Source organism: Stappia taiwanensis (assembly GCF_014635285.1).
In the GTDB taxonomy this organism is placed as follows: domain Bacteria; phylum Pseudomonadota; class Alphaproteobacteria; order Rhizobiales; family Stappiaceae; genus Stappia; species Stappia taiwanensis.
The window spans coordinates 230,687-447,960 of the sequence record NZ_BMCR01000004.1; the positions used below are offsets into that span (position 1 = coordinate 230,687).

Below are 217,274 nucleotides of genomic sequence, written 5' to 3' on the forward strand. Positions count from 1 at the left end.
GTTTTCCAGGGTCTGGCGGATCTGCTCGACGAAATCGGCGGAGAACTCACCTTCGGTGTTCCAGCCGATCTGGCCGCCGGTGAGGACGAACCGCCCCTCCCCGGCCATGCCATTGGCATAGCCCTTCGGGGTCGGCCAGCCCTCGGGCTGCACCGGAGACACTCCGGCGCCGGCGGGGCTGGTATCGGGAACTGCGGTGGCGGCTTTGGCGCCGGCATTCAGGGTCGTGGTCAAGACGCGATCTCCGCTGTCGATCAGGAACAAGGGTTACGGGTCAGGACGCGGCACGGGCCGTGTCCTCATGGGAGGCAATCTCGCGCAGGGCAAAGCGTTGCAGCTTGCCGGTCTCGGTGCGCGGCAGCTTGTCGACGAACTCCACGGCGCGCGGATATTTGTAAGGGGCCAGCTCGGCCTTGATGTAGTCCTGCAGCTCCTTGATGAGCGCGGCATCGCCGGTGACCCCGGGCTTCAGAACCACATAGGCCTTGACGATGCGGCCGCGCTCCGGATCGGGAGCCCCGACCACGCCGCATTCGGCCACCGCCGGATGGGCCAGCATGGTGCCTTCCACCTCCGGGCCGGCGATGTTGTAGCCGGCGGAAATGATCATGTCGTCGGAGCGGGCCTGATACCAGAAATAGCCGTCGGCATCGCGAATGTAGGTGTCGCCGGTGACGTTCCAGCCATCCACTACGTAGTTCGCCTGCCGGTCATCTGCCAGATAGCGGCAGCCGGTGGGACCGCGCACGGCCAGTCGGCCCGGGGTTCCGTCCGGAACCTCCGCGCCATCGGGGCCGATCACCTTGGCCTCGTAGCCCGGAACCGGCTTGCCGGTGGCACCGGGGCGCAGCTCGTCCTCGCGGGCGGCGATGAAGATGTGCAACAGCTCGGTGGCACCGATGCCATCCATGATCCTGATGCCGGTCGCCGCGAACCAGTCGTCCCAGATCGCCTTGGGCAGCGCCTCGCCGGCGGACACGCATTTGCGCAAGGACGACAGATCCGCATCCCCTTTCCGGGCAAGGATCGCCCGATAGGCGGTCGGCGCGGTGAACAGAACCGTCGGGCGCATCTGCGGGATCGCCGCAAGCAACTCGTCCGGCCCGGCCCGCTCCAAGAGGATCGCCGTGGCGCCGACGCGGAACGGGAAAAGCACCAGCCCGCCCAGGCCGAAGGTGAAGGCAAGCGGCGGCGAGCCGATGAACACATCGTCCTCGCGCGGGCAGAGCACCTTTGCCGAATAGCAGTCGCAGATGGTCAGCATGTCCCGGTGGAAATGCATGGTCGCCTTCGGCTCGCCGGTGGTGCCGGAGGTAAAGCCGAGCAGGCAGACATCCTCCGCCGCCGTGTCGCAGGGCGCGAATTCCGCCGAGGCCGACGCCATGCGGGTTTCCAGCGCCTCCTCGGTGCCGCCGCCGGCATAGACGATGGTCTTCAGCCGGTCGGTGCGCCCACGGGTCAGCTCCATTTCCTCCGCCAGCCGATGATCGCAGATCGCCAGCGACAGCTCGGCCTTGTCGGTGATGGCCGCCAGTTCCTTGGCGCGCAGCAGCGGCATGGTGGCAACCACCACCCCGCCCGCCTTCAGCACAGCGAAATAGACCGCCGTCATCATCGGCGTGTTGGGGAACCGCAACAGCACCCGGTTGCCCGGCACCAGACCGAAATCGGCGACCAGCACATTGGCGATGCGGTTGACCTTCTCCGCCAGCTCCGCATAGGTCCAGCGCTCGTCCGGGGAGACCAGCGCCAGCTTGTCACCGCGCCCCTCGGCCACGTTGCGGTCGATGAGCTCACTGGCGCAGTTGAGCCGCTCCGGATAGCCGAGGCGGTCGAGATTGATCAGATCCGGCCACTGCGCGCGCGGCGGCAGGTTGTCGGCGGTGAATGTATCGAGATGGGCTGACTTGGCCATGAGCCTCTCCTCTGGACGCGTTTCCCGCCGGTTTTCCGGCGGTGGTGTTTGTCGTTATTCGGCTGCCGCCGCCTGGGTGCGGGCGGCATGGTCGGCAATCGCCTGGCGGGCGATCACGATCTTCTGGATTTCCGTGGCGCCCTCGTAGATCCGCAGCGCCCGGACATCGCGGTAAAGTTCCTCCATCTTGCAACCGACGCGCACGCCGTTGCCGCCATGCAGCTGTACCGCGCGGTCGACCACCTTCTGGGCGTTTTCCGTGGCCACCATCTTGGCCAGCGCCGCCTCGCGGGTGATGCGCGCCGCGCCCTGGTCCTTGGTCCAGGCGGCCCGGTAGACCAGCAGCGCCGCCGCATCCACATCGGCGATCATGTCGGCGAGGGTGCCTTGGGTCATTTGCAGATCGGAGAGCGGTGCGCCGAAAAGCTGGCGCGTGGTGGTATGCGCCAGCGTGTCGTCGAGCGCTCGGCGGGCAAAGCCCAGCGCGGCAGCTCCGACGGTGGAGCGGAAGATGTCGAGCGTTGCCATCGCCACCTTGAAGCCCTCGCCCGGCTTGCCGAGACGCTGGCTGACCGGCACCCGCACGGCGTCGAAATCAAGGGTCGCCAGCGGATGCGGTGCCACCGTGTCGATCCGCTCGCGCACGGAAAACCCCGGCGTGTCGGCATCGACGACGAAAGCGGACAGGCCGCGCGCGCCCGGCGCCTCGCCGGTGCGGGCGAAGACCACATAGTGATCGGCGATGCCACCGTTGGAGATCCAGGTCTTGTCGCCGCTGATGCGCACATGATCGGGCCCATCCGGCTCGGCGATGGTGGCAAGCGCCGCCACATCGGATCCGGCGGCCGGCTCCGACAGGGCAAAGGCGGCAATCTTCTCGCCGCGCCCCACCGGCGGCAGATAGCGGGCGCGCAGCTCCTCGGACCCGTAAAGGGAAATGGAGCCGGTGCCGAGCCCCTGCATGGCGAAGGCGAAATCGGCAAGGCCGTTGTGGCGGGCCAGCGTCTCACGGGCGATGCACAGGGTGCGCACGTCGAGCCGCTCATGCATCCCGCCCTCGGCCGCCGGGATGGCGGCACGCAGGAAGCCGGCCTCGCCGAGCGCGGCCACCAGCCGGCGGCAACTGCCGTCGACATCGTGGTGATCGACCAGCCCGGGCACCGTCTTGGCGGCCCAGGCATCGAGCCGGGCGGCAAAGGCGCGGTGGCCCACATCGAAGAACGGCCAGTCGAGGAAGCTCATGTCGGTCATCGCAAAGCTCCTCAATTGCCTTCGAACACGGGCTTCTGCTTGGCGGCGAAAGCGTTGAAGGCCCGGGTGTAATCCTCGGTCTTCATGCACACCGCCTGGGCCATGGCCTCCGCCTCGATCGCCTGATCGACGGACATGTCCCACTCCATGTGCAGCATCCGCTTGGTCATGGCGTTGGCGAAGGTCGGTCCGGCGGACAGGCTGTCGGCCAGCTTGCGCGCCTCGGAAAGAACGCTGCCGGCGTCGGCGAGCCGGTTGAAGAAGCCCCAGCGCTCGGCTTCCTCGCCGCTCATCACCCGGCCGGTGTAGAGCAGTTCGCTGGCCCGGCCCTGACCGATGATACGCGGAAGAATGGCGCAGGCGCCCATGTCGCAGCCGGCGAGGCCAACCCGGTTGAACAGGAAGGCCACCTTGGCGCCGGTGGTGCCGACGCGCAGATCCGAGGCCATGGCGATGATCGCCCCGGCGCCGACGCAGATGCCGTCAATGGCGGCAACGATCGGCTGCGGGCAGGCACGCATCGCCTTGACCAGTTCCCCGGTCATGGTGGTGAACTGCAACAGGCCGGGCATGTCACGCGACAGCAGAGGTTCGATGATCTCGAACACATCGCCACCGGAGCAGAAATTGCCGCCGGCACCGGTGATGACGATGGTCTTCACTTCCGTATCGAACTGCAGGGCGCGGAACAGGTCGCGCAGTTCCGCGTAGGACTGGAAGGTCAGCGGGTTCTTGCGGTCCGGGCGGTTGAGCGTGATGGTCGCGGTCTTGCCGTCGACCTCCAGCAGGAAGTGCCGGGGCGTGTAGTCGCGGACCGGCAGCGTGATCGCGTAGGTTTCCAGCGGAGCCATCTGCGGGGCCATGTCAGCCATGGGCATCATCCTTGTCTGTGGAGCTCGGAAAGACCCGGGCCTGGGCAGCGCGGGCGGAGGTTTTTGCCTTGCCAAGAAGGCGCATCAAGGTGTCGATGTCGGTCTCGTCGAGACCGTCGAACATCTCGCCGATCCAGTCGCCGTGATCATGGGCCATCTCTTCGAACGCCGTCCGGCCCTTTTCCGTAAGATTGACCAGTGCCGAGCGCCGGTCGCCAGGGGCGGGACGCCGGTCAACCAGCCCGTCCTGCACCAGACGCTCGACAAGGCCGGTGACATTGCCGGCCGAGACCATCATGCGGCGCGACAGATCGCCGAGGGTCATGCCCTCCGGCGCCTTTTCAAGCTGGGCCATCAGATCGAAGCGCGGCAGGGTCACATCGAACCGCGCCCGCAGGCGCGAACGGATCTCGCTCTCGATCAGCGTAGTGCAGGTCAGAAGGCGCAGCCACAGCCGCAACTCGGCGCGGTGATCCTCCCCGCCCTGCATCCGGGTTTCCGCATCGATCGTCATCGGGCCGGTATCCGGCATTGTCTCATTCATCACGACCTCACATCACTTCGCCGCCGGCAACGGCGATCGACTGGCCGGTGACCGCACCAGCGCCATCACCGGCGAGCCAGGCCACGCAATCGGCCACCTCGGCCGGATCGATCAACCGCTTCTGCGGATTGTCGCGCACCATCTCGGCAATGATCTCGGGCTCCTCGCGACCGGTCTTTTCCCGGATCCTGGCGATGCTCTCGCGCACCAGATCGGTGTCGGCGAAGCCGGGGCAGACCGCATTGACGGTGACGCCGGTCTCCGCCGTCTCCAGTGCCAGCGACCGGGTCAGACCGATGACCGCATGCTTGGCCGCCACATAGGCGGAGACATAGCGATAGCCCTTCAGACCGGCGGTGGAGGCGATGTTGATGATCCGTCCGCCCTTCGCCGCGATCATGCCGGGCAACACCGCGTGACAGGCGGTGATGACGCTTTCCAGATTGATCGACAGCATCCGCGCAAATTGCTCGGGCGGCGTCTTCAGGAACGGCGCGCTTTCCGCCGAGCCGGCGTTGTTGACCAGAACGGCGACACCGCCATGACGTTCCTCGGCCTCGCGAATCGCGGCGATCAATCCCGCCCGGTCGGTGACGTCGGCGGCGGCGAACCCAGCGGCGCCGATCTCCCGCGCCATGGTCTCCGCCCGCACCGCATTGCGGCCGAGGATGGTCACGGCGCCGCCCTCGGCCACCATCTTGCGGGCAATCGCCACGCCAATGCCGCGCGTGCCCCCGGTCACCAGAACATGCCGGCCGTCGAACGGACCCTTCGTCACGTCGCACCTCCTCTTCGAGCCGGCCCTTTTCGCCGGATTTCCGCCAATCCAGGCCTTTGCCAAATCGGCATTGCATCCTCAATTATTTTAAGCTTAAAATATCTCTCGAATGGACGCAAGCCGTCGTTGCCCGAAACCGGGGAGGCGGGGCGGCAACAGGGAGAAGGGACAGGTCAATGCGTATTGAAGTGATCGGAGGCGGACCCGCAGGTCTTTATTTCGCGATCCTGATGAAGAAGGCACGGCCGGAGGCCAGCATCACGGTCCATGAACGCAACCGTCCGGATGATACGTTCGGCTTCGGCGTCGTCTTCTCCGACCAGACGCTTGAGACTTTCGAGCAGTATGATGCGGAAAGCTATCGGGCGATCACCGAGAACTTCGCCTATTGGGACGACATTGCGATCCATTACAAGGATGCCTCGTTCCGGATCGGCGGCAACGGCTTCTGCGGCTGTTCCCGGCGCACCCTGTTGCTGCTGTTGCAGGAGCGGGCGCGGGAGCTGGGCGTGGAGATGCGGTTCGAGACCGACATCACCGACCTCACCCAATTCGAGGGCGCCGACCTGATCGTCGCCGCCGACGGCATCAACTCGGCGGTGCGCGAGGCGCACCGGGATCACTTCCAGCCGAGCGTCGACCTGCGCCCCAACAAGTTCACCTGGATGGGCTCGACCAAGCCGCTCGACGCCTTCACCTTCTACTTCAAGGAAACGCCAGCGGGCATCTTCATCGCTCATACCTACCAGTATGAGCCGGGCCGTTCGACCTGGGTGCTGGAGACCGATCCGGAAACCTTCGAGCGCTCCGGCCTCGGCGACATGAGCGAGCAGGAGGCCGCCACCTATCTGGAGGGCGTCTTCGCCGAGGAGCTGGACGGCCATCCGCTCCTGATCAACCGCTCCATGTGGCGCAACTTCCCGATGATCCGCAACGCCCGCAGCACCATGGGCAATGTGGTACTCCTCGGCGATGCCAAATCGACCGCCCATTTCTCCATCGGCTCGGGCACCAAGCTGGCGATGGAGGACGCCATCGCCCTTTACGAAAGCGTGATGCGCACGGACGGCATCAGCGCCGCGCTGGCCGATTTCGAGGTCAGCCGCCGCGAGGACGTGGAAAAGACCCAGCACGCGGCGGATGTGTCGCTCGTCTGGTTCGAGCACGTCAAGCGCTACTGGCACATGGATCCGGTGACCTTCGCCTTCGGCGTGATGACCCGGTCCAAGGCCATCACCTATGACAATCTGGAGCTGCGCGCGCCGGAGTTCGTCGCCGAGGCCACCCGCACCTTCGCCCGCAAGCTGCGCGACAGCGGCTTCGACATCGACACGGAAAACCCGACCGTGCCGGCCTTCCAGCCCTTCACCCTGCGCGACATGACGCTGGCCAACCGCTTCGTCGTCTCGCCGATGTGCATGTATTCAGCCGTGGAGGGCGTGCCGCAGGACTTCCATTTCGTCCACTACGGCTCGCGCGCCATGGGCGGTGCCGGACTGGTCTTCACCGAGATGACCTGCGTCTCGCCGACCGCGCGCATCACCCCGGGCTGCACCGGCCTTTGGAACGACGACCAGCAGGTCGCCTGGACCCGCCTCACCGACTTCGTGCACGGCCAGACCGAGGCGAAGATCTGCCTGCAGCTCGGCCATGCCGGGCGCAAGGGCGCCTCGAAGCTGATGTGGGAGGGCATGGACCGGCCGCTGCCGGAGGCCGAGGCCTGGCCGATCCTGGCCGCCTCCGCCCTGCCCTACTACCCGGAAAGCCAGGTGCCGAAGGCGATGGACCGGGCCGACATGGACGCGGTCAAGGCGGATTTCGTCGCCAGCGTCGAGCGCGCCATCGCCTGCGGCTTCGACATGATCGAGCTGCATTGCGCCCATGGCTACCTGCTGGCCAGCTTCCTGTCGCCGGTCACCAACATCCGCGAGGATGAATACGGCGGCTCGCTGGAAAACCGGCTGCGCTTCCCGCTGGAGGTGTTCAAGGCGATGCGTGCCGTCTGGCCGGCGGACAAACCCATGTCGGTGCGCCTGTCGGCAACGGACTGGATCGAGGGCGGCCTGACCGGCGAGGACAGCGTGGCCATCGCCAAGGCGTTCTCCGAGGCCGGCGCGGACCTGATCGACGTCTCCACCGGCCAGACCAGCCCGGAGAGCTCGCCGGTCTATGGCCGCATGTTCCAGACCTCCTTCGCCGACCAGATCCGCAATGAGGCGGAAATCGCCACCATGGCGGTCGGGGCAATCACCACGGCGGATCAGGCGAACACGATCCTGACCGCCGGTCGCGCCGACCTGATCGCGCTCGGCCGGCCGCATCTGGCCGACCCGGCCTTCACCCTGCGCGCCGCCGGCGAATACGGGGTGGGTGATGTCTTCGCGCCGAAGCAGTATCAGCCGGGCAAGTTCCAGCTTCTGCGCAATGGCGAAAGGGCCCGCGAGGAGCTGCGCGAGCTGAAGCTCAAGGCCAAGCCGAAGACCCATAACCCGGCCTTCCGCGAAGCGGCCGAGTAAGCCCGCGACACACCGACCGCCCCCGGCTCTTCCAGACCTTGCGAAGAGCCGGGGCGACATTGCCGGTTCAGGGACGATCTGTTCGGGCTTCACGCGTTCGGGGAGCTCTTGCCATCGCGTGGCAAAGCACCTACCTCCGAAATCATGCTGAACAAGACCCCTCCCCCCGCCGCCTCTTCCCCCACCGCTGCTTCCCAAGCCCCGCGCGCCGAGAAGCGTCCCGTCACCCACGAGATCCACGGGATCGCGCGGACGGACGACTATGCCTGGCTGCGCGCCGACAACTGGCAGGAGGTGATGCGCCAGCCGGAAACGCTGGACGCCGGCATCCGCGCCTATCTGGAAGCGGAAAACGCCCATCTGGAAGCGGGCATGGCCGACACCGCCGGCCTGCAGGACACCCTGTTCGCCGAGATGAAGGGCCGGATCAAGGAGGATGACAGCTCCGTTCCCGCCCCCGACGGCCCCTATGCCTATGGCATCCGCTATGTGACCGGCGGCCAGCACCCGAAGCTGGTGCGCTGCCCGCGCGAGGGCGGCGCGGAAACCGTCATGATCGACGGCGACAAGGAGGCCGAGGGCAAGGCCTATTTCCGTCTCGGCGGGGCGATGCATTCGCCCGATCATTCCCGGCTCGCCTGGGCCTATGACGACAAGGGTTCGGAGTACTACACCCTGCTGGTGCGCGACCTTGCCACCGGCGCGGATCTTGCCGACCGCATTCCCGACACCGGCGGCGGCGGTGTCTGGTCCGCCTGCGGCCGCTACCTGTTCTATGTGCGGCTCGATGACAATCACCGGCCCTCGAAGCTGTTCCGGCATGAGGTCGGCACCGATCCGGCCGGCGATGTGCTGGTCTATGAGGAGGCCGACCCGGGCTTCTTCATGGGCGTCGGCCAGACCCAGTCGGCCCGCTTCATCCTGATCGACAGCCACGATCACGAAACCTCCGAGGTGCGGGTGATCGCGGCCGACGATCCGACCGCCGAACCCCGCCTGATCGCCCCGCGCGAAACGGCGGTGGAATATTCGGTGGAGGATGACGGCGAACGCTTCGTCATTCTCACCAACGCCGATGGCGCGGAGGATTTCCGCATCGTCACCGCGCCGGTGGGCGCGCCCGGCCGCGACAATTGGCAGGATCTGGTGCCGCACCGCGAAGGCCGGCTGATCCTCTCCGTCACCGTCTATGCCAAGCACATGGTGCGGCTGGAGCGGGAGGACGGGTTGCCGCGCATCGTCGTGCGCCGGCTGGCGGACGGGCTGGAACATGCCATCGCCTTTGACGAGGAAGCCTATTCGCTCGGCCTGTCGGACGGATACGAGTTCAACACCAACCGTATCCGCTTTTCCTATTCGTCGATGACGACGCCGAGCCAGGTGTTCGACTACGACATGGAAACCCGCGAACGGGTGCTGCGCAAGACGCAGGAAGTGCCCTCCGGCCACGACCCGGCGGACTATGTCACCCGGCGCCTGCAGGTGCCCGCCGAGGACGGCGAGACCGTTCCGGTCACCCTGCTTTACCGCGCCGATACGCCGCTCGACGGCAGCGCCCCCTGCCTGCTCTACGGCTATGGCTCCTACGGCATCTCGATCCCGGCGAGCTTCAACACCAATTGCCTGTCGCTGGTCGACCGGGGCTTCGTCTACGCCATCGCCCATATTCGTGGCGGCAAGGACAAGGGCTTCCGCTGGTACGCGGACGGACGCCGGCAGGCGAAGGCCAACACCTTCACCGATTTCATCGCCGCCGCCCGCTACCTTGCGGCGGAACGCTTCACCTCGGCGGACCGGATCGTCGCGCAAGGGGGCTCCGCCGGCGGCATGCTGATGGGTGCGGTGGTCAACATGGCGCCGGACGCCTTCGGCGGCATCATCGCCGAGGTGCCCTTCGTCGATGTGCTCAACACCATGCTCGACGACACGCTGCCGCTGACGCCGCCGGAATGGCCGGAGTGGGGCAACCCGATCGCCAGCGAGGCCGATTACCGGACAATCGCCGCCTATTCGCCCTATGACAACATTGCGGCAAGGGCCTATCCGCCAATCCTCGCGCTTGGCGGCCTGACCGACCCGCGCGTCACCTATTGGGAACCGGCGAAATGGGTGGCGCGGCTGCGCGAACGACGCACCAACGACGCGCCGCTTTACCTGAAGACCAACATGGATGCCGGCCATGGCGGCGCCTCCGGCCGCTTCGACCGGCTGAAGGAGGTGGCGCTGGTCTATGCCTTCGCCCTGAAGGTAACCGGCAAGGCGTGATACCCGGCGCGCCCTGATACCTGAACCAAATGCGGCGCGAGGGTCCCCCTCGCGCCGCATTTACATTTCTAGGTAAGCCGGGATCTCCGGAAGACCCGTCCTGCTCCCTCACCCGGCCTTTTCCTGGTTCAGTCTGTCGGCCAATCCGCCTTGCCCGTCAATCCGCCTTGCACGTGCGGATGCCGAACAGCGTGTAGGCCGGGCACCATTTCAGGAAGGCCGTCAGGAGCGGCATGACGCCGATCCAGCCAACCCACTTCCAGGTGATGTCCGCCGGACCGAACAGCGCGAAGGCGATCAGCGCCACGCCAACGATAATCCGCGCGATACGGTCAGCCGTGCCCACATTGGTGGTTACCAGTGCCATGTCATGTCTCCCAGCATCAGGCGCGCGGCCTGCCGGCCCCTCCGGCACCGCCCGCTTTGTTTCGATTTCACGAAATTAGCAGGCACGCCGGGCGACTGTCGGTGACTAGGTCACAGTTCCCCGGAGGATATCTCACCCAAGCGGCGTAACTCCTCCGGGCGCAGAACGGCAATGGTGCCGCGCCGGCGCTCGACGATGCCCTCGCGCGCCCAGCGGGCGATCTGGCGCGACACCACTTCCCGCGCGGTTCCCAGTTCCCCGGCCAGTTCGGCCTGAGTAGCGACGATATCCTTCCCGTCCCCGGATTTCTCCAGCAGCAGGCGCGCCAGCCGGGCGTCGATCCGGTGGAACACGGCGTCCTCCATCCGTTTCAGGATCTCGCCAAGGCGCTGGCCGAAGCCATTGAAGACGAGGCGTCGGAATGCGGGCGATTCGTCGAGAAAACGGCTCACCGCGGGGGCCGGCAGCATGAAGGCACGGGTCGGCGCCTCGGTCTCGCCGGTCGCCGAATACAGATCCTCGCCCAAGAGGCAAGCAGTGGTCAGGACGCAGGTTTCGCCGCTCCCGACCCGGTAGAGCAGCATTTCCCGTCCGGTGTCGGCGGTGAACGAGACCCGCACCGAGCCGGAAAGCACCAGAAGCCAGCCCTGGCACGCCTCTCCAGGGGCGAACACCTGCTGCCCCTCCGGAAGCTCAATGACCCGCCCGGTTTGCCAGAGCCGGTTCGCCGTGCCCTCGTCCAGTCCCGTGCCCCCCAGGGCTTGTAGGCTGGCGGCATTGGTCGCATTGTTCATTGAAGATACACTCGTGCCGGTGTGACTGTCGTGCCAACGCCAAAAGCGTCGACAGGCCCTGTCAAAGGGCTTACACCGTCGCGGCTCCCCGTGCCACGGTGGAGCGCCCATCCGCCCAGAGGAGCCTCATGTCCAGACCGCTGACAGCCACCGTTCTCGCCGCCAGCCTCACGCTCGCCGCCTGCAGCCCGACCAGCACCACCACCGGCAGCGTGGTGGGCGATATCCTGTTCGCGCCGACCTATGACGAGGCCTATGTGCCGCAGACCTATGGCACGCGCTATGACTGCCGCGCGATGGCCGCGCAATACGGTGCCGACAACATCTGGCGCGGTCTGGTTGGCGGGCGCAAGAAGGTCGATTTCAAGACCCGCCCCTATTCGCGGGAAGGCTGTTTCCGGACCGAGGCGGAATGCCGTGCATTCGTGACCTACATTTCCGGCTTCCTGCTACAAACCTTCACCCGCGAGTGCCGCAAGGGCTACTGAGCGCCGGGGAACACCTCTCCGGGACACACAAAAAAGGCGGCCACCGGGGCCGCCTTTTTCCGTATCCGGGGCCTTTAAGAGGCTGCCTGGAACAGCTCGTCCACATAGTCCCAGTTGACCATGTTGTCGACGAAGGCTTCCAGGTACTTCGGCCGGGCGTTGCGGTAGTCGATGTAGTAGGAATGCTCCCACACGTCGACACCGAGCAGCGGCGTTGCGCCATGCACCAGCGGGTTCTCGCCGTTCGGCGTCTTCATCACGACCAGCTTGCCATCCTTCATGGCGAGCCAGGCCCAGCCGGAACCGAACTGGGTGGTGCCGGCGGCGATGAAATCGGCGCGGAACTTGTCGAAACCGCCGAGATCGCTGTCGATCTTCGCGGCCAGCGCGCCCGGCAGCGAGGACCCGCCACCATTCGGCTTCATCCACTTCCAGAAATGAATGTGGTTGTAGTGCTGGCCCGCGTTGTTGAAGAGGCCGGCGTTCTTGCCGTAGCTCTCCTTGACGATCTCCTCCAGCGACTTGCCTTCCAGGCCAGAGTCCTTCAGCAGGTTGTTGCCATTGGTGACATAGGCCTGATGGTGCTTGTCGTGGTGATACTCCAGCGTCTCGGCCGACATATAGGGCCCCAGAGCATCATAGGCGTAGGGAAGGTCCGGGAGTTCAAATGCCATAAAGAGGTCCTCCGAATGGGGCGTGTCTCTTGCCGAAGCCACGAACCGTGTGCCGGTCCGGCTTCGCTCACGGAAGGCAACTTAGGCATGTCTCCCGCGCTCGGCAATGTCCGATCAGGAAAATCCCCGATGTGTGCGACATTTACCCAGCGCTAGCTGCGGAGACTTCCCCCGCGTTTGGCGCCAGCATGAAGACCGGCACCGCGCCGGGCACCGGTTCCCATGGTCAGATTGCCGCAGGTACGTGGGGGCCGGCCGGACCTCAGTAGGTCATCATTGGCGGCAGATCCTTGGCCTGCTCGACCCATTTCACCACGTTCTTCTCGCTGGGCACGAGGCGGACGAGTTTCTTCTCCTCGTTCACCTCCTTCATTTTCGCCGCGAGATTTTCCGCGTTGCGGTGCTTCAGTTCCTTGACCGTGTCGACGCCGGCCGCCTCCAGCAGCTCCGAATACTCCTCACCGACGCCGCTGATACGCATCAGATCGGCCATGTTGGCCCATTTCAGAATGCGCTTGTCGTCAATGCCGGTCTCCTCGGCCAACGCCTTGCGTCCCTTTGGGTCCTTGGCCCGCTCCAGATAGTCGTCGGTGGTCTTGATCCCCACCGCCGTCAGTTTTTCCGCATAGACCGGGCCAATGCCCTCGATTTCGATAATCGGATACGACATCAATTCCCTCCACCAATGAAGCCGGCCTCAACGCGGCCGGGGTTGCAATGCCGGTTACAGGATCTGACCAAGGCCCGGGATCGCGTCGACCACCTCGTCGACGAGCTCCGGCCCAGCCTTTTCGCGGGCGAAGGACACGAGTTCGCGGGTCACGCCCTGCACCTGCCCCATATCAAGGCCCGCGTTGGTCAGCTTGTTGAGCGCGGCCATCGCCCCCATGCCGCCGCCCATCATGCCGCCGAGACTGCCGAGCAGACCGCCGCCGCCCGAGCCGGCCTCATCGAGCAGGGTCTCCGCGCCAGGCAGAGCCGCCATCAAACGGGCCACCTGCTCCTTGGGACCGTCGGAATTGAGGAAATTGAGGATAATCTTCACCGCTTGCCCGGCGGCGTCCTCGCTCACGCCAACGGCGCTGGCGATGCGGCTGATCAGTTCGTCCATGCGCCTTCTCCAGAATCACGGGTCAACCCGAGAGGTATCTGACAACAGACTGAGGCGGATCACAACGGCTGTACAGCGTCCCTGCCGCAAGGTACATCACGGGTTGCCCCCTATCCGAGCGGGACTGCTGCTGCGGCCCCGGCAAAAGCGGAGATCATGACGTGAACGCAGACGACAGACTTTTCCTCGGCGGCTCGGTGAAGCCGGAATACCTGTCGTTGCGCCTTGCCAACCGCCACGGGCTGATCACCGGCGCCACGGGCACGGGCAAGACCGTCAGCCTGCAAATCCTTGCCGAGAGCTTTTCCAATGCCGGCGTGCCGGTGTTCTGCGCCGATGTGAAGGGCGATTTGTCCGGCATCGCCGCCGCCGGCGAACCCAGGGATTTCCTGGAAAAGCGCGCGGCCGACATCGGTTTCCTCGAAGACTATGTCTATGAGGACTTCCCGACCGTGTTCTGGGACCTTTTTGGCGAACAGGGCCATCCGATCCGCACCACCGTATCGGAAATGGGGCCGTTGCTGCTTTCCCGGCTGATGGATCTCAACCCCACCCAGGAAGGGGTTCTGAACGTCGCCTTCGAGCTGGCCGACGACGAGGGGTTGTTGCTGCTCGACCTCAAGGATCTTCAGGCCCTGCTCGCCCATGTGGCCGAGCGGTCCTCCGAACTGTCCAAGCTCTATGGCAACGTGTCGAAGGCCTCGGTCGGTGCGATCCAGCGCCAGCTTCTGGTGCTCGACCGCCAGGGCGGAGAGGCCTTTTTCGGCGAGCCGGCACTCGATATCCGCGACATGATGCGGGTTTCGCGCGACGGGCGCGGCGTCGTCAGCGTGCTGGCCGCCGACAAGCTGATGGCCGCCCCCCGGCTTTATGCCACCTTCCTGTTGTGGCTGTTGTCGGAGCTGTTCGAGGAACTGCCCGAGGTGGGAGACCCGGAAAAGCCCCGGCTGGTGTTCTTCTTCGACGAGGCGCATCTGTTGTTCGATGAGGCACCGAAGGCGCTTCTCGACAAGATCGAGCAGGTGGTGCGGCTGATTCGCTCCAAGGGGGTGGGCGTCTATTTCGTCACCCAGAACCCGCTGGATGTGCCCGAATCCGTACTGGCCCAGCTCGGCAACCGGATCCAGCACGCGCTGCGCGCCTATACCCCGCGCGAGCAAAAGGCGGTGCGGGCCGCCGCCGAAACCTTCCGCCCCAACCCGGAGCTCGATACCGAGCAGGTGATCATGGAACTGGGCGTCGGCGAGGCGCTGGTCTCCACGCTTGAGGACAAGGGCATCCCGTCGGTGGTGCAACGCACCCTGATCCGCCCGCCCTCCTCCCGCCTTGGCCCGCTGACCGCCAGCGAGCGCCGCGACCTGATCCGGTTCAGCCCCGTCGCCGGGATCTACGACGAGGCGCGCGACCGGGACTCCGCCTTCGAGGTCCTGCGCCGGCGTGCCGAGGAAGCCGCCCGGCTGGAAGAGCGCCAGCGCGACCGGGAGGCGCAGGAAACCAAGCGCCGGGGGGCACCGCGCCGCACAAGGTCGGGCTTTTCGGTACCGGATTTCGGTCGGGACGACACGCCCGCCCCGTCGCGTAGCCGTCGCCGCAGCCGCAGCCGCAGCCGCCGCTCCGACAGCGTTGCCGACGCGGCAGTCAAATCGGTGGTCCGCTCGCTCGGTTCCGCACTTGGCCGGGCGCTGGCGCGCGGTATTCTCGGCTCGATGAAACGGGGGTTCTAGGCCAGACGCCCCCGAACGCAGGCGCAGGAGACAGGCATGTCCGCAGACTCTCACCCGCCGCGCAGCGACATGGAGATCGAGGCCAGGGCCCTTGCGGTCGGCAAATGGGCCAATCTCTTCATGGCGGTTGCCGGGATCGTCACCGCGCTGCTGTCACGCTCCGATGCGATGCTGGTGGACGGGCTCTACTCCGCCGTCAACTTCCTTTCCGCCATCGTGGCCGCGCGCATTGGCCTGTCCATCGCCCGCCCTGCAAACCGGCGGCGCCCCTGGGGTTATGACTTCGACGAAGCGCTTTATGTCACCTTCCGCAGCATGATCCTGATCGGCATCCTGCTCTTCGCCCTGTTCGTCAGCCTGTCGAAGATCGCCACCTACCTGACCGGTGGCGCCGTGCCGACGCTGGTGTTCGGGCCGATTGCCATCTACGCGGTCACCATCGTCCTGATCTGCGCCGGTCTCGCCTTCAGCTATCACCGCGCCTATGTCGCGACCGGACGGCGCAGCGCCATTCTCCAGACCGAAAGCAAGGCGGCGCTGATCGACGGGGCCATCAGCCTTGGCGCCGGCGGCGCGCTGCTGTCCCTGCCCTTCCTGCCCGGCACCGCACTCGAACCGCTGATCCCGATTGGCGATGCGCTCATCGTCGTCATCCTGGTGGCGCTGATCATCTGGCAGCCGGTCAAGCTGTTCCTGCGCTCGCTGGCCGATCTTGCTGGCATCAGCGCCCCGCCGGCAACGGTCGCCGCTGTCGCCCGCCGCACACGCGCGGCGGCGCTGGAGACCGGCTTCCGCTATCTGCGCTGCGCCGTCCTGCGCGCCGGTCGCAGCCATTATGTGGCGGTCTATCTCGATCCGCAGCGCCCGGTCACGGCCGCCGAGATCGACGCCTTCCAGTCCCGGCTCCGCACCGCCCTTGACGAGGCCATCGGCTCCCTGCGGCTGGAGGTGGTCGTCACCGAACGGCGGGGGCCGGAGACCAAGGCCGCCAGTTTGCTGCCCTGACGCTTCCCTCAAGTTCTGCCCACCGCCTTCCGTCGGGTCTTTGGCCAAAGAAGCGCCAAACTCCCCTTTCGCGAGAAAAGATAAAGCGTTTTCAACTCACTAATAATTCTTGAGTCATTGACTCCTGTTTTATCCCGGTCTATCGAGGCGCCCATGTTCTGACCACCTGGTCAGGCCCTGACCTCTTCGGACCGCCCCCAGCTCCTCCCGCCAGGCCCGCGGCCGTTTCCATCACATCCCAGAATTGGAAAGTCCCGTTCGCCGTCAGGTGGCGCGGAGTGGGCGCGCGCGTTCGCGCCCGACCGCCAGCCCTGCGGGCGCGGGAAAGCAACGCCATGACCCAGACCCTTCGCCGCCGGCCGGCGCCGGCACTGACCACCACCGCCCTGTGCGGCTCCCTTGCCCTTGTGCCGCTCCTCGGAGCCCCTGCCCTTGCCGGGGACGCCGACACCCGAAAATGGGTGCCGCATATCGAGGTCGGCGGCAAGGCCGGCACCAAGCGGAGCATCGGCGAAACCTCCGTGTTCGTGCCGCTGTTCCAGAGCTTCGACCGGCTGATCTACACCGACATTCGCGGCACCTTCGGCAGCGAGGGCTCGCAGGAGGTGAACGCAGGCCTTGGCGTGCGCCAGATCATCGACGGGCGCTGGATCGCCGGCGCCTACGGCTTCTTCGACTACCGCCGCACCGAGCACAACAGCCACTTCACCCAGTTCACGCTCGGCGGCGAACTGATGACCGAGGCGCTCACCTTGCGGGCGAACGCCTATCTTCCCTTCGGCAAGACCACCCAGTCCGTCGCGGCCTTCGACACGGCCAGCGTGGGCGGCAGCGGCATCACGGTGCGCGAGGGGCAGGAACGGGCGATGACCGGCTTCGACGCCGAAGCCGGCGCCCTGCTCAAGGGGCTGAGCCTGCTGCCGGAAGGCAAGGACCAGCTCTGGCTGCACGCGGGCGGCTACGCCTTCTTCGACGACAAGGCGGACACCATCTGGGGACCGCGCCTGCGCGCCGAGTACCGCATCGACGACGTTCTGGTCGAAGGCACACGGCTCAGCCTCCACGCCGAGTACCAGTATGACGAACCGCGCGGCAACCAGGGTTTCTTCGGCGCCCGGCTGCGCCTGCCGCTGCAGCGCGTGCTTGGCGGAGACGAGGGGCCGCAGCTCAGCCCGCTGGAAAAGCGCATGACCGAGACGGTGGTGCGCGACGTCGATATCGTCGCCCAGGGCGGCGCCTATGGCCGGGCGGTGACCGGCGTCGACGCGGCAACCGGCGCTGCGCTGAACGATCTCACGATCCTCGACGCGAGCAGCGCCACGCTGGAAAGCGACATCGCGACCGCCGGCTCCGCCCGCCAGATCTTCGTCCATGGCGCCAACGGTCCGGTAAACATCTCCGGCACCATCAACTTGTCCGACAACCAGCGCGTGGCCGGCGCCTTCGACGTGCGCAACCCGCTGACCGGGCGCAGCGTGCGGGTGGGCGGCACCCATCTCAACGGCACCGATGCGGGCGCCGATATCTTCCAGATGGCCAATGACACCTCCGTCACCGGCTTCACGCTGACGGGCGGGCGGACGGCGATCTCCGCGCAAGGCGCGGACGGGGTCACCGTGGCCGACCTGCGGCTGGCCGGTCAGGCGGTCGGCGGCATCAACGTGGAGAACGGCTCCGACCTGACGGTGAAGAACGTCGCCATGTCAAACATCAGCTTCTCCGGCGCCGATGGCTTCAGCAACTTCGACCCGACAGCATTGGTCAAGGGTGTGGGCCTGCGTCTCGACCGCGTTGACGGCGCCAATATTTCCGGCGTTGCGATCGACCGGGTCGGCACTGGCTTCTTCGCCAATGTCTCGAAGAACCTCACCGTGCGCGACATGGCGATCACCGAGACCGCCAAGGAAGGCGCCGTTTTCCACTATGTGCACAACGCTGATCTGGAGCGGCTGAACATCGACCGGACCGGGGCGGACGGCTTCGCCTTCGTCGCCTCCGGCGACATCGCCTACCGCAACTCGTCCCTGACCAATCTCGGCGCGGTGACCAATCTTGGCAAGCGCAGCGGCATCAACATCAGCGGCTTCAGCGGCGACGGTTCGATCATCGTCGGCGCGGAATCGAACAAGGGTTACCACTTCGAGGGCCTGACGATCGCCAACGCCAGCAACAGCGGGATGATGATCCAGGAGATCCGAGATTCCGAGTTCCGCAACATCGCAATCTCCAACGTGGATGTCATCGGCATCCAGCTGATGCAGATGATGCACGCCTCTGACAATCTGACCTTCGCGGATGTCACCATCGACCGTGCCGCCAAGGCCGGCTTCTGGATGATGGGCACTTTCTCCGGAATGAACGGCAATGTGAGCGTGACCAACTCGGCTGCGGATTGCGGCCGCTCCCTCTACATGGCCAGCGCGCTCAATCAGGCGGCGGGCGACGCCTTCTCGGTGAACGGCACGGAGATCACCAATGCCAACCTCACGAGCACCTGCGCCCAGGTGAGCAACTTCTAGGGACGACGCCACCTCTCCCGGACAGCAAATGCGCGGGGCCGTTTTCCGATCTGCGGAAAACGGCCCCGCGTGCGTCTTGCCACGCCCGGTGATCTGTGGCCATGTACGGCCTCAAATCCTGCCTTCATCACATTGTTTCTGGAGCATCTCATGTCGCAGCTTGACCGGGTCCTCGCGCGGATCGACAGCGATCTCGACACCTCGCTGAACCGTCTGTTCGACCTTCTGCGCATCAAGAGCATCTCGACCGATCCGGCCTACAAGGACGACTGCCGGCAGGCAGCCGAGTGGCTCGCCCGCGAACTCACCGAGATCGGCATTCCCGCCACCGTGCGCGACACCACCGGCCACCCGATGGTCGTCGGTCACCGCAAGGGCAAGGGAAAGCCCGGACCGCACGTGCTGTTCTACGGCCATTACGATGTCCAGCCGATCGATCCGATCGAATTGTGGGAGCAAGACCCCTTCGCCCCGCGCATCGTTACCCGCGAGGACGGCAGCAAGATGATCGTTGCCCGCGGCGCCGCCGACGACAAGGGCCAGTTGATGACCTTCGTGGAAGCGGCACGAGCCTTTATCGCCGAGACCGGCGACCTGCCGCTCTCCGTTTCGGTGCTGCTGGAGGGCGAGGAGGAATCCGGCTCGCCCTCGCTGCACCCCTTCCTCACCGCCAACAAGGACGAACTGTCCTGCGATCTGGCGCTGGTCTGCGACACGGGCATGTGGGACCGGGAGACGCCGGCGATCACCACCATGCTGCGCGGCATGGTGAAGGAGGAGGTGACCGTCACCGCCGCCGACAAGGACCTGCATTCGGGCATGTTCGGCGGGGCGGCGCGCAATCCGATCCATGTGCTGACCAAGGCCCTTTCCGGGCTGCACGACGAGAACGGCCGGGTGACCCTGCCCAATTTCTACGAGGGCGTCGTGGAAATGCCGGAAGACGTCACCGCCCTTTGGGACAGCCTCGGCTTCGACCATGAGGCCTTCCTCGGCGGCGTCGACCTGAAGGAGCCGGCGGGAGAGAAGGACCGCTCGGTTCTGGAGCAGATCTGGACCCGTCCGACCTGCGAGGTCAACGGCATCTGGGGGGGCTATACCGGCGCCGGTTTCAAGACCGTCATTCCCTCCGCCGCTCACGCCAAGATCTCGTTCCGGCTGACCGGCGACCAGGATCCCGATCAGGTCCGTCTGTCATTCCGCAGCTACGTGCGGGCGCAGATGCCGAGCGACTGCACCGTCACGTTCCACGACCAGAGCGGCAGCCCGGCGCTGCGCATGCCCTTCGACAGCCCGGCTCTTGCCAAGGGCCGCAAGGCGCTGGCGGACGAATGGGGGCGGGAAGCGGCGCTGATCGGCTGCGGCGGGTCGATCCCGATCGTCGGCGACTTCAAGACCATGCTCGGAATGGATTCCATGCTGATCGGCTTCGGCCTTGAGGACGATCAGGTGCATTCGCCGAACGAGAAGTATGAAATGACCAGCTTCCACAAGGGCATTCGCTCCTGGGCGCGGGTGCTCGACGCCCTCGCCAAGGATTGACCAGCGCCTTTGGGCAGCCTTGAGCCCGGCGCGCCCAGCGGCGCGCCGGCGCACGCCCTCCCGAGAAAAAAGGACAGGCAGTTGAAATCCATTTGCGTTTTTTGCGGATCAAGCATGGGCGGACGCCCGGATTACCGGGCCGCCGCCGAACAGGCAGGCCAGGCGATCGCCCGCAGCGGCCGCCGTCTCGTCTATGGCGGGGCGAAGGTCGGGCTGATGGGCGTTGTCGCCGATGCCGCCCTTGCCGCCGGCGGAGAGGTGGTTGGCGTGCTGCCCGTCTCCCTGCAGGAAAAGGAACTGGCCCATGAGGGGCTGACCGAGTTGCATGTGGTCAGCTCCATGCATGAACGCAAGGCGATGATGGCGGACCTTTCCGACGGTTTCATCGCCCTGCCCGGCGGCGCCGGCACGCTGGAGGAGATTTTCGAGATCTGGACCTGGGGTCAGCTCGGCTATCACCGCAAGCCCTGCGGCTTTCTCAATGCCGCCGGCTATTACGATGGCCTCTTGAGCTTCCTCGACCTGCAGCGGGACGAGGAGTTCGTGCGCCCGGAAATGCGCGCGATGGTGATGGTCGACACCGATGCCGGCGGCCTGCTCGATGCGTTCGCCGCCTATCAGCCGCCGTCAACGCCGAAGTGGATCGAGCGCTCGCAAACCTGAGCGAGGCGGAAAAGATGCCTGCTGGCGCCGGCGCTTCAGCCGAGCGCCAGCAGCCCGTTCAGATCGGTCAGCACCGCCGCCGGCGGCAGATCGGCATATTCATCGGCCGCGCCCGTGCGGTTGACCCAGACCGTGCGGAAGCCGAAGGCGCTCGCGCCGGCGATGTCCCAGCGGTTCGATGACTGGAACGACACGGTTTCCGGATAGATGCGGAACTGGTTGGTGACCAGTTCATAAACGTCCTGGCGGGTCTTGTAGGTTCGCAGGATATCGGTGGAGAACACCTCGTCCAGCAAGTCCTCGATGCCGGCGGCCCGCGCCGCCGCTTCCAGCATCTGCGGCGAACCGTTCGACAGGATCGCCAACCGGTGCCCCTCATCCTTCAACCGCTTCAGAACCGTCGGCACCTCCGGATAGCAATCCAGCTTCCAGTAGGCGTCGAGCAGCTTGCGCCGCAGCTCCGGGTTTTCCATGCCGACGATGGAAAAGGCGGTGTCGAGCGCCTGTTCGGTCAGCGACCAGAAATCGACATAGCGATCCATCAACGCCCGGGTCCAGGAATACTCAAGCTGCTTTTCCCGCCAGATCACCGACAGGCGTAGCGCCTCCGGGCCCATCCCGCTCGCGTGACGGCGTACCGCCGCATGAACGTCGAACAGCGTTCCATAGGCGTCGAACACATAGGCCGAGATCGGCTTTTGCGGGGAGAGAGACATGATGACCCTTTGCGCAGCATGCTTTTTTCTTGTTCAGACGCCAAGAAAACAGCCATCCCGGACCAAGGTCAATGCTTTTGTGCGCCGCAAAAAGTCGCGTTCTCCGAACCGGCAACGCCCCCTGCGACCTGCCTTGCGCCGTGCAGCGGATCGGCCCGATTCGCGCCGAACTCCCGGAAGATGCCCATTCCTGGCGATCGACCTGCGGCAAAAATGCCGCCGCCGCCTGCGGCGCTCGCCCGCTTCGCGGCTTCGCCGCCAATCGCTGGATTTCTTTCAAATTCAGGCGCTTCACGAAAAAAATCCCGGATCTCGACGCCACCACAGAACATTGTGGTTGTTTTTTCCCTTCGCGGTAGCAAGGCCTTGACCTTGTCGCGCGAAGGGCGTTCGATCCGGCGATGAACCGACCGGCCGCCAAGCGCCGGCGCCAACACGGGAGACGCCCATGACCGAGAGGTCGACCACCTGGAACTGGATTGACGGCGAATGGCATCCGGGAAATCCGCCGATCATCGGACCGCGCAGCCACGCCTCCTGGCTCGGCTCCAGCGTGTTCGACGGTGCCCGCGCGTTCGAAGGGCTCACCCCGGACCTGGATCTGCATTGCCAGCGGGTGAATGACTCCGCCCGGGCGCTTGGGCTGACGCCGACCATGACGGTCGCGCGGATGATGGAACTCACCCGTGAAGGGCTGACGCGCTTCAACGCCGAGGATGCCGTCTACATCAAGCCCTATTACTGGGCGGAAGGCGAAGGCATCGGCACCATCGCACCGGACCCGGAGAGCACCCGTTTCTGCCTGTGCCTGTTCGAAGCGCCGATGGCCCCGGAAGGCACCGCGATCTCCCTCACCCTCTCTCCGTTCCGCCGTCCGACGCTGGAGACCATGCCGGTCAACGCCAAGGCCGGTTGCCTCTACCCCAACAACGCCCGCGCCATCGTCGAGGCCAAGGGGCGCGGATTCGACAATGCCATCGTGCTCGACATGCTCGGCAACGTCGCGGAGCTGACCACGGCCAATGTGTTCATGGTCAAGGACGGGGTGGTGCTGACGCCGGCCTGGAACGGCACCTTCCTCAATGGCATCACCCGGCAGCGGATCATCGGCCTGCTGCGCGCCGATGGCTATCAGGTCGAGGAACGGACCCTTGGCTACGGCGACTTCCTCGATGCGGACGAAATCTTCTCGACCGGCAACTATTTCAAGGTGGTGCCGGTCAAGCGGATCGAGGACCGTGAGCTTACGCCCGGTCCGGTGGCCGCCCGAGCCCGGGAGCTCTACTGGGAATTCGCCAAGAGCGCACAGTGACCAGGCGCTGACGTTGGCGAGGGCGGATCAGCCGACCTCCTCCCCCCCGATCCCGACAAGGCCGGCGGCCAGGACAAGCGCCGCCGCGGCCGCCAGGGAGGGCAGGACGAAACTGCCCGACAGATCGGCGCCGACACCGGCAAGCACCGGGCCAATCGCTTGCCCGGCGCCGAAACAGGCGGTCATCACCCCCAGCGCCTTGCGCGGATTGGCGGCGGACAAGCGCCGCGCCTCCAGCAGGCCAAGGGCGGTGATCCCCATGAAGGTGCTGCCGAACAGGATCGCGGCCAGCACGAAGCCGCCAACACCGCTGACCGTGACACTGGCCACCACCCCCACGGCCTCCAGCACGCAGGCAAGCGCGAAGGCCCGCCCGCCGCCGATCCGGGCCGCAACGCGGTTCCACACCAGGATCGAGATCGCCGCGCACAGGCCCACCAGCGCCCAGATAGGGGCCTCCAGAGCGGCCAGCCCCTCGCTGGTCCTGAGGATCGTCGTCAGGAAGGTTGCCGTCACCACATAGCCGACGCCGAACAACCCATAGGCGAGAGACAGACGCAGCAGCGCCGCCGATGGGGCCGGAGCCGCCATCGCGCCGTTGCCCCCCTGCCCGGTCGCCACGCTCCGCGCCGCGCTTGCCGCGCCTTCGGGCGGCCGCGTGCCGCCAGCTCTGCGATGTGCCCCGAGGCTGATCCCGACAAGCAGGCAGAGAAGTGCCGACACCGCGCCGGCGGACAGCCACAGGCCCGGCCACGAAACACCAAGGCGCGACAGCGTGCCGACCACCGCAGCCGACAGCGCGATGCCGAGACCCACGCCGGCGAAATGCACCGCCGACAGGCCCGGGCGGCCCTCCCGCGCCAGTTGTTCGAGCACAAGCACCGAGGAAAACACCAGCACATAGGCGCTCGCCACACCGCCGGCGAAGCGGACCAGCGACAGAAACAGAAGACTGTCGCCGAGCCCCATCACCGCCGAGGTGACGGCGCTGGCGGCAAGCGCCAGGAAGAAACCGCGCCGCAGGTGATCGGTGCCGCCACGCATCGCGGCCAAGGCGCCCGCCAGATAGCCGAGATAGTTGGCGGAGGCGATCAACCCGCCTTCGGCGGCGCTGAGCGGGATCCCCTCGATCATGAAGGGAAGCAGCGGCGTCAGTGCGAACCGGCCAATACCCATCGCCGCCGCCATGGCGAACAGCCCAGCCAGCGCCGTGCGCAGCGGCGAGCCCCCCGCCTCGCTCACAGGCGGCCCTCGCCTGCCGGGGTGCGGACCTCAGGCAAGACCAACACGGAACACCCGCCTGACTTTTGCCACACCGACAAACGGCAGGATCGTTCCTGCATCGTTCCTTTGCTCACCCGACCGCCCCCCAACAATCATCGTCAACCAACCACCGCCAACCCGACCGCGGCGCGTGTTCCGGGCGACTCGATGACATGGGCGCAAGTTCAGCGCCTTCGGCACCCGAATGCAACGGCTGAGGGAGCGCACGTGTGACGTGAGGGAGAATGGCGGAGAACGCCCTGTTAAAACCGGCACCGCTGCACGGTGCCAGGCTTAGGGCCGTTCTCAGAGGCGGATCTGGCCGTAGCGCAGGGCCTCGACCACCGTATGCGTCTTGTTGGACGCATTGAGCTTGGCGCTGGCGTTTTGCAGATGTGCATGAACCGTGCGCTGGGAGATCTCCAACAGGCTGGCGATGTCATTCGCGGTCTTGCCGAGCGCGGTCAGTTCCAGCACCCGTCGCTCGCGCGCGGACAAATCGCCCGGCCGCTGGGTGGAGATCACCCCCAACTCGATCAGCCGCCGGAATGCGGCGTTGCAGATCAGCTCCAGGTTCGACAATTCGAGCTTGCCACCGTTGATCCGCGCACCGCCACCCAGAACCAGTGCCTGGAAGGGATGGGCCTCCGTGATCGGTACCACCACCACCTGGGAGTCCGCGCCGATCGAGGCGAACAGCTCCGAATGGGTGGTGTCTCCGGCCGTCACATCCCAGATGAACGCCCGCGAGCGCATCAGCCCCAGCATCAGCGCGCTGTCTTCCGCGTCGATGCCCGAACGCTCGATCCCACCGAGCCGCTCATCCGCCCACCTGAGGCGGTGTACCAGCCCTTCGATCGGCCGGTTGGGCATCGGCAGGCCGGTCACCAGGATATGAGAGGCACCCATCCGGCGCAGCTGCGCCTCAATGACATCCAGAACGTGCTTGCCGGTCTGAGCCTCTGCAATCGCCGCAGCCTTTGACTGAATCTCTGTCGGGTCGGCCATGGTTCTGCCTTTCAGTGAGCAACGTCGTCGGAGCCTATCCAGCGCGAGAGAAACTCGCCCTGATGATTCCCCCGCAATTCTCTGGCTTTCTCTGATCCGGACAGCCACCCGGAACCTGCAGACAGAGTCACACCGCCACCTTCTCAGCGGAACAAATGCCAACTCTGCCATCGTCAAAACTAAGAACAGGAAGATACACGTTAACTGGCGGACGATCCAGATTCTTCGCAATTCAGCCCGAATGAGGAACGCAATCTTCCGTAACGATTCCCAATCACATCATCGCACTATATTAGTGTCCAATACCATTTCAATCAACCAAAGATTGCGCCCCTGACGGCGCTTCGCACCAGTTATCCACGCCCCTTGTCCGCCCCCCTGGCGCCATGGCCCTTGCCTTGCCGGCTCACCCCGATGCACAAAAGGCCCCCTCGCATTGCCTTCCCGCGAGAGGATCGGTCGATTCGCACCGTCAATCTAGCGTAACTCTTTGAAAGATATCATGCGCTCCGCACTTCCCCTTATATGTTCCGTCCTTGCGGCATTCGTCGCCGCTTGCTCGCCCACCTTCGAGGACACCGGCCCGGTCATCGTCGCCCGCACCTCAGATGTTACGCTGGTGCAAATTTCCGAGGCCGGGGTGGGCAACCTGAACGGGCAGACCGCCTATTCCTCGAAGGCCATCCAGGCAGCGCTTCCCGGTTTCACCACCGAGGGTCTGCAATCCGCGACGGAGAACAGGACGGAATGGGCCATCGGCGCGTTCAACTCCGACGGTTTCCAGGTGCTGCAGGTGTTCAAGGGCGCAAACGGAAAAATTCGCGAGGTGCATGGGGTGACCCATCACCTGCAGGGGCCGAACGGCGAGCGGATCGGCATGACCTTCTCCGAGGTCGGCAGCCGCCGCAGTGACTGCCGGGTCGGCCGCAACCTTTGGCGCGGCATGGCCATCTGCAAGTCGAGAGGCGCGGACCGGGTCACCCTGGTCTATGCGATTTCGCAATACGCCGGCCCGTTCGACCGACTGCCGCCGAGCGACCAACTGAACAAGGCGATGATCCAGCGCATCATCTGGACCGCTCCCTGATCCATCTGCCGGGTCTGTCCCGGATCGGCACAGCCGGTTCGGCACGCCTCTTGCGCCCCACGGCGGGAACAAGAGGCAGATGGCATGATACGAGACAGACAGGCCCGGGTCCGCGCGCCTGAAGACACGCAAATCAAGCATCCGCGCGGCCTGTCGCGCCGCAGCCTGCTGCTCGGCGGCGGCCTCGCCCTGGCCTCGGTTCCGGCGACGGCACGGGCGGCCACGCGGATCGCCGGGCTGCGCGGTACGATCGAGGCCAGCGAATTCGGCGTGCGCCCCAATGCCGGCGACGACCAGAGCGCCTTGCTGCAAAAGGCGATCAACGCCTCGGTGGAGCGCGGCCGCGCGCTGTTCCTGCCCGGCGGGCACTATCCCGTGGCCAATCTCAGGCTTCCCGGCGGAGCCCGCCTTGTGGGCATTCCCGGCCAGACATGGTTCGACTATCTGGGCGGTGGCCACCTCATCTACAGCGAGAAGGGCGCGGCCATCGGCCTTGAAGGCATTCACTTCGACGGCGGCAACAGACACCTTGGCGACTACACGCCGGCGCTGTTGCATTTCTCAGACGCGACCGATCTGTCCCTCGAAAGCTGCACCATTTCGGGCAGCGCCAAGACCGGGCTGGCGCTCGACCGATGCTCCGGGCGCGTCACCGCCTGCACGATCTCCGGCGCCCGGCAGGCGGGCCTGCGCTCGGTCGAGGCGACCGGCCTTTCCATCACCGACTGCCACGTGCACGACTGCGCCAATGCCGGCATCCTCGTCTACCGCTGGACCGAGGGCGAGGACGGCACGCTGGTCTCCGGCAACCGGGTGGAACGGATCGCCGCGAAGGATGGCGGCACCGGTCAGAATGGCAATGGCATCAACGTCTTTCGCGCCCATGGCGTGATCGTCAGCGGCAACCGGGTGACCGATTGCGCCTTTTCCGCGATCCGCGCCAATGCCGGATCGAACATCGTCATCAACGGGAATTCCTGCCTGCGCTCCGGCGAAACGGCGATCTACTCCGAATTCGCCTTCCAGGGCGCGGTGATCGCCGACAATCTGGTCGACGGCGGGACCATCGGCATTTCCATCGCCAATTTCCTCGATGGCGGCCGACTGGCCACCTGCTCCGGCAATGTGGTGCGCAATTTGACCGTCGACGGCCCCTACCCGGCCGAGGTGCAGGGCTTCGGCATCGGCATCGCCGTGGAGGCCGACACCGCGCTTACCGGCAATGTGATCGAGGGTGCGCCGCGCTTTGGCATCCACATGGGCTGGGGGCCCTACCTGCGCAATGTCAACGCCACGTCAAATGTGATCCGCGCCTGCCCGACCGGGATCGGCGTTACCGTGGTGGAGGGCGCCGGGCCGGCGCTGATCGCCAGCAACATCATCCAGGATGCCAAACAGGGCGCGATCATCGGTCACCGCTGGAAAGAGGCGGTGACCAGGGATCTGACGCAGGCGGGCACCGAGGCCTTCCCGCATCTGACGATCCAGGGCAACGTTGTGAGTTGACCCCGGACCGGCCGTGGCAGGAACCAGCCGCGCGGGCGGTCAGGCCGCGGGGATCAGGCGCGGCAGATCAGGCGAGCGCGCGCAGCGGCGCGAACGCCTCCGCCACTGGCCGCACCGCGCCGACGACACGCCCGTTCCAATTGTCGAGACGCGGGCGCAGCCACGGCTCCAGCCCCTTTCGCTCGTCCTCATCGAGATCCAGAAGCGCCTCCAGCACGGCGGCCATCATCACCTGCGAGGCGCGCGTGCCGCCATCCTCGCATTTCAGCGCCACGCCAAAACCAAGCTCCGGCAGCGCGGCGGCGAAAACGCCCTCCGCGCCGGTCTTGACGAAGACCCGGCCACCGAACAGCTCCATCACATCGGTGCAGAACCGCTCCGTGCCGGCGACCATGAAAGGAGCCTCGACACAGGCGTCATAAAGCCGCTCCGCCGCTTCCGCGCGCAAGGGAGACAGTCCGGCGCCGGTGCCGAAGCGGGCAAAGGCCAGCGCCAGCGCATCGAGCGGCATGGCGTAGGTGGGGATCGAACAGCCATCCGTGCCCCGGGCGGCATGGGTAAGCGACACGCCGCTGATTTCCTCCAGCGCCGCCCGCACCTCCTGCTGCACCGGATGATCCGGCTCCACGTAGCCTTGCGTCGGAACGCCAAGCGTACGGGCTAGGCCGAGGAAGCCCGCATGCTTGCCCGAGCAATTGTTGTGCAGCGGACAGGGGCTTTCGTCGATCTGGTGCAGGTGGGCAACATCCTGCATGCGCTTCGGCCAGTGACTGCCGCATTCCAGCGCGCTCTCGTCGAGCCCGGCCTTCATCAGCATCACCCGGGCGGCATTGACATGCACCTGCTCGCCATTGTGCGAGGCGCAGGCAAGCGCCAGCTCCGCCGGCGACAGGTCGAGCGCGTCCGCCGCGCCCGATTCCACCAGCGGCAGCGCCTGCAGCGCCTTGACGGCGGAGCGGGGAAACACCGGCGCCGCGACACCGCCGATGCCGGCGACCAGCGCGCCATCGGCATCGACCACCGCAAGGGTGCCCCGGTGCCGGCTTTCGACGGTTTCGCCGCGCAGCACCTCCACCAGCACCGGATTGTCCATCAGATGTCTCCCGCCGCCGCGACCTGTCGTTCCCGGTCGGCGCCAGCAGCGGTACGCCGGCTTGCCACCCAGTCGCCAAGCCGCTCCAGCGCCCCGTCAATCACGCTGTCGCGCTTGCAGAAGCAGAACCGGACGAAGTTGGACGGGGCATCGGACACATAGAAGGCCGAGACCGGCACCACCGCCACCCCCGCCTCTTCCACCAGTTGCTGGCAGATGGCGACGTCATCGCCTTCCAGCCCGAGCGGGGAGACATCGCAGGTGACGAAATAGGTGCCGGCACAGGGCAGCACGCCGAAGCCCAGCGCGGCGAGCCCGCGCGAGATCCGGTCACGCTTTTCCTGCAGGTCGTCGCGCAGGTCGAAGAAATAATCGTCCTCCTTCGCCAGCCCGTAGGCCACTGCCTTTTGCAGATTGGGCGGGGTGGTGAAGGTCACGAACTGATGCGCCTTGGCGATCGGGTCGAGAAGGTTCGGCGCGGCGGTGATGTAGCCAACCTTCCAGCCGGTCAGCGAAAAGGTCTTGCCGGCGGAGCCGATCCGCACGCAGCGCTCGCGCATGCCCGGAAAGGCCATCAGCGGCATGTGCGCGCGGCCATCGAACAAGAGATGCTCGTAGACCTCGTCGCAGATCGCATAGACACCATACTCGATGCACAGCCTTGCGATCTCCGACAGCTCGTCCTCGCTGAACACCTTCGCCGCCGGGTTCATCGGATTGTTGATGAGGATCGCCTTGGTGTTCTCGGTAAAGGCCGCAGCGAGCGCCTCAAGGTCGAGCCGCCAGTGCGGCGGGGTCACCCGCAGGCGCACCGGAATGCCGCCCGCCCGCTTCACCAGCGGCAGGTAGCAATCGTACAGCGGCTCAATCAGAATCACCTCATCGCCCGGCTCCAGCAGGGCCATCAGGCTGTCGGCCAGCGCCTCGGTGGCACCGGAGGTGACCAGCACCTCGCTCTGCCAGTCGACATCGAGGTCATAGAACCGCTTGTTGGTCTCCGCCACCGCCTGACGCAACTCCGGCAGACCGAGCATCGGCGGATACTGGTTCGGCCCGTCGATCAGCGCGGAGGCGGCGATGCGGCGCACATCCTCCGGGCCATCCACATCCGGAAACCCCTGACCGAGATTGATCGCGCCCGTGGCATTCGCCATCCGGGACATGGTTTCGAAAATGGTGGTTTGCAGGCCGGTGAACACCGGATTGGTCGGCTTCATGCTGGCATGTATCCCTCACCTGTCGCCGGAGGATCCGCGCGACGGACGCCGCGTATGTAGCCATTCAACATCGCGCCGTCGAGCATGGATGCGCGAAAGGGGGAGCGCTTTTCCGCGCCGCCCCTCCCTCATTGGCGGAATTCCGCCGATGAAAAGCCTGGCTGAATGGCGCGGACGGCATCTTAACCGAAAAACCGAAAGTTGTCCGCCCCCGCCGGGACACGCCGCTTTCACGAAATTTGGCCTTGCCGTGGCTCCGCCGGACGTCAGCGCACCAGAATGTTGCGGAACTGCCAGGGGTCGCTTTCGTCCAGATCCTCGGGAAAGAGGCCCGGCCGGTCGGCAAGCGGGGTCCAGTCGGTGTAGTAGCCCTTCACCGGACCGAGGTAGGGCTTCTGGATTTCCAGGCAGCGGCGGTAGTCCATCTCGTCAGTCTCGACGATGCCCGCCTCAGGGTTTTCCAGCGCCCAGACCATGCCGGCAATCACCGCCGAGGAGACCTGAAGGCCCGTCGCGTTCTGATACGGCGCGAGTTCCCGGGTTTCCTCGATCGAAAGCTGCGAGCCGTACCAGTAGGCATTGCGGGCGTGGCCATAGAGCAGGACGCCGAGTTCATCGACGCCGTCGAGGATCTCGTCCTCTTCCAGAACGTGGAATTCCGGCTGTACCTTTCCGGCCGCGCCGAACAGCTCATGCAGCGACAGCACCGCGTCATTGGCCGGGTGATAGGCGTAATGGCAGGTCGGCCGATAGACGGCCTTCTTGTTCTTCTTCACCGTGAAGTAATCGGCGATGGAGATCGATTCATTGTGGGTGACGAGGAAGCCGTACTGGGCGCCGGGCGTGGGACACCAGCTCCGCACCCGGGTGTTTGCCCCCGGCTGCAGCAGATAGATCGCCGCCTTGCAGCCCTTCTTGTGCTTGCGCGCATTTTTCGGCGCCCATTTCTCATGGGTGCCCCAGCCAAGCTCGGAGGGCTGGAACCCTTCGGAGACGAACCCTTCCACCGACCAGGTATTCCAGAACACGTTCATCGGCTTGGGCGCGCGGGCGCGCTGGGTGTCGCGCTCGGCGATGTGGATGCCCTTGACGCCGACCTTGCGCATCAGCTTGGCCCAGCCCTTGCGCGTGGTCGGCTCCTCAAAGGCGGTGCCGGTGTCGCGGGCGATATCGACCAGCGCCTGCTTGACGAACCAGGACACCATGCCCGGATTGGCCCCGCAGCAGGAAACGGCGGTGGTGCCGCCGGGGGTCTTCTTCTTCTCGCGGCGCACGGTCTCGCGCAGCGCGTAGTTGGTCCGCGCTTCCGGCCCGGCGCTGTCATCGAAATAAAAGCCGAGCCACGGCTCAACGACCGTATCGATGTACAGCACCCCGAGCTCACGGCACAGCTTCATCAGATCGAGCGACGACGTGTCGACCGACAGGTTGACGCAGAACCCCTGCCCCGCGCCCTCGGTCAAGAGCGGCGCCAGCACCTCGCGGTAGTTGTCCGGCGTGATCGCCACCTTGCGGAAGGCATAGCCCCGCTCCTCGACCAGCGCACGCGCGTCATCCACCGGATCGATCACCGTCACCCGGGCCGGATCGAAGCGGAAGTGGCGCTCGATCAACGGCAGGGTGCCCTTGCCGATGGAGCCGAAGCCGATCATCACGATCGGGCCGGAAATGGTGCCATGCACGGGATAGGCCTTGCCGGCCTTGGCCGGGGCCGGAGCCTCGTCCACGCCTTCGGGCGCGGCCGCCGCGTCCACCTGTGTGCGATCGGTCGTCATGCGGGTTTCCCCTTTTTCTGAAGCGTGAGCAGCCCGGACCGCCGGCGCTACCGGCGGCCCGTGTCAGATGACATAGGAGCGGAGCGGCTCGAAGCCATTGAACGCCACCGAGGAATAGGTGGTGGTGTAGGCTCCGCAGGCCCCGATCAGCACCTTGTCGCCAATCGACAGGGAGACCGGCAGCTCGTAGGGGGTCTTTTCATAAAGGACATCGACGCTGTCGCAGGTCGGCCCGGCAAGAATGCAAGGGCTCCGGCGATCGTCATCCTTTTCCGTACGGATTGGATAGCGGATCGCCTCGTCCATGGTTTCGGCCAGCCCGTTGAACTTGCCGATGTCGAGATAGACCCAGCGCAGCTCGTCTTCATGGTCGGACTTGCGCGAAATCAGCACCACTTCCGCCTCGATGATCCCGGCATCGCCGACCATGCCCCGGCCCGGCTCGATGATGGTTTCGGGGATCTGGTTGCCGAAATGGGTGCCGAGCGCCCGGAGAATGGCTTCGCCGTAATGGGGCACGCCGGGCATGTCCTTGAGGTAACGGGCCGGAAAGCCGCCCCCGAGATTGACCATGGCCAGGTTGATACCGCGCTCCGCCATTTCGCGGAAGATCCAGGCGGCGGTGGACAGTGCCCCGTCCCAGGCCTCGACATTGGCCTGCTGCGAGCCGACGTGGAACGACACGCCATGGGCGACAAGGCCGCCGCGATGGGCATGTTCCAGCACGCGCGGCGCCATATCCGGCGCGCAGCCGAACTTGCGCGACAGCGGCCAGTCGGCCCCGACGCCGTCGCACAGGATGCGGCAGAACACCCGGGCACCCGGTGCGGCGCGGATGATCTTGTCGACCTCCGCCTCGCAATCGACCGCAAAGAGGCTGACGCCGAGCGCGTGGGCGCGGGCGATGTCGCGCTCCTTCTTGATGGTGTTGCCGAAGGAGATGCGTTCCGGCCCGGCGCCGGTGGCCAGCACCATTTCGATCTCGGCGAGCGAGGCGCAGTCGAAGCAGGAGCCGAGATCCGCCAGAAGCTGGATGATCTCCGGTGCCGGATTGGCCTTGACCGCATAAAACACGCGGGTGTCCGGCAGCGCATGGCTGAAGGTCAGGTAATTGTCGCGCACGATATCGAGATCGACGACAACGCAGGGGCCGTCGGATCGTCGCTGGCGGAGGAAGTCGAGGATGCGCTCGCTCATGGCATTCACCCGTTCGGTTCAAGTCGCAGGGCGCGAATGCACGAAGGGTCTCGACCGCGATGGAGACGGGCAAGACATTTCCTGCAAACACGATCGGTCGGGCGCCTGACAACCTCGTGTCAGTGGCCGTCCCGCGATTGAGCTGCCTTGGATTGGAACGGGATCCCCGCACCGCACGGCCGGCAATGATGTAATAAGTGCCTCTTCAGTGACCCCGGGACTTGGAACCCCGGCAGAGACCAAAAAAGCCCTCTTACGTCGTTGCTTTAAGCCGTTCGTTTTGTCGCTCTCTCCGGATGGGTCCGGGCCCTTGAGCGACTGCCATCGGTTGACCGATTGAACGACCACGGGCACGTGCGAATTTGGGCAAGCCGGTATATGCGGCAAGGGGGCGTCACATTCAAGCGGAAATCACGGGACGCACCGTATTTTTTTGACCATGGGGCCGTTTTTTTGACCATGGGGAAAGGCGCGAAACCTCATGTTCCGCGCCTTGTCCGTCCTCTCGCCTCACAGCCGCCGGTCAGACGGCCCGCAAGCGCCTCAGTTGTTGCCGCCGCGGTTCATGCCCTGGCCACGTCCGCCGTTGCCGCAATCGCCGCCGCCGCGTTTGCCGCGCATGCCCTCGCCGCGCTTGCCGTGATGACCGCGCATGCCCTTTCCATGCCGGCCGCGATCCTCGATCGACAGCGCGTCGTCGCCGTTGCGGTCCATCCGCTTGACGATGTTTGCCATCGGCTCGGTGGCCTCTTCCCGGGTCACCGAAAGGTTGCCGTCCCGGTCGAGACGCTGGAACATGCGCACCATGCGCCTATCAGACCGCGCCACCCAGACCGCCTCGTACTCCTCAAGGGTCAGCGCACCATCGCCGTCCTTGTCCGCGTCGGCGAACAGCTTGGCGCGGGCCGCCTCGACTTCTTCCCGGGTCACGTTGCCATCGCCATCGGCGTCAAAGCCGGGCATCTGGCCCATGCGACCCATGCCGTCCGGACCCCGGCCGGCGCCCTTGCCGCCGCCGCGTTTTTCCATCCTGTCCATCATCCGGTTCATGCGCCGGTCGAACTCGGCCTTGGTGAGCTTGCCATCGCCGTCGACGTCATGACGCTGGAAGCTGCGCACCTTGCGATTGGCGAATTCGGCCGCATAGGCCTTCTTGAACTCCTCCAGCGACACGCCGCCGCTTGTATCCGCGTCGGCCTTGGCGAACATGTCCACCAGCGCCGCGTCAATTTCCGCCTGGGTAACGCGGCCGTCCTTGTCGGTGTCGAACCGCATCACGAACCACTGTGCCATGCCCTGATGTCCGTGGCCCATGCCCATGCCGTGGTGACCGCGCCCCATGCCCTTGCCCATGCCGTGATGCCAGCCGCCCTCGCCTCCACGGCAGCCGCCACGGTCGGCGAATGCGGGGACAGCGAGGCTACCGACGACAGTGGCGGCAACAGCGGCAACGGCGAATTTCCTGAACTTACTCATCGCGAGGCATCCTTTCGGGTTTCGATGCGATGACCCTGAGATAGGGAGCGTTTGTCGCAGAACTATCCCGGTTGGACCGCGCATGTGTCACAATCTGTCTTGCCCTACCGGCCTGATACAGTTGATTACAATTCCCATTCCCCACGCCTCCCCCGACCGACTACCTATAGAGCAACGAAACAGGCGCAGACCGAGCCGAACCGAGCATGACCGACCACAGTCCCCATATCCTCGTCGTCGACGATCACCGTGACATTCGCGAGACGCTGGCGCGGTATCTGCGCAAGAACGGCTTTCGTGCCTCGGTCGCCGACAGCGCACTGCAGGCCCGCAAGTTCCTCAAGGCGGCGGCCGTCGACCTGATCGTGCTCGATATCATGATGCCGGGCGAGGACGGGTTGTCGCTGTGCCGGCATCTGGTCGAGAGCGGCTCCATCCCGGTGATCCTGCTGACGGCCATGGCCGAGGATACGGACCGGATCGTCGGGCTTGAGATCGGCGCAGACGATTATGTCACCAAACCGTTCAATCCGCGAGAGCTGCTGGCCCGCATCCGGGCGGTGCTGCGCCGGTCGATGCAGGTGCCGAAGGACCGGGACCCGGTGGAAGCGGAAACCCTCGCCTTTGCCGGCTGGCGCCTCGATGTGCCCAAGCGGCTGCTCTCCGGCGATGACGGGGTGGCGATCCCGCTGTCGACCGGCGAGTTCCAGCTCCTCGTCGCCTTCCTCAAGCGGCCGAAGATGGTGCTGTCGCGCGATCAGTTGCTCGACCTCACGTCCGGACGCAGCCCGGGCGTCTTCGACCGTTCGGTCGACAATCAGGTCAGCCGCTTGCGGCGCAAGATCGAAGCCGACCCGAAGGCCCCGGAGCTGATCAAGACCGTCTGGGGCGGCGGCTACACATTTACCGCCGATGTCGAGGACGGGACCGAATGACGAACTGGCGCCTCTCCCTCTGGCCCCGGTCGCTCGCCGGCCAGTTGATCGCCCTGCTGCTGATCGCCCTGGTGGTGGCGCAGTGTTTCACCTTGTGGATCTTCGCCGGCGAACGGCGGGTGGCGCTGGTGGAGATGGCCCGCAGCACCTTTCTGGCACGGGGCGCGTCGCTGGTACGGGTGCTGGAAGAGGCGCCGCAGTCGCAATATCCGGAGATTCTGAAGGCCGTCTCCAGCCACTTCCTCTGGTTCCAGGTGAACAGCAAACCGGCGCTCGCCGCCAGCGGAACCCGCCCGGCAGAGCGCCGTCTGGTGGAAATGTTCCGCGAGGAACTGGGAGACGACCGGGACATCCGCATCGATGTGATGGCCAAGCCGCCCAGCTCCATCCGCCATCCGCGCGCCACGGAGAGGCGGGCGCAGCGTCGCGACACGGAGGCGCGCGAGCGGCGCGACCGGCGCCGGCGCACCGGCATCATCGCGCTGGCGATGAGCGTCCCCCTCAAGGACGGCCAATGGCTGAACGCGGCGACCCGCTTCCGCCTGCCGCGCCATACCTATCTGCCGATGCTGGTCTCCATCGGCCTGATGGCGGGCGCGATCGTGCTGATCATCGCCGTCACCATCCGCCGTCTGACCCGCCCCTTGCGCGAGTTGGCCGCCGCCGCCGATAAGCTCGGGCGCGGCGAGGATGTGGACCCGCTGCCGGAGACCGGTCCCGCCGAGGTGCGCGGCACGATCCAGGCCTTCAACGTGATGCAGGACCGGCTGACCCGCTTCGTCCGCGACCGCACCCGCATGCTCGGCGCCATCAGCCACGACCTGCGCACACCGATCACCTCCTTGCGCATTCGCGCCGAGTTCATCGAAGACGACGAAAACCGGGAGAAGATGATCGAAACCCTCGACGAAATGCAGCACATGGTCGAGGCGACCCTGGCGCTGGCGCGCGACCAGTCCTCGCGCGAAGCGGCGGCGAAGACGGACCTCGGCGAATTCGTCGATGCCATCGCCGACGACTACCGCAGCACCGGCCGGCCGGTCACTTTCGAACGGCCAGCGGCCCGCATCGTCACCACCATTCGCCCGATCAGCCTGAAGCGGGCCCTGCGCAACCTCATCGACAATGCCATCCGGTATGGCGGCTCTGCCGATCTCAGTCTGGAAGAGCGCCCGGACAGCCTCGTGCTTTCGGTCAGGGACAGCGGGCCAGGCATTCCCCCGGAGCGGCTCAAGGACGTGTTCGACCCGTTCGTGCGCATCGAGGAAAGCCGCTCGGAGGAAACCGGGGGCATCGGTCTTGGCCTGTCGATCGCCCGCTCCATCGTCCATGCCCATGGCGGCACGCTGACGCTGGGAAACCGGCAGGAGGGCGGTCTCCTTGCCCGGATCAGCCTGCCGCGCTGCGCCGCGTCATGAATGTCGCGTGTGCATCACCCAACCCTGCGTAGCGGTCACACCCCATTAAATACAACATACAGGTTGTATATTTTCGCCTGATATGTGATGACCAAGCGCGCATCCGGCCCCGTGGTGACCGATGCCCGCCTCGATCGGCCACCATTTCGGGCCAACGATCCATGGTACGATTGCCTGACACACGGGCCGATCAACGATTGGCAAGCACCCGAGAGGACCGGTGGCAGATGAAAGATGGTACCGCGCATAACAGACGTGAGGCCCCGCGCCCGTCCGGTCCGGCAACCACGCCGCAGCCCCACGAGCGGCGTCAGGCGCCGCGCGCCCGCGCCGCCTGTCAGGTGATGGTCATCACCATGAAGGGGCCGGTCCCGGCGCGGATGCTCGATATCAGCGTCACCGGCTGCTGCATCTCCTCGCATCTGTTGCCGGATGTGGCCGTCAGCGCCCGCATCGCCATCATCACGCATGGGCTGGAGCTTCAGGCCGAGCAACGCTGGAAGGATGGCATCCTGTCCGGCTGGCGCTTCGTCTACAGCGATGCGGAGCAGAAGCGCCTGCGCCGCCTCCTCGCTCCGCACAGCCGGACCCGGACGCGCCGGGCGGACCGGCATTTCGGCCGCGCCATCACCTGACCGGATCGAACGCGGCCGCGCCGATCACCGAAGGCCGGCCGCCGCCTTGGCTTCCAACCGGCGCGCGTGCAACACCGGCTCGGTGTAGCCGGAGGGCTGTTCCCGCCCCTTGAACACCAGATCACAGGCCGCCTTGAAGGCAATCGAGCCATCGAAATCCGCCGCCATCGGCTGGTAGAGCGGATCGCTCGCATTCTGGCCATCGACGACGGCGGCCATGCGCTTCATCGTCTCCATCACCTGATCGGCGCTGCAAACCTCATGGCGCAGCCAGTTGGCGATGTGCTGGGAGGAAATGCGCAAGGTTGCCCGGTCCTCCATCAGACCGATGTCGTTGATATCCGGCACCTTGGAGCAGCCGACGCCCTGGTCCACCCAGCGCACCACGTAGCCGAGAATGCCTTGGGCGTTGTTGTCCAGTTCCGCCTGGATCTCGTCCGCCGTCCAGTTGGGGCGCGCGGCCAGCGGGATCGACAGTATATCGTCAAGGCTGGCCCGTCCCCGCGCGCGCAGTTCCTGCTGGCGCGCGGCGACATCGACCACGTGGTAGTGCAGCGCGTGCAGCGTGGCGGCGGTGGGCGACGGCACCCAGGCGGTGTTGGCGCCGGCCATGGGGTGGCCACTCTTCTGCTCCAGCATCGCATGCATCAGATCGGGCATGGCCCACATGCCCTTGCCGATCTGCGCATGGCCCGGCAGTCCGCATTCCAGACCGATATCCACGTTCCAGTTCTCGTAAGCCTGGATCCAGGCGGCACCCTTCATGTCGCCCTTGCGGATCATCGGCCCGGCTTCCATCGAGGTGTGCATCTCGTCGCCGGTGCGGTCGAGGAACCCGGTGTTGATGAAGCAGACCCGAGCGGCAGCGGCGCGGATGCACTCCTTGAGATTGACCGTGGTGCGCCGCTCCTCGTCCATGATGCCCATCTTCAGGGTGTTGGCGGCAAGGCCAAGCACCTCCTCAATGCGAGCAAACAGATGATCGGCGAAGGCCACTTCATCCGGGCCGTGCATCTTCGGCTTGACCACATAGAAGGAACCGGCGCGGGAGTTCATCCGCAGGCCACCGCCATCCGGGCCACCGGTGCCGATGTCATGCATGGCAATCGCCGCGGTCACCAGCCCATCGAGGATGCCTTCGGGGATTTCCTCTCCTGAAGTGTCCAGCACCGCCGGGGTGGTCATCAGGTGCCCGACGTTGCGCACCAGCATCAGCGAACGGCCATGCAGGGAAAATTCTTCGCTCCCGCCCGGCGCGGTGTAGCTGCGGTCGCCGGCCATCTTGCGAACGACGGACCGGCCGCCCTTGTCGAAGGTGGCGACCAGATCGCCCTTGTTGAGGCCGAGCCAGTTGCCATAGGCGATGACCTTGTCGTCCGCATCCACCACCGCGACCGAATCCTCGCAATCCATGATGGTCGAGACGGCGGACTCCAGCACCACATCGGCGATGCCGGCGGGATCCTCGCCGCCGATCGGGTGCGTCGGGTCGATGACAATCTCGATATGCAGGCCATTCTTGCGCAAAAGCACCGCTTCGGGAGAGGCCGCATCGCCGCGATAGCCGACGAACTGGGCCGGATCGGCCAGGGTCATCGCCCCACCCGTGCCGTTCTCGACCCGCAAGGCGCCCGCCTCGACACGCAAGCCCGATGCCGCGGTCCAGTCGCCGGTCAGCGGCACGCGCTCGTTCAAGAGGGTCCGGGCGAAGGCGATCACCTCCGCCCCGCGCGCCGGATCGTAGCCGCCGGCCTGCGGCAGGCTGCCCATGGCATCGGTGCCATAGAGCGCGTCATAGAGCGAGCCCCAGCGGGCATTGGCGGCATTCAGCGCATAGCGGGCATTGGTGATCGGCACCACAAGCTGCGGCCCGGCAAGCTCGGCAATCTCCGGATCCACATTGGCGGTGGTCACCGTGAAATCCGGTCCTTCCGGCAAGAGATAGCCAATTTCAGTCAGGAAGGCCTTGTAGGCCTCAGCATCCACCGGCCCGGGATGGGCCCGGTGCCAGGCGTCGATCCGGCTTTGCATGTCATCGCGAATGGCGAGAAGCTCGCGATTGCGCGGCCCAAACTCCTCGACGAGCCCGGCAAGGCCGCTCCAGAAACGCTCCGCATCGACGCCGGTGCCCGGAAGCGCCTCTTCATTGACGAACCGGTAAAGGTTCTGCGCAACCTTGAGGCCAGCAATCTCGATCCTGTCCATGGTGTCGGGCTCTCCAGCAATGTTCGGGCGCCAGCTCCGTGACGGACGACGGCGGCGATGGTGTTTGAAATCAGGACCGCATCATCGAAAAGCGGGCATACCCCGTCAATCTGTCCTCAATCGAAAAGACTTCCTCCCTGAGGGAAACAATCCAGCACGCGGAGGAGCGAGGAAGGGACAGCCGGCGCTTGCAACCGGGCGGCGCATTCGTCATACGATAGCACTCTCGGCCCACCGTCTTCGCCCGGGCCCTTTCCCGATCCGGCCGTTCGCCGCGACGCCCCTCCCGGTCGTCCGTCGTCCTCACCTTGATGAGATCCCATGCCCGTCACCGGTCCGTCCCTTCTGACCCGCTTTTATGCGCGCCCCATCCTGCTGCTGGTGCTGGTCACCCTGTTCTGGGCCGGCAACACCATCGCCGGCCGCCTTGCCATTGGCGAGGTCTCGCCGCTGGCGGTGGTGTTCCTGCGCTGGGTGATGGTGTCGGGCCTGATGGTGGTGCTTTACGGGCGTCAGGTGAAGGCCGAATGGCCAATGCTGAAACAGCACCTGCCGGTGATGGCGCTGATGGGGACCCTTGGGTTCACCGCCTTCAACGCGCTGTTCTATGTCGCCGCCCACAGCACCACCGCGCTTAATCTCGGCATCCTGCAAGGGTCCATGCCGATGTTCGTTCTGCTCGGCGCTCTGGTCTTGCTGCGCGCGCCGGTGCGCGCGGTGCAGGTGCTCGGCGTCCTCGTGACCATGGCAGGCGTCGCGCTGATCGCCAGCCAGGGCGATCTGTCCCGGCTGGCCACGCTGGAGGTCAATCCCGGCGACGGGCTGATGATTCTCGCCTGCCTGTTCTATTCGGTTTACGCGGTGCTCTTACGCAACCGACCGGCGGTGTCCGGAATGGTGTTCTTCACGGTGCTGTCGGTGATTGCCGCCCTTGTCTCCCTGCCGGTTTTCGCCATCGAACTGGTGCAGGGTACCGAGCAATGGCCGACCGCCAAGGGATGGCTGGTGGTGGGCTATATCGCGCTGTTTCCCTCGTTCCTGTCGCAGATCTTCTTCATGCGCGGGGTGGAGCTGATCGGGCCGGAGCGCGCCGGCGTCTTCATCAACCTGGTGCCGATCTTCTCATCGTTTCTCGCGGTCGCCCTTTTGGGAGAGCCATTCCATCTCTATCATGCGGCGGCACTGGCGCTGGTGCTGTTCGGCATCGCGCTGTCGGAACGCAAGCCGCGACCGGCGATGGGCTAACCGGATCCGCGTCGGGCGCCGACAACAACCAGGATGGCCAAAATCAGGCAAGCGGGCGACAAATTCTCGCAATTTTGCCTCGCAACTGTCGCATGAAGCGGCGATAGGGAGAGTATGAACGCACCGCTCGTCACCATCGGCATCGCCGGACTGCTCGTCGTCATCTCGCTGATCCAGCCGCTGGCGCGGCGCCTGCGGGTTGCCCCTTCCGTTCTGCTGGCCGTGGTCGGCGTTGCCATCGGCCTGCTTGCCACCTGGCTGCTCTATACGCCGAAGACCAACACCTTCAACGAAATCGCCGGGCTATTCGTCAACTTCCCGATGGATTCCCAGGCGATCCTCTATGTCTTCCTGCCATTGCTGCTGTTCCAGACCACCCTGACGCTGGACGTGCGGCGGATGGCCGAGGATGGCGGGGTGATCTTCGTCATGGCGGTGGTCGCGGTGCTGGTTGCCACCGCCTTCATCGGTTTGGCCCTTTCGCCGTTTACCAGCGTTTCGCTCATCGCCTGCCTGCTGCTCGGCGCCATCGTCGCCACCACCGACCCGGTGGCGGTCGTCGCGATTTTCCGCGACATCGGCGCCCCGGCCCGGCTGGGGCGGCTGGTGGAAGGCGAAAGCCTGCTCAACGACGCGGCCGCGATCGCGCTGTTCACGATCCTGCTCGGCGTGCTCACCGGCTCCGCCACGGCGGATCTGGAAACCGGCCTGATCCTGTTTCTCAAGAGTTTCGGCGGCGGTCTGGCCATCGGCTATATCGGCGGCCAATTGCTGATCCACGTGTTGCCGCTGGTGCGCGACTTCCGGCTGGCACAGGTGACCCTCAGCGTCGCCCTGCCCTATCTGGTCTATGTCATCGCCGAACATTTCGCCGGGGTGTCCGGCGTGGTTGCCGTGGTCGGCGCGGGTATCCTGATCAATCTGGTCGGCCCCTCCCGGGTCACCCCCGATGGCTGGACCTATCTCAACGACGTGTGGGAGCAGATCGCCTTCTGGGCCTCCTCCCTGATCTTCGTGCTGGCCTCGATCCTGGTGCCCAAGCTGCTGGTCGATGTGGGCTGGAACGATATCCTGCTGCTGGCGATCGTCGTCGTCTCCGCCCTGGCCGCCAGGGCGGTGATCCTCTATGCGCTCCTGCCCGTGCTTGCCGCGCTGAAACTGACACAGCCGGTCAGCCGCCCCTTCATGGCGGTGATCCTTTGGGGTGGCATGCGCGGCGCCATCACCCTGACCCTGGCGCTTGGCGTGACCGAGAACCCGGCGATCGACCCGGAGGTGCAGCGCTTCGTTGCCGTTCTGGCCACCGGCTTCGTGCTGTTCACGCTGCTGGTCTACGGCACGACGCTGAAGTCGCTGATCAAGCTGCTGAAGCTCGACCGTCTGGCGCCGCTCGACGCGGCAATGCGCAACCAGGTTCTGGCCTTCGCGCTCAACAACGTGCGTGAGGGGGTTGCCCGGGCGGTGACCCAGTATCACATCGCCCCCGGCCCGGCGGATCAGGTGGACGCGCCCTATAGGGCCCGCGCGGCGGAAGCTGCCGATGGCGCCGCCCATTCGGAGGATATTCTCGACCGGGACCGGGTCACCATCGGTCTGGTGGCGATTTCCAACCGGGAGCGGGAAATCGTCCTGCGCCACCTGCGCCAGCGCACCGCCTCGATCCACACCGCCGAGAACCTTCTGGCCAAGATCGGCCGGATCGGCGACCGGGCGCGGGCCGGCGGCCGTGTCGAATACAACCGGGCGGCTCGCGCCTCGCTCGACTTCCCGGTCACCATGCGGCTGGCGCAATGGGTCCAGCGGCGGCTGAAATACGAGCGCTGGCTGGCCCGCCTGCTGGCGGACCGCTACGAGAGCCTTCTGCTCAGCCGCATCGTCCTTGACGAGTTGATCGCCTTCACCGGCGACAAGATCCCCCCGCTGCTCGGCAGCCGGGTCGGGGAAATCCTGACGGAAATCCTCGCCAACCGGCGCGAGGCAACCACCACCGCGCTGGAGGCCTTGCGCCTGCAATACCCCGACTATGCGGACAGCCTCGACCAGCGCTTCCTGCAAAAGGCCGCCCTCAGGCTGGAGGAAGACAACTATCGCTCGCTGTTCTCGCAGAACCTGATCGGCGCCGAGCTTTATTCGCACCTGTCGCAGAGCGTTCAGGAAGCGCGCGCGGAAGCCGACCGCCGCCCGCAGCTCGATCTTGGCATGCGCACGGAGGAGCTGACCGCGAAATTGCCGCTGTTCCATGACCTGCCCGCCGATCGCATCGCCGCGATTTCCCGGCTGATGCGCCCCCGGTTCGCCGTTCCCGGCGATCATCTGGTGCGCAAGGGCGAGCGGGGCGATGCGGCCTATTTCATCTCCTCCGGCGCCGTCGAGGTCGCAACCGGCGACCGGCGCATCCGGCTCGGCCGGGGCGAGTGCTTCGGTGAGATCGCCCTTCTGACCGGCGGGCCGCGCACCGCCGATGTGCATGCGCTCGGCTATTGTCACCTGCTGGTGCTGTCGCGCAGCGATTTCCGCAAGCTGACGGACAAGGACCCCACCTTGCGCGATCACATCGCCGAAATCGCCCGCGAGCGTCAGGCGATGAACGCCTCGCCGCCCGACGACGACCAGGCGCAGAACGAGGCCGATACGGACCGCAAGACGCTCCCCCCAGCTGCGGATTAGGTGGCACGCAGGGCGCGGAAACGCTCACTCGCCGGCGCTTTCCCGTTCCTGTCCCCAGATCTGGATGCGCCGGTAGAGCGTCGAAGGGCTAACCCCGAGCGCATTCGCCGCCCGAGGAATGTTGCCGCCGCAGGCCTCGATGGCGTGTTCGATGGTCCGCCGGATTACCTGATCGAGCGGCTCGATTGCCTCCGGCGCCGGTCGCGATGTGCCGCGTCCCGAGCCCCCCGCCCCTGTCGGCGCCTCTCCGCCGGCTGTCACCGGCACCGCAGGTTCAGCCCCTCCGGCGAAGACGGGCAGCATGGTTTCATCCATCATCTCGCCGTTGTTGAGCACCACCGCACTGCGGATCACGTTCTGCAACTGGCGAATGTTGCCCGGCCAGGGGTAGGCCAGAAGCCGCTGTTCGCAGGCAGGGGTGAACCCCTTGAAGCTCTTGCCGTCCTCGCGGGAGAACCGATCCAGAAAGTGACGGGCGATCAGGATCACGTCATCGTCCCGCTCACGCAGGGCCGGCAGTTCCACCGGCACCACATGCAGCCGGTAATAAAGGTCCTCGCGGAAACGGCCAGCGGCCACTTCCCCGATCGGATCCCGATTGGTCGCGCAGACGATGCGTACATCGACGGGCCGCACCTTGTCCTCGCCCACCCGCTGCACGGTCTTTTCCTGCAGGAAGCGCAGCATCTTCGATTGCAGCCGCGCGTCCATCTCGCACACTTCATCGAGAAACAGCGTGCCACCATCGGCGGAGAGCACCGCCCCCTGCCGGTCCGCGAGGGCACCGGTAAAGGCGCCCTTGACGTGTCCGAAGATCTCGCTTTCCAGAAGATCGCGCGGGATCGCAGCGCAGTTGATCGAGATCATCGGCCCACCGGACCGCTTGCTGAGCTGATGCAGGGCATGGGCACAGAGTTCCTTGCCCGTGCCGCTTTCCCCGGTGATGAACACGGTGGCATTGGTCGGCGCCGCATTGCCGATGATGCGGTAGACCGTCTGCATGGCATAGGATCGGCCGATCATGCCCTCGAACCGGTCCGAGCCCAATTCCTGCAGCCGGTTTGTCAGGTTCAGCCGGTCGAAGGCATTGCGGATGGTCACACGCAGCCGATCGGCGCTGAACGGCTTCATGACGAAGTCGAACGCGCCTTCGCGCATGGCCTCCACCGCCATGCTGACCGAGGCCTTGCCGGTGATGATCACCACCTCGCACGGAATCTCCCGCGCCTTGATCTGCCTGAGCAGATCGAGGCCATTGCCATCCGGCAGATTGACGTCGAGAACAACGACGCCGGGCGCCTCGCGGCCAATGAAGGCCATCGCCTCCGCACCCGTCGAAACCGCATGGACGTCCCACCCCTGAGGCGCGAGATACGCCTTGTAGGTTTCCGCCAATGCGCACGTATCCTCAACGAGCAGAACCTTGGGTTCGCTCCGAATCATGTCTGATCACCCACCCCTGTTCAAGCCATGGAACGCCGCAGCGGTCAGCAGAAACCTCCAACTCCGGGGAGGTTATCCGGCATCCCATACGGCGACCTTAGGGCATCGGGCTCCGGCACGAAACCGGCCAGATACACAATCACGGGTTAAAGGCTGATGCAAACACACCAAAGAGCCCACTCCTCCCCGGCGGGACCTCCATTTGCTTCTCGCCGGCCCTTCTACGCCTGCCATCGGAAGCCGGATCGGCACCTGGCTGCGCTGACCTTCCGCCAAAGCCTTCCGCAGTGCCGAATAACGATCACATCACAGCGCCAGCGTATTTTGACGGCTTCTGTTCAACATCCGTATTTCTGTCGAGTCCCCCAATCGCTCGCCGGCAAGCGCGGCAAGGCGGCAGAAAAAATGATGAGAGCCAGCCATGCATGGAGGACTACGAGGCCCAAGTCTGCGCGACAAGGCCCAGCAACGCATCCGCTCTTCTCCCGCGGATGAAACCCCGGAAGTCGGCGGCGGGTCACTGCAAGCGGGCGAGGAATACATCGGCCTTGAGGATCAGGCCCGGCCCGGATGTCCCGACATCCCCACCAGCGAGCATTTCTTCGCTCTGCTCGCCCGCAAGATGGAACGAACCCGGTACCCCTGGTCCGACGGTGATGGACACACCAATCCGCATATTCCGGCGGGTTATACCTATCTGGCGCAATTCGTTGCCCATGATCTGACCGTCAACAATGGCGTTGAAGAAAGTCGCGCGCCGAATGGAGCCAGCACCCATCAGCGCCCGCGTCCGCTCAACCTGGATACGCTCTATGGGGACGGACCGACGGTGGAACCGGCCTGTTTCGAACTCGTCACCCGGATGCCGCCGGCGCTTCGCTCCGGATGGCCCAAGACCCGGTTCCGCCTCGATGGCATTGCCGAGGACAATGGTCTGCGTCCCGCCGACAGCGCCCGTTGCCCACGCCGCGACATCGGCCGCGCCCTCGATCAGCGCGCGGGCGTAACGCGGGGAACGGCGCTGATCGCGGACACCCGCAACGACGACAATGCTGTGCTGTCGCAACTCACCGCCCTGTTCCAGATCGCCCACAATCTGGCCATGGACCGACTGGAACAAGGTCGCGAACCGGCAACCCCGCAGGCCAGCTTTCTGAACTTCATGGCCGCACGCGGCGCTCTCACCTTCGTCTACCACCAGATCCTGCGCCACGATCTGCTACCGCACCTGCTCGACCCGCACGTGCGCCAGCATTTCGAGACACACGGTCCCATCGGACCGGTGCGGGGAGAGACGACGCACGCCCCCCTGGCGGAGCCCGACTTCACCAATGCCGCGTTCCGGGTGGGGCATGCCATGGTCCGCGAACGCTACGCGTTCACCGGCCCCCCACCCGCCGAACACCGGCTGATCGACGTGCTGCGCCGAACCTCGGAACGCAATCCGCGTCGAACCCCGCACGGAAGCGACTGGATCATTTCCTGGTCGAATTTTTTCGACACAGGCCCCGGATCGCCACAGCCATCGGCGCGCCTGTCGCCGCAATACGAAGCCGCGCTGTGGGACGACACGCTGTTTCCGCCGATGGAGACAGGAACCCCACCCGGCCTTGCCTATCGGGACCTGGTTCGCTGCACCTTGTCCGGCGTGCGAAAGATCTCCGCGCTGAGCCGCCACATCGAAAGCCAGGCGCCCGCGCTGGCCGCCTGCAGCCCCTGGCTGACCGACCCTGCCCCGCGACATGCCGCGATGGCAACCTGGCTGGATGCGGAGCAAAGCATTGACATCACCCCGTACCGGGCCATCGCAATCGCCGATCCGCCACCGCTATTGTATTTCTTGGTCGAGGCAGCCGCGTCCAACAACGGCCACAGGTCAGGACCACTCGCATCGGTTGTTATTGCAAATAATATCTACCTCCACCTTGACGATCATACCCACAAGGCGTCTAATCCCGTGGTTGCCGAAGAAGCGGCCAAGGTGGTTTTCGGCCCGAACGTCCCCAACACCATGCCGGAGTTGATAAAATGGACAGACCGCAATCTGAATATGAGAGAGAAGACTTTCAGGAACAGAGCCCTCCCTCTTTCATGACTCTCACATCAGGTAAGGAAAGCCCTTCCGCACCACAGGAATTCGAGCGTATCAAGATCCACGATCACAAGGCGTTCGGGCGTCTGATCGCCGACTACGCTATTGGTCGCAAGCCTTGGCCGGAGACCCTTGCCGAGTTCAAGGCCGAGGTCGAGGGGCGCAACATCGCCTCGGTGCCCGACCGTCTGAAGGCGATCCAGGTGGTACAGCCCTCGGAGGAGGTCTTCTTCCTGCGCCTGCCGCCACGCAAGATCATCGCCCAGTCACTGGATCGGTTCGCCCGTCACGACGCTGACGGCTCGGCCGAGCGCTATCCGCTGCCCCCCTTCTACGCCGACATGGTCTGCGGCGAGGAACAGTTCACCCATTCGGACTTCTTCCTTAGCCGGGTGGCCGATTACACCATCGCCGTGTGCACCTGATCGGCATCCGCTCTGGTGGCCGGGCGTCCCCTTGCGCGGCGCGCGCCCGGCACCTCGTCAGGTGCCAGAGCGGCCCGGCACGGATGGGGGTGCCAGATCGGACGGCAAGGTCAACCCAGCCTGGGACAGCCCGTCCTGCAAGCTTTGCCAGACCGCCGGGTCGCTGATTGGAAAACAATTGCCAACCCAGCGGGCAATCTCCTCGCGGGAAGGCTTTTCCGGACGCACCCAGCGTTCGGTGATGTGCTGTTCAAGCTCACGGCGCTGCGCCTGGGCCTCGGCGACATCGCCGATCTGCGCCAGCGCGGCAACATACCAGGCCTCGACGCCGAGGTAGCCGCCGCTGAGATAACGAAACGCGCTGATGCAGGCGTGGTAATCGCCGCAAAGGAACATGATGCCGACGAAATAACTCCAATGCAGCGGCGAGGTCAGTAGACCGGTCTCGCGCTGCTGGCGGGCGATCCGCCCCGCCTCCTCCCGATACCCGTAATAGGCCAGCCCGTGCGCTGCCGAAAGCGCCGTCCAGGGGTCATTATCATTGAGTGCGAGCGCCTGGCGGTGATGTGCCTCCGCCTGTTGGAAACGACGCTGCAAGGCAGCGGTCCAGGCCATGCACAGATGCGCACGGGAATCGAACGGATCCAGCCCCAACGCGGTGCGCGCGAGTGCCGCCGCGTGATCGAGGGTCTCCGGCGACTGACGCGCCCCGGGAAAGATGATGTGCCGGGAATTGATGATCTGTGCCAGGCTGCTATAGGCCGGCCCGAAATCCGGATTTTCCTTGATGATCTCGGAAATCATCGCCTCGGCCCGGCGCGATTCCTCGATCTTCCAGGTGAAATGCAGCCGCTGCCCCATCAGCAGCCGGTCATAGTGATCAAGCGAGGCCTCCGGCATGCGCGACATGCTGGCGAGCCGTTCAGCGGAAATGTTGACGTTCATGGCCAGCGCGATCTCCGCGACAAGGCTGGACTGGCGCGTGAACAATTCGCCAATACCGACCTCGGAGTTGCGGCCCCAGACATAGGCATTCGTACGCCAGTTCTTGACCGTTACCGAATAGGAAACGCTGTGCTGCGAGCGCATGGCACTGATCGCCACCCGGTAAAGCGGCGCCGACGAGGCCGACAGTTCTTCCGTCAGCCCATCGGCAACCGACCACTCGCGAAACCGCACGAGGCGGGAGATCAGGTCATGCCGAAACACGCGAGCCAGGCGAGCGTCCTCCCCGGTTTCATCGACCTGCAGGATCTCGTCGACGATGATCACCGGGCGCGGGCCATCAGCCGGATGCACAGCGCCCTCCCCGCCGCCGCTTTTCACGGGCTCCGCAGCAAGAGCCGCGCCTCCCTCAGCCGCAGGGGTCTGACGCAGCCAGGAGGGGAAGCGGCCGAGCTTGATGTCGACGATCAGCGCCTGTGTCTCCCGCGCCGGCTGGGTGTCGAACTCCTCTTCAAGGACGTTCCACAGATCCTCATAGGCCCTCAAGGCCGCCGTATAGTCGCCACGCGCGGCGCGGGCGGTGATGAAGGCGCGGCACGCCGGCTCGTGGGTCGGGTCGAGGTTGAGAAGGGCCACCGCTGCATCCTCGACCAGGTCCCAGTTGCCTTCACGTACCACAATCATCGGCTCCAGCATGCCACGCAGCCGGTCATGCACCTGCTGGCGGCGTACACGCAGCCAGGCGGTGAACGGATCGGCGAGCATCTCGCCGCCCTCAAACAAGCGCTCCGACAGTCGCTTTTCCGACAACAGCCGGGGAGCGATCGTCTTCCGAGCCTCCAGAACCTGATCGAGATCGGTCCGCACACGCGACAGGTCGATGCTGATGCAGAGCTTGTCGGAGCTCAGCGCATCGAAGCCGACCGCCTCCAGATTGCGCCGGAGAATCAACAAGGTCTGGCGCAGCGAGGAGCGGGCGTGATGCTCTGAGCTATCGCCCCAAAACAGATTCGCCGCCAATTCCCGCGACAGCCGCCCGTCCGGACTGAGGCACAGATAGCCCAAGAGCCCCTCCGCCTTGCGCGAGCGAAAGACGATCGGCTTCCCGCCCACCTCGAAGCGCGGTGTCCCCAACAGCCACGCATGCAGGAGCGGCCGGCCACCATCGGGTCCGGGAACCGCATCCCCTTGCGCCTGCTCACCCGCCCTAGCGTCATCCACGATCGCTGCCATCCTGCATCCTGGAGCCCGATTGCCGACAGGTTATTCCGTCTGGCAGCCCCCTCCTTGCACTTCTTTTTCCAAGGCCCCTTCCGATACGGAGGCCCCACGCCACTGGCATCCTCTCACGGCCCGCCGTCCGAAGCGCTAGTACAGCGCCACCCGTTCGGCGGCCGCATCATCTCCGCCAGATCGCCTTTGAGTTGCCAAACGCTCCAATACCACATCCGAGGGGTCAGGTTGCAATCCGGTGATCAACATACGCGATACATAAATTCCGATGTCCTGCCGGGTCAGATCCACCCGATGCACGGCAAATCCCTGACCCGCCAAGCGGTCCACGACGGCCGGCAACAGCGCTTCCGGCTCTTCCGGCAAGGGCGGTGCCTGAGGCAAGGCAAACCCGCCCGGGTGCAGGATCGGCCAATCGCCCGCAACCTGGGTGCTGCGGCGCAGGTGCCGCCGATCCATATCGTTCAGCGCCTCCTCTCCGCCTTCCTGCCGTTTTGCCGCCACCACCCGGTCGGCAAGCTCGATCTGCATCAGTTCCTCCAGCGCGGCAAGACGTGCGGCATCCGGGGTCGCACGCGCGGCAAAACCATAGCAAAATCCCTGGCCCTGACGGTCCACCGACAGAGCGGCGGCAACGGGAACGCCAATCTCGCCCGTGAGATCGAGAAACCACGTCCGCCGACCCTGCACCCCGGCACGATACCGCGTCAGCCTGGCGCCCGTCTCGCCGGAAAGAAGCTCCTCCAGCGGCACCGCGCGCCCGCGCCGTCCGCCGCGCCACCACAGCGCCACCGCATCCCGTTCGATCCACTCCAGGATCGCCCGGCAATCGGCGTCCTGCGCGTTCCGACCGGCGGCAACACCGAGCCCCATGGCAAAACCCAGCCCATTGGCGAACCGTCCCTGCGCGCGACGCCAGCACAAGACAGCGGGAAGGCGCACCCAAACCCCGTCGGCCAGGCGCAACGCCGCGATATCGTCGCCGGTCCGCGGCTCCGCCGTCCCCAGCAGCGGCCACAAGGGCGCGCATTCTTCCTCGATCGACGTCAGGGTCTCGTCTGCGGGCTGGGCACGGGTTTCCCCCGCGATCTCGAACTGGGACACGAACTCCACGGCTTCGGCGACACAGGCCCGGAACGCGGTCAGCCGATCTGAGCCAACGCCGGAAACGGAGGTACGGGCATCATGCAGCGCGCCAAAGGCCGCGCTGGAAACCTGCGCTCCGAAACAGCCGAGTCCCGGCGCATCCGGAACCGGCAGTTCAAACAACCGGTCAAGCCGTGCCGCGGCGCGCAGCAGTGCCGCAAAATCATCATCGGGCTCTCGAACCTGCGCCTCCCCCGCTCCCAGGCCGCGCAAAAGGCGCCAGGCAGCCTCCATAGCCGCCTCGGGCAATGGCAGACCGGCCACCAGATCGGCTGCGGCCCGTAAGGCCTCTCGGGTTTCATCGCGCATTCGGCTCCCTCCTAAAGGTGCGCCCCCCCCACAACCGCTTATCCTACTGGCGTTTTCATCTCGCCACAGACCCAACATATTCGCATATATGAAAATCACGCACAGATAACGCTGGCTGGTGTTGTATGCAGCCGTGGCAGAGACGGAGCGATGTCACGGATTGGAAGATATCGGTTTTTCAGTTTGACGAGTGCCCTTGAGGGATGCGGTCGGCCTTCCGCCGCATGCCGGGATGGTTCGCCCCGTTCCGGTAGAATGCAGACCTCAAGACACATGCGGACCGCCTTGAACTTGTTTCAAGCCTCCGGATCGCACGTGACCCAACTGGGCCGGGTTGCACCTCAACCCGGCCCGTTTTTCATCTCGTCAACACGGACCCGAAAGACCGGGTCGGCCTCTGGACCGGCAAGAACGGAATAGCAGCCGGTACGCACACCGCCCCGGCGCAGGTGAGGACAGAACTGGATCCGATGTCCCGATGGCAGTCGGGACGGTCCGGCGGATGAAGGTGCCTGAGGTGGAGCAGGCCTGACATGAGGCACACAAGCAGGCGGCCTACTGTTTGCTGCGTGTGGTCTCCGGACGGAATGAGCGCCTGACGGCAGATCTTTCGTCCTCCATGTCGTTTCGAGGAGGATTCGGCATGGCATCCGCCGACCATTTTTCATGCCCGGGGCTGCTGCCGCGATAAATCACGGCATTGCATCCGACGGGCACCAACGTGGCCTGCGGCGCGATCTGGAAACAGCCTGCAGGCAACAGGGCGATTGAAGCGGATAGCGGACGAAAAAGACAGACCGGGGGAAGTTGGGGGGAATTTCAGAGCGCTTCGGCGCGCGGTTTATTTGCCTGACGGCACAGGAAGTTTCACAAAGTCATAGTCCGACCTTTGCAATCTGGATCGACCGCTCGCCCTCTCCAAACAAGGGCGGGCGGTCTTTTATTGCGTCACCTGTTTCGCCGCAGGGGGAGCCCTGCTGACCGCCAGCAAGACGCCCCCTTGGACGCCGAGCGCCCGCCACGCGGCAGGCTGCGGCGCCACAGGGCAGACGGTTCCCTCCCTCGCATGCCTGCCCTCTACGGCTCTTCGGCCGTTTTCCCGCGCCCTTTCTCCACCCTTCGCCGGCGGGACCGCAGCGAGCGCCGGTTTCCCGCAAAGGTTCGCGGCGGAGGCCGCTTCGGTTATCCTTGCGCTTGAGGAGGTGCCGGTCACTGCCCGGCACGTGGGAGACAGGAACACCCTTTGAGCAATTTGCCCCCCATCGACCTTGCCGACCTGCGCGTTCTGGTCTCGCTGGCGGCGGAACGGCATTTCGCCAAGGCCGCCCGGGCCTGCAACATGTCCCAGCCGGCGCTTTCGGCACGCATCCGGCGCATGGAGGAAGCCTTCGCCGCCCCGCTGGTCGAGCGTGGCCAGCGCTTCGTCGGTTTCACCGAGGCCGGCGAGCGGGTGCTGATCCGCGCGCGCCGCGTGCTGGCGGATCTCGACGGGCTGCGTCAGGATGTGGCCGGCGGCGCCAGCCTCACAGGCCGGCTCCGGCTCGGCGTGGTTCCGACGGCCACGCCGCTGGCCGGCCGGCTCGCCGCCATGCTGGCGGAGCGCTACCCCGGTATCCAGACCATGTGTGCCAGCCTGACCTCGCGCGCCATCGAGGACGGTCTTGCCGACTTCACCCTCGACGCGGGGCTCACCTATCTCGGCAACGAGCCGCTCTCGCAGGTCGAGACGCTGCCGCTGTTGCGTGAGACCTATTGCCTTGTCGGCCCGGACCATCTGCTTGCCACCGCCGACGACCCGGTGCCCTGGAACGCGCTCGACCAGTGGCCGCTTGCCCTCCTGACCCCGGACATGCAGAACCGCCGGATCCTCGACATTGCCTTTTCCAAGGCGGGGATCACCCCGAAGATCGCCTTTGAATCGAACAGTTTCCTGTCGATCCTCAGCCGTGCTGGCGTTGGCGCAAAGCGGGCGCAGACCGTCGCCATCCTGCCACGCCTGATCGTCGACATGCTGGGCGTTGCCCCGCTTGCCGTCAGGCCCCTCGCGCCGCATCCGTCGCGGCCACGGATCGGCCTGGTGGTGCCACAGCGACAGCCCGTCCCGCCCTTTGCCGAAGCCATCTGGCAGGTCGCCAGGGAGGTACGCGAGCCGCACGATAACCTGGCCTGATCAACCGATAGGCATTCGCGATTTGATTTTGCCGCCGAACCTCCGCCTCCTTCCCGCAAGGGCAGTACCGTCATTTCCCGAAGGTCTGGCGAGTTCCGCCCCAGAACATTGATCGAAATCGACGTTTCGTCCTTGCACCAGTACAGCGGCGAGGATGACGGGAGCAGGACGGGAACAGCGCCATCATGGCAGGAGCACGCCGAGGAACAGCATTTGCGAAACACGGGCGCGTCAAGGGACGCCCACTGGACGATGAGGCACTGGAAGAGATCCGGGACCTCTTGGGCAATGGCCCACGCCGGCGCGACCTTTTGATCGAGTACCTGCACCTGATCCAGGATACCCATGGCCATCTCTCCGCCGCCCACATGAAGGCACTTGCGACCGAGATGCGCCTTTCGGAGGCCGAGGTCTTCGAGGTTGCCAGCTTCTATCACCATTTCGATATCGTCGCCGAGGGAGAGACACCGCCGCCCGCGGTGACGATCCGGGTGTGCGATTCCCTCTCCTGCATGCTTGCCGGCGCGGACACGCTGATTTCGGAGCTGGAACAGGGTACCCGGCCGGAAGAGGTACGGATCCTGCGCGCGCCGTGCCAGGGGCGCTGCGCCGAGGCGCCGGCCGCCCAGATCGGCCGCAACGAGATCGGCCATGCGCAGGCGGACACGCTGCTTGCCGCGCTGGCCGCCGGCGAGACCACCGTCCGGGTGCCGGACGCCCTGCGTCTTGACGCCTACCGGGCCGAAGGGGGTTACCAGTTGCTGCGCGCCTGTCTCGATGGCCGGCGCAGCCGCGACGAGGTGATCGCCGACTTGTCCGGTGCGGGCTTGCGCGGTCTTGGCGGCGCTGGCTTTCCCACCGGGCGCAAATGGGAGCTGGTGCGCGCCCAGCCCGGCCCGCGACTGATGACGATCAATGGCGACGAGGGCGAGCCCGGCACCTTCAAGGACCGGTTTTTCCTGGAACGGGACCCGCACCGGATGCTGGAAGGCGCGCTGGTCGCCGCCTGGGCGGTGGAGGCGGAGCGGATCTACCTCTACATGCGCGACGAATACCCGGGCATCCTTGAGATCCTGCGGCAGGAAATCGACGCGCTGGCGGCAAGCGGACTTTCCGACCACGCCCCGATCGAGCTACGGCGCGGCGCCGGCGCCTATATCTGCGGCGAGGAAAGCGCGATGATCGAGTCGGTGGAGGGCAAGCGCGGCCTGCCCCGCAACCGGCCGCCCTATGTCGCCGAGGTCGGCCTGTTCGGGCGCCCCACCCTCAACCACAATGTGGAGACGCTGCACTGGATTCGCGATATTCTGGAACGCGGGGCGGACTGGTTCACCGAACAGGGCAAGGAGGGGCACAGCGGCTTGCGCTCCTATTCCGTTTCCGGCCGGGTCCGCGATCCGGGCGTCAAGGTGATGGCCTGCGGTAGCACCATCAACGAGATCATCGCCGAATGCGGCGGGATGCAGGAGGGGCACAGCTTCCGCGCCTTCCTGCCGGGCGGCGCCTCCGGTGGCATCTTCCCGGCCTCCATGGCCGATCTGCCGATGGATTTCGGCACCTTCGAGAAACATGGCGGCTTCATTGGCTCCCATGCGGTGGTGATCCTGTCCGACCAGGACGATCTGCGCGGCGCGGCGCTCAACCTTCTGCGCTTTTTCAAGGATGAGAGCTGCGGCCAGTGCACCCCCTGCCGCGCCGGGACGGAAAAGATGGTGGCCATGCTGGAGGCCGGCGACTGGGACGATGCACGCCTTAAGGATCTGGAGCAGGTGATGCGGGATGCCTCGATCTGCGGCCTGGGCCAGGCGGCGAGCAACCCGGTCCGGTCGGTCCTTACATTCTTTGCCGGGGAGGAAACCCGATGAGCGAGACACTTTCCTTCACCCTCGACGGCACCGAAGTCGAGGCACGGGCCGACGAGACGATCTGGCAGGTGGCGCAGCGCTGCGGCACGGCGATCCCGCATCTGTGCCACAAGGATGCGCCGGGCTATCGGTCCGATGGCAACTGCCGCGCCTGCATGGTGGAAATCGACGGCGAGCGGGTATTGGCCGCCTCCTGCATCCGCAAGCCGGCGCCGGGCATGGTCGTCAAGACCGGGTCGGACCGGGCGGTCAAGGCGCGCCAGATGGTGTTCGAACTGCTGGCGGCGGACATGCCGGAGCGGGCGGAGGCTCCGGATGCGGACGCCGACTTCTGGATCTGGTCCGACCGGGTAGGCGTTGCCGGTTCGCGCTATGCCAGCCGCTATGCACAAACGGGCGACGACGCGGCGGCGCAAGGCATCGACCGCGCCACCCGGTACGATGCCTCGCACCCGGCCATCGCCGTCAATCTTGACGCCTGCATCGCCTGCGGTCTGTGCGAGCGCGCCTGCCGCGAGGTGCAGATGAACGACGTCATCGGCATGGGCTATCGCGGCGGCAGCGCGCGGCCGATCTTCGACCTGTCCGACCCGATGGGCGCTTCGACCTGCGTTGCCTGCGGCGAATGCGTGCAAGCCTGCCCGACCGGGGCGCTTCTGGAAAAGTCGGTGATGGACGGTGCTGCCCGGCACAAGACCCTGGCCGCCGATCGCACCGTCGATACGCTCTGCCCGTTTTGCGGCGTCGGCTGCCAGACCACCGTGCATGTGAAGGACGACAAGATCATCAAGGTGGACGGGCGCAACGGTCCGGCCAACGAGAACCGGCTGTGCGTCAAGGGCCGCTTCGGCTTCGACTATGTGCATCACCCGCACCGGCTGACCAAACCGCTGGTGCGCCGCGACGACGCGCCGAAAGACGGCCAGACGATGATGGACCCGGCCAATCCTTATGAGGTGTTTCGCGAAGCCACCTGGGAGGAAGCGTTGGAGCGGGCGGCGGGCGGCCTGCGGCAGATCCTGGACCAGTCGGGCGGTTCGGCTCTGGCCGGCTTCGGCTCGGCCAAGGGCTCGAACGAGGAAGCCTATCTGTTCCAGAAACTGGTGCGGCAGGGCTTTGGCACCAACAATGTCGACCACTGCACCCGGCTGTGCCATGCCTCCTCGGTGGCGGCCCTGATGGAGGGGGTGGGATCCGGCGCGGTCTCCGCCCCGTTCATGGCGGCCAACGACGCCGATTGCATCATCGTCATCGGTGCGCGGCCGACCCAGAACCACCCGGTTGCCGCCACTTACCTGAAGCAGGCGGCCAAACGCGGCGCGGCGCTGATCGTGATGGACCCGCGCGGCCAGAACCTGATGCGCCACGCCACCCACGGCCTGCGCTTCAAACCCGGAACCGACGTGGCGATGCTGAACGCCATGCTGCATGTGATCATCGAGGAGCGGCTTTACGACGAGCAGTATATCCAGGCCAATGTGGACGGCTTCGAGGCCCTGCGCGAGAAAGTGCGCGACTTCTCGCCCGAGGCGATGGCGGAGGTCTGCGGCATCGACGCAGCCACCTTGCGCGAAGTTGCGCGGCTCTACGCCACCAGCCCGCGCTCGATCATCTTCTGGGGGATGGGCGTTTCCCAACATGTGCACGGCACGGACAATTCGCGCTGCCTGATCGCGCTGGCGCTGATCACCGGCCAGATCGGCCGGCCCGGTACGGGCCTTCACCCGCTGCGCGGCCAGAACAACGTGCAAGGCGCCTCCGATGCGGGCCTGATCCCCATGGTGTTTCCCGACTACAAGTCGGTGGAGGATCCGGAGATCCGCGCCGCCTATGAAGACGCCTGGGGCCGGACCCTCGACCCGAAAAGCGGCCTGACCGTGGTGGAGATCATGGATGCGATCCATGCGGGCGAGATCCGGGGCATGTACATCATGGGCGAAAACCCGGCGATGTCGGATCCGGACCAGATCCATGCCCGCGCGGCGCTTGCCAAGCTCGATCACCTGGTGGTGCAGGACATTTTCCTGACCGAGACCGCCTGGCACGCGGATGTGGTGCTGCCGGCCTCCGCTCATGCGGAAAAACTCGGCACCTACACCAATACCAACCGGCAGGTACAGCTCGGCCGGCCGGCGATCCCGCTGCCCGGCGCCGCGCGGCAGGATTGGGAGCTGATTGCCGAGATCGCCAACCGGCTCGGCCTTGACTGGTCCTATAGCCATATCGGCGAGGTCTACGAGGAAATGCGCGAGCGGATGCCCTCGCTCGACAACATCTCCTGGGACCGGGTCGTTACGGAAGGCTGTGTCACCTATCCGGCGGAAAGCCCGGATGCGCCCGGCTCGGAAATCATCTTCGCGCAAGGCTTCCCGACGCCAAGCGGCAAGGCGCGGATCGTGCCGGCGGATCTGTTGCCGCCGGACGAGGTGCCCGACGCCACCTTCCCGCTCGTGCTGACGACCGGGCGCATGCTGGAGCACTGGCATACCGGCGCCATGACCCGGCGCTCCGCCGCGCTCGATGCGCTGGAGCCGGAGCCAATCGCGGCGATGAACCCGTTCGAGATCCGCCGTCAGGGGTTCACGGCGGGAGAAAGCGTGACCGTGACCACACGGCGCGGGGCGATCACGGCAACCCTGCGGGCCGACCGCGACGTTGCCGATGGCATGGTGTTCGTGCCGTTCTGCTTCTTCGAAGCGCCGGCGAACCGGCTGACCAACCCGCAGCTCGACCCCTATGGCAAGATCCCGGAGTTCAAGTTCTGCGCGGCGCGGGTGAGCCAATACCGGCCGGACCAGGCAAACGCGGCCGGGTAGTCTTCGCCGCCTGGCCGAAAACAGCTCTGGCCGGCCCGTGAGAACGGGACCGGCCAGAGCCGAACTGCTGTGTGTAGGGTCCCTGGCACCCGCCCTCAGGCCGAGCGCCCTGCTCCTTGATCAACCGCTGCTTCGCGGATCTCGGAGAAAAATGCCCGAACCTGCTCGGAAATTTCCGAGGACTGAGACCGCAGGGTCGCGGAAACGGTGAGGAAATCGTCCGCCGCCTTGCCGGTCGCGTCGATCGCCGCATTCACGCCGGTCACATTGGCGGACAGCGTCACGGTCCCCTGCGCCGCATTCTGCACATTCTCCGAAATTTCCCGCGTCGCCGCGCCCTGCTGTTCGATGGCGGCGGCAATCGCCGAGGTCAGTTCATCGATCTCGCCAACGGTGGAAGCGATGGACGAAATGGCGTCCACCGCATTGGTCGTCGAGGACTGCACCTCGGAAATCTGCATGGCGATGTCTTCCGTGGCCTTCGATGTCTGCCCGGCAAGCTCCTTCACCTCTTGGGCAACAATGGCAAAGCCGCGGCCCGCCTCACCGGCGCGCGCTGCCTCGATGGTCGCGTTGAGGGCCAGAAGGTTGGTCTGCGCGGCAATATCGGTAATCAGACGCACCACATCGCCGATCTTCTGCGCGGCCTCGGACAGACGGGCCACTTCCCTGGAGGTGGCGTCCGCCATGCCGTTCGCGCGGCGCGCCACGTCGGATGCCCCAGCGACCTGCCGGGCGATTTCCTCGATCGAACTGGACAGTTCTTCCGCTGCCGAGGCCACCGTCTGCACGCTGACCGAGGTTTCTTCCGAAGCGGCCGAGGCGGAGACCGCCTCATCCGTGGCCGAGCCGGCAACCCCGGACAGCGTCCCGGCCTGCTCCTGCATCCGGTCGGCGCTGACCTCCACGTTCTGCAGCGCGCTTTCCACCTTGACCTTGAAGGTCTCGACCGCCGCATTCAGGCGGTTGGTCTGGGCAACGCGCTGCTCGATCAGCATCTGCTGATAGGTGGAAATCGCAAAGTCGAGGTCGAGCAACACGACCTTGTTCAGGGCAACCACAGCCGCCGAGGTCTTGCGCGCGGAGAACCGATGCTTGCGGATGATCAGCTCGGACAGTTCGTTGAGAACGAACTGGTAGCCGGCGATGTACCAGCGCGGCTCCAGACCGATGCGGCTATGAGCGCGACCGATGCGGTCGATGCTGCGGACATACTCGTCATCGAACCGCCCCGAGAACAGGCGCTGCCAATGCGACTTCTGAGCCGACTGCAACCCGACCAGCCGACCGTCCAGCATCGCCTTGAGCGACGGTTCCTTCATGAGATGGGCGTAAAAGCGCTCAAGAATGCCCGGCAACGCCTCCTCAACCATCGGCCAGAGCTCTTGCACCGCTCGCCGTGTATCCGCATCGATCCGAGCAAAGCCGATCCGACCCTCTATATCCGTCGACGCCACGTCCGACATTCCACACACTCCGACAGATTGCAGCAAACACCCTCCGCAATTCAAGTTATAAGCCGACACACCTTATGGATTGATTAAAGATGCAAGGTTATCAACATAGGTAAAATTACCTAATATAAATAAAATCGATCAAAATTCCCTGTAATTGTGCCATTAAAAATTTCAACCGGGCGAATGTGATACGAGATACAAAACCCTCCCTTACGTCACATTTCAGCGAACAACGGTTCCGCGAGACAGAGTTTTTTTACATCTGGAAAGCCTGCGGCTTGGCGAGAAAAACAGCCACTTCGGCAAGGCCGGAAGTTACCAGGCCGGCTTTCCTGCGCGTTACTCGCAGGCATCACGCCAGCCTCAGAGCAAAATTGGCGCGGATGGTGCGAAAGGAGCCGAAAGGAAAGTAATCTTGTGCGGAAAACAAGCGCTTGCCGCCTCCGTGGGCACGGCCCGGAACGCCCCCGCCGGCGCCTTCGCCCTGTCCAGACCAGATCACAGCGAGGAATGAGGGGTCATGACCCCGACAAGGCGACGCGCAGGCCGAGCGCAATCAACAGGCCGCCAAAAACGCGGGCAACCGCGCGCTGACTGCTCTCAAGGGATTTGCGAACAAGGCGGAGATCGAGGGTCTGCACGAAAATCAGCCAGAATCCGGCACTGATGCCCATCATGACGGCAATCAGAAGCCCCATCGCCGACCAACTGGTTTGCGGCGTGATGACCATGGTGAAAACGCCCAGATAAAACAGCGTTCCCTTGGGATTGAGGATGTTGTTGAACAGCCCCTGCAGGACCCACGCACGGCCGCGGCGGATCTCGCCGGCGCCGGGCTCCAGCTCGATTTTCCGCGCGGCCGCACGGAAACTCATGATCCCGAGATAGATGAGATAGGCCGCACCGGCATAGCGCAGCAGCGAGAATGCCAGCAAACTCTGGGAAATCAGCCAGCCGATGCCGATGGCGCAATAGGTGATGTGGACCAGATTGCCAAGGAGCACGCCAAAGGCGGTCTCCAGGCCTGCGCGGCGTCCGCCAAGCAGCGTATTGCGCATGACGATGATCATATCCGGCCCGGGACTGATCATCACCAGAGCGGTCAATCCAGCCACGATCAGTATCTGGTCAAGCATCTGCGCCTTCTCCGCATCGCGGTCCCTGAAGCCTTGCCCCACCATTGTGGCGTTCGACATGACTTCTGCGAAGCGGAAATATCAGGCAGATGCATCCATGACGTCCGCCCCCGACGGGTCGCGACCAAATCAGGCTGCCTGGCAAAAAGACTGGAACGGAGAGGATGGCTGGGGCGGCAGGATTCGAACCTGCGAATGGCGGCACCAAAAGCCGCTGCCTTACCACTTGGCGACGCCCCATCAGACCGGTCGCTTGTATAGCGATCCGCCCGGCATCGTGCAAGCACCGCATTGCCGCCAGGAGCCCGCTCATCCACATCCAACACAAGCAGGCAGGCGCGAGGGCAGGCTCCCTGCCCGGTTTCAACGCCACCCCTCTGGCGCACGAACAGTTATTAACAGGTCAATTTCATACCCGGCCACAAGCAGGCTTGCGAAGCCTGAAAACGGGTGTTATGTACCCGCCACACGACGAGAGAACGCCGCCACCCGAGACGGCATCAAGCAGTTCTCCCCGTGATGTCGGAGTGTAGCGCAGCCTGGTAGCGCACCTCGTTCGGGACGAGGGGGTCGCAGGTTCAAATCCTGCCACTCCGACCATTCTTTCCAAAGACTTACTCAATCAAGAAATTCGGATGACAGAGCGCCCAAACAGGCACCTGACGGCTGCCTTTGTGGCTAGCGCCCCCTCAGGCAGCCTGCTGCAGCCTCACTCCCTCACCGACCGCATGATCAGCGAACCTTTGCGCGGGTATCCAGGCATCGCGAGCGCCACTGCCCCCCCCCCAATAGAAACACGTCTATGAGAACCGCCGCTCCTGGCGCGCTTTCGGCCGACGACAGGTGCATGACCGCTTCTTGGCCAGCCCTGACAGCCGCCGTTCGCCATGGATCGGGCAAATGTGCAAGGAGGGCGGAACTGGACATTCACAGGAGCGGCATACAAGATTCCGAGCGGCCTGTAGCTGCCATTGGGTACTTTCTCAATAACTGACGACTTCGCGCCCTCAGGGCGGTCGTTTATCTGCTCCCAGCCAAATCCCGAAAGCAGCCATTCAATACGATTCGACAGAAAGTTTGAGAAAGTCTGGAACGAGAAAATCTTCAGAACCAACCATGTGGTCTCGGTTAGCCCCCTCGCACCGAGGTTTTTATTCACAGCTAAAGCAGCGCCCACCAACCGCCAGCTAGACCGGCAGTAGTTTTGCTAGCTCTGCGCCTGAGATTTCCATCCTATTGAACTCAATCCGATCAGGTTGACCGTCAAATCCGACTACGTTGATTGGACTTGCTACCTTATCATGCATCCACACGAGAGTCGCGGTACAAACATTATTGGGCACTCGAGCCTCGTGGTAGGCGTGCCGGTCAACGCGGTAAGACTGCCCGGCTATTAGCGTCTCTGTCTTCAGCGTTTGAGTTTCAACTCGGGTAGAGGTCTTCAAAAGGAAATTCGACGTCGATTTTTCGTACCTGTCGCCACCGTATCCCACTTCGTAGAGAGGTAGCCCCCCATTTTGTGTCAGGGCCACGTCATAGGTAATGTTCGTGAGTTGGCCAGAGAGTATACGGCTGTCGACGTGCCGGTCATGAGTATGAATGAAGGCGGGCATGCCTCTAACAGGACGTTCTCCCATCGGCCAGAAATGAAAGCGCCAATCGCCTAAGTCCGTTCGCTTCACAGGAACCACAAAGAAGCCATGCGGATGCGCTAGGCAAAGAGGGGTGTTTCTGGACAGCCAATTTTTAACCGCGAGCAATAAATTCTCCGTGGGTGTCTCTTGCACATACTGCAGCGAAAGAGGAAGGGGGAGTTCAGCGCGCATATGGAGACCTCGATCCACGTGATTTGTCGGCCAGCTCTTTTAGTTCATCGTACCCAACCATACCGCAAAACGCGTCCTCAAGACTTTGAGACATCGAATTTGCCCGAATGTCCATTGGGCTTGCTGAATCCTTAACCCAATTGAATTCCGTTATATATGCTGCGTGGTCACTGTCGGATCGCGGATAGCGCATAGCCATATCTTTGGGGTCTTCACGCGTCACTATGATCTCTTGTGATGACCCTTCAATCCGAAAGGACGAAAGGCGATCACTGAGAAACAGCGAAATATTTAAGAACCCACGATAATCGGAAGAGGCGTCAACGAGATCTAGGAAAGTCGCCATGACCTCCTTCCGAACGTAGTTCGCATCCCAAACTATACGGTCAAAGGAGGCAGTCTTTCGATATGTCGCGTATTTTTCGCATAAACTATCATCGCGAACATCCAGAAGAATTACCTCGAGATCAACCGATCGACGTCTCCTGACTGCGTTTTTAGCCAAGATTGGGAGAATTTCTGCTCGGAAGTGACGCCCCGTCCGAACATAAATTTTGTAATCCGTAGCTTCAGAAGCGATGCTGCGGAGCGCCCCGCCAATATCTTGGGGCATTAGCCTCGCCCTTGCCTCGACGTGCTCCGTATCCACGAAAAAGAAAGACAAATAGAGAGCGGAAGTTACCGCGAAAACCGCGCTAGCGACCACTGAAACCAACAAGCTGTTTAGCGTGTTCCAGCCGCGATTATCAGGTGCAAAATAGTAGATTGCCCAAATAATCACCGCGGCAACCGCGACGATCAGCGCCCATGTAAGAAGGAACACACGACGCTGATAAGGTGATCTGAAGATGCCGGTTATAGACATTTTAGCATTAAAATCTCTGTAAGTATTTTTCCCATTCAGAGCATTGATCAATTTGGATTTCAAGCTCTTTTGCGGAAGGGCATCAGACCGCCTCACATTTGAACGCTCAAATGTCGACGTCGTTGTGAGGACCGGAAAGTCAACGTCCAGCCCGATAGCTGGTAGGTGGGTCCTGGCGCACTGAGCCAGGTAGCAAGGCTCCCCGACTTTGGTCGTTCAGCGTCGAAATCGCACTTCCCAAGAGCAGTCGTTCGTTAAACATCGATCATGTCTCGATTCAATTGTCGGCCTGGCACCCTACCGCCTGCGCCCCTCCCCTTCATACCGCAAATGTCTTCCTCGCCGCGCCGGCTTGCCGTCCGCGTTCAAGGCGATCACTCCTATAACCTGTCCCGAGAGCCCGTCGCCTCACCTCCCGCCGTTGTTCTTGACAACCGCCGGATGGTCGACGGCATCAACGTCTCTGCATCCGGCCGTATCGGTCAGCGCGCTCAGGGGCGTGTGCGGCTCGAGAAGGCGTCACCACCGGCAGCGCCGAGTTCCTGCATATGCAGATCGAGACGATCCAGGCCGTTCCGGGGGTCGTAGTCCGGTGCGCACGAGGCCTTGTGCGCCCATTGACGGAGCACCATTGCGGTCCAGACCTGTTCGACTTCCGGGAACCTCGCCAACCGCTCACGCAAAGCTTCCGGGCGGTCATATCCAAGGCACTGGACGAGCGCGATCATGTCCGTTTCCCCGGCGATAGACCAGGCTCCGACCAGCTCGGGCCAGCCCTTGACCCGTTCATAGACACGTTTGCAAAAAGACCCCTTCAACTTCATGTGGAAGAAGGCCACTTCGCCATCGCGGCGCTCATGGTTCTTGGCTGTGACCTTGATCGTGAACTGTTCGATGATCCCGCGATCCACCAGTCTGTCGATACGGTTTTTGACGGTCATCCGCGAGACCTTCAGCAGCGCCGCCAATTCGGTATTGGAGCGCCGCGCGTTCTCCGTGAGAAGCTGAAGCAATCTGCGGTCGATCTCGCTGAGAGAGGTGCCCGCCCCCGTCTCGTGGATCATGGATATACCCTCACACAAAACACAACCACAAGAGGATGAGGCTTGCACTTCGCCAGGTGGCTGTCAATTTGCGATGTTGGGTTTGGCGTATCGGGCGGCTATCAAAGTCCAGGTTCAGGATCGAGGAGGCCAGACATGGAACACCCCACACGCCAATTCATCCTGTTCTCGACCAGGATCAATCGCGCCCTGTTCGAAGGCGAGATCGACAAGGCACTGCTGCTGATCGGCGACTACATGCAAAAGAACGGTTTCACTGCATCCATCGACGCGCTTGCCTCCATCCCGATCGAGCATGATCGCGCAACCCCAAACCCACTTGCACCGTAGCTGCCGCCCATAGCCGCCTGCCCTTGGGTTTTCCTTCAACCCGAGCGAGGCCGTGTATTCCAGACGACCGCCGTGGGCACACCATGAACCCCTAAGAGCAGCCAGCTAGGGTGCAGCCCGTGTAATGAGGCTGACATGGAATGAGAGCCAGAAAAAGGCTTCGAAGAAGATCGTTTGAAATAAGCTTGGCGTACCGGTCAAGCGCGCTGACGACGCAACTTGGATGCCCTCCGGATCTGACCGGGTTGCTCCTGCTCTCACGTCACGCAAGACCCAAAAATGAAACACATTTCTTCCGTTTCTTAATAAGGAGCAATCCGCCTCAAGCCATTTCGACGTCATCTATGCCCCCCCCCGAAGGGCAGGTCGATAAACGCCCTTTCTGCAGTGCCAGCCCTTCGGTCAGCCGGCGCCGTCCCAGCCGCTGACGGCCTTGACCTCCAAAAACTCCTCGATGCCCCAGAGCCCGCCTTCGCGGCCGCTGCCCGATTGCTTGTAGCCGCCAAACGGCGTGCGCCAGCTGCGCCCCACACCGTTGATCTCGACCATGCCGGAGCGCAGCGCCCGCGCCACCCGCCTTGCCCGGTGAAGATCGGCGGTCTGCACATAGTTGGTCAGGCCAAACACCGTGTCATTGGCAATGGCGATGGCCTCCTCCTCGCTGTCGAAGGGAATGATCACCTGCACGGGACCGAAGATCTCCTCCCGCGCCACCGTCATCTCATTGGTGCAATCGGCAAGGACGGTGGGCCGGACGAAATACCCTGTCTCCAGCCCCTCGGGACGGCCGAGGCCGCCGGCCACCAGCCGCGCGCCCTGTTCCAGCCCCGAAGCGATCAGGCCCTGGATGCGCTCATACTGCGCCTCGGAGACCACCGGGCCGATGTGGTTGCCGGGAAGGCTGGCCGGCGCCACCTGAACCGCCCGCGCGATCTCTGCGGCTTTTGCAACGGTTTCCTCGTAGATCCCGCGCTGCACCAGCATGCGCGAGGGCGCATTGCAGCCCTGCCCGCTGTTCAGGAAGCAACTGGCGAGCCCGCGCGCCACCGCCTTTTCATCCGCATCGTCGAACAGGATATTGGCGCCCTTACCGCCGAGCTCCAGGCTGACCCGCTTGATCGTGTCGGCCGCAGTCTTCGAAATGGCAACGCCCGCGCGGTTGGAGCCGGTGAACGACACCATGTCGACGCGGGGATGGGCGGTCAGCGCCGAACCAACGCCAGCACCATCGCCATGCACCAGGTTGAACACACCGGCGGGGATCCCCGCCTCGGCAACCATCTCGGCGAAAAGATGCCCGGACAGGGGCGCGATTTCCGAGGGTTTCAGCACCACCGTGCAGCCGGTGAGCAGCGCCGGCACCACCTTCAGCGCGATCTGGTTCATCGGCCAGTTCCACGGGGTGATCAGCGCCACCACGCCAATCGGCTCCTTGAGGATCCGATGGCAGTGGCTGTCCGCCTCCAGCCACTCTTCAAATTCGAAACCGTCGATCAGATCGAGGAAAGTCTGGAAATGGCCGCTGCCGGACCCGACCTGAGCGGTTGTCGCCAGATCGATGGGCGCCCCCATCTCCCGGCTGATTGCCGCGCCCATCTCCTCCCCGCGCCGCTGATAGACCTCGGCCAGACGGGCCACCGCCGCCTTGCGTTCCATGAGCGGGGTACCGCTCCAGCGCGGAAAGGCGCTTGCTGCCGCCGTCACGGCCCGCTCCACATCCTCTTCAGCGCCAAGCGCCAGCGAGGCGATGGGCTGTTCGGTCGAGGGATCGACAACCTCGATGGCGTTCAGCCGATGCGGCGGCGTCCAGGCCCCATCGATGTAAAAGTGATGGAGGTGCTGCATCAGTTTGCCTCTTTCGTTGGTGTATCGGGCAGGTCCTGCCAGATCACATCGGCGACCGCGATGGTCTGGCCTTCGAACAGCGCCGGGTCCGGTCCGTAGTTGAAAACAAAGCGATGGGTCTGGCTGTCGCGCACACGCAAGCCCCCCGAGAGCCGCAGCGTGGGGATGCCCTCCCCGGCACAGGCGGTTTCCAGCACCCGCTGCAGCGCCTCGTCATCCGGCCAGCCGGCGAGATAGATCACCTTGTCCTCGGCAACGATGGCCGGCTCGCCGCTGGCAAGGCGGTCGATCACCGCCGCCTGCGTCTCCAGCGCTTCGAACCAATGGCGCATGGCACCGCCGCCGCTAAGCGGCCGGCTGACACCCGGGCGCAGGCTTTCCACATGGGCGACGGTGCAGATGCGGCCCGGCATTTCCGGCGGCAAGCCGGCGGGGATCTGGAAGTCCTCGGTCTTGGAGCCGGTGCGCGGCCCGGCGATCACCGTTCCGCCGAAGGCCCGCAACGCCTGTTGCAGGGCATCGGAGACATGCATCAGCCCCGGCATGGCCACCAGATCATATTGGCTGAGGTCCGGACAATCGGGCGCGATGATATCGATCGACAGGCCAAGGCGGCGCATGGCGCGGTAGAAGTCGAACACCAGGTTGAAGTATTCGAACCCCTTGCCCTGGGGCTGGATCTGCCATGCCCAGACAGACTGGTAATCGAACACCAGCGCAACGCGGGCACGGGCGGTCCCGGCCTCTGGCAACGCGGCCATTTCGGCTGCAACCTTTTGGACCTCGGCCATGGCCGGCGCGTCGGCGCTGTCCGGGCGCAACAGACCCGCGTGCATCTGCTCCTGGGCGAAAGGCGCCTGGCGCCAGCGGAAGAAGCACACCGCCTCCGCCCCATGGGCAAAGGCCTCCCAGGCCCACAGGCGCGGCATTCCGGGCAAGGGCGCAGGGTTGTAGACCGCCCAGTTCACCGGCCCCGGCTGCTGCTCCATGATCCACCAGCGCCCGCGCCCGACGGCGCGATAAAGGTCATGGTGAAAGGCCTGGAAGTCCGGATCGCCCTGCTGTGCATAGCGTTCGATCCACGCCTCGCCGAGCGCCGAATGCTTTTCCAGATAGCCGAGCGGATAGCTGTCCCAACTGGCGATATCGAGATCGGCCGCGACCTTGTAGTGATCGAAATCGGTCGATTTGCTCATGAAGTTATGGATCAGGGGCGCGTCGCTGTGGGCGCGCAGGACCGCGCTCTGCACGCGGTTGAACTCCGCCACCTGATCGGAGCTGTAGCGCAGGAAGTCCAGCCAATGGCTGGGGTTGGCTTCGGCGACCGTCCGGTTGGGCAGGTCGACCTGCTCGAAGCCGTCATACTCCATCGACCAGAACACATTGCCCCAGGCCTCGTTGAGCGCATCGATGGTCCGATACTTGTCCGCAAGCCACTGGCAAAAGCCCTCGCGCGCCGCTGCACTGTAGGACACGGTGGTGGTGTGATTGCCATATTCATTGTCGAGCTGCCAGCCATGCACCCGCCCATCGCGGCCATAGCGTTCGGCCATCTTCAGGGTGATGGTGGCGCACTCATCCCGATAGCCGCGATGCGAATAGCAGTAGTGGCGCCGGGACCCGAACTTGCGCACATGGCCATCGCGGCCGACCGGCAACATGTCCGGCCACTTGTCCAGCATCCAGCGTGGCGGCGTGGTGGTCGGCGTGCCGAGAATGACCTTCAGCCCGGCCCCGGCCAGCGTCTCGATGGCACGGTCCAGCCAGTCCCATTGATAGACGCCGGGCTTCGGCTCCATCCGCGCCCAGGCGAATTCGGCAATGCGGACATAGGTCAGCCCGGCCTCGACCATCCGCCGGGCGTCGTCGGCCCACTGCTGCTCCGGCCAGTGTTCAGGGTAGTAGCAAACTCCAAGCGCGCGCTGCATGTCAGGCTTTCCCAGGTTTGGATAGGAGAGAGGTGTTTTGGGGGCGGCGGCAAACCTGCCGCTACTTGACCGCGCCGAGCGTCAGGCCAGCGATGAAATGTTTCTGCATCAGAAAGAACATCAGCACCGGCGGCAGGGCGGCGACCACGGAACCGGCCGAGACCAGATGCCAGGCGGCGATCCATTCACCGTTCAGCGATTTGATCCCGGCGGTGATCGGTTGCGCATGCGCGCCTTGCGTCAGCACCGTGGCCCAGAAGTAATCGTTCCAGACGAAGGTGAAGACCAGAACGGACAGCGCCGCCAGCGCCGGCCGCATCAGCGGCAGCACCACGTACCAGAAGATGCGCAGGTCCGAGACCCCTTCGATCCGCGCCGCCTCGATCAGATCGAACGGCAGGGTGCGGATGAAATTGCGCATGAACAGGGTGCAGAACCCGGTCTGGAAGGCGATATGAAACAGGATCAGCGCATAGATGGAATTGTAGACGCCAAGCTGGATCGACAGATCGCGCACCGGCACCATCAGGATCTGGAACGGAATGAAGTTGCCGGCAACGAAAAGGAAGAACACGAACAGGTTCGACCGGAACTTGTAGATCCCGAGTGCAAATCCGGTCAGCGAGGACAGGGCAATCGCGCCGAGAACGGCCGGGATCGTCACCTTGAAGCTGTTGAGCAGATAGGCGGCGAGCGGCGAATTGGTGAAGATGGCCGTGTAGTTCTCGATGAGATTGAACGAAGTCGGCCAGCCCCAGTAGTTGCCGGAGGTGATGTCGGCGGCGGAGCGCACCGAGGTCAGCGCCACCGCCAGAAGCGGCAAGAGCCACAGCAAGAGCGCAACAGGCAGCGCAACCTTGTAGGCGCCCCGGATAACGGGCGAGGTCTTTTCGATCGGCGTTGGGAACATCTTACCGGCCCTTCTCGTCGCGATACATCTTGGCCAGGAAGAAGCCGATGTAGATCAACATGATGGCGAACAGCACCACGGCGATGGCGGCGCCATAGCCCATGCGGAAGCCGTATTCGGAGAAGGCCTGCTCATACATGTAATAGGCCAGCACCTGGCTGGAGCCCCAGGGCCCGCCGCCGGTCATGATCGAGATCAGATCGAAGGACCGCAGCGCACCGATCACCGTCACCACCAGGGCAATGAAGGTGGCCGGTCGCAGTTGCGGCAGGATCACGTACCAGAGCATCCGCCAGCCGCGCACATTGTCGAGCCGCGCGGCCTCGATCTGCTCGCCGTCAACGGCGTTCAGCCCGGTCAGGTAGAGGATCATGCAATAGGCGATCTGCGGCCAGAGACCGGCGATGATCACCCCATAGGTGACATAGCGCTCGTCAGCCAGAACCGCGATCGGCGACAGACCGATCTTCATCAGGGCTGTGTTGAACAAGCCGAAGCTGGGATCGTAGAACCAGGAGAAAACCAGCCCGACCACCACCTGACTGATGACGAACGGAAAGAAGAACAGGGACTTGTAGATGCGGATGCCACGGGTCGTCTGATTGAGAAACAACGCCAGCAGCAGCCCGGCAGGCAAGGCAAGAAGATACAGCACGAGCCAGATGACATTGTTCTGCAACGCGGTGAAGAAAATATCGTCCCGCATCAGCTCCCGGTAATTCTCCCAGCCGATGAAGGTCTTTTCCCCCAATCCGTCCCAACGATAGAAGGAAATCGCAATCGACTGAAAGATCGGGATCACGATGTAGATCGCGAACATGAGGATGCCTGGAAGCAGGAACAACCAGGGCGTGATCGCGGCTTTATGGTCTTGCCAGACACGGGTCACATAAGACATTGCAGAATTCCGTCTTGAGCCAGATGCGGGGCTGCGCGCACGCAGCCCCCTGAGTGCTACTGGGTCTGGCGCTTGCGCACCATTTCAAGACGCGCCAGGATCTTGTCGAGCCGCTCCGGCTTGACCATGAACTCCTGGAACCCTTCCATGCCGGCCTTGGCCATCTCCGCAGGGGCATCCCGGTCAAAGAACTGCGCCAGGCCGCCGTCGACATTCGACAGCATCTTGAAACCGGCCTGCAGATAGGGATCGTCGGCAACGCTCGACTGGGCGTTGACCGGCAACTGCCCCATGATTTCATTCATCATGGTCTGCACATCGGCGCGAGCGATATAGGCGAGGAACTTCTTGGCCTCGGCGACGTTGCGGGCGCCCGCCGCCAGATGCAGCGTGTTGGCCGGCGCGTCCTCAGCCATGGCAATCGTCGGATCGATGACCGGGAACTGGAAGAAACCCAGTTGATCGTCGGTCAGCCCCGCTTCCTGCAAGGGGGCGACGATGAAGTTGCCCATCAGGTACATGCCGGCATCGCCATTGACGAGGGCCGGCAAGGCCTCCTGCCAGCTGTAGGCGGCGTGGTTCTCCAGGAAGAACCCGGCTTTCAGCAGCTCTGCCCAATGCCCCATGGTCTTGCGGATGCGGTCATCGGTCCACGGAATCTCGCCGCGCGTCACCGCCATGTGGAAGTCGTACCCGTTGGTGCGCAGGTTGAGATAGTCGAACCAGCCCGCGGCCGTCCAGGGGAACCTGGTGCCGATCGCAACCGGCGTGATGCCGTTTTCCTGCAGCTTGGCGCCAGCGGCCTTGAACTCCTCCCAGGTGGTCGGCACCTCGATGCCGAATTTCGCGAAGAGGTCTTTGCGGTAATAGACACCCCACTGATAGTAAGTGTAGGGCACCGCCCACTTGGTCCCGTTGAAGGTGACCGCGCTTTCCGCCGCCTTCAACGTCTTGTCGAGGCCGTTTTCGGCCCAGACATCGTCAATCGGCGCGAACAGCCCGGCGTTGACGTAAGGCAGCATGCGGTTTCCCGCGAACCATGTGGCCAGATCCGGCGATTCCGCCGACAGGAAATTTCGGATCGCGGATTTGTAGGCCTCATTGTCAAAGACGTTCCAGGTCACCTCGATGTCGGGATTCTCCTGCTCGAACCCGGTGACGGCTGCCTGGAACGCCTTCTTCACCGCGGGAAATGACGAATCCGTGTTGATCACCAACTCGCCAGCCATTGCCGTCCCGGCCAGCGCGGGCAAGGCAATCAGCGCCGACGTGGTCAAGGCCACCATGGACGATCTGATCTTGCGAATTCCGGATTTGATCGACATTTCGTTCCCTCCTTCCAGTTGTCTCAAATAATGAAACTTAGTTTTATTATAAGAAATCTTCTCCAGAGACCTCTAAGTTGTCAAGAGACGATTCCTGTGTTTTTTCAATGAGTTCAGATGGGGCCATACGAGTCAGACCGCTCACTCCGACCCGTGATCGGGAGCGTTGCCTCACACCTTCGCTCGCCATCGCAGCTTGGTAGCTACGGGCGGGATTTCGGTCTCAGCGCAGGCGCAGCTCGGTCCGCGCGTCAAACAGGAGCAGGCGATCCGGCACCATGCGCAGCCCGACGTCCCCTTGCAGCCCGACCGCCTCGGCTTCCGGAACCTCGACCACGATCCGCTCGCCGGTCGGCGCTTCCAGATAGGCGTGGAACATTGCCCCCAAGGCCTCCTTGACGATCAGCGTGTGGCTCGCCCCTTGCGGGTCGATGGCGATGTGATGTGGGCGGACACCGACCAAAAGATCCGTGCCATTCGGCGGCAAGGCGATATCGACGGCGAAGGCCTCGTCCGACAGGCCGGGGGCATGGACCCGGCCATCGCGAACACGCGCCTTGACGAAATTCATCGCCGGGCTGCCGATGAAGCCGGCCACGAACCGGTTGTCGGGATCATGGTAGAGATCGAGCGGGGTTCCGACCTGCTCAATGCGCCCCGACCGCAGCACCACGATCTTGTCGGCCAGCGTCATCGCCTCGACCTGATCATGGGTCACATAGACCATGGTGGCGCCGATCTCCTTGTGCAGGCGGGCGATCTCCACCCGCATCTCGACGCGCAATTCGGCATCGAGATTGGACAGGGGCTCGTCGAACAGGAACACCTCGGGCCCCCGCACGATGGCGCGGCCGATGGCGACCCGCTGGCGCTGGCCGCCGGACAGAGCCTTGGGCTTGCGCTCCAGATAGTCGTTGAGCTTGAGAATATCGGCCGCCGCCTTGACCTTGGCGGCGATCTCCGCCTTCGGGTGGCCGTTCATGCGCAGGCCGAAGCTCATGTTTTCCGCAACCGTCATGTGCGGGTAAAGCGCATAGGTCTGGAACACCATCGATACGCCGCGGGCCGCCGGATCGAGCCGTGTCACATTGCGCTCGCCGATATGGATCTCGCCCCCGGAGGTCTCCTCCAGGCCGGCCACCATGCGCAGCAAGGTGGACTTGCCGCAGCCGGACGGCCCGACCAGCACGCAGAACTCCCCGTCCTCGATCTCCAGATCGATGCCATGGATGACGTCCACGGCCCCGTATCGCTTGATGGCCTTGTTGAGCGTTATGCCTGCCATTACCTGAGTGATCCCCCCGTTTCCCGGCACCCTTTCCGGGCCTTCCGTGCTTGAACCTCCGGCGTCAGATGCCGGGATAATGCCAATCCTGCGCGTCGTGACCGATCCGCTCGACCGTCTCACGCAACAACGGCAGTTTTTCCTTCAATGCGGCCCAGGTGGTGCGCAGCACCGTGTCGGTGATCGACACGCTGCCCAGCACCCGCCCCGAGCCGTTAAGCACCGGCATGGCGATGCAGATGATGCCCGTCTCATGCTCCTCCTCATCCAGCGCATAGCCTTGCGCCCGAATGGTTTCGAGACGGGCGCGCAAGGCCTCCGGCGTCACCAGCGTATGCGGTGTGAAGCGGTGAAAGCTTTGCAGTGCGATCACCCGCTCCTGCTCCTCCGGTGTCAGGAAGGCAAGCATCGCCTTGCCGACACCGGTGCAGTAGGTCGGCCCCACCTTGCCGGCCTGCGAGTACATCTCCACCGGATCGCGGCCATTGCGCTTGTCGACGTACAGCACCTGCCCCTGGTCAAGCTGCGCCAGATGAATGGTCTCGGACACCTGTTGCCCAAGCCGGTCGATATGCGGCCGGGCGATGGAGGCGAGCGAGAACTGCGCCCAGGCGACATGCGCCAGCTTCAGGAGCCGCCGGCCGGGCATGTAAGTGTCCTTGTCCGCGTCATGATCCAGCATGCCGAGGTCTGCAAGCGTCCTCACCAGCCGATAGAGAGTCGGCTTGGGAAAGTGTGAAACTTCCAGGATCTGCGAAAAGCGCACCGGCTGTCCGAACCGGGCGACGCAATCCAGCACCTCCATGGCCTTGCCAACGGTGCCACCTTTCTGCGACGGGCTTTCAGCGGTCATTCGGGCAAGGCTCCTGTCATTGGCGGCATGATCGACGCACTGTTCATGTTGACTTCTTTAACGCCATTCCTCACTAATATCAATATATGGATTTTAGTTTCATTATTTGAGACTAAATGATTTCGGGGGAGAGAGCGCCGCATGAGCAAGCATCGCCACACGAGCACCGGGCAGGACAAACTGGACGCTAAGGCGGATCCCGGCGGTTCCACCGGCATGAAGACCCGCCCCACGATCTGGGAGGGCCGTTGATGTCGGGCACAAGTCTGTTTCGCGATCTGGAGGGCCAGTCGGTGTTCATCACCGGCGGTGGCTCGGGCATCGGCGCCGCGCTGACCGATGGTTTCCTGCAGCAGGGCGCGCGCGTCACCTTCGTTGGACGCTCCGACGCCTCGGCGTTCTGTGCCGAGATGGCCGACAAGCATCCCGGCAACCGCCCGCAGTTCATCCGCTGCGACATCACCGACACGCCAGCCTTCAAGGCCAGCATCGCGGAGGCGGAAGCACGCCATGGCCCGGTGACGGTGCTGGTCAACAACGCTGCCAATGACACGCGCCACACCAGCGAGGAGGTGACGCCCGAGTTCTGGGACTGGATGCAGGCGATCAATCTGAAAGCCTATTTCTTTGCCTGTCAGGCGGTCATCGCCGGCATGCGCGCCAGCGGCGGCGGGGCAATCGTCAACTTCTCCTCCATCAGCTACATGATGGGCAACACCGGCTATCCCGCCTACACGACGGCTAATGCGGGCATCACCGGCCTCACCCGCTCGCTGGCACGGGAATTCGGCCCCGACCGGATCCGGATCAACGCGCTTGCCCCGGGCTGGGTCCTGACCGAGCGCCAGAAGGACCTCTGGGTGACGCCGGAGGGGCTCGCCGCGCATCTTGAGCGGCAATGTCTCAAGGAGCCGCTGGAGCCGCAGGATATCGTCGATGCGACGTTGTTCCTGTCATCGCGGGCGAGCCGCATGATCACCGGCCAGACCCTGGCGGTGGATGGCGGCGTCGTGGTGTCAGGATGAGCGCGGCCAGCTTGTCCGACATCGCCTGGGTTGCGGTCGACTGGGGCACCACGCATCTGCGCGCCCTCGCCATGGACGCTCAGGGGCGCGACCTTGCCGCGCTGGCGTCGCGCCAGGGCATGGGCGCGCTTGGCCGCGACGAGTATGAACCGGTGCTGCGTGCCTTGCTGGCGCCATGGCTGGGTGAGCGGGTGTTGCACGTCATCGCCTGCGGCATGGTCGGCTCGCGCCAGGGCTGGATCGAAGCCCCCTACCAGCCCGTCCCCTGCCCGGCTCGCCCGGTCCGACTGGTGCGAGCGCCCGTCAAACACCCCGGGCTGCGGGTCGATATCGTTCCCGGCCTGCGGCAAGACGAGCCGGCCGATGTGATGCGCGGCGAGGAAACCCAGATCGCCGGCTTTCTGGCAGGCAATCCGGATTTCGACGGCCTGATCTGCCTGCCGGGCAGTCACAGCAAATGGGCCCGGGTGCGCGACAATCAGGTCCTTTCCTTCCAAACCTCCATGACCGGCGAGTTGTTCGCTGCCCTGTCACGACACACGGTGCTGCGCCACTCGATCGCCGAGACGGGCTTTGCGCTTGCTGCCTTCCGGCCGGGTCTGAGAGCCATGCTCCGCCAACCGGAAACCCTCTCCCTCAACCTGTTTTCCCTGCGCGCACAGCATCTGCTTGGGCAGACCGACCCGGCAGCCGCACGCGCGCGCCTGTCCGGCCTGTTGATCGGCGGGGAGCTGGCGGCGATGCGCAGCCTGTTGCAGGCCCATCCGGTGGCGATCATCGGCGCGGCGCATCTGAGCGAGCTCTATCGCATCGGCCTTGCGGAACTTGCCGTCGCCGCCAGCTGCCATGATGCGGCGGAGATGACCAGGGCCGGTCTTCACGCCATCCACCAGACATTGGAGACAAATGGATGACCCGTCCGCTTATCGCCATCTTGCGCGGCATCACCCCGCAGGAGGCCGCCGACGCCGCCAGCGTTCTGATCGAGGCCGGCATCGACCAAATCGAAGTGCCGCTGAACTCCCCCGAGCCCTTGACCAGCATCGACACCATGGCGCGCCGTCATGGCGAACGGGCACTGATCGGCGCCGGCACGGTGCTGGCGCCGCAGGAGGTCCGGCAGGTGCATCAGGCTGGAGGCCGGCTGGTGGTCTCACCCAATTGCAATCCCGACGTTATTGCCGCCACCAAGGCGCACGGGATGCAGAGCTTCCCTGGGGTCCTGACCCCGAGCGAGTGTTTTACCGCCCTTGAGGCCGGCGCCGACGGCGTGAAGATCTTCCCCGCGTCCCTGCTCGGCCTCGCTGGCCTGAAGGCAATCCGTGCGGTCCTGCCCGCGTCGACCAAGGTCTTCATGGTCGGCGGCGCGGGGCCGGACAACTTTGCCGAATGGATCGCCGCCGGCGCCGATGGCTTTGGTATCGGCACCGCGCTCTATAAGCCCGGCATGACCACTGCCGACATCGCCGCGCGGGCGAAGCGCCTGGTTGAAGCCTATGACGAGGCTGTAAAGTGATTTACGACGACCGCATTTGCGAGCTTGGCGAAGGGCCGTTGTGGCATCCGGGCCGCCAGCAATTGTTCTGGTTCGACATCTTGGGCAAGCGATTGCTCGCCCGCAGCGGGGACGGCCTGCAAACGCACCACGAATTTGGCGAATATGCGTCCTCGGCCGGCTGGATCGATGACGTGACCCTGTTGATCGCCACGGAAAGCGGGCTTTATCGTCTCGATGTCGAGAGCGGTGCAAGGGCCCTGATCGTGCCGCTCGAACCGGACAATCCGCTCACCCGCTCCAATGACGGTCAGGCCGATCCCTGGGGCGGGTTCTGGGTCGGCACGATGGGCAAGAACGCGGAACCGGGTGCCGGTGCGCTCTACCGCCTCTACCGCGGCGAGGTCCGCCGGCTGTTCGCCGAGCTGACCATTCCCAACGCGATTTGCTTTTCTCCCGATCGGCGCTTTGCCTATTTCACCGACACGGCCAAAGCAGAGATCATGCGGGTTCCTCTTGCACCCGACACCGGATTTCCCGCAGGCGACGCGGAGATCCTGATCGGCAGGTCACAGATGCCGGGTGCCCCCGATGGCGCTGCGGTCGACAGGGCCGGCAATCTGTTCGTGGCACAATGGGGCGCGGCGAAGATTGCGGTTTTTTCGCCGGATGGCCAGTTGCTGCGAAGCCTTGACGTGCCCGCACAGCATGTCAGTTGCCCCGCCTTCGGCGGGCCGGATTACACCACACTCTATGTCACCTCGGCTCGTGCAGAGCTGAGCGCACAGCAAATTGCAGCGACCCCACAAAACGGCATGACGTTCCAAATCGCCGCCGCCGGTCAGGGGCGCCCAGCCCCCCGCGTCCTGCTCTGAAACGTTCGTCCAGCGGCCCGACACTCAAGGGCCGCCACAACCTGCTGATGCAGCCTACAACGCATGGCCACCGTACTTGCGTTCGCGGTCGAAATTCTGCATCGTCGCCAGCGATGGTTCCGCCAAGCGACGTGCGGCGGATTAAAAGGGAACACGGTGAGAGCTACCCATCAGGGGCCAAGACCGTGGCTGCCCCCGCAACTGTGAGCGGCAAGCGACACCCATTTGCCACTGGCCCAAGGGCTGGGAAGGCGGGTGACGGCGCGATCCGCAAGCCAGGAGACCTGCCATCGACTGCGTGCGGTCTCGCACGGTTTTTCAACCCTCTCGCACGGTGGGTGCGCACAGGAGAGTTTCATGCATATCGAACCCGGCGTCGTCGACGGCGCCAAGATCGTCCTCAGCTACGCAACGGCTGTCACATCGCTTGGGCTGATGGCCAAGATGGCCGCCGACACCATCCGCCACGACGGCGGCTTGTCCGCACTGGCGCTGCGCAGTCTGGCGACAACCGCCTTGGTCTTCTGCTTCTTCGAGTTGATGCCGCATTATCCGGTGGGCGTGTCCGAAGTACACTTCATCCTCGGCTCAACGCTCTATCTCGTCTTCGGCGCGGGACCGGCGGCGATCGGCCTGGCAGCGGGCCTCCTCCTTCAGGGCGTATTCTTCGCCCCCTTCGACCTGCCGCAATACGGCATGAACATCACCACGCTGGTGGTGCCGCTTTGGGCGGTCAGCCTGCTTGCCCGGAAGATCATTCCGGCCCGCACCCCGTACGTCGATGTCACCTATTGGCAGGCTCTGGCGCTCTCCACCGCCTATCAGGGCGGCATCGTCGCCTGGGTGGCCTTCTGGGCGTTCTATGGCAGCGGCTTCGGCGCGGAGAACCTCGGTGCGGTCGGCTCGTTCGGCGCCGCCTACATGACGGTGATCATTCTGGAGCCGCTGGCGGATCTTGCCGTTCTGGCCATCGCCAAGACGCTGGCTCCCTACGCCAGGAGCCCGATGCTGTACCACCGGCTGCACCACGCGGCCAGCTAGGGTCCAGACTCATAAATGAGCTCGAAATGGTTCGAGGCGGATTGCTCCTGGTCAAGGAGCGGAAGCGCAGGAAATGTGGTTCATTTTCAAGCCTTTCGCGACGTGAGAGCAGGAGCAATCCGGTCAAATCCTTCAGGACATGGAATTGGCTTCACCCTGCGTCGTCAGCGCGTTTGACCGGGCAACAAGCCCGCTCCGCACGCCCTTTCTTGCAAGGCTTTGCCGTTCCCATGCCATGTCAGCCTCATTTATGGGGCTGGACCCTAGGCTCCAAGCACCCCGGGGGGCATGTCCATCGGGGTGCTTGCCCTGTCCATCAGGAGGCCTTCCTCCCCCTTTTGGAGATCTTGATCGCAACCGAAACAGTAGGCACGATTCTCCCTTGAACAAGGGAGATGCCAATGACCTCGTTCACCTTCACCCCCCACTCACAAACTCTGGTCCCCGCACTCGCGGCAGGCGCGGCTCTGACGGCTCTCGCGCTCGCCTGCCCAACGGCCCAGGCACGTCCCGATACGCGATCGATGAGCTGCGCCCAGGCGCAAGCCTTCATCCAGCAATACGGCGCCGTCGTCATGTCAACGGGCCCCTACACCTATTCCCGTTTTGTTGCCGACCGGCGCTACTGCCCGCACTACGAGATTCTGAAGCCGAACTATGGGCCGACAAGCGACAATCCGAAATGCGCTGTCGGGTATCGCTGCGAACGCGTCGTTCACCCCGATTCTGGAGCACGTCCCAATTCTGGACCACCTCCCGATTCTGGACCACCTCCCGATTCTGGACCACCGCAAGATCAGACCGCGCCTCAATGACCAGCGCTCTCAAACCACCGCGCGTGCGGGCGGCGGGCTCGTCTGGCAATCCAGGTCGGTCAGCGTGACAATGCGGTTGCCGCGCAGATCGTTGACGCAGACGATATAACCCTGCTCTTCCATATGGGTCAGCAGCCAGCGCGCCCGTCCGGGAGAGCGTGTGCCATAGGCCCGGGCGATCTCCGCATCCGGCGGGCACGGTCCCCCTTCCAGCGCGGCCTTGGCCAAGAGCAGGTAGACCCCGCGCATTTCCTCCGGCAGATTCTGGGCCACCGTCTCCGCCGTCGCCCAGGTCTGCGGGTCGATCTGATGCTGCTCGACACCGGCGCGCACCATCGCCACCCGCTGGCGGAAATCGGCGAGTTCGGGCGGCTTTCCGGCAAGCCGGGCAATCCGGCAGCGCACGAGGAAATCCTGATAAAGCGCCGCGACCGGCTGGAACGCCGCCTCACCGTCGGACAGAAGCTCGGCGATCACCGCATCGATGGCCTTTTCCCGCGCTTCCAGATCGAGCGGTTCGGCTTCCACCACCTCGCGCGCTGCTGCCTGCCGCGTCAACCGGTCGAGCACCTCCGAGGCCGGCATCACCGGCTGCGGCTTGGGCTCTTCCACCGCCGTGCGCTCTTCCCGACTGGCCGGTTGGAACAGAAGGTCGCGCACCTCCTCAGGCCGCGCCTGCGGCAAGGGCGTCAGCTTCGGCCCCCCGCCGCGTCCCGCCGTTTCCACCTGGCCGATACGGATCGTCAGCGGCCGACGCGAAATCGCCGGACCGAGCGCGACAAAGTGGCCGCGATCGAGATTGCGGAAGGCTTCCGCCTGACGCTTTTCCATGCCAAGCAGATCGGCCGCTCGCGCCATGTCGATATCGAGAAAGGTGCGCCCCATCAGGAAATTCGAGGCTTCCGCCGCCACGTTCTTGGCCAGCTTCGCCAGACGCTGGGTGGCGATCACCCCGGCAAGGCCGCGCTTGCGGCCACGACACATCAGATTGGTCATGGCGCCCAGCGACACCCGGCGTGCATCCTCGCCGGTATCGCCGGATGCTGCCGGCGCGAACAGCTGCGCCTCATCCACCACCACCAGCATCGGATACCAGTGGTCACGTTCGGCCTCGAACATGGCATTGAGGAAAGTGGCCGCCGCCTTCATCTGCCGGTCCGGCTCCAACCCTTCCAAATTGAGCACCACCGACACCCGGTGTGCCCGCACCCGCGCGGCGATCACCGCCAGATCGCGCTCGCTCGCCGCCGCGTCGATCACCACATGGCCGAACCTGTCGGCAAGCGTGACGAAGTCGCCCTCCGGATCGATGACGGCCTGCTGAACCCAGGCAGCACTCTGCTCCAGCAGCCGGCGCAGGAGATGGGACTTGCCGGAGCCAGAATTGCCCTGCACCAGAAGCCGGGTCGCCAGCAGTTCCTCAAGATCGAGGCAGGCACCGTCCGCACCTGCCAGACCGCCGCCGGTGGTTACCTCTCCCATATCAATGCTAACGGTCATGCTTGCCGCGTGTCCTGCTGGATCGTCATGTCGATATCGATGTGGGGCCGCGCGCCATCTCCGCCGAGTGCGTCTGGCAGGCTGCGGCCGAGTTGATCCGGCTGCCGATCCGCGCCATCCGTGCGGCAGACCCGGCCCCGTTCGCGGCAGTATCGGCGATTCGCGCCGCCACGACAAAAGCTGCTCGGCCTTCCCAGCGTTTCCGCGCCGTTTCGCCAGTTTCAGCCCCTGCCCCACGCGCTTGATCAGTAGAAGCCCGTAGAGGGAAGCCGGTACCTGGTTAGGGGATTTTTCATGGATATCGCCAAATGTGGCCGTAACACACCGATAAGCCGGTTACAGACCCTGGGGACTCCTTGCATGAGCGATCACACGACCTACGCCGCGCGTGACACGGCGGCACGTTCTCTCACCGAGGCAATCACCGGCTTCATGGCACCCGATAAATTCGACGAAGCCCTGGCCAGAAGCGTCTGGAAGGAACTGATGCCGGTCATGCCGGACATTCTCGACAGCTTCTACCAGGCGATCGACCGGACCCCGGAGCTGACCGACAAGCTGGGCGGATCGCAGGAAAAGGTTACGCGCCTCAAATCCGCGCAGATGGCGCATTGGGAGCATATCTTCAATCACGCACCGGATGCCGAGTTCGAGGCCCGGGCCAAGCGCATCGGCGAGGCGCATGTGCGCATTGGCCTCGACGTGCAATGGTATCTGGCCTCCTATGGCCGTCTTCTGGTGGATGCGATCCCCGCCCTGGCACGACGTCACCGGCTGTCGCCGGGAAAGCTCGCCGCGACCCTTCAGGTGATGATCAGCCGGGCCTTTCTCGACATGATCATGTCCTATGACGCCTACGAAACCGGCGTGCTACGGCTCAGGGCGGAGGAAAACCGGCGCGAGAACGACCTGACCAGCCTGCGCACCCTTGCCGGCACGGCCGCCGACATCAACCGGATGACCGTGGCCATGGCGACCCTGTCGCAGAATACCCAGCGGGCCACCGAAAGCGGCCAGGCGATCTCCGCCGCCGCGTCACAGCTTGTCGCCTCGGTGGAGCAGATCGCCGAAAACAGCGACGGCGCGGCACAGGAAGCCAATGCCACCAACGCCACGGTGAACGCGGGCCTCGGCGCCATGGAGGATGTCTCCGCCCGCATCGGCGACATTGCCGCCGCCTCCGATGAGAGCGCGGCCAACCTGAGCGAATTGCACAAGGCATCGGAGCAAATCGGCGAGTTCCTCGGGGTGATCGAGAACATCGCCAACCAGACCAACCTTCTTGCCCTCAATGCCACGATCGAGGCCGCGCGGGCGGGCGAAGCCGGGCGCGGCTTCGCCGTTGTCGCCAGTGAGGTCAAGAACCTGGCCACCCAGGCGGCGCAGGCCACCGAGGACATTGCCCGGCGGATCGAGGCGCTGCAGGCGGGCATGGTCACCACCCAACAATCGATCGCCGCCTCGCGCGAAGCGGTCGACCGGGGGCAAGCGACCATTGCCGGTGCCAATGAGCGGATGCAGACCGTCGGCGATCAGATCGGCGCCGTTTCGGCACGCATGCAGGACATCTCCTCAATCCTTCAGCAGCAGAAGGAAGCAAGCCATGAGATCGCCGCCGGCATCACCGGCGTTGCCGACCTTGCCGAAGAAAATGAAAACCGTCTGCGGGACATGAGCCTCACCCTGGAAAGCAGCAACGAGCGCTTCTCAAGCCATGCCGCGGCATGGGGCGACGCCTCCTCCCATCGCTCCATGTGCGAGATGGTGAAGATCGACCATATCCTGTTCAAGCAGCAGGTTGTCGATACGGTCCTGGGGAGGCCCTCGACCACTCCTGTCACCATTAGCGACCATCATGGTTGCCGGCTTGGGCATTGGCTCGATGGCATCACCGAACCGGCCATTCGCCGGCATGCGGCCTATCAGGCCGTCGCGGCGCCGCACCAGCGCTGCCACGAGGCGGCGCGGGCTGCCCTCGACACCCATGCGGCGGGAAACGCGGCCCAGGCCGCACAGCAACTGAGCACCCTGGAGGAAGCGAGCGAGGAGCTCATGCACGCGCTCGATGCCTTCGCCGAGGCTTTCGACACGGAGCTACGCACTCTCGACCGGCGCACGGAAGCGGCCTGACATCTGCCTCCCCGTCACACCCCTGAGACGAAACGGATCGGCGCTGCGCAACCCGCGCGGCGTTTTTTCTTGCCTTATGCGTTCACATTCGAAATCATCTATGTGACTTTCGAGCCGACACGCAAAAGCTGCAAGGCTCGCTCAAGGGGAGGAAGAAACATGAAACGATCCGTAATCCTGGCCGGCGCCGCAGTGCTGGCGCTGCTGGCGACCCCCGGCTATGCCACCGACGGTCTTCAGATCAGCCCGAAGGTCACCTCCGTCACCATCGAGACCGACGACGGACCGGTGGAGATCACCCGCCACAAGAACGACATGCAGTTGATCGGCGGCGTCTTGCAGCCGATGGTTCCGGTCGCTGGGGTCCATCCGGTCGGCGAACTAGAGGTCCTGGAAGCGCTTCAGGATGACAGCGCCGCGGTGGTCGACATGCGGACCATGGAATGGCGGGTGAAATCGACCATTCCCGGCTCCATTCACATTCCCTATACCGAGGTCGCCATGCGTCTCGACGAACTGGGATGCAGCGGGGCACAAGGGTCGTGGGATTGCGCCAAGGCGACCAAGGTGTTCGCCTTCTGCAATGGTCCGGCCTGCGCCCAGAGCCCGATGGCGATCGCCGCCATGGTCCGCGAAGGCTTCCCGGCCGACAAGATCTACTACTATCGCGGCGGGATGCAGGACTGGCAGGTGCTCGGCCTGACCACCGCCGAGGACATGTTCTAGAAGCGGTATCTCTGGCCAACTCCGGCAAGATCACCCCCAGCAAGAGTGGGCCGCGGACAAACCGCCGCGACCCGCCGACTTTTCAGGCGTGTGACAGTCAATGCGCGTGTCCGTGTCCGGCCTCAAAGGACAGCGTGGCGAAATGCTGGGTGCGGTCGGCATCCGGATCGTTTTCCAGCGGCACCGCATGCGCCACGGCGATCACATTCAGCCCATTGTTGCGAACCGTCATCTCGACCTCACCTGAAGGGTCGGTCGCTTCCAGTTTCGTCTCCGACATGTTGACGTAGTCGGGGATGAGCTTCGCCCCTGCAAGCGGCTCTCCCTTGTAGAGCACGCGCAACCGCAACGGCTGGCCAGCGCTGAGTTCTGTCGGATTGCCGAGCGGCACGATCTGTAGATCCTGTGCGGGCAAGTCCGGCACGTCACCGTGCAGATGCCGGAACGCCAGGGTGTGCTTGAGATAGCGCCCCGCCTGGCGCGCGCCCTTCACCTCACTCTTCGGTCGGTTCACCCATTTGCCATCGCTGCCCTCGGTGTAAAAGCCGTTGTCGAAGTCGACCAGAACCACCGCCGGCTCGCTTTCCGGGGCGAGCAGAACGTGGGTTTTCTGCCTCGCAACCTGCACCGCCACCGGTTTTCCGGCCTCATCCAAAGCCTTCACCGCCGCGACCTTGGCGGGATCGTAGGAGTCGTCGGATGCGCCATGGCCATAAACGAGGCCAAGCTCGCCCCACCGCTCGGCCAACCAGATTCCGTGGGCACTTGCCGTCTGAACCGCCCCGAAAATCATCAGCGCGGCAACCGCCGCCATCGAAACTCTCATCTCAACCTCACGAATCGTTATGTTATTACATTTCAACTCCTATGATCTGAACCCCACCGTGTCAACGCGGCCGGAGCGCCAGCCCCACGGGTGCGGCGCGCAAACAAAAACGCCCGCCGAAACCGACGGGCGTTCTTCTTTCAGGCAGGGACCGGTCGCGAAGACGCCGGTCAGCCGGCGCCGAACGTGTCCTTGTATTGATCGCGCAGCACGTTCTTCTGAATCTTGCCCATGGTGTTGCGCGGCAGCTCGGGCAGCAGATAGACCTGCTTCGGCTGCTTGAATTTCGCCAGCTTGTCGGCCAGCGGGGCGATGACCTGTTCCGGGGTCAGAGCCGCCCCCTTGTGCGCGGCGACCACGGCAACGACACCTTCGCCGAAATCCGCATGAGGCACGCCGATCACCGCGCTTTCGGCGACGCCGTCGATCTCGTCGATCACCGCCTCGACCTCAGCCGGGTAGACATTGAAGCCACCGCTGATGATCAGATCCTTGGCCCTGCCGACGATCGACACATAGCCGCGCTCGTCGTTCCGCCCCATGTCGCCGGTGATGAAGAACCCGTCGGCGCGGAATTCCGACGCGGTCTTTTCCGGCATGCGCCAGTAGCCCTTGAAGACATTCGGGCCGCGCACCTCGATACCACCGACCTCGCCATCGGCCAGCACCTTGCCGGTCTCCGGATCGGCAATGCGCAGCTCCACGCCCGGCAATGGCAGCCCGACGGTGCCCGGACGCCGGTCGCCGTCATAGGGGTTGGAGGTGTTCATGTTGGTTTCCGTCATGCCGTAGCGTTCCAGGATCGCATGGCCGGTGCGGGCGCTGAACGCCTTGTGCACTTCCGCCGACAGGGGCGCGGAACCGGAGACGAACAGGCGCATGTGCTCGGCCAGCTCGCGAGTGAAGGCGTCCGACCCCAGAAGCCGGGCATAGAAGGTCGGGACGCCCATCATGGTGGTCGCCCGAGGCATCAGCCGCAGGACTTCCGCCAGATCGAACTTCGGCAGGAACAGCATCGACCCGCCGGCCAGAAGGGTCACATTGCTGGCCACGAACAGCCCATGGGTGTGGAAGATCGGCAGGGCATGCAGCAGCACGTCCTTGTCGGTGAAGCGCCAGTACTCGACCAGCATCCGCGCGTTGGAGGCAAGGTTCTCATGGCTGAGCATGGCCCCCTTGGAGCGGCCGGTGGTGCCGGAGGTGTAGAGGATCGCCGCCAGATCATCCGGCCCACGCGGCACATCGGCGAAATCGCCGGAAGCCTCACCGGCCAGGGTCGCCAGCGAGCCCTTGCCATTTCCATCAAGGGTTTCCAGCCGGCAACCGACCTTGCCGGCGATGGGGGTGAGCGCCTCGGTCCGTGCCGGGTCGCAGACCAGCAGTGCCGGCTCGGCATCGCCAACGAAATAGGCGACCTCCGCCGGGGTATAGGCGGTGTTGAGCGGCAGGAACACCGCGCCGGCCCGCACGGTGCCGAGATAGAGCATCAGGGCCTCGGCGGATTTGTCGACCTGCACGGCGACCCGGTCGCCGGGGACGACGCCAAGGGCCGTCAGCGCATTGGCATAGGCGCCAGACCGCGCCAGCATGTCCGCATAGCTGGTGATTTCGCCGGACGGGGCCTGCAGGAACGGCGCAGCAGGATCGCGCACCGCCTCACGGATTTCGGAAAAGAGATGATTTTTCTGCGTCATGCGACCGGATCCGAAGCCTTCTTCTTTTCAGGGACAGCCTTGAGCAAACGGGAGACCGCGCTGGCCGCCGCCACCGATCCGGTCGCGGCAAAGGCTTCGTGGTTCTTCTCGATATGCCCAAGGTCATAGAGATAATTGACCATCATCCCGCAGGACTGGCGCTGGCCATTGCGGGAGGGATCGGCGTTCCAGTTGATCCGCTCCAGCCGGGCGCCATTGCCCAGATGGAAGCGGGCGACCGGGTCGAGCGGACGAATGCCGCTTTTCTTCTCGCGCACCAGGTAATGCGCGCAAAGGGCGCGCAGGGGCTCGCGCAACTCCTCGTCCGGCCCCGCCTTGGCCCCGCCCTCCTTGAGCGCCTCGACCTGCGCCGGGCGCAAGGTTGCACAGGCGGCGCTGTCCGGATCGGCAAGCGCGCCGGTGAGCCAGGCGCGGAAGCCAGGCACCGGCGACAGGGTGACGAAGGTCTTCAGGTTCGGCAGGTCGCGGCGCAACTCCTCCACCACCTGCTTGATCAGGAAGTTGCCGAAGGAAATGCCGCGCAAGCCCTCCTGGCAGTTGGAAATCGAGTAGAACACAGCGGTGGTCGCCTCGCCGGCGGGCACCTCGGCCCGCTCCTCGGCCAGGATTGGCGGGATCGCCTCGGGGATCGCCCGGGTCAGCGCCACTTCCACGAAGATCAGAGGATCATCGACCAGCGCGGGATGGAAGAAGGCATAGATCCGCCGGTCGGGCAGATCGATCCGCCGGCGCAGGTCCTCCCAACCATTGATCTCATGCACCGCCTCATAGCGAATGATCCGCTCCAGGATCGCCGCCGGGGTCGACCAGTCCATGCGCTGCATGACAAGGAAGCCCCGGTTGAACCAGGAGGAGAACAGGTGCTCGAAATCCCGGTCGACCTCCTTCAGGGATGGATCGGTCCGCATGGCCGCAAGCAGATCGGTGCGCATGCGCACCAGCGCCGAGGTGCCGCCGGGGGCAAGGTTCAGCCGGCGGATCAACTCCTGCCGGCGCGGTTCGGACAGGGCATGCAGGCGGCGCAGCAGCGCCTCCTCGCCCGGCGTCTTCAGCACCGCCGCCGCCACATCGGCGACCCCATCGAGGTCCGGCCCGAACCGGGTTTTCAGGTCCTGGAAGAAGGACTGGCGCTCGGCGTCGGGCAGCCCCGCGTAGCTGGTCAGCACATCGCGGGCCAGCGCCACTCCGGAGGCTTCGCCGCGCTGGGACAGCAGCGCTTCGCACAGATCGCCGAGCCCCTTGCCGCTGGGCACCCGTTCCCGGCGAAGATCCAGCAGGTTGCGGCCCTGCTCGGCGATGGAGGACAGGAGGTCGTTGAAGAAGCTGGTACTGCTCATAAGGCGGTTCCCATCACGAGGTTGGGCAGCCACAGGGCGATCCCCGGCATCAGGCACAAGAGCACGATTGCGGCGACCATGCAGCCGACATAGGGCAAGGAGCCCCGCAATATCTCCCCCAAAGTGATGTTCGGTGCAATGCCGTTGATCACGTAAAGGTTCAGCCCGACAGGCGGGGTGATCAGGCCGATTTCCATGTTGATGGTCAGCACCACCGCGAACCAGTAGGGATCGAATCCGGCCTGAATGATGATCGGCAGCAGGATCGGCGCGGTCATCAGGATCACCGCCACCGGCGGCAGGAAGAAGCCGGCAAACAGCAGGAACACGTTGATGATCGCCATCAGCACCCAGGCGTTGACGTCAAGGCCGGCGATCCATTCGGCGATGGTCTGGGTGATGAACAGGGACGACAGGGCGAAGGAGAACAGCTCCGACGCGCCGATGATCATCATGATCATCACGCTTTCCTTCAGCGTGTCGCGGAACAGCGAATTGTAGAGCGACAGGCGCCACAGGCGATAGATCACGGCGACGAAGATCAGGCAGAACAGCGCGCCGACACCGGCCGCCTCGGAGGGGGTGGCGATGCCGCCATAGAGCACGAACAGGATCGCGGCGATGATGCCAAGGAACGGCAACACCCGCGGCAGGGCGGCGAAGCGCTCGCGGAAGGAAAACCGCCGCCCCAGAGCGTTGAGGCCGATGCCGCGCCGGCGGCAATCGAAGATGGTCCAGGCCATGAACAGCGCGGTCAGCAGCGCACCCGGAAGCAGGCCGGCGAGAAACAGCCGTCCGATCGAGGTTTCCGTCGCAATGCCATAGACGATCATGGTGATCGACGGCGGAATCAGAATGCCGAGCGTCCCGCCGGCGGCGATCGAACCGGCGGCGGTCTCGTTGGGATAGCCGCGCTTGGTCATCTCCGGGATGCCCATCTTGCCGATGGCGGCACAGGTGGCCGGCGAGGATCCGGACAGGGCGGCGAAGATCGAGCAGGCGCCGAGATTGGACAGCACCAGCCCGCCGGGGACCCGGTTGAGCCAACGGTCCAGCGCCTCGTAAAGATCCTTGCCGGCCGGCGAGGAGGCCACCGCCGCGCCCATCAGGATGAACATCGGGATGGACACCAGGCCGAAGGAGGCCAGGCCGCCGAAGAAGGTCTCACCGAGGATCGACAGGCTGCCCCAGCCATCGGCCAGAATCAGCGCGGCGATGGAGACAAAGCCCAGCGCGAAGGCGATCGGGGTTCCGATCCCCAGAAGGAACAGGAGCGCGACGAGAACACCGGCACCCCACAGCATCGGCGTCATCGCGCGCCTCCATAAAGCTTCATGATTTCAGCCACATACTGAAGGACCAGCAGCCCGATCCCGAGGGGCAGCGGCAGCACCGGGATCCACAGCGGGATCGCCCAGACCGTGTCCGTCCGCCAGCCGCCGACCAGCGCCTCGTGAAAGAAGGTCCAGCCGGACCAGCCAAGCAGCGCGCAAAAGGCGATGCTGACGAGAGCCGACAACAGTTGCATCAGACGGCGCAGGGGCGGCTTTGCCTGCAGTTGCAACAGATCGACATTCACATGGCCCTTTTCCAGCAGCACATAGGGCGAGCCAAGGAAGGTGGCGGCGACCAGCGCATAGATCACGTATTCGGTCTGCCAGATGGTGGATTCATTCAGAAAGTAGCGCAGCACCACCATCTGCGTGACCACCAGCGCCGCCGAGGCGGTCAAGAGCATGGCCAGAACCCCGAACGCCCGCGACAGCGCCGAGATGGCGGAAATATAAAGTTGCATGACGGAAGTCTTCTGATGCGACCGGACGACGGATGCCGGTTCGGTGTCGATCCGCCGCGCGGGAACCGGTGGTTGTTCAGCCGGCCGACGCGGCGTTCGGACCCGCAAGGGTGGGCTGCCGGGTGCTCCGACGGCCCGCCCCGCTGGGCGCGGCTTATTCGACGGCGAGCGCCTTGGCGATCAGCTCATCGCCGCCCGGGACCTTCTCGGAAAACTCCTTGTAGGAGGTCTTCTTGGCGATCTCGAGCCAGGCGGCATAGTCGTCGGCGGACATTTCCACCACCTCGACACCCGCATCCTTGTAGGCCTTGATCAGCTTGCCATCGAGCCCCTTGGCCTCTTCCAGGAAGTAGGCTTCCGCCACCTTTCCGGCGGCCTTCAGCGCCTTCTGCTGGGCCTCGTCGAGCCGGTCCCAGCTGCGCTTGGACATGAGGATCGGCTCATACATGAACCACAGCGCATTGGCGCCGGGTGCCGTCAGGCACACCACCTGCTCGTAGAGGCGATAGGACACGAAGGAGCCAGAGGAGGTGTTGGCCGCATCGAGAACGCCGGTCTGAAGCCCGGTGTAGATCTCCGAAGACGGCATGGAGGCAATCGACGCCCCCGCCCCGACCAGCATCTGTTCAAAGGCCGGACCGGCGGCGCGGGTCACCTGCCCCTTCATCGTCTCCGGCGAAGTGATGCACTGTTTCTTGGAGGCAAAGCCGCCGGCAAGCCAGGCATCGGCCAGCACCACCACACCCGCATCGTTGACGATCTTCTTGATGTCATCCATGAACGGCGAGGCATTCAGGCGCGCGGCCCGGTCATGGTTGCGCACAAGCCCAGGCATCAGGGTCGCGGAGAACTGCGGGTGGCGGCCCGAGGCGTAGTCGAGCGGGAAGGCAGAGATGTCGAGCTGCCCCTTGGTCATCGCCCCCCACTGCTCGCGCGCCTTGAAGAGAGACTGGCCGGGATAGACCTTGATCTCAAGGCCGACATTCGCCTTGGCGACCTCACGGGCGAGGATCTGCACCATCTCGTCGCGCACATCGCCCTTGCCGCCCGGCCATTGGTGCGACGCCTTCAAAACCTTGTCCGCCGCCTGCGCCGCCGGAATGGCAAGCGCCAGCGCCGTGGTGAGCCCGAGGGCCGCCTTCGCCAATTTCTGCAACATGTTGTTCCTCCCATCACCGACGACGGCCTTGCCGACGCCCGGCGTTCTTTTTTGAAAATACATCTTGTGGCTTGCGCCCAGTGGCGGACCGCCACCGATCCCTGGCCGGTTCCTCCCGCCCGGATTGCAAGGCAATCACGCTCCATGCATTCAAGTCAACGGTTTTTGTATACAAGAAAGGAGAATGTGCATATCCTGATCCCATGAACACAGAGAGTGCCCCCCACGCCCCCACCGCGACCCGCACCGCCAAGGCGCTGCGCGAAGTGCTGGAAGAGGACATTGCCGGCGGCGTCTATCCGCCGGGCACCCGGCTTGACGAAGCCTCTCTGGCGCGCCGTTTTGCCGTGTCGCGCACGCCGATCCGCGAGGCGCTGATCGAGCTCGCGGCATCGGGACTGATCGAGATTCGCCCCCGGCGCGGCGCCTTCGTGCGCGAAATCGGCATCCGCCGGCTGATCGAGATGTTCGAGGTGATGGCGGAGCTGGAGGCCATGTGCGGCCGCCTCGCCGCCCGCCGCATGACGCCGGACGAGCACGCCCGGCTTGTCGCGGCGCATGAGGCCTGCGCCCGGGCCACCGAAAGCGGCGACCCCAGCGCCTATTTCGAGGCGAACGGCCAGTTTCACGAAGCGATCTACAGCGGCAGCGGCAACGAGTTTCTCGCCGAGCAGGCGCGCGCACTGCAAAGCCGTCTGAAACCCTATCGCCGGCTGCAACTGCATGTGCGCAACCGGGTGGGCAACTCATTTCAGGAGCATGAGGCGATCGTCGCGGCCATTCTCGACGGCGACGATACGCGAACGGAAGAGGCGCTGCGCGCCCATATCCTGATTCAGGGGGAGCGGTTCAACGACTTCGTCGCCTCGCTCCGCCCCCGCGACGGCGCGAGCTGAGCCGCGCCGTACCGTTTCAGCCCACTGCCATCAGCTGGTCGAGTGAGCCTTGTCGAGCACCACCACCTTGGTGTGAAGCGGCACCCGGTTGAACAGATCGATGATGTCCTGATGCCACATGCGGATGCAGCCGCTGGACACGCTCCGGCCGATGCTGTCCGGCTTCTTGGTGCCATGGATGCGGTAGAGCGTGTCGACACTGCCCTGCCACAGGTCCATTGCCCGGGCGCCGAGCGGATTCCTTGGGCCGCGCGGGTAGCCGTCCTTCCAGTATTTCTCCAGCGCCGGGTTGCGGGCGATCATTTCCCGTGGAGGGCGCCAGATCGGCCACACGCGCTTCACCCGCACCTTGGCATCGCCATTCCAGGCATAGCCGGCCCGGCCAACGCCAATGCCGTAGCGCAGAGCCTTGCCGCCGCCGAGCGTCCAGTACAGGAACTTGGCATAGGGGTCGATGATGATCGTCCCGGCCCGCTCGCTGGTGTCGTAATCCACCACCTGGCGCCAGTACTTGCGGTCATACTTCTTGTAGTTCAGCGCCGGGACCTTGAAATCGTAATCGGTCGTCGCCGCATAGGCCGCCGCGTAGTCGAACCCTTCCCCCGGCAACGGAGGCTGATTGTGCAACCCGACACTCGTCGCAACGCCCGAGGTCTGGCAGGCGGCCAGCACCAAGGGGGCCCCGAGAACGAGGCTGCGCCGCGTCAGCGCGCCACTGGCGTCAAGGCGCCGTTTCATTTCCATCGATCACTCCCGAATACCCGTTGTCCGGACGGTCCGTGTTGTAGCCGATCCCGCGCCAAAGCGCGAGCGTGCATTCATGCACCAACGACCCTGCCGTGCATCGGCTCCAGCGCGGCCGCCGCGATCAGGTCGCGGGTATAGGGATCGCGCGGCGCCTCGAAGATCGCCGCCGTCGGTCCGGCCTCCACCACCTTGCCGGTCTTCATCACCACCACCGTATCGGCCAGCGCCCGCACCACCGCCAGATCATGGCTGATGAAGACATAGGTGAGCCGGTGTTCGGCCTGCAGTCCGCGCAACAGCTCGACAATCTGCTTCTGCACGGTGCGGTCGAGCGCCGAGGTCGGTTCGTCCAGCACCACCAGTCTCGGCTTCAGCACCATGGTACGGGCAATGGCGATACGCTGGCGCTGTCCGCCGGAAAACTCATGCGGGTAGCGGTTGCGCATTGCCGGATCGAGCGACACCTCCTCCAGCACCTGACAGGCCCGCCGATCGCGCTCGCCCGCCGACAGGCCAGGTTCGTGCACCAGCAGCCCTTCGGTGACGACCTGACCGACGGTCATGCGCGGGCTGAGCGAGCCGAACGGATCCTGAAACACCAGTTGCATCTGGCGGCGCAGCGGCCGCATCACCTGCTTGCCGGCGTTGGAAATATCCTGGCCGTCGAAATGCACCCGCCCCGAATGGGGCAGCAATTGCAGGAGCGCCCGCCCGAGGGTCGATTTTCCCGATCCGCTTTCGCCGACAATGCCGAGGGTCTGGCCCTCACGCACCACCAGCGACACATCCTCCACCGCGTGAAACAGTACCGGCTGTTTCATGAAGCCGCGCGGAATGGCAAAGGACACCCCGACCTTCTGACCGTCGATGACAATCGGCTTGTCCTCGCCGACCGGCGGCTTCTCGCCCTCCGGCTCCGCATCCAGAAGCATCCGCGTATAGGGATGGGCCGGGTGATCGAAGATCTTCGCCGTCTGCCCGGCTTCCACCACCTCACCATCCTTCATCACCACCACCCGGTCGGCGATGCGCCGGACGATGCCCAGGTCATGGGTGATGAAGACCACGGCAATGCCGATGCGTTTCTGCAAATCGGCGAGCAGTTCGAGGATCTGCGCCTGGGTGGTCACGTCGAGCGCCGTCGTCGGCTCATCGGCAATCAGCACATCCGGGTCATTGGCCAACGCCATGGCGATCATCACCCGTTGGCGCTGGCCGCCGGACAGCTCATACGGATAGGCCTTGATCTTGTCTTCCGGCGCGGGAATGCCGACGAGCTTGAGCAGGTCCAGCGCCCGGGCGGCCGCCGCCTTGCGGCCCAGCCCGCCATGCTCGATCATCGGTTCGCACAACTGCCGCTCGATGGAGTAGAGCGGGTCGAGCGAGGTCATCGGCTCCTGAAAAATCATGGTGATGCGGGCGCCGCGCACCGTGTTGAGGCGCTTCAGCGGCAGACCGAGGATGTCCTCCCCCCGGTAGAGCACCCGCCCCTCGGCCCGACCATTGTCGCTGAGCAGCCCCATCGCCGCCATCATGGTCTGGCTCTTGCCGGATCCGCTCTCGCCGACGATGGCGACCGTTTCGCCCTTGCTCACGCTGATATCGACGCCGCGCACCGCCGCCACCGGACCATCGTTGGTCTGGAAGGTGACACGCAGGTTCTGAATGTCGAGAACGGGCTCCACCCCGACCGCGTCCGTCATTGCCGTCATCTTTATCGGTCCTTCGGGTCGAGCGCGTCGCGCAGGCCATCGCCGATGAAATTGAGGGCGAACAGCGTCGAGGTGAGGAACAGCGCCGGGAACAGCAGCATGGTCGGATTGCCCTCGATGTCCCGCGCGCCTTCGGAGATCAGAACGCCCCAACTGGTCATCGGCTCCTGCACGCCGAGGCCAAGGAACGACAGGAAGCTTTCCAGCAGGATCACCTTCGGCACCAGCAAGGTCATGTAGATCACCACCGGCCCGGTCAGGTTGGGGATGATGTGCCGGCGCAGGATGCCGATGTTCTCCACCCCGAGCGCTTCGGCCGCCTGCACGAACTCCTGGCGCTTCAGGGTCAGGGTCTGGCCCCGGACGATCCGCGCCATATCGAGCCATTCGACCGCGCCGACGGCAATGAACATCAGCACGAAATTGCGCCCGAAGAACACCACCAGCAGGATCACGAAAAAGATGAAGGGCAGCGAGTACAGCACATCAACGATGCGCATCATCAACAGGTCGGCGCGCCCGCCGAGATAGCCGGACAGCGAGCCATAGGTGACGCCGATGACAATCGCCACCACCGTCGCCAAAAGACCGATGGTCATGGAGATCCGCCCGGCGATCAGCGTGCGCGTCAGCAGATCGCGGCCGGTCGCATCGGTGCCGAACAGGAAGGTGAGTTGCTCGATATCGGCGACGATCACCGCAGAGCGGCCATCGGCGGCAAGATCCTCCAGCCGCGCGCCGGAGAAGATATCTCCCCGGTCGATGTAGCGCACGATGCGCTGGTCGAGTTCGCCTTCGGAGGAGACCGGAATGCGCACGATGCCATCGCCGATGACGATGTCCTCGCCGACCTCGACCCGGGCGCGGCGCAGCGCCCGCCGCGCCGCCGGCGCCACCGTCTCCGCTCGCGGATAGGGCGTCAGGCTCGGCCCGACCTTCACATAGGAGCGATACACCTGGTCATAGCCATGACCGGTCAGCAGCGGGCCGATGATGCAGGCCAGCGCCATCGCCACGAGAAAGCCCAGGCTCAGGGTCGCCGCCCTGTTGCGCTTCAGCCGGATCAGCGCGTCATCCCAGAGCGAGCGCCCGCGAACCGGCGCGGCTGCGGTTGTTTTCATGGTCGCCATGTCGCTACCCCAGCCGCACGCGCGGATCGATCAGCGCATAGAGCAGATCGACCACAAGGTTGAAAATGATGATGAAGATGGCGATGACGATCACCGTGCCCATCACCAGCGTGTAATCGCGATTGAGCGCCGCCTGGACGAAATACCGGCCGATGCCGGGAATGCCGAAGATGGTCTCCACCACCACCGAGCCGGTCAGCAGCGCCGCCGCCGCGGGCCCTGCGTAGGACACCACCGGCAGGATCGCCGAGCGCAGCGCATGCACGACGACAACGGTCCAGGGCTTCAGCCCATAGGCGCGCGCGGTGCGGATATGGTGCGAACGCATCGCCTCGATCATCGCTCCGCGCGTCAGCCGGGTGACCACCGCGATTTGCGGCAAGGCCAGCGTCACCACTGGCAGCACCTTGTTGGCGAAGGCGCCATCGCCCCAGCCGCCGGCCGGCAGCCACCCCAGCCAGACGCCGAAGACCAGCGACAAGAGCGGTGCGATAACGAAGGTGGGAATGGTGATGCCAAGGGTGGCAAGACCGACGACGCCGTAGTCCGCCGGCTGGTTCTGGCGCAGGGCGGCGGCAACGCCGAGCAGCGTGCCGAACACCAGCGCCAGCACCAGCGCCGAGGCGCCGATCTGCACCGAGACCGGCAGGCCCGAGGCGAACAGTTCGGACACCGAGAAGTCACGATAGACGAAACTCGGGCCGAAGTCGCCGCGCATCAGATTGCCGAGATAATAGAGGTACTGTTCCCAGAGCGGCTTATCGAGGTGGTAGATCTTGTTCAGGTTCTCCATCACCTTGGCTTCGAGCGGCCGTTCCAGATTGAACGGTCCGCCCGGCGCGACGCGGATCAGGAAGAACGCCCCGGTCACAATGAAGAACAGGGTCGGGATCGCCGTAAACAGCCGGCGCAGCACGTAGCCAAGCATCAGATGCAGGCTCCAGGTTTGGCAGACAACGGGCGTCCACCGGCAGATGTCACGCCGGCGGAGCGAAGGACGAGACGGCGGGGCAGTCCGTGAAAGCCGGAACCACCCCGCCGCCGGCCCGTCAGTTGCCGATCGACATCAGCCGCGTCGGATGCACATTCTGGAGATTGTCCTCCCAGCCGGACAGTTTGGGCGAGACCAGGCTGTGCGAGGAGTAGTAGAGGATCGGCAGGAACGGCAGATCCCGGAGGAACAGGGTCTCCGCCTGGCGCAGGATCTCCGCCCGCTTTTCCAGGTCCGTTTCGGCGGCGGCCTTGTCCATCAGCGCGTCATACTCGGGGTTGGCGTAATTCGCGTAGTTGAAGCCGTCGTTGTCCGATTCCACCAGGAACAGGAAATTCTGCGGGTCGGAATAATCACCGATCCAGCCGGCGCGGGCGATGTCGTAGTCGCCCTTTTCACGCAAATGGGCATAGTGGCTGGCCAGGTCGCGGTTGACCATGGTGGTCTCCACACCAATGGTCTTCCACATGTCGGCAATGGCGATAGCCGTGTTCTTGTGGTTCTCCGAGGTGTTGTACATGATCTCCAGCTTCAGGGGCTTGTCCGGGCCGAAACCGGCCTCGCCCAAAAGCTTCAACGCCTCGTCCTCGCGGTCGAGCATCGCCTTGCCCTTGTAGTCCGCCTCGACCGGCTCGCCGTAATTGTTGATCCCCGGTGGCACCAGCGAATAGGCCGGCACCATGGTTCCGCCCCAGATGTCCTCGCCAATATATTCCCGGTCGACCACCAGCGACAGGGCGCGGCGCACCCGTACATCGTCAAGCGGCGGCTTTTTCATATTGAACGAATAATAATACGTTCCAAGATAAGGCGGGGTGCGCACCTGATCGCCGAACTTGGTGCGCAAGGCGGCAATCTGATCGGTCGGCAGGTCCGAGCAGGAATGGATTTCCCCCGCCTCGAAGCGGCGCACACACGAAGCGCGGTCCTCAATCGGGTAGAAAATCACCTTGTCGATGGCGACGTTGTCGGCGCCGTGATAATGCGCATTCTTCACCGCGACCAGCTTGTCGTTCGGCGTGAACTCGGCAAGCGTGTAAGCGCCGTTGGTGACGATGTTCTCCGGCTTGACGAAATCCGTGCCATGGGCCTCGACGCTGGCCGGATGCACCGGAAGGCCGGTCTGATGGGTCAGCAGCTCCAGGAAATACGGGGTCGCCTGTTCCAGAGTGATTTCCAGGGTCTTGTCGTCCAGCGCAACGACCCCAAGCGTCTCCGGCTTCGCCTCCCCCTTGTTAATCTTCTCCGCGTTCTTCACCGGATAGAGGATATTGGCGTATTTGGCACCGGTTTCCGGCGTCATGATCCGGCGCAGGGAGTAGACGAAATCGCCAGCGGTCACCGGGTCGCCATTCGACCATTTCGCATCGCGCAGCTTGAAGGTGTAGACCATGCCGTCATCCGACACCTCCACGCTTTCGGCCACACCCGGCACCACCTTCGCCCTGGCGTCATAGACCATCAGCCCCTCATAGAGGTCGCGCAGGATATGCCCCTCCGCAACGGTCGAGGTCTTGTGCTGGTCGAGGGTTTCCGGATTGCCGTCATTGCCGCGGTGATACACCACCTCGGCGGCGGCGGTCAGCGAGGTCGCGGCCAGCAAGGCCCCGGCCAGCAGCGTGGCGCGGAACGCCGAACCGACAGTCTTGATCATTTTTCTCTCCCTGTTAGTCGCAATCTGATTTGCCCGAAATCCGCAAACCGGCCCGCCCGGGCCGGTCGGCATCGACCGGGGCGCGCGCCGCCGCCTCTCCTCCAGGCCTGGCCGGCGCGCACCAGCGGTGGTATTTTCCAAACATTCCACCCCGCACCGAGGATGACAATAGCCCCACCGCTCTCGATCCGGCGAACCGCGCTGAAAACATATGATTTTCCGAAACTTCGAGAACTCCGGAAAATCATTCCGCTCTCAAGGATTCCGGCCGCGTAATCTTCCCGTTCGAAGGAGGCAGCTTCCCTCCGCGTCCCCGCACGTCCAACCGCGACTTTTCTGCGTCTGTCATGCGCGAGGCGGACACGCCCCTTGATTTGCGGACGACAATGCGTGATGCCTTTGCCTGACCAATTCAGCGGATCCGCCGCAAGACAGAAGACGGACGCCATGCAGGATGTTGCGCCGCAGCTTCGCGGCAACCTCAAATCCGCCGTAGCGGAAACCATCGCACTGCGAATTCTCGACGGAACCTATCCGCCGGGCACCACGCTCCCCACCGAAGTGGACCTGCTCGCCGACCTCGGTGTCAGCCGCACCTGCCTGCGCGAAGCCTTGCAGACGCTGGTCGGCAAGGGGCTGATCACCTCCCGGCCGAAGCACGGCACCAGTGTGCGCCCGGCGGTCGACTGGAACTATCTCGATGACCAGATGCTGCACTGGCGCCGCAAGGTGGTGCCGCAGCATCAGATCCTGGACGAGCTTCTCAGCATCCGCGACCTGGTCGAACCGGAGGCCGCCGCCCTTTCGGCGGAGCACGCCAGCCCGCAGGACCTCGCCGATCTGCGCGAGGCGCTGGAGACCATGAGCTCCGCCGCCGGCGGACGCACCCAGGCGACACTCGATGCCGATGTGCGGTTTCACCGGCTGCTTCTGGCCGCCAGCGGCAATGCGCTGATGTCCGGTCTTGGCGCCTGCATCGAGAACGCCTTGCGCGCCTCGATCGTCGTCACCTCCGATCCGCGCATCACCGACCCGATCGCTCTCGATCAGCATCGGCTGGTGCTGGAGGCGGTAGAGGCTGGCGACGCGGACCGCGCGCGCGCGCAAATGCGCAAACTGATCGACATGACCCGCGTGCTGCTGCAGCGCGCCCGCACACTCACCTGACGCTCTGCGTCCGTTTCATCCACCGTATGCCGGAGCCGGTTCCCGCTTCGGTCATCTTTCAGGGTTTCAATCGGCTCGTTCATGGCGCCTCCCGTTCTGCATCTTCGCGACATCTCCCTCACCTTCGGCGGCACGCCGCTGCTTACAGGCGCAGAAATCCAGGTCGGAGAAGGCGACCGGATCGGCCTTGTCGGCCGCAATGGCTGCGGCAAGTCCACTCTGCTGAAAATCGCCGCCGGTCTGATCGAGGCCGACGGCGGTGAACGCTTCGTACAGCCGGGGCGCACCATCCGCTATCTGCCGCAAGAGCCGGATCTCAGCCGCTACGACAGCGTCCTCGACTATGCCAGCGGCGGGCTTGCCCCCGGCGACGACCCGTACCGGGCGCAATACCTGCTGGAGGTGCTGGGGCTGACCGGGGCGGAGGATCCGCGCACCCTGTCAGGCGGCGAGAAGCGCCGGGCGGCGCTCGCCCGTACCCTGGCGCCGGAACCCGACATTCTGCTGCTCGACGAGCCGACCAACCACCTTGACCTGCCGGCCATCGAATGGCTGGAAGGCGAAATCGCTTCGATGCGCTCGGCACTGGTGCTGATCAGCCATGACCGCCGCTTCCTCGCCGATCTGACCCGGGCGACCGTCTGGCTCGACCGGGGCACCTCGCGGCGGCTCGACAAGGGCTTTGCCCATTTCGAGGCCTGGCGCGACGAGGTGTTCGAGCAGGAGGAGCGGGACCAGGCCAAGCTCGCGCAGAAGATCAAGCGCGAGGAACACTGGATGACCTATGGGGTCACCGCCCGGCGCAAGCGCAACATGCGCCGGGTGCGCGAACTCGCCGATCTCAGGAGCCAGAAGAAGGCCCATCGCGGACCGCAAGGGAGCGTGACGCTGACCGTCGGCGAAGCGGAGACCTCCGGCAAGCGGGTGATGGAAGCGCGCGGCATCAGCAAGGACTTCGGCGCCGGACCGGTCGTGCGCGACTTCTCCACGCGGGTCCTGCGCGGCGACCGGGTCGGCCTCGTCGGCCCGAATGGCGCCGGCAAGACCACCTTGCTGAAACTGCTGACCGGCGCGCTCCAGCCCGACGAAGGCACCGTCATTCTCGGCACCGCGCTGGAAATGGTGACCATGGATCAGGCGCGGGAGTCGCTGAAGGATGACGACACCGTCGCCGGCGTGCTGACCGGCGGGGGCGGCGACATGGTCACCCTGCCCTCTGGCACCCGCCATGTGATGTCCTACATGAAGGACTTCCTGTTCGCGCCCGAACAGGCGCGCACGCCGGTTGCCGCTCTTTCCGGCGGCGAGCGCGGCCGCCTGATGCTGGCCCGGGCGCTGGCCCACCCGTCGAACCTTCTGGTGCTCGACGAACCGACCAACGATCTCGATCTGGAAACCCTCGACCTGTTGCAGGAGATGCTGGCGGATTACGCCGGCACCGTGCTTCTGGTCAGCCACGACCGCGACTTCCTCGACCGGGTGGCGACGTCGGTGATCTTCGCCGAGGGCGATGGGCGCTGGACCGAATACGCCGGCGGCTATTCCGACATGGTCGCCCAGCGCGGCGCCGGCGTCGCCGCCCGCAAGGCAGCCTCCTCCGCGCCGGCGAAAACGGCCACGAAACCGCGCCCGCAAGAAGAAAAGCCGAAGAAGAAGGCCCGCCTCAGCTTCACCCAACAGCATCAGTTGAAGACCCTGCCCGGCGAGATCGACGCGCTCACCAGCCGCATCGCCACCATGCAGGGCGAGCTTGAGGACCCTGACCTTTTTGCCCGCGACCCAAAGCGCTTCGACAAGCTGATGGCCGAGATTTCCAAGGCGCAGGACAAGCTGGCGGAGGCGGAGGAAACCTGGCTGGAGTTGGAAATGCTGGCCGAAGGCGACGGCGACTGAAAACCGCCCGCCCGGACTGCAACACAGGCCAGAGCAAGAAACGACCGGACCGCTGACACGCGGTCCGGCATTCATCAGAAGGCACTGTCCTGAAGCAGGACCTTGCCATCGGCGAGAAGGCGCAGCGGCGCCGAGCGCCCGTCCGCGCTGACGGCCACCACCAGCCGCATGGTGCTACTGTCAATCTGCTCGATCTCGCGGCCCCGCCCCTCCGGCACGAAGAACGCATCGAGCCCATAGTCGATGAGAACGCGGTTTCCCGCCGCAATCCGCCGCACGGTTCCGTTCAGGGCGATGCGCCCGGCGGCGGGAGGCGTGCGGAGCAGGTCCACCGCACGATAGATGCCGTCCGCATCCGGCTCCACCACGGTCCAAACGCGGTCACCGGCCTGAAGGTTCTCGGGGCTCCCGACCACGGAGACGTCCACCTCACCAATCGCGGGATTGAGGATCACATAGTCGCCGCGCAGCAGATCGCGCGGATCGACCGGCCGCAGGGCCAGCGTCACCTCCGCTCCGGAATAATGCACCGACAACCGGTCGGCGAGCGGCAGGGCGACCAGCAGGAGCTGGATCAGCGCGGCAAGCCCCCAGCGAAGCCAGGGAGAGCGCAAGGCGGTGCTCATGTCCGCTCCTCCAGCTTGGCCGCCGCCCGGCGACGCATCATCATCCGCGCGCTGACAAAGGCCACCGCAACCATCACCAGGCCGGCGACCAGGAAGAACGCCGACTGCCCCAGGAGCGAGCCGATGGTCTCGTGCAGCAGCAAAAGCAGCAAAATGGCGAGCCAGAGATTGCCCGCCACGGTCCAGGCCCCGACCGAAAGATAGACGCCAAGGGCGCTGACGGAGATCAGCGCCGCGCAGGCAATGGCGGCATGCAGCACCGTGGCCGTGGGCAACACCAGAAACAGCAGCGGCCCGGCAAGGTTCAACAAGGCAACGATGCAGACCGCCCGCCGCGCCTTCGTGTCGGCGCCACCGGCCAGCATCAGCCCGCAGCCAACGAGGGCCGCCGCCAGCATGAGCAGCACCGGCAGCAGATCGAAGATCACCGCAGCATCGAGCGCCAGCGGATCGCTCCGGCCGTCGAACAGCACGGCGGAGATGGTCAGGATGCTGGAAATCGACAACAGCATGATGCCGCTGTTCTGCATCAGCCCGGCGAACAGCGGCAGGCCAGCCAGCATGGAGTGCTGGCGCCCCAGCACTAGCCCACCGCGCAGCAGCGTGCCCCAGACGGCGAGCGCGGCGGCAACAGCAGCAATCGCCAGCAAATATGGCCCCTCGTCATGGATCGACGGGATCCACCAGGCCGCCACCCAGCCATAGACCGCCACCCCTTGCACCAGAACCGCCACGCGGCCGGCGAAAGAGGAGAAGCGCAGGACATGCAGAAGGCAGGCGACAAACAGCGCCGCCGAGGTCCAGAAGATCGACATGAGCTCCGCCGCCGGATCTTCCCACCAGGGAATGGCGGCAAGCGCGGCGATGGCGGCAATCACCAGCGCACCGCGCGATCCGGTCAGCCAGGCGGCAGCGAGCGCCCCCAGCGACACCAGCAGGGCACCGCCTTCCCAGTCGGCAGGCAGGTGATAGATCTGCCCGATCAGCGCAATGCCCGAAATGAAGACGAGCGTTGCGAACATGGTGGCCACATCCGCCGCCCATTTGCGCCCCCGGCTCGCCAGCACTCCGGCGAGGCCATGCGCAGCGGCAATCGCCGCGAAGATGCCGACCAGTTTCGCCACGCGCGGAATGCCGTCCCAGTTGGCGGCCACGAAGGCGGCAATCGACAGGGCCAGAAAGATGACGCCGATTGCGCCGAGCAGCATCGGCACCCGCATTCCGGCGGTCGCCCGTCCGGCGATATCGGCGCGTAGCAGCCCCGCCGTCTCGGCGCTGATCAGCCCCTCGCCGGTCCAGCGTGCCAGATCCGTCTCGATCCTCTTCCGATATCTCGTTTCAAACATCTTCCCTGCCTGCCGGCGTTGGGGCCGTGCCGCTCCGCTTCGACGTTTCGGGAAACGTGCGAAGGATCAGCGAAGCCACTGCAAAGCGTACCAGATACACGCCGCCAGCGCCCCGGTCGAGGGAACCGTCACCAGCCAGGCGGTGACGATGGTCAGCACATGGGCGCGGCGCACCAGCTTGCGGCGGCGCAGATCCGCCGGCTCCGCCTCCCTGAGCACACCGCGTTCATCGAAGGGCGCGCGGCGCCGGACGGCCTTCTGCAACCGGTCCCGGTTCATGAACCATTCGCGATAGAAGCCGACGCCGAACACCGCGCCGACCGCGATATGGGTGGAGGACACCGGCAGACCAAGCCCGCTTGCCATCAGCACCGTGATCCCGGTGGCCAGCGCCACGCAAAACGCCCGGATCGGGTTCAGCCGGGTAATGCGCTCACCGACCATGCGCACGAGGCGCGGTCCGAACAGCAGGAGACCGAAGGAGATCCCCGCCGCGCCGACGAGCAACACCGGAAACAGGAGGCCGGAGCCGGATTGCCCGGCCGCCGCCCCCGCCAGACCGTTTGTGCCGCCAAGTGCCCCGACGATGGCCGCGACCGGGCCGACCGCATTGGCCACATCATTGGCACCATGGGCAAAGGAGAGGATCGCCGCCGCCAGGATCAGCGGCCAGCGAAACAGATAGCGCAGCGACTGATTGCGGTTGTCCAGCCCTTCCGCCGCCCGCGCCACCATCGGAGCGGTCAGGGTCGCCGTCAGACCAGCCGCCGCCAGCCCGGTTGCCACAACCGCCGGCAGGGGAATGCTCGCTCCCGGAATGCCGATGGCCAGCAGATAGACCGCGAACACCCCAACCATCACGCCAAACAGCACCGGCACCCAGCATTTCGCGGCGGCAATCTTGTCTTCCCGGTAGATGATCCGATCCTTGATCAGCGCCAGGCACAGGGCGGCGATCAGAGCCCCGAGCAACGGCGAGGCCATCCAGCTTACAGCGATCGCGGCGATGGTGTGCCAGTCGAGCGCCACCGCCCCGGCGGTGGCCAACGCCGCACCGAAAACGCCACCGACCACCGCATGGGTGGTGGAGACCGGCGCCCGCAGGATGGTCGCCAGATTGATCCAGAGCGCCGAAGCGACCAGCGCCGCCATCATCGCCAGCGGAAAGTCCGCCGGATCGGCGAACATGGACGGATTGACGATGCGCGCGGAAATGGTGGTCACCACTTCCCGGCCGGCGATCAGAGCGCCCGCGCTTTCGCACAGGGCAGCCAGCAGCAGCGCACTGCCCATGGAGAGCACCCGCGCGCCCACCGCCGGGCCGACATTGTTGGCCACATCGTTCGCACCGATATTCAGCGCCAGGTAGCCACCAACGGCGATGGCCGCCGCGATCAGCAGCCAGTTCGGGTTACTCTGAAAAACAAGCGCGGCAACGCCGGCGCAGACCAGAAGGAACGCCAACCCCGTCGCCTGCGCCACGCGCGAACGCGACAGGAAGGTGGTCGCCTCCTCCACATAGGTGAATTTTTCCAGATCCTTGTCGAGGGTCGTGGTCGATGGCGGGCGAAAGACATTCATGATCACCGTCCGCCTCTCACGTTCCCCACACAGCACTGCCCATCGTCAGTCTGGGCTGCGTCCGAGGCATCATGATGACAGATCGGCCGTGGAGATCATGCGCAGCAGCGCGGAAAGTTCGGGCTCGTGGACACGCTGGGCCGCCTCTTCCGGCGAGAACCAGCGCATCTCCCGCTGCCCCTTCTCCGGGAAGTTGTCCGCCTGCGAGGTCACCCGCAACGGAAAGACCGACACGCGCACACGGCGGTCGAAGCCATTGTCGAGGCGCTTGTTGTAGCCGTAGCTGCCCATGGCCTTCTCGCTCATGGTGCCGACCATACCGACCTCTTCCCAGGCCTCCTCCGCCGCCGACTGGCTCAGCGTGCGCCGCTTCTGCGGCCATCCCTTGGGCAATACCCAGCGCCCGGTATCACGGCTCGTTGCGAGCAGCACCTCGACCTGACCGGACGGCATCCGTCGCCAGGGCAACGCCGCCACCTGCACGGCCGGCGGCTTGCCACCAAGCCACAGGCGCACCAATTCGATGGCGCGGCCAAAGCGCATGGACAGAGTCGGGACGGGTGTGCTCGTCAGGGCCAAGATACCCGGACCTCCTTTCTGGTTTCCAAGAGAGATCGACAAACAGAATCGCGGCGTCTCAAATATTCGCCGGCGAACATTCTAAGTAGTCGCGTTCGCCCCGCATTGCAAGAAAAAGCGCACAAATTACGCCTTTTTCCGCGAATACGTCAGAAACGTGGCAATCCCGCCTCTTTTCCGAGGCGGGAGCCAACGTTGCTGTCAGTCCGGCGTATGAACAATTTCTCGCGTTTCCCGGAAGCGGATCTCCGGATTCTTTTCACCTACATAAGAGACTTCCCAGGCGTTCTTGAACAGGAACACCGGGCGGTCGTCGCGATCATAGGCAAGACTGCCCCGGCTGGCATCGAGAAAGCGGCGCAACACCTGGTCGTCGTCGCACTCGATCCAACGGGCGGTGTTGTATTGCACGGCATCGAAGCCGATTTCCGTCTGGTACTCGACCTTCAGCCGGTCGATCACCACATCGAGCTGCAGCACGCCGACGACACCGACGATCCAGTTGGAACCGATGCTCGGCTTGAAGATCTGCACCAGCCCTTCCTCGGCCAGGTCCTCCAGGCCCTGGCGCATCTGCTTCACCCGCATGGTGTCGCTCAGCCGCACCCGCCTCAGCACCTCCGGTGCGAAAGCCGGCAGGCCGGTAACGTGAATCTCCTCGCCCTCCGTCAGGGTGTCGCCAACCCGCAACTGGCCGTGGTTGGGCACCCCGATGACATCGCCGGGATAGGCGGTTTCGGCGATCTCGCGTTCTTCGGCGAAGAAGAAGATCGGCGCGGATACGGCGATGGTCTTGCCGGCGCGTACGTGCTTCAGCTTCATGCCACGCTTGAAGGTGCCAGAGCACAGCCGGACGAAGGCGATCCGATCCCGGTGCTTGGGATCCATGTTGGCCTGCACCTTGAAGACGAAGCCGGACACCTTCGGCTCATCGGGACGAATGACGCGGGCGGTGGCCGGCTGGGCATGGGGCGCCGGGCCGAATTCGGCGATGAACTCGATGATTTCCTCAATGCCGTAGTCGCGCAGCGCCGAGCCGAAGAACACCGGCGTCATGTGGCCCTCAAGGAACGCCTCGCGGTCGAATTCCGGATAGGCCTCGGCGCCCAGTTCGACGTTCTCCTCCAGCTCGGCCATCACATTGGCGAAGACCGTGTCCGTCAGCACCGGATCCTCAAGACCCGACACCTCGCGTACGCTGTCGAAGCGCTGGCCACGTCCCTCGCTGGAGGTGAGAAAGCGCTTGTTGCGCCAGTCGTAGACACCAAAGAAGTCCGAGCCCATGCCCACCGGCCAGGTCATCGGCGTGACGTCGAGCGCCAGCGCCTCCTGGATCTCGTCCAGCGCCTCCAGCGGATGGCGGCCCTCCCGGTCGATCTTGTTGACGAAGGTGATGATCGGGATATCGCGCAAGCGGCAGACCTCGAACAGCTTGCGGGTCTGCGTCTCGATGCCCTTGGCCGCGTCGATCACCATGATCGCCGCGTCAACGGCGGTCAGCGTGCGGTAGGTGTCCTCGGAAAAGTCCTCGTGGCCCGGCGTGTCGAGCAGGTTGAAGGTGATGCCGCCGCGCTCGAAGGTCATCACCGAGGAGGACACCGAGATGCCGCGCTCCTGCTCGATCTTCATCCAGTCCGAGCGGGCCCGGCGGCGCTCGCCGCGCGCACGCACCTGACCGGCGGCGCGAATGGCGCCCCCCGAAAACAAGAGCTTTTCCGTCAGCGTCGTCTTACCCGCATCCGGGTGGGAAATGATCGCGAAGGTGCGCCGCGACAGATAGGGGGCGCTCTTGCCGGGCGCCTCGGCCGGCTGCGGAAGTTCGCTGAGGCTCATGCCTGCTCCTTAGAAATCGACAGCGGCGGCTTGCGCGGGTCCAGCGGACCGGGCTAAAGCTCCGGTCCTTGCCCGTTACAACCGGCCGGGAGGGACCGGCTCCCCGACCTGCCAGCCGGTTCGATCCCACATCCGCGCCGGCTCATCGCCGCGCCACCCTTTGTTTCGTGCGCCGGACCCCGGGGCCCGGCTCCATGAATGAAGTCGAAATGGTTTGAGGCGGATTGCTCTTCGTCAAGGAGCGAAAGCTCAGAAAATGTGGTTCATTTTCAAGACTTTCGCGACGCAGAGGAGGCGCAATCCGGTCAAATCCGAAGGACATGAAAATGACGTTCCCCCGTTTCGTCAGCGCGCTTGATCGGGCCACCAGCCCGCCCTGCACACCCTTCCTCGCGGGCGTTCGCCATGTTTCATGCCATGTCGGCCTCAGTCATGGAGCCGGACCCTAGTCAAGACCGGCGCAAAATACCAGTGCCGCGTACGCGCAGCGGCATTCATCAATCGCCAGCTCGCCCCGTCCTTACCCGCAATACCGGATCCGACAATGACCGCTTCCCCTTCCCGGCATCTGCCGTTTGTCGTTGCCCTCGTGCTGATCGCGGCCACCGCCGCCATTCTGCTGGCCATGGGCCGGGTGCCGATCTGCACCTGCGGCGAGATCAAGCTGTGGACCGGCGACGTGATCTCCAGCGACAACTCCCAGCACCTGTCGGACTGGTACACGCCCTCACACATCATCCACGGGATGATCTTCTACGCCCTGTTCCACTACACCCTGCCCCGGGTGCCGCTGGGCTGGCGGGCGGTTGGCGCCATCCTCATCGAGGCGGCGTGGGAGATCCTGGAAAACAGCCCGATCATCATCGACCGCTATCGGGAGGCGACGATTGCCGTCGGGTACGTCGGAGACAGTGTGATCAACTCCGTGGCCGATATCCTGTGGATGCTGGTCGGCTTCTGGCTCGCGGCCAATCTGCCCTGGCGCGTCACGCTCGGCCTCGCCCTGGCGATGGAGGCGGTTGCCGCTCTCGTCATCCGCGACAATCTCACCCTCAACATCATCATGCTGCTGTGGCCAATCGACGGCATCCGGGCGTGGCAATCGGGCCTTTGACCTCCGGTTGCCACCTTTAACCCGATCAAACCTGGCCGGGCCTTGACACCGCCGACGCGGACCGCAACCTTCCGCGCCTCACATCCTCAAATCCGCTCGGTCGCCATGTCCTTCGTTCTGCCGCTTGCCCTTGCCGCCATCGGAGGCGGGATCGCCACCGCCATTTCGGTGCATGACTTCTTCGAGGGCGAAACGCTGATCGCCGACCTGCGGCGCGCGCGCCGGCTGTCCCGGCTCGATCTGACAGAGCTCGACCGGAAAGTGGCCGCAGCGCCGGTCCGCAGCCCGGCCATCGTCTCGCTGACGACGATCCCGAGCCGGATCGGCCATATCGCCATGACGCTGAAGAGCCTCATGGATCAATCTTTGCCACCGGCGGAGATCCGCATCAACGTGCCCGACCATTCACGCCGGGAGAATTGCGGCTATGAGATTCCGGCGGAGCTGGAAGGACTCGCCACCGTGCGGATCGTCCGCTGCGAGGATGTCGGCCCGGCGACCAAGCTGTTTCCGACCCTGACCGCTGTCGAGCCCGACGCACCCATCATCGTTGTCGATGATGACCGGATCTATCCGCCGGGCTTTATCGCCGGGTTGACGGCTGCCGCGGAAGAAGACCCGGACGCCGCGCCGGCCCTGTCCGGCTGGGTGGTGCCGGAGGACCTGACCGACCGGCCGACCACCATCCGCACGAACCTTTACATGCTGCCGCCGGCGCCGATCCGCGCCCGGCGCCTTCGCCAGCGCCGGGAAATCGACATCCTGCAAGGGTTCTCGGGCTATCTGGTGCGCCCGCGTTTCTTTCCTCAGATGGCGGCGATGCTGTCTCATGACGGCGCGCCGGAGGCGGCGTTCTTTGTCGATGATGTGTGGATCTCCGGCCATTGCGCCGCGCCGAAATACGTGATCCCCGCGGCCCGGGCCGGCTTCCAGCTCTGGTCGCACAGGGCGCTCTATCGCGCCTCCAGCCTCGGGCTGATCAATCGCGGCGAGGGCGGCGACGAAGGCCGCAACAACACCATCGTCATCCGTCACATGGCTGAGTGCTGGCGTGTGGGAGGCCCGGCGCGGCGTGCACCCCAAGGGCCTCAAGACGGCTGACCGCATCGGCGACAGCGGCGGTCACCGACGCATCGCCGGCCAGAAACCGCTTTGCCACCGGATCGATGGGCGCCAGACGCGGACCGATGCCCGGCAGGCCGGAGACGAAGCCGAGCCGGTCGCGCACATCGAAGGCCACCGCCCCTCCGCACATGGCAACATGATGCGGCGAGACCAGTGACACCAGATCGGCCAGCGGATGACCGCGCCCCACCGGCGTTTCCGCATAGGCCTCAGGCGCAAGCGGCGCGATCCGGCGCACCTCCGCCGCCTGGCCGTAATAGTCCGTGTTCTTCTGGATCACCCGCATCGGCCCGTCCGCATCGAGGAACAGGCTGCCAGCGCCGCGCCCGTAGCCATGCGAGCCATCGGCGAAATGCCGCGCCTCGTTCACCGGATGAGCGGTCAGCGCGCCGGTCTCCAGATCATCGGTGGAAAAGACATGAAGGGTCCGCGCGCCTTCGCCGTCCGCGCTCATGCAGGTCACCAGCCACCACTTGCCGTCGCGATGAAACACCTTGGTGTCGACCGCATCCACATCGTGGAAGAAGCGGCGCACCCGGCGCCACCTGCCCGGAAAGCCCACGCATTCATAGAGATCGAGCGCCCCGAGGGCGCAGGTCTCCGGCACCATCATCAGCCGGTCGCCGATCTGGAACAGATAGGGAAATGAGGCGTGCTCGCGCAGCGGCAACACCGGATGCACCGGTCCGGGCCGCAGCTCCTCATCCAGCTCCATCGCCACCAGCCGGCCGCATTGCTCCACGTATTCAAACTCCTCGACGAACAGCCAGAGCCGCCCATCCCGACGCATCAGGAACGGATCGGCGTAATAGCTCAACGCCGGCGCGCGCACCGGGGTCGGTGCCTCGTCGCCGGGCCGCATGACGAAGACCTGGAAATGCTCCTTCGGCCAGCGGTGCAGGCCGAGAAGGCGCCGGGTGTAGAAATCCTGCCAGCGCAGATTGATCCGGTCGCCCACCTTGTAGGCCCGGTAGCCGAGACGGACCAGCGGGTCGGCCCAGAGGGGCTGGCCGCCCAGCACCTTGTTGCGGGAGCTGAGCCAGCGCACCGGGCGGAACGAACTGATGTCGATGTCTCCCGGATTGAGCACCAGCTCACCGGCTTGCTCCATCCGGAACAGCACCACGCTCAACACCGTCTGGTCCGCATTGTGGCCGCTTCGCTCGGCGGTAAAGGCGCGCGGATCGAGCGCCAGATCGCGCCAGGTGGCGATCAGCTTCCGCGCTGCGGGGGTAGCGGTCGCAAGGCCCAGAACTCCGCCGATGCGCACCTGACGATGCAGAAATTCCGGCTCGATCCGCAGATAGTCGCGCACGGCCGGCTCGCAGCACTGGTCGATGTTCGACTGCCCTTCCAGCGAATAGACATGATGGCGGGCCAGCACCTCCAGCGGCTCACGAAGGTCACCATGAAACAGGGTGGCGCTGTCGAGCCAGAACACGATACCGCCGAAGCGCTCGGCAACCTCGGCGATGATCAGCGGCTTCCAGGCGAAGGTCTTGGCCTCCACCGCCACATGCGGGGGATAATCCTCGAAGCGGAAACGAATGATCTCGCACCATGGGAAACGCGCGCTGAGATCCTGGCGCTGCTCCGGCGTCAGGCCGAGATCATAGGCAAGAATCCGGTGTTGCCGGTGCAGCCCCCGCCGCCGGACACTGAGCAGAAACTGGGCAAGGGTCCTGCCAAAACCCGCGTTCGCGGCGGTGACGATGGTAACGGTCATGAAGGCTGCCAAATAGAGAACAACTTGAGCGGTTTCTTGTCACCGACAATCGCCGGGATGGCAAGGGCGCGCCATCGCCCGCATCGAGATATGGAGACAGACAGGTGAGGACGGGAACCTCCGCCCTCCCCGCTTGTCACGACCGCCCCAGACGCCGCAGCGGCACACCAGAAACGACCTTTTCCTCGATTTCCTCTAGGGCACATCCCCGGGTTTCCGGGATCCAGACCACCGCCACCACCAGTGCCAGCGCGCAAACCGCCGCGAACAGCATGAAGACCACCGCCAGACCGAACGCCGTCACCCCTGTCAGGAAGAAAACCGCCACCAGCGCATTGAACAGCCAGGAGGTGGCCGAGGCCGCCGACAGGCCGGCTTCCCGATAGGTCGATGGCACCAGTTCGGCCATCAGCACGTAGGGCAGCGGCCCGAGACTGATGGCGAAAGCGGCGATATAGACGCACAGACCAGAAAGGCCAAGCAGCGGCAGGTCAAAGAGGTTGGCGGCCACCACGGCACACAGGCCAAGCACCATCACCGCCGCGCCATAGATCGCCAGAGGACGGCGGCCCAGCCGGTCGACCACCAGTATCGCGATGACCGTCGCCACCACATTGACGAGCCCAAGGCCAAAGGTTGCTCCGAGCGCCGCCACGCCGGCGGGAAAGCCCAGCTCGATGAAGATCTTCGGCGCATAATAGAGGATGCCGTCGATGCCGCTGAGGTTTTGCAGAATGAACATGGCGCAGCAAAGCGCCAACACCGCCACGGTGGCCCCCTGTCGCAAGGAGCCGAACCGATCCCTCAAGGACGGAGCCGGCCGATCCCGTTCTGAAAGCGTATCCACCGCCAGCACCGCCGGTTGATGCTCGACGCCAAGGGCAGCGGCGGCGCGCCGGGCGCGCTCGCTCCGGCCCACACTTTCCAGCCACAGCGGACTTTCCGGTACGCTCGCCAGCGCCGCAAGGCCCAACAGAGTGATGATCGCCCCGCCGCCGATGGCCGCCGGCCAGGCGTCCGGATCCTCCAGCCACAGCGGAACCGCATAGGCGGCGAGGATGCCGAGGGTCACGGCAAGCTGGAACAGCGACACCACGCCGCCCCGCCGGTGCGCCGGCGTCGCCTCCCCCGCATACATCGGCGCGACGGTGGAGGAGACGCCCACCGCCAGGCCCATCATCACTCGGGCGACCACAAGCCATCCGAGCCCCGGCGCCAGCACGGTGATGGAGTAGCCGCCGAGCGCCAGCACGAAGGCGACCAGCAGGGCCGGACGGCGCCCGAACACGCGCGCCAATGGCGCGGCCGCCAAAGCTCCGGCGAAGCAGGAGATCACCAGCGAAACGGTGAAATACTCCTGCCCAGCGATCGACAGATCGTAGGTGCCGGCGATCGGCTCCAGCCAGCCGGCGATGCTGGCGGTGCTGTAGCCGAACAACAGGCCGCTGGCGACGGTCAGCAGTGCAACACGCGCCAGCGAGAACGCCATCGGCCCTTCCATGGTGGGCAGGGGTTTCATGCGGTGACCGCAAGCCCCCGCTTTTCCAGGTCTTCAAGGCTCGCGCCCTTGGTCTCCGGCGCCCGTGCCCAGGCATAGATGGCACCGAGGACGCAAAAGCCGCAGAAGATCGCGAAGGTGACGGCAGCCCCGGCAGCAGCCACCACGACCGGGAAGAGGAACACCACCAGGAAGTTGCAGCCCCAATTGGCCACCGAGGCCATGGCCATGCCCCGGCTACGCATGGACAGCGGGAACAGCTCGGACATGTAGATCCACGGAAGCGGCCCGAGGCTGACGGCAAAGAAGGCGATGTAGACAAACAGGCCGACCAGCGCGACCGGCGCCATCTCCGGATTGCCCGAGTTCATGGTCAGGGCAATGACCGCAAGGCTGGCGGCGGCGCCGAGAAAGCCGATGATGAACAGGGGCCGGCGGCCGAGCCGGTCGACAATGAACATCGCCACCACGGTCATCAGCACGTTGACGATGCCGATACCGACGGTCGCGGCAAGCTGAGTGCTGGCACCGTCGAACCCGGCATGACCGAGGATCGTCGGTGCGTAGTAGATCACCGCATTGATGCCGCTGACCTGCTGCAGCAAAAAGGCGATGATGGCGAAGGAGGCGATCGGCCGCATCCGCTCCGACAGGAACTGGGACCAGTCCGCACTCTTCGGCGCCGAAGCCTGCGAGGCGGCGATATCACGGACGATTTCGGCGGCAGCCTCCCGGCCCAGCTCCGGCTGTACCGCAGCGATGACCGTTTCCGCCTCCTCATTGCGACCGCGCATCACCAGCCAGCGCGGGCTTTCCGGCGCGAACCAGATGCCCCCGAGCGTGACGATGGCCGGCACCGCCCCGAGCGCCAGCATCCAGCGCCAGGCGCCGAGCGGCTCCAGCATCATGTCGATCAGATAGGACACCAGAATGCCGATGGTAATCATCAACTGGAAGGCGGAAACCACCGCGCCGCGCTGACGCGCCGGCGCCAGTTCCGCCAGGAACATCGGCGCGGCAAGCGCGGAGGCACCGATGGCGATGCCCAGCATCAGCCGCGCGACGACCAGAACGACCTCGCCGCTGGCAAGGCCACTGGCAAGTGCGCCGATGCCGAACAGCAGCGAACAGATGATCAGCACCATGCGGCGACCGAGCGCATCCGCCCAGATCGCCGCCAGGATTGCACCGGCGACCGCGCCGAGCGGTACGGCGGAGGTCACCATGCCCTCGCCCGCCGCGGTGATGCCAAACAGCTTGGTGATGAATGGCAGCGCGCCGGCGATCACCCCTTCGTCAAAGCCGAAGAGGAAGCCGAACAGCGCGGCCAGCGCGACGAGACGAATGAGCATGATCAGGCCTTTTCCTCAAGCTGGGCGGCAACGCCCTCGGCATGGCGCAAGGACCAGGCCGTGATGGTGAGATAGCTGTTGGCCGAGCCCTGCGACGGCCATGCGGCGGAATCGGCAACCGACAGATTGCCGAGCGACCAGAACCGGCCGTAGGTGTCGGTCACGCCGACGCCCGGCTCCGCCGACATGCGCAAGCCGCCGATCTCGTGCAGCGCGGCGCCCGGCGGGTTGATCTGGCTGCGCACCAGCTCCGCCCCCATGCCTTGGGCCACCTGCGGCAGGAAGGCGTTCATCTCGTCGAGAATGCGCAGATCGCTCTCGGTCCGGTCGGCCAGGACCACATATTCGCCCATGCTCCCCGGCCCGTCGCCCGCCTGTCCGGTCATGTGCACTTCATTGCTCTTAGCCGCCTCGCCGACACCAAAGCAATAGGCCAGCAGATAAAGCCCTTGCGGATTGCAATCGAGCCAGACCGTCGCGTGATACGGCGAGTACCAGGTTTCGTCGAACGGCCCCTGCACCTGAATATGATAGGGCCGGTTCTCCGCCGCCGGAATGAAGGTATAGATCGGCTCGTTCACCGGCGCGTTCAGCTTGAACAGGCCCTGAATGAACAGATGATCGGCGATATGACTGCCGACCAGCGGATGCACGTCCTTCAACCCCGAGGCCAGGGCCAGCCGGGTCGACTGGATCGCACCGCCCGCAAAGGCATAGTGGCGAGCAACGAGACGGAACCGCCGGTCATCCTGCGTGCCCCGGGCAATCAGGCCGGTAACCGCGTGACCATTGTGGTCGACCCGTTCGGCCAGCGTGTCCGGCACCAGAGTGATGCGCCCCCGGGCGACCGTCTGGCTCAGGAGGCCACTGCGCAGCAGGCGGTCGGCGGCGCAGTCGAACCCGCGCGGCACGTAGCCATTGCGCGATTCCTGCGTGTCGACACCAAGCGAGGCATGTTCGGCCTCGATACCGGCGCCGCGCAGACGCTCCAGGATCGTGTCCTGCGCCGCGCCGCGAAAGAACGGCGGCCGCTGCTCGCTACGCCCGGAGACATGCATCAACGCCTCGGCGTGATCGTAGTAGGGAGCGAATTCCTCATAGTTCAGAGGCCAGTCGCCGAAGTCCCACTCGGAAAAGCGCGGCGTGCAGCCGCCCCAGAACAGGGTGCGCCCGCCCACCGCCGACCAGGCATCGTTGTTGAGCGGCGAAGCCACATCCTCTCGGTAGTTCGCCCGGTCGCTCCAGGCGGTGCGGTAGCGTACCAGATTGTGGATCTGCGGGGTGATCTCGCCCCGGCTGCGGAAGGGCGAGGAGCCGACGTGGTTCGGCAGGACAAAGGGCCCCGCCTCCAGGATCACCACCGAAAGCCCCTTGCGGGCCAGCTCGATGGCGCTGGTCACGCCAGCCGTTCCCGAGCCGACGATCAGGACGTCGATGTTGGTGGTGGATTTTGAAATGGAAAAGGGATCGGAAGCGAGAATGGACGAAAGAGTAGACATGTTTTTCCCGTTTTCAGCGGCGGAACAAGGCATTGGCGACTTTGCGGAAGGCCGCGACGATGTCGTCCACATCCGCATCGGTCAGTTTCGAGGCAATCGTCAGCAGCATCGACCGGCCGCAGAGATCATCGCAGCGCGGCAATGCACCCTTGTGATAGTCGATCTCATCGGCAAAGGCGTTCAGCGGATGGGTCCAGGGGAAACCGTCCCGGCTGTTGGACCGCTTTTCCGTCAGGCTGGGAATGTTGAAATACCAGTGCAGCCCCCATTCGCGCATGGCGAGACACCCAAGCGAGCCCTCCGGGCCGTGAATGCCCTCTGCCCGCAGCGCGGCGACAAACCGTTCGCAGAGGTCCCCATCCGGGAAACTGGCGATCAGGAACGGACCGCTGTCGCCATCCGGGTCCGGCACGGTGCGGAAGGTCAGTTCCGGGATATCCGACAGCGCCTCGCGAATCCGCCATTTGGCGCTGCGCATGGCACCGGTGATCCGCGCCAGCTTGCGCGACTGGGCCAGCGCCATGGCGCCCGCCAGATCGGACATACGCGCGCCGACACCCCAGAGCTGGCAGGTCTCGTCCGAAGGATCGAGCCGGCCGGCATCGTTTCGGGCATAGCCAAGGTCGTGCAGCGCGACGATGCGGCGGAACAGGGCATCGTCATCGCTGACCACCATGCCACCATCGCCGGCCGTCATGTTCTTGTTGAGCTGGAAACTGAAAGTCGCGATATCGCCGAACCGGCCAACCGGCGTGCCGTTCTGGCTGGCACCCGCCGCCTGGGCGCAATCCTCGATCAGCTTGATTCCATGTTCGTGGGCAATGGCGGCGATGCGGCCCACGTGCCCCGGTGCGCCGCTCATGTGCACCAAAAGGATCGCCCGGCTGCGCTCGTTGATCTTCCGCTCCAGATCCTCCGGATCCATACAGAAGGTCTCGTCAATATCGACAAGGCGGGGAATGGCGCCGCTACGCACGATGGCCGAAACGCAACTGACCCACATGTAGCCGGCGATCAAAACCTCGTCGCCCGGACCGATTTCCAGCGCCGAAAGGGCGATAGATAGAGCCGCGGTGCCGGAGGAGACCGCCAATGCGTTGCGATGACCGTGGGTTTCGCACCACTCCCGCTCCAGCGTCTCGACCATATGTTGCGGATCGGGCCCGTAGAACCGGAACGGACTTTGCGCCAGCACCACCTTCTCGACCAGCGCGCGCTCTTCTTCACCGATCCAGTGCGCCCCCGGCAACTCCCAGGGCAGCGGCTCGGTGCGCACCGGATCGCCGCCTTCGATCGCAAGACGGTTCGCCATCACGGTATGATTATGGTCGGTCAAACGGTGTCTCCCCAAGCCGTAGAAGTCTGCGTCTTCCACCGTGACCGGCCACCCTCCGGGCACACCCTCCACGGCGCCAGCCGGGGCTGGTAAGCGCCCGGCAGCGAAGGAATTCAACACAGAAGGTGTTATTGCTTTATTTCCAGACGTGTAAATTTTGACGGATACACCAGATCTGGCGTGACCCGACCTACCCCTCCGCAAATGCAATCTGTGCGTGCAACCTTACCCAGGCTTATCTGGCGGAACAGAGCGCGTCATCCTGTCGTGAGCTTGCCCCCTGCGCCGCACATATCAAACACAGATTTTTGCAACACCATGAACTCTTGCTTGATTCACTCTCCCGAAAGAAGGTTCCAATCCTCTTTGCACGCCCCTCGCGCTTCCTCTACCGTACGTTCAGTCAATCGCCAGTTCTCGCATCTGAAGGGAAATGCCCGGGAAGCAACGATGACTTTCAGTCTGTCTGGTACAACATCACTACACACTCGCACAGTGGAGCCATCCTCCGACAGCGCACCTCCCTCATCATTACCAGACACCACCCCCTCCCCCTTCCCGCCACAGATACGGAGATCCCGATGAGCCGCAAATTCGACAACCCGTATGATGAGGTCTATGGCGCAAGGGGACTGTCCCTGTCATTGCCGAAATCGGATTTTCCCGCGCGCGAGGAAGACCCGCGGCGGGTCTATTCCGCCGTGCGCGACGAGTTGATGCTCGACGGCAATGCGCGCCAGAACCTGGCAACCTTCTGCCAGACCTGGGAAGAGCCCGAGATCCACGACCTGATGGATCTGTGCATCGACAAGAACATGGTCGACAAGGACGAGTACCCGCAGACCGCAGAGATCGAAGCGCGCTGCGTGCGCATGCTCGCCGATCTCTGGCACGCCCCCGAAGGGCCGGCCACGGGCTGCTCCACCACCGGATCGAGCGAGGCGGCCATGCTCGGCGGCCTGGCGATGAAGCGCCGTTGGGAGGCCAGGCGCCACGCCGAGGGCAAGCCGACCGACAAGCCGAACCTCATCACCGGACCGGTTCAGGTCTGCTGGCACAAGTTCACCCGCTACTGGGATGTCGAGCATCGCGAGATCCCCATGGAGAACGGCCGCTTCCTGATGAGCCCGGAGGAAGTGCTGAAACTGTGCGACGAAAACACCATCGGCGTCGTTCCCACGCTCGGCGTGACCTTCACCGGCGAATTCGAACCGGTGAAGGCGGTCAGCGATGCGCTGGACAAGCTGGAGCAGGACACCGGGCTGGACATTCCGATCCATGTGGATGGCGCCAGCGGAGGCTTTCTCGCGCCCTTCTGCGCCCCGGAGCTGGAATGGGATTTCCGCCTGCCCCGGGTCCATTCGATCAATACCTCGGGCCATAAATTCGGTTTGGCTCCGCTCGGCGTCGGCTGGGTGATGTGGCGACAGGAAAGCGATCTGCCTGAGAACATGGTGTTCTGGGTGAACTACCTGGGCGGAGACATGAAGGATATCGCCCTCAACTTCTCCCGTCCCGGGGGACAGATCGTCTGCCAGTACTACAACTTCCTGCGCCTCGGTCGCGAAGGATACAAGAAGGTGCATACGGCCTGCTATGACAGCGCCGCCTTTCTGGCCCGGGAGATTTCGGCGCTGGGGCCGTTCGATATTGTGTTCGATGGCGACCGAAAGCGTGGAATTCCCGCAGTTTCCTGGAAGCTCAAGGAGGGGACGGATCCCGGCTTCACCCTGTTCGACCTGGCCGACCGGCTGCGCGTGCGCGGCTGGCAGGTGCCGGCCTATACCCTGCCGGCACATTGCGAGGGTCTGGCGATCCAGCGTATTCTGGTGCGCAACGGGGTAAGCCGCGACCTTTGCTCTCTGCTGATCGATGACATCAAGGCCGCACTCACTCATCTCGAAGCCCATCCGCGCAAGACACCGCTCGGCGAGGAGGATGCCTCGGGGTTCCACCACTGATGGCCTCCCCGCTGGTTCGCCAGACCCGAGAGGGCCCGCAATGAGCGGGCCCCTTGCCCCCCAGGAACCGGCCAGCATGACGCTGGCCGGACCGGCGCCCTTCGTCACCCTGCGCCGTTTCCGACTGCACGGTCATGGCGCGATCTGGCGCGCGCGCCAGAGCCGCAAGGGCCTGCTGCGGCATCCGGAGCAGACCGAGGTCCCCTTCTGGCACCGCCCCGCCTACAACTGGTGGATCGGCCTTTGCTTCGCCATCGGCTCGCTCCACTTCATTCTTGCAGCAACGCTCTCACTGGTCCCCGGCTCGCTGGCCATCTGGAAAATCGGGCTCATCTTCTTTCTGGGCTCGATCTTCTTCACGACTGCGGGGTTCCTGCAGAACCTTCAGGCAGCGAACGCGCCGGATTTCTCGACCGCGCCTCCTCCCCCAGTCAAAGCGGGAGAGCTTCATCTGATCGGCTGGCGGCCATCCAATCTGGGCTGGCTCAGCACGATCACCCAGTTCGCCGGCACGGTGATGTTCAATTTCAACACCTTCGATGCCATCGTACCGCCGACGGACTGGTACGTCGCAGATCTGACGATCTGGCTCCCCGGCATGATCGGGTCCGTTCTGTTCCTGATTTCCGGCTCGCTCGCCTTCATGGAAATCAGTCATGCCTATTGGTCGTGGAAACCGAAAGATCTGGACTGGCAGATCGCCTTTGCAAACCTTCTGGGCTGCCTCTTTTTCATGATTTCCGGCATTCTGGCCTATATCCCCAGAGGCCCCGAACCGGGGTGGATCGCGACCGTCGCCAACCTTCACCTGTGTCTCGGCGCTGTCGGCTTCCTGATTGGTGCGCTGCTGATGATGCGGGAGAGCAAACAGACCGCAACGATGACAGCCTGAACCGGCGGCGCGCTTGCCGCGTTGGCGGATCACCGACGCAGATCAGAGCAGCCGAAAACATGAGCGCTCCGGACAGTGATGCCCGAGCTGTCCGTTCCATCGCGACTTTCAATGGGGTAAGTGGTGCCCAGGGCCGGAATCGAACCAGCGACACGCGGATTTTCAATCCCGATGGACTTTCCGGACGCCAGCGCTTTAGCCGATTTTCCCCTGTCAAACCGACGACACGAAATCAAGCACTTAGCGGCGATTTGTCAAACGCGGTTTCGGAGGAAATCCGGGACCTGGCGCGCCTTGTCCTGCGCATTGGAATGCGCCGGCACGCGACGCCGGAAAGCTACCTTGAGGACAAGCACGACGCGGCCGACCGCCTGCTGTTGCTCGCCGACCGGCTGGAGTGCAGCCGATGAACAGGGTCACGTCTCTGAAGGATCGCGGGCGCAAACCCGCCACCTACCGCATCCAGTATTCCGACAAGGCCAACTGGATGATGGCGCTTGGTATCGACCAGAGACTGACACCGGCCGAAATGCGCATCGGCATCGTTCTGTGCGGCTACATCAACGCCCGATCCGGTAGAGCATGGCCGACGGTGCCCACCCTGGCGGAAGCCACGGGCACAAGCGTCAGCAGCGCCAAGCGCGCTATTCGGAAGCTGGAGAAGGTCGGCTTGATTTCCGTGCATCGCAAGGGCGGGCGTGGGCACCCCAACTACTACGAACTGCGCTTTGATCGTCTCGTGGACACAGCCGAAAAGGGGGTCACCAGTGAACCCTTTTGTTCTGAAAAGGGGGCCAGCAATGAGCCGAAAGGGGTTCAAAACCACCCTGTAAAAGGGTTCACCGGTGACCCCCAAATAGAAAAGAAAGAAATAAAAAAAACGCGCGCGCATACGCGCGAGGAACACCCGCGACCGGAGAGCCCCGCACCAGCTCAGGGCGAAAGCGGCACCGACAACGCATCGCGCGCCCCGTCCTCACCTCCATCATCGGCAGAACAGGCGGGACGCCAGCGCGCCGAATTCGTGCCCCAATCTGATCCGCGATGGGATCGCCTTTCGGAGGTCTATCACCAGCGCAAGGGCAAGCCGCCAATGACTTTGCGGTTGCATGGAGAAAAGGGGTGGCTGTTTCCCGTGGACGTTCTCGACGCCCTGGAGGACTGCCAGCGTTTGGGTCCTTCCTAGGCTCGGGCAATGCGGGGAGACACAGCCCGGCGTTTTTCTCGCTGAAGTCAAATTGATAGCTAAAAGCAAATGATGCCAACGGGTTAGCTATGCGGAAGGTGCATATGTCGGACATGATCGGGGAACCCCGGACCTTGCGGAAGTCGGATTTCGCCAAGGTCGCCAACGTGTCGCCGGGGCGGGTGTCACAGATGATCCGCGCCGGCCTGCCGGTGGAGCCTGACGGGCGGATTGACGTTGCACGTGGCCGGCTGTGGATCCAGTCCAACATCGACCCCAAGCGATCCGCCGCCCAAAGCGACCAGGGCGACCTGCCGCTTGCCGCCCGCACCGACGCGGCGACCGAACGGGCGCGGCTGGTGAAGGAACAGGCGGACCATGCGGCGCTCAAGAACGCGCTGCTGCGCCAGGACCTGCTGCCCGCCGCCGATGTGGAACGGGAATGGACCGACATGCTGCGGCGCGTGCGCTCCCGGCTTCTCGCCGTCCCCTCCCGGCTGCGGCAGGTGCTGCCGCACCTGACCGCCCATGACGTCGGCGCCATCGACACCGAACTACGCCACGCGCTGGAGGATCTTGCCAATGCCGAATGAACCGCTTTCCCGCGTTCGCCGCGCCGCGCTGCGGGCGCTCCAGCCGCCGCCGCGCCTGGCGCTTTCCGCCTGGATCGAAACCGAGATTCGCTTGCCGGCGGATGTGTCCGCCCTGCCCGGCCCGATCCGCCTCTATCCGTTCCAGCGCGGCATCGCCGATGCCATCAGCGATCCGGAGATCGAGCGCGTCACCGTCGTGAAATCCGCCCGCATCGGCTACACCACCTTGCTGGTGGGTGCGCTCGCCTCGCATGTGGTCAACGAGCCGGCGCCGGTGCTGTTCGTGCTGCCGACCGAGGACGATTGCCGAAACTTCGTCGTGACCAACGTGGAACCCACCTTCGAAGCCTCGCCGGTGCTGGCCGGGGCGCTGACCGGCGAAGCCGGCGGGGAGAACCGCAACACGCTGTTGTCGCGCCGGTTCCCCGGCGGATCGCTGAAGGTGGTGGCGTCGAAATCGCCGCGCAACCTGCGCGCCCATAACACCCGCGTGCTGATCGTCGATGAGGCCGACGCCATGGAAATGACCGCCGAGGGAAGTCCCATCCTGCTGGCGGAAAAGCGCACACTTTCGTTTCCAGACCGCAAGATTGTCATCGGCTCCACGCCGATCTTCGAAGAAACCTCGCATGTGCTGAACGCCTACGGCCGCTCCGACATGCGGGTGTTCGAGGTGCCTTGCCCCGGCTGCGGCGCGTTTCAGGAAATCACCTGGCGGGATATCCACTGGCCGGAGGGACGGCCGCAGGACGCGCATTGGGCCTGCCCGGCCTGCGGTTCGGTGGTGGAGGAACGGCACAAGCCGGCCATGGTCGCCGGTGGCCGCTGGCGCGCCACCGCGCCGGAGGTGGAGGGGCATGCCGGCTTCCGAGTCAATGCGCTGGTGTCACCGCTGGCGAACGCTTCCTGGGGCAAGCTCGCGGCGGAATTCCTGACCGCGAAGGACACGCCGGAGCTGCTCCAGACCTTCGTCAACACGGTGCTGGGGCAAGGCTGGCGCGCGGAAGGCGAGGAACTGGACGAGGCGGCCCTTGCCGCCCGCGCGGAAGGGTTTTCCGTCGAGGCGCTGCCGGAAGACGTGCTCGCGGTGACGGCGGGCGTGGACGTGCAGCGCGACCGGCTGGAAATCACCTTCGTCGGCTGGAGCCGGACGGGCGATGCCTTCGCCCTGGGGCATTCGGTGGTCTGGGGCCTGCCGGCCGATGGCGCCACCTGGGCGGAGCTGGACAGCCTCCTGAAGACCCGCCTCCCGCATCCCCTTGGCGGCACGCTGGGGCTCGATGCGGTGGCGATTGATTCCGGCGATGGCGAGACCATGGAAGCGGTCTATGCCTTCGCCTTCCCGCGTGCGGCGCGCAAGGTGCTGGCGATCAAGGGCGCGTCCGGCGCGCGGCCGTGGATCGAGCGTTCCAAGAGCCGGATCAAGGGCGGCCGGCTGTGGATTGTCGGCGTGGACGGGATCAAGAGCCACCTGGCCGGCCGGCTTTCGTCCGGCACCAGCGTGCGCTTTTCCCGGGAGCTTCCGGCGGTCTGGTTCGAACAGCTCGCCAGCGAGCGCGCCGTGGTGCGCTATGCCCGGGGCCAGCCACAACGGCGGTTCGAGCGCATCGCCGGGCGACGGGCGGAAGCGCTCGACTGCATGGTCTACGCCTTCGCCGCCCGGCAGCTGATCAATCCGAATTGGGACGAACGGCGGGACGCGCTGGCGCGACCGGAGGTGCGAGACGCAAAGCCGGCGGGCGTGATCCGGTCGGGGTGGTGTGGCTAAACCAACACACGCGCCTCAAGGGACGCATATGGAGCCCTCGAGTTTCTATTTGCGTTTGCACATTGTGTGATAGTGTGGAAAAGCCTCATTTGAGGATTGCACGAAGGGCGCAGCTAACGTGACGGCCATGCGGCTCCATCCATCGATGGCATACCACGTCTTGAATGCCATCGGACTTATACCCGCCCAAAAAACAACAACCAGAGGGCGAACATATAAACGCCAAGTTTATACGTTATCATTAAAAGAATGAACGAAAAGGAGGTGGCGATGTCAAAGAATAAGATCTTAGACGAGCTCGTTGAGCGTGCACGCCATCATAAGATGACACCAGCGGAACGACGGGCACAACGTGTCAGTCTGATTCTTGGTCTTCGTGGTAACGAGTCCTTGCTCACAAAAGAGCGCATCGAGGAGATACTCGATGATAACGAGGGAAACGGGTATCGCGAAGCTGGCTAAATCTCTAATTGCCATAACAGCGCATAAAGACCTATGATTATGGCCTGATATCAGGCCATTTTTTTTGGGCGCGCAATGAAAGATGACAATTGGGATTTGATTAACGGACCCATCGCTCATGAAATTGAGGTCCTAAACTACTCAAATCAAATTAACAATATAGAGTGCATTGTTAAACTCCTTACCCACCAAGGGAAAGAGCAAGCGACAGATGTATTCCCATCCGAGATGGCACTAAAAGAACTACATAGGACCGGAACAATATTTCTACTCCAACACCCCGGATATTATAGAGATGTGGAAGTTCATGTCGGAAATGAAAAGGTAATTGTGCACCAGCCTCCACCGTGCTCAAAAATACAGATGCATATTACAGATTTTTTTGAGACTCTTGGGAAACTATGGCCCAACTCAACGCCATTGGAATTAGCATCTTATGCTTTGTGGCGCATCAATTGGATACATCCATTCAAAAATGGAAATGGAAGATGCGCCCGAGCATTTGCATATACTTGCCTTTGCCTGAAGTATGGCTTTATGCTCCCTGGAAACAGAACAATAATTGACCTAATAATGGTCAACAAGATCACTTTTCAGAACTGCCTAAAAGAAGCAGACACTGCCTACGAATCAAACGGAGAGATAAATATCTCTTCAATGATAAAATTTCTTGAGGAACTTCTTATACTTCAGCTTAAATCTTCTGTCGAAACAGAAAAATACGAAGAAGCATGACCCGCTCAAGAAAGGCGCTTTGGTGCAACGCCCCTGCTTCCTAGCTTGAACCTATCAATCCTTCTTCAACCTCACGCCCGGCCCTTCGCCATTTTCGTCAATGAAGATCACGCCGGCGGCTTCGAGGGCGGCGCGGATCGCCTCGACCGTGCGCGGCTTCAGCTCTTCCCCGCGTTCAAGGCGCGTGACGGTCGTGGGAGAGACCTTCGCCAAATCGGCAACCTCCCTGATTCCCAAGCCCAAAGCTGCACGCGCCATTCGGCATTGAGCCGCATTCATTGTGTTACCCTGTGACTATTTTGTCTTGACGTGACCGTTTCAGGATGCCTAATTGGTCACATCGTTACACTTTTCATACCACAGGAGACACGGATGGGCATCCATTTTCGTGAACGGGGAAGGTGCGTCCCTGTCTGGCTGACAATCGAGCCGGCCACCCGCGCCCGCATCGAAGCGGCGATTGAGAACCTTGTCGCCCTGCTCGACCAGATCGACGGGGATTACGACCAGGAGTACGACACGGCGGACCTGGAGCCGGACGGGACGGACGAACCCCGCCGCGTCACCCCCGCCACGCGGCACGATCAACGCCAGTGGGCGCATGGCCACCAGGAAGGTTCCCGATGACTGACTGTCGTGTTGCGGCCATCGGCCGGGAACTTGCCGAGCTGTCGCGTGAATGGGCACGGCTGGACGGGGAAGGATGCGCCGTGCAGGGCGCTCGCAAGATCCGGCTGGACCGCATGGAACGTGAGGTGCTGGACCGCATCGACCTGTTGCAGGCGGAAGCCTGCGGCACGCTGGCGACCAGCCCGGCCGGCGCCATGGTGCAAACCATGCTCGCCTATGATCTCGCCAACAAGCTCTACGAATTCATCCCCGACGACGCGCCGGCCTACGAGGTCTCCGCGCTTCTGCGGGCACTCACACGCGCGCTCTATTCCGCCGTGGATGCCATCGCCGCAACCACCGGCGAGGACCCCAATAGCCTCGGCGCCGATCACTTCATGGCCCGCGAATGGCATCCGTTCCACCTGTGCGAAAGGGCGGGAGAGCGAAGCTCTACACAACATGAAAAGAACGCTTGACATGACATGAAAAGATGCGACCATGCCTTCACTCTACATGTCATGGGAAGCAATTATGTCCAAGAAGATGACCGTCAAAGACATGGCGTATCGCCTCGCAGTCGCTACCGGGCAGAGCGAAACGCTTCATGCTCGGCAGGTGCGCCACTGGGCACAGCATGGTCTTTTTGGCTTCGAAGACCTTGAGAGGTCCGGGGACAGCCGAACGGCGAGCTATTTTTACAATGACCGGCACCTTGCGGCCGCGCGCCTCTACGCCCTCTTCACCGCGATGGGGTGGAATATTGACCAGCTCGGCAAGGTGTCGCGGCTGATCAAGAACATCGGCCAGGACGACGCGCCGAAGATCGATATCGGAGGCGCTTGGAAGATCGAACGCAACGGCCTCAAGGTGGTGGTGGACGCGGCCAAGGCGGGGGATTTCGACTGGTGCTTCGGCGTCTACAGCGATGAGCGCGGCACGGTGCATGGCGGTTCCATGATGCGTGCCTCGGCGACCGGTCCTTCTGAGCTGCGGCATAGCTTCGCACCGGTCTTCACCGTCATTGCCCTGGGACCGCTCTTCCGTCGGCTGTTCACCCCGGACGCCGGCGGCGAGGCCTGACCCATGCGCCCCCTCGCCCGCCGCATCTTCGATGCCGTCTTCCCGAAACGCTCGCTCGACGCGGGCGGCGGCGGCCGCCGCTGGCGGGATGCGCCGACCGTCACCAGCGCCAGCACGCTGCACGGGGTTGCCTCCACGGTCGCCGCCCGGGCCTTGCATTACGGCCTCAACAACCCGACCGGGGTGCGGATGCTGGAATGCCTGGCGACCAACATTGCCGGCGACGGGATCAAGCCCCGCTCCGAGCATGAGGACGAGGCGACCCGCCAAGCGCTGCATCGGCGCTTCAAGACCTGGACCGATGCGGCCGACGCGGACGGTCTGACGGATTTCTACGGCCTCCAGCAACTGGCGGTGCGCGACCTTGCCAGCTTCGGCGAGGCGCTGTTCACCTTCACCCCCGATCCGGACACGGGCGCGCCGCAACTGCGCAGGCTGCACCCGGAACAGCTCGACCGCTCCATGACGCGCACCCACGAAAGCGGGGCCGCCGTCTATCAGGGCGTGGAATTCGATACCTTCGGGCGGATCACCGCCTATCACATTCGCCGGGCAGCGCCGGGCGATACGCTCGCCGGTCTTCCAAGCGCGCCCGTGCGGATGCCGGCGAGCGACATCATTCACCTGTTCCGCCCGCTGGTTCCCGGCCAGGTGCGCGGCCTGTCCTGGTTCGCCCCGGTCCTCCTGCCGGCGCGGGAGCTGGATGCCCTTTGCGATGCGCTCTTGATGCGCGCCAAGGTCGCCGCCCTCCACGCCGGGTTCATCACCGAGACGGATGGCAGCCCCCTCTATGAAGGGGAACAAAGCGGGTCCGTGCTGCAAGCCGGGCTGGAGCCGGGGGCGCTCATTCCCCTGCCGCCGGGCAAGGACGTTGCGTTTCCCGACGTGCCCGACCAGGGCGGCGCGGGGGCGCTGATGGGCACCACCTTCCGCCTGATCGCCGCCGGCATGGGCGTCACCTACGAACAGGCGACCGGGGACTATTCCCAGGTGAACTATTCCAGCGCACGGGCGGCGCTGCTGGAGTTTCGCCGCTTCTGCCAGTCGATCCAGCACCACGTGATGGTGTTCGGCCTGTGCCGGCCGGTCTGGCGATCCTTCATTCGCCACCAGGTGCTTGCCGGCACCATTCCGGCGACGGCCTATCAGGCAGACCCCGCCGCCTTCGAAGCGGCCAAGTGGCTTCCCCCGGCCTGGCCCTGGGTGGACCCGGAGAGCGACGCCAAGGCGGCGGAAGTCGCTTTGAACAACCGGCTGCGCAGCCGCTCCGAAATCATCGCCGAACGCGGCTATGACGCGGAAGATGTGGACGCGGAGATTGCCGCCGATGCGGCGCGGCTCGACCGGCTCGGCATCGGCCAACAGGAGGCAGCACAATGACCGCTCCGGCCCTGATGCGGGCGGGCTTCACCCCCGCCACCGTGGACGACAAGGCGCGCACCGTCGAGCTGGTCGCCTCGACCGGCGCGGGCGTTCCCCGCCACGACATGCGCGGAACCTTTCTGGAGGTGCTGGAGGTCAGCGAAGGCGCGGTGGACCTGACCCGCCTGGAAGGCCTGCCGCTGCTGGACAGCCACCGGCAAGACGGCCTCGACAATGTGCTTGGCGTGGTTCGCGCGGTGCGCTTCGAGCCGGGGCGGCTGATCGTCAAGGTTCAGTTTTCCACCCGCCGCGATGACGTCTGGCAGGACGTCCGCGCCGGGATCATCCGAAACGTGAGTGTCGGCTATCTCCCGAAGACATGGCGCGACGGCAAGGACCCGAATTCGGGCGCACGGGTCCGCACCGTCACGCAGTGGGAGCTACGCGAAGTCAGCCTTGTGGCGGTTGGAGCCGACCCCGCCGCACAAATTCGAGGAACCACCATGCCCCCCGAAACACATACTCCGGACGCGCCCCCGGCCAATACGGCGCCGGCGGCCACGCCGCCCGCCCCCACGGAAACCCGCGCGGCGGCAAATCAGGAAATCCGGGCGCTGGCCAATACCTTCGATCTGGGGTCCGATTGGGCAAATGCGCAGATCGACCGCGGCGCCAGCGAAACCGAGGCACGCGCTGCGGCGCTCGACAGCCTGCGCACGCAGCGCGCGGTCGCACCGACCGCCCGCACCAGTGCAATGCACCACCATGACGACCCGGCGACCATCGCCACACGGATGGGCGAAGCGGTCTATGCCACGCGGGTCAACCCGGCACATGAGCTGTCGGACCAGGCGCGGGCCTTCGCCGGCATGACGACGCTGGACATGGCGCGCGATTGCCTGCAGCGCTCGGGCGTCTCCACAACCGGCCTCAACCCGGCCGACACGATCACCCGGGCGCTGCACACCACCAGCGATTTTGCCACCATCTTCGCCGACACGGCGAACCGCACCCTGCGAGCGGCCTATGCCTCGGCACCGGGCACGCTGAAGCGGCTGGCACGGCAGACCACCCACAAGGACTTTCGCGCCAAGACCAAGGTGCAAGCGGCCGATATCGCCAAGCTGGAGAAGGTCAACGAGCATGGCGAATACAAGCATTCCGGCTTCGTGGAGGCGAAGGAAACCTATGCAATCGGCACCTACGGCACGATTGTCGGCCTGACCCGGCAAGCGCTGGTCAACGACGATCTCGGGGCCTTCACCGATCTGGCCGGCAAGCTCGGCACCGCGTCTTCCGAATTCGAGGCGCAATTTCTGGTGGACCTTCTCACCAAGGGCGGCGGCGGCGGCATCGGCCCGGTGATGGATGACGGCAAGCCGGTGTTCCACGCCGACCACGGCAACCTTGCCGCAGCTGGCGGGGCGCTTTCCAAGGACGCACTGTCCGCCGCACGGCTCGCCATGCGCCGGCAGAAGGGCATCAACGGCCGGCCGATCGCCATTGCCCCGAAATTCCTGGTGGTGCCGCCGGAGCTGGAAACCACGGCGGAGGAAATCCTTGCCGCGATCCAGCCGACCAAGACCGCCGACGTGAACGTGTTCGGCGGCAAGCTGGAACTGGTGGTGGAACCGCGCCTGACCGACGTGAAGCGCTGGTACATCGCCGCCGACCCGGCCACCGTCGAGGGGCTGGAATATGCCTATCTCATGGGGTCGGAAGGACCGCAGACCGACAGCCGCGCCGGCTTCGAGGTCGATGGCGTGGAGGTCAAGGTTCGGCTCGACTACGGCGCTTCGTTCCTCGACTGGCGCGGCTGGTACATGAACGAGGGGCAGTAATGGCAACGCTCGCCGAGCTGGCAACACGGCTGGAGGCGCTGCGCAAAATCCGCGCCGGCGGCCGTCGCGCCATCGATTCAGATGGCAGCAAGGTCGAGTATCGCAGCGACGGCGAGCTTGCGGCAGCGATTGCCGACCTGGAGCGGCAGATATCCGCACACTCGGGCAAGCCCGCTGCCCGCGTCGTCTACATCAATTCCTCGAAAGGCACATGACATGAAGAACTTCGTGCAACAGGGAAAATTCGTGACCGTCACCGCGCCGGCCGGCGGCATCAGCGCCGGGGATGGCGTGCTGGTCGATCACTTGTTCGGCGTGGCGACCACGACCGCCACGGAAGGCGAACAGTTGGAAATCGCCACCGATGGCGTGTTCGACCTGGACAAGGATGCCGGCGCCTCCCTGACCGCCGGTGCGCCGATCTATTGGGACGACACCGCCAAGGTGGTGACCATCACCGCAACCGCCAATCTGCGGATCGGCACCGCGCTTGAAGCCGCCGCGCTGGCGGACGCCACCGGGCGCATCCTGATCACCGGCCACGCGATCTAGCGGCGGGCCTCCTGGGCGGCGCGGTCCCGCCTGAAGCCCATGCCCGCCGCCGCTGGCACCTCATGACGGGCATGGGCAGACCGCTTTTTTCAAGCGAGGTGAGACGATGAACAGAGCCCTTATTGAAGTGAATGTTCCTCCGTTCCGGATGCTCAAGAAATCCGATGCGGCGGGCTACTGCGGAATGGCCGCCAAGGCATTCGAGGGCCTTTGCCCGGTCACGGCAGTGGAAATGCCGAACGGCGTGCGCCTGTGGGACGCTCGCGACCTGGACGCATGGCTTGACGGTCTCAAGGCGGGAGACGCCGACAGCGACGACGCCATTCTCGACAAGTTGGGCTGATCCCATGACCGTGGTGCGCGTGCGCGGCTTCCAGATCTTCAAGGACCGCTTCGGCAAGTGGCGGTGCTACCACCGCAAGACGCGGCAGAAAGTCGACCTGGACCGGGCGCCGCTTGGTTCGGCAGCTTTCTTCGCCGAGTGCCAGCGGATCACCGACGCGCTTGCCACCGCCGGCGAACCCAAGCCGGGAACGCTCGGCAAGCTCATTGAGAAATACCGCGCCAGCCCTGATTTCATGGAAAAGGCACCGCGCACCCGCGCCGACTATCAACGGGTGTTCGATTACCTCTACCCGATCCGCGACACCGAACTTGCGAAATTCACCTCGCCGCTGGTGGTCAAGATCCGCGACCGGGCAGAAGCCAAACGGGGCGCGCGCTTCGGCACCTATGTCAAACAGGTGATTTCCCTTCTCTTCTCCTGGGGCAAGGAACGCGGGTTCGTGAAGGTCAACCCGGCGCTTGGTGTGCGAGGTGTGCGCCGGAAGCGCGGCGCACCCATGGCGAACCGCCCCTGGAGCGATGCCGAACGGCATGCGGTGCTGGAGGCTGCCCCCGCGCAAATGCTGCCGGCGCTCGGGCTGATGATGTTCACCGGCCTGGGACCGCAAGACGCGCTCACCCTGCCCCGCACCTTCTTCAAGAACGGCGCCATTGCAACGGAACGCTCCAAGACCGGCGCGCCGGTCTATTGGCCGGTTATCGAGCCGCTGCAAGACATTCTGGACGCGGCACCGGCACACGACGCCCTGACGCTGTGCGCCAACTCGAAAGGCCGCCCCTGGACGGTCTCCGGCTTCCGGGCGTCCTGGACGACCTTGCGCCGAGCCCTGGAGGATGCCGGCAAGGTGCAACCCGGTCTCACGCTCTACGGCCTGCGCCACACCGTGGCGACGATCCTTCGCGAAGCCGGCTGCGATGATCGCACCATTGCCGATGCGCTCGGGCAGAAGACCGAGGACATGGCCCGGCACTACAGCAAGGCCGCCGACCTTCGCCGAAAGATGGGGGATGTGGGCGCCATTTTCGAAACCGCCGTGAACGACCGGCGAACAAAAACTGTCAAACCGGATTGAAAATCCCGTCAAACCGAGGGGCAAAAGCGATGCCACCCGAAAAAGCTTCTAACGATTTCAATGGGGTAAGTGGTGCCCAGGGCCGGAATCGAACCAGCGACACGCGGATTTTCAATCCGCTGCTCTACCAACTGAGCTACCTGGGCCCGAGCGCTGCGAAAAGGTGCTGAGCGCTTCGAAGTGCCGGTCTTATAGACGACCCTTGCGGACCTGTCCAGTTGCCGGCTTCAAGTTTTACACAAGTGACTTTCACCCCGGGATTTTTTCGCCTCCTGCCCGCCCCCTCTCCCGACTGCACACCCAGGTTACTCCTTGCGGGAACGGCTGATTTCAGCGCCTTCCAGCGCCTGCCCCCTCCATCGCAGTGGCGGAAAAATCGCCAAATGAAGATGTCCCACCCATCGACACACAAGCGCTTCTCCTGTGCAAATCTCCCACCCTCTGGCGAGGAATCACGACCGTAGGCCGCCCTCAGAAGGTCTTGATCACACTCAGCGCCGTCGAAACGTTCGAAAAATCCTTGATCTGGTAATTGGACTGCATCCGCCGGAATTCGGCGGTCAGCGCTAGGGCGACATCGGCACGCAGCGGAACCGTCACCGCTCCACGCAGCCAGAACTCATTGTCGTATTCGTTTTCGGTGAGGCTCACCGATGGATCTGGAGCCGCGAACTGGCGCCGGATGTAGCCCGCATCAGCGTCCAGCAGCCAAGGCAGTTCCAGCCGCTCGATCGGCGACGCGAAGGCATAGGTCGCGCCGAGTGCGGCACCCAGCTCCCAGCTCTGCTCGAAATTCGCGCTCGCTTCCTCGAAGTCGCCCAGCAGCGTGCCGCGCACCGCCCAGTTTTCCGTTATTTGCCGGGTATGGGTGATTTGGGCCAGCAGTTGATAGCCATCCCGATTGCTGACTGAAGGATAGGTCACCGTGTCGCGGAACCAGCGCCGGCGGAACTCGACGCGGCCGGTCACACTGGAGAGCGATGACGGCAGGATGGCGAACCGCGTGCCGGCACCGATCGCGCCAGAGTAGTTGCCATCGTTCAGGCGCACACCGCCGAAGATGCCATAGACACCAAGGCGCGCATCGTCGATGTCGAACCGAGCGAGATTGAAGGATGGGCCAACGGTCAGTTCGGCCAATTCGGTGTTGAGCCGGGTGATATCCAGATAGCGCCCGCCATAGAACAGGAGATCGGCTTCCAGCAGATCGCCCTGATTGCCAAGGTCATAGGCACCATGCACGTTGCCGGCGACGAACACGTTCCAGTCCGGCTTGCCGGCCGCGGTGTTGTCGAGCAGATAGGGAAGTCCGTTCAGAACCACCACGCGCCCGCCGGGACCGGCATTGGCATTGGTCTGATAGCGCACACCGGTCATCAGCGTCGCGGACAGCGTCGCCGGCGCCTCTTGCCCGTCGATTTCCGTCAAAAAGGTCTCAGCCCGTGCGGCGACCTCGTCGGGAACGCCGGGCGTCTGTGCCACAGCCTCGAAATGCACCCGGGCCATGTCAAAGGACCCGAGGCGGAAATAGAGCGCCCCCAGCTCCAGCCGAATACGCGGCTCGCCCGGCGCATAGATCAGCATCCGCTCAAGAGTGCCGACGGCTGCTTCCAGATCCCCGATCCGGGAGGATAGCTCGGCATATTCGAAGGCGATGTCGAGATTTGACGGATCACGCAGCATCGCGGCAAGAAGCTCCGCCTGACGGGCAAGCAGCGCCGGATTTTCCGTCGCAGGCGCGGCCATTCCGGACAGGTCCGCTTCCGCACACGCGGGCGCGCTTGCCGCCCCCCAGGCGACAAACAACGCAAGACCGGACACCAGACACACATTCGACCGGCCGCGCATTGCGCTCACCGCACCCTCCCGGAGGCTTTCAGAAAACCGAACATAACTCTAGGTGAAGGCTCCTGATGAGTCCTGCTCAGCGGCCGCTCTCAACCCGGTTTACCGGCACCTGTTGCCCTGACACAACACAGCGCTCTCCCTTGGCTCCAGAGCGACGGGAACGAAAAACGCCGCCCGGAGCCCCGGGCGGCGTCGCAGAAAATCGGCGCTAAACCGCGCCGCCCCGGGGGTGATCGCCCGGCGCTATTTCACTTCGCGCACGCGCCCGTCCAGATACGGCGTGTAGCCGCCTTGCAGGTTTCCGACATACTCGGCGACCACCTCTTCAAGGCCCGGGCCATAGTCATAGGCATTGGCACCGGCATCGGCGAAGATGCGATAGCCATCGCCGCCGCCGCGCATGTAGTTGTTCGACACGACGCCATAGACCTTCTCCGGGTCGAGCGGGACCCAGTTGCCCTCCTCCTCGACTTCAACAGAGATGATCCGCCCCTCCTTGGGCTTGCGCGCCCGGGTCCAGGAATAGCGAATGCCGGCAACTTGCGGGAAACGGCCGGCCGCCTCCTCCACCAGCGACACACCGTTTTCCAGCGCGGCGATCACATCGCTGCCCTTGAGCTGGAAGGTTGAAAGCGTGTTCTGAAACGGCAGTACGGTGATGACCTCGCCCATGGTCACCTCCCCGGCGTCGATGGAAGCGCGCAACCCACCGCCGTTCTGAATTGCGATCTGCACGCCCTGATCCTTGACCCGGGCCAGCATGGCATCGGCCACAAGGTTACCCATGGTGCATTCCTGCAAGCGGCAGCTGTCGCGCGATCCGTCGATCGTGTCACTGGTGCTGCCGATGACCTTGGTGCGCAACTCCTCCAGCGGCACGGCAAGTTCCGCCACCCGGGCGGCCACCTCCTTGTCGGCCGGCACGGAGGCATCCAGCAGGATCGGGTTGCCTGCGGCGGAGACAACGTTGCCATCATCATCGAACACCACCTCGATTTCGCCGAGGTACTTGCCATAGGCATAGGCCTGGACGACCGGCACCTGGCGACCGCGCGGGTTCTGCACCAGCACCGGATAGGGTCCGGCCGCTTTCTTGTCGGTATTGGACAGCAGCGTGTGCGAGTGACCACCGACGATCAGGTCGATGCCCGGCACCCGCGAGGCAACCTCCAGATCGCGCGGCAGACCAACATGGGTCAGGGCGATGATCTTGTCGACCCCTGCGGCCTCCATGCCCTCGACCGCCCCCTTGAGATAGGTCTCCGCCTTCAAGAAACCGACATTCTTGCCCGGCGAGGAGGTCTCGGCCGTATCTTCGGCAAGGACGGACACGATGCCGACCTTCTGTCCGCCGACATCGAGGATAACCGACCCCGGCACCTTCCCCTTCAGCGACGGCTCGTTCTCCACGCCAATGTTGCCCGACAGAACCGGGAACTCGACCTTTTCAAGAAAATCCGCCAGCCCTTGCGGACCATCGTCGAACTCATGATTGCCCACGGCCATGGCGTCGAAACCGATGGCATTCATGAACTCGGCCGCCGCCTTGCCCTTGTAGGTGGAGTAGAACAGCGAGCCCTGAAACTGGTCGCCGGCATCGAGGGTAATGACGTTCTTGCCCTCCGCAGCCAGCGCGGCGCGGCGTTCGTCGACCTTCGCCTTGACCCGGGCGATCCCACCAAAGCACTTGCCCTCGGCATCATCGTCGGCGGCGCAAGTGGAATCGTATTTGGTGATCGGTTCGAGGCGGGAATGCAGGTCGTTGATATGCAGGATGGTCAGCGCATAGTCGGCCTGTGAGGGTGTCGCGCCCAGCCCGAGCAGCGCCAGGCTCAATCCATAAACCAATCGTTTCATAGACCATCTCTCCCAATTGACAGGCCGGCCCCACTGACATGCCGGGGCCTTCCGGGACGCCGTGAAAAAGAAGGCAGCGCCCCCCGAAACCGGCAGGCAAACAGTGCCACCATGGCTTGAAGAGGTCCAGTGAAAGCACTGCGACAGAGCAGGTTCTCTTCGCAATTCACCGCTGGCATCATGCAGCCAACAACGCCGCGGGTGCGCAGGCCCGCCGGCAATCGGGAGTGGTGGTCAGGTGCGGAAGGGGAGCCGGGTGCGCCGGAAGCAGCTCAGCACCCGTAGGTGCAAAGAACCTTTCGGGGGCCGGCATAGGCCTGGCTAGCGCGGTTGTAGTCGACGTAGCCATCCGGCGCGCGGCGCGGATTGGACAGGATCACCGGCGCCGGGATCGGCTGACCCGGCTGCGGCGGCATCGCGGAGTTGACGCTGGAAAAGTGTTGCAATGCGGCTTCGGAGGGCGGCCGGCCAGATCCGCCCCGCCCGGTCAGCAACTGCGCCACCTCGCGGATCATTGAGGGCGGCGTCCGGATCACACGTCCGGCGCCACCACTTGCCTCAATCGCGAAACCGGGACGATAGACACGCAGCTTGCGGCCATCCCGGCCGACAAAGGTCAGGTCCTTGCCGAACAGGAACGAATAAATAGACCGATCGCCGTCATCGAGCAGGTTGGCCATGCCGCCGCGCACGCCGATGGTGCCTTGCCGGGTGCGGATCGTCACACCGCCACGCCTCTTCGACAGCTTGCCGCCAACATAGCGGGCAACGCCCTTGCCGAAGGTGGCGATCATCCGGCTGTTGCCCGCCGGCTGATAGACGAACTCATCGATCACCAGATCGGAATTCCGGCCAATGAGGAAATTCGACCCATCGGCGAGGAGGATCTGGACAAGCCCCTTGCCGCCGGTGCGAATGCGCTCGTTCTGGAACAGCGTCTTGCCGATCCGCACGGTCTTCAGCGGGCCGGCGCCGCGCTGGCTCCGAGCGCTCTGGTCGACAGCGCTGGCGACCCCCACCCCGTTCTCGGCCCGGGCACCGGCGGCGCTCCCGGCAACCAGCAAAGCCGGCAGAAGCAGAATGGCGGCACGAGACAGACGAAGGGAACAGCGACGGCGCATCGTATCAGCCTCCAGAACGTTCGCCGCATGTCACCATGCGCGGAACCAACACTAAACCTCGTTGCAGCAAGACGACGTGATCGGGATCACAGTGATCCGCGATGCATCGTCCTGTCTCCCCGGTCAGGGTCAGCCTTCCTCCTGCCGACGCGCGAGTTCCTCCAGATCTTCCGGCTCGAGCTCGACAACAGGCACGCTGTAGCTGCCCGAGAGCCAGCGATTGAGATCCACATCGGCGCAGCGCTTGGAGCAGAAGGGGTAGAAGGCCTCCAGCGACAGCTTTCCGCATTGCGGACAGGGCCGCACGGGCCGCTGTGCGGTCTTCTTGTCCTCAGAATCCGTCATGCCATTTCCCGTATGGACCGAGCCATGCCTGGCTCAACTTTATGTCAGTGTGGCGCGGCCGTCGACCGCCTGCAATGCCAAGGACCCCGGCACTGGCGCGCAGACGATCAGGCGCGGACCCGCGCCGGATCGTGCCAGGACCCCAGAACCGGATACTTCAAACCGCCGAGCAGGGCCGAGGTTTCCTGTAGCGGCAGGCCGACCACATTGGAGTAGGAGCCGGTCAGCTTGACCACGAAGGCACCAGCGAGCCCCTGAATGGCATAGCCGCCCGCCTTGCCCCGCCATTCACCGCTCGCCAGATAGGCATCGATCTCGGCGCGCGACAGGCGCTTGAAGCGCACCCGCGTCTCCACGAGACGCTGACGGACGACATCCTTCGGCGCGCTGACGCACAGCCCCGTGTAGACCCGATGTCCACGCCCGGACAGCAATTGCAGGCAAGCTTCCGCCTCGTCGCGGGTTTCCGCCTTTGGCAGAATGCGCCGACCGACGGCGACAACCGTATCGGCGGCCAGCACCAGCCCGTCGATGTTCTCCTCAACCCGATCGGCGGCGCGGCGCGCCACCTCGGCCTTGGTGCGTGCCAACCGCTGAGCCAGCGCGCGCGGGGTCTCGCCCTTGCGCGGGGTCTCGTCGATATCCGCCGGCATGAGCGTGTCCGGGTCGATCCCGATCTGCTGCAACAGCGCAAGACGCCGCGGCGAGGCGGACGCCAGGACAAGCTGGGGACGGTCGGTCATGTCAGGCGCGGCCTCTCGGTCCGCCGCGTGGCCACCGGGGCGGCGACGACAGGCAGGATCACTTGAAACGATAGGTGATGCGGCCCTTGGTCAGGTCGTAGGGCGTCATTTCCACCAGAACGCGGTCACCGGCGAGCACGCGAATCCGGTTCTTGCGCATCCGGCCAGCGGTATGGGCAATAATCTCGTGGTCGTTTTCCAGCTTCACTCGAAAGGTCGCATTGGGGAGCAGTTCCGAAACCACCCCCGGAAACTCGAGGACTTCTTCCTTAGCCATATGGATTCCTGATTGTCATGCTAGATGTGGCGGCGAACCTAACGGATCGCAACAAGAAAGGGAACAGGCAGGTTTACGCGAAATCGCGGCGTTTTCTCCGCAACGGCATCCGTACCCGGATCATCAACCGCCGGGGGTCGGCGTCCAGCCAAACCGCTTCTTGATCCGCGTCTGTAGCAGATCTCGCACCTCGCGGTAACTGGAAAGAATCTGCTCGCGCGAGCCGGTGGCAAGGGTCGGGTCGGGGGTCGGCCAGTATTCAACCTCCACGGCCTCCGTCCGCGTCATCTCCAGCGCCTTGTGATGGGCTTCCGGCGCCAGGGAAATCACCAGATCAAAACCGGATTCATCAAGTTGCTCGAAGGTCTTGGGTCGGTGCCGCGACAGATCGCAGCCCACTTCCTGCATCACCGCGTCGACAAACGGATCGGGCTCGCCCTCGCGCACGCCGCAGGATTTGACATAGATCCGCTGCGGGAAAAGCAGGCGGGTCAGCGCCGCAGCCATCGGGGATCGCACCGCGTTCATGCCGCAGGCGAACAGGACGGCACCGGGCACCTGTCCCGGCCGCGTCACCGCTCTCACCCCTTCCAGTGCAGCGCGCAGACCAGGGTAAACAGGCGCCGCGCCGTCTGCATGTCGACGCGAACCTTCCCCTCAAGGCGCTCCATCAGGATCTGCGACCCCTCGTTGTGAACCCCCCGCCGGCCCATGTCGATGGCCTCGATCTGGCTCGGCGTGGCGCTCTTGATCGCCTCGAAATAGCTTTCGCAGATCATGAAATAGTCCTTCACCACCTTGCGCAGCGGCGTCAGGGACAGAACATGGGTGACGACCGGCTCGCCATTTTCCTGGGAAATAGCGAAGACCAGACGTTTTTCCACCAGCGACAGGCGCAGGCGGAACGGCCCCTCGCCAACACCTTCGGGGGCGAACTCATTCTCGTCGATCAGGTCATAGATCGCCACCGCCCGCTCGTGCTCGATATCGGGCGTCGAGCGAACAATGGAATCCTCGTCAAGCTCGACCGCGACCAGCCGGGCCGCATTGGTCCTGACCGCTTGCTGCGATGAAGTCATGGATGGTTCCCGTCCCCCGTCACGCCCATTTCCCACACCTAGCGTGCCGGAGGCCCTCCCGACAAGCCGGAGATCCACCTTCCATCCAAGCCAACCTAGAGATTGAGCCGCTGGGCCACCGACCGGCCATGGGCCGACAGCCCCTCCGCCTCGGCCAGGGCAATCGCCGCCGGACCGAGCTCGCGCAGGCTTTCCGCCGTGCAGCGCAGCACCGAGGTGCGTTTGACGAAATCCAGCACCGACAGGCCGGAGGAGAAGCGCGCGGAGCGCGCCGTCGGCAACACGTGGTTCGACCCGCCGATATAATCGCCGATGGCCTCGGGGGTGTAGCGCCCCAGGAACGCGGCACCTGCATTGCGGATTCGAACGAACAGGGCTTCCGGATCGGCCACGGCCAGTTCCAGATGCTCCGGCGCGATGGCATCGACCAGCGCCGGCGCCTCGGCCATGTCGTCCACCAGAATCACCGCGCCGAAATCGCGCCAGCTCGCACCGGCGACCTCCACCCGGGGCAACCGGGCAAGCTGGCGCTCGAGCGCGCCTTCCACCGCCGTGGCGAAACCGGCATCGTCGGTGATCAGGATCGACTGGGCGCTCTCATCGTGCTCGGCCTGGGACAGAAGGTCGGCTGCGATCCAGTCCGGATCGTTCTCGCCATCGGCCACCACGAGGATTTCCGACGGCCCGGCGATCATGTCGATGCCGACCGTGCCGAACACCCGCCGCTTGGCCGCCGCCACGAAGGCATTGCCCGGGCCGACGATCTTGGACACGGCGGGAATGGTCTCGGTGCCGAAGGCAAGCGCGGCCACCGCCTGCGCGCCGCCGATGCGGTAGATCTCCTCAACGCCGGCCAGATGAGCGGCGGCAAGCACCAGCGGGTTGAGCACGCCATCGGGGCTCGGCACCACCATGGCGATACGCTCCACACCGGCGACCTTGGCCGGAACCGCGTTCATCAGCACCGAGGACGGGTAGCTCGCCGTTCCGCCCGGCACGTAGAGCCCGACCGACTCAATCGCCGTCCAGCGCGAGCCGAGTTCGACGCCGATCGCGTCGGTGTAGCGGTCATCCTCCGGCATCTGCCGGCGGTGGTGGGAGGCGATCCGATCACGGGCCAGCGTCAGCGCGGCCAGCGTTTCTGCCGGCACCGCCGCGACCGCAGCCGCGATCTCATCGGCCGAGACCGTCAACTCCGCCATGCTGGTCGCGGCCAACCGGTCGAAGCGCTCGGTGTAGCGCAGCACCGCCGCATCGCCATGGCTGCGCACATCCTCCAGAATGTCGCGCACCGCCGCATCGACATCGACCGACGCTTCGCGCTTGCCGGCGAGCAGCGCCGCGAAATCCTGGCTAAAGGTGTCATCCGAGGTCGCAAGCCGCTGGGCCAAGATCGTCTCTCCAGTTGGGGTCCGCTCCGGCTTCCGGACGGAGATTTCAGGAAAACAGGAAGAGCAGCGCGCCATGTCCAGGGTGGCCGGGCTCGCTCTTCCCTGCCCTTTTCACCAAGGGCGGATAGGGCAGGATGCGGCGTCGCGCAATCCCCGCGAGGCAAATTGCCGCCCCGCGCGCCCGGCGATCAGCCGATATCGTGGCTTGGACGATGTTCGGTTTCCCAGGCCGCTCCAAGATCGGTCAGCCGCGCCTCGATGCATTCGGCCTCGGCGGAGAGCGTGCCGCCGCCGGCAAAGACCAATCGCAGATGGCCGGCCGGCGCCTCGCCTTCCTCGAACTCAACCGCCAGCAGCGACAGCACCGCGTCCTTGGCGTCCTGACGGATGTTCTGCGCCTTGAGCGCGCTGACGCGGGCGAAGGACAATGCGGCGCGGCGCCGTTCATGGCTCTTGCGCGCGCGCCCGTCTTCCATGTCCCAGGCGAAACGGTTCATCACCAGCACCAGTTGCCGGTCCGCCGGATAATAGCGGATGTCGCCCACCTTCAGAACGGCGTCCTGCACCTGCGCGGAAATCACGGCAAGATCCTCCGCGTCGAGTGCGGCGAGTTTCAGCTGCTCCATTGACGAATGGCCCCGGTCGATAGATCGCCGCGCGCATCCGGCGCGGCCGTTGCGCCTAGACGTAATGATTTCGCCGCTCAAAGCAACATCGGAATGGTCCGAAGGCACTTCGCCCGCACATGCCGGAACCCGCCGTCTCTACCCCGCCAGCTTGCGCTCCAGCCCAAGAAGCATGGCAAGACAGGCATCGAGCTGGTCGAGACTGACAAACTCGTCGGGCTTGTGCGCCTGTTCAATCGAGCCGGGACCGCAAACCACCACCGACATGCCGAGCGACTGGAACAACCCCGCCTCGGTGCCGAAGGACACGACACCGGCATCATTGGCGCCAGTCAGTTCGGACAGAATCGCCCGGGCCTCGTTGTCGCTCGTCGGCAGCAACCCCTCCACCTCGCCGACCACATGGGTGACGATGGCCGCATCCGGTGCCACCGCGCGCATCTCCGGCAGCAGGCTGTCCCGGGCAAAAGCCTCAATGTCCTCCAGAACCCGCGCACGGTCCTGCGGCCGAACGGGACGCATCTCCCAATCGAGCACGCAATGGCCGGGGATCACATTGTGGGCGACACCGCCGATCAGCCGGCCGACCTGAACGGTGGTAAAGGGCGGATCGAACCGGCTGTCCGACGGCGCCCCGCGCTTCAACTCCTCACGCAGCTCCATCAGCCGCGCGACGTAGCGCACCGCGTATTCCACCGCATTCACTCCCCGGTGCGGCAGCGAGCCATGCCCTTCAACGCCGGTGAACACGGTGGTGTATTCACAGCAGCCCTTGTGCCCCTCGATGATCTTCATCCCGGTCGGCTCGCCGATGATGGCGACCGCTGGCCTCAGATCCTGGACGGCGAGCTCATCGACCAGATGCCGGGCACCGAGGCACCCGACCTCCTCGTCATAGGTCAGGCAGATATGCACCGGTCGGCGCAGCTCCGCCGCCGCATAGCGCGGCGCCACCGCAAGACAGGCGGCGATGAAGCCCTTCATATCGCAGCTGCCCCGACCGTAGAGCCGCCCTTCCGCCTCGCGCAGTGTGAACGGATCGGAGGACCAGTTCTGATCGGCCACCGGCACCACATCGCTGTGGCCGGACAGAACGATGCCGCCGCCGGTGTCCGGTCCGAGGGTGGCGAACAGATTGGCCTTGCGGCCGCTGTCATCGCGCATCACGGAGATCCGTGCGCCCAGCGCCCCCAACCGGTCGGCGGCGTAGGCGATCAGCTCCAGATTGCTTTCCGAAGAGATGGTCGGAAAGGCAATCAGGTCGGCGAGGATCGCCCGCGTGTCGTCAAGCAGCGTCATCCCGTCTCAATCCTGGACGTAAAGCGCACGCGGGCGCTGGCACAAGCATTCCGCCGGTCCCTCGGGGGTGATCAGGATGCTTTCGGTGATCTCCAGCCCCCAATCCTGCATCCAAAGACCGGGCATGAAATGAAAGGTCATGCCCGGCTCCAGCACCGTGTCATCCTCCGGCCGCAGCGAAACGGTGCGCTCCCCCCAGTCGGGCGGATAAGAGATGCCGATGGGATAACCGCACCGGGCGCTCCGCTCGATGCCGGCGCGCTCCAGCGGCGCGGCAAGGGCACGGGCGATGTCGGCCGCGGTGTTGCCGGCACGAGCGGCATCGAGCCCGGCTTCCAGCCCCTCCACCAGCGCCGCTTCCGCGTCGCGCAGGTATTGCGGCGGCGTTCCGATGAACACCGTCCGGCAGAACGGGGCGTGATAGCGGCGGTAGCAACCGGCGATTTCGAAGAAAGTCGCCATGTCGCGTTCGATCAGCCGTCCATCCCAGGTCAGATGCGGCGCGGCGGCGTCCGATCCGCTCGGCAACAGCGGCACGATGGCCGGATAGTCGCCCCAGGCATCATCGGTTCCGCGAATGGCATCGGCATAGATATCGGCAACGAGATCGGTCTTCTTCATGCCCGGACGAATGCGCGAGACGATCCCGTCGATGATTTTTTCGGAGATGCGCGCCGCGCGGCGCATGAAGACGATTTCCTCGTCGGATTTCACCGCCCGCTGCCAGTTGACCAGGGCGGTGGCGTCCGCCAGTTCCGCTTCCGGCAATTCCGCCTTGAGGGTCAGATAGGCCTTTGCCGAGAAATAGTAATTCTCCAGTTCAAGGCCGATGCGGCGCCCTCCATACCCCTTGTCGCGGATGATGGCGGCCAGCGTCTCCATCGGATGGCGCACGGTCGACTGGACGTACTGGTCCGGATAGGCCGCCACCCGGTCATCCGCCATCCACACGGTGCGCACCGCGCCATTGGCGTCCTGGCTCCGCCCCCACCAGATCGGGTCCTCGTCATGGAAGACCAACACCCCCTGATGGACATAGAACGACCAACCGTCGTAGCCGGTCAGCCAGGCGATGTTCGACGGATCCTCGATGAACAGGAGGTCCAGCCCCGCATCCGCCATCGCCGCGCGCACCTTTGCAAGGCGCCGCCCATATTCCCCATCTGTGAATGGAAGTTCACTCGCCGGCATATCGCCTCCCCAAAAGCCTGCCATTTCTCCCGGCGCGAATTGTTACACAGGCCCACCGGCGGTTGGACAGACGGTTTTTTACGCGCCCCTCCCCCACAACAGCTAGACGCGGCGATGGACAGGGCCCGCCGATGCCCGCTATGACGCCCGGTATGATCCGCCTCGACGACCGCGATATCGCCATCCTGAAGGTTCTGAGTGAAGAGGGCCGCCTGTCCAAGGCGGCGCTGGCCAAGCGTATCAACCTCAGCCCGACGCCCTGTTGGGAGCGACTGAAGCGGCTTGAAAAAGCCGGTATCATCGAGGGCTACCGCGCCGAAATTTCACTGCGCAAAACCGCCCCGCATGTCACCGTCTTCGTCACCCTGGAGCTGGAAACCCACAATTCCGCTGCGTTCCAGGCATTCGAACGGGCAGTGACCACCTATCCGGAAATCGTCCAGTGCTGGGCGCTTGGCGGTGGCTTCGACTACCTGCTTCAGGTGGTGACGCGCGATGTGGAGAGCTATCAGGCGCTGATCGACCGGCTGCTCGATCAGGGGCTGGGGCTTGCCCGCTACTACACCTATATCGTCACCAAGCCGATCAAGACCGGCCACGTTCTGCCCTTCGATACCCTGCTTTCGGCCGCAGACTGAACGGACCGGCAACGCCCCTCAAAAAAGACGGATCGTCTGGCCGCCCGGCCCCTCTTCAGATGCATGTTCGGCCCGTTCCGGCCCATCCTCCGACCGATGCAGGCAGCGGCTCCGGCACGCCGCCGGGTGCGCGGTGATTCCATCGGCTGTCGCACGCCTTGCGACAGGGCTATGCTCACGGACAACCGCGACGGACCGGCCATCTTTTCAGGTTCGCCGGCGCCAAAACGGCCCAGCCATAAGGTCATTTGAGGGAGAGAGAAATGCTGACCAACGACCAACTCGCGCAATGGGACCGGGAGAATTTCTTCCACCCCTCGACCCATCTGGCCCAACATGCGCGGGGTGAGGCTCCCGGCCGGGTCATCTCCAGCGGCGAAGGCGTCTACATCTCCGACCGGGACGGAACGCGCCTTCTGGATGCCTTTGCCGGGCTTTACTGCGTCAATGTCGGCTATGGCCGCAGCGAGATCGCCGAGGCGATTGCCGCCCAGGCGCGGGAACTGGCCTATTATCACGCCTATGTGGGCCACGGCACGGAAGCCTCCATCACCCTGGCAAAGATGGTGCTGGACCGGGCTCCGGCCAACATGTCCAAGGTCTATTTCGGCCTCGGCGGATCCGATGCCAACGAGACCAACGTCAAGCTGGTCTGGTATTACAACAACATCCTCGGCCGGCCGGAGAAGAAGAAGATCATCTCCCGCTGGCGCGGCTATCACGGTTCCGGGCTGATGACCGGCTCCCTGACCGGGCTTGAGCTGTTTCACAAGAAGTTCGACCTGCCGCTGGCGCAGGTGCTGCACACCGAGGCGCCGGATTATTTCCGCCGGGCCGACCTCGACATGAGCGAGGCGGATTTCGTCGCCCATTGCGTCGCCGAGCTTGAAGCGCTGATCGACCGCGAAGGCGCCGACACCATCGCCGCCTTCATCGGCGAGCCGATGCTCGGCACCGGCGGCATCGTACCCCCGCCCGCCGGTTACTGGCCGGCGATCCAGGCGGTGCTCAAGCGGCACGACATCCTGCTGATCGCCGACGAGGTGGTCACCGGCTTCGGGCGTCTGGGCAGTATGTTCGGCGCCGACCACTACGCCATCGAGGCGGATATTATCACCATCGCCAAGGGGTTGACCTCGGCCTATGCGCCGCTGTCCGGCTCGATCATTGCCGACAGGGTGTGGAAGGTGCTGGAACAGGGCACCGACGAGAACGGGCCGATCGGCCATGGCTGGACCTATTCCGCCCACCCGATCGGCGCGGCAGCGGGGGTTGCCAATCTCAAGCTGATCGACGAGCTCGGGCTCGTGGCCAATGCGGCGGAAACCGGTGCCTATTTCAACGCCGAAATGCGCACGGCACTTGGCGACCACGCCCATGTGGGCGACGTGCGCGGTGAAGGTTTGCTGTGTGCCGTGGAGGTGGTCGAGGACAAGGCCAGCCGCCGCTTCTTCGATCCAGGCAAGAAGGTCGGCGCGGCGCTGTCCGCGGCCATGCTGCGCCGCGGCGTGATCGCCCGGGCGATGCCGCAAGGCGATATCCTCGGTTTCGCCCCGCCGCTCTGCCTGACCCTTGAGGAAGCCGACACGATCGTCGCGGCAACCCGCGATGCGGTCACCGAGGTTCTTGGCTGAGGTTCAACCCCACGTTTATTGGCTCTGCCTGCCTGACGCGCCTCCGCCCTTTCCGGCCGGGGGCGCGTTGCCGTCTTACACGGAAATCCCCGCCTCGGTGCCGACAGGCACCTTATCCGGGTCGAGAATATCGGCCACGGTGCAAAAGGCGCGGACGATGGTCGCCTGCTCCTCCGGCGGCAACTCGCCAAAACGGGCGAAGAACGCTTCGTGAAACAATGGCGGCGCTTCGGCGAGAAGCGCCCGCCCCCGCTCGGTCAGCCGCGAATGGACAATCCGCCGGTCGACCGTGCTGCGGTGCCGCTCGACGATGCCGCGCGCTTCCAGCTTTTCCAGAATGGTCACCGTGGTCGCCGCGCTGATGTTGGCGTGCCGCGAGATCGCCGCCGTGGTCGCCGCCTCGAAATCCCGCACCGCCTGAAGCACGACGATCTGCGGGATGGTCAGACCGGTCTCCCGCGCCACGCGCTTGGAGCGCACATCCATCGCCCGCACGATCCGGCGGATCGACCGCACGACGGTTACCGGATCCGCCGGCGCGGTCTCATTCTGTCGCGACATGTTTTTCTCCAGATGCCTCCCCCTCGCTCGTTACACCACGAAATATTTGATTTCAAATCATTCGTGTACTAACTATTCGCCGACTTATCCTGCAGCGCACACAAAACGGTCACCTGACCATGTGAGGCTGCTGGATCTGAAGACATGACGGAAAACGAAAAGGTGCCAACCAGATATGTGTGGAATTGCCGGTGAAATTCGCTTCGACGGACAGTTTGCCGATGCCCGGGCCGTGGCCCGGATGACCGAGCGACTGGCGCCACGCGGCCCCGACAGTTCCGGCATCCTGGCGCAAGGACCGGTGGCGCTCGGCCATCGCCGGTTGAAGATCATCGACCTGTCGGACAAGGCGGCCCAGCCGATGGCCGACCCGCATCTCGATCTGTCGCTCGTCTTCAACGGCTGCATCTACAACTATCCGGAACTGCGCAAGGAACTGGAGGAAAAGGGCTATTCCTTTTTCTCCCACGGCGACACCGAAGTCATCCTCAAGGCCTTCCACGCCTGGGGCGCGGATTGCGTCAAACGGTTCCATGGCATGTTCGCCTTCGCCATTCTCGACCGCCGCGACGGCTCGGTGACGCTGGCGCGCGACCGGTTCGGCATCAAGCCGCTCTACCTGACGGAGACGGGCCAGCGCCTGCGCTTCGCCTCCTCGCTGCCGGCACTCCTCGAAGCCGGTGACGTGGACACCGGCATCGACCCGGCGGCCCTGCACAACTACATGAGCTTTCATGCTGTGGTGCCGGCGCCGCGCACCATTCTTTCAGGTGTGCGCAAGCTGCCGCCGGCAACGGTCCGGCGCATCGAGGCCGATGGCACCAGCCGGGAAACCCGCTACTGGTCGGCGGAATATGCAAGGCGCGAGGCGCATGCCGAACTTACCGCGGAGGATTGGCGCGACCGGGTACTGGAAGCGCTGCGCCTGGCCGTGCGCCGGCGCATGGTGTCCGACGTTCCGGTCGGCGTGCTCCTGTCCGGCGGCGTCGATTCCAGCATGATCGTCGGGCTTCTGGCCGAGCAAGGGCAGAAGGAGCTGATGACCTTCTCCATCGGCTTTGAAGGAGCCAATGGCGAGAAGGGCGACGAATTTGTCTATTCGGACCTGATCGCCAAGCATTTCGCCACCGACCATCATCAGATCTTCGTGCCCTCGGCCGATCTGATGGGGGCCCTGCCCGACACCATCGCCGCCATGTCCGAGCCGATGGTCTCCTACGACAACATCGGCTTCTATCTGTTGAGCCGCGAGGTCTCCAAGCACATCAAGGTGGTGCAATCGGGCCAGGGCGCGGATGAGGTGTTCGGCGGCTATCACTGGTACCCGCCGCTTGCCGGCTCCAATGACGTGGTGTCGGATTATGCCCGCGTCTTCTTCGACCGGAGCCATGAAACGCTCGCCCGCCAGCTTTCGCCGGAGTGGCTGGCGCAGACCGATGCCTCCCGGGAATTCGTCGCCGCCCATCTGATGCAGGCTGGCGCGGAAACGCCGGTCGACCGGGCCTTGCGGCTGGATTCGGAAATCATGCTGGTCGACGATCCGGTCAAGCGGGTCGACAACATGACCATGGCCTGGGGGCTGGAGGCCCGGGTGCCGTTCCTCGACCATGAGCTGGTGGAACTGGCCGCCACGATCCCGCCGGAGCACAAGCTGGCTCAGGGCGGCAAGGGCGTTCTGAAGGAAGCGGCGCGGCAGGTGGTGCCCAGCGCGGTGATCGACCGCAAGAAGGGCTACTTCCCCGTTCCCCAGCTCAAATACATCCAGGGTCCCTATCTCGACATGGTGCGCGACGCACTGTCCTCGCAGGCGGCCCGCGAGCGCGGCCTGTTCCAGCAGGAATATCTCGATACCCTGTTCGCCGATCCGACCGCGCATATCACGCCCTTGCGCGGCTCCGAGCTCTGGCAGGTGGCGCTGCTGGAAATGTGGTTGCAGACCAACAACATCTGAGGCGCGACATGACCGGCAAGAAACCCGCTGGCGAGGGCTCGGGGCGCCCGCCCCGAGAGGCGCGCGGCCGCGATGCCTACACGCATCGGCTGAAGCGGATGCGTGAACACGGACTGAAACCACCGATCGGAGTACAGGATCAGGACGGGCCGACACTCGTTGAGAACTGCGCGCTGGACCTTGGCTGGGGGCGGCTGATCTTCGGCCAGACCTTCGCCGATCCGGAGCCGCTGCTGGCCAAGCTGCAGGGCGAGCTTCCCGACCGGCGCGACATCGCGGTCTATGTGCGCGATCCGCATGTGCTTCTGGCGAACGCGCCGCAGGAGCTGTTTCTCGACCCCTCTCACACGTTCCGCCTCAACCTGTCGACCTATCGCCCCTCGCGCCGGGCGCCCAAGGGCTTCTTCCTGCGCCGGCTGACCGCCCAGGCCGACGCCAATGCCATCAACCGGATCTATGCGGCGCGCGGCATGGTGGCGGTGCCGCCGGATTTCTTCTGGGCCAAGCGCGACGCCCGCTCGATCTGCTATTTCGTTGCCGAAGACGAGGTCACCGGCGACATCCTCGGCACCGTGACCGGTGTCGATCACGCCCGCGCCTTCAACGATCCGGAACGGGGCGGCTCGCTGTGGTGCCTCGCAGTCGATCCGCAAGCGCGCCATCCGGGCGTCGGCCAGGCGCTTGTGCGGCATCTGGCGGAGTATTTTTCCGCCCGCGGCCTTGCCCATCTCGATTTGTCGGTGATGCATGACAACGAGCAGGCCATCGCCCTTTACGAAAAACTCGGCTTCGAGCGAGTTCCCTATTTCACCGTCAAGCGCAAGAACCCGATCAACGAGACCCTTTACACCGGGCCGGAAGTGGACGCCGAGCTGAACCCTTATGCGACGATCATCGTCAAGGAAGCCAGGCGACGCGGCATTCATGTGGAGGTCAGCGACGCGGAGCGCGGCTTTTTCTCCCTGTCGCAAGGCGGACGGACGATCCGCTGCCGCGAAAGCCTGTCGGACATGACCAGCGCCGTCGCCATGTCGGTCTGCGACGACAAGACCGCCACCCGCGCCGTCGTCGAGGCGGCCGGCGTTGCCGTCCCGCAGCAGATCCTGGCCGATGCGCCCCGGGCGGAGTTGGAAGCGTTTCTCGCCGCCCACGGCAAGGTGGTGGTCAAGCCGGCGCGCGGCGAACAAGGGCGCGGCGTCGCCGTCGGCCTCACCGACATGACCGAGATCGCGGCGGCGGTCGAGACCGCAGGCAAGATTTGCGACACGGTGCTGATCGAGGAATGCGTGACCGGCGAGGACCTGCGCCTGATCGTCATCAACTACAAGCTGGTGGCCGCCGCCGTCCGCCGTCCGCCGGTGATTGTCGGAAACGGCCAGCAGCCGATCGGCGAGTTGATCGCCGCGCAAAGCCGGCGGCGCCTCGCCGCCACGGGCGGGGAATCGCACATTCCCATCGATGCGGAGACCGAACGCACCATCCGCCAGGTCGGCTACGACATGGACAGCGTTCTGGAGGCAGGCACCGAGTTGCAGGTGCGCCGGACCGCGAACCTTCACACCGGCGGCACGATCCACGATGTGACCGACATCGTTCATCCGGTTCTGGTGGAGGCGGCGGTGGCGGCGGCGCGGGCCATCGACATTCCGGTCACCGGCATCGACCTGATGGTCAAGGCGCCCACCCTGCCGGAGTACCGTTTCATCGAGGCCAACGAACGCCCGGGCCTGGCCAACCACGAGCCGCAGCCGACGGCGGAACGGTTCATCGACCTGTTGTTTCCCCTGTCCATTCCCGCGCCAGTGCGGCAGGCTGCCTCGGAGACACCCCAGACGGCAAGCGAGGCATGATGCGCCTGACAATCGACACCGACTACCTGTCCGAAACACTTCAGGCGCTGTTGAACATCCCCAGCCCGACCGGATACACCGACACGGTGGTCCACTTCGTCTCCGTGGAGCTGGAACGACTCGGGCTCCAGGTGGAACTGACCCGGCGCGGCGCGATCCGGGCCGTCCGCAAAGGCGCCCGGGACAGCGGCGCCCGCGCCATCGTCTCCCATCTCGACACCCTCGGCGCGCAGGTCAAGTTCCTCAAGGACAACGGCCGGCTGTCGCTGGTGCCGATCGGCCACTGGTCGGCGCGCTTTGCGGAAGGCGCGCGCACCACGATCTTCACCGGCTCCGGCGCCTATCGCGGCACCATCCTGCCACTGAAATCCTCCGGCCACACGTTCAACGACGAGATCGACACCCTGCCGGTCGGCTGGGACCATGTGGAGATGCGCGTCGACGCGTTGGCCTACAGCAAGGACGATCTGGACCGGCTCGGTATCGAGGTCGGCGACATCGTCTCCATCGACCCGCAGTCGGAGTTCCTCGACAACGGTTTCATCATCTCCCGCCACCTGGACAACAAGGCCGGGGTCGCGGTCACGCTGGCGGCGCTGAAGGCGTTGAACGAGGCCGGAGCCGAAACCCCGGTGGACATCCACTGGCTGTTCACCATTGCCGAGGAGGTGGGGGTCGGCGCCTCGTCGATCCTGATGCCGGAGGTCGCCTCCATGCTGACGGTGGACAATGGGACCACCGCCCCGGGGCAGAACTCCAGCGAGTTCGGCGTCACCTTCTCCATGGCCGATCAGACCGGCCCGTTCGACTACCACCTGACCAAGAAGCTGGTGGAACTGTGTCAGGAGAACGACATCCGCTACCAGAAGGATGTGTTCCGCTACTACCGGTCGGATTCGGCCAGCGCCCTGGAGGCGGGCGCGGATGTGCGCACCGCGCTGATCACCTTCGGTGTCGACAGCTCACACGGCTATGAGCGCATCCACATGCATGCGCTGCGCTCGCTGGCGGAGCTGATCACCTGCTACGTGGTGAGCCCGGTGGACATCAAGCGGGACTATCAGGAAACCGCCGGCGTCAGCGGCTTTACCCGCCAGCCGACCGAGGAAGCGGAACAGTCCCTGACCGCCGACAGCGAAGATCCGGAAACGCCCTGAGGCGGCGCGGGCCTTCCGATTGCCATTCACAAAACTGCCAAGAAACTGAAACTGCACTGTCGCACCGATGTGTTCCAAGGCCCGGATCGGGGCGCGCTGGAAGCTCCTCCTTCCACGCCGCCCCGCGCCAACTCATGGAGCCATCGGATGACTTTTCGCAGCCTTATCGCGGCCGGCATGGCCGCGGCGACCCTGACGGGTGCCGCCTCCCCCGCCTTCGCCGAGGAAATCACCCTCACTCTCTGGTCGCGCGCCGACCGCTCGGGCCCGCTGCGCGCCGGCAATGTCGTCGAAGCGGCCAAGACCCTCAACCAGATGCTCGCGGCCAGCGGCTCCGACAAAAGCGTCAAGGTCGAGCTGATCGAGACCAACGCCAAGGGCTTCGATGCCGACGCCCTTGATGTGCTTAAGGCGCATTCGGTCGGCGACACGCCGGACATCATCGTCGCCGCCCATGAGTGGATCGGCTCCTTCGTCCAGGCCGGCCTTGCCGCCAATCTGGAAGAGCACATCGCCGCCAATCCGAACCTTTACGACGACATCATCCCCACCCTTTGGAACGCGGTCAGCTACAAGGGCGCGCGCTACGGCGTGCCGCAGGACGGCGAAGTGCGGATGTTCTTCCTCAACAACGACATGCTGCGCAAGGCGGGCAAGTCCGAGGAGTTCATTGCCAGCCTGCCGGCCAAGGTCAATGCCGGTGAGTTCACCATGGCCGACATGTGCACCCTCGCCGCCGAGGTGAAGGATGCGGGCGCCTCCGAGCTCGGTCTGGTGCATCGCCCGAACGTCGGCCCGGACTTCCAGATGGCGATGGCCGCCTTCGGCATCGACATGTACAACGACGAGGAAGCTCGCCTGCAGGTCTCCAAATCCGGCCTGACAAAATACTACGGCTGGCTGAAGACCTGCGTCGATCAGGGCGCGATTCCCGCCGACATGACCAGCTACTCCTGGGATAGCGTCCATGCCGCCTTCCGCGGCGAGAAGGCAGTGGCCAAGTTCCACGGCATCTGGAACCTCGGCGCCCAGCTCGAGGCCTTCGGCATCGATCCGCTCGACAAGGACGCCTATTTCAAGAAGATCACCTGGATCAACGCACCGGCCGGCGAAAAGGGCGGCACGCCGAAGAACCTGTCGCACCCGATCGTCTATGTGGTCGGCGACACGCCGAACAAGGACCTGGCGGCGATGCTCGTGGCCCTTGCCTCCCAGCACGTGCCGAACACCCGCCACGCGGTCACCACCAACCACACGCCGATCAACTACGGCCAGATGGCCATGCCCGCCTTCCAGAAGGAAGGCTGGGGCCTGGTTGCCGGCGTGCCGCTGCTGGAATACGCCGAGTTCATGCCGAACCATCCGCGCGTCGGCCAGTACAACGCCATCACCTTCCAGGGCGTACAGGCGGTGGAAACCGGTGAAATGACCGTGGATGAGGCGGTCGAGATGGTCATCGAAGAGCTCGAGACCGAGCTTGGCGAAGACGTCATCATTCTCGACTGATCCCTTTCATCCGGGGGGCACGGCGTCGCCGTGCCCCCCGCCACCCGGTTTCCAGCCCATGCCCTCCTCAGCTTCCGCGCGCCAGGCCAGCAACGCGCTCATCTTTCTCGGCCCGGCGATCATTCTCCTGTTTGCCCTGCTCGTCGTACCGATCGTCGTCGATCTGGTAGTCGCCTTCACCGACATGGCCCAGACGGTGACCATCGGCGAATTCACAACACGGCAATTCAACAAGCTGGTCCGGCCCAGCGATGATGCCTGGTTCGGCTTCGAGCTGCGCGGCTCCTTCTACCGCGCGCTGTCGCTGACCGCGATCTACGTCTTCTGCACCCTGACCATCTTCAACATCACCTTCGGCCTGATCCTGGCGCTGACGACAACCGCCTTGAGCGACAGGCTCGGCGCGTTCTTCCGCGCGGTCTGGCTGTTGCCGCGCATGTCCCCTTCCGTGGTCTACGGCCTGCTGTGGATCTGGGTGGTCGATCCGACCGAACGCGGCCTGCTCAACCAGGTGCTGATCAATGTCTTCGGCCTGGAGCCGATCAACATGATGCTGGATCACCCGATGGTGCTGATCGTGATGGCCAACGGCTTCATCGGCGCCTCCATCGGCATGCTGATCCTGACCAGCGCCATCCGCTCGATCCCCAAGCATCTGTTCCACGCCGCCCGGGCCGACGGAGCCGGGCCGATGGCCATCACCTGGCACATCGTCCTGCCGGCGCTGCGCTGGCCGCTCAGCTACATCACCGTGTTCCAGACCCTCTCCCTGCTGGTGAGCTTTGAATACATCTTCCTGATCATGGGCGCCTCGCGCTCGACCATGACCATGGCGATGCTGGCCTATACCAAGACCCTCGCGCCGGATATCGGCTCGGGCCAATACGCCTATGGCGCGGCGATCACCCTGATCCTGATCGTCATCGGCATGGCAACGGCCATGTTCATGTGGCGCATGTCCAACATGAAGGCGTTGCTCGCCAAGCCGAAAATCGAGGTGCAGTGATGACCGCCATTGACTGGAACCGGCTCGCGACGCGAGCCCGGCGCGGCCGGCGCGTGCGCAGCGGCCTGCTGCTCGCCTTCCTGACGCTGGTGTCCCTGCCGGTGATCCTGCCGTTCTTCTGGGTGGTGGTGATCTCCGTCTCCGCCCGCACCGGCGGGGTCGAGGCCGCCGTCCTGTGGAAGGCCTGCGCCGTGCTGGTGCCTTGCGTGCTCGCCTATGCAGGCGTGCATACCTTCATCGCGTCCGTCCGCGCGCGGATCATCGCCGGCCTGTTGCTCGGCGGCCTTTGCCTCATCGGGCTCTACGTGCTGATCGGCGCGGACCTTCACCTCAACAACTACCGCTTTCTCGTCAATCCCAACCTGATCGAGGACATTCGCGGGGCGGCGACCATCGGCGGCCAGTTCCCCTGGGTGTGGGAGGCGTTCGGCAATTCGCTGCTGGTCGCCATAACCTCCATGACCCTGAAGGTGATCGTTGCCACGCTGGCCGGCTACTACCTTTCGCGCTTTGCCTTTCGCGGCCGGTCCTTCTTCCTGCAAAGCCTTTTGCTGCTGGAAGTGTTCCACCCGTGGATGCTGACGATCCCGATCTTCCTGGTGATCTTCTGGGTCGGCCTGCTCAACACCCTCAGCGGCCCGATCCTGGTTCTCACGGTGATCGACCTGCCCTTCTACATCTTCATCATGAAGGGCTTCTTCGATGCTGTCCCCTGGGACATCGAGATGAGCGCGATGACCGATGGCGCCACCCGCCGCCAGGCGTTCCGCCATGTGGTCCTGCCGCAGGTGCGTGGCGGCATCATCGCCATCTCCGTGCTCGGTTTCATCAAGGGCTGGGAGGAGTATGTCTTCGTCACCGCCCTCAGGACCGGCAATTCCTACTGGGTGATGTCCACCTATCTCTACTATGTCGCGGAAGATGTCATGGGCGTCGACTATGGCCTCGTCGCCGCCGTCAGCGTGTTCTACATGCTGCCGAGCCTCCTGCTCTACCTCTTCCTCCAGAAATACCTCACGCAACTGACGCTTGGCGGCGTCAAAGGATAAATCATGGCCCGCGTCGATCTTCAAAACGTCACCAAGGACTGGGGGACGGCCGTTGCCGTCGATGACATCAGCCTTGACCTGAAGGATGGCGAATTCGTCGCCGTTCTCGGCCCCTCTGGCTGCGGCAAGTCCACCACGCTGTTCATGCTGGCCGGCATCTATGCGCCGAGCAGCGGCGACATCCGCTTCGACGGCGCGCGCGTCAACGATGTGGAGGCGCGCGACCGCAATGTCGGCATCGTGTTCCAGTCCTACGCGCTCTATCCGAACATGACCGTGTTGCAGAACATCCTGTTTCCGCTGCGCTTCAAGAAGGTCCCCCGGACTGACGCGGAACGGGAGGCACGGGAGATCGCCCGGCTGGTGCAGATCGAAAACCTGCTCGACCGGCGCCCCGGGCAGCTCTCCGGCGGCCAGCAGCAGCGCGTGGCGCTGGCCCGCGCGCTGGTCAAAAAGCCGAACCTGCTCTTGCTCGATGAGCCGCTGTCCAATCTCGACGCCACCTTGCGCCTGTCCATGCGCGCGGAAATCCGCAGAATCCAGCGCGAACTCGGGGTGACGACCATCCTCGTCACCCACGACCAGATCGAGGCGACCACCATGGCCGACCGGATCATCTGCATGAATGCGGGCCGGGTCGAGCAGATCGGCACGCCAACCGATCTTTACCGGGCGCCGGAGACCACCTTCGTCGCCGCCTTCATCGGCTCGCCGCCGATCAACCTGATCGACGCCCGGCTTGCCGGCGACACGCTGGAGATCGGTGACAAGCGTCTGCGCGCAACCGGTGCCGGTGCGGACCACGGCGGTCCTGTCAAGCTGGGACTGCGGCCGGAGCATATCCGCGAGGCGGAGGCCGGATCGGCTACGGCGGGACTGGCCGCGACGATCACAGCCAGCGAGCCGATGGGCCGGGAAACGCTCTACACCGCCGATACCCCGATTGGCTCCCTGCACTTCCTCGAAGCCACCTCGATGCCGCGCCTTGCGCCCGGCGCGAAGCTCTCCCTCACCTTCGACGGGGACGACAGTCTGGTGTTCGACGCCGCAACCACGCGGCTGATGCATGGAGTTTGCGCCCATGTCTGAGCGCTCCACCTGGCCGGTCGTCACCGCGACCTCCGCCACCCTGACACCGCCGTCCGAAGACTGGCGCACCGCCGCCAATAGCGGCACCGCCACGCCGGAACGGCATGCGGAGCTGCGCCGCACCTCCGGCTGTTTCGACCATGTGCGCCTCAGCCAGCCCGCTATCGCCGCCGCACCAGGCTCCCGGCTGACGGTGGTCTCCTGGAATCTGGAACGCTGCAAGCATGTGGCGGAAAGTGCCGCCGTTCTTGCTCGCGAGCAGGCCGATATCTGCCTGTTGACGGAGCTCGACCTTGGCATGGCCCGTGCCGGCAACCGGGACACCTCGGCGGAACTCGCCGAACGCTTGGCCATGGGCGCGGCCTTCGGCACCGAATTCATCGAACTGGGTCTTGGCGATCTGCGCGAGCAAGGCGAACATGCGGGCGAACGCAACCTGGGGGGCTTGCATGGCAATGGGGTTCTCAGCCGTCTTGCCATCGACCGGGCGGCGCTGTTGCCGCTCGACGATGACGGCTTCTGGTACATCGACGCGGCGCAGCGCGATCAGCGCCGCATCGGCAGCCGTATGGCGATCGCCGTGCGCCACACGGCACCCCGCCCGTTCTGGGTGGTGGCGGTGCATTTCGAAAGCCGCCTCGGCCCGGCGGAGCGCGGCCGGGAAATGGCGGCCCTGCTGGCGCATGTGGAACGGCTTTGCGGCGAGGCCCCGGTGCTGATCGGCGGCGACTTCAACACGATCGGGCTGATGCACGCGGGGCTGGAAGGCACGGCACTGCTGGAGCGCCCGCAGGAGGCAGAACCGATGTTCGCCCGGCTTGCCGAGGCTGGCTTCGACTGGCATGCCTGCAACACCGCCGAGCCGACCACCCGCAACCATCCCTGGACGGCGACCGATGACCGCAGGCTGAAGAAGATCGACTGGTTCTTCGCCCGTGGCCTTGCCTGTTCCGCCCCCGCCGTCGTCGCCGCCACCGGCCCCGATGGTGAAAACCTTTCCGATCACGAAGCAATCCGCGTGGAGATTTCGTTTTGACCCGCACGAAAATGGTCTGTCATCGCGGCGCCTGCCGGCTCGCACCTGAAAACACCTTCGCCTCGGCGGAAAAGGCGCTGGAGCTGGGAGGTGCCTATATCGAACTGGATGTGCGCGAAAGCGCCGATGGCGTGCTCTACGTGATGCACGACCAGACCGTCGACCGCACCACCAACGGCTCCGGCGCAATCGCCCGGATGAGCTCGGCGGAGATCGACGCGCTCGATGCGGGAAGCTGGTTCGATCCCCGGTTTGCCGGCGAACGGGTGCCCCGTCTCGACGCCTTCCTGGAAAACCTCAAGGGCCGCGCCGGCGCCTATGTGGAACTGAAGTGGTGCGACCCGGCCAAGCTGGCGCGGATGATCCGCGACCTCGGCATGGCCAAGGATATCTTCTGGTTCTCCTTCAAGCCGGAGATGCGCGCGGCCATGCGCGCGGCCGCCCCCGACATGCGGGCGATGATCACCCTCGACATTGCCCGCACCCCTTCCCTCGCCCGGCCGCTGTTTGGCGCGGCGATGGTCGAAATGGAGGTGGATGAGGCAACGCCGGCGGTGCTCGCATCCTGCCGCGAGCTCGATCACGAGACCATGATCTACTACCCCGGTGAGGATCCGGCGGTGTTCCGGCAGATCGCCGAGGCCGGCGTCGACTATGTCAATCTCGACCAGCCCGCGCTCTATGCCGCGGCCGAGGCGGAGCTTTCAGCATGAGGATCATCAGCTACAACATCCAGTACGGCCTTGGCATCGATGGTCGCTACGACCTTGCGCGCATCGCCGACGAGATCCGCGATGGCGATATCATCGGCCTGCAGGAGGTTGAGCGCTACTGGCAGCGTTCGGGCATGGTCGATGAGGCGGAGGCGCTGGCCGCGCTGCTGCCGGACCATCATTGGGTCTATGGCGCCAATCTCGACATGGATGCCAGCTACCGCGACGAGGGCGGCAGGCTGGTGAACCGGCGGCGCCAGTTCGGCACCATGGTGCTGTCGCGCTTCCCGATCATCTCCTCGCGCAACTTTCCGCTGCCGAAATTCGGCACCCTCGACCAGCATTCGATCCAGCAGGGGCTGCTGGAAACGGTGATCGATCCCGGCACCGGGCCGATCCGCTTCTACAGCGTGCACCTCAGCCACCTGTGCTCTGAAACCCGCATGCCGCAGATCGAGGCAATCCTCGACATCCTGCGCCGGGCCCCGGCGGAGGGCGGCGCCTGGTGCGGCGGTCACCCGGACCCGGCGGCAGGCTGGACCGAGGGCGAGATGCCGCCGATGCCGCGTGATTTGGTGCTGGTCGGCGACATGAACTGCACCAACACCAGCCCGGAATATGCCGCCCTCACCGGCCCGATGACCGGTCGCTACGGCCGGCTGTGCAACACCGACGGGCTGGTCGATGCCTATGTGGCGGCCGGCAACGACGAAAACGGCGGCAGCAGCAATCCGACCGGCAGCCGCATCGACCATTGCTTTGTCTCCGCCTCCCTGCGCCATCGGGTCCGCGCGGTGAGCATCGACGATACGGCGACCGGGTCGGACCATTGGCCGGTGCGGGTCGACCTCGACTAAACGGCCGCTTGCCCCGCCCGGGAGTGCGCCTCGCGCCGGGCCATGACATCGGCGCTACAGCGCCTTGGTCTCCTGCGGCCGAAAGAGCCGATAGCCGTTGCCGCCCTCTTGCTTGACCTGATAAAGGGCGGCATCGGCATTTCTCATGACCGCACGGATATCGCTTGCTCCAATCGGCATGCGGGCAATGCCCAGACTGACACCGACCGATGCCAGGTTCTCGCCGACATCGACCGCCTGCCCCAGGGTCTCGATGATCCGCGCGGCAATGCCCGCCAGCTCGCGGTCCTCGACCTTTTCCAGAATGACGGCGAATTCGTCGCCGCCGAAACGGGCGACCAGATCCGTATCGCGAACGGACTTGCGAAGACGCCGCGCCACCTCCTCAAGCAGCGCATCGCCGGCCCCATGGCCATAGGTATCGTTCACTGCCTTGAACCGGTCGAGGTCCAGCAGCATCAGCACATAGCCTGCGGTCCCGCCGGCCGCGTCGGCAACTGCCTCTTCAAGACGCCGGTTGAACAGCGAGCGATTGGCGAGACCGGTCAGCGTGTCATGATGCGCCGCATGCAGGATCCGTTCGGACGCCTTGTCCTGCTCCGTCACATCCTCGTGGGTGCCGATCCAGCCGCCATCGGGTAGCGGAGCGTGGACCGTGAGAACGGTACGGCCACAGCCCAGATGGAACCGCACCCGCACCACCTCGCCAGCCTGCAGCCGAGCCCGCAGGTCCGCCACGTAATCCGTCACATCCCCGTCGAAATCCCCCCGCGCCTTCCTGGCCTCGACCAACTCGGTCAGGGGGGCACCGGTCCATGCTTCCTCGGGGGTCATCTCGAACAGATCGATATACTGGCGGTTCCAGAGCACCAGACGAGCTTCGCCGTCGAACACACTCACCCCCTGGTTCATGTTCGCCAGGGTGATTTCAAGCTCAGTCGATTTCTCCCGCGCGATCCGTTCATTCTCGATATAGCGACGCTCGGTCTGCTTGCGTTCGGTGATGTCCGCGAAAGTCAGCACAAGGCCGCCACCGGGGACCGGCGTGCCCTTGATCTCAAGAACCGTTCCATCCGGGCGCACCCGCTCGTAGCTGTGCGCCTCGCCGCTGCACAGGCGCTCCACCCGCTCACGGATAATCGTATCGGCCTCGCCCTCGCCATACTCGCTGCGGTTCACGTTGAAGCGGAAATAGGCTTCCAGATCCGGCTTCTGCGCCAGGAATTCCTCCGGCATATCAAGCAGTTTCTTGAACGCCTCGTTGTAGGCCTGCAGGCACATGTCCCGATCGAAGAAGACGACGCCGCCGGGAAAGTTCTCGAACACCCCGGCCAGCATGTCCGCCTGACGCTTCACCTCGGTGATATCGGTCAACGAGACGACCATCGTCGCCTCGCCATCCTCATACCGTTCGGCGATCCGCACCACGTTGATCGTCAACCAGCGCTGGCCGGTTTCCGCATCGCCGCACAGGCTCAGGGTCGTGGTTTTTCCTTCTTCCGCGTCCAGAACACGCAGGAACGGATTGCCCTTCCCGTCCTCCGCACTCGAAGCCGGATGAAACAGCCGGGCGATTTCGCCGATATGCGCCGTGGCCAACTGCTCCGCCGGCAGCCCGAGGATCCGGCAGGCGGCCGGGTTGAAGGAGCAGATCTGCCCATCCCGCCCCAAGACGAGAATCCCCTCCGTCAGGGCCTCAAGCGTCGATTTGTAAAGGGTTTCGGAGCGGCGAATGTGCAGATCCGCGGCTTTTTGCGGTGTGACGTCACGAATGGCCCCCACAAGGCGGCGGACCTCGCCATTTTCCACGATAACCCGACCGACCGCATGGACCCAGCGCGAGCGACCGGTGGCGGTGCGGAACGGCACTTCAAGGTCCCAACCGGAGCCATCGGTCTGGCAGCGCCCGATGGCCTCCTCGACCTTCCTCCGCGCTTCGGGAGGATAGAACGCCAACGCAGTTTCAAGCGTGGGCTGATAATCCTCGGCGACTTCGTGGATCTGCCGCGTCTGCCGGGTCCACGTCACCTGGCGCGTTTTCATATCCAGTTGCCAGCCGCCGACACCGGCCACGCCGACAACATCCTCCAGCAGCGCCAGTCGTTCCCGGTGTTTCCGGTTCAGGAGGTCGGCCTCGGACCGGGCGCGCGTCACCTCCAGCGCATGTGCATGGGAGCGGATCAACCCTTCCACAGCCGTGGCCAGCCGGCAAAGTTGACGGACCTGCGCCTCGCTCGGCTGGCGCGGCACGGTATCAACCACGCACAGAGCACCGAGACGATGCACGCCATCGATCGAAACCGGGCAGCCGGCATAAAAGCGGACATGCGGCTCGCCGGTGACCAGTGGATTGTCGCAAAAACGGGGGTCCTTGGTGGCATCCGGCACGATCAACGGGCGCGCGCTGCGGATGGTCCAGTTGCAGAAGGCAACGTCCATCGGCGTACCGTCGAGTTCGATGCCACAGCGGGCCTTGAACCACTGGTAGTCATCATCCACCAGCGATACCAGCGCGATCGGACAGTCGAAAATCTCGGCGACGGCCTCGACGATGGCATCGAATTCCGGGGTCCGTTCCGTGTTCAGGATCGCGATCGCACGCAATGCCTCAAGACGTTCAGCCTCATTTTCCGGACTACCATGCATCGACTTTGGAGCCTTTCCTTGACAGGCCAGCAATAGCCCGGGGCAATTGACAAACCCTGAAATACTTTCCTCCAACACCGCCGGCTTGCCTCTGCCCGCCGATGCTTGCCCCCACCCGGGCACAATTGTTCGCGTAAGAAAAAACACGTAATGCCATCCGCCGCCGCCAAAGGCAAATCCACAAACGGCCGATCGGCGGATCGGGCGCCGCCGTCCCCTTTTCGAACGCGCGCGCCTATTCGCCGGTGCACAGCTGCGGGAAAGCTGTCTGGATCGGGCACGAACGTCTTGCGACATACGGCCATCTGGCTATCATGAGCGGCAACCACCCCGATATGTGACCATATCGCTGACCTTTCAGATCAAACCGACACACGCCTGAATGTTTCCCACTCATTCTCACTGCCCATAAGGTCGAACTCGGGCCGCCCGAACACAGACCGCTCTCGTCAGAATCCCCCGTGGAGGAGGGGCTTCGGTTCTGACGACGGTTTTTCAGGACGCGCCCCAAAGGATATTGAGGTTACATATTATTGTCGCACAACTTGGTCAGCATGGGAGCTGATTCAAGAATTCGATAAGAAGAACCGCTCAGGCGTGAACGGTCTTAATGCAGGGAGGATTAATGCTGTTCCGCTTTATCGACGGCATAAATGAGGTTGTGGGACGGGTTATCTGTGTCATTGCCATCATTTTTGCGGGTATCATCATCTATGACGTCATCATGCGCTACGCATTCAACGCGCCAACCCGCTGGGCGTTTGACGTTTCCAAACAGATGTTCGGGTTCTACTTTGTCCTTCTCGGCGGCTATGCGCTGCGCTATCAGGCACATGTGAAGGTCGATCTCATCACCGGTGCGCTCCGGCCGACGCCGCGCCGCTGGATCGAGGCCGCCGGCTATCCGATCTTCTTCTTCCCCTTCGCCTGGGTGTTCTTCACCCGCTCCTGGGAGTTCGCCCAGCGCTCCTGGGCGCAAGGCGAGACAACCTACGGCTCCGTGCAATTGCCGGTCTATCCGCTGAAGATCGCCATGTGCGTGGCCGCCGGGCTCTTGCTGCTGCAGGGAATTTCCGAGTTCCTCAAGCTGGTCCTGAACAGGGAAGAGTACAACCGACATGACGCCTGATCTCATTGCAGCTTCCATGTTCGGCCTGTTGCTGCTGGGCCTGTTCATGGGACATCCGCTGGCCTTCGTCCTTGGCGGCACAGCGGTTCTCGGCGCGCTGATCGCCGGCAAGCCGCTGGTTCTGGGCATCGTCATCAACCGTATCTTCGGCGATGTTCTGGACAACTACACCCTGATCGCCATTCCGCTGTTCGTGCTGATGGCGCGGTTCCTGTCCGATTCCGGCGTTACCGACCGCATGTTCGAAACCCTGCGGCTGCTGATGTCCAACGTGCGCGGCGGCCTCGCCCTTGCCGTGGTCTTCATCTCGATCCTGCTGGCGGCGACGACCGGCATCATCGGCGCCTCGATCACCGTGATGGGCGTGATGGCGCTGCGACCGATGCTGCAATACGGCTACAGCCCGCGGCTGACGACCGGCGTGATCGCCTCTTCCGGCTGCCTCGGCATCCTGATCCCGCCATCAATCATGCTGATCCTGATGGCCAGCTACTCGCCGCTTTCGGTCGGCGAGCTGTTCGCCGGTTCGATGGTGCCGGGCGTGTTGCTCGGCCTGCTTTATGCCGGCTGGGTCGCCGTCGTTGCCGTGCTGCGGCCCGACATGGCCCCCTCGGTGGAGCCGGACGAGAAGGTGAGCCGGGCTCAGCTTCTACGCCTTCTCGCCCTTGAGGCGGCCCCGCCGCTAGTCCTGATCCTCGGCATTCTCGGCAGCCTGCTGGCGGGCATCGCCACGGCGACCGAGGCCTCTGCGATCGGTGCGGCGCTGGCGCTGGGGATCGTCATCCTGCGCGGCAAGTTCCGGCTCGATACCTTTTATGGCGCGCTGAAGGAAACCGGCCGCACCTCGGCGATGATCCTGTTCATCGTCATCGGCGCCACCGCCTTCACCGGTGTCTTCAACATCACCGGCGGCTTGCGCGCGGTGCAGGAGATCATCCGCGCGCTGGACATGGAGCCTTGGCTGCTGATCACGATGATGATGTTCATCGTCTTCTTGCTGGGCGCCTTCCTCGACTGGACCGGCATCGTGCTGCTGTCCTTCCCGATCTTCCTGCCGATCGTGCAGGAGATGAACATCAACCTGTTGTGGTTCGTCGTTTTGATGGCGGTGGTTCTTCAGACATCGTTCCTGACCCCGCCCTTCGGCTATGCGCTGTTCTACTTGCGCGCCATAGCCCCAAGGGAGGTCAAAACGGCCGATATCATCATGGGGGTTCTGCCCTTCATCGGGCTGATCATCATGATGTGCATCGTCGTGGCCCTGTTCCCCGCATTGGTGACATGGCTGCCGGACGTTCTTTACGCGACCAAATAAGAGTGGGAGAATCTTATATGCTTAAAGCAACGAAGCTGATGGCCGGTGTGGCCCTGCTGGCACTGGTCGGCGGCCCGGCCAATGCCGGCGACACGTGGACCATGACCACGACCTGGCCCTCCTCGCTGGAGCTGATCGCCACCGATCAGCACTTCGTGGAGCTGGCCAACAAGCTGACCGGCGACGACCTCAAGATCGACTTCTACGAAGGCGGCAGCCTGGTGCCCGCTGGCGAGGTGTTCGGGGCGGTCGAATCCGGCACCATCCAGGCCGGTGCCGACTGGCCGGGCTACTGGGCCGGGCGCGACCCCGCCTTCTCGCCGCTCGCCACCACCGCGAGCCTGTTCAACGCCGTCGACTACGTCAACTGGATCCAGCAGTGGGGCGGCGCCAAGATCTATGACGAGGTCTATGGCAAGTTCGGCATGGTCTACCTGCCTTATGGCGTGACCAACAACGAATCCGGCTTCCGCACCAACTCACCGATCCGTTCGCTGGAAGACCTCAAGGGCAAGCGCCTGCGTCTGTCCGGTCTGGAGCAGGGCCGGCTGCTGGAGCAGCTTGGCGGCAACCAGGTGTCGATGGCCGGCGGTGAGATCTATCAGTCGCTTGAGCGCGGCGTGATCGACGGCGCCGAATTCTCCACCCCGAATGTGGACTATTCCGGCGGCTTCCATCAGGTCACCTCGCACTGGGCGACCCCGGGCTGGCACCAGTCCGCCTCGGTGTTCGGGGTGATGATCAACAAGCAGGCCTGGGATGCCTTGTCTCCGGAGACCCAGGAGAAGCTGAAGATCGCAGCCGACGCCACCTTGCTGTGGTCGCTCGCCTTCACCGAAAAGCGCGCCTCGGAAGCCTATCGCCAGTTCCAGGAAGCAGGCGTCGAGATCACCCGCTATGACGACGAGACGCTGGAGAAGGTCCAGCAGATGGCGAACAAGGTGATCGAGGACACCGCCTGCGAGAACCCGTCCTCGGCCAAGGTCTACCTCAGCCAGCTCAGCTACCTGCAGGATTACAGCGGCTGGCGCGATGCCTCCGCACCGTTCAATCTCGGCCGCACGCCGAACGGTCCGGATCTGGAGAAGATCCGCGCCTGCGCCGAAAAGTAATCGGTAGCCTTGCTCTGGAGCGCCGGGGTGTTTGGGTCGGAAGGCCCAACGCTCCGGCGTTTTCCGTTTGGCCCCGCGTTTTCTGAACTGCTACCGTATGTCCGAAGACGACTACGCCAAGAGCCTGTTGCGGTTGGCCTGCGTTTTCTGAACTGCTACCGTCCCGGTCGATTGGCAATCGCGACCACCCGTGTTGCGGTTGGCCTGCGTTTTCTGAACTGCTACCGTCGCCGCCACAAAGGGGACGTAGTTAGGGTAGTTGCGGTTGGCCTGCGTTTTCTGAACTGCTACCGTCGGTCAGCCGCTTGTTGTCCGCCTCCAGCTGTTGCGGTTGGCCTGCGTTTTCTGAACTGCTACCGTCGTCGAGAATGGAGGGCGCGGCCTGTGCGCGGTTGCGGTTGGCCTGCGTTTTCTGAACTGCTACCGTAGTTGGGCACGAACGGCCACAGGCGGGCGCGTTGCGGTTGGCCTGCGTTTTCTGAACTGCTACCGTCGACGGCGTGAAGATTCCGCATCTCATGCCGTTGCGGTTGGCCTGCGTTTTCTGAACTGCTACCGTAAAGGGGTCGATCTGGTGACCTTCGACTAGTTGCGGTTGGCCTGCGTTTTCTGAACTGCTACCGTGGATCGCCTGAGCATCCAGACGGCCGACCAGTTGCGGTTGGCCTGCGTTTTCTGAACTGCTACCGTTCCATGCACCAACTGATCGTAGAACCGCGCGTTGCGGTTGGCCTGCGTTTTCTGAACTGCTACCGTAGATAAGGGCCCAATCCCTTGAAAACCCAAGCGGATTGGGCCTTTCTCGGCGGCAAATTCGCCCAGCCTTTGCTAGAAAAGCGCGATCTGTTCGGGATTCTTTTTCCGCGCGCGGCGCGACTGATCGCTGAAGCGGACGATGTTTTCGTATTGCCGATCGGTGAATTGAAAGATGAAGACATCGCCCCGCTCCGGCAGATTGGCTTCGATCCGGCGCACATGCGCCTCGAACTGTTCCAGGCCATTGACCAGCCGCAGATAGTTCGACAACTGGCTCATTTCAAAACCCTGATCCAGCAGATATTGCCGGAATTTGGTCGCGGCGGCACGCTGTTTCTTCGTCTCCACCGGCAAGTCAAAGGTCACGAGCATCCACATCAGCCTGTAAGCGGACAGGTATGTCGGCGCTGTCCGCTCTCCCCGTTTCTGCGTGTAAAGGGTGGTCATGACAGCGCCTCCCCTTCCCGGCCCAAACCGGCGAGAACGAGCGGTTCGGGCGCACGCGGTAGGTCGAGCTCCCCCTTTCCCGCCTGAAACACCGCGCCGAGCTGCTGCGCCAACCGGGTCGCATGAAGATGCAGCGGCGTCATGCCCTGGGCACTGGCAAGGTCGAACCCGGTCAGAGCCGCCAGACCCCGCTTGGCCTCGGGCGTCACCGTCGCGATGCCGTCGCGGCCAAGGTTGAAGACCAGACGGTCGACCAGCGGCCGGTAAGGCTCCATCAGATCATCGGCCAGCGCGAAGGCATTGCCGCGATTGCTGTGATGCAGCCCGATGGTGGGGTGCAATCCGGCGGCGCAGATGGCCCGGGCCACCGTCGCCCGCAGCACCGTGTAGCCATAGTTCAGCAGCGCATTCACCCCATCGCCGTCGGTGTCGCGGCGGAACTCCGGCCCCATCAACGCCTGCCAGTAGCGACGCGCGGCCTGCGCCTCCACATTTTCCGGATCGCCCGAGCGCACTTTACGCGCCAAGAGGTCGAAGGCCCCCGCTTCACCGCCTGCGGAGGCGAGCACCGCCCCTTGCATCCGGATCTTGGCGACGACGATATCGCGCCACAGCCGCTTGGACAGGGGCCGCGCCGCGCCGACCTGCGCATTCAACCTCGCCCCTTGCGCGTGATGCCCCTCCAGCGGCCAGACACAGGCAATGGGCGCATGATTGCGCCGCACACAGAACCACCGGCACCGACCGTTCGGCCAGACGGGTAAACACAGTGTTCGACCAGCTCAGCCCATGCGCATGGGCAATGACCGCGCCAATGTCATCGAGCGCCACACGCCCCTGTTCCTCACGGTCCTTCGAAACCGTGAGGAAGCCCCGGTGGACGGCCACATGCAGGCCGTCGGATGACAGATCGACCACGCGTTGCATGCGGATATACTACCAGAAGATGCAGTCTGCCGCGCACGCAAGGTTAATCCGTGGTTAATCGGGCGTCTTCTCCCACCATGCGCCGGGGTCGAACACCTGGCCGATTTCATCGATACGCACCTGGCGCGCCCGGTCCCGGCGCAGGCTCGAAGCACTGCGGTAGATGTACTTGAACGGATCCTGCTTGTCGGCATCCCGGCTTTTGAGGGTGCCGGCCTCATGATGATCGCACAAAGTCAGCTTTCCGCTCTCGGCGAATTTCACCACGCGGCAGAGCCGGCGCCCATCCTCGCCCTCCAGCGCCACGCAGTCGCCCTGCTGCAGGCTGAAGACCTTTTTCGCCGTCGGATGCTCGGCACGCACGGGCGAACACCACCCCGGCTGATGCGCATCGAAGGTGGAGACCACCTCCGCCTTCCATTTGCCGCCCGGCAACTGCCAGACGTCGTAGCGGTGATTGCTGTCGCCCTTGTAGCCCTTGTAGGCGCGGCCATTGGCATCGCGGATCGGGATGGTCCGCAGCGGCTCGACCACCCGCACATGGCGAATGCCGGCGAACTTTTCATCGCTTTCGATGAAGCGCTGCACCGCAGCCTCAAAAGCCTTGCCTTCGGTGCCGCGCGTTGCCTCCCACAGCCGGTCGCGCAATTCCGAATGACCATGCACATTGCCGCGGATCGCCATCAGGTCAGCCGGTTTCTTGAAATGCGACAGCGGCACCCGCCGCACCACCAGATCGTTGCCCTTGGCGTCCTTTTCGCCGGTGTAGCCATAGGCGGTGTCATTGTGCAGCTTGCCGGCGGTCTGGCCGCGCCCGTTGGCATAGCCGGTACGCGACACGGTGCCGTGATCGGGCTTGTGGCTGACAACGGTGGCGCGCACCTTCTCGCGCAGCTCGTCGCGGAACGTCGGCCAGGGCGGCCGGACCTCACGGGCAACCCGCTCCACCCCCTCGCTCTCTGCCCGGGCGGAGGCCGTTGCCAGCTTCTGGATCAACGCCCGCGAGGTGCAAGCGATCACCGCCGCGTCGATGGCATGGTGGCGATGGTCGAGCCGGTTCTTGGATTTCACCACCTCGGCGTGATTGTGGTCATAGAGAAGGTCGTTGAGGCCCCAGTTGCGGCGCAGCATCTCGGTCATGCGCCCAGGCAGCGCCCGAACCCGGCTGTGCTGGCGGAACACGCCGTCGATGCCCGCTTCCTCCGCCGGGTAGAGCGCCGCCAGATAGGTGAGCGCCAACCGCGACATGTACTGCATGTCGGTCACCTGCCGGGCGAGGAAGCCTTCCTCCTCGCCATGGCGTGTCATCGCATCCTCAGCAAAGCGCCACTGCTTGTTTTTCGGCAAGGTGGTGGCGCGGGCAAGGATCTCGTCATAGCGCCCCCGCCACTGCGGCACTTCCGCCGGCGCGCGGTTACGCTTTTCCCGGTTGCAGGCCTGGCAGCAGAGCAGCTTGTTGCCCTCGCCATCATCCAGCGTCTTCGAATAGGGCAAGATGTGGTCCACATCCGCTTCGCCGTTGAACAGCATGTTGCCGCTGATCGGCTTGCCGCAATAGATGCAAACCCGGTTGACCGGCTGGGGGTTGAGTTCTTCCCAGAGCTTCAGCCGCAAGCGGTTGTAGCCGGTATCGGGCTGCTTGTGGGTTTCGGTCAGCTTTGCGGACCGCTCCTTGGCCGCCCGGGTGTTCGCGCCGATCCGCTTGTTGACCTCCTGCCGCTTCTGCTCGTTCAGCTTCAGCTCGCGACCCAGTTCGATGGCGATGCGGTTCGGGCGGCCATGCTTGGCGATGACGCCATTGACCACCCGGCGCAACTGGTTGAGAGCGATATGCACCGTCGGATTGGTGATGCGGCCCATCACCTCGTCCCATTCCGGCGCCTTGGGATCGGCCTTGCCGCCGGTGCCGGGGGGAATGTGCCGCTCCAGGATCTGCTGATACTTCGGCAACCGGTCGAGCGCTTCGCGGTTGGGATCGCCTTGGGAATTGGTGCGGCCATAGACCCGGATCGCCGCCTCCGCCTCGGTGATGACGAAACCGTTCTCGTCCACGCCTCGGGTCATTTCTTCGAGCAGCGAGGACAGCGCGGTCTCGCCCAACCGGCCGAAGCCCTCCGGCATGGCGGTATCGGCAACAGCGCGGGCGTTTTCAGCGGCAAGACCGCAGTCGGTGCGCAGCCAGACGATCAGCTCGTCCCGGTCGCTCGCGGTGCGCAGCCGTTCGGTGATCTCCGCTTGGCGGGCCAGCGGCAAGGCGCTCCAGTCATTGCCGAAACACTCCGGCCGCGACAGGCGGAAATGCACCACATCCCCATCGAGGCCCTTGCGATTGTCGCTTTCCTTGTTGAAGCGGACCTCCTTGCCGAGCTTCAACTTACCCCGCAGCTTGGAGAAGGGCGCATTGCCCTGTTTGTTGAGGCCAGTGCGCAGCAGCAGGACCAGCACATCGCGCTGCTCAGGGGTCAGCTTCTGGTGCTTCTGGTCCTCGCCGACGATTTCCAGCTCATTGACCTCCTTCATCAGCCGGAAGGCCTGAAACAGCGGATGCGCCTTCGGCAAGCGGCTCTCCGCCGGGTTGTAGGAGCATTTGCCCGGGAGCACCGGCCGCAAGGGGCGCTGGTGGAAGATCACCTCCCGCAGCTCCGCCACCAGTCCTTCGGTGAGAAGATCGGCATGAAACAGCCGTTGCCGGTCGCAGATGCGGTCAAACTCCCGCTCCAGAACGGCGCGCGAAGGGTAGAAATCATAGCCCTTGCCATCGGCGGTCATGCGGGCGCGCACGGACAGACCGGCGCGGCGGCGCATGTCGAGCCATTCGCCAAAACTGCGGGCCTGGTCCTCCAGCATCCGCTCTTCCAGACGGGTCACGGCGGCAGCGATCTTGCCCTGCTCCGCGTCGTTGCTGTCGGTCTTGCGGTTGGACTTGAAGCCGCGCCGCTGATTGAGCTGAAACAGCACCCGTCCCAGCTCATGCGGGGTCAGGGCATGATCGAGCGCGCGGGCGCGCAAGGCATAGACGGAGGTGTCAAGATCACCGCCCTTGCCGTCAGAGGTCTCCTTCAACAGCCGGGCTCGCGCCTCGGCCTCCGCCGGCATCAGGCCGCTTTCGGTCAGAAGGTCGAGCAGCCGGGCGCGGCGCTTCAGATAGCGGTCTCGGCGACGGCGCATGCCGCGCGCCTCGCGCCGGGCCACCGCCAGCGAGGCCTTCGACTGCGGGTCGCGGCCGGCCATTTCCGCCTGCGAGAAGATCCGCACGCCGATGTCGACAATGCGCCCCTCCTCCCGCGCGCCGGGCTCGCCCGTGGTTTCGATCAGGCACCAGCCGAGCGAGTTGGTTCCAAGGTCGAGGCCCAGAGTGGTAAGTTTCGTCATCCCATCCCCCAGATTGCTCCCGGCAGGATTGACGAAACAAACATGATGCACAATAGTGGTTGCGTTCAGAAAACGCAGTCCAGCCGTTAACAAGCTGAGATATGCACCAGATAAGGTCAGTGCTCCGGCACTGGCTTTTTTGGTGTCTGGCGCCCCTCCGCCCTTACCCGCCTATGCGTCCTGATAGCGCTCCACATAGCGTTCGAAGGTCTCGACCAGCGCGTCGCATTCTCCGCTCAGCTTGTCGCCAAGGGGCTTGATGATCGAATACTCGAAGCGCTCGATGACCTCGATCGGCCGGACAATGCCGCCCATGCGCGCGTGATCTTCGGCAGTGAAGGCATCGATGATGCCAACGCCAATACCGCGCAGCACCAGCGCGGAGACGATATGCGACAGGTAGGATTTCATCTTCGGCAGCGGCGGGTGGCGCATCTTGGCGAACAGCCGGTCGAAGGTGCGCCCGGACATGGTGGAATCGACGAAGCCGACGAAATCGAGCCCTGACAGATCGCGCAGGCGGATCACCTGCCGTGCGCCCAGCGGATGATCGGCCGGAGCAACGAAGCGGAAGGGCACGGATCCGCTGCGGATCACGTCGATCTCGAACTTGTGCTGGCTCGGAATGCCAAAGCCGATCTGGCACTGGCGCAGCGCCACCTGTCGCACCACCGGCAGTGTCGTCATCGACAGGAATTCGGCGCGAAACTCCGGCCGTTCCGCCAGCAGGAGCGCCACCACGCCGGGAAGCGCGGACTGGGCGATGGCCGGTGCCGCGGCAATCGTCAGGGTCGCCCGGTGGCCCTGCTTGATCTGTGCCGCCGCCCGTTCGATCTGGGTCAGGCCGACGAAGCTGCGCTCGACCTCGGTCCAGAGTTCGTGCGCCTCGCGGGTGGCGACGACACGGCCGCCATAGCGGCGAAACAACGACAACTCAAGCCGCTCCTCAAGGTCGCGGATCAACCGGCTGACCGCTGGCTGGGAGACCGCCAATTCCTCGGCGGCAGCGGAGACCGTGCCGGTGCGCATGACGGCCTGAAACGCCTCGAGTGAACGCTGCGACAGCATTTTCGCTATAACATTTCCGCATGTGTAACGAAGGAAACAGTATTTGCGTTATATCCACAGCCTGCTCACTGTGACAAGCTGACACATGTCGGGAGGGCACTGTGAGCGGGATGGAAGAGCGGTCGGCGCTGCCGGAAAAGAGCCAGGTCGTCATCATTGGCGGCGGAATCGTTGGCGTCTGCACGGCGCTGTTTCTTGCCGAAAAGGGCATTCCCGTCGTCCTGTGCGAGAAGGGCCGGATTGCGGCCGAGCAGTCCTCGCGCAACTGGGGCTGGATCCGCAAGGCCGGGCGCGACGCCCGCGAATTGCAACTGATGATCGACAGCGCCAGGCTGTGGCGCGAGATCGCTCCCCGGCTCGGCGAGGACATCGGCTACGGCATTCGCGGCACCACCTATCTCGCCGGCAACGCGGCCGAGCTTGCCCGGCACGAGGCCTGGCTGAGGGAAAACGCCGCCTTCGATCATGGCGCGCGACTGCTCTCGCCCCGGGAAACGGATGAGCTTCTGAAACGCGACGACCACCGCTTCGCCGGCGCCCTGCATACCCCCTCCGATGCGACCGCCGAACCGGCCCTTGCGGTTCCGGCGATGGCGCGGCTGGCGGAGCGCTGCGGCGCGGTGATCCTTGAAGGCTGCGCGGTGCGGTCGGTGACGCGCAGCGGCGGACGGATCAGCGGCGTCGTCACCGAGCGGGGCGAAATCGCCTGCGAGACCGTGGTTCTCGCCGGCGGCGCCTGGTCGCGGACCTTTCTGGAAAATCTCGACCTTTCCCTGCCGCAACTGGCGATCAAGGCCTCGGTGCTGCGCACCGGGCCGGCGCCGGAGATCATCGCCGGGACGGTGGGCGCAACCCGGGCTTCGCTGCGGCGGCGGGCCGATGGCGGCTACACCATCGCCCGCTCGGGCGCGGCGGAATTCCAGATCATTCCCGCCGCCTTCACCCATCTGCGCGCCTTCCTGCCGGTGATCGCCGATCGCTGGCGCATCCTCAAGATCCGACTGGGCGGTGAGTTCTTCGGTCCGCTCGGACGGCATCGCTGGAAGGCGGACGAGGTCACCCCGTTCGAACAGGTCCGGGTTCTCGATCCGGCACCGGATCAGGCCTTGCTCAGATCCGTGCTGGCCTCGGCCAAGGCGCTACATCCCCGGCTTGAGGGGATCGAGATCGAGGAGACCTGGGGCAGCTTCATCGACGTGATGCCCGACGAGATCCCGGTGATCGACGAGCCGGCCGGCTGGCAAGGACTGGTGATCGCCACCGGGCTCTCCGGTCATGGCTTCGGCATTGGCCCCGGGGTGGCCAAGCTCGTTGTCCAGCATATCGAGGGTCAGCAGCCGCTGGTCGACATGACGCCTTTCGCTCTCGCCCGCTTTGGCAAAAAGGCGGCCGCATGACCGGCGCGCCCCTTGCCACACCGGATGTGCTCGTCATCGGCGCCGGGATCACCGGAGCCTCCGCCGCCCTGCAGCTTGCCGAGATGGGCGCAAGCGTGGAGCTGATCGACCGCTATGGCCCGGCGGCGATGGCCTCCGGCTGGACACTGGCCGGGGTGCGCCAGTCCGGGCGCCACCCGGCGGAACTGCCGCTGGCACGCAGCGCCGTCGCCCTGTGGCCGGAGCTCGACGAACGACTCGGCGCGGAGACCGGCTATCGCCGCTCCGGCAATCTGCGGCTGGCACGCAATGCGGCAGAGGCCGAGACCATCCGGGCGCTGGTCGCCGACCAGTCTGCCGCCGGCCTCGATCTGCGCTATCTTGCGGACCTTGCCGCGATCCGCGAGATCGCCCCGCCCCTGTCCGACGAGGTGGTCGCCGCCTCCTTCTGTCCAACCGATGGGCATGCGGACCCGGTCGCCACCGTCTCCGCCTTTGCCCGGCGGGCCAGCGAGCAAGGTGCCACGCTCGCCTTTGGCGAGACCGTTCGGCATCTTGAGACCCGAGGCGGGCGCATCAGCCGTGTAATCACCGACCGGCGCGCCCTTGCCCCCGGCGCGGTGCTGCTCGCCGCCGGCTTTCTGGCCAATGAGTTGCTCGCCCCGCTCGGTACCACGCTCCCCTTGCGCCGACCGATGGTCACGGTGCTCAGAAGCGCGCCCATCGCTCCCCTTCTCGCCCCGGTGCTCGGCGTTGCCAATGCGGATATGGCGGCCCGGCAGGAACTCACCGGGCGATTGCGGGTGACAAGCGGCGCGGAGGACTGGGCCGGTGGCCTGGTCGAGCGCGCCGGCGCGCCCGCCATCCGCCCCCGCATACGTTCGGTGCAGGCGACCATCGACAAGGTGCGGCGCGTGCTTCCGGCCTTTGCCGAGGCGGAGCTGGAAGACGTCTGGGCCGGCGCGCTCGACCTGACGCCCGACGCCCTTCCGGTCATCGACCGGGTGCCGGAGTTTGAAAATCTCGTCGTCGCCGCCGGCTTTTCCGGGCACGGCTTCGGCATCGGCCCGGTGACGGGGCCGATGGCCGCGCGGCTCGCCATTGGGGAGGAACCGGACGACCGGCTTGCCTCCTTCCGCTTCGACCGGTTCGCCGATGGCGCCGTCGCCACTGCCCCCCTCACCCTGCACGGATAAGGAGAGCCCATTGCTCAACCCCGAAGGTCGCGTCATCATGGTTTCCGGAGCGAGCCGGGGGATCGGTCTCGCCATTGCCCGAACGCTTCTTGCCAAGGGCTATTCAGTCAGCGCCGGCGCGCGAGACCCGGAACGGGCGAAAGCCGGCCTGAAGGGGGCACCCGGGGGGGACAAGCTTCTGTGCGCACGCTATGACGCGGCGGACCGGACCAGCCATGAGGCCTGGCTCGGCGCCACACTCGACCGGTTCGGCCGGCTCGACGGGCTGGTCAACAATGCCGGCACCTCCAACACATTCTCGATCGAGGAAGGCGAGGAAGCGGAGCTGGATGCGCTCTGGGCGATCAACGTCAAGGGACCGCTGTTCCTGACCCGGATATGCCTGCCGCATCTGAAGGCCGCCGGCAATGGCCGGGTGATCAATGTCGCCTCGCTCTCGGGCAAACGAGTGCGCAACGAGAACATCGCCTACAACATGACCAAGCACGCGGTGATGGCGCTGACCCATGGCACCCGCCGCATCGGCTGGGATCATGGCGTGCGCGCCACGGCGATCTGCCCGAGCTTCGTTGCCACCGACCTGACCGACGGGGTCACCAAGATCACTCGGGAGGAGATGATCGACCCGGAGGATTTCGCGGAAATAACCGCCCTGGCAATGGCCCTGCCGAATACGGCAGCCATGGCGGAAATGCTGGTGAATTGCCGGCTGGAGGACACGCTTTAGGGCCCGGACCCTAGGACTCGCGTGAACCTGGGCCATCCATAAAAAGAACCAACCGACCAGAGGACAAAAACATGAAAGCACGGATGGGAATTGCGCTGGCGGGACTGCTGGTGGCGGGCAATGCCTTTGCCGCCGGCACCACGCTGAATGTGGGCATGGGCAGCGCCGATGCCGGCAAGCTCGACCCGCATGTCGCCACCTCGACCCCGGACAAGGGGCTGTTGCACTGGATGTTCAGCGGCCTGGTGCGGATCAAGCCGGGCGAGGCCAGCCCGGAGTTCATCGAGCCGGATATCGCCAAGAGCTGGGCCACCTCCGACGACGGGCTGACCTGGACCTTCTCCCTGCGCGACGACGTGGAATGCCACGGTGACTACGGCAAGATCGACGCGGAGGATGTGGTCTATTCGCTGAAGCGGTCGGCCAATCCGGAGGTCTCCGCCTTCGCCAAGGATTACACCGCCTTTGACAGCGTCGAGGCGACCGGTCCGCTGGAGGTGACGATCAAGCTGAAGAACACCGTGCCGAGCCTGCTGGGCCTGCTGGTGCCCTATCATGGCGGCAACATCGTCTGCAAGGATGCGGTCGAAGCGCTTGGCGAGGAGTATCAGCGCACGCCGATCGGCACCGGTCCCTTCATGTTCGCCGAGTATCAGCCGCAGCAATACGTCAAGCTGGTCGCCAATCCGGAGTATTATCGCGGCGAGCCGAAGATCAAGGAAATCTACTACCGCTACATTCCCTCCGATTCCTCACGTGATCTGGCCTTCCAGGCAGGCGAGATCGACATGATCTACGGCAAGCAGGAACAGACCTGGGTCGAGCGGATCCAGAAGGTCCCCGGCACCAAGGTCACGGTGATGAAGCCGGGCGAAATGTCCGTCATCCATCTCAACATGACCATGCCGCCGCTGGACGATGTGCGGGTGCGCCGGGCCGTCGCCCATGCCATCAACCGGGATGCGATGGTGCAGTTCAAGGGACCGGACGTCACGCTGGCCGCGCTCTCGCCGGTGCCGGAGGGCCATCTTGGCTTCACCGCCGACGTGCCGACCTACGAATATTCCATCGACAAGGCCAAGGCGCTGCTGGCCGAAGCCGGTCATCCGGACGGGGTGACGATCAAGGCAATCCATACCACCTTGCCCGGCATGCTCTCGACCATGGAAGCGGTGCAGGCCTTGCTGCGCGAAGCCGGCATCACCCTGGAAATCGAGACCGTCGAACACGCCACCTTCCATGAGCAGATCCGCAAGGACATGAGCCAGGTGACCCATTACGCGGCGGCCCGGTTCCCGGTGGCCGACGTCTACCTCTCCCAGTTCTTCCATTCGGATGCCACTGTCGGCACCGAGACGGCCATCGCCAACTTCTCCCATTGCGCCGTTGCCGATGCGGAAATCGCGGCGGCCCGTGTCGAAACCGATCCGGAGAAGCAGCTCGCCCTGTGGGCCACCGCCCAGCAGAAGATCATGGACGAGGTCTGCGCGGTGCCGGTGGTGCAGAGCATGCAGCTCTGGGCCTGGAAGGACACGCTCGACCTTGGCGTCACCGTCAACGGATCGCTGAACCTCAGCCCGCCCGTCACCGAGCAGGCCGCCTTCTCCGAGTAATCGGACCGCGCATGACCGGCGCCGGGGTCGCGACACGTTGGCCCCGGCATGTGACGACGCATCGCCCTTCCGGGGGCTGCACTCATCCGCCGTGCGGCGGACCTTTGGTCCTTGTGACAGGGTCCGCCGCACGCGACAGGGGCGCGCTTACCCATGACAGCATTTATCCTGAAGCGGCTCGGCTTTGCCGCGATCACGCTCTTTGCCGTTCTGACCATCGTCTTCTTCATCGTCCGGGTACTGCCCGGCGATCCGGCGCTGGCCATCCTGGGCGACCAGGCCAGCCAGGCCGCGCTGGAGGCCCTCCGGGTCCGGCTGGGGCTGGATGTTCCGCTCTACCAGCAATATGTGGAGTTTCTCGGCGGGGTTCTGGTCGGCGACTGGGGCATCTCCATGGTGTCGGGCAGGCCGGTGATCGAGGAAATCATCAAGGTTCTTCCGGCGACGCTGGAGCTGACCATCGCCTCGCTGATCCTCGGTGTCGTGGTCGGCATTCCCATCGGCGTCTGGTCGGCGGTGCGGCGCAACAAGCTGCCGGACTACCTCGCCCGCATTGGCTCGCTGCTCGGCCTGTCCTTCCCCGCCTTCGTCTCGGCGGTGTTGCTGCTGCTGTTCTTCTCCATCCAGCTCCGCTGGTTCCCAGTGATCAGCTCCGGCCAGGGCGGCAGCCTTGCCGACCGGCTGCGCGACCTGGCCCTGCCGGCGATCAATCTGGGGCTGATCATGGCCGCCTACATCACCCGGGTCACCCGCTCGGCCATGCTGGAGGTGCTTAACCAGGACTATGTGCGCACCGCCCATGCCAAGGGGCTGGCCTTCGCCATCATCGTCTGGCGCCACTGCTTGCGCAACGCGCTGATCCCGGTGGTCACCGTCGTCGGCCTCTACCTCGGCATCCTGATCGGCAATTCGGTGCTGACCGAAATCGTCTTCAACCGTCCCGGCCTCGGCAAGCTGATCGTCGGCGCGCTCAACCAGCGCGACTACACCATGCTGCAGGGCATGATGGTGATCTACACGCTGATCGTCGTCATGGTGAACCTTGTCACCGACCTGACCTACGGCCTGATCGACCCGAGGATCAAATACTCATGACGTCGCCCTCGCACTCTCCCCGCCTGTCGCGGTCGGCCTATCTGCGGATCGCACTCGCTTCCCTCGCCGCAGGCCTGTTCAAGGCGTTCAACGCCAACAAGACCTCCTGGATCGGTCTGGCCGTGTTCGTGATCGTCGCGCTGCTCGCCCTGCTGGCGCCGGTCATCGCTCCCTATGACCCGCTCGACCAGAACATCCTCAACCGCCTCAAAGCGCCCTCGGCGGCGCATTGGCTCGGCACCGATTATTACGGCCGCGACACGCTCTCGCGCATTCTCTGGGGCGCGCGGATCTCGCTCACCATCGGCCTGATGGCGATTGGCTCGGCCATGGTGATCGGCACGTTGATCGGCATGATCGCCGGCTATTTCGGCGGCCGGACGGATCTGCTCATCATGCAGGTGATGGATGTGCTGCTCGCCTTCCCGTCGCTGATCCTTGGTCTGATCGTCGTTGCCATGCTCGGCCCGTCGGTCGCCAATCTGGTGATCGCCATCGCCCTGACCGCCATTCCTCCGTTTTCGCGGATCGCCCGGGCGCCGACCATTGCCGTCAAGAACCGCGAGTTCATCGAGGCGGGGCATGCGCTTGGCTACTCGCATCCGCGGCTGATGTTCGGACACATCCTGCCCAATATCGCACCGGAGGTTTTGGTGATGGGCTCGCTGTGGCTGGCGACCGCCATCCGCGTGGAGGCCTCGCTCGCCTTCATCGGCCTTGGCGTCAACCCGCCGACCGCCACATGGGGCGGCATGATCCGCGAGGGCTTCGAGAACATTCTCGACAGTTTCTGGCTGGCCCTTTTCCCCTCGCTCGCGATCCTGATCGTCGTCTTTTCCTTGAACCTCCTGGGCGATGGCCTGCGCGATGCGGTCGATCCCCGGCTGAAGGGGGAACAATGACCCATCCCATCCTTTCGGTAGACAATCTGACCACCTCCTTCCGGGTCGATGGCGACTGGGTTCCGGTGGTGCGGGACGTCAGCTTCACCGTCGACCGGGGCGAGACCGTCGCCATCGTCGGCGAATCCGGGTCCGGCAAATCGGTCACCGCCCTGTCGATCATGCGGCTGGTGCAGCAGAGCCACGGCCGGATCGAAGGGGCAATCACCCTTGATGGGGTGGATCTGCTCGGCCTTGACGAAGCGGCGATGCGCGATGTGCGCGGCGGCGATATCGGCATGATCTTTCAGGAGCCGATGACCAGCCTCAACCCGGTGCTGAAGATCGGCTTTCAGGTCGGCGAGGTGCTGCGCCGGCATCGCGGCATGGGGGCGGCCGAAGCAGACCGGGAGGTTCTGCGGCTGTTCGACCTTGTCCGCATTCCCGACGCGCGGCGGCGGATCGACGAATACCCGCACAGCTTTTCCGGCGGCATGCGCCAGCGGGCGATGATCGCCATGGCCCTTGCCTGCCAGCCCAAGCTTCTGATCGCCGACGAGCCGACCACCGCGCTCGACGTGACGATCCAGGCGCAGATCCTGGAGTTGATCCGCGAGCTGCAAAAGGACATCGGCATGGCGGTGATGTTCATCACGCATGACATGGGGGTCGTCGCCGAGATTTCCGACCGGGTGGTGGTCATGCTGCGCGGGGACAAGGTCGAGGAAGCGCCGGTGCGCGAGCTCTTCGCCGCGCCGAAGCACAATTACACCAGGATGCTGCTCGGCGCCGTGCCGAAGCTCGGCGGGCTGGGCGACACGCAAACGCCGCGGCGCTTCCCCACGCTCGACAGCAACGGCACCGGCCCGGAACCGGACAACGAGGCCGATCACCGTGGCAAGACCATTCTGGAGGTTCGCAACCTGACCACGCGCTTTGCCGTACGCGGCGGGCTCCTGAACCGCCCGGTCGGCAATGTCCATGCGGTGGAGAATGTGTCCCTGTCGCTCGCCGCCGGCGAGACCCTGGCGCTGGTCGGCGAATCCGGCTGCGGCAAGTCGACCACCGGCCGTTCGATCCTGCGGCTGATCGAACCGGTGGCCGGGGAAATCCGGTTCGAGGGGCAGGATCTGATGGCGGCGAGCCACGCCGAGCTGCGTCAGGCACGCCGGCGGATGCAGATGATCTTTCAGGACCCTTACGGCTCGCTCAACCCGCGCAAGGCGGTCGGCGCCGCCATCGCCGAACCGATGCATGTGCATGGGCTGATGGACAGCGCGCGGATCGGCGAGCGCGTCACCGAGCTTCTGCGTCTGGTCGGGCTGGACGAGGAGCACGCCCTCCGCTTCCCGCACGAGTTTTCCGGCGGCCAGCGCCAGCGTATCTGCATCGCCCGCAGCCTTGCCCTCAACCCCAGCCTGATCGTTGCCGATGAATCGGTTTCCGCCCTTGATGCCTCGATCAAGGCGCAGGTGGTGAACCTGATGCTCGACCTCCAGCGGGAGCTGGATCTGGCCTATCTGTTCATCAGCCATGACATCGCCGTGGTGGAGCGGGTCAGCCACCGCATCGCCGTGATGCTGCTCGGCGAAATCGTCGAGACCGGCCCCAGAGACAAGATCCTGTGCGCTCCGCAGCACCCCTACACCCGGAAGCTGATCGACGCCGTGCCGATCCCCAATCCGGAGACGCGGCGCGAGCGCGGCGGCCTGATCACCGACGAGCTGATGAGCCCGGTGCGCGCCCTCGACTGGACCCATCCGGCCACCCGGATGCACGCCGTGTCCGAGGATCATTTCGTGCGGGAGTTCTAGGCGGGCATCACAGGTACCGGTGGCGCCAGACCCCGCGCCATCGGCACGCATACCTATCGCCGTTGCGGCGCCCTGTTTCTCGGCCGATGCAAGGTGGTGGCGGGCGCCTCGCCGAACTGGGCGCGATAGGCGCGTGAGAAATTGGCCACATGCCGGTAGCCGAGCCGGATCGCCACTTCGCTGACGGGCAGCTTTTCCTCATGCAACAGGCGCCGGGCGGCCCGCAGCCGCTCGCTGCGCACGAAGGCCGCCAGGCTCACGCCGCGCAGCGCCTTGAACATCTGCTCCACCCGCGCCAGCTTCAACCCCGCCTGGGCGGCGAAGGTGCGACCGGCGAGAGTGTCGTCGAGATGGTCGCGGATATGCGCCAGCATCTCGTCGAAGCGCATCAGCTCCCAAGCGGTGAAGGGCTGCCCGACCGGATTGTGCTCGCAAAACGCGCGAAGCGCCTGGCTGAACAGTTGCTTGCCCAGCCCCTCGATGGTCATCGCCCGCAGAGGCCCGTCGAGGCTGGGGCCAAAAAGGTCCGTCGCCAGTGTCTTGACGCTGGCCGGCAACGGCAAGGTCTCGAACCGCTCCAGCGTCTTGCCGCGCTCCATGAAGGGGGCGAGCCGCAGCGGCATGGTTCCGTTCAGCTGCTGCTTCAGAATACGCAAGGACACCGCCACGCCGGTATGCCGGATCAACATTCCGGCAGGCAGGTCCAGCACGAACCCGGACGGGCCGACCCGCATCAGCGCCAGGGTGTCTTCCGCCATGGCGCAGGTCTTGCCACCAAGGGTGCTCAGCGCGGCGGACCCGGCCAGCTGCACCGAAAAGCCGATCCAGGGCTGCGGCAATTGGTTGGGGACGGTGAAGCGGCAATCGGCGACCGCTTCGATCTCCGACCGGTAGACGGCAACGCCCTTGTCGAAGACGAGCCGTTCGACCCGCCCCTGGGCGCCGGGAATGGCAATGGCATTGCCGCCGACCATGCGCCATTCCGGCGCGTCAACGCCTTGATCCATGCGCTCTGCCTTGTCGCCCCCCTGAACCGCTGTTTTGCACACCTCGCCACCGCGCGTCATGACAAATGATAACTCCCCGTCAAAATGATAAAAAAATCAGATGGCTATTCCAATAGCGGACTTTTACCGTTCGGCCAATCTCCGGATCCGCGGATCTCCGGACCCTTGATCATTTGAATAGCCAGAGACGTCCCCCATGAAATCAGTGATGCCGTCGAGACCCTGCACCGCACGGAAGACGATTGAGGCGAGAAAGACCCGGCTGCGTGCCAGCACCGCGTTGTTGGCCGCGGCATTGATGTGTCCCGCCTCTTCCGGATGGGCTCAGGAGGTCATCAACGGAACCTATGAAACCATCGATGGCGGCGGCACCGGCACCCGGCCAAGTCCCTGGGTCATCCCGGGCAGCCTGACCGTCAGCGAGACCCTGACCAGCGGATTGTACATCCAGAATGGCGGCGTCGTCAGCGCCAGCGAGGTTGTGCTCGGCGCGAACCCGGGCGGAGATGGCGCACTTCGGCTGACAGGCATGGTTTCCCAGCGCGGCGCCTTGGAAACCGGTCAGGTCAGCGTGGGCGCGGGCAGCGGCACGCTCCACTTCGACGGCGGTATCCTTCGCCTCACTGACGATCAGGCGGATCTGTTCGCCGGTTTCGACGCCGGCGACATCACGATCGGCTACAACAACGCGTATATCGACACGCAAGGGTATTCGGTCAAAACCTCCCACGGCCTCCAGGGGCCGGGTGGCTTGCTCAAATCAGGGTCCGGCACGCTGACCCTGACCGGCGACAACGGCTATTCTGGGGGCACCACGGTGTACGACGGCACCCTGGAGGTCGACGGCGGCAGTATCGACCACGCCTCCGGACACGTCTTCGTCGGAGTAAGCGGCGGCGACAATGCCTCTCTCATTATCCGCAATGGTGGCACCGTCGACGCCTACAACGGTCAGATCGGCTGGGGCACGGGAGCAACCGGCGCTGTTCTGGTGACGGATGCCGGCTCGCGCTGGAGCAGCGGCGGCGTCCTGAACGTCGGCGGCTTCGGCGCGGGCGCGCTGTTCCTCCAGAATGGCGGTCTGGTCGAGAGCCAGAACAGCCACATCGGCTATTCCAGCACGGGCTTCGGCCAGGTATTCGTGTTCGGCAGCGGGTCGCGCTGGACCGTCACGGGCGATTTGCAGGTCGGCCGCATGGGCAGCGGCACCCTGACCATTCAGGACGGAGGTACCGTCAGTAGCACCCGCGCCATGCTCGGCGATCAAGGAACCGGCACCGGCACCGTCCTGGTGACGGGCTCGGGATCGAGCTGGGAGGTCGCTGGCGAACTCGCCGTCGGCAATGCCGGGCAAGGCGCTCTCACCATCGCCAATGGTGCCCGGGTGTCGTCGGACACCACACTTGTCGGCGCCTTCAGCGCCGCCACCGGCACGGTGACGCTCGGCGGCACGCCGGGCGCGCGCGGCGTGCTGGAAACCAAACAGGTTTCCGAACGCTCCGGCGACGGAAACTTCATCTTCGACGGCGGGATTCTGCGCCTGACCGACAATCAGACCAATCTGTTCGCCGCCTTTGACGCCGGCGACATCACCCTTGCCGCCGGTGGCGGGTTCATCGACACCCAGGGCTTTTCGGTCTACAGCGGCGCGGTTCTTGACGGCGTCGGCGGCTTGACCAAGCAAGGCAGCGGCAAGCTGACGCTGAGTGGCGCCAACACCTACACCGGGGCTACGGTGGTTGAAGACGGCACGCTGGTACTAGCCAATGGCCAGGCGATCGCCGACACCGGCGCCGTGGTCCTCCAGGGCGGCGTGCTGCAACTCAAGGATGATGAGACCATCGGCTCCCTGAGTGGTCTTGCCGGGACCAGCATCGACCTTCAGGGCAACACGCTGACGGCTGGTGGCAATGGTGCCAACACCACGCTGGCGGGCACCTTCACCGGCCCCGGCGGGTTTCACAAGACCGGCGCCGGCACGCTGACCCTGACCGGAGACAACTCCGGCTTCAACGGAACCACTGAAGTTTCCGGCGGCACGCTAATCGTCGGGGCTGGCGGCAGCGGCGCGCTGGGTGGCACGCTGGATATTCTGAACGGCGGCGCACTGGGCGGCTCGGGCACGGTGGGCACGGTCACCGTTGGCTCCGGCGGCATCTTGCGGCCGGGCAATTCCATCGGCACACAGAACGTGGCCGGCGACCTGACGTTCCAGAGCGGCTCGGCCTATGAAGTGGAGGTCGACAGCGCCGGACACAGCGACCTGATCGCCGCGACCGGCCAGGTAACGATCAATGGCGGCACGGTCAATGTCCGTGCCGAAAACGGCCTGGATGACGGATCGACCTACGATCCAAGCACCACCTACACCATCCTGACCGGCGCCGGCGGCGTCACTGGCACCTTCGACACGGTGACGGACAACTTCGCCTTCCTCAACGCTTCGCTTTCCTACGACCCCAACGCGGTTCATCTGACCCTTGTGCGCAACGACACGGATTTCGCCAGCCTCGCCAACACGCCCAATCAGCGGCAGGCGGCCCTGGGCGCAGAAAGCCTCGACCCGACCAACGACCTCGTCAAGGCGATCATCGGGCTGAGCACCACCGAAGCCCCCCGGGCCTTCGATGCAATCTCCGGCGAGATCCACGCCTCGGCGAAGACCGGCTTCATCGCCGACAGCCGCCTGATCCGCGATCTGGCCACCAATCGGGTGCGCGTTGCCTTCGAGGAAGCCGCGGTCGCGGCGCCCGCTGAGGCCGACCGCTCCACGCCGGTGGCGCTCTGGGGCGCCGGCTTCGGCTCCTGGAACAACACTTCCGGCAACGGCAACGCGGCCGGCAGCACGCACTCCAGCGGCGGCCTGCTCGTGGGTGCCGATGCGATGGCCGGCGACTGGCGCCTCGGCCTGATGGCCGGCTACAGCCACTCGTCTTTCCAGGTGGACGAACGCGCCTCCTCCGGCAGCAGCGACAACTTCCACCTCGGTTTTTACGGCGGGCGGCAATGGGGCGCGGTCGGCCTGAGCGCCGGTGTGGCCTACTCCTGGCATGACATCGGAACCACCCGCACCGTTGCCTTCAGCGGCTTCCGCGACACGCTTTCAGGCAAGTATCACGCAGGCACCGCGCAAGCCTTCGGTGAATTGGGCTACCGGGTCGAAACGAAAGCCGCGACCCTCGATCCGTTCATCGGCCTGGCGCATGTCAGCCATTCGACCGGCAGCTATACCGAAAAGGGCGGCGCGGCAGCGCTGGTGGCAGGGCGTCAGACCAGCGATGTCACCTTCACCACGCTCGGCCTGCGTGCCAGACGGGACATTCGCCTTGGCGACCTGAGCGGCGTCCTGCACGGCATGGGCGGCTGGCAACACGCCTTCGGCGACATCACCCCCGACGCAACCCACGCACTTGTCGGCGGCAGTGCCTTCACCGTGACCGGGGTTCCACTCGCCACCGACGCGGCCATCATCGAAGCCGGGCTGAACCTCGGCCTTGAGGCCGGCGCGGTGTTGGGCCTGTCCTACAATGGCCAAATCGCCGGTGATGCGCAGAGCCACAGCCTCAACGCCAAGCTCGGCTTCGCGTTCTGATCCAGCGCCAAACGGATGATGTCGGCTTTCAGGATATCAGGGGACGTCCCGGCCTTGTCCTGAAAGCCGGCCTTCACCGCCCGCCCTCCTCCTTCCAGCCAGAAGCGGCCCGGTCGATCAGGGCATCGACCTCCGCCTTCAACGCATCGCCGCCCCCTGCCGTCGATTGCGCCTTTTCCGCCAGCCGGTCGGCCAGAAGCGCGGTGCCCCGCACCTCTCCGCGTTCCGGATGCCGGCTCCATCCCCAGCAGTCTCCCACCGGCACAAGCCGCGGGTCAGGCTGCGGAAAGCCTGCATCCTCCGGCCAGATCACGCCGCCGAAAGCCCCCGGCCAGTTCGCCACCGTGCTGACCAGCGGCCGCTCGAACCGTTTGCGGGTCTTGAAATGGCCGAAGTCAACCACTTCCAGACCGCTGCTGCGTCCCGACCGGGCAATCTGGATATTCACCCCCTCCACCTCGATGGGAAAGCGGCGCCCTTCGAAACCGGCGAGCAGCGCCTCCGGCACCTGCGCCGGCGCCTTCAGGCCCGGGCAGTCGCTCAGCCAGACACCATCGGGCCGCCTGTCGAGGCGGATCGGGTCATCCGCCGAGCTGGTCAGGCCGAAGCGGCGCAGCATCAGCTCCACGCTCAGACAAGCGCGTTGCTCCTCGGACCGGGCAATCGGCAGATCCGAGACCCAGGAGCGCAGATGCCCGCGCCGCACGCAGACCGCCGCCGGCAAGCGTGCGCCCGTTTCGTCCAGGATCGCAAAGCCAAGATCGATGATGGCGTAGATCGGCAGGCTGGCGCAGGGCGCCTCGCAGTGGCGGAACACCGCGCCGACAAGGCGCGACCACAGATACTCCTCGAAGGCCTCGGACAGGCTCATCAGCCCGTTGGAATAGGCACGGCGCTGCGGCGTGCAGCCCGGCCCCACGCCGACGCCCTTGATATCGAGCCAGACCTTGTTCGGTCGCGGCTCGACCACGCTCGCGCCCGCCAGATGCGACAGGCCCGACCGCGCCCAGCCGGGCACCGGATCATCGACAAGGCGAAAGCAGGCGCGGCCATAGCGCGGCGGCCGGAAACCCTCAAGTTCCCGGTCGCCGACGGTGATGGCGGCATTGACCGTGTCATGCGCAAGCTGCGCCTGCGAAACAATCGCGGCTTCCCGCAACAGCCAGCCCTGCATCGCTTCCGCGAACCGAGCACGATCCGGTGGCGCCAGCCTTGCCAGATCCACATCCAGATCCATGGCCAGAGCCGGCGCGTCGAATAGCACGACGCGCGCGGTTTCAACCGGCTGAAACCGTTCGCTCATGGATGGCACGCGCTCCGGCGAGACCGCGCCGGAATCGGCAGAGACCTGCGAGGCGCGGGTCAACGGCCTTCGACGCTATCCGCCATCAGCTCGGCATAGCTCGACACCTGTTCAAGGGTCCTGGCCAGTTCGGCGCCAGCGGCGGGGAGCGTTTCGAACGACTGCGCCAGCGCGCCCAGCGCGTGAGCCGCGCCCTCGATATTCTCGGCGATCTGCGGTGCCCCCTCAAGCGTTGGGGCCATCGGTTCGGCGGAGAGCGCGAGATCCCGCAGGGCATTGGCAATCGGACCGGATTCCACCGAATGCAGGATGCCTTCCATATTCTCCATCAAGGCCTCGGCAGAACGGACAGCTCCGACGGAGGGCACCGGCCCGGTTTCCAGCGCCGCCATCTGCCCCGGGGCGGTTTCAAGGCCCAGCGCCGCCGGCTCGGTTTCCAGATTGGCCACGCCGGGCATGGCCTCAATCCCGGCAGGCACCGCTTTCGCGTCGGCCTCGACGCTGTTCGCAATGGCCGACAACGCCTCGATCGCCTTCGGCAGCTTGTCGACCAGATCATCGGCCAACCGGCGGGCCTGCTCGTATTCCCTCGTTCCGGACATCATTCCCTCCACGCACAACCAAAAAGACATATTCAATCAAGAAACAACTAATCCTGAAAGTCAATCTCATCTGCCCGAGAGGCAGCCCAGCGCCGGAAACGGATTGTCCCAGCGTCTCACCAGTTCAATCAAAAAGAGATTTTCCGAACTTGAACAACCGAAAACCACTGATAGTATCGCGTGCATAGTGTCTTAGATGAGGATCCAAGGTGGCAACAGGACGGACGGGCTGGATCGCGGGAATAAACCATGGTGCCCACGACGCGTCCGCAGTGCTGCTTCACGAAGGCCGACTTGTCGTCTGGGTCGAACAAGAGCGGCTCTCCCGCACCAAGCACGCGATCGACGAGCCGCCCGCGGAGGCGTTGCGGGCCTGTCTGGAGTTTGCCGGCATCGGCCCGGCGGACCTCGACTGCATTGCCCTAGGATCGGATCACGACTCGCTCGCGCGCTGGCTCTGCCTCGACGCGGAGCAAAGGCGAAAGGTGCTGCCCTTCGACCGGCCCGCGCGCATTCTCCCCGCCGATCTTCTTGACGGCGCCCCACCTCCTCCCACGGTCACCGTGCGGCATCATCTCGCCCATGCGGCCAGCGCCTTCTACCCGAGCGGGTTCGACCGGGCGGCCGGCCTCGTCATGGATGCGATGGGCGAGGATGCCTCGACAAGCCTTGCGGTCTGTCAGGGGAACGACCTCTCGCTTCCCGTGTCCTACGGCGTGGAGGAGTCCCTGGGGTTCTTTTATGAAGCCGCCGCGCTCTATGCCGGGTTCTCCCGGCTCCAGACCGGCAAGCTGATGGGACTTGCCTCCTACGGCACCCCCGGCGAGCCAATGCCGCTTGAGGCCGACCGCAACCAGAGCGGCCGGCTCTGGACCCTGCGGCACAATGCGCGAACGCCCGGGCGGGCCGGCATCGACGCCCGGGAAGACGACCTTCTGGCGTTCTTCGGCGAACAAGTCTTTCCGCATTGCCGGCGGGAGACGGAAGAGGTGATGGCGTATCAGGACTTCGCCGCCTCCGCCCAGGCCGCCCTTGAAGACGCCATCCTGACGCTCGCCGAACGGGCTGTCACCGTGGCGGGCTCGCGCGATCTGACGCTGTCCGGCGGTGTGGCGCTGAATTGCTCGGCCAATGGCGTCCTGTCCCGTTCCGGCCTGTGCGACAGGCTCTTCGTGCAGCCGGCCTCGACAGATTCCGGCGTTGCCTATGGCGCGGCGCTGGTCAAGGCACGGGAGCTTTACGGCACCTCCTTCCATCCCGGCGAGATGCGTCACGCCTATTGGGGGCTTGAGAGCACGCGCACGGAAATCCGCGCGGCGCTCGATGCCTCCGGCCTGCCCTACCGGGAACTGGCCGCGCCTGCCCTGTGCGAGGCGGCGGCCGAGGTGATCGCCCGCGATGGTATCGTTGCCTGGCATCAGGGACGGGCGGAAATCGGCCCCCGCGCGCTTGGCGCACGCAGTCTTCTGGGCAACCCGGCACGGCGGGCGACCCTTGCCCGCATCAACCGGATCAAGCAGCGCGAGGTCTGGCGGCCGCTGGCGCCGAGCGTTCTGGACACGCAGTTCGATGCCTATTTCGACGGAACGCCCAACCCGTTCATGATTGTCTCCGCCCTGGTCAGACCTCAGATGCGCCGCCGCATTCCCGCCGTCACCCATGTCGATGGCACCGCCAGGCCGCAGGTGGTCACCCGCAGCGCCAATCCCCGCTTTCACGACCTTCTGACCCATCTTCATCGCAAGACCGGCACACCCATCGCGATCAACACCTCGCTCAACGGCCCGGAGGAGCCGATCTGCCTCCGACCGGCGGAAACCATCCGCCTGTTTCAGTCCACCGAGATCGATGCGCTGGCGCTGGGAGATTTCCTTGTCGAGAAGCCCCATGGCTGAGATCCGGTTTCCGTTCCGCCCCTCCCAAGCCGTCTTTCGGCGCGGCACCGATCCGAGGCCGGATCGGCCTGCCGTGCTCTACCTCACCAACAAGCTGCGCCGGCATCCCGATTCCGGCGGCGCCCGGCGGGAGCATGAGTTGCTGCGCCGCCTCGTCGCCCGGTTCGACATTCACTATGTCGCTTTCACACCGGATTATTCGGAAGAGGCCGGCGCGGTGGCGGCGTCGCCGTTGGCCTTTGCCTCCACCACCGTGGTTGCCGCCGGCGATGCCGTCCCCCCTGCCTCCGGACCTTCCCTGCCCGAACGCATCTCGTCCCATGCGGCTCCAATCGGACGGGAGGTGATCGCCTGGCTGGCCCGCAGCTTCGCCCCCCGCCTGGTGCATTGCGAAGGCTACTTCCTGATGCAGCACCTTCCCGAGAACCTCGGCCTGCCCATCGTTCTGCAAGAGGAAAACATTGAATTCGAACTCGACCGCGACCGGACCCGGGTTCAGGGCGACGGCCAGACCGGCGCGGGGGTGCATTCCCAGGCTGAAGAGATCGAGGTTGCCTGCTGGCGCCGGGCCAGCGCGTGCATCGCAGTTACCCGCGAGGATGCGGATATCCTGCGGGCGCGGGCGCCGAATGTGCCGACGGTCTGTCTGGTCAATGGCGGAGAAACCGCGCCTGAGCCGCTGGCGGCACCGGAAAGCGGCCGGGCGCTCTATGTCGCCAATTTCAAATGGGCGCCCAGCCGGGATGCCTGCTGCTACCTGCTTGAGGAGATCTGGCCGCGCGTCCGGCAGATGAACCCAGGTGCCGGGCTCCTCCTTGCCGGGGCGGAAATGGATGCCGGGCTGCGGCACCGGGCCGCGCTGGCGGAAGGGGTGGAGATCGAAAGCCCCTTCGGCACCTTTTCCGAGGTCGCGTCCCGCTGCGCGCTCCTCGTCAGCCCATTGCGGTTTGGCGGTGGACACAAGATGAAGATCGTCGAAGCCCTGTGCGCCGGGCTACCGATCGTGGCAACGCCGCTTTCCCTGCGCGGTTTCGGCGAAGACGTGCAGCGGGCGGTGGCGGCGACCGCCAATCCGACCGCCTTTGCCGCCCTCACCGCCGCCCTTCTCACCTCGCCCGAGGTTTGCCGCAACATGGCCCGCGCCTCCCTCCTTGCTGCCCGCGAACTGCCCGGCTGGGACCAGGTGGCCGACGGGCTGGCCGATGTCTGGCTCGGCGCGCTCACACCCGGCCTTGCGGCGGCCACGGCGCCTCCTTCTTCGCCGGCACGGCATCCGGCCGTGCAATCAGGGGACTGACAGGCAATGTATATTCTCGGCCTCAATGCGCCTCCCCTTGGCTGGCACGACCCGAGCGCGGCGCTGATCGCCCCCGACGGCACCGTTCTGGCGCTGGTGGAGGAAGAGCGGGTCTCGCGCCGCAAGCACGGCCTGCACCAGTACCCCACAGGGGCCATCAGGGCCTGCCTCGACATCGCCGGGATCGGGGTGGAAGACATCGCCACGGTCGCCATCGGCTGGGATCTGCCGCGCCAATGGCCAAGGCGCGACCGGGATGCGCTCGACCCGCCGCTTCCCGGGCGGCTCTGGAGTTTCGACGACTGGGCGGCCTATCTCGATGCCTGCCTGGGCACCAGTTGCCGCAATCGGCCGGACCTCGTTTTCGTGCCCCATCACACCGCCCATGCGCTTAGCAGCTTCCACGGCTCGGGCTGGCCTTCCGCCGCCGTTCTCATCGTCGATGGCAATGGCGACGACGAGGCCATCTCCGTCTATCACGCCAAGCGCGGCGCCTTTCCGGTGCGCAAGGCGCGGCTGCCGTTCAGCCATTCCATCGGCACCATGTACGATACGGTGAGCAACTGGATCGGCCTCAGCTTCCTGGAGGCGGGCAAGACCATGGGACTTGCCGCCTATGGACGCGGTACTGAGACCGCCGGCGCGATGTTCCGCATCCGCGAGGACGGCATCGCGCCGCCCTTCGACCTGCCGCGCGACAGCGAATACGATGCGGTGGTGGCCGAATGGAACGGTCACTTCGAACGCTCAGGCTTTCGCAAATCCTCCCGACCGGTGGCGGAGCTTCACACTTGCGCGGATGCGGTATCGCTGTCCTGGGCGGCGCAGTCCGGACTTGAGACGCTGATGGGGCAACTGGCGGACTGGGCGCGCGCGCTGACCGGAGAGACCCGCCTCTGCCTTGCCGGCGGGGTGGCGCTGAACTGCTCCGCCAACGGCCTGCTGCCCGAGCCTGTCTATGTGCCGCCGGTGCCGCATGACGCCGGTGTCGCCCTTGGCGCGGCGTGGTTCGTGGCCCCGCCAAAGGCCGCCGCGCCCCTTTCTCCCTATCTCGGACGCAGCGCCAGCGAGGCGGAGATCGACCGCGCGATCCGCGCCAGCGGCCTGTCGCGCACACCGTTTGACGCCGCGCGCCTTGCCACGGACCTCGCGGACGGGCGCATCGGCGCGCTCTTCACCGGCCGCTCCGAAGCCGGGCCCCGCGCCCTGTGCCACCGCTCGATCCTCGCCCGCCCCCAAAGCGCTGAGGCGCGCGATGCGGTCAACCGCCGCAAGTCCCGCGAATTGTGGCGGCCGCTCAGCCCGGTCGCTCTTGCCAGTGACTGCGGCGCCTACTGGCAGGATGCGCCAAACCTTCATCGCTACATGGTGGGCGCGGCCACGGTCAGCGAGACCTGCCGGCAGGTGGCGCCGGGCGTTGTTCACGTGGACGGCACCGCGCGGCCGCAGCGGGTGGAGGACGACGGCGAACCGGTCGCCCGGATCCTGCGGGCGATGGAGGGCGCCGGCGCTCCCGGGCTTCTCATCAACACCTCGTTCAACCGGCGTGGGGAGCCGATCGTCGACGATCCGGCGACGGCGATCGATGCCTTTCGTGCCATGCGGCTCGATTTTCTGGTCTTCGACGACAAATGGGTGGTGCATGATCATGGATGAGACAGTGAGCGATGCGCTCGACCGCCTGGCAGACACGGGCTTCTGCGTGATCGAAGGAGCGTTGCCGCCCGATACCATCGCCGCGCTCAAGGCGGAGATCGACGCGGTCGCCGCGCGCGAGCGCGCAGACGAAACCTGCTGGTACTCCCATGGCAATCAACGCATCTTCATGCTTGCCAACAAGGGTAAGGCCTTTCTCGACCTGATCGAGCACCCGCTTGTTCTGGCGCTCGCCCGCGCGGTTCTGGATCCGGACTGCCTGCTGTCGAGCATCACCGCCAACATCGCCAATCCGGGCAATACCGCCCAGCATCTCCACGCGGATCAGGGCTACATCCCCCTGCCCTGGCCACGGGCGGAAGTGGTCAACTTCATCTGGGTGGTCGACCCGTTTACCGAGCGGAACGGGGCAACCCGGATCATCCCGGGGTCTCACAAATGCATGACACCGCCTGCCCCGGACGCCGAGACCCTGCCTCTCTGCGCTCCGCAGGGCGCGCTCGTGTGCATGGATGGCCGGGTCTGGCACGGGACCGGCAGCAATCTCACCCAGGACACGCCGCGCCGGGGCATCTTCGCCTATTACTGCCGGCCCTATATCCGCCAGCAGGAGAACTTCAGCCGCTCCCTGCGGCGCGACCTGCTCGCCGGGTTGTCCGATACCCAGCGGGCGTTGCTCGGCTTCGATATCTGGCAGGGGCTTGGCGCGGTCAACGGCCTGCCGACCGCCTGGATGGACGGACGCCGGCGCGTCGGCCCGACCGATGAGGACGGCCTGTTCGCCACCGCCGCAAAGGGCCAGTTCCGGTGAAGGCAATCGGCTTCAGCGGCGGACCGGATCACATCGCCTTTCCCGCCGTCGCGCCGGGCCTGTCGCCGCTGTTCTTCCATGACGCTGCGGCGGCGCTGGCGATTGATGGTGAGGTGCTGTTCGCAGTCGAGCAGGAGCGGCTGTCACGGCAAAAGCATACAAACGCCTTTCCGGTGGAGGCCTTGCGTGCCTGCACCACCTTTGGCAGCCTTGCCCCGCAGGAAATCGACGCCTTCGCTTTCTTCTTCGAGGAGGCCTATTACGACCGGTCCCTGCAGGACGATTGCCGCAAGCTCGGCCTTCCAGCGCCGCCGCCCGTGCGCAAGCTGCTGCGCGACCGGCTGTCGGCGACCTTCGAGGCGGAAATCCCCGACGACCGGCTGTTTTTCGTCAACCATCACAAGGCGCACGCCCTTTCCGCCTACCGCGCCTCGGGTCTCGATCACGCGCTCGTACTGGTGATCGACGGCAATGGCGAGGATGTGTCCTCCAGCCTCTTCGATGCCCGGGGGGACGCCTTGCGCCTTCTGACCAACCATGGCGTCGCCTATTCGCTCGGGCATTTCTTTCGCCTGGCGACCAAGCTGGCCGGGTTTCGCGACTTCGAGGAATACAAGTTCATGGGGCTTGCCCCCTATGGCGATGCGGCGGCATTGCAGACCGGGATGATGGGGCTGTTCACCCCGCTCGCCGACGGCGGCTATGAGCTGGACATGGACGGGTTGACAGCACTGGCGGCACGCCATGGCGTTGGCGGCACCAGCGCGGGGCAGCCGGACCGGGTGACCGCCGATTTCGCCGCCGCCGCACAGGCGCTGCTGGAACGGGCGGTTCAACATCTCCTTGCCCCCTGGGTGGGGCGAACGGACGCCCGCGCACTCTGCCTTGCCGGCGGGGTTGCCCAGAACTGTGTCATGAACGCGCGCCTTGCCCGCACCGGAGACTTCGACACGGTGTTCGCCTACCCCGCCGCCTATGACGCGGGCGCGGCAATCGGCGCGGCACTTGCCGTCTCGCCGCCGCCTCGCCCTGCGCCCCGCCCAGCAGCAACGGCAACCGGCGCCACCTACTGCGCCTTTCTCGGGCCGGAGCTGGAACGCGATGCGAAGATCGCGGCGGAGCTGGAGCGGTTCGGCCCGCTGATCGAGACACGCCCCATCGCCGCGCCCGATGAGCGGGCCGCCGAGTGCCTGGCGCAAGGGGAGATCATCGGCTTTGCCGCCGGGCGTTCGGAGTTCGGCCCCCGGGCGCTCGGGGCACGGTCCATTCTCGCCGATCCCCGCCCCAAGGAAAACTGGCAGCGGATCAACCTTGCCATCAAGCAGCGGGAAAGCTTTCGCCCCTTCGCCCCGGCGGCACTGGCGGAAGACGCGGCAGCGCTGTTCGAGATGCCCGATGCAGCGCTGAACCTGGGCCACATGACCTTCGTCAGCCGCGTCCGCCCGGCTCATCAGGCCCGGCTCGGCGCAGTCACCCATGTGGATGGCAGCGCCCGGCTGCAGACCGTGGCGACTTCGTCCAACCCCGCACTTTACAGTCTCATCAGCGCCTTCAAGGCGCGGACCGGCTGCCCGGTTCTCCTCAACACCTCCTTCAACAACAGTCACGAGCCCATCGTCCAGAGTGCCAGGGATGCACTGCGCACCTTTCTCACCACCGAACTGGATTGCCTGTTCGTCGGTGGCTTCGAGGTCCGCAAGGCCGGCGCGCCGGAGGATCATCTCGCGGCCCTGCGCTGGCGCCTCGATCCCTGGGTGGAGATCGCCAAGGAAGACACGGAGCAGGTGACGCTGATCCGGGCCGGGCGGTATCGCACCACCCTGCCCGCCCCACTGTTCGCCATGCTGCTTGAACCGGCGGAAAATGGCGCGCGCGGGTCGCAGCGCTCCGGACAGGCACACCCGCACGCGCTTGCCGAGGCCGTGGCAACGCTCTGGCGGCAACGTTTCATCGACGTGCATCATGCGTGCTGACGCGGCCGCCACGGAGGAGGTGCGACGCTGGGTGACGCGGCTTGCCGGCGGCCCCCCATGCCGCCTGACCCGCCTGGCCGGCGGTCAAGGCTCAGGGTCGGATGTGTTCCGCGCCGACTGGCCCGACCAGCCCACACAGCACCCACCCCTTGTGATCCGCCGCCATGGGGACCGGAAATGGCTTGCGCGAGAACCCGACCTGCCCGAGCGGGAAGCCCGGATGCTGAGTTTCGCGGCGGCAAGCGGCCTGCCCGCACCGCGCCTTGTCGGGCAGATATCCGCCCCCTCGCCAATGCTCGCCATGACCGCCCTGCCCGGGCGGACGATCCCGCCGCGCCATCTTACAGCGGCGCATCTGGACTGCGCCGCACGGGTTGCCCGGCGCCTGCATCAGGTGCCGATCCCGCAAGAACAGCGGGCGACGCTCCCGCGCTATGCACCGCATTACATCACCGGAACGCTGCCCATCCGTGCCCCGGACTGGAGCCATCGGCCGGAGATCTGGCGCCGCGCCATCGAGCTCTACTTTCGCTGGCCAGAGGATCTCGGGCAGGGCGGCATCGCCCCCCGACTGGTGCACAGGGACTTTCACTTCGGCAACCTTCTGTTCGAGGGCGAGGCGCTGTGCGGCATCGTCGACTGGGTCACCTCCTGCATCGGCGACCCGCAGGCCGATATCGGCCACATGCGCTGGAATCTGGTGCATGATCTCGGCTTTGACGCCGCTGAGCGTTTCACCGCGCTTTATTGCGAAGACAGCGCCACCGCGCCCTACCACCGGAAGTGGGACCTCTACGCGCTCGTCGGCGCCCTGCCCGACCTGCCGCCACCGCCCGTGGAAACCCGCTCCCGGCTGGAGGCCTTTCTGGCCGAAACCCTGAACGTGCTTGAGGGGGCCGCGCCATGGCGGAATCAAGGATGACAGAACCGGGCATAACGGCTGCGCCCATCGCCGTGACCTGCGACGACGGCTTTGGCGCAGCGGGCTTCGCCGCACTGATCGGCGCTCTGCGCAAGGGAGGCTGGCCGCTCCGGGCCGGGGCGACGACCCGCTCCTGGCCGAGCAACGGCACGGCCACGGGCTTTGCCGCACCGGAAGACCTTGACGCCGCCCCCTTCGATCTGGCGGAAGTGGCCGGGGTCAGGTGCCAGGTCCATGACGCCGCGCCCGCCTTTGTCGCCCGGTGCCTGCTTGCCGGCGCGAGCGAGGACGCCCCGGCACCGCGCCTCCTGATCGCCGGGGTCAATGCGGGACCGAACGTCGGCCGCGACCTCATTCATTCGGGAACCTTCGGCGCGGCCCTCACCGCCATGTGGCTTGGCCTTCCGGCCATCGCCGTCAGTCTCGACGATGTTCATTCGGTCGACGAGCGCAACCCCGGACCGCTGCGATACGATCTGGCGGCCCGCGTCGCGGCTCTGGCGCTTGGCTCTCTGCTTGACGCGCCAGCGCCACTTCTTGTGAACGCCAACATTCCCAATTCGATATCCTCGGACGGCGCCCGCTTTCAGGCCGCGACGCCGCATCCGGGCGACGGATCGGGCCTTGATGGCGATGTCGACGCCTTGAGGCGCGGTCTGGTCGCCGTCTCGGTCTTTCGCGGGCGCAATCTTTGCTGCGACGCGCGGGCGAGCCGCGACCTGGCGGCGACCCTTGCCCGCTCCTGGTAGGGCGATCAGGCCACGCAGGCGCTAGCCACCTCCGCGAAGGCGTCCCGCGCGGCGGCGACCGCCCCGGCGATGTCCTCTTCGGTCATCGCCAGGCAGGTGAACCAGTGATGGGCCGGATGCAGCAACACGCCGCGTTTCAGCATGGCCTTGCAGAAGGTCCGCATCGCTGCCTGATCGAGCGCCGGATCGCCGTGGTCGAAGCGCAGGAAGGGCATGACGGGCAATCCGGCCGGGCGGGCCGGCACCTTGGCCTCGCTTGCGGCCCGGGCAAGACCATCGGACAGCGCCTGCCCCAGCGACCAGAGCCGCCGGTAGGGGGCGCCCCCCTCCAGCCGGTCGAGGGTCGCATGGGCTGCGGCGAAGCCATCGGCACCACGAAAGAACACCGAGGAGGCGGACACATCCGCCATGCCCTGCATGATCGCGCGCCGACCGGCAACGGCGGAAATCGCGTGTCCGTTCGCCATCGCCTTGCTGAGGCAGACAAGATCGGCGGCAATTCCGAAGTGGCTCTGCGCACCGCCTAGCGCCAGCCGGAAACCGGTGCGCACCTCGTCAAACACCAGCGGAATGCCATGATGATCGCAGGCCGCCCGAACCGCCTCCAGAAACCCCGGTTCCGGCGGGTCGATTTCGACCGGCATCATGATGACACAGGCGACCGCATCGCCATCGCGCTGCAAGCGGGCCACCAGACCCTCGGCATCATTGTAGGTGAACACAGCGGTTCGGGCGCGCACTTCAGCGGGTATGCCGGCGGGACGCGGCGCGCACCAGTCGTGCCAGCCATGATAGCCCCAGCGCAGCACCAGATCGCGTTTCCGGTAGGCCCGGCACAGGCGCACGGCCAGCGAGGTGGCGTCGGACCCTGTTTTCAGGAAGGCGGCCATCTCTGCCCCGGGAACGGTTCGCACCAGCCGTTCGGCCAGCGTCACCTGGCTTTCAAGATGCAGGGATGGCGCGATGCCATCGGCCAGCGCCGCCGTGACGGCGCCAGAAACCTGCGGATCGGCATGGCCGAGCACCACCGAGCCGAAGCCTTGCAGGAAGTCGAGATAGCGGTTGCCGTCGACGTCCTCGACATGCGCTCCAGAGGCACGGCGGACGAAGACCGGATAGGCATCGCCCGGGCCATATCCGGCGGAGAGCACGCCGGCACGCCCCTGAAACGACGCATCCACGGCCCGGGCCCGCTCCAGCAATGCCGTTCCGACCGCCAGGGATTGCGACCTCTCCTCCACCGCCATCGACGCCTCCGCCCGCAAGGCACGCCCACGAGCGAGCAAATCGCAGGACGCACAATCAAAAGATGCAAATGCACCTTAGCGGCGGTCTCCGGCTTTGTCTTCTCCAGGCTGCGCGGACCGGGCGCGAATGGCCACGCCGATGCTGCCCTCGGCGAGAACCGTTCCGGCGGCGTCCAGCACCTCGACCTGTGCCACCATACGCCGTCCGCTCCGGTGGCTAACATGACCAGTGGCGATGAAGGGGCCGCGGTCGAGCCTGCCCGGCGCGAGATAGCGAACGGCAAGATCCGAGGTCAGAATGGTCTCGTCCGCACCGATCAGGGTCATCGCCGCACCGCCACCGCCCATGTCGATCAGCGAAGCGGTCACGCCGCCATGGACGAGGCCGGCGAGGTTGGCGTGGCCTTCGTCGATCTCGCAGCGCAGCACCATCCGTCCGGTTGACACCTCTGTCGGTTCGACCCGCAGCCGCTCGAAGAACCCGCCCGGCTGGCGCTGCTCAAGCCACCGCTGCGCCAGTTCGTAGCCGGTCTTGTCCGGGTCGAGCGAGAAATCCACGGCCCGTACCGTCATGCCGGGACCTTCTCTGAGAGCTGCGCAACCGCCGCGCGATATTCGGCCTCCAGCTTGGCAACGATCTCGGACACCGGCTCGATGGCACGGCTCTTCCCGACCCCCTGACCCGCCGCCCAGATATCGCGCCAGCGCTTGGCGACATCGCCGGAGTATTCCCGCTTGGCCGGGGCGCCCGGGCGCGCCGGATCATAGCCCGCCGCCTCCAAGCTGGCGTTCAGCCAAGACGCAGGTGTGCCGGTCACCGCCGACGTAACGGTCAGATCGTCGATCCCGGCATCGAGCACCATGGCCTTGTAGGCCGGTGCGGCGCGGCTTTCGGTGGCGGGCAGGAAGCGGGTGCCCATGTAGACCAGATCGGCGCCGGCGGCGATGGCACCGGCGATCCCCGCGCCATCGGAGATCCCGCCGCCCACCGCGATCATTCCATCGAAGAAACTCCGTACGGCGGAGATGAAGGCGAAGGGCGAGAGGTGCCCGGTGTGACCGCCGGCACCGGTGCTGATGCAGGCCATGCCATCCACCCCCGCCTCGGCGGCCTTGCGCGCCAGCTTGAGGTTGACCACATCCGCAAACACCTTGCCCCCGTAGCCCTTGATGGTTTCCATCACCGGCTTCGGGCTGCCCAGCGCGGTGATGACCAGCGGCGGCTTGTATTCCGCCACCAGCGCCAGATCGTCGGCCAGCCGGGTATTGCTGGAATGGGTGATGAGATTGGCCGCCCAGGGCCCGTCACCCGGCTCAAGCGCCTGGGTGATCGTGCCCATCCATTCATCAAGCTCGGCGGGGGTGCGCAGGTTGGTGGTCGGAAAGGCACCGCCGATCCCGGCCTTGGCCGCCGCGATCACCAGCTCGGGCCCCGAGACAAGGAACATCGGCGCGCAGATCACCGGCAGGCGCATGGAAGCAAGAAGCGGCTCGGTCATCAGGCGAACTCCGCCCGCAGCTCGCGCTTGAGCAGCTTGCCGACCGGGTTGCGCGGCAGTTGCTCCTTCTCTTCCAGCCGCTCGATCTGCTTGAAGACGGCGACATGCTTTTCCTCGCGCAGGAACCCGTTGAGCTCGTCCTTGCTCGCGCATTGGCCGGGCTTGAAGACCACGAAGGCGCAAAGCCGCTCGCCAAGCTTTTCATCGGGCTCGCCGACAATCGCCACATCCGCCACCGCCGGATGGGCCAACAAATAGCCTTCGATCTCCTCCGAGGAGATGTTCTGGCCGCCGCGAATGATGATGTCCTTGCAGCGCCCGACGAAGCGGTAGAACTGATCCTTGTCGCCGGCGATCTCGAACATGTCGCCGGTGCGGAACCATCCTTCGGCATCGAACACGCGTGCGGTGGCTTCCGGGTTTTCCCAGTAGCCGGCGAAGACCGACGGCCCCTTCATGCGCAATTCCCCGGGAACACCGGGTTCGGTCACGGGCTGCTCGGTCGCCGGGTCGACCAGTCGGGTCTCGCACCGATCATGCAGCACCGCCTTCCAGGTAAAGCGCGGATCGAAGCGGGGGAAGAACGCCGCGCGCTGCGCCGGATCGGGAAAGTCGTGGTAGGTGCTGGGAAAGGCCGCGCCCTCGTTGGAGCCGAAGTAGTTGGCGATCTCGATGCCGAACTTTTCCTTGAAGCCCCGAACCATCCATTCCGACAAGGGCGCGGATCCGGAGCCGATGTTGCGCAAGTGGCTGAAATCGACCCCGTCCACCAGCGCCTCGTTCTGAAGCAGCATGTTGAGGATCGCCGGCGGCGCGACGGTATAGGCCACCTTCTCCTCCTGGATCTGCCGCAGAAACAACCCCAGATCGAACGGGTGATGCTGGACGAGCGTGCCACTGGTCATCAGCCAGGCGACAAAGCCTGTCGAAATCCCGGCCATGTTGACCATCGGGAAAGGGTTCAGCATGCGGTCGCCGGTTTCCAGCTCGGCGGCATCGGCCACCACCTCGCCCATCACCAGCCACTCATTGTGGTTGCGCGGCACGCCCTTGGGCCGCGCCTCGGTGCCGGAGGTCCAGCAGATGGTGACGATATCGTCGGCGGTGATCGCGGCGGCCTCGATGGCCGCTGTCGCCGCATCCCGCATCTGCGGCGTCACCTCAGTCAGCGCCGCATCGAGCCCGACGCTGCCCGCGACCGTCTCGCCAAGCGAGAACACCACCTCAAGGCTCGCCACCTCCTCCTTGACCTGCAAGGCAGCGGCGGTGCCGGCATAGCCGGCGATCCGCGCCGCGCTGACCATGCCCTTGGCCCGAATGCTTGCGGCGATGAAGGCCAGCTCATTTTCCCGGTACTGCACCGGTGTCGGGCTGACGATGACGCCAAGCCGGCAGCACGCGAGGTAGATCGCCGGCAAGTCGACCAGATTGGGCAGTTGCACCACCAGCGCATCGTCCTTGCCGATGCCATGGGCGGTCAGCACCGCCGCATAGCGCTCGGCCAGATCGTCAAGCGCTTCCCAGCTCAGGCGCTGCGGTGCCCGGCCGATCAGATCCTCGCAATTGAGCGGATCGACCGCCGCCTCGGCGCCCGGATCACGGGCGAGATTGCGGGCAAAAAGGTCCTGAAGACGGGTCTCCCCCCACCAGCCCCTGGCCTTGTAACTCGCGATCTTGTCCTGCGGTATGATGATCATTGCGCGCGTTTCCTCCCTGAAATCTACGCTTGTTCTTGTGACACAAGGGTCCGGACATCGGTGCGGACCACCTTGCCCACCGGATTGCGCGGCAACCCCGCGACCCGGTGAAACTGTTTTGGCGTACGCACCGGGCCGACCCGCTCGCGCATGAACGCGTGCAGCTCCTCGACCGGCGCCCCCGTCACCACGGCCACCTCCAGCCGTTCCCCCCAGACCGGATCCTCCACCCCGAAGGCGCAGGCTTCGCGCACCCCCGGATGGGCCACCAGCGCCTGTTCAACCTCCGCGAAATAGACGTTATAGCCACCGGTGATGATCATCTCCTTCGCCCGCCCGACAATGGCAAGCGCGCCATCCGCCCCGATCCGGCCGATGTCGCCGGTCCTGAGCCAGCCTTTGAAACGGGCCTCGGCGGTGAGATCAGGGGCGTCGAGATAGAAGGTCTCGGTCAGGTCGCCGCGCACCAGCACCTCGCCGGTCACCTTCCGGGCAACGATCTCCCCCGCCTCGGTCAGCACCGCCACGTCGATGCCCGGAAAAGGGAAGCCGACGGTGGCGCGCAGCTCCGGCCGGGCGAGTTGATCCGGGGTGAGCCCGGTGATCGCCATGGGCGCCTCGGTCTGGCCATAGAGGGTGGACAGCACCGGGCCGAAGCGGGAGATCGCCTCCTCGATGACCGCAGGGGCCATCGGCGCCGCCGAATAGGTGATGTGGCGCAGGGCCGGGAAATCGGCCGGGCCGAAATCCGCCTCATCCATCAGCATCCGGATCAGGGTCGGCGGCAGAAACACCACCGAAACCCGTCGCTTCAGCTCCGCAAGGATCGCCGATCTGTCGGGTCGGGCAAGCACCACATGGGCCGCACCGGCGGCCAGCACCGGCAGGATGTAGTGCGAAGCCCCGTGCGAGAGCGGCGCAACGGCAAGGTGCACATCCTCCGGCCCGAACCGGTAGAACGCCTCCAGCGAGGCAAGGGCCGCGCCAGCGCTGCGCGTGGTCTGCACCACCCCCTTGGGCACGCCCGTGGACCCGCCGGTGAACTTGATCGCGAAGGCTGCCTCAGGCCGGCCGGAAATGGCCGGAAGCTCGCCTGCGGGCAGCGGGCCGGCAAGCCAGCCATCGAGCCCGATCACCGGCGCGCCGGGATCGCCGAGGCTGGCGCGCGAGGCGTCATCGCACAGGGCAAGCGCCAGCCCCGCCCGCGCCATCAGTGCGCTGTTCAGCCCCGCACCGTTGTTGGGGTTGATCGGCACCCAGACTGCACCGGCACGCAGGATCGCCAGATAGGCGACGATGTTACCCCAGGAGTTTTCCGCGCACAGGCCGATCCGCGCGCCCGGTGCGACCTGCCGCAAGAGGGCCGCGGCCGCCCGCTCGACCAGATCGACCAGCGCGCCATAGCGCAGCACGGTCGCGCCGTCGTGGATCGCCACCCGGTCCCGCTTCGTGTCAAGATCGCGATACAGCGCCGAGATCGGATGCGGGCTCATGCCGGCCCCTCCAGCACGGTGACGGCGGTTACCCCCTCTTCGACGCCAAGGAAGCCGCCGCCATTCTCGGCAACGGCAATGCGTGCGCCCGCAACTTGCCGCGCCCCCGCTTCGCCGCGCAGTTGCGTGACGAGTTCATAAAGCTGGGCGATGCCGGTCGCGCCGATCGGGTGCCCCTTGGCCAGCAATCCGCCGGAGGGGTTCACCGGGCTCTTGCCACCCAGCGCGAAATCCCCTGCCCGCAGCCGCGCCCCGACGGTGCCCGGCTCGGCCAGACCGAGGTTCTCGATCTGCTGCACCTCGGCGTAGGCGGTTGCATCATGCACCTCGGCGACATCCACATCCGAAGGGGAAATGCCGGCCATCTCATAAGCGGCCCGGGCCGCGCGCCGGCCCACGTGGCTTGCATAGTCGTCCCTGGCCCGCTCGGTCGCGCTTCTAAGTGCACAGCCGCGCACACGCACGCCGCGCGCCGTCCCCAAGCGCCGCAGCGCCCGCTCGCTCACCACCACGGCGGCAGCGGCCCCATCGCTCACCGGCGCGCACATGGCGCGGGTGAAGGGAAAGACGATGGGCTTGTCGGCCAGCACCTCGTCGACCGTGAAGGGGGTGCGGTATTGCGCGTTGGCGTTCAGCGCGCCGGCGCAGTGGTTCTTGGCGGCGATGCGGGCGAAATCCTCCTGGAGCGTTCCGAAGCGTGCCATGTGACTGCGCGCCTGCGCCGCGTAAAGGTCCATGAACAGGCTGCGGCCCGGCCCCGGACGCTCGCCGCCGATCGCCGCGATATAGTCGAGCACCCCGTCGCGATCGTGAACATCCGTGCCGCCGGCAAAGGCCGCCGCGACCTTTTCGGGTCGGTCGGGATAGACCATCTTCTCGGTGCCGACGATCAGCGCCACCTCGACCATTCCGGCACGGATCGCCGCCATTGCCTGCCACAAGGCGGTCGAGCCCGAGGCACAGGCGTTTTCCACCGTGGATATGGGAATGCCGGTGATGCCGACCGCCCGCAGGGCAATCTGCCCGCGAATGGTGTTCTGCCCCTCCAGCATCGGCTGGCGGGTGTTGGCGAACCAGGCCGCCTCGATATCGCCGGTGCCGAGCCCTGCATCGCTGAGCGCCGCCGCCACCGCCGTGGCGGTGAGGCTCTTCACGCTCTCGGCGGGATGCTTGCCGAAACGCGTCATCGCCGTGCCAAGGATATAAACGCCGCTCATGCGCCTGGCCTCATCGGACGCCGGCTCTGCACGATGCGAAAGCGCGAGGCGACAAAGGCGGCGTCAGTCAGACAGGCATTGCCCGCCGGGTTCAGCCCGGTGACGTGATAATCGCTGTAGGCGGCGGCGAAGTTGATCCACATCGCGCCGGTGAGGTTGATGGTCAGGTTCGCGCCGGCCCGCTCATAGAGCGGCAGCGCCTGGTCGATGAACGCCTCGTCGGTGGAATAGAGATAACAGGAGATCGTACCCCGGGTCCGGGCCAACTCCGTGGCCTCCTCCACCGCTGCTCGTCCGCTTTCAGCGGCGACGATGAAGAGCACCGGGCCGAACCGCTCCTCGGCGTAAAGCTCGATATGCTTCGGCTCGACCGCCAGCACCAGCGGCGTGAGGGTACGCGCATTCGGATACTGCGGATGGACGTAGGGACCGGCCTCGCGCAGGACGCGCAAGCCCTCGCGCGCGGCGGTCGCCACCAGATCGGCCACCACATCGAGACTCACCTGCCCTTGTACCGCCCCCATGATACCGGCGGCCATGGCCGGATCCCGGGCAATGGCATCAATCTCATCGACCAGCGTCTGGGCGACCGCATCGAAGCTGACATGTCCGGCGGCGGTATCGATGCCGTCCTTCGGCACATAGATCACCTGCGGGCTGGTGCACATCTGCGCCGAGAACAGCGAACTGGCCCGGGCAATGGCCCGCATGGCGGCGGTCAGATCCTCGACACTCTCCACCACCACCGAATTGACCCCGGCGGTCTCGGTGTAAAGCAGCTTGCCGGTGATCGTGGTTTCCAGCTCGCGGCCATAGCGCGGGCTGCCGGTGAAGTCGATGATCTGCACGGAACGGTGGGCCATGATCCGGCCGGCGACCGGCTCCGCCCGGGTGTCGACGGCCAGCGTCACCAGATTGGGGTCGAAGCCATGCTCCGTCAGCACCGCGCGGGCGGTCTCCACCGCCAGCGCCATCGGCGCCACCGCGATGGGATGCGGCTTGACGATCACCGGGTTGCCGGTGGCCAGGCTGGCGAACATGGCCGGATAGGCATTCCAGGTCGGGAACGAGGCACAGCAGATCACGAGGCCAATGCCGCGCGGCACCAGCGTGTAACGCTTGGCCAGCGCCACGTCCTCTCGCCCGAAGGGGCGGCGATACTCCGCCTCCGGCACCACCGCCTCCATCGCCCTTGCAGCATGGGCAAGGGCTTCCAGCCCCCGGTCGAGCGCATTCGGACCGGAACCGGAGAACGCCTGGGTGTAGCTCTGCCCGGTGGTGTGCATGATGAGATGGGTCATCTCGAAATTGCGGTCATAGAGCCGCATCGCGATTTCCGCGCAGAGCGCCACACGCAACGCCGGCACGGCGGCGGCCCATTCCCCTTGCGCCGCCTGCGCAGCGGCGATCAGTGCCTCCGGCTCGCTGACCGGATAGGTGATGCCCAATGGCTCACCGGTATAGGGCGAGACCTCTTCCCCGCTCCATCCCTGCACGCCGGGCTGGCCCAGCTCGTAAGGGCGACCGAGCCGTCCCTCGAACGCGGCCTTGCCGGCGCGGGGCTTTTCCGGCCCATGCACCTTCGTCGATGGCGTATCGTGAAACGGGCTCCAGCTCTCGCGGCTGCCGACCGCCGCGATAGCCCGGGCGACAAGCGGAGCATGCGCGGCCACCAGCGCGGCGCGTTTATCGATCAGGTCCATGGATCAAGCCCCCTGCCGTTCGACGATCATCGCGGAGCCGGTGCCGGAAGCGCCGGTCGCCACCACCAGCCCGTAGCGGCCACCCGCTGCGTCGAGCGTATCCAGCAATGTGGAGAGCAGGATCGCACCGGATGCGCCCAGCGGATGACCCTTGGCCATGTGCCCGCCACCGACATTCACCTTGTCCGGGTCCGGCGCACGGTCGCGCATGAATTTCGCGATTGCGACGCCGAAGGCCTCCATGAACTCGATCCGGTCCATCTGCTCCAGTCGCAACCCGGCCCGGTCGAGCGCCCGATCCATCGCCGCGAAACCGGCGGTAAGCGAGGCGGCGGGGTCGCCCCCGACCTCGGCCCAGGCAAGGATGCGGGCCCGGGGGGCGGCCGAAGCCGCGCCTTCGGCGCCGATAAGGGCGAGCGCCGCGCCGTCGCACATGGGCGGGGCATGGGCGATGGTGTGCCGGTGGTCGAGCCGCCGGCCCTGCAGCGCCTCGGCATAGGCACCGGCCAGTTCGGAAAAGGCGGGCGCCAGTGCCGCCAGCGCCTCGGCGGAAGTCGCCCGGACGCTTTCCTCCCGGTCGAGCCCGGCGACAGGAATGCGCGAGGCGGTCAGCGCCGTGCCCTCGGCCTCGGCGGCGCGGCGCTGGGACAGGAGCGCCAGCGCATCCATCTCCTCGCGGGTGATGCCTTCCTCCTCGGCCAGCCGGTCGGCGGCCAGCGCCACGGGGAGAAACCGCGTGCGCGGCGGGAAGCTGGCATCGGTGTAGTAGCTTGCCTTGTCGGCAAGGAACGGCACCGCCGACATCATCTCCACACCGCCGGCGAGCGCGCTTCCGGCCTGACCACTGGCGACCATCGCCGCGGCCTGGCCGATGGCGGTGAGCCCGGAGACGCAATAGTTGTTCACGGTGAAGGCGCTGGCGCCCTCATCGATCCCGGCAGCCAGTTTCGAGACCAGCGCGAGATTGCCGCCCTGGGCACCGATCTGACCGACACAGCCAAGGATCAGCGCTTCGGGCGAGGGAGCCGCACCGGCGCGGTCTTTGATCGCCGCCGCAAGAGCGGCGACGAGATCATGGGGCTTTTGCGCGGCAAGGCCGCCATCCGGCCTTGCCTTGCCGCGTGCGGTACGCACCGCATCATAGATAAATGCGGTCATGTCAGCGAACGAACGCCTCGCCCGGCGCCCAGGTGCCGTGGAACCCGGCCGGCATGCGCTGCGGCAGAATCACCCGGGCCACCGGCGCATCGGAGAAGTTCCGGGCATCGAGGATCCGCACCTCGGAACGTCCCGTCGCCTCGTCGGTGACGAAGGTGATGACATAGCCATCATCCTCGGCCGTGGCGCCGACACGCGGGGCGAAGGCCGGCTCGGAGCCATAGACCCCGGGCTCGAACATGTGTTCCTCGGCCTTGCCGGACAAAAGGTCGTATTTGTAAAGGCCATCGAACAGGAGGCGGATCTCGTCGGACTTGATCGAGACATGGTAGGACCAGCGGCTGTGGTAGCCGGTATGCTCAAGGTTCACCACCGGGAACTCGCCGATACGGTCGTCGAGCTGGCGCTGGGTGCAGGCGCCGGTACGCATGTTCATGCGCCATTCCACCGGGACCGCGTGCAGGCTCAACACCTCGACCATCGGCCCATAGGCACCGAATTCGCTGCCGGCACGGTGGCCATGCGGCTGCATCTTGCAGGCCACCATCACCACCTCGTCGCCTTCCTCCCAGCAATTCACCACATGATAGATGTAGCAGCTGTCGGTCTCGAACCACTTGACCTGATCGCCGCGCCCGTTGCGCGGCACCACGCCAAAGCGCGCCGGCTGATCGGCGTGGCGGATGTTCCAGGTGCCCCGGCGCAGCCCGGTCTCGGTCATCAGCACCGGCAGATCATGCAGGATCAGATAATTCTCGGTCAGCCCCATGTCATGGGGAAGGCGCGGCCCGGGCAGCTCCACCCGGTCGAAGTTCACCAGCTCATTGTTCGCCGACACCACACCGAAGCTCATCCACGGTTCGGTCAGGGAATAGTCGAAGAAGACGAACTCGCCCGTGCGCCCGTCGACCTTCGAATGCGCCGAGACATGGCGCGGCAGCTTGCCGCCGAAGGTTTCGTTGCCGATGGTCTCCAGCGTGCGCGGGTTCACCCGCACCGGAGTGCCGGAGACATACCACAGCGCCATCAGCTCGCCATTGTGCAGCACCACGTCGGTGTTGGCGGTGTCCTTGTAGACGGTGCCGGACCGCTCACGGTTGGCCGGCAACAAGATACCGCCCGCGTCGAGCGTGCCGGCGACTTCCGCCCTGTGGTCGTCGGTCTGGAGGTAGCGGTTGCGATACTCCGCCTTGCCGTTCTCGAAATAGATCGCGTGCAGCATGCCATCGCCATCGAACCAGTGATGCAGCGCGGTCGGGGCATGCACCGGATTGGGGCCGTTGCGGTAGTAGCCGCCAAAAAGATCCTGCGGAATCTCGCCGATCACCTCCAGCTCAAGCGCGGTCACTTCGCGCTTCACCGGCTCGTAGACCCCTTGCAGATACGGGTTCAGCGTATTGATCCCGGTCAGCTCGCCGGTCTCGATCCGTTTCGTCGCAGCATCCATGAACACCCCTCCACTTGCATAATCGAACTCATCGGCGACGGTAGCACGTAAGTTCGGTAATGCAAGTAACTTTGTCACGTCACGCCATCACGACACAGCCAGCGCTGAAACGGAGCGGCTAAAATGCGCGCTCAGCCTGGCGTGAAATCAAAGCGCACATCGTGCGGATGAAGCGGTTTTCTACAGCAGGAACAGACCACTGCGGCATCGAGCGGATGGGCATTATCGCCGTGGAACAGAAGCAGCGGCGATCCTTCGGCGGCCGCGAAATAGCTGTCGCCCCAGCGCAGCAGCATGACCAGCACCGGGTAGTAGTCGATGGATTTGCGGGTGAGCCGGTAGCCGCCGCGACCGGATGCCTCATCGCCCTCGCGGCTGGCAACGAGCCCCTGGCTTTGCAGCCAACCCAGCCTCTCGGACAGGATGTTGGTGGCCATCCCGCTGTCGGCCCGGATCTTCTCGAAGCTGGTGATCCCGGTGAAGAGCGCCCGCAGCACGAGGCTTGCCCAGCGATCGCCGATGATCTGCGCGGCTTCGACCATCAGCACCGGACCGTCCGGGCGTGCCGCCACCGCTTCCCGGTGCTGGCGCCTTCGCGCATAGGCCTCGGGCATCAGCCCCACCCCCGGCCCTTCGCGCCAGCTCACGTCAAAGGCGCTGAACTCTTCGCCGCAGGTCAGGCACTGCGGCACCGGCTCGAACTCCCCGCCGCAGGAGACATGGGTCAGCCGCACCGCATCGCGCGCCTTGCCGGAGCCCCATTTGCGCTCCCAGCGCAGCATCATCAGCGACACCCAGTAAAGATCGAGCCCCATCTGCGAGAGCCGGTATTCATAGCGCGGCGGCCGCTGCGAATAGGGCACCTTCACCATCACGCCGGCCTCGACCAGGCGCTTGAGCCGGGCGCTGATCAGCGCCTTGCGCAGGCCGGTCATCTCCAGAAACTGGTCGAACCGCTTGGCCCCGAGCCACGAGGCCTCGATGATCATGACAATGGAGGCATCGCCGATCACCTCCAGCGCGCGCCAGATGGAGCAGGTGCGGATCTGTTTCTGCGTTGACATCGGACAGCGCTCGGGGGCCAGAGGGAAGTCAAGACCCGCTGCTAGCACAGTCCCCCAAGTCTTTGCCAGCGCGGAGCACCCGGCGCGACGGCCGTTGTGCCGCCCCTCTCCCGCTCAATGCGTTCCGCGCAGGATCAGCTCCGGTTCGATCCAGGCGACCTCATTGTCCTTGCCGGGAGCTTCAAGCCGCGCGCTCAACAGGCGCAGGATCTGCGAAACGGTCTCGTCCATGTCGTTTCGCACGGTGGTAAGGTCGAACCCCGGCCAGGCCGCCATGGAAATATCGTCGAAGCCGATGATCGACAGATCCTCAGGGATGCTGAGGCCGCCTTCCTGCCTGGCCGCCGCCATCACGCCGAGCGCCATTGCGTCATTGGCACAGAACAGCCCGTCGATCTCTGCCCCCCCGGCCAGCAGATCCCGTGCCGCCGCATAGCCGCCCTCGAAACTGTAGTCCGCATGCGCCAACACGGCCGGCGAGAGGCCTTCCTCGGCGAGCGCGGTTTCAAATCCGGTGCGCCGGTCCTGATCGGACGACAGATGGGGCACCCCGCCGAGGTAGCCCAGCTTTCGGCGCCCCCGCGCCACAAGCGCGCGCACCGCCATAGCCGCACCGCGCGCATTGTCACAACAGACACAGTCAACGCCCGGCGCGCTCATCACCCGGCCTGACAGGATCATCGGGATGTTCAGCTTGGCGCAATGCAGCGCCACGGATTCGGCGACACTGCCGCCGCGCAGAACCAGCGCGTCGAGCGGATAGCCCAGCACGCCGAGCACATCCTCCTCCCGCAGGTCCTCATGCCCGCCCAGCACCACCGGCCACTTGCCCAGGCCGCGCAGGGACTGGACCAACCGCGCCAGAATTTCCGCGTCATAGTGGTTGACCAGATCGCCGGTCACGATGGCCACAAGGTCGGAACGGCCGGCGGCTTGCAGCCCGGCGGCGAGCGCATTGGGCCGATAGCCAAGTTCCTGCGCGACCTTCAGGATCTTCTCGCGTTTGGCACGGTCGAGATAGGCGCCCGCGGTGAAGGCGCGTGACACGGCGGAACGCGAGACGCCTGCCGCTTCCGCCACCTGGGCTGCCGTGATCCGGCGGGACTGCCGGCCTGAGTTCTGCATCGCTTAAGAATCCCGCCTCCGCTGATTGCCGGCACCCTGCCGCAATTTGCAAAATTATTGGTCACGTCACAAACTTGTTACTTCACGCAGTTATGTGAACACGTGTTCATAGCATTCACCCAGATTTTGTGGAAGGCACCGAATGCCCCTGGATCAGCCCGCTCTCGCAAACGCTCCCGTCAAGCTCGGCGCAGGTATCAGCCTCAGCGACCTGCGCGTGGGCTATTCCGAGCAGGACGTTCTGTCGGGCATTAATCTGGACGTCGCCGCAGGCGAGTTTGTCGCCCTGCTCGGCGCCTCGGGCTGCGGCAAGACCACGCTGCTGCGGGCGCTCGCGGGGTTCGTTCCTGTGCGGGGCGGCGCCATGCATGTGGACGGGCACGACATGACCGGGGTCGGACCGGACAAGCGCGGCATGGCGATGATGTTTCAGTCCTACGCGCTGTGGCCGCACATGAACGTGGCGCAGAACATCGGCTACGGCCTGAAGCTCCGGCGCAAGTCGCGCGCCGAGATCGAGACGCGGGTCAAGGAAATGGCCCAACTGGTGGGGCTGCAGGATCTGCTGCATCGCCGGATCGCCGCCCTGTCCGGCGGTCAGCGCCAGCGAGTGGCACTGGCGCGCGCGCTGGCGATTGACCCGCCCGTCCTGCTGCTCGACGAACCCCTGTCGAACCTCGACGCCGGCATCCGCGCCACCATGCGCCACGAGATCCGCGACCTTCAGCAACGGCTCGGCCTGACCACCATTCTCGTCACCCATGACCGGGAAGAGGCCATGTCGATGGCCGACCGGGTGGTGATCCTGAACGCGGGCCGGATCGCCCAGGTCGGCACGCCGGAGGAGGTGTTTCACACGCCGGCCAATGCCTATGTGGCGCGGTTCATGGGCGCGGGCAACGCGCTCAACGCCACCGCCCGCCTCAACGAAGGCACCGTGGAGCTGAACCTGGACGGCGACACCTGCCAGCTTCCCCGAGCAAGCGGACCCGAGGCCGGGGTGCATTTCCCCGAGCCCCAGGACGGCCCGGTGGAAGTGATGTTTCACAGCGATGCCGTAGAGCTCGGCCCGGCGCGGAAGCCGGGCGAGAGCCTGGCCCTCAGGGGCACGGTCATCCAGCATTCCTATCTGGGATCGGTCTACCGTCACGAGGTGCGCATCGGCAGCACCCGTATTCTGGCGGACGATCCCGCGAAGGTGCCCATCGGCAGTGCGATCGATGTGAGCATACCGGCCACGGCCCTCAGTCTGTTTCCTGCATAGCCCCAGACACCCGTGACCGGAAATGGGCGGCCCCTGACCCGCCTCACCCCCTGAATGGAGAAACTCCATGGCACTCAAGATTACGAACCTTCTGGCCTCGGCGGCCATTGTCCTCGCCGGCACCAGCGCCGCGCAGGCACAGAACGTGCTGAACGTCGTCTCGGGCGGCTCGGAGAACATGGTCGACTATGTCACCGACTATCTCGGCCCCCTCTTTGAGGAACAGAACCCGGGCTGGACGGTGAAGGTCGTCGGCACCGGCGCTGGCGATGCCGGCTCGCAGACGATCATGGAAAAGCTGGTCGCCCAGTCCGGCAACGATGCCTGGGATACCGACGTGGTCGTCGTCACCCAGCTCAAGGCCGGTGAAATGGTCACCGACGGCCTGTTGCAGGCCTATGTCGGCGATATCGCCACCGGCAAGCTGGCGACCCGCGACACGGCCAAGGTCGCACTCGGCACCAATGTCGAGGGCTATGTGATGCCGATGTTCCACAGCCAGACCGCGATTGCCTACAACCCGGACGTCGTTGCCAATCCGCCCAAGAGCTTTGACGAGCTGAAGGCGTGGACGGCCGAGCATCCCGGCGCATTCGGTTACAACGGCATCAAGAACGGCATGTCCGGCGTCGCCTTCACCACCGGCTGGATGTACGCCTATGCGGGCAACGCCGACCAGCTGATGAACGGCCCCTACGATCCGGAGCTGAAGGCGAACTGGGACAAGGCCCTGGCCGATCTGAAGGCCTTCAACGAGAACGTGACCTTCACCCCTGGCAATGCCGGCACGCTCGACATGATGAACCGGGGCGAGATCGTCATGGGTCCGGTCTGGGTCGACATGTTCTACACCTGGCAGGCCGACGGCCGCCTGAACCCGAACCTCAAGCTGCTGTTGCCGGAGCCGGGCATGCCGGGCCAGCCCTACTACTACGCGATCCCGGCCAAGGCCGCCAATGCCGAAGCCGCGCGCAAGTTCATCGAGCTGGCCACCAGCCCCGAGGTGCAGGCCGAAGGCATCGTCAAGCGGTTCAACTGGTATCCGGGCATCGACGCCCAGCATGTGGAGAGCGCGCTGGACAAGGCCACCTGGGACAAGCTGTTCACCGACGTGACCCCGGCCGATCTGGCCGCCAAGGGCAAGCCGTTCCCGCTCGGCCCGTTCTTCGACGACATCCGCGAAGCCTATGAAGTGAAGGTTTCCAACTGATCGCCACACGGCATCGACGCGCGAGCCCCCGAAAGGCTCGCGCTTTTTCTCTTGCGAAGGCTCACCGATGCTCTCACGTCGCGCCTCTCTGATCCTGATCGCCCCAGCCGTCGTGCTGCTCGGCCTGCTCTTCCTCTACCCGCTCAGCTATTCGCTGATCTGGGCCTTCAGCGACGAGGAACTGGGTGGCTGGGGTCTGCAGAACTTCATCAAGGCCTGGGGCCTTTATTCCCGGGACGTTCTGTTCACTCTGATCATCGTCACCTTGTCGACCCTGATCATCGGCGCCGTGTCGGTGGCCATTGGCGGCTACCTGACCCTTGGCGAGAACCGGGTGGCTCTGGCCGTGTTGCGCACGCTCTATCGCTGGCCGCTGTTCATCCCCTTCGTGGTCTCGGCCCAGCTCATGCGCACCTTTCTGGCCAAGAACGGCATGATGAACAACATCATCACCTCCACCGGGCTGATGGACCCGCTCGCCGCCACCAGCTTTCTCGACTGGCGCGGCATCGTCATCACCTTCGTGTGGAAACAGACGCCTTTCGTGGCGCTGCTGGTCGCCGGCGCCATGGCCGCGCTTGACCGGTCGACCATTGAGGCCGCGCGCAATCTGGGGGCCCGCCGGTTGCGCATTCTCCTCGGCATCGTCGTGCCCCAGGTCGGAACCACGCTGATGGTCGGGCTGATCCTGTCCTATGTGGTGATGATGTCGGTGCTGTCCGTGCCGCTGATGATCAACGCCCAGACGCCGACCATGATCACGGTCGACATGGCCTGGCGCATCAATGCCTACAGCGACTATGGCGTGGCCAATGCGCTTGGCTTCATCACCTATGCAATGACCGCGGTGATTGCCTGGATCTATCTGCGCCAGGGCGTGCGCGAAGGGGGACGGCCGCAATGAACATCCTGCGCACCATCGTCATCGCCGTCCTTCTGGCGCTGCTCGCCTTCGCCATTTTCGGCCCGATCACCAATCTCCTGATCTGGTCGGTGGCCGAAACCTGGTACTTCCCCGCCAAGCTGCCGCAAAGCTACGGCTTCGCCTTCTGGGAGCGGGTCTTCCGCCCTCAGGGCAACGCGATGGAATCTCTCGGGAACTCGGTGCTGATCGCAGTGTTCACCGTGATCGCCTCCCTTGCCGTCGCCATTCCGGCCGGGCTTGCCCTCGGGCGCGGAAAGCTGCCGTGGCGCTCCGCCTTCCTGCTTCTGTTCCTGCTGCCTCAGGCGTTCCCCTCGCTTGCCGTGCACATGAACATCGCCCGGATCTTCTACAGCCTCGGGCTCAACGGCACCTATACCGGCGTCGTGCTGGTGCATACCATCCAGGGGCTCGTCTTCTCGGTCTGGATCGCCACTGCCGCCTTTTCGGCCGTGGACCGGGAGTTGGAGGAAGCAGCGGCCAATATGGGCGCCTCGCCCTTTACCGTGTTCCGCACCGTCACCCTGCCGCTGGCGCTGCCCGGACTGATGGCAAGCGCGATCTTCGTCTTTCTCATCTCGCTCGATGAATTCACCGGCACGTTCTTCGTCGGCGTTCCCGATGTCACCACCATGCCGCTCTTGCTGTTCACCGCGTCGATGGAGGGCAACTATCAGATCGCCTCGATCACCGCGCTCATCCTGCTGGTGCCATCGGTCGGCTTCATGCTGTTCATCGAACGCTTCCTGAAAGCCGACGTGCTGGCCAAGGTGGGGAGCTAAGAGAGCCCCCGTCCCGGGCAGCCGAACGCACATCCCCCTGTCCGCGCGGAGCGAAGCGCGGACAGGCCTACGCCGGTCAGTGCGGAACCGCGAACACCAGTTCCACGCTCGCCATGGGCCAGCAGCCCCGGTTGAACTCGATCGCCGCGCCGGACGCATCACAGTTGATCGCCGTCACATACTGCACCGGTGTCTTCGGCGAGATTTCGAGAACCTCGGCCTCGCTCCGGCTTGCAAGCCCGCCGAGAACCCGCGTTTCGGACCGGTAGAAACTGTCGATGCCGGCACTCTGAAACACATCCCGAACCGAGCCGCTCTGGCGATAGCGCGCCTCGAACTCAGGGAACCGGGCGGCCGGAAACTCCTTGCGCGACACATAGATCGGCGCACCATCCAGTTGGCGCAGCCGGTGCAGGCAGATCACCTCGTCATCCGGCGCGATGCCGAAAAGCTCTGCCGCTTCGGGACTGGGCTTCTGCCTGCCGAGCCACAAGGTCCTGGAGGTGATGTCGCCCCCATCGACCGCAAGCGACTCGGCGAACTGCATGTCATTGCGGATGAGAAACCGGCGCGGCCGCGACCGGACAAAGATGCCGACCCCCTTGCGCGCCTGCAACAGCCCCTCATTCTGGTGCAAGGCAAGCGCGCGCCGCATGGTGATGCGGCTCACGCCGAACAGATCCGCCAGATACACCTCACCCGGCAATTTCGCCCCGGGTGCCACGACCTCCCGGCGGATGACATCCGCAAGCCGGTCGTAGATCTGCAGCCAGATGGGGCGAACCGACCTTGCCTCGTAAGGCGCGGCGGCAAGCGTCGCCAGCTCGGAAAGCCCTTCCTGATCCGCACTTCCCGGGGGCACATCAGCCACGCTCGAACACCTTCCTTCCCGCGACGAACACGGCCCGAATGTCGCGCGTCGCGCGGTCCATGACAAGAAGGTCGCCGCGCAGGCCCGGGGCGATACGTCCCCGATCCGTCAACCCGGCAGCCTCGGCGGGGTTCGCGGAAACGATCGGCCACGCCTCTTCCAGCGGCAGCGCGCCATCATCCAGAAGACGGAACACCGCATGGCGCGGCGCGGGATAGTAGTAGTCGGATGCCAGCACGGAGCACTGGCCGGCCCGGACCGCCCCGCCCGCGCATAGCGCGCCATTGTGACTGCCGCCGCGCACCACATTTGGCGCCCCCATGATCACATGCTCGCCCGCTTCGCGCGCGGCCACGGCCATCTGTTCGGTCATCGGGAACTCCGAAACCGTCACGCCATGGCGCCGGCCTTCCGCCCTGCCCTCCGGGGTCACCTCGTCATGTGCCAGGAGCGGCACGTTGCGGTGGCGCGCGCCTTCGCATAGCCGCGCCATGGCCTCCGGAACCTCATCGCGGCGCGCCCAGATCTCGTCGATCAGCCGCTTTGCCTGCACCGCCGAAACACCCATGCGCGCCGCCATGCGCTCAAGCTTCGGCGCGCCCGCCTCCAGGGTGCGATTGGCGCTGGTGTGGTCGTTGATCGACAGAATGTCACCGGACCCATTGTCCAGCCAGGCAAGGACCTGATCGACATGGTCGATGGCGAAGGTTTCCCAACGGATGTTCAGACGGGTGTCGACGCCGAGACGCGGCGCAATCGCGCGATGGGCGGCGACGAGGTCGCGCGCGTGGTCAATGCTGCGCAAGCCCGGCTCCCAGGAAACCGTGAGCCCATGATAGGCCGTGGTGATCCCGTTGGCGAGAAGCTGGGCGCCCGCTTCGGCAAAGGCAACCTCGGGCGGAAACCGGACACCCGGTCGCGGCTCGAGAATGCGTTCGAACGCATCGCCGTGAAGATCGACGATGCCGGGCAAAACCCAGGCGCCGGATGCGTCGAACCGTTGCGCGCCGGCCGTGCCCTCCTCCTGAATGACGCCATCGCCCAGATGCAGCACCTGCGCTGCAAGCCCATCCTCCGTCAGCACCTCACCGCCATAGATCGCCCATTCACCCACCATTTCCGACACCGCTCCATTCGTCACGAAGATGTTATGCGGATCCTCTATGACCGCGGTGTGTGACATCCCTGTGTATACAGCAACTCGTTGGAGAAAAGATGATCCGCTCACTCGTCACCGCCGCCGCTCTGGTCCTCGCCGGGGCCGCTCAGGCAGAGCCAATCAAATTCGCCGTGACCGACATCGAAGGTCTGGAAGCACTTCAGCAGGAGTTTGCGCCCTTCGAGAAAGCTCTTGAGGAAGCGTCCGGCCAGGACATCGAGCTTCTGCCGGTCAATTCCCGCACGGCCGCGGTCGAAGCGCTAAAGCAGGGACTGGTGGACCTGGTGCTGACCGGGCCGGCCGAATACGTCGTCATCAACGGGCTGACGGACGCGAAGATCGTCACCGCCTGGCAGCGGCCGAACTACTACGCCCAGATCGTCGCCATGTCTTCGGGACCGATCAAGTCGGTTGACGATCTCAAGGGCAAGACCGTCACCTTCGGGTCGGTCGGCTCGACCTCGCAGCACCTCGGCCCGGCACAGGTTCTCGCCGATTTCGGCCTGGCCTATGGCTCCGACTACAAGCCCCAGATCATCTCGCGCAATGTGGCGACGGAAGCGCTTATTCGCGGCGATGTGCAGGCCATCGGCATGAACGAAGGGCATCTGGCGTCGATCCGCAAGGCGTTCCCCGACCAGTCCTTCACCGTTATCGCGCGCGGTCGCGATCTGCCCAACGACATTCTGGTGGCGCGCAAGGATGCCGACCCCGAAGCCATCGCCGCGATCAAGAAGGCCTTTGTCGAACAGGCCGACAAGCTGATGGCCGCGATCCTCAAGGGCGATGACAATCAGAAATACAAGGGCGGCTTCTTCCTCAACGAGGTGAACGACAGCGACTACGACTACGTCCGCTCCATGTATGCAACCATTGGCGTCGACAGCAATGCTTTCGTCGGCGAGTGAGGCCCTTCTCGACCGGCCCGCGCGGGAGCCCCAGCGGCTTCCCGCGCGGGCGCGGGCGACCGGCGCAATGGCGGCCCGGGCTGCCAGCGGAACGCCGATCATCGACGCCCAGGGCTTGATGAAGTCCTATGACAGGCAGCGAGACGTCCTCAAGGGGGTCGATCTCAGCATTGCCGCCGGCGAGCGCGTGGCCCTGATCGGCTCGAACGGCTCCGGCAAGTCCACCCTTCTCAGATGCCTGATCGGGCTGCATGGCATCTCCGGCGGCTCTCTGGCGACCATGAACCAGCCCCTTTCCGCCAGAAACCATCGGGCCGTGCAAAACAGCATTCGCCTGAAAACCGGCTTCATTTTCCAGAAGCATTGCCTGGTGCGCCGCCGGACCGTCCTGTCAAACGTCGTGCACGGGTTCTTCGGCACGCCGGGAAGTTGGCGCGCCCATTCGCACCACCTGGCTCCGACGGCCTGGCGCACGCGCGCCATGGAAGCGCTCGACGATGTGCGCCTTGCCGACCGCGCCCTCGCTCGCGCCGACACGCTCTCGGGCGGGCAACAGCAGCGCGTGGCCATTGCAAGGGCCCTGGTACGCCGCCCGCGCCTTGTGATCGCCGATGAGCCGGCGGCCAGCCTCGATCCTCTTTCGGGGAAAAACGTGATGGACCTGTTCGCGCGCCTGTGCGCCGACCATGGCATCACGCTGCTGTTCACCTCGCACGACATGGACCACGCCCTCACCTACGCCAACCGTGTGGTGGCGCTCAAGAACGGGCGGATCCTGTTCGACAAGGCGAGCGACAAGGTCTCGCAAGACGATCTGAAAGATACCTTCAATGACTGACATCAGGCGTGCGGCACCCAGCCGCCTTTCCGGCCTCACACCCACGCATTTCGTTGCCATCGTGACGTTGGGCGCCTTGATCCTGACCTCCATGGGGCAGGTTGCCCCGTCTCCGCAGCAACTCGCTACCGGCCTCCCCGGAATGGTCGATCTTGTCGGCCGGATGCTGCCGCCCAACACCGAGCCGGCCTTTCTCTGGCGTGTCGGCGTGCGCATTCTGGAAACCTTCCAGATCGCCCTCGTCGGCGCGGCCATCGGCATCATCCTCAGCCTGCCGATCGCCTGGCTCGCCGCGCGCGGCGTCTCGCCGCTGGGGCGCGGACACTATCTCTTCAAGGCGTTCGTCTCGTTTCTGCGGACCGTGCCCGACCTGGTCTGGGCGCTTCTGTTCGTCGCCACCGTGGGCCTTGGCGCTGTCGCCGGCACCATGACCATCATGGTCGACACCATCGGCTTTTGCGGCCGGTTCTTCGCCGAAGCGATGGAAGATGCCGAAAAGGATCCGCAGGACGCCCTGACGGCCATCGGCGCCCGGCGCAGTTCCATTCTCGCTGGCGCCGTGTTGCCCGACATCGCCCCGTCGCTGACCAACTCATCGCTGTTCGCGCTCGAAAAAGCCGTGCGGTCCTCGGTCGTCCTCGGGCTCGTGGGTGCTGGCGGCATCGGCCAGGAGCTGAAGGTCGCGTTCGACCTCTTTCAGTATCGCAATGCGTCGACGATCATTCTCGTGATCTTCGTCATCGTGCTGGCCATGGAATTGATCACCGACAAGCTCCGCGCCCGCATCCAGTAGTGGCGTCCTCGGGAGCCTCACCGGACCGGCCATCGTTGGAGAACGGCAGGGTACACTGTGACCTGCTCCCCTGAATGTACCCGTTCATAGGCTAGCGCCGTTCACGTTGTGGTCCAT

At 65.0% G+C, this 217,274-nt stretch carries 179 protein-coding genes, 3 tRNA genes, 1 CRISPR repeat array and 1 riboswitch (1 of these 184 cut by a window edge); of the genes, 88 read left to right on the top strand and 94 right to left on the bottom strand.

From position 1 onward, the window contains the following. The 6 genes in view from IEV83_RS11790 to IEV83_RS11815 are tightly spaced (at most 54 nt apart) and all read right to left on the bottom strand, a layout consistent with a single transcriptional unit that may run on beyond the window. Positions 1–234, bottom strand: the 5' portion of a protein-coding gene (locus tag IEV83_RS11790) for a RidA family protein (RefSeq protein ID WP_245152951.1). Its footprint begins 228 nt before the window's first position; only the first 234 of its 462 coding nucleotides appear in the window; the start codon lies at positions 232–234; the stop codon falls past the left edge of the window. Between the two features lie 40 nt (positions 235–274). Further along, a complete protein-coding gene (locus IEV83_RS11795) occupies positions 275–1,915 on the bottom strand; it encodes a benzoate-CoA ligase family protein (RefSeq protein WP_181759052.1) in 1,641 nt (546 codons plus the stop codon). A 54-nt stretch (positions 1,916–1,969) separates the two neighbouring features. Next, entirely contained in the window at positions 1,970–3,166 is a 1,197-nt protein-coding gene (locus IEV83_RS11800) for an acyl-CoA dehydrogenase family protein (protein ID WP_181759051.1), read from the bottom strand. A gap of 11 nt (positions 3,167–3,177) precedes the next feature. Continuing rightward, the gene (locus IEV83_RS11805; protein ID WP_371873445.1) at positions 3,178–4,029 is read right to left on the bottom strand and encodes an enoyl-CoA hydratase family protein; all 852 of its coding nucleotides are present in this window, start codon (positions 4,027–4,029) and stop codon (positions 3,178–3,180) included. A gap of 1 nt (position 4,030) precedes the next feature. Continuing rightward, positions 4,031–4,552, bottom strand: coding sequence for a MarR family winged helix-turn-helix transcriptional regulator (locus IEV83_RS11810; protein ID WP_181759239.1), 522 nt, complete (start codon positions 4,550–4,552; stop codon positions 4,031–4,033). Between the two features lie 37 nt (positions 4,553–4,589). Next, entirely contained in the window at positions 4,590–5,360 is a 771-nt protein-coding gene (locus IEV83_RS11815; protein WP_181759050.1) for an SDR family NAD(P)-dependent oxidoreductase, read from the bottom strand. A gap of 176 nt (positions 5,361–5,536) precedes the next feature. On the opposite strand from IEV83_RS11815, the gene IEV83_RS11820 reads away from it, so the two are divergent. Continuing rightward, a complete protein-coding gene (locus IEV83_RS11820; RefSeq protein WP_181759049.1) occupies positions 5,537–7,876 on the top strand; it encodes a bifunctional salicylyl-CoA 5-hydroxylase/oxidoreductase in 2,340 nt (779 codons plus the stop codon). Positions 7,877–8,020: 144 nt separating this feature from the next. Further along, complete coding sequence (locus IEV83_RS11825; RefSeq protein ID WP_181759048.1) at positions 8,021–10,141, top strand: S9 family peptidase; 2,121 nt, start codon at positions 8,021–8,023, stop codon at positions 10,139–10,141. Positions 10,142–10,298: 157 nt separating this feature from the next. On the opposite strand, the gene IEV83_RS11830 is transcribed toward IEV83_RS11825, so the two are convergent. Further along, positions 10,299–10,508: a YgaP family membrane protein gene (locus tag IEV83_RS11830; RefSeq protein WP_181759047.1), complete on the bottom strand. Its 210-nt coding sequence runs from the start codon at positions 10,506–10,508 to the stop codon at positions 10,299–10,301. A 110-nt stretch (positions 10,509–10,618) separates the two neighbouring features. After that, positions 10,619–11,302 carry a Crp/Fnr family transcriptional regulator gene (locus IEV83_RS11835; protein ID WP_181759046.1) on the bottom strand — a complete coding sequence of 228 codons (684 nt, stop codon included), beginning with the start codon at positions 11,300–11,302 and terminating at the stop codon, positions 10,619–10,621. A 128-nt stretch (positions 11,303–11,430) separates the two neighbouring features. On the opposite strand from IEV83_RS11835, the gene IEV83_RS11840 reads away from it, so the two are divergent. Next, positions 11,431–11,790 carry a hypothetical protein gene (locus IEV83_RS11840; RefSeq protein WP_181759045.1) on the top strand — a complete coding sequence of 120 codons (360 nt, stop codon included), beginning with the start codon at positions 11,431–11,433 and terminating at the stop codon, positions 11,788–11,790. Between the two features lie 74 nt (positions 11,791–11,864). Here the strand turns inward: IEV83_RS11840 and IEV83_RS11845 are convergent, their stop codons facing one another. The 3 genes from IEV83_RS11845 to IEV83_RS11855 all read right to left on the bottom strand — a co-directional run bounded on the left by IEV83_RS11845 (position 11,865) and on the right by IEV83_RS11855 (position 13,575). Next, on the bottom strand, positions 11,865–12,464 hold the full coding sequence (locus tag IEV83_RS11845; protein ID WP_181759044.1) for a superoxide dismutase: 600 nt from the start codon (positions 12,462–12,464) through the stop codon (positions 11,865–11,867). A gap of 262 nt (positions 12,465–12,726) precedes the next feature. Beyond that, positions 12,727–13,134 (bottom strand): DUF4332 domain-containing protein, encoded by a 408-nt coding sequence (locus IEV83_RS11850; RefSeq protein ID WP_181759043.1) that lies wholly within the window; start codon positions 13,132–13,134, stop codon positions 12,727–12,729. 54 nt (positions 13,135–13,188) lie between these two features. Further along, complete coding sequence (locus IEV83_RS11855; protein ID WP_181759042.1) at positions 13,189–13,575, bottom strand: DUF2780 domain-containing protein; 387 nt, start codon at positions 13,573–13,575, stop codon at positions 13,189–13,191. Positions 13,576–13,736: 161 nt separating this feature from the next. On the opposite strand from IEV83_RS11855, the gene IEV83_RS11860 reads away from it, so the two are divergent. The 5 genes from IEV83_RS11860 (at position 13,737) to IEV83_RS11880 (ending at position 21,028) form a co-directional block, all read left to right on the top strand. Beyond that, positions 13,737–15,299 carry a helicase HerA-like domain-containing protein gene (locus IEV83_RS11860; RefSeq protein WP_181759041.1) on the top strand — a complete coding sequence of 521 codons (1,563 nt, stop codon included), beginning with the start codon at positions 13,737–13,739 and terminating at the stop codon, positions 15,297–15,299. Positions 15,300–15,335: 36 nt separating this feature from the next. Then, positions 15,336–16,304 carry a cation efflux transmembrane domain-containing protein gene (locus tag IEV83_RS11865; protein WP_181759040.1) on the top strand — a complete coding sequence of 323 codons (969 nt, stop codon included), beginning with the start codon at positions 15,336–15,338 and terminating at the stop codon, positions 16,302–16,304. Positions 16,305–16,639: 335 nt separating this feature from the next. After that, a complete protein-coding gene (locus IEV83_RS11870; RefSeq protein ID WP_181759039.1) occupies positions 16,640–18,823 on the top strand; it encodes an inverse autotransporter beta domain-containing protein in 2,184 nt (727 codons plus the stop codon). Between the two features lie 150 nt (positions 18,824–18,973). Next, positions 18,974–20,365 carry a M20/M25/M40 family metallo-hydrolase gene (locus IEV83_RS11875; RefSeq protein ID WP_181759038.1) on the top strand — a complete coding sequence of 464 codons (1,392 nt, stop codon included), beginning with the start codon at positions 18,974–18,976 and terminating at the stop codon, positions 20,363–20,365. Positions 20,366–20,446: 81 nt separating this feature from the next. Next, positions 20,447–21,028 (top strand): LOG family protein, encoded by a 582-nt coding sequence (locus IEV83_RS11880; protein ID WP_181759037.1) that lies wholly within the window; start codon positions 20,447–20,449, stop codon positions 21,026–21,028. A gap of 35 nt (positions 21,029–21,063) precedes the next feature. Here IEV83_RS11880 and IEV83_RS11885 read toward each other — a convergent pair whose 3' ends face one another. Continuing rightward, on the bottom strand, positions 21,064–21,744 hold the full coding sequence (locus IEV83_RS11885; protein WP_181759036.1) for a haloacid dehalogenase type II: 681 nt from the start codon (positions 21,742–21,744) through the stop codon (positions 21,064–21,066). A 68-nt stretch (positions 21,745–21,812) separates the two neighbouring features. Continuing rightward, complete coding sequence (locus tag IEV83_RS11890; protein ID WP_181759035.1) at positions 21,813–22,181, bottom strand: hypothetical protein; 369 nt, start codon at positions 22,179–22,181, stop codon at positions 21,813–21,815. 11 nt (positions 22,182–22,192) lie between these two features. Between IEV83_RS11890 and IEV83_RS11895 the strand changes: the two genes are divergently transcribed. Then, positions 22,193–23,056 (top strand): branched-chain amino acid aminotransferase, encoded by an 864-nt coding sequence (locus IEV83_RS11895; protein ID WP_181759034.1) that lies wholly within the window; start codon positions 22,193–22,195, stop codon positions 23,054–23,056. A gap of 27 nt (positions 23,057–23,083) precedes the next feature. Here the strand turns inward: IEV83_RS11895 and IEV83_RS11900 are convergent, their stop codons facing one another. Next, positions 23,084–24,298, bottom strand: a complete 1,215-nt coding sequence (locus IEV83_RS11900; protein WP_209003130.1) for a YbfB/YjiJ family MFS transporter — start codon at positions 24,296–24,298, stop codon at positions 23,084–23,086. 327 nt (positions 24,299–24,625) lie between these two features. After that, positions 24,626–25,327 (bottom strand): helix-turn-helix transcriptional regulator, encoded by a 702-nt coding sequence (locus IEV83_RS11905; RefSeq protein WP_181759033.1) that lies wholly within the window; start codon positions 25,325–25,327, stop codon positions 24,626–24,628. Positions 25,328–25,829: 502 nt separating this feature from the next. On the opposite strand from IEV83_RS11905, the gene IEV83_RS11910 reads away from it, so the two are divergent. Together IEV83_RS11910 and IEV83_RS11915 are read left to right on the top strand one after the other, a co-directional pair. Continuing rightward, positions 25,830–26,414: a DUF1131 family protein gene (locus IEV83_RS11910; RefSeq protein ID WP_181759032.1), complete on the top strand. Its 585-nt coding sequence runs from the start codon at positions 25,830–25,832 to the stop codon at positions 26,412–26,414. Positions 26,415–26,498: 84 nt separating this feature from the next. Further along, entirely contained in the window at positions 26,499–27,920 is a 1,422-nt protein-coding gene (locus IEV83_RS11915; protein ID WP_181759031.1) for a TIGR03808 family TAT-translocated repetitive protein, read from the top strand. 67 nt (positions 27,921–27,987) lie between these two features. On the opposite strand, the gene IEV83_RS11920 is transcribed toward IEV83_RS11915, so the two are convergent. The 5 genes from IEV83_RS11920 to IEV83_RS11940 all read right to left on the bottom strand — a co-directional run bounded on the left by IEV83_RS11920 (position 27,988) and on the right by IEV83_RS11940 (position 34,678). Further along, entirely contained in the window at positions 27,988–29,013 is a 1,026-nt protein-coding gene (locus IEV83_RS11920) for an asparaginase (protein WP_181759030.1), read from the bottom strand. Beyond that, positions 29,013–30,230 carry an aminotransferase gene (locus IEV83_RS11925; protein ID WP_181759029.1) on the bottom strand — a complete coding sequence of 406 codons (1,218 nt, stop codon included), beginning with the start codon at positions 30,228–30,230 and terminating at the stop codon, positions 29,013–29,015. Before IEV83_RS11925 ends, IEV83_RS11920 begins: the two co-directional genes overlap by 1 nt. A gap of 266 nt (positions 30,231–30,496) precedes the next feature. After that, positions 30,497–31,882, bottom strand: coding sequence for a homospermidine synthase (locus tag IEV83_RS11930; protein WP_181759237.1), 1,386 nt, complete (start codon positions 31,880–31,882; stop codon positions 30,497–30,499). 186 nt (positions 31,883–32,068) lie between these two features. Further along, positions 32,069–33,202, bottom strand: coding sequence for a type III PLP-dependent enzyme (locus IEV83_RS11935; RefSeq protein ID WP_181759028.1), 1,134 nt, complete (start codon positions 33,200–33,202; stop codon positions 32,069–32,071). Positions 33,203–33,745: 543 nt separating this feature from the next. Next, positions 33,746–34,678 carry an EF-hand domain-containing protein gene (locus tag IEV83_RS11940; RefSeq protein ID WP_181759027.1) on the bottom strand — a complete coding sequence of 311 codons (933 nt, stop codon included), beginning with the start codon at positions 34,676–34,678 and terminating at the stop codon, positions 33,746–33,748. A gap of 206 nt (positions 34,679–34,884) precedes the next feature. Between IEV83_RS11940 and IEV83_RS11945 the strand changes: the two genes are divergently transcribed. The 3 genes from IEV83_RS11945 to IEV83_RS11955 all read left to right on the top strand — a co-directional run bounded on the left by IEV83_RS11945 (position 34,885) and on the right by IEV83_RS11955 (position 37,666). Beyond that, complete coding sequence (locus tag IEV83_RS11945) at positions 34,885–35,613, top strand: response regulator (protein WP_181759026.1); 729 nt, start codon at positions 34,885–34,887, stop codon at positions 35,611–35,613. Beyond that, positions 35,610–37,031 (top strand): ATP-binding protein, encoded by a 1,422-nt coding sequence (locus tag IEV83_RS11950; RefSeq protein WP_181759025.1) that lies wholly within the window; start codon positions 35,610–35,612, stop codon positions 37,029–37,031. Before IEV83_RS11945 ends, IEV83_RS11950 begins: the two co-directional genes overlap by 4 nt. Positions 37,032–37,258: 227 nt before the next feature. Further along, positions 37,259–37,666 carry a PilZ domain-containing protein gene (locus IEV83_RS11955; protein WP_181759024.1) on the top strand — a complete coding sequence of 136 codons (408 nt, stop codon included), beginning with the start codon at positions 37,259–37,261 and terminating at the stop codon, positions 37,664–37,666. Between the two features lie 24 nt (positions 37,667–37,690). Here IEV83_RS11955 and IEV83_RS11960 read toward each other — a convergent pair whose 3' ends face one another. Further along, complete coding sequence (locus IEV83_RS11960) at positions 37,691–39,871, bottom strand: malate synthase G (RefSeq protein ID WP_181759023.1); 2,181 nt, start codon at positions 39,869–39,871, stop codon at positions 37,691–37,693. A gap of 321 nt (positions 39,872–40,192) precedes the next feature. Between IEV83_RS11960 and IEV83_RS11965 the strand changes: the two genes are divergently transcribed. Both IEV83_RS11965 and IEV83_RS11970 read left to right on the top strand, forming a co-directional pair. Next, positions 40,193–41,116, top strand: coding sequence for a DMT family transporter (locus tag IEV83_RS11965; protein ID WP_181759022.1), 924 nt, complete (start codon positions 40,193–40,195; stop codon positions 41,114–41,116). Between the two features lie 114 nt (positions 41,117–41,230). After that, a complete protein-coding gene (locus IEV83_RS11970) occupies positions 41,231–43,783 on the top strand; it encodes a cation:proton antiporter (RefSeq protein WP_181759021.1) in 2,553 nt (850 codons plus the stop codon). Positions 43,784–43,807: 24 nt separating this feature from the next. Here the strand turns inward: IEV83_RS11970 and IEV83_RS11975 are convergent, their stop codons facing one another. Continuing rightward, positions 43,808–45,226, bottom strand: coding sequence for a sigma-54-dependent transcriptional regulator (locus tag IEV83_RS11975; protein ID WP_181759020.1), 1,419 nt, complete (start codon positions 45,224–45,226; stop codon positions 43,808–43,810). A 421-nt stretch (positions 45,227–45,647) separates the two neighbouring features. Between IEV83_RS11975 and IEV83_RS11980 the strand changes: the two genes are divergently transcribed. Together IEV83_RS11980 and IEV83_RS11985 are read left to right on the top strand one after the other, a co-directional pair. Beyond that, a complete protein-coding gene (locus IEV83_RS11980) occupies positions 45,648–47,321 on the top strand; it encodes a peroxidase family protein (RefSeq protein WP_181759019.1) in 1,674 nt (557 codons plus the stop codon). Continuing rightward, a complete protein-coding gene (locus IEV83_RS11985) occupies positions 47,318–47,743 on the top strand; it encodes a hypothetical protein (protein ID WP_181759018.1) in 426 nt (141 codons plus the stop codon). Before IEV83_RS11980 ends, IEV83_RS11985 begins: the two co-directional genes overlap by 4 nt. 57 nt (positions 47,744–47,800) lie before the next feature. On the opposite strand, the gene IEV83_RS11990 is transcribed toward IEV83_RS11985, so the two are convergent. Then, on the bottom strand, positions 47,801–49,921 hold the full coding sequence (locus IEV83_RS11990) for an AfsR/SARP family transcriptional regulator (protein ID WP_181759017.1): 2,121 nt from the start codon (positions 49,919–49,921) through the stop codon (positions 47,801–47,803). Positions 49,922–50,056: 135 nt separating this feature from the next. Next, positions 50,057–51,376 carry a YcaO-like family protein gene (locus IEV83_RS11995; RefSeq protein WP_181759016.1) on the bottom strand — a complete coding sequence of 440 codons (1,320 nt, stop codon included), beginning with the start codon at positions 51,374–51,376 and terminating at the stop codon, positions 50,057–50,059. A gap of 1,243 nt (positions 51,377–52,619) precedes the next feature. Between IEV83_RS11995 and IEV83_RS12000 the strand changes: the two genes are divergently transcribed. The 3 genes from IEV83_RS12000 to fdhF all read left to right on the top strand — a co-directional run bounded on the left by IEV83_RS12000 (position 52,620) and on the right by fdhF (position 58,227). Beyond that, positions 52,620–53,546, top strand: a complete 927-nt coding sequence (locus tag IEV83_RS12000) for a LysR family transcriptional regulator (RefSeq protein ID WP_181759015.1) — start codon at positions 52,620–52,622, stop codon at positions 53,544–53,546. A gap of 185 nt (positions 53,547–53,731) precedes the next feature. Further along, positions 53,732–55,411, top strand: a complete 1,680-nt coding sequence (locus IEV83_RS12005) for an NAD(P)H-dependent oxidoreductase subunit E (protein ID WP_181759014.1) — start codon at positions 53,732–53,734, stop codon at positions 55,409–55,411. Beyond that, a complete protein-coding gene (gene fdhF / locus IEV83_RS12010; protein ID WP_181759013.1) occupies positions 55,408–58,227 on the top strand; it encodes a formate dehydrogenase subunit alpha in 2,820 nt (939 codons plus the stop codon). The genes IEV83_RS12005 and fdhF overlap by 4 nt, the downstream gene beginning before the upstream one ends. A 95-nt stretch (positions 58,228–58,322) precedes the next feature. Here fdhF and IEV83_RS12015 read toward each other — a convergent pair whose 3' ends face one another. The 3 genes from IEV83_RS12015 to IEV83_RS12025 form a co-directional block, all read right to left on the bottom strand. Then, positions 58,323–59,693: a globin-coupled sensor protein gene (locus IEV83_RS12015; RefSeq protein WP_181759012.1), complete on the bottom strand. Its 1,371-nt coding sequence runs from the start codon at positions 59,691–59,693 to the stop codon at positions 58,323–58,325. Between the two features lie 509 nt (positions 59,694–60,202). Continuing rightward, a complete protein-coding gene (locus IEV83_RS12020; protein ID WP_181759011.1) occupies positions 60,203–60,865 on the bottom strand; it encodes a LysE family translocator in 663 nt (220 codons plus the stop codon). A 120-nt stretch (positions 60,866–60,985) separates the two neighbouring features. Next, a tRNA-Gln gene (locus tag IEV83_RS12025) sits at positions 60,986–61,060 on the bottom strand. A 283-nt stretch (positions 61,061–61,343) separates the two neighbouring features. Between IEV83_RS12025 and IEV83_RS12030 the strand changes: the two genes are divergently transcribed. Continuing rightward, positions 61,344–61,420, top strand: a tRNA-Pro gene (locus tag IEV83_RS12030). Between the two features lie 1,215 nt (positions 61,421–62,635). Here IEV83_RS12030 and IEV83_RS12035 read toward each other — a convergent pair. Beyond that, positions 62,636–63,562 (bottom strand): hypothetical protein, encoded by a 927-nt coding sequence (locus IEV83_RS12035; protein WP_181759010.1) that lies wholly within the window; start codon positions 63,560–63,562, stop codon positions 62,636–62,638. Positions 63,563–64,002: 440 nt separating this feature from the next. Further along, positions 64,003–64,575 carry an Lrp/AsnC family transcriptional regulator gene (locus IEV83_RS12040; protein ID WP_181759009.1) on the bottom strand — a complete coding sequence of 191 codons (573 nt, stop codon included), beginning with the start codon at positions 64,573–64,575 and terminating at the stop codon, positions 64,003–64,005. 135 nt (positions 64,576–64,710) lie between these two features. On the opposite strand from IEV83_RS12040, the gene IEV83_RS12045 reads away from it, so the two are divergent. Next, positions 64,711–64,905: a hypothetical protein gene (locus IEV83_RS12045; RefSeq protein ID WP_181759008.1), complete on the top strand. Its 195-nt coding sequence runs from the start codon at positions 64,711–64,713 to the stop codon at positions 64,903–64,905. 402 nt (positions 64,906–65,307) lie between these two features. On the opposite strand, the gene IEV83_RS12050 is transcribed toward IEV83_RS12045, so the two are convergent. The 7 genes from IEV83_RS12050 to IEV83_RS12080 all read right to left on the bottom strand — a co-directional run bounded on the left by IEV83_RS12050 (position 65,308) and on the right by IEV83_RS12080 (position 73,949). Next, the gene (locus tag IEV83_RS12050; RefSeq protein ID WP_181759007.1) at positions 65,308–66,750 is read right to left on the bottom strand and encodes an aldehyde dehydrogenase family protein; all 1,443 of its coding nucleotides are present in this window, start codon (positions 66,748–66,750) and stop codon (positions 65,308–65,310) included. After that, positions 66,750–68,678 (bottom strand): beta-galactosidase, encoded by a 1,929-nt coding sequence (locus IEV83_RS12055; protein ID WP_181759006.1) that lies wholly within the window; start codon positions 68,676–68,678, stop codon positions 66,750–66,752. Before IEV83_RS12055 ends, IEV83_RS12050 begins: the two co-directional genes overlap by 1 nt. 61 nt (positions 68,679–68,739) lie before the next feature. Further along, the gene (locus IEV83_RS12060) at positions 68,740–69,588 is read right to left on the bottom strand and encodes a carbohydrate ABC transporter permease (RefSeq protein WP_181759005.1); all 849 of its coding nucleotides are present in this window, start codon (positions 69,586–69,588) and stop codon (positions 68,740–68,742) included. A gap of 1 nt (position 69,589) precedes the next feature. Continuing rightward, positions 69,590–70,486, bottom strand: coding sequence for a carbohydrate ABC transporter permease (locus tag IEV83_RS12065; protein WP_181759004.1), 897 nt, complete (start codon positions 70,484–70,486; stop codon positions 69,590–69,592). A 56-nt stretch (positions 70,487–70,542) separates the two neighbouring features. Next, complete coding sequence (locus IEV83_RS12070) at positions 70,543–71,811, bottom strand: ABC transporter substrate-binding protein (RefSeq protein WP_244628154.1); 1,269 nt, start codon at positions 71,809–71,811, stop codon at positions 70,543–70,545. Positions 71,812–72,034: 223 nt separating this feature from the next. Then, positions 72,035–73,096, bottom strand: a complete 1,062-nt coding sequence (locus IEV83_RS12075; RefSeq protein ID WP_181759003.1) for an ABC transporter ATP-binding protein — start codon at positions 73,094–73,096, stop codon at positions 72,035–72,037. A 64-nt stretch (positions 73,097–73,160) separates the two neighbouring features. Further along, entirely contained in the window at positions 73,161–73,949 is a 789-nt protein-coding gene (locus IEV83_RS12080; protein ID WP_181759002.1) for an IclR family transcriptional regulator, read from the bottom strand. Positions 73,950–74,200: 251 nt separating this feature from the next. Here IEV83_RS12080 and IEV83_RS12085 point away from each other — a divergent pair, with 251 nt between their 5' ends. The 5 genes from IEV83_RS12085 (at position 74,201) to IEV83_RS12105 (ending at position 78,385) form a co-directional block, all read left to right on the top strand. Then, on the top strand, positions 74,201–74,974 hold the full coding sequence (locus tag IEV83_RS12085) for an SDR family NAD(P)-dependent oxidoreductase (protein ID WP_181759001.1): 774 nt from the start codon (positions 74,201–74,203) through the stop codon (positions 74,972–74,974). After that, entirely contained in the window at positions 74,971–75,888 is a 918-nt protein-coding gene (locus tag IEV83_RS12090; protein WP_181759000.1) for a 2-dehydro-3-deoxygalactonokinase, read from the top strand. The genes IEV83_RS12085 and IEV83_RS12090 overlap by 4 nt, the downstream gene beginning before the upstream one ends. Further along, complete coding sequence (locus tag IEV83_RS12095; protein ID WP_181758999.1) at positions 75,885–76,490, top strand: 2-dehydro-3-deoxy-6-phosphogalactonate aldolase; 606 nt, start codon at positions 75,885–75,887, stop codon at positions 76,488–76,490. Before IEV83_RS12090 ends, IEV83_RS12095 begins: the two co-directional genes overlap by 4 nt. Further along, the gene (locus tag IEV83_RS12100; RefSeq protein ID WP_181758998.1) at positions 76,487–77,344 is read left to right on the top strand and encodes an SMP-30/gluconolactonase/LRE family protein; all 858 of its coding nucleotides are present in this window, start codon (positions 76,487–76,489) and stop codon (positions 77,342–77,344) included. Before IEV83_RS12095 ends, IEV83_RS12100 begins: the two co-directional genes overlap by 4 nt. Before the next feature lie 97 nt (positions 77,345–77,441). After that, positions 77,442–77,650, top strand: a riboswitch (cobalamin riboswitch). A 51-nt stretch (positions 77,651–77,701) separates the two neighbouring features. Next, the gene (locus tag IEV83_RS12105) at positions 77,702–78,385 is read left to right on the top strand and encodes an energy-coupling factor ABC transporter permease (RefSeq protein ID WP_181758997.1); all 684 of its coding nucleotides are present in this window, start codon (positions 77,702–77,704) and stop codon (positions 78,383–78,385) included. An 824-nt stretch (positions 78,386–79,209) separates the two neighbouring features. On the opposite strand, the gene IEV83_RS12110 is transcribed toward IEV83_RS12105, so the two are convergent. Next, positions 79,210–80,700, bottom strand: a complete 1,491-nt coding sequence (locus IEV83_RS12110) for a helicase HerA domain-containing protein (protein ID WP_181758996.1) — start codon at positions 80,698–80,700, stop codon at positions 79,210–79,212. 360 nt (positions 80,701–81,060) lie between these two features. Here IEV83_RS12110 and IEV83_RS12115 point away from each other — a divergent pair, with 360 nt between their 5' ends. Both IEV83_RS12115 and IEV83_RS12120 read left to right on the top strand, forming a co-directional pair. Next, entirely contained in the window at positions 81,061–82,830 is a 1,770-nt protein-coding gene (locus tag IEV83_RS12115; protein WP_181758995.1) for a methyl-accepting chemotaxis protein, read from the top strand. Positions 82,831–82,989: 159 nt separating this feature from the next. Further along, positions 82,990–83,556: a rhodanese-like domain-containing protein gene (locus tag IEV83_RS12120; protein WP_181758994.1), complete on the top strand. Its 567-nt coding sequence runs from the start codon at positions 82,990–82,992 to the stop codon at positions 83,554–83,556. A gap of 97 nt (positions 83,557–83,653) precedes the next feature. Here the strand turns inward: IEV83_RS12120 and IEV83_RS12125 are convergent, their stop codons facing one another. The 6 genes from IEV83_RS12125 to IEV83_RS12150 all read right to left on the bottom strand — a co-directional run bounded on the left by IEV83_RS12125 (position 83,654) and on the right by IEV83_RS12150 (position 90,388). Continuing rightward, positions 83,654–84,370: a DUF4198 domain-containing protein gene (locus tag IEV83_RS12125; RefSeq protein ID WP_244628155.1), complete on the bottom strand. Its 717-nt coding sequence runs from the start codon at positions 84,368–84,370 to the stop codon at positions 83,654–83,656. Positions 84,371–84,552: 182 nt separating this feature from the next. Continuing rightward, positions 84,553–86,076 carry a malonate--CoA ligase gene (locus IEV83_RS12130; RefSeq protein ID WP_181758992.1) on the bottom strand — a complete coding sequence of 508 codons (1,524 nt, stop codon included), beginning with the start codon at positions 86,074–86,076 and terminating at the stop codon, positions 84,553–84,555. Then, complete coding sequence (locus IEV83_RS12135; protein ID WP_181758991.1) at positions 86,073–87,434, bottom strand: malonyl-CoA decarboxylase; 1,362 nt, start codon at positions 87,432–87,434, stop codon at positions 86,073–86,075. Before IEV83_RS12135 ends, IEV83_RS12130 begins: the two co-directional genes overlap by 4 nt. Beyond that, positions 87,431–88,747 carry a TRAP transporter large permease gene (locus IEV83_RS12140; RefSeq protein ID WP_181758990.1) on the bottom strand — a complete coding sequence of 439 codons (1,317 nt, stop codon included), beginning with the start codon at positions 88,745–88,747 and terminating at the stop codon, positions 87,431–87,433. The genes IEV83_RS12135 and IEV83_RS12140 overlap by 4 nt, the downstream gene beginning before the upstream one ends. Continuing rightward, positions 88,744–89,229, bottom strand: coding sequence for a TRAP transporter small permease subunit (locus tag IEV83_RS12145; protein ID WP_181758989.1), 486 nt, complete (start codon positions 89,227–89,229; stop codon positions 88,744–88,746). The genes IEV83_RS12140 and IEV83_RS12145 overlap by 4 nt, the downstream gene beginning before the upstream one ends. Positions 89,230–89,383: 154 nt before the next feature. Then, complete coding sequence (locus tag IEV83_RS12150) at positions 89,384–90,388, bottom strand: TRAP transporter substrate-binding protein (protein ID WP_181758988.1); 1,005 nt, start codon at positions 90,386–90,388, stop codon at positions 89,384–89,386. 203 nt (positions 90,389–90,591) lie between these two features. Between IEV83_RS12150 and IEV83_RS12155 the strand changes: the two genes are divergently transcribed. After that, on the top strand, positions 90,592–91,284 hold the full coding sequence (locus tag IEV83_RS12155; RefSeq protein ID WP_181758987.1) for a GntR family transcriptional regulator: 693 nt from the start codon (positions 90,592–90,594) through the stop codon (positions 91,282–91,284). Between the two features lie 30 nt (positions 91,285–91,314). On the opposite strand, the gene IEV83_RS12160 is transcribed toward IEV83_RS12155, so the two are convergent. The 5 genes from IEV83_RS12160 to IEV83_RS12180 all read right to left on the bottom strand — a co-directional run bounded on the left by IEV83_RS12160 (position 91,315) and on the right by IEV83_RS12180 (position 97,518). Further along, positions 91,315–92,028 carry a L,D-transpeptidase gene (locus IEV83_RS12160; RefSeq protein ID WP_181758986.1) on the bottom strand — a complete coding sequence of 238 codons (714 nt, stop codon included), beginning with the start codon at positions 92,026–92,028 and terminating at the stop codon, positions 91,315–91,317. A 74-nt stretch (positions 92,029–92,102) separates the two neighbouring features. Continuing rightward, complete coding sequence (locus tag IEV83_RS12165; protein ID WP_181759235.1) at positions 92,103–93,734, bottom strand: ABC transporter ATP-binding protein; 1,632 nt, start codon at positions 93,732–93,734, stop codon at positions 92,103–92,105. Between the two features lie 11 nt (positions 93,735–93,745). Further along, positions 93,746–94,864 (bottom strand): ABC transporter permease subunit, encoded by a 1,119-nt coding sequence (locus IEV83_RS12170; protein WP_181758985.1) that lies wholly within the window; start codon positions 94,862–94,864, stop codon positions 93,746–93,748. A 13-nt stretch (positions 94,865–94,877) separates the two neighbouring features. Beyond that, a complete protein-coding gene (oppB, locus tag IEV83_RS12175) occupies positions 94,878–95,801 on the bottom strand; it encodes an oligopeptide ABC transporter permease OppB (protein ID WP_181758984.1) in 924 nt (307 codons plus the stop codon). Between the two features lie 121 nt (positions 95,802–95,922). Then, the gene (locus IEV83_RS12180; protein WP_181758983.1) at positions 95,923–97,518 is read right to left on the bottom strand and encodes a peptide ABC transporter substrate-binding protein; all 1,596 of its coding nucleotides are present in this window, start codon (positions 97,516–97,518) and stop codon (positions 95,923–95,925) included. Between the two features lie 447 nt (positions 97,519–97,965). Between IEV83_RS12180 and IEV83_RS12185 the strand changes: the two genes are divergently transcribed. Both IEV83_RS12185 and IEV83_RS12190 read left to right on the top strand, forming a co-directional pair. Continuing rightward, entirely contained in the window at positions 97,966–98,685 is a 720-nt protein-coding gene (locus IEV83_RS12185) for a FadR/GntR family transcriptional regulator (RefSeq protein WP_181758982.1), read from the top strand. A gap of 81 nt (positions 98,686–98,766) precedes the next feature. Continuing rightward, entirely contained in the window at positions 98,767–100,578 is a 1,812-nt protein-coding gene (locus IEV83_RS12190) for an ABC-F family ATP-binding cassette domain-containing protein (RefSeq protein ID WP_181758981.1), read from the top strand. A 74-nt stretch (positions 100,579–100,652) separates the two neighbouring features. On the opposite strand, the gene IEV83_RS12195 is transcribed toward IEV83_RS12190, so the two are convergent. The 5 genes from IEV83_RS12195 to IEV83_RS12215 all read right to left on the bottom strand — a co-directional run bounded on the left by IEV83_RS12195 (position 100,653) and on the right by IEV83_RS12215 (position 106,543). Beyond that, positions 100,653–101,204, bottom strand: coding sequence for a GDYXXLXY domain-containing protein (locus IEV83_RS12195; RefSeq protein WP_181758980.1), 552 nt, complete (start codon positions 101,202–101,204; stop codon positions 100,653–100,655). Then, complete coding sequence (locus IEV83_RS12200; RefSeq protein WP_181758979.1) at positions 101,201–102,550, bottom strand: DUF2157 domain-containing protein; 1,350 nt, start codon at positions 102,548–102,550, stop codon at positions 101,201–101,203. Before IEV83_RS12200 ends, IEV83_RS12195 begins: the two co-directional genes overlap by 4 nt. A gap of 66 nt (positions 102,551–102,616) precedes the next feature. Then, positions 102,617–104,131, bottom strand: coding sequence for an inorganic phosphate transporter (locus tag IEV83_RS12205; RefSeq protein ID WP_181758978.1), 1,515 nt, complete (start codon positions 104,129–104,131; stop codon positions 102,617–102,619). A gap of 69 nt (positions 104,132–104,200) precedes the next feature. Further along, a complete protein-coding gene (locus IEV83_RS12210) occupies positions 104,201–104,710 on the bottom strand; it encodes an NUDIX hydrolase (RefSeq protein ID WP_244628156.1) in 510 nt (169 codons plus the stop codon). A gap of 201 nt (positions 104,711–104,911) precedes the next feature. After that, positions 104,912–106,543, bottom strand: a complete 1,632-nt coding sequence (locus IEV83_RS12215; RefSeq protein ID WP_181758977.1) for a peptide chain release factor 3 — start codon at positions 106,541–106,543, stop codon at positions 104,912–104,914. 544 nt (positions 106,544–107,087) lie between these two features. Here IEV83_RS12215 and IEV83_RS12220 point away from each other — a divergent pair. Continuing rightward, on the top strand, positions 107,088–107,657 hold the full coding sequence (locus tag IEV83_RS12220) for a DUF2585 domain-containing protein (RefSeq protein WP_181758976.1): 570 nt from the start codon (positions 107,088–107,090) through the stop codon (positions 107,655–107,657). Between the two features lie 105 nt (positions 107,658–107,762). After that, positions 107,763–108,758, top strand: a complete 996-nt coding sequence (locus IEV83_RS12225; RefSeq protein WP_181758975.1) for a hypothetical protein — start codon at positions 107,763–107,765, stop codon at positions 108,756–108,758. Here the strand turns inward: IEV83_RS12225 and IEV83_RS12230 are convergent. The 5 genes from IEV83_RS12230 to IEV83_RS12250 form a co-directional block, all read right to left on the bottom strand. Beyond that, positions 108,682–110,508, bottom strand: coding sequence for a glucosamine inositolphosphorylceramide transferase family protein (locus IEV83_RS12230; protein ID WP_181758974.1), 1,827 nt, complete (start codon positions 110,506–110,508; stop codon positions 108,682–108,684). The genes IEV83_RS12225 and IEV83_RS12230 overlap by 77 nt on opposite strands. A gap of 136 nt (positions 110,509–110,644) precedes the next feature. Further along, positions 110,645–112,027, bottom strand: coding sequence for a sugar porter family MFS transporter (locus IEV83_RS12235; protein WP_244628157.1), 1,383 nt, complete (start codon positions 112,025–112,027; stop codon positions 110,645–110,647). Continuing rightward, positions 112,024–113,358, bottom strand: a complete 1,335-nt coding sequence (locus IEV83_RS12240) for a sugar porter family MFS transporter (protein ID WP_181758973.1) — start codon at positions 113,356–113,358, stop codon at positions 112,024–112,026. Before IEV83_RS12240 ends, IEV83_RS12235 begins: the two co-directional genes overlap by 4 nt. Positions 113,359–113,360: 2 nt before the next feature. Beyond that, the gene (locus IEV83_RS12245; protein ID WP_244628158.1) at positions 113,361–114,857 is read right to left on the bottom strand and encodes an FAD-dependent oxidoreductase; all 1,497 of its coding nucleotides are present in this window, start codon (positions 114,855–114,857) and stop codon (positions 113,361–113,363) included. Between the two features lie 13 nt (positions 114,858–114,870). Further along, the gene (locus IEV83_RS12250; RefSeq protein WP_244628159.1) at positions 114,871–116,193 is read right to left on the bottom strand and encodes a DegT/DnrJ/EryC1/StrS family aminotransferase; all 1,323 of its coding nucleotides are present in this window, start codon (positions 116,191–116,193) and stop codon (positions 114,871–114,873) included. Between the two features lie 581 nt (positions 116,194–116,774). Here IEV83_RS12250 and gad point away from each other — a divergent pair. The 7 genes from gad to IEV83_RS12285 all read left to right on the top strand — a co-directional run bounded on the left by gad (position 116,775) and on the right by IEV83_RS12285 (position 123,790). Next, positions 116,775–118,154 (top strand): glutamate decarboxylase, encoded by a 1,380-nt coding sequence (gene gad / locus IEV83_RS12255; RefSeq protein WP_181758971.1) that lies wholly within the window; start codon positions 116,775–116,777, stop codon positions 118,152–118,154. A 40-nt stretch (positions 118,155–118,194) separates the two neighbouring features. After that, positions 118,195–119,046: a hypothetical protein gene (locus tag IEV83_RS12260; RefSeq protein ID WP_181758970.1), complete on the top strand. Its 852-nt coding sequence runs from the start codon at positions 118,195–118,197 to the stop codon at positions 119,044–119,046. A 59-nt stretch (positions 119,047–119,105) separates the two neighbouring features. Continuing rightward, a complete protein-coding gene (locus IEV83_RS12265; protein ID WP_181758969.1) occupies positions 119,106–119,456 on the top strand; it encodes a hypothetical protein in 351 nt (116 codons plus the stop codon). Next, complete coding sequence (locus IEV83_RS12270; protein ID WP_181758968.1) at positions 119,453–120,232, top strand: helix-turn-helix domain-containing protein; 780 nt, start codon at positions 119,453–119,455, stop codon at positions 120,230–120,232. Before IEV83_RS12265 ends, IEV83_RS12270 begins: the two co-directional genes overlap by 4 nt. A gap of 104 nt (positions 120,233–120,336) precedes the next feature. Beyond that, positions 120,337–120,825, top strand: coding sequence for a DNA packaging protein (locus tag IEV83_RS12275; protein ID WP_224910718.1), 489 nt, complete (start codon positions 120,337–120,339; stop codon positions 120,823–120,825). Next, the gene (locus IEV83_RS12280; RefSeq protein ID WP_181758966.1) at positions 120,815–122,593 is read left to right on the top strand and encodes a phage terminase large subunit family protein; all 1,779 of its coding nucleotides are present in this window, start codon (positions 120,815–120,817) and stop codon (positions 122,591–122,593) included. Before IEV83_RS12275 ends, IEV83_RS12280 begins: the two co-directional genes overlap by 11 nt. A 537-nt stretch (positions 122,594–123,130) precedes the next feature. Next, complete coding sequence (locus IEV83_RS12285) at positions 123,131–123,790, top strand: Fic family protein (protein WP_181758965.1); 660 nt, start codon at positions 123,131–123,133, stop codon at positions 123,788–123,790. A 54-nt stretch (positions 123,791–123,844) separates the two neighbouring features. Here IEV83_RS12285 and IEV83_RS12290 read toward each other — a convergent pair whose 3' ends face one another. Continuing rightward, complete coding sequence (locus tag IEV83_RS12290; RefSeq protein WP_244628160.1) at positions 123,845–124,048, bottom strand: helix-turn-helix domain-containing protein; 204 nt, start codon at positions 124,046–124,048, stop codon at positions 123,845–123,847. 114 nt (positions 124,049–124,162) lie between these two features. On the opposite strand from IEV83_RS12290, the gene IEV83_RS12295 reads away from it, so the two are divergent. From IEV83_RS12295 to IEV83_RS12335, 9 genes are all read left to right on the top strand, one after another. Continuing rightward, positions 124,163–124,417 (top strand): hypothetical protein, encoded by a 255-nt coding sequence (locus tag IEV83_RS12295; RefSeq protein ID WP_181758963.1) that lies wholly within the window; start codon positions 124,163–124,165, stop codon positions 124,415–124,417. Continuing rightward, positions 124,414–124,878, top strand: a complete 465-nt coding sequence (locus IEV83_RS12300) for a hypothetical protein (protein WP_181758962.1) — start codon at positions 124,414–124,416, stop codon at positions 124,876–124,878. Before IEV83_RS12295 ends, IEV83_RS12300 begins: the two co-directional genes overlap by 4 nt. Positions 124,879–124,933: 55 nt before the next feature. Then, positions 124,934–125,482, top strand: a complete 549-nt coding sequence (locus IEV83_RS12305; protein WP_181758961.1) for a hypothetical protein — start codon at positions 124,934–124,936, stop codon at positions 125,480–125,482. 3 nt (positions 125,483–125,485) lie between these two features. Further along, on the top strand, positions 125,486–126,862 hold the full coding sequence (locus IEV83_RS12310) for a phage portal protein (RefSeq protein ID WP_188478601.1): 1,377 nt from the start codon (positions 125,486–125,488) through the stop codon (positions 126,860–126,862). Then, entirely contained in the window at positions 126,859–128,685 is a 1,827-nt protein-coding gene (locus IEV83_RS12315; protein ID WP_181761695.1) for a prohead protease/major capsid protein fusion protein, read from the top strand. Before IEV83_RS12310 ends, IEV83_RS12315 begins: the two co-directional genes overlap by 4 nt. Continuing rightward, positions 128,685–128,900, top strand: a complete 216-nt coding sequence (locus IEV83_RS12320; protein ID WP_181761696.1) for a phage head-tail joining protein — start codon at positions 128,685–128,687, stop codon at positions 128,898–128,900. Before IEV83_RS12315 ends, IEV83_RS12320 begins: the two co-directional genes overlap by 1 nt. Position 128,901: 1 nt before the next feature. Next, positions 128,902–129,237, top strand: a complete 336-nt coding sequence (locus tag IEV83_RS12325; RefSeq protein ID WP_181761697.1) for a DUF2190 family protein — start codon at positions 128,902–128,904, stop codon at positions 129,235–129,237. Between the two features lie 106 nt (positions 129,238–129,343). Next, positions 129,344–129,580 (top strand): hypothetical protein, encoded by a 237-nt coding sequence (locus IEV83_RS12330; protein WP_244628161.1) that lies wholly within the window; start codon positions 129,344–129,346, stop codon positions 129,578–129,580. A 4-nt stretch (positions 129,581–129,584) separates the two neighbouring features. Then, positions 129,585–130,655, top strand: coding sequence for a tyrosine-type recombinase/integrase (locus IEV83_RS12335; protein ID WP_181761698.1), 1,071 nt, complete (start codon positions 129,585–129,587; stop codon positions 130,653–130,655). 70 nt (positions 130,656–130,725) lie between these two features. Here the strand turns inward: IEV83_RS12335 and IEV83_RS12340 are convergent. The 13 genes from IEV83_RS12340 to doeA all read right to left on the bottom strand — a co-directional run bounded on the left by IEV83_RS12340 (position 130,726) and on the right by doeA (position 142,432). Then, a tRNA-Phe gene (locus IEV83_RS12340) sits at positions 130,726–130,801 on the bottom strand. Between the two features lie 325 nt (positions 130,802–131,126). Continuing rightward, entirely contained in the window at positions 131,127–132,512 is a 1,386-nt protein-coding gene (locus IEV83_RS12345) for a tetratricopeptide repeat protein (protein WP_181761699.1), read from the bottom strand. 234 nt (positions 132,513–132,746) lie between these two features. Next, positions 132,747–134,360, bottom strand: a complete 1,614-nt coding sequence (locus IEV83_RS12350; RefSeq protein ID WP_181761700.1) for a bifunctional metallophosphatase/5'-nucleotidase — start codon at positions 134,358–134,360, stop codon at positions 132,747–132,749. A gap of 272 nt (positions 134,361–134,632) precedes the next feature. After that, positions 134,633–135,481, bottom strand: a complete 849-nt coding sequence (locus IEV83_RS12355; RefSeq protein ID WP_181761701.1) for a FecR family protein — start codon at positions 135,479–135,481, stop codon at positions 134,633–134,635. Positions 135,482–135,610: 129 nt separating this feature from the next. Further along, positions 135,611–135,826, bottom strand: coding sequence for a DNA gyrase inhibitor YacG (gene yacG, locus IEV83_RS12360; RefSeq protein WP_181761702.1), 216 nt, complete (start codon positions 135,824–135,826; stop codon positions 135,611–135,613). Between the two features lie 107 nt (positions 135,827–135,933). Beyond that, a complete protein-coding gene (locus IEV83_RS12365) occupies positions 135,934–136,569 on the bottom strand; it encodes a Maf-like protein (RefSeq protein ID WP_181761703.1) in 636 nt (211 codons plus the stop codon). Between the two features lie 58 nt (positions 136,570–136,627). Then, positions 136,628–136,846, bottom strand: a complete 219-nt coding sequence (gene infA, locus IEV83_RS12370; RefSeq protein WP_181761704.1) for a translation initiation factor IF-1 — start codon at positions 136,844–136,846, stop codon at positions 136,628–136,630. Between the two features lie 123 nt (positions 136,847–136,969). Beyond that, positions 136,970–137,422: an arsenate-mycothiol transferase ArsC gene (locus IEV83_RS12375; protein WP_181761705.1), complete on the bottom strand. Its 453-nt coding sequence runs from the start codon at positions 137,420–137,422 to the stop codon at positions 136,970–136,972. 5 nt (positions 137,423–137,427) lie between these two features. Further along, positions 137,428–137,925, bottom strand: a complete 498-nt coding sequence (locus IEV83_RS12380) for a UPF0262 family protein (protein WP_181761706.1) — start codon at positions 137,923–137,925, stop codon at positions 137,428–137,430. 95 nt (positions 137,926–138,020) lie between these two features. After that, positions 138,021–139,316, bottom strand: a complete 1,296-nt coding sequence (gene hisD / locus IEV83_RS12385; RefSeq protein ID WP_244628162.1) for a histidinol dehydrogenase — start codon at positions 139,314–139,316, stop codon at positions 138,021–138,023. Between the two features lie 188 nt (positions 139,317–139,504). Further along, the gene (locus IEV83_RS12390; protein ID WP_181761708.1) at positions 139,505–139,942 is read right to left on the bottom strand and encodes a DUF2948 family protein; all 438 of its coding nucleotides are present in this window, start codon (positions 139,940–139,942) and stop codon (positions 139,505–139,507) included. 138 nt (positions 139,943–140,080) lie between these two features. Next, the gene (gene argE / locus IEV83_RS12395; protein ID WP_181761709.1) at positions 140,081–141,241 is read right to left on the bottom strand and encodes an acetylornithine deacetylase; all 1,161 of its coding nucleotides are present in this window, start codon (positions 141,239–141,241) and stop codon (positions 140,081–140,083) included. 6 nt (positions 141,242–141,247) lie between these two features. Then, entirely contained in the window at positions 141,248–142,432 is a 1,185-nt protein-coding gene (gene doeA / locus IEV83_RS12400) for an ectoine hydrolase DoeA (RefSeq protein WP_181761710.1), read from the bottom strand. A gap of 152 nt (positions 142,433–142,584) precedes the next feature. Here doeA and IEV83_RS12405 point away from each other — a divergent pair, with 152 nt between their 5' ends. After that, the gene (locus IEV83_RS12405; protein ID WP_209003133.1) at positions 142,585–143,070 is read left to right on the top strand and encodes an Lrp/AsnC family transcriptional regulator; all 486 of its coding nucleotides are present in this window, start codon (positions 142,585–142,587) and stop codon (positions 143,068–143,070) included. Between the two features lie 263 nt (positions 143,071–143,333). Beyond that, on the top strand, positions 143,334–144,704 hold the full coding sequence (locus IEV83_RS12410) for an aspartate aminotransferase family protein (RefSeq protein ID WP_181761712.1): 1,371 nt from the start codon (positions 143,334–143,336) through the stop codon (positions 144,702–144,704). A 75-nt stretch (positions 144,705–144,779) separates the two neighbouring features. Here IEV83_RS12410 and IEV83_RS12415 read toward each other — a convergent pair whose 3' ends face one another. Next, positions 144,780–145,265: a MarR family winged helix-turn-helix transcriptional regulator gene (locus IEV83_RS12415; RefSeq protein ID WP_181761713.1), complete on the bottom strand. Its 486-nt coding sequence runs from the start codon at positions 145,263–145,265 to the stop codon at positions 144,780–144,782. A gap of 175 nt (positions 145,266–145,440) precedes the next feature. Here IEV83_RS12415 and IEV83_RS12420 point away from each other — a divergent pair, with 175 nt between their 5' ends. From IEV83_RS12420 to IEV83_RS12465, 10 genes are all read left to right on the top strand, one after another. Then, positions 145,441–147,216, top strand: a complete 1,776-nt coding sequence (locus IEV83_RS12420; RefSeq protein WP_181761714.1) for an N-acetylglutaminylglutamine amidotransferase — start codon at positions 145,441–145,443, stop codon at positions 147,214–147,216. Between the two features lie 8 nt (positions 147,217–147,224). Continuing rightward, entirely contained in the window at positions 147,225–149,066 is a 1,842-nt protein-coding gene (ngg, locus tag IEV83_RS12425) for an N-acetylglutaminylglutamine synthetase (protein WP_181761715.1), read from the top strand. Continuing rightward, positions 149,063–150,223, top strand: coding sequence for an osmoprotectant NAGGN system M42 family peptidase (locus IEV83_RS12430; protein ID WP_181761716.1), 1,161 nt, complete (start codon positions 149,063–149,065; stop codon positions 150,221–150,223). Before ngg ends, IEV83_RS12430 begins: the two co-directional genes overlap by 4 nt. Positions 150,224–150,370: 147 nt before the next feature. Beyond that, positions 150,371–151,729 (top strand): sugar ABC transporter substrate-binding protein, encoded by a 1,359-nt coding sequence (locus tag IEV83_RS12435; protein WP_181761717.1) that lies wholly within the window; start codon positions 150,371–150,373, stop codon positions 151,727–151,729. A 58-nt stretch (positions 151,730–151,787) separates the two neighbouring features. Next, on the top strand, positions 151,788–152,735 hold the full coding sequence (locus tag IEV83_RS12440; RefSeq protein ID WP_181761718.1) for a carbohydrate ABC transporter permease: 948 nt from the start codon (positions 151,788–151,790) through the stop codon (positions 152,733–152,735). Further along, a complete protein-coding gene (locus IEV83_RS12445; RefSeq protein WP_181761719.1) occupies positions 152,735–153,784 on the top strand; it encodes a carbohydrate ABC transporter permease in 1,050 nt (349 codons plus the stop codon). The genes IEV83_RS12440 and IEV83_RS12445 overlap by 1 nt, the downstream gene beginning before the upstream one ends. A gap of 3 nt (positions 153,785–153,787) precedes the next feature. Further along, entirely contained in the window at positions 153,788–154,873 is a 1,086-nt protein-coding gene (locus tag IEV83_RS12450; RefSeq protein WP_181761720.1) for an ABC transporter ATP-binding protein, read from the top strand. Then, a complete protein-coding gene (locus IEV83_RS12455; RefSeq protein WP_181761721.1) occupies positions 154,866–155,909 on the top strand; it encodes an endonuclease/exonuclease/phosphatase family protein in 1,044 nt (347 codons plus the stop codon). Before IEV83_RS12450 ends, IEV83_RS12455 begins: the two co-directional genes overlap by 8 nt. Next, entirely contained in the window at positions 155,906–156,622 is a 717-nt protein-coding gene (locus IEV83_RS12460) for a glycerophosphodiester phosphodiesterase (RefSeq protein WP_244628163.1), read from the top strand. Before IEV83_RS12455 ends, IEV83_RS12460 begins: the two co-directional genes overlap by 4 nt. Beyond that, positions 156,619–157,479, top strand: a complete 861-nt coding sequence (locus IEV83_RS12465) for an endonuclease/exonuclease/phosphatase family protein (RefSeq protein ID WP_181761722.1) — start codon at positions 156,619–156,621, stop codon at positions 157,477–157,479. The genes IEV83_RS12460 and IEV83_RS12465 overlap by 4 nt, the downstream gene beginning before the upstream one ends. Before the next feature lie 54 nt (positions 157,480–157,533). Here IEV83_RS12465 and IEV83_RS12470 read toward each other — a convergent pair whose 3' ends face one another. After that, positions 157,534–160,125 carry a sensor domain-containing diguanylate cyclase gene (locus IEV83_RS12470; RefSeq protein ID WP_181761723.1) on the bottom strand — a complete coding sequence of 864 codons (2,592 nt, stop codon included), beginning with the start codon at positions 160,123–160,125 and terminating at the stop codon, positions 157,534–157,536. Positions 160,126–160,750: 625 nt separating this feature from the next. Between IEV83_RS12470 and IEV83_RS12475 the strand changes: the two genes are divergently transcribed. Genes IEV83_RS12475 through dctP form a run of 3 tightly spaced genes read left to right on the top strand, consistent with a single transcriptional unit; the run spans position 160,751 to position 163,681 of the window. Continuing rightward, on the top strand, positions 160,751–161,254 hold the full coding sequence (locus tag IEV83_RS12475) for a TRAP transporter small permease subunit (RefSeq protein WP_181761724.1): 504 nt from the start codon (positions 160,751–160,753) through the stop codon (positions 161,252–161,254). Then, positions 161,244–162,569 carry a TRAP transporter large permease gene (locus IEV83_RS12480; protein ID WP_181761725.1) on the top strand — a complete coding sequence of 442 codons (1,326 nt, stop codon included), beginning with the start codon at positions 161,244–161,246 and terminating at the stop codon, positions 162,567–162,569. Before IEV83_RS12475 ends, IEV83_RS12480 begins: the two co-directional genes overlap by 11 nt. Positions 162,570–162,586: 17 nt before the next feature. Beyond that, complete coding sequence (dctP, locus tag IEV83_RS12485) at positions 162,587–163,681, top strand: TRAP transporter substrate-binding protein DctP (RefSeq protein WP_181761726.1); 1,095 nt, start codon at positions 162,587–162,589, stop codon at positions 163,679–163,681. A 126-nt stretch (positions 163,682–163,807) separates the two neighbouring features. After that, a CRISPR array of direct repeats spans positions 163,808–164,437; the repeat unit is 36 nt; unit sequence GTTGCGGTTGGCCTGCGTTTTCTGAACTGCTACCGT. Between the two features lie 72 nt (positions 164,438–164,509). Here dctP and cas2 read toward each other — a convergent pair. The 4 genes from cas2 to IEV83_RS12505 form a co-directional block, all read right to left on the bottom strand. After that, positions 164,510–164,884: a CRISPR-associated endonuclease Cas2 gene (gene cas2 / locus IEV83_RS12490; RefSeq protein WP_244628164.1), complete on the bottom strand. Its 375-nt coding sequence runs from the start codon at positions 164,882–164,884 to the stop codon at positions 164,510–164,512. Further along, on the bottom strand, positions 164,881–165,609 hold the full coding sequence (gene cas1 / locus IEV83_RS12495) for a type II CRISPR-associated endonuclease Cas1 (RefSeq protein WP_244628165.1): 729 nt from the start codon (positions 165,607–165,609) through the stop codon (positions 164,881–164,883). The genes cas2 and cas1 overlap by 4 nt, the downstream gene beginning before the upstream one ends. A 256-nt stretch (positions 165,610–165,865) precedes the next feature. Further along, positions 165,866–169,183, bottom strand: a complete 3,318-nt coding sequence (cas9, locus tag IEV83_RS12500; RefSeq protein WP_181761727.1) for a type II CRISPR RNA-guided endonuclease Cas9 — start codon at positions 169,181–169,183, stop codon at positions 165,866–165,868. Positions 169,184–169,354: 171 nt separating this feature from the next. Continuing rightward, on the bottom strand, positions 169,355–170,251 hold the full coding sequence (locus IEV83_RS12505) for a LysR family transcriptional regulator (protein ID WP_181761728.1): 897 nt from the start codon (positions 170,249–170,251) through the stop codon (positions 169,355–169,357). Between the two features lie 110 nt (positions 170,252–170,361). Here IEV83_RS12505 and IEV83_RS12510 point away from each other — a divergent pair, with 110 nt between their 5' ends. The 7 genes from IEV83_RS12510 (at position 170,362) to IEV83_RS12540 (ending at position 178,953) form a co-directional block, all read left to right on the top strand. Continuing rightward, positions 170,362–171,648 (top strand): NAD(P)/FAD-dependent oxidoreductase, encoded by a 1,287-nt coding sequence (locus tag IEV83_RS12510; protein WP_181761768.1) that lies wholly within the window; start codon positions 170,362–170,364, stop codon positions 171,646–171,648. Beyond that, complete coding sequence (locus tag IEV83_RS12515) at positions 171,645–172,823, top strand: NAD(P)/FAD-dependent oxidoreductase (RefSeq protein ID WP_181761729.1); 1,179 nt, start codon at positions 171,645–171,647, stop codon at positions 172,821–172,823. The genes IEV83_RS12510 and IEV83_RS12515 overlap by 4 nt, the downstream gene beginning before the upstream one ends. 10 nt (positions 172,824–172,833) lie before the next feature. Then, positions 172,834–173,550 carry an SDR family NAD(P)-dependent oxidoreductase gene (locus IEV83_RS12520; protein WP_244628166.1) on the top strand — a complete coding sequence of 239 codons (717 nt, stop codon included), beginning with the start codon at positions 172,834–172,836 and terminating at the stop codon, positions 173,548–173,550. 71 nt (positions 173,551–173,621) lie between these two features. Beyond that, positions 173,622–175,163 (top strand): ABC transporter substrate-binding protein, encoded by a 1,542-nt coding sequence (locus IEV83_RS12525; RefSeq protein ID WP_181761730.1) that lies wholly within the window; start codon positions 173,622–173,624, stop codon positions 175,161–175,163. 153 nt (positions 175,164–175,316) lie between these two features. Further along, entirely contained in the window at positions 175,317–176,258 is a 942-nt protein-coding gene (locus IEV83_RS12530) for an ABC transporter permease (protein WP_181761731.1), read from the top strand. Continuing rightward, positions 176,255–177,160 (top strand): ABC transporter permease, encoded by a 906-nt coding sequence (locus IEV83_RS12535; protein WP_181761732.1) that lies wholly within the window; start codon positions 176,255–176,257, stop codon positions 177,158–177,160. Before IEV83_RS12530 ends, IEV83_RS12535 begins: the two co-directional genes overlap by 4 nt. Further along, the gene (locus IEV83_RS12540) at positions 177,157–178,953 is read left to right on the top strand and encodes an ABC transporter ATP-binding protein (RefSeq protein WP_181761733.1); all 1,797 of its coding nucleotides are present in this window, start codon (positions 177,157–177,159) and stop codon (positions 178,951–178,953) included. Before IEV83_RS12535 ends, IEV83_RS12540 begins: the two co-directional genes overlap by 4 nt. Before the next feature lie 53 nt (positions 178,954–179,006). Here the strand turns inward: IEV83_RS12540 and IEV83_RS12545 are convergent, their stop codons facing one another. Further along, entirely contained in the window at positions 179,007–179,960 is a 954-nt protein-coding gene (locus IEV83_RS12545; RefSeq protein ID WP_181761734.1) for a helix-turn-helix transcriptional regulator, read from the bottom strand. A gap of 208 nt (positions 179,961–180,168) precedes the next feature. On the opposite strand from IEV83_RS12545, the gene IEV83_RS20365 reads away from it, so the two are divergent. After that, positions 180,169–183,552, top strand: coding sequence for an autotransporter outer membrane beta-barrel domain-containing protein (locus IEV83_RS20365; protein WP_181761735.1), 3,384 nt, complete (start codon positions 180,169–180,171; stop codon positions 183,550–183,552). A 73-nt stretch (positions 183,553–183,625) separates the two neighbouring features. Here the strand turns inward: IEV83_RS20365 and IEV83_RS12555 are convergent, their stop codons facing one another. Together IEV83_RS12555 and IEV83_RS12560 are read right to left on the bottom strand one after the other, a co-directional pair. Further along, positions 183,626–184,855: a hypothetical protein gene (locus tag IEV83_RS12555; protein WP_181761736.1), complete on the bottom strand. Its 1,230-nt coding sequence runs from the start codon at positions 184,853–184,855 to the stop codon at positions 183,626–183,628. Between the two features lie 59 nt (positions 184,856–184,914). Then, positions 184,915–185,457 (bottom strand): hypothetical protein, encoded by a 543-nt coding sequence (locus tag IEV83_RS12560; RefSeq protein ID WP_181761737.1) that lies wholly within the window; start codon positions 185,455–185,457, stop codon positions 184,915–184,917. 209 nt (positions 185,458–185,666) lie between these two features. Between IEV83_RS12560 and IEV83_RS12565 the strand changes: the two genes are divergently transcribed. Genes IEV83_RS12565 through IEV83_RS12595 form a run of 7 tightly spaced genes read left to right on the top strand, consistent with a single transcriptional unit; the run spans position 185,667 to position 194,760 of the window. Next, positions 185,667–187,352 (top strand): carbamoyltransferase family protein, encoded by a 1,686-nt coding sequence (locus tag IEV83_RS12565; RefSeq protein ID WP_342366170.1) that lies wholly within the window; start codon positions 185,667–185,669, stop codon positions 187,350–187,352. After that, complete coding sequence (locus IEV83_RS12570) at positions 187,345–188,649, top strand: glycosyltransferase (protein WP_181761739.1); 1,305 nt, start codon at positions 187,345–187,347, stop codon at positions 188,647–188,649. The genes IEV83_RS12565 and IEV83_RS12570 overlap by 8 nt, the downstream gene beginning before the upstream one ends. A 6-nt stretch (positions 188,650–188,655) precedes the next feature. Further along, positions 188,656–190,305 (top strand): carbamoyltransferase C-terminal domain-containing protein, encoded by a 1,650-nt coding sequence (locus IEV83_RS12575; protein ID WP_181761740.1) that lies wholly within the window; start codon positions 188,656–188,658, stop codon positions 190,303–190,305. Further along, positions 190,298–191,116, top strand: a complete 819-nt coding sequence (locus tag IEV83_RS12580) for a phytanoyl-CoA dioxygenase family protein (RefSeq protein ID WP_181761741.1) — start codon at positions 190,298–190,300, stop codon at positions 191,114–191,116. The genes IEV83_RS12575 and IEV83_RS12580 overlap by 8 nt, the downstream gene beginning before the upstream one ends. Beyond that, positions 191,113–193,089: a carbamoyltransferase C-terminal domain-containing protein gene (locus IEV83_RS12585; RefSeq protein ID WP_181761742.1), complete on the top strand. Its 1,977-nt coding sequence runs from the start codon at positions 191,113–191,115 to the stop codon at positions 193,087–193,089. Before IEV83_RS12580 ends, IEV83_RS12585 begins: the two co-directional genes overlap by 4 nt. After that, the gene (locus IEV83_RS12590; protein ID WP_181761743.1) at positions 193,079–194,011 is read left to right on the top strand and encodes a phosphotransferase family protein; all 933 of its coding nucleotides are present in this window, start codon (positions 193,079–193,081) and stop codon (positions 194,009–194,011) included. Before IEV83_RS12585 ends, IEV83_RS12590 begins: the two co-directional genes overlap by 11 nt. Continuing rightward, positions 194,008–194,760 (top strand): 5'/3'-nucleotidase SurE, encoded by a 753-nt coding sequence (locus IEV83_RS12595; RefSeq protein ID WP_181761744.1) that lies wholly within the window; start codon positions 194,008–194,010, stop codon positions 194,758–194,760. The genes IEV83_RS12590 and IEV83_RS12595 overlap by 4 nt, the downstream gene beginning before the upstream one ends. A gap of 5 nt (positions 194,761–194,765) precedes the next feature. On the opposite strand, the gene IEV83_RS12600 is transcribed toward IEV83_RS12595, so the two are convergent. From IEV83_RS12600 to IEV83_RS12650, 11 genes are all read right to left on the bottom strand, one after another. Next, positions 194,766–196,007 (bottom strand): aspartate aminotransferase family protein, encoded by a 1,242-nt coding sequence (locus IEV83_RS12600; protein WP_181761745.1) that lies wholly within the window; start codon positions 196,005–196,007, stop codon positions 194,766–194,768. Between the two features lie 75 nt (positions 196,008–196,082). Continuing rightward, the gene (locus tag IEV83_RS12605; RefSeq protein ID WP_181761746.1) at positions 196,083–196,580 is read right to left on the bottom strand and encodes a PaaI family thioesterase; all 498 of its coding nucleotides are present in this window, start codon (positions 196,578–196,580) and stop codon (positions 196,083–196,085) included. Next, entirely contained in the window at positions 196,577–197,506 is a 930-nt protein-coding gene (locus IEV83_RS12610; RefSeq protein ID WP_181761747.1) for an NAD(P)H-dependent flavin oxidoreductase, read from the bottom strand. The genes IEV83_RS12605 and IEV83_RS12610 overlap by 4 nt, the downstream gene beginning before the upstream one ends. Further along, entirely contained in the window at positions 197,506–199,203 is a 1,698-nt protein-coding gene (locus tag IEV83_RS12615; protein ID WP_181761748.1) for a class I adenylate-forming enzyme family protein, read from the bottom strand. The genes IEV83_RS12610 and IEV83_RS12615 overlap by 1 nt, the downstream gene beginning before the upstream one ends. A gap of 23 nt (positions 199,204–199,226) precedes the next feature. Next, complete coding sequence (locus IEV83_RS12620; protein WP_181761749.1) at positions 199,227–200,696, bottom strand: class I adenylate-forming enzyme family protein; 1,470 nt, start codon at positions 200,694–200,696, stop codon at positions 199,227–199,229. Continuing rightward, on the bottom strand, positions 200,693–201,913 hold the full coding sequence (locus tag IEV83_RS12625; RefSeq protein WP_181761750.1) for a thiolase family protein: 1,221 nt from the start codon (positions 201,911–201,913) through the stop codon (positions 200,693–200,695). Before IEV83_RS12625 ends, IEV83_RS12620 begins: the two co-directional genes overlap by 4 nt. Beyond that, positions 201,910–203,616, bottom strand: a complete 1,707-nt coding sequence (paaN, locus tag IEV83_RS12630) for a phenylacetic acid degradation protein PaaN (protein ID WP_181761751.1) — start codon at positions 203,614–203,616, stop codon at positions 201,910–201,912. The genes IEV83_RS12625 and paaN overlap by 4 nt, the downstream gene beginning before the upstream one ends. Positions 203,617–203,619: 3 nt before the next feature. Continuing rightward, a complete protein-coding gene (locus IEV83_RS12635; RefSeq protein ID WP_181761752.1) occupies positions 203,620–204,774 on the bottom strand; it encodes an acetyl-CoA C-acyltransferase in 1,155 nt (384 codons plus the stop codon). A 1-nt stretch (position 204,775) separates the two neighbouring features. Beyond that, the gene (locus tag IEV83_RS12640; RefSeq protein WP_181761753.1) at positions 204,776–206,221 is read right to left on the bottom strand and encodes a carotenoid oxygenase family protein; all 1,446 of its coding nucleotides are present in this window, start codon (positions 206,219–206,221) and stop codon (positions 204,776–204,778) included. A gap of 131 nt (positions 206,222–206,352) precedes the next feature. Further along, entirely contained in the window at positions 206,353–207,285 is a 933-nt protein-coding gene (locus IEV83_RS12645) for a winged helix-turn-helix transcriptional regulator (protein ID WP_181761754.1), read from the bottom strand. 114 nt (positions 207,286–207,399) lie between these two features. Further along, positions 207,400–208,410 carry a LacI family DNA-binding transcriptional regulator gene (locus tag IEV83_RS12650; protein WP_181761755.1) on the bottom strand — a complete coding sequence of 337 codons (1,011 nt, stop codon included), beginning with the start codon at positions 208,408–208,410 and terminating at the stop codon, positions 207,400–207,402. A gap of 142 nt (positions 208,411–208,552) precedes the next feature. Between IEV83_RS12650 and IEV83_RS12655 the strand changes: the two genes are divergently transcribed. From IEV83_RS12655 to IEV83_RS12670, 4 genes are all read left to right on the top strand, one after another. After that, positions 208,553–209,674: an ABC transporter ATP-binding protein gene (locus tag IEV83_RS12655; RefSeq protein WP_181761756.1), complete on the top strand. Its 1,122-nt coding sequence runs from the start codon at positions 208,553–208,555 to the stop codon at positions 209,672–209,674. A 67-nt stretch (positions 209,675–209,741) separates the two neighbouring features. Continuing rightward, a complete protein-coding gene (locus IEV83_RS12660; protein WP_181761757.1) occupies positions 209,742–210,884 on the top strand; it encodes an extracellular solute-binding protein in 1,143 nt (380 codons plus the stop codon). A gap of 67 nt (positions 210,885–210,951) precedes the next feature. Next, positions 210,952–211,788, top strand: a complete 837-nt coding sequence (locus tag IEV83_RS12665) for an ABC transporter permease (protein ID WP_181761758.1) — start codon at positions 210,952–210,954, stop codon at positions 211,786–211,788. Further along, complete coding sequence (locus tag IEV83_RS12670; RefSeq protein ID WP_181761759.1) at positions 211,785–212,588, top strand: ABC transporter permease; 804 nt, start codon at positions 211,785–211,787, stop codon at positions 212,586–212,588. Before IEV83_RS12665 ends, IEV83_RS12670 begins: the two co-directional genes overlap by 4 nt. A 76-nt stretch (positions 212,589–212,664) precedes the next feature. On the opposite strand, the gene IEV83_RS12675 is transcribed toward IEV83_RS12670, so the two are convergent. Together IEV83_RS12675 and IEV83_RS12680 are read right to left on the bottom strand one after the other, a co-directional pair. Further along, positions 212,665–213,459, bottom strand: a complete 795-nt coding sequence (locus IEV83_RS12675; protein WP_181761760.1) for a GntR family transcriptional regulator — start codon at positions 213,457–213,459, stop codon at positions 212,665–212,667. Next, complete coding sequence (locus IEV83_RS12680) at positions 213,452–214,600, bottom strand: alpha-D-ribose 1-methylphosphonate 5-triphosphate diphosphatase (RefSeq protein ID WP_209003135.1); 1,149 nt, start codon at positions 214,598–214,600, stop codon at positions 213,452–213,454. Before IEV83_RS12680 ends, IEV83_RS12675 begins: the two co-directional genes overlap by 8 nt. Positions 214,601–214,674: 74 nt before the next feature. Between IEV83_RS12680 and IEV83_RS12685 the strand changes: the two genes are divergently transcribed. From IEV83_RS12685 to phnE, 3 genes are all read left to right on the top strand, one after another. Next, positions 214,675–215,526: a PhnD/SsuA/transferrin family substrate-binding protein gene (locus IEV83_RS12685; RefSeq protein ID WP_181761761.1), complete on the top strand. Its 852-nt coding sequence runs from the start codon at positions 214,675–214,677 to the stop codon at positions 215,524–215,526. Between the two features lie 118 nt (positions 215,527–215,644). Next, positions 215,645–216,364, top strand: coding sequence for a phosphonate ABC transporter ATP-binding protein (locus tag IEV83_RS12690; RefSeq protein ID WP_280513998.1), 720 nt, complete (start codon positions 215,645–215,647; stop codon positions 216,362–216,364). Beyond that, the gene (phnE, locus tag IEV83_RS12695; RefSeq protein ID WP_181761763.1) at positions 216,357–217,157 is read left to right on the top strand and encodes a phosphonate ABC transporter, permease protein PhnE; all 801 of its coding nucleotides are present in this window, start codon (positions 216,357–216,359) and stop codon (positions 217,155–217,157) included. Before IEV83_RS12690 ends, phnE begins: the two co-directional genes overlap by 8 nt. Positions 217,158–217,274 lie beyond the last annotated feature (117 nt).

Coding starts and splice junctions, on each gene's coding strand:
- IEV83_RS11795 (WP_181759052.1), bottom strand. CDS start 1,915: ATGGCCAAGTCAGCCCATCTCGATACATTCACCGCCGACAACCTGCCG.
- IEV83_RS11800 (WP_181759051.1), bottom strand. CDS start 3,166: ATGACCGACATGAGCTTCCTCGACTGGCCGTTCTTCGATGTGGGCCAC.
- IEV83_RS11805 (WP_371873445.1), bottom strand. CDS start 4,029: ATGGCCCCGCAGATGGCTCCGCTGGAAACCTACGCGATCACGCTGCCG.
- IEV83_RS11810 (WP_181759239.1), bottom strand. CDS start 4,552: ATGACGATCGATGCGGAAACCCGGATGCAGGGCGGGGAGGATCACCGC.
- IEV83_RS11820 (WP_181759049.1), top strand. CDS start 5,537: ATGCGTATTGAAGTGATCGGAGGCGGACCCGCAGGTCTTTATTTCGCG.
- IEV83_RS11825 (WP_181759048.1), top strand. CDS start 8,021: ATGCTGAACAAGACCCCTCCCCCCGCCGCCTCTTCCCCCACCGCTGCT.
- IEV83_RS11830 (WP_181759047.1), bottom strand. CDS start 10,508: ATGGCACTGGTAACCACCAATGTGGGCACGGCTGACCGTATCGCGCGG.
- IEV83_RS11835 (WP_181759046.1), bottom strand. CDS start 11,302: ATGAACAATGCGACCAATGCCGCCAGCCTACAAGCCCTGGGGGGCACG.
- IEV83_RS11840 (WP_181759045.1), top strand. CDS start 11,431: ATGTCCAGACCGCTGACAGCCACCGTTCTCGCCGCCAGCCTCACGCTC.
- IEV83_RS11845 (WP_181759044.1), bottom strand. CDS start 12,464: ATGGCATTTGAACTCCCGGACCTTCCCTACGCCTATGATGCTCTGGGG.
- IEV83_RS11850 (WP_181759043.1), bottom strand. CDS start 13,134: ATGTCGTATCCGATTATCGAAATCGAGGGCATTGGCCCGGTCTATGCG.
- IEV83_RS11855 (WP_181759042.1), bottom strand. CDS start 13,575: ATGGACGAACTGATCAGCCGCATCGCCAGCGCCGTTGGCGTGAGCGAG.
- IEV83_RS11865 (WP_181759040.1), top strand. CDS start 15,336: ATGTCCGCAGACTCTCACCCGCCGCGCAGCGACATGGAGATCGAGGCC.
- IEV83_RS11870 (WP_181759039.1), top strand. CDS start 16,640: ATGACCCAGACCCTTCGCCGCCGGCCGGCGCCGGCACTGACCACCACC.
- IEV83_RS11875 (WP_181759038.1), top strand. CDS start 18,974: ATGTCGCAGCTTGACCGGGTCCTCGCGCGGATCGACAGCGATCTCGAC.
- IEV83_RS11885 (WP_181759036.1), bottom strand. CDS start 21,744: ATGTCTCTCTCCCCGCAAAAGCCGATCTCGGCCTATGTGTTCGACGCC.
- IEV83_RS11895 (WP_181759034.1), top strand. CDS start 22,193: ATGACCGAGAGGTCGACCACCTGGAACTGGATTGACGGCGAATGGCAT.
- IEV83_RS11905 (WP_181759033.1), bottom strand. CDS start 25,327: ATGGCCGACCCGACAGAGATTCAGTCAAAGGCTGCGGCGATTGCAGAG.
- IEV83_RS11910 (WP_181759032.1), top strand. CDS start 25,830: ATGCGCTCCGCACTTCCCCTTATATGTTCCGTCCTTGCGGCATTCGTC.
- IEV83_RS11915 (WP_181759031.1), top strand. CDS start 26,499: ATGATACGAGACAGACAGGCCCGGGTCCGCGCGCCTGAAGACACGCAA.
- IEV83_RS11920 (WP_181759030.1), bottom strand. CDS start 29,013: ATGGACAATCCGGTGCTGGTGGAGGTGCTGCGCGGCGAAACCGTCGAA.
- IEV83_RS11925 (WP_181759029.1), bottom strand. CDS start 30,230: ATGAAGCCGACCAATCCGGTGTTCACCGGCCTGCAAACCACCATTTTC.
- IEV83_RS11930 (WP_181759237.1), bottom strand. CDS start 31,882: ATGATCGGCTTCGGCTCCATCGGCAAGGGCACCCTGCCGTTGATCGAG.
- IEV83_RS11935 (WP_181759028.1), bottom strand. CDS start 33,202: ATGAGCGAGCGCATCCTCGACTTCCTCCGCCAGCGACGATCCGACGGC.
- IEV83_RS11940 (WP_181759027.1), bottom strand. CDS start 34,678: ATGAGTAAGTTCAGGAAATTCGCCGTTGCCGCTGTTGCCGCCACTGTC.
- IEV83_RS11945 (WP_181759026.1), top strand. CDS start 34,885: ATGACCGACCACAGTCCCCATATCCTCGTCGTCGACGATCACCGTGAC.
- IEV83_RS11950 (WP_181759025.1), top strand. CDS start 35,610: ATGACGAACTGGCGCCTCTCCCTCTGGCCCCGGTCGCTCGCCGGCCAG.
- IEV83_RS11955 (WP_181759024.1), top strand. CDS start 37,259: ATGAAAGATGGTACCGCGCATAACAGACGTGAGGCCCCGCGCCCGTCC.
- IEV83_RS11960 (WP_181759023.1), bottom strand. CDS start 39,871: ATGGACAGGATCGAGATTGCTGGCCTCAAGGTTGCGCAGAACCTTTAC.
- IEV83_RS11965 (WP_181759022.1), top strand. CDS start 40,193: ATGCCCGTCACCGGTCCGTCCCTTCTGACCCGCTTTTATGCGCGCCCC.
- IEV83_RS11970 (WP_181759021.1), top strand. CDS start 41,231: ATGAACGCACCGCTCGTCACCATCGGCATCGCCGGACTGCTCGTCGTC.
- IEV83_RS11975 (WP_181759020.1), bottom strand. CDS start 45,226: ATGATTCGGAGCGAACCCAAGGTTCTGCTCGTTGAGGATACGTGCGCA.
- IEV83_RS11980 (WP_181759019.1), top strand. CDS start 45,648: ATGCATGGAGGACTACGAGGCCCAAGTCTGCGCGACAAGGCCCAGCAA.
- IEV83_RS11985 (WP_181759018.1), top strand. CDS start 47,318: ATGACTCTCACATCAGGTAAGGAAAGCCCTTCCGCACCACAGGAATTC.
- IEV83_RS11990 (WP_181759017.1), bottom strand. CDS start 49,921: ATGGCAGCGATCGTGGATGACGCTAGGGCGGGTGAGCAGGCGCAAGGG.
- IEV83_RS11995 (WP_181759016.1), bottom strand. CDS start 51,376: ATGCGCGATGAAACCCGAGAGGCCTTACGGGCCGCAGCCGATCTGGTG.
- IEV83_RS12005 (WP_181759014.1), top strand. CDS start 53,732: ATGGCAGGAGCACGCCGAGGAACAGCATTTGCGAAACACGGGCGCGTC.
- fdhF (WP_181759013.1), top strand. CDS start 55,408: ATGAGCGAGACACTTTCCTTCACCCTCGACGGCACCGAAGTCGAGGCA.
- IEV83_RS12015 (WP_181759012.1), bottom strand. CDS start 59,693: ATGTCGGACGTGGCGTCGACGGATATAGAGGGTCGGATCGGCTTTGCT.
- IEV83_RS12020 (WP_181759011.1), bottom strand. CDS start 60,865: ATGGTGGGGCAAGGCTTCAGGGACCGCGATGCGGAGAAGGCGCAGATG.
- IEV83_RS12040 (WP_181759009.1), bottom strand. CDS start 64,575: ATGATCCACGAGACGGGGGCGGGCACCTCTCTCAGCGAGATCGACCGC.
- IEV83_RS12045 (WP_181759008.1), top strand. CDS start 64,711: ATGGAACACCCCACACGCCAATTCATCCTGTTCTCGACCAGGATCAAT.
- IEV83_RS12050 (WP_181759007.1), bottom strand. CDS start 66,750: ATGCAGCACCTCCATCACTTTTACATCGATGGGGCCTGGACGCCGCCG.
- IEV83_RS12055 (WP_181759006.1), bottom strand. CDS start 68,678: ATGCAGCGCGCGCTTGGAGTTTGCTACTACCCTGAACACTGGCCGGAG.
- IEV83_RS12060 (WP_181759005.1), bottom strand. CDS start 69,588: ATGTTCCCAACGCCGATCGAAAAGACCTCGCCCGTTATCCGGGGCGCC.
- IEV83_RS12065 (WP_181759004.1), bottom strand. CDS start 70,486: ATGTCTTATGTGACCCGTGTCTGGCAAGACCATAAAGCCGCGATCACG.
- IEV83_RS12070 (WP_244628154.1), bottom strand. CDS start 71,811: ATGTCGATCAAATCCGGAATTCGCAAGATCAGATCGTCCATGGTGGCC.
- IEV83_RS12075 (WP_181759003.1), bottom strand. CDS start 73,096: ATGGCAGGCATAACGCTCAACAAGGCCATCAAGCGATACGGGGCCGTG.
- IEV83_RS12080 (WP_181759002.1), bottom strand. CDS start 73,949: ATGACCGCTGAAAGCCCGTCGCAGAAAGGTGGCACCGTTGGCAAGGCC.
- IEV83_RS12085 (WP_181759001.1), top strand. CDS start 74,201: ATGTCGGGCACAAGTCTGTTTCGCGATCTGGAGGGCCAGTCGGTGTTC.
- IEV83_RS12090 (WP_181759000.1), top strand. CDS start 74,971: ATGAGCGCGGCCAGCTTGTCCGACATCGCCTGGGTTGCGGTCGACTGG.
- IEV83_RS12095 (WP_181758999.1), top strand. CDS start 75,885: ATGACCCGTCCGCTTATCGCCATCTTGCGCGGCATCACCCCGCAGGAG.
- IEV83_RS12105 (WP_181758997.1), top strand. CDS start 77,702: ATGCATATCGAACCCGGCGTCGTCGACGGCGCCAAGATCGTCCTCAGC.
- IEV83_RS12110 (WP_181758996.1), bottom strand. CDS start 80,700: ATGACCGTTAGCATTGATATGGGAGAGGTAACCACCGGCGGCGGTCTG.
- IEV83_RS12115 (WP_181758995.1), top strand. CDS start 81,061: ATGAGCGATCACACGACCTACGCCGCGCGTGACACGGCGGCACGTTCT.
- IEV83_RS12120 (WP_181758994.1), top strand. CDS start 82,990: ATGAAACGATCCGTAATCCTGGCCGGCGCCGCAGTGCTGGCGCTGCTG.
- IEV83_RS12125 (WP_244628155.1), bottom strand. CDS start 84,370: ATGGCGGCGGTTGCCGCGCTGATGATTTTCGGGGCGGTTCAGACGGCA.
- IEV83_RS12130 (WP_181758992.1), bottom strand. CDS start 86,076: ATGACGCAGAAAAATCATCTCTTTTCCGAAATCCGTGAGGCGGTGCGC.
- IEV83_RS12135 (WP_181758991.1), bottom strand. CDS start 87,434: ATGAGCAGTACCAGCTTCTTCAACGACCTCCTGTCCTCCATCGCCGAG.
- IEV83_RS12140 (WP_181758990.1), bottom strand. CDS start 88,747: ATGACGCCGATGCTGTGGGGTGCCGGTGTTCTCGTCGCGCTCCTGTTC.
- IEV83_RS12145 (WP_181758989.1), bottom strand. CDS start 89,229: ATGCAACTTTATATTTCCGCCATCTCGGCGCTGTCGCGGGCGTTCGGG.
- IEV83_RS12150 (WP_181758988.1), bottom strand. CDS start 90,388: ATGTTGCAGAAATTGGCGAAGGCGGCCCTCGGGCTCACCACGGCGCTG.
- IEV83_RS12155 (WP_181758987.1), top strand. CDS start 90,592: ATGAACACAGAGAGTGCCCCCCACGCCCCCACCGCGACCCGCACCGCC.
- IEV83_RS12160 (WP_181758986.1), bottom strand. CDS start 92,028: ATGGAAATGAAACGGCGCCTTGACGCCAGTGGCGCGCTGACGCGGCGC.
- IEV83_RS12165 (WP_181759235.1), bottom strand. CDS start 93,734: ATGACGGACGCGGTCGGGGTGGAGCCCGTTCTCGACATTCAGAACCTG.
- IEV83_RS12170 (WP_181758985.1), bottom strand. CDS start 94,864: ATGAAAACAACCGCAGCCGCGCCGGTTCGCGGGCGCTCGCTCTGGGAT.
- oppB (WP_181758984.1), bottom strand. CDS start 95,801: ATGCTTGGCTACGTGCTGCGCCGGCTGTTTACGGCGATCCCGACCCTG.
- IEV83_RS12180 (WP_181758983.1), bottom strand. CDS start 97,518: ATGATCAAGACTGTCGGTTCGGCGTTCCGCGCCACGCTGCTGGCCGGG.
- IEV83_RS12185 (WP_181758982.1), top strand. CDS start 97,966: ATGCAGGATGTTGCGCCGCAGCTTCGCGGCAACCTCAAATCCGCCGTA.
- IEV83_RS12190 (WP_181758981.1), top strand. CDS start 98,767: ATGGCGCCTCCCGTTCTGCATCTTCGCGACATCTCCCTCACCTTCGGC.
- IEV83_RS12195 (WP_181758980.1), bottom strand. CDS start 101,204: ATGAGCACCGCCTTGCGCTCTCCCTGGCTTCGCTGGGGGCTTGCCGCG.
- IEV83_RS12200 (WP_181758979.1), bottom strand. CDS start 102,550: ATGTTTGAAACGAGATATCGGAAGAGGATCGAGACGGATCTGGCACGC.
- IEV83_RS12205 (WP_181758978.1), bottom strand. CDS start 104,131: ATGAATGTCTTTCGCCCGCCATCGACCACGACCCTCGACAAGGATCTG.
- IEV83_RS12215 (WP_181758977.1), bottom strand. CDS start 106,543: ATGAGCCTCAGCGAACTTCCGCAGCCGGCCGAGGCGCCCGGCAAGAGC.
- IEV83_RS12220 (WP_181758976.1), top strand. CDS start 107,088: ATGACCGCTTCCCCTTCCCGGCATCTGCCGTTTGTCGTTGCCCTCGTG.
- IEV83_RS12225 (WP_181758975.1), top strand. CDS start 107,763: ATGTCCTTCGTTCTGCCGCTTGCCCTTGCCGCCATCGGAGGCGGGATC.
- IEV83_RS12230 (WP_181758974.1), bottom strand. CDS start 110,508: ATGACCGTTACCATCGTCACCGCCGCGAACGCGGGTTTTGGCAGGACC.
- IEV83_RS12235 (WP_244628157.1), bottom strand. CDS start 112,027: ATGAAACCCCTGCCCACCATGGAAGGGCCGATGGCGTTCTCGCTGGCG.
- IEV83_RS12240 (WP_181758973.1), bottom strand. CDS start 113,358: ATGCTCATTCGTCTCGTCGCGCTGGCCGCGCTGTTCGGCTTCCTCTTC.
- IEV83_RS12245 (WP_244628158.1), bottom strand. CDS start 114,857: ATGTCTACTCTTTCGTCCATTCTCGCTTCCGATCCCTTTTCCATTTCA.
- gad (WP_181758971.1), top strand. CDS start 116,775: ATGAGCCGCAAATTCGACAACCCGTATGATGAGGTCTATGGCGCAAGG.
- IEV83_RS12260 (WP_181758970.1), top strand. CDS start 118,195: ATGAGCGGGCCCCTTGCCCCCCAGGAACCGGCCAGCATGACGCTGGCC.
- IEV83_RS12265 (WP_181758969.1), top strand. CDS start 119,106: ATGAGCGCTCCGGACAGTGATGCCCGAGCTGTCCGTTCCATCGCGACT.
- IEV83_RS12270 (WP_181758968.1), top strand. CDS start 119,453: ATGAACAGGGTCACGTCTCTGAAGGATCGCGGGCGCAAACCCGCCACC.
- IEV83_RS12275 (WP_224910718.1), top strand. CDS start 120,337: ATGTCGGACATGATCGGGGAACCCCGGACCTTGCGGAAGTCGGATTTC.
- IEV83_RS12280 (WP_181758966.1), top strand. CDS start 120,815: ATGCCGAATGAACCGCTTTCCCGCGTTCGCCGCGCCGCGCTGCGGGCG.
- IEV83_RS12285 (WP_181758965.1), top strand. CDS start 123,131: ATGAAAGATGACAATTGGGATTTGATTAACGGACCCATCGCTCATGAA.
- IEV83_RS12290 (WP_244628160.1), bottom strand. CDS start 124,048: ATGGCGCGTGCAGCTTTGGGCTTGGGAATCAGGGAGGTTGCCGATTTG.
- IEV83_RS12295 (WP_181758963.1), top strand. CDS start 124,163: ATGGGCATCCATTTTCGTGAACGGGGAAGGTGCGTCCCTGTCTGGCTG.
- IEV83_RS12300 (WP_181758962.1), top strand. CDS start 124,414: ATGACTGACTGTCGTGTTGCGGCCATCGGCCGGGAACTTGCCGAGCTG.
- IEV83_RS12305 (WP_181758961.1), top strand. CDS start 124,934: ATGTCCAAGAAGATGACCGTCAAAGACATGGCGTATCGCCTCGCAGTC.
- IEV83_RS12310 (WP_188478601.1), top strand. CDS start 125,486: ATGCGCCCCCTCGCCCGCCGCATCTTCGATGCCGTCTTCCCGAAACGC.
- IEV83_RS12315 (WP_181761695.1), top strand. CDS start 126,859: ATGACCGCTCCGGCCCTGATGCGGGCGGGCTTCACCCCCGCCACCGTG.
- IEV83_RS12320 (WP_181761696.1), top strand. CDS start 128,685: ATGGCAACGCTCGCCGAGCTGGCAACACGGCTGGAGGCGCTGCGCAAA.
- IEV83_RS12325 (WP_181761697.1), top strand. CDS start 128,902: ATGAAGAACTTCGTGCAACAGGGAAAATTCGTGACCGTCACCGCGCCG.
- IEV83_RS12330 (WP_244628161.1), top strand. CDS start 129,344: ATGAACAGAGCCCTTATTGAAGTGAATGTTCCTCCGTTCCGGATGCTC.
- IEV83_RS12335 (WP_181761698.1), top strand. CDS start 129,585: ATGACCGTGGTGCGCGTGCGCGGCTTCCAGATCTTCAAGGACCGCTTC.
- IEV83_RS12350 (WP_181761700.1), bottom strand. CDS start 134,360: ATGAAACGATTGGTTTATGGATTGAGCCTGGCGCTGCTCGGGCTGGGC.
- IEV83_RS12355 (WP_181761701.1), bottom strand. CDS start 135,481: ATGCGCCGTCGCTGTTCCCTTCGTCTGTCTCGTGCCGCCATTCTGCTT.
- yacG (WP_181761702.1), bottom strand. CDS start 135,826: ATGACGGATTCTGAGGACAAGAAGACCGCACAGCGGCCCGTGCGGCCC.
- IEV83_RS12365 (WP_181761703.1), bottom strand. CDS start 136,569: ATGACCGACCGTCCCCAGCTTGTCCTGGCGTCCGCCTCGCCGCGGCGT.
- infA (WP_181761704.1), bottom strand. CDS start 136,846: ATGGCTAAGGAAGAAGTCCTCGAGTTTCCGGGGGTGGTTTCGGAACTG.
- IEV83_RS12380 (WP_181761706.1), bottom strand. CDS start 137,925: ATGACTTCATCGCAGCAAGCGGTCAGGACCAATGCGGCCCGGCTGGTC.
- IEV83_RS12390 (WP_181761708.1), bottom strand. CDS start 139,942: ATGGAGCAGCTGAAACTCGCCGCACTCGACGCGGAGGATCTTGCCGTG.
- argE (WP_181761709.1), bottom strand. CDS start 141,241: ATGACGCTGCTTGACGACACGCGGGCGATCCTCGCCGACCTGATTGCC.
- doeA (WP_181761710.1), bottom strand. CDS start 142,432: ATGCCGGCGAGTGAACTTCCATTCACAGATGGGGAATATGGGCGGCGC.
- IEV83_RS12405 (WP_209003133.1), top strand. CDS start 142,585: ATGATCCGCCTCGACGACCGCGATATCGCCATCCTGAAGGTTCTGAGT.
- IEV83_RS12410 (WP_181761712.1), top strand. CDS start 143,334: ATGCTGACCAACGACCAACTCGCGCAATGGGACCGGGAGAATTTCTTC.
- IEV83_RS12415 (WP_181761713.1), bottom strand. CDS start 145,265: ATGTCGCGACAGAATGAGACCGCGCCGGCGGATCCGGTAACCGTCGTG.
- IEV83_RS12420 (WP_181761714.1), top strand. CDS start 145,441: ATGTGTGGAATTGCCGGTGAAATTCGCTTCGACGGACAGTTTGCCGAT.
- ngg (WP_181761715.1), top strand. CDS start 147,225: ATGACCGGCAAGAAACCCGCTGGCGAGGGCTCGGGGCGCCCGCCCCGA.
- IEV83_RS12430 (WP_181761716.1), top strand. CDS start 149,063: ATGATGCGCCTGACAATCGACACCGACTACCTGTCCGAAACACTTCAG.
- IEV83_RS12435 (WP_181761717.1), top strand. CDS start 150,371: ATGACTTTTCGCAGCCTTATCGCGGCCGGCATGGCCGCGGCGACCCTG.
- IEV83_RS12440 (WP_181761718.1), top strand. CDS start 151,788: ATGCCCTCCTCAGCTTCCGCGCGCCAGGCCAGCAACGCGCTCATCTTT.
- IEV83_RS12445 (WP_181761719.1), top strand. CDS start 152,735: ATGACCGCCATTGACTGGAACCGGCTCGCGACGCGAGCCCGGCGCGGC.
- IEV83_RS12450 (WP_181761720.1), top strand. CDS start 153,788: ATGGCCCGCGTCGATCTTCAAAACGTCACCAAGGACTGGGGGACGGCC.
- IEV83_RS12455 (WP_181761721.1), top strand. CDS start 154,866: ATGTCTGAGCGCTCCACCTGGCCGGTCGTCACCGCGACCTCCGCCACC.
- IEV83_RS12465 (WP_181761722.1), top strand. CDS start 156,619: ATGAGGATCATCAGCTACAACATCCAGTACGGCCTTGGCATCGATGGT.
- IEV83_RS12470 (WP_181761723.1), bottom strand. CDS start 160,125: ATGCATGGTAGTCCGGAAAATGAGGCTGAACGTCTTGAGGCATTGCGT.
- IEV83_RS12475 (WP_181761724.1), top strand. CDS start 160,751: ATGCTGTTCCGCTTTATCGACGGCATAAATGAGGTTGTGGGACGGGTT.
- IEV83_RS12480 (WP_181761725.1), top strand. CDS start 161,244: ATGACGCCTGATCTCATTGCAGCTTCCATGTTCGGCCTGTTGCTGCTG.
- dctP (WP_181761726.1), top strand. CDS start 162,587: ATGCTTAAAGCAACGAAGCTGATGGCCGGTGTGGCCCTGCTGGCACTG.
- cas2 (WP_244628164.1), bottom strand. CDS start 164,884: ATGACCACCCTTTACACGCAGAAACGGGGAGAGCGGACAGCGCCGACA.
- cas9 (WP_181761727.1), bottom strand. CDS start 169,183: ATGACGAAACTTACCACTCTGGGCCTCGACCTTGGAACCAACTCGCTC.
- IEV83_RS12505 (WP_181761728.1), bottom strand. CDS start 170,251: ATGCTGTCGCAGCGTTCACTCGAGGCGTTTCAGGCCGTCATGCGCACC.
- IEV83_RS12510 (WP_181761768.1), top strand. CDS start 170,362: ATGGAAGAGCGGTCGGCGCTGCCGGAAAAGAGCCAGGTCGTCATCATT.
- IEV83_RS12515 (WP_181761729.1), top strand. CDS start 171,645: ATGACCGGCGCGCCCCTTGCCACACCGGATGTGCTCGTCATCGGCGCC.
- IEV83_RS12525 (WP_181761730.1), top strand. CDS start 173,622: ATGAAAGCACGGATGGGAATTGCGCTGGCGGGACTGCTGGTGGCGGGC.
- IEV83_RS12530 (WP_181761731.1), top strand. CDS start 175,317: ATGACAGCATTTATCCTGAAGCGGCTCGGCTTTGCCGCGATCACGCTC.
- IEV83_RS12535 (WP_181761732.1), top strand. CDS start 176,255: ATGACGTCGCCCTCGCACTCTCCCCGCCTGTCGCGGTCGGCCTATCTG.
- IEV83_RS12540 (WP_181761733.1), top strand. CDS start 177,157: ATGACCCATCCCATCCTTTCGGTAGACAATCTGACCACCTCCTTCCGG.
- IEV83_RS12545 (WP_181761734.1), bottom strand. CDS start 179,960: ATGGATCAAGGCGTTGACGCGCCGGAATGGCGCATGGTCGGCGGCAAT.
- IEV83_RS20365 (WP_181761735.1), top strand. CDS start 180,169: ATGCCGTCGAGACCCTGCACCGCACGGAAGACGATTGAGGCGAGAAAG.
- IEV83_RS12555 (WP_181761736.1), bottom strand. CDS start 184,855: ATGAGCGAACGGTTTCAGCCGGTTGAAACCGCGCGCGTCGTGCTATTC.
- IEV83_RS12560 (WP_181761737.1), bottom strand. CDS start 185,457: ATGTCCGGAACGAGGGAATACGAGCAGGCCCGCCGGTTGGCCGATGAT.
- IEV83_RS12570 (WP_181761739.1), top strand. CDS start 187,345: ATGGCTGAGATCCGGTTTCCGTTCCGCCCCTCCCAAGCCGTCTTTCGG.
- IEV83_RS12575 (WP_181761740.1), top strand. CDS start 188,656: ATGTATATTCTCGGCCTCAATGCGCCTCCCCTTGGCTGGCACGACCCG.
- IEV83_RS12580 (WP_181761741.1), top strand. CDS start 190,298: ATGGATGAGACAGTGAGCGATGCGCTCGACCGCCTGGCAGACACGGGC.
- IEV83_RS12590 (WP_181761743.1), top strand. CDS start 193,079: ATGCGTGCTGACGCGGCCGCCACGGAGGAGGTGCGACGCTGGGTGACG.
- IEV83_RS12595 (WP_181761744.1), top strand. CDS start 194,008: ATGACAGAACCGGGCATAACGGCTGCGCCCATCGCCGTGACCTGCGAC.
- IEV83_RS12600 (WP_181761745.1), bottom strand. CDS start 196,007: ATGGCGGTGGAGGAGAGGTCGCAATCCCTGGCGGTCGGAACGGCATTG.
- IEV83_RS12605 (WP_181761746.1), bottom strand. CDS start 196,580: ATGACGGTACGGGCCGTGGATTTCTCGCTCGACCCGGACAAGACCGGC.
- IEV83_RS12610 (WP_181761747.1), bottom strand. CDS start 197,506: ATGACCGAGCCGCTTCTTGCTTCCATGCGCCTGCCGGTGATCTGCGCG.
- IEV83_RS12615 (WP_181761748.1), bottom strand. CDS start 199,203: ATGATCATCATACCGCAGGACAAGATCGCGAGTTACAAGGCCAGGGGC.
- IEV83_RS12620 (WP_181761749.1), bottom strand. CDS start 200,696: ATGAGCCCGCATCCGATCTCGGCGCTGTATCGCGATCTTGACACGAAG.
- IEV83_RS12625 (WP_181761750.1), bottom strand. CDS start 201,913: ATGAGCGGCGTTTATATCCTTGGCACGGCGATGACGCGTTTCGGCAAG.
- paaN (WP_181761751.1), bottom strand. CDS start 203,616: ATGGACCTGATCGATAAACGCGCCGCGCTGGTGGCCGCGCATGCTCCG.
- IEV83_RS12635 (WP_181761752.1), bottom strand. CDS start 204,774: ATGACCGCATTTATCTATGATGCGGTGCGTACCGCACGCGGCAAGGCA.
- IEV83_RS12640 (WP_181761753.1), bottom strand. CDS start 206,221: ATGGATGCTGCGACGAAACGGATCGAGACCGGCGAGCTGACCGGGATC.
- IEV83_RS12645 (WP_181761754.1), bottom strand. CDS start 207,285: ATGTCAACGCAGAAACAGATCCGCACCTGCTCCATCTGGCGCGCGCTG.
- IEV83_RS12650 (WP_181761755.1), bottom strand. CDS start 208,410: ATGCAGAACTCAGGCCGGCAGTCCCGCCGGATCACGGCAGCCCAGGTG.
- IEV83_RS12655 (WP_181761756.1), top strand. CDS start 208,553: ATGCCCCTGGATCAGCCCGCTCTCGCAAACGCTCCCGTCAAGCTCGGC.
- IEV83_RS12660 (WP_181761757.1), top strand. CDS start 209,742: ATGGCACTCAAGATTACGAACCTTCTGGCCTCGGCGGCCATTGTCCTC.
- IEV83_RS12665 (WP_181761758.1), top strand. CDS start 210,952: ATGCTCTCACGTCGCGCCTCTCTGATCCTGATCGCCCCAGCCGTCGTG.
- IEV83_RS12670 (WP_181761759.1), top strand. CDS start 211,785: ATGAACATCCTGCGCACCATCGTCATCGCCGTCCTTCTGGCGCTGCTC.
- IEV83_RS12685 (WP_181761761.1), top strand. CDS start 214,675: ATGATCCGCTCACTCGTCACCGCCGCCGCTCTGGTCCTCGCCGGGGCC.
- IEV83_RS12690 (WP_280513998.1), top strand. CDS start 215,645: ATGAAGTCCTATGACAGGCAGCGAGACGTCCTCAAGGGGGTCGATCTC.
- phnE (WP_181761763.1), top strand. CDS start 216,357: ATGACTGACATCAGGCGTGCGGCACCCAGCCGCCTTTCCGGCCTCACA.